This is a genomic window from Planctobacterium sp. AWH2_060 (genome assembly GCF_056158425.1).
The window spans coordinates 4,958,486-5,189,171 of sequence record NZ_JBSWTG010000001.1 but is presented as its reverse complement, the minus strand read 5'-3'; the positions used below and the strand labels follow the sequence as shown (position 1 = coordinate 5,189,171).

Annotated in this window: 208 protein-coding genes, 5 tRNA genes and 1 other RNA gene (2 of these 214 cut by a window edge); 74 read left to right on the top strand and 140 right to left on the bottom strand. The window is 45.6% G+C overall.

What is annotated here, in order from left to right:
* From hisA to ACXAD8_RS22495, 4 genes are all read left to right on the top strand, one after another.
* A protein-coding gene (hisA, locus tag ACXAD8_RS22510; RefSeq protein WP_475232658.1) for a 1-(5-phosphoribosyl)-5-[(5-phosphoribosylamino)methylideneamino]imidazole-4-carboxamide isomerase crosses the window boundary here: on the top strand, positions 1-436 show its 3' portion. 311 nt of this gene lie to the left of the window's left edge; the window shows 436 of its 747 coding nt (coding positions 312-747); the start codon falls outside the window, past its left edge; it ends in the stop codon at positions 434-436.
* 2 nt (positions 437-438) lie between these two features.
* Positions 439-1,218 (top strand): imidazole glycerol phosphate synthase subunit HisF, encoded by a 780-nt coding sequence (gene hisF / locus ACXAD8_RS22505; protein ID WP_475232657.1) that lies wholly within the window; start codon positions 439-441, stop codon positions 1,216-1,218.
* Positions 1,209-1,826, top strand: coding sequence for a bifunctional phosphoribosyl-AMP cyclohydrolase/phosphoribosyl-ATP diphosphatase HisIE (gene hisIE / locus ACXAD8_RS22500; protein WP_475232655.1), 618 nt, complete (start codon positions 1,209-1,211; stop codon positions 1,824-1,826). The genes hisF and hisIE overlap by 10 nt, the downstream gene beginning before the upstream one ends.
* Before the next feature lie 150 nt (positions 1,827-1,976).
* Positions 1,977-2,177 carry a hypothetical protein gene (locus tag ACXAD8_RS22495; protein ID WP_475232653.1) on the top strand — a complete coding sequence of 67 codons (201 nt, stop codon included), beginning with the start codon at positions 1,977-1,979 and terminating at the stop codon, positions 2,175-2,177.
* Positions 2,178-2,269: 92 nt separating this feature from the next.
* Here ACXAD8_RS22495 and ACXAD8_RS22490 read toward each other — a convergent pair whose 3' ends face one another.
* Positions 2,270-2,830: a hypothetical protein gene (locus tag ACXAD8_RS22490; protein ID WP_475232651.1), complete on the bottom strand. Its 561-nt coding sequence runs from the start codon at positions 2,828-2,830 to the stop codon at positions 2,270-2,272.
* Positions 2,831-2,879: 49 nt separating this feature from the next.
* Positions 2,880-3,503, bottom strand: a complete 624-nt coding sequence (gene cobO / locus ACXAD8_RS22485) for a cob(I)yrinic acid a,c-diamide adenosyltransferase (protein WP_475233068.1) — start codon at positions 3,501-3,503, stop codon at positions 2,880-2,882.
* Between the two features lie 193 nt (positions 3,504-3,696).
* Here cobO and ACXAD8_RS22480 point away from each other — a divergent pair, with 193 nt between their 5' ends.
* Positions 3,697-4,140, top strand: coding sequence for an Hsp20 family protein (locus tag ACXAD8_RS22480; protein ID WP_475232649.1), 444 nt, complete (start codon positions 3,697-3,699; stop codon positions 4,138-4,140).
* Between the two features lie 60 nt (positions 4,141-4,200).
* On the opposite strand, the gene ACXAD8_RS22475 is transcribed toward ACXAD8_RS22480, so the two are convergent.
* The 18 genes from ACXAD8_RS22475 to ACXAD8_RS22390 all read right to left on the bottom strand — a co-directional run bounded on the left by ACXAD8_RS22475 (position 4,201) and on the right by ACXAD8_RS22390 (position 24,793).
* Complete coding sequence (locus tag ACXAD8_RS22475) at positions 4,201-4,605, bottom strand: MAPEG family protein (RefSeq protein WP_475232647.1); 405 nt, start codon at positions 4,603-4,605, stop codon at positions 4,201-4,203.
* A 90-nt stretch (positions 4,606-4,695) separates the two neighbouring features.
* The gene (adk, locus tag ACXAD8_RS22470) at positions 4,696-5,340 is read right to left on the bottom strand and encodes an adenylate kinase (protein WP_475232645.1); all 645 of its coding nucleotides are present in this window, start codon (positions 5,338-5,340) and stop codon (positions 4,696-4,698) included.
* Positions 5,341-5,526: 186 nt separating this feature from the next.
* Complete coding sequence (gene htpG, locus ACXAD8_RS22465) at positions 5,527-7,449, bottom strand: molecular chaperone HtpG (protein ID WP_475232643.1); 1,923 nt, start codon at positions 7,447-7,449, stop codon at positions 5,527-5,529.
* 706 nt (positions 7,450-8,155) lie between these two features.
* The gene (gene recR / locus ACXAD8_RS22460) at positions 8,156-8,755 is read right to left on the bottom strand and encodes a recombination mediator RecR (protein ID WP_475232641.1); all 600 of its coding nucleotides are present in this window, start codon (positions 8,753-8,755) and stop codon (positions 8,156-8,158) included.
* 30 nt (positions 8,756-8,785) lie between these two features.
* Entirely contained in the window at positions 8,786-9,115 is a 330-nt protein-coding gene (locus ACXAD8_RS22455) for a YbaB/EbfC family nucleoid-associated protein (RefSeq protein ID WP_475232639.1), read from the bottom strand.
* A 14-nt stretch (positions 9,116-9,129) separates the two neighbouring features.
* Complete coding sequence (gene dnaX, locus ACXAD8_RS22450; RefSeq protein ID WP_475232637.1) at positions 9,130-12,270, bottom strand: DNA polymerase III subunit gamma/tau; 3,141 nt, start codon at positions 12,268-12,270, stop codon at positions 9,130-9,132.
* Between the two features lie 5 nt (positions 12,271-12,275).
* Entirely contained in the window at positions 12,276-12,812 is a 537-nt protein-coding gene (gene apt, locus ACXAD8_RS22445) for an adenine phosphoribosyltransferase (RefSeq protein WP_475232635.1), read from the bottom strand.
* A gap of 263 nt (positions 12,813-13,075) precedes the next feature.
* Complete coding sequence (locus ACXAD8_RS22440; RefSeq protein WP_475232633.1) at positions 13,076-13,813, bottom strand: HvfC family RiPP maturation protein; 738 nt, start codon at positions 13,811-13,813, stop codon at positions 13,076-13,078.
* Between the two features lie 2 nt (positions 13,814-13,815).
* Positions 13,816-14,652: an HvfB family MNIO-type RiPP peptide maturase gene (locus ACXAD8_RS22435; protein WP_475232631.1), complete on the bottom strand. Its 837-nt coding sequence runs from the start codon at positions 14,650-14,652 to the stop codon at positions 13,816-13,818.
* A gap of 74 nt (positions 14,653-14,726) precedes the next feature.
* On the bottom strand, positions 14,727-15,197 hold the full coding sequence (locus ACXAD8_RS22430; RefSeq protein ID WP_475232630.1) for an HvfA family oxazolone/thioamide-modified RiPP metallophore: 471 nt from the start codon (positions 15,195-15,197) through the stop codon (positions 14,727-14,729).
* Between the two features lie 570 nt (positions 15,198-15,767).
* On the bottom strand, positions 15,768-17,027 hold the full coding sequence (locus ACXAD8_RS22425; protein WP_475233066.1) for a tetratricopeptide repeat protein: 1,260 nt from the start codon (positions 17,025-17,027) through the stop codon (positions 15,768-15,770).
* A gap of 8 nt (positions 17,028-17,035) precedes the next feature.
* Positions 17,036-17,650: an energy transducer TonB gene (locus tag ACXAD8_RS22420; protein WP_475232628.1), complete on the bottom strand. Its 615-nt coding sequence runs from the start codon at positions 17,648-17,650 to the stop codon at positions 17,036-17,038.
* Between the two features lie 2 nt (positions 17,651-17,652).
* Entirely contained in the window at positions 17,653-18,054 is a 402-nt protein-coding gene (locus ACXAD8_RS22415; protein WP_475232626.1) for an ExbD/TolR family protein, read from the bottom strand.
* A 12-nt stretch (positions 18,055-18,066) separates the two neighbouring features.
* Positions 18,067-18,591, bottom strand: coding sequence for a MotA/TolQ/ExbB proton channel family protein (locus tag ACXAD8_RS22410; RefSeq protein WP_475232624.1), 525 nt, complete (start codon positions 18,589-18,591; stop codon positions 18,067-18,069).
* A gap of 1 nt (position 18,592) precedes the next feature.
* Positions 18,593-19,942: a MotA/TolQ/ExbB proton channel family protein gene (locus tag ACXAD8_RS22405; RefSeq protein WP_475233064.1), complete on the bottom strand. Its 1,350-nt coding sequence runs from the start codon at positions 19,940-19,942 to the stop codon at positions 18,593-18,595.
* 6 nt (positions 19,943-19,948) lie between these two features.
* Complete coding sequence (locus ACXAD8_RS22400) at positions 19,949-20,713, bottom strand: DUF3450 domain-containing protein (RefSeq protein ID WP_475232622.1); 765 nt, start codon at positions 20,711-20,713, stop codon at positions 19,949-19,951.
* A gap of 399 nt (positions 20,714-21,112) precedes the next feature.
* Positions 21,113-22,909, bottom strand: a complete 1,797-nt coding sequence (locus ACXAD8_RS22395; protein ID WP_475232620.1) for a 2OG-Fe(II) oxygenase family protein — start codon at positions 22,907-22,909, stop codon at positions 21,113-21,115.
* A gap of 78 nt (positions 22,910-22,987) precedes the next feature.
* Positions 22,988-24,793, bottom strand: a complete 1,806-nt coding sequence (locus ACXAD8_RS22390; RefSeq protein WP_475232618.1) for a putative 2OG-Fe(II) oxygenase — start codon at positions 24,791-24,793, stop codon at positions 22,988-22,990.
* Positions 24,794-24,994: 201 nt separating this feature from the next.
* Between ACXAD8_RS22390 and ACXAD8_RS22385 the strand changes: the two genes are divergently transcribed.
* The gene (locus tag ACXAD8_RS22385; RefSeq protein WP_475232616.1) at positions 24,995-26,569 is read left to right on the top strand and encodes a sulfotransferase family protein; all 1,575 of its coding nucleotides are present in this window, start codon (positions 24,995-24,997) and stop codon (positions 26,567-26,569) included.
* Positions 26,570-27,404: 835 nt separating this feature from the next.
* Here the strand turns inward: ACXAD8_RS22385 and ACXAD8_RS22380 are convergent.
* The 5 genes from ACXAD8_RS22380 to ACXAD8_RS22360 form a co-directional block, all read right to left on the bottom strand.
* Positions 27,405-28,373 (bottom strand): aspartyl/asparaginyl beta-hydroxylase domain-containing protein, encoded by a 969-nt coding sequence (locus ACXAD8_RS22380; protein ID WP_475232614.1) that lies wholly within the window; start codon positions 28,371-28,373, stop codon positions 27,405-27,407.
* Positions 28,374-29,345 (bottom strand): sulfotransferase family protein, encoded by a 972-nt coding sequence (locus tag ACXAD8_RS22375; protein WP_475232612.1) that lies wholly within the window; start codon positions 29,343-29,345, stop codon positions 28,374-28,376.
* A complete protein-coding gene (locus tag ACXAD8_RS22370; RefSeq protein ID WP_475232610.1) occupies positions 29,342-30,262 on the bottom strand; it encodes a class I SAM-dependent methyltransferase in 921 nt (306 codons plus the stop codon). Before ACXAD8_RS22370 ends, ACXAD8_RS22375 begins: the two co-directional genes overlap by 4 nt.
* A gap of 141 nt (positions 30,263-30,403) precedes the next feature.
* Positions 30,404-33,052, bottom strand: coding sequence for a TonB-dependent receptor (locus tag ACXAD8_RS22365; RefSeq protein ID WP_475232608.1), 2,649 nt, complete (start codon positions 33,050-33,052; stop codon positions 30,404-30,406).
* A 233-nt stretch (positions 33,053-33,285) separates the two neighbouring features.
* Entirely contained in the window at positions 33,286-34,380 is a 1,095-nt protein-coding gene (locus ACXAD8_RS22360; protein ID WP_475232605.1) for a tryptophan 2,3-dioxygenase family protein, read from the bottom strand.
* A gap of 183 nt (positions 34,381-34,563) precedes the next feature.
* Here ACXAD8_RS22360 and ACXAD8_RS22355 point away from each other — a divergent pair, with 183 nt between their 5' ends.
* Complete coding sequence (locus ACXAD8_RS22355; RefSeq protein WP_475232603.1) at positions 34,564-34,848, top strand: late competence development ComFB family protein; 285 nt, start codon at positions 34,564-34,566, stop codon at positions 34,846-34,848.
* A gap of 13 nt (positions 34,849-34,861) precedes the next feature.
* Here the strand turns inward: ACXAD8_RS22355 and ffs are convergent.
* Positions 34,862-34,958: signal recognition particle sRNA small type (ffs, locus tag ACXAD8_RS22350), an RNA gene on the bottom strand.
* A gap of 83 nt (positions 34,959-35,041) precedes the next feature.
* Positions 35,042-36,097, bottom strand: coding sequence for a Glu/Leu/Phe/Val family dehydrogenase (locus tag ACXAD8_RS22345; protein ID WP_475232601.1), 1,056 nt, complete (start codon positions 36,095-36,097; stop codon positions 35,042-35,044).
* 269 nt (positions 36,098-36,366) lie between these two features.
* Between ACXAD8_RS22345 and ACXAD8_RS22340 the strand changes: the two genes are divergently transcribed.
* Complete coding sequence (locus ACXAD8_RS22340) at positions 36,367-36,834, top strand: Lrp/AsnC family transcriptional regulator (protein WP_475232599.1); 468 nt, start codon at positions 36,367-36,369, stop codon at positions 36,832-36,834.
* 27 nt (positions 36,835-36,861) lie between these two features.
* On the opposite strand, the gene maiA is transcribed toward ACXAD8_RS22340, so the two are convergent.
* The 6 genes from maiA to pspA all read right to left on the bottom strand — a co-directional run bounded on the left by maiA (position 36,862) and on the right by pspA (position 41,365).
* On the bottom strand, positions 36,862-37,515 hold the full coding sequence (gene maiA / locus ACXAD8_RS22335; protein WP_475232597.1) for a maleylacetoacetate isomerase: 654 nt from the start codon (positions 37,513-37,515) through the stop codon (positions 36,862-36,864).
* A gap of 54 nt (positions 37,516-37,569) precedes the next feature.
* Positions 37,570-39,102: a TyrR/PhhR family helix-turn-helix DNA-binding protein gene (locus ACXAD8_RS22330; protein ID WP_475232595.1), complete on the bottom strand. Its 1,533-nt coding sequence runs from the start codon at positions 39,100-39,102 to the stop codon at positions 37,570-37,572.
* Positions 39,103-39,466: 364 nt separating this feature from the next.
* Positions 39,467-39,841, bottom strand: coding sequence for a hypothetical protein (locus tag ACXAD8_RS22325; protein WP_475232593.1), 375 nt, complete (start codon positions 39,839-39,841; stop codon positions 39,467-39,469).
* A gap of 147 nt (positions 39,842-39,988) precedes the next feature.
* Positions 39,989-40,420 carry an envelope stress response membrane protein PspC gene (pspC, locus tag ACXAD8_RS22320; protein ID WP_475232591.1) on the bottom strand — a complete coding sequence of 144 codons (432 nt, stop codon included), beginning with the start codon at positions 40,418-40,420 and terminating at the stop codon, positions 39,989-39,991.
* A gap of 2 nt (positions 40,421-40,422) precedes the next feature.
* On the bottom strand, positions 40,423-40,659 hold the full coding sequence (pspB, locus tag ACXAD8_RS22315; RefSeq protein ID WP_475232589.1) for an envelope stress response membrane protein PspB: 237 nt from the start codon (positions 40,657-40,659) through the stop codon (positions 40,423-40,425).
* Positions 40,660-40,693: 34 nt separating this feature from the next.
* The gene (gene pspA, locus ACXAD8_RS22310) at positions 40,694-41,365 is read right to left on the bottom strand and encodes a phage shock protein PspA (protein WP_475232587.1); all 672 of its coding nucleotides are present in this window, start codon (positions 41,363-41,365) and stop codon (positions 40,694-40,696) included.
* A gap of 199 nt (positions 41,366-41,564) precedes the next feature.
* On the opposite strand from pspA, the gene pspF reads away from it, so the two are divergent.
* Genes pspF through ACXAD8_RS22280 form a run of 6 tightly spaced genes read left to right on the top strand, consistent with a single transcriptional unit; the run spans position 41,565 to position 47,974 of the window.
* The gene (gene pspF / locus ACXAD8_RS22305) at positions 41,565-42,668 is read left to right on the top strand and encodes a phage shock protein operon transcriptional activator (RefSeq protein ID WP_475232585.1); all 1,104 of its coding nucleotides are present in this window, start codon (positions 41,565-41,567) and stop codon (positions 42,666-42,668) included.
* Complete coding sequence (locus tag ACXAD8_RS22300) at positions 42,658-44,283, top strand: ABC transporter substrate-binding protein (RefSeq protein WP_475232583.1); 1,626 nt, start codon at positions 42,658-42,660, stop codon at positions 44,281-44,283. Before pspF ends, ACXAD8_RS22300 begins: the two co-directional genes overlap by 11 nt.
* A gap of 47 nt (positions 44,284-44,330) precedes the next feature.
* A complete protein-coding gene (locus ACXAD8_RS22295; protein ID WP_475233062.1) occupies positions 44,331-45,311 on the top strand; it encodes an ABC transporter permease subunit in 981 nt (326 codons plus the stop codon).
* Positions 45,298-46,191, top strand: coding sequence for an ABC transporter permease subunit (locus tag ACXAD8_RS22290; RefSeq protein WP_475232581.1), 894 nt, complete (start codon positions 45,298-45,300; stop codon positions 46,189-46,191). The genes ACXAD8_RS22295 and ACXAD8_RS22290 overlap by 14 nt, the downstream gene beginning before the upstream one ends.
* The gene (locus ACXAD8_RS22285) at positions 46,191-47,186 is read left to right on the top strand and encodes a peptide ABC transporter ATP-binding protein (protein WP_475232579.1); all 996 of its coding nucleotides are present in this window, start codon (positions 46,191-46,193) and stop codon (positions 47,184-47,186) included. The genes ACXAD8_RS22290 and ACXAD8_RS22285 overlap by 1 nt, the downstream gene beginning before the upstream one ends.
* Positions 47,183-47,974, top strand: coding sequence for a peptide ABC transporter ATP-binding protein (locus tag ACXAD8_RS22280; RefSeq protein ID WP_475232577.1), 792 nt, complete (start codon positions 47,183-47,185; stop codon positions 47,972-47,974). Before ACXAD8_RS22285 ends, ACXAD8_RS22280 begins: the two co-directional genes overlap by 4 nt.
* 64 nt (positions 47,975-48,038) lie before the next feature.
* Here the strand turns inward: ACXAD8_RS22280 and ACXAD8_RS22275 are convergent, their stop codons facing one another.
* The 11 genes from ACXAD8_RS22275 to ACXAD8_RS22225 all read right to left on the bottom strand — a co-directional run bounded on the left by ACXAD8_RS22275 (position 48,039) and on the right by ACXAD8_RS22225 (position 58,075).
* Complete coding sequence (locus tag ACXAD8_RS22275) at positions 48,039-49,922, bottom strand: SurA N-terminal domain-containing protein (protein WP_475232575.1); 1,884 nt, start codon at positions 49,920-49,922, stop codon at positions 48,039-48,041.
* 206 nt (positions 49,923-50,128) lie between these two features.
* Positions 50,129-50,401, bottom strand: a complete 273-nt coding sequence (locus ACXAD8_RS22270; RefSeq protein ID WP_229528728.1) for an HU family DNA-binding protein — start codon at positions 50,399-50,401, stop codon at positions 50,129-50,131.
* A gap of 241 nt (positions 50,402-50,642) precedes the next feature.
* Positions 50,643-53,003, bottom strand: coding sequence for an endopeptidase La (gene lon / locus ACXAD8_RS22265; RefSeq protein ID WP_475232572.1), 2,361 nt, complete (start codon positions 53,001-53,003; stop codon positions 50,643-50,645).
* A gap of 114 nt (positions 53,004-53,117) precedes the next feature.
* Complete coding sequence (clpX, locus tag ACXAD8_RS22260; RefSeq protein ID WP_475232570.1) at positions 53,118-54,395, bottom strand: ATP-dependent protease ATP-binding subunit ClpX; 1,278 nt, start codon at positions 54,393-54,395, stop codon at positions 53,118-53,120.
* 96 nt (positions 54,396-54,491) lie between these two features.
* Positions 54,492-55,148 (bottom strand): ATP-dependent Clp endopeptidase proteolytic subunit ClpP, encoded by a 657-nt coding sequence (gene clpP, locus ACXAD8_RS22255; protein WP_475233060.1) that lies wholly within the window; start codon positions 55,146-55,148, stop codon positions 54,492-54,494.
* An 87-nt stretch (positions 55,149-55,235) separates the two neighbouring features.
* Positions 55,236-56,540, bottom strand: coding sequence for a trigger factor (gene tig / locus ACXAD8_RS22250; RefSeq protein ID WP_475232568.1), 1,305 nt, complete (start codon positions 56,538-56,540; stop codon positions 55,236-55,238).
* A 331-nt stretch (positions 56,541-56,871) separates the two neighbouring features.
* Positions 56,872-56,948 (bottom strand) — tRNA-Pro (locus ACXAD8_RS22245).
* Positions 56,949-56,987: 39 nt separating this feature from the next.
* Positions 56,988-57,063, bottom strand: a tRNA-His gene (locus ACXAD8_RS22240).
* 38 nt (positions 57,064-57,101) lie between these two features.
* Positions 57,102-57,178 (bottom strand) — tRNA-Arg (locus ACXAD8_RS22235).
* 18 nt (positions 57,179-57,196) lie between these two features.
* Positions 57,197-57,273 (bottom strand) — tRNA-Pro (locus ACXAD8_RS22230).
* Between the two features lie 148 nt (positions 57,274-57,421).
* Positions 57,422-58,075 (bottom strand): hypothetical protein, encoded by a 654-nt coding sequence (locus tag ACXAD8_RS22225; protein WP_475232566.1) that lies wholly within the window; start codon positions 58,073-58,075, stop codon positions 57,422-57,424.
* Between the two features lie 133 nt (positions 58,076-58,208).
* On the opposite strand from ACXAD8_RS22225, the gene folD reads away from it, so the two are divergent.
* Both folD and ACXAD8_RS22215 read left to right on the top strand, forming a co-directional pair.
* Positions 58,209-59,066 carry a bifunctional methylenetetrahydrofolate dehydrogenase/methenyltetrahydrofolate cyclohydrolase FolD gene (folD, locus tag ACXAD8_RS22220; RefSeq protein ID WP_475232564.1) on the top strand — a complete coding sequence of 286 codons (858 nt, stop codon included), beginning with the start codon at positions 58,209-58,211 and terminating at the stop codon, positions 59,064-59,066.
* Entirely contained in the window at positions 59,066-59,617 is a 552-nt protein-coding gene (locus ACXAD8_RS22215; RefSeq protein ID WP_475232563.1) for a DUF1415 domain-containing protein, read from the top strand. The genes folD and ACXAD8_RS22215 overlap by 1 nt, the downstream gene beginning before the upstream one ends.
* Before the next feature lie 61 nt (positions 59,618-59,678).
* Here ACXAD8_RS22215 and rpsO read toward each other — a convergent pair whose 3' ends face one another.
* From rpsO to glnB, 8 genes are all read right to left on the bottom strand, one after another.
* A complete protein-coding gene (gene rpsO / locus ACXAD8_RS22210; RefSeq protein WP_475232561.1) occupies positions 59,679-59,948 on the bottom strand; it encodes a 30S ribosomal protein S15 in 270 nt (89 codons plus the stop codon).
* Positions 59,949-60,066: 118 nt separating this feature from the next.
* Complete coding sequence (truB, locus tag ACXAD8_RS22205) at positions 60,067-60,966, bottom strand: tRNA pseudouridine(55) synthase TruB (protein ID WP_475232558.1); 900 nt, start codon at positions 60,964-60,966, stop codon at positions 60,067-60,069.
* 5 nt (positions 60,967-60,971) lie between these two features.
* Entirely contained in the window at positions 60,972-61,385 is a 414-nt protein-coding gene (gene rbfA, locus ACXAD8_RS22200) for a 30S ribosome-binding factor RbfA (RefSeq protein WP_229528718.1), read from the bottom strand.
* 122 nt (positions 61,386-61,507) lie between these two features.
* The gene (gene infB / locus ACXAD8_RS22195; RefSeq protein ID WP_475232555.1) at positions 61,508-64,120 is read right to left on the bottom strand and encodes a translation initiation factor IF-2; all 2,613 of its coding nucleotides are present in this window, start codon (positions 64,118-64,120) and stop codon (positions 61,508-61,510) included.
* 25 nt (positions 64,121-64,145) lie between these two features.
* Positions 64,146-65,639, bottom strand: coding sequence for a transcription termination factor NusA (gene nusA, locus ACXAD8_RS22190; RefSeq protein ID WP_475232553.1), 1,494 nt, complete (start codon positions 65,637-65,639; stop codon positions 64,146-64,148).
* A 46-nt stretch (positions 65,640-65,685) separates the two neighbouring features.
* Positions 65,686-66,141, bottom strand: a complete 456-nt coding sequence (gene rimP, locus ACXAD8_RS22185; RefSeq protein WP_475232550.1) for a ribosome maturation factor RimP — start codon at positions 66,139-66,141, stop codon at positions 65,686-65,688.
* A gap of 203 nt (positions 66,142-66,344) precedes the next feature.
* Positions 66,345-66,421: transfer RNA gene (locus ACXAD8_RS22180), tRNA-Met, on the bottom strand.
* Positions 66,422-66,611: 190 nt separating this feature from the next.
* Complete coding sequence (gene glnB, locus ACXAD8_RS22175; protein ID WP_229528715.1) at positions 66,612-66,950, bottom strand: nitrogen regulatory protein P-II; 339 nt, start codon at positions 66,948-66,950, stop codon at positions 66,612-66,614.
* Positions 66,951-67,094: 144 nt separating this feature from the next.
* Here glnB and ACXAD8_RS22170 point away from each other — a divergent pair, with 144 nt between their 5' ends.
* Positions 67,095-67,667 (top strand): GspH/FimT family pseudopilin, encoded by a 573-nt coding sequence (locus tag ACXAD8_RS22170; RefSeq protein ID WP_475232548.1) that lies wholly within the window; start codon positions 67,095-67,097, stop codon positions 67,665-67,667.
* A 14-nt stretch (positions 67,668-67,681) separates the two neighbouring features.
* On the opposite strand, the gene ACXAD8_RS22165 is transcribed toward ACXAD8_RS22170, so the two are convergent.
* The 10 genes from ACXAD8_RS22165 to ribF all read right to left on the bottom strand — a co-directional run bounded on the left by ACXAD8_RS22165 (position 67,682) and on the right by ribF (position 80,252).
* Positions 67,682-68,146, bottom strand: coding sequence for a type IV pilin protein (locus ACXAD8_RS22165; RefSeq protein ID WP_475232546.1), 465 nt, complete (start codon positions 68,144-68,146; stop codon positions 67,682-67,684).
* Between the two features lie 33 nt (positions 68,147-68,179).
* On the bottom strand, positions 68,180-72,256 hold the full coding sequence (locus tag ACXAD8_RS22160; RefSeq protein ID WP_475232544.1) for a VWA domain-containing protein: 4,077 nt from the start codon (positions 72,254-72,256) through the stop codon (positions 68,180-68,182).
* Positions 72,257-72,268: 12 nt separating this feature from the next.
* The gene (locus tag ACXAD8_RS22155) at positions 72,269-72,847 is read right to left on the bottom strand and encodes a pilus assembly PilX family protein (protein WP_475232542.1); all 579 of its coding nucleotides are present in this window, start codon (positions 72,845-72,847) and stop codon (positions 72,269-72,271) included.
* Positions 72,844-73,716: a PilW family protein gene (locus ACXAD8_RS22150; protein WP_475232540.1), complete on the bottom strand. Its 873-nt coding sequence runs from the start codon at positions 73,714-73,716 to the stop codon at positions 72,844-72,846. The genes ACXAD8_RS22155 and ACXAD8_RS22150 overlap by 4 nt, the downstream gene beginning before the upstream one ends.
* On the bottom strand, positions 73,713-74,342 hold the full coding sequence (gene pilV, locus ACXAD8_RS22145; RefSeq protein ID WP_475232538.1) for a type IV pilus modification protein PilV: 630 nt from the start codon (positions 74,340-74,342) through the stop codon (positions 73,713-73,715). The genes ACXAD8_RS22150 and pilV overlap by 4 nt, the downstream gene beginning before the upstream one ends.
* A gap of 222 nt (positions 74,343-74,564) precedes the next feature.
* Positions 74,565-75,506, bottom strand: coding sequence for a 4-hydroxy-3-methylbut-2-enyl diphosphate reductase (gene ispH / locus ACXAD8_RS22140; RefSeq protein ID WP_475232536.1), 942 nt, complete (start codon positions 75,504-75,506; stop codon positions 74,565-74,567).
* Positions 75,507-75,947 (bottom strand): FKBP-type peptidyl-prolyl cis-trans isomerase, encoded by a 441-nt coding sequence (fkpB, locus tag ACXAD8_RS22135; RefSeq protein WP_475232534.1) that lies wholly within the window; start codon positions 75,945-75,947, stop codon positions 75,507-75,509.
* On the bottom strand, positions 75,940-76,461 hold the full coding sequence (lspA, locus tag ACXAD8_RS22130; protein WP_475232532.1) for a signal peptidase II: 522 nt from the start codon (positions 76,459-76,461) through the stop codon (positions 75,940-75,942). The genes fkpB and lspA overlap by 8 nt, the downstream gene beginning before the upstream one ends.
* Positions 76,454-79,282 carry an isoleucine--tRNA ligase gene (gene ileS, locus ACXAD8_RS22125; RefSeq protein WP_475232530.1) on the bottom strand — a complete coding sequence of 943 codons (2,829 nt, stop codon included), beginning with the start codon at positions 79,280-79,282 and terminating at the stop codon, positions 76,454-76,456. The genes lspA and ileS overlap by 8 nt, the downstream gene beginning before the upstream one ends.
* A 40-nt stretch (positions 79,283-79,322) precedes the next feature.
* Entirely contained in the window at positions 79,323-80,252 is a 930-nt protein-coding gene (gene ribF, locus ACXAD8_RS22120; protein WP_475232528.1) for a bifunctional riboflavin kinase/FAD synthetase, read from the bottom strand.
* Between the two features lie 205 nt (positions 80,253-80,457).
* Here ribF and ACXAD8_RS22115 point away from each other — a divergent pair, with 205 nt between their 5' ends.
* Complete coding sequence (locus ACXAD8_RS22115; RefSeq protein ID WP_475233058.1) at positions 80,458-81,981, top strand: amidohydrolase family protein; 1,524 nt, start codon at positions 80,458-80,460, stop codon at positions 81,979-81,981.
* 9 nt (positions 81,982-81,990) lie between these two features.
* On the opposite strand, the gene murJ is transcribed toward ACXAD8_RS22115, so the two are convergent.
* The gene (gene murJ / locus ACXAD8_RS22110; protein WP_475232526.1) at positions 81,991-83,559 is read right to left on the bottom strand and encodes a murein biosynthesis integral membrane protein MurJ; all 1,569 of its coding nucleotides are present in this window, start codon (positions 83,557-83,559) and stop codon (positions 81,991-81,993) included.
* 202 nt (positions 83,560-83,761) lie between these two features.
* Here murJ and ACXAD8_RS22105 point away from each other — a divergent pair, with 202 nt between their 5' ends.
* The 3 genes from ACXAD8_RS22105 (at position 83,762) to ACXAD8_RS22095 (ending at position 86,582) form a co-directional block, all read left to right on the top strand.
* Complete coding sequence (locus ACXAD8_RS22105) at positions 83,762-84,397, top strand: EF-hand domain-containing protein (RefSeq protein ID WP_475232524.1); 636 nt, start codon at positions 83,762-83,764, stop codon at positions 84,395-84,397.
* 482 nt (positions 84,398-84,879) lie between these two features.
* Complete coding sequence (locus ACXAD8_RS22100) at positions 84,880-85,773, top strand: hypothetical protein (protein WP_475232522.1); 894 nt, start codon at positions 84,880-84,882, stop codon at positions 85,771-85,773.
* Positions 85,774-85,784: 11 nt separating this feature from the next.
* Positions 85,785-86,582, top strand: a complete 798-nt coding sequence (locus ACXAD8_RS22095) for a crotonase/enoyl-CoA hydratase family protein (RefSeq protein WP_475232521.1) — start codon at positions 85,785-85,787, stop codon at positions 86,580-86,582.
* A 50-nt stretch (positions 86,583-86,632) separates the two neighbouring features.
* On the opposite strand, the gene ACXAD8_RS22090 is transcribed toward ACXAD8_RS22095, so the two are convergent.
* The 4 genes from ACXAD8_RS22090 to ACXAD8_RS22075 all read right to left on the bottom strand — a co-directional run bounded on the left by ACXAD8_RS22090 (position 86,633) and on the right by ACXAD8_RS22075 (position 92,940).
* On the bottom strand, positions 86,633-87,184 hold the full coding sequence (locus ACXAD8_RS22090) for a YkvA family protein (RefSeq protein WP_475232519.1): 552 nt from the start codon (positions 87,182-87,184) through the stop codon (positions 86,633-86,635).
* A 116-nt stretch (positions 87,185-87,300) separates the two neighbouring features.
* A complete protein-coding gene (locus ACXAD8_RS22085; protein WP_475232517.1) occupies positions 87,301-89,739 on the bottom strand; it encodes a zinc-dependent metalloprotease in 2,439 nt (812 codons plus the stop codon).
* Positions 89,740-89,811: 72 nt separating this feature from the next.
* Positions 89,812-92,115, bottom strand: a complete 2,304-nt coding sequence (locus tag ACXAD8_RS22080) for a 7TM diverse intracellular signaling domain-containing protein (protein WP_475232515.1) — start codon at positions 92,113-92,115, stop codon at positions 89,812-89,814.
* A 186-nt stretch (positions 92,116-92,301) separates the two neighbouring features.
* Entirely contained in the window at positions 92,302-92,940 is a 639-nt protein-coding gene (locus ACXAD8_RS22075; RefSeq protein WP_475232513.1) for a CatA-like O-acetyltransferase, read from the bottom strand.
* Positions 92,941-93,110: 170 nt separating this feature from the next.
* Here ACXAD8_RS22075 and ACXAD8_RS22070 point away from each other — a divergent pair, with 170 nt between their 5' ends.
* From ACXAD8_RS22070 to ACXAD8_RS22055, 4 genes are all read left to right on the top strand, one after another.
* Entirely contained in the window at positions 93,111-93,794 is a 684-nt protein-coding gene (locus ACXAD8_RS22070) for a DUF3667 domain-containing protein (RefSeq protein WP_475232511.1), read from the top strand.
* An 87-nt stretch (positions 93,795-93,881) separates the two neighbouring features.
* A complete protein-coding gene (locus tag ACXAD8_RS22065; RefSeq protein ID WP_475232509.1) occupies positions 93,882-94,118 on the top strand; it encodes a hypothetical protein in 237 nt (78 codons plus the stop codon).
* Between the two features lie 39 nt (positions 94,119-94,157).
* Positions 94,158-94,502, top strand: a complete 345-nt coding sequence (locus ACXAD8_RS22060; protein ID WP_475232507.1) for a VOC family protein — start codon at positions 94,158-94,160, stop codon at positions 94,500-94,502.
* A 47-nt stretch (positions 94,503-94,549) separates the two neighbouring features.
* Positions 94,550-94,717 carry a hypothetical protein gene (locus ACXAD8_RS22055; RefSeq protein WP_475232505.1) on the top strand — a complete coding sequence of 56 codons (168 nt, stop codon included), beginning with the start codon at positions 94,550-94,552 and terminating at the stop codon, positions 94,715-94,717.
* A 9-nt stretch (positions 94,718-94,726) separates the two neighbouring features.
* On the opposite strand, the gene ACXAD8_RS22050 is transcribed toward ACXAD8_RS22055, so the two are convergent.
* Genes ACXAD8_RS22050 through ACXAD8_RS22030 form a run of 5 tightly spaced genes read right to left on the bottom strand, consistent with a single transcriptional unit; the run spans position 94,727 to position 97,434 of the window.
* Positions 94,727-95,707 (bottom strand): Gfo/Idh/MocA family protein, encoded by a 981-nt coding sequence (locus tag ACXAD8_RS22050; protein ID WP_475232503.1) that lies wholly within the window; start codon positions 95,705-95,707, stop codon positions 94,727-94,729.
* Positions 95,708-95,723: 16 nt separating this feature from the next.
* Entirely contained in the window at positions 95,724-96,170 is a 447-nt protein-coding gene (locus ACXAD8_RS22045) for a DUF3106 domain-containing protein (protein WP_475232501.1), read from the bottom strand.
* The gene (locus ACXAD8_RS22040; protein ID WP_475232499.1) at positions 96,167-96,451 is read right to left on the bottom strand and encodes a hypothetical protein; all 285 of its coding nucleotides are present in this window, start codon (positions 96,449-96,451) and stop codon (positions 96,167-96,169) included. Before ACXAD8_RS22040 ends, ACXAD8_RS22045 begins: the two co-directional genes overlap by 4 nt.
* Position 96,452: 1 nt before the next feature.
* On the bottom strand, positions 96,453-96,857 hold the full coding sequence (locus tag ACXAD8_RS22035) for a hypothetical protein (protein ID WP_475232497.1): 405 nt from the start codon (positions 96,855-96,857) through the stop codon (positions 96,453-96,455).
* A complete protein-coding gene (locus ACXAD8_RS22030; RefSeq protein ID WP_475232495.1) occupies positions 96,841-97,434 on the bottom strand; it encodes an RNA polymerase sigma factor in 594 nt (197 codons plus the stop codon). The genes ACXAD8_RS22035 and ACXAD8_RS22030 overlap by 17 nt, the downstream gene beginning before the upstream one ends.
* Positions 97,435-97,939: 505 nt before the next feature.
* Between ACXAD8_RS22030 and rpsT the strand changes: the two genes are divergently transcribed.
* The 5 genes from rpsT (at position 97,940) to olsF (ending at position 103,278) form a co-directional block, all read left to right on the top strand.
* A complete protein-coding gene (gene rpsT / locus ACXAD8_RS22025) occupies positions 97,940-98,203 on the top strand; it encodes a 30S ribosomal protein S20 (protein WP_475232493.1) in 264 nt (87 codons plus the stop codon).
* A 145-nt stretch (positions 98,204-98,348) separates the two neighbouring features.
* Entirely contained in the window at positions 98,349-99,731 is a 1,383-nt protein-coding gene (locus tag ACXAD8_RS22020; RefSeq protein WP_475232491.1) for a M20/M25/M40 family metallo-hydrolase, read from the top strand.
* 164 nt (positions 99,732-99,895) lie between these two features.
* The gene (locus tag ACXAD8_RS22015) at positions 99,896-100,246 is read left to right on the top strand and encodes a hypothetical protein (RefSeq protein ID WP_475232489.1); all 351 of its coding nucleotides are present in this window, start codon (positions 99,896-99,898) and stop codon (positions 100,244-100,246) included.
* A 209-nt stretch (positions 100,247-100,455) separates the two neighbouring features.
* Positions 100,456-101,268: a UDP-2,3-diacylglucosamine diphosphatase gene (locus ACXAD8_RS22010; protein WP_475232487.1), complete on the top strand. Its 813-nt coding sequence runs from the start codon at positions 100,456-100,458 to the stop codon at positions 101,266-101,268.
* Positions 101,269-101,469: 201 nt separating this feature from the next.
* On the top strand, positions 101,470-103,278 hold the full coding sequence (olsF, locus tag ACXAD8_RS22005) for a bifunctional ornithine lipid synthase OlsF (RefSeq protein ID WP_475232485.1): 1,809 nt from the start codon (positions 101,470-101,472) through the stop codon (positions 103,276-103,278).
* A gap of 7 nt (positions 103,279-103,285) precedes the next feature.
* On the opposite strand, the gene ACXAD8_RS22000 is transcribed toward olsF, so the two are convergent.
* Positions 103,286-104,005, bottom strand: coding sequence for a hypothetical protein (locus tag ACXAD8_RS22000; RefSeq protein WP_475232483.1), 720 nt, complete (start codon positions 104,003-104,005; stop codon positions 103,286-103,288).
* 138 nt (positions 104,006-104,143) lie between these two features.
* Here ACXAD8_RS22000 and ACXAD8_RS21995 point away from each other — a divergent pair, with 138 nt between their 5' ends.
* From ACXAD8_RS21995 to ACXAD8_RS21980, 4 genes are read left to right on the top strand one after another with little or no spacing between them, the layout of a single operon-like run.
* Positions 104,144-105,079 (top strand): ABC transporter ATP-binding protein, encoded by a 936-nt coding sequence (locus ACXAD8_RS21995; protein ID WP_475232481.1) that lies wholly within the window; start codon positions 104,144-104,146, stop codon positions 105,077-105,079.
* On the top strand, positions 105,076-105,837 hold the full coding sequence (locus ACXAD8_RS21990; protein WP_475232478.1) for an ABC transporter permease: 762 nt from the start codon (positions 105,076-105,078) through the stop codon (positions 105,835-105,837). The genes ACXAD8_RS21995 and ACXAD8_RS21990 overlap by 4 nt, the downstream gene beginning before the upstream one ends.
* Before the next feature lie 21 nt (positions 105,838-105,858).
* Entirely contained in the window at positions 105,859-106,971 is a 1,113-nt protein-coding gene (locus ACXAD8_RS21985) for a sensor histidine kinase (RefSeq protein ID WP_475232476.1), read from the top strand.
* Complete coding sequence (locus tag ACXAD8_RS21980) at positions 106,964-107,575, top strand: response regulator (RefSeq protein ID WP_475232474.1); 612 nt, start codon at positions 106,964-106,966, stop codon at positions 107,573-107,575. Before ACXAD8_RS21985 ends, ACXAD8_RS21980 begins: the two co-directional genes overlap by 8 nt.
* Before the next feature lie 29 nt (positions 107,576-107,604).
* On the opposite strand, the gene ACXAD8_RS21975 is transcribed toward ACXAD8_RS21980, so the two are convergent.
* Entirely contained in the window at positions 107,605-110,676 is a 3,072-nt protein-coding gene (locus ACXAD8_RS21975; protein ID WP_475232472.1) for an FG-GAP-like repeat-containing protein, read from the bottom strand.
* 204 nt (positions 110,677-110,880) lie between these two features.
* Here ACXAD8_RS21975 and ACXAD8_RS21970 point away from each other — a divergent pair, with 204 nt between their 5' ends.
* The 4 genes from ACXAD8_RS21970 to ACXAD8_RS21955 all read left to right on the top strand — a co-directional run bounded on the left by ACXAD8_RS21970 (position 110,881) and on the right by ACXAD8_RS21955 (position 116,035).
* Positions 110,881-111,213 (top strand): hypothetical protein, encoded by a 333-nt coding sequence (locus ACXAD8_RS21970; protein WP_475232470.1) that lies wholly within the window; start codon positions 110,881-110,883, stop codon positions 111,211-111,213.
* Positions 111,214-111,883: 670 nt separating this feature from the next.
* Positions 111,884-113,626 (top strand): PAS domain S-box protein, encoded by a 1,743-nt coding sequence (locus ACXAD8_RS21965; protein WP_475232468.1) that lies wholly within the window; start codon positions 111,884-111,886, stop codon positions 113,624-113,626.
* A gap of 396 nt (positions 113,627-114,022) precedes the next feature.
* Positions 114,023-115,744, top strand: coding sequence for an EAL domain-containing protein (locus tag ACXAD8_RS21960; protein WP_475232466.1), 1,722 nt, complete (start codon positions 114,023-114,025; stop codon positions 115,742-115,744).
* Between the two features lie 84 nt (positions 115,745-115,828).
* The gene (locus ACXAD8_RS21955) at positions 115,829-116,035 is read left to right on the top strand and encodes a hypothetical protein (protein ID WP_475232464.1); all 207 of its coding nucleotides are present in this window, start codon (positions 115,829-115,831) and stop codon (positions 116,033-116,035) included.
* 656 nt (positions 116,036-116,691) lie between these two features.
* Here ACXAD8_RS21955 and dapE read toward each other — a convergent pair.
* Positions 116,692-117,927 carry a succinyl-diaminopimelate desuccinylase gene (gene dapE, locus ACXAD8_RS21950; RefSeq protein ID WP_475232462.1) on the bottom strand — a complete coding sequence of 412 codons (1,236 nt, stop codon included), beginning with the start codon at positions 117,925-117,927 and terminating at the stop codon, positions 116,692-116,694.
* Positions 117,928-118,081: 154 nt separating this feature from the next.
* On the opposite strand from dapE, the gene ACXAD8_RS21945 reads away from it, so the two are divergent.
* Positions 118,082-118,252 (top strand): hypothetical protein, encoded by a 171-nt coding sequence (locus tag ACXAD8_RS21945; RefSeq protein ID WP_475232460.1) that lies wholly within the window; start codon positions 118,082-118,084, stop codon positions 118,250-118,252.
* Between the two features lie 63 nt (positions 118,253-118,315).
* Here the strand turns inward: ACXAD8_RS21945 and ACXAD8_RS21940 are convergent, their stop codons facing one another.
* From ACXAD8_RS21940 to ACXAD8_RS21930, 3 genes are all read right to left on the bottom strand, one after another.
* Entirely contained in the window at positions 118,316-119,449 is a 1,134-nt protein-coding gene (locus ACXAD8_RS21940; protein WP_475232458.1) for a sodium ion-translocating decarboxylase subunit beta, read from the bottom strand.
* 13 nt (positions 119,450-119,462) lie between these two features.
* On the bottom strand, positions 119,463-121,256 hold the full coding sequence (gene oadA, locus ACXAD8_RS21935; RefSeq protein ID WP_475232456.1) for a sodium-extruding oxaloacetate decarboxylase subunit alpha: 1,794 nt from the start codon (positions 121,254-121,256) through the stop codon (positions 119,463-119,465).
* Between the two features lie 77 nt (positions 121,257-121,333).
* Positions 121,334-121,591, bottom strand: a complete 258-nt coding sequence (locus ACXAD8_RS21930) for an OadG family protein (protein ID WP_475232454.1) — start codon at positions 121,589-121,591, stop codon at positions 121,334-121,336.
* A gap of 374 nt (positions 121,592-121,965) precedes the next feature.
* Here ACXAD8_RS21930 and lepB point away from each other — a divergent pair, with 374 nt between their 5' ends.
* From lepB to ACXAD8_RS21915, 3 genes are all read left to right on the top strand, one after another.
* A complete protein-coding gene (lepB, locus tag ACXAD8_RS21925; protein ID WP_475232452.1) occupies positions 121,966-122,625 on the top strand; it encodes a signal peptidase I in 660 nt (219 codons plus the stop codon).
* 66 nt (positions 122,626-122,691) lie between these two features.
* Entirely contained in the window at positions 122,692-123,456 is a 765-nt protein-coding gene (locus ACXAD8_RS21920) for a hypothetical protein (protein ID WP_475232450.1), read from the top strand.
* 81 nt (positions 123,457-123,537) lie between these two features.
* The gene (locus ACXAD8_RS21915) at positions 123,538-123,741 is read left to right on the top strand and encodes an NF038104 family lipoprotein (protein WP_475232449.1); all 204 of its coding nucleotides are present in this window, start codon (positions 123,538-123,540) and stop codon (positions 123,739-123,741) included.
* A 4-nt stretch (positions 123,742-123,745) separates the two neighbouring features.
* Here the strand turns inward: ACXAD8_RS21915 and ACXAD8_RS21910 are convergent, their stop codons facing one another.
* Entirely contained in the window at positions 123,746-124,111 is a 366-nt protein-coding gene (locus ACXAD8_RS21910) for a response regulator (protein WP_475232447.1), read from the bottom strand.
* 90 nt (positions 124,112-124,201) lie between these two features.
* On the opposite strand from ACXAD8_RS21910, the gene aceK reads away from it, so the two are divergent.
* Entirely contained in the window at positions 124,202-125,935 is a 1,734-nt protein-coding gene (aceK, locus tag ACXAD8_RS21905) for a bifunctional isocitrate dehydrogenase kinase/phosphatase (RefSeq protein ID WP_475232445.1), read from the top strand.
* Positions 125,936-125,969: 34 nt separating this feature from the next.
* Here aceK and ACXAD8_RS21900 read toward each other — a convergent pair whose 3' ends face one another.
* Positions 125,970-126,371, bottom strand: a complete 402-nt coding sequence (locus ACXAD8_RS21900; RefSeq protein ID WP_475232443.1) for an MAPEG family protein — start codon at positions 126,369-126,371, stop codon at positions 125,970-125,972.
* A gap of 78 nt (positions 126,372-126,449) precedes the next feature.
* Between ACXAD8_RS21900 and ACXAD8_RS21895 the strand changes: the two genes are divergently transcribed.
* On the top strand, positions 126,450-127,364 hold the full coding sequence (locus ACXAD8_RS21895) for a 1-aminocyclopropane-1-carboxylate deaminase/D-cysteine desulfhydrase (protein WP_475232441.1): 915 nt from the start codon (positions 126,450-126,452) through the stop codon (positions 127,362-127,364).
* A gap of 41 nt (positions 127,365-127,405) precedes the next feature.
* Here the strand turns inward: ACXAD8_RS21895 and ACXAD8_RS21890 are convergent, their stop codons facing one another.
* The 7 genes from ACXAD8_RS21890 to ACXAD8_RS21860 all read right to left on the bottom strand — a co-directional run bounded on the left by ACXAD8_RS21890 (position 127,406) and on the right by ACXAD8_RS21860 (position 137,138).
* Positions 127,406-129,484, bottom strand: a complete 2,079-nt coding sequence (locus ACXAD8_RS21890) for a TonB-dependent receptor plug domain-containing protein (protein WP_475232439.1) — start codon at positions 129,482-129,484, stop codon at positions 127,406-127,408.
* 64 nt (positions 129,485-129,548) lie between these two features.
* A complete protein-coding gene (locus ACXAD8_RS21885) occupies positions 129,549-129,944 on the bottom strand; it encodes a hypothetical protein (RefSeq protein WP_475232438.1) in 396 nt (131 codons plus the stop codon).
* A gap of 7 nt (positions 129,945-129,951) precedes the next feature.
* On the bottom strand, positions 129,952-130,752 hold the full coding sequence (ppgK, locus tag ACXAD8_RS21880) for a polyphosphate--glucose phosphotransferase (protein WP_475232436.1): 801 nt from the start codon (positions 130,750-130,752) through the stop codon (positions 129,952-129,954).
* Between the two features lie 66 nt (positions 130,753-130,818).
* Positions 130,819-131,304 carry a DUF192 domain-containing protein gene (locus ACXAD8_RS21875; RefSeq protein WP_475232434.1) on the bottom strand — a complete coding sequence of 162 codons (486 nt, stop codon included), beginning with the start codon at positions 131,302-131,304 and terminating at the stop codon, positions 130,819-130,821.
* A gap of 55 nt (positions 131,305-131,359) precedes the next feature.
* Positions 131,360-131,818: a hypothetical protein gene (locus ACXAD8_RS21870; protein ID WP_475232432.1), complete on the bottom strand. Its 459-nt coding sequence runs from the start codon at positions 131,816-131,818 to the stop codon at positions 131,360-131,362.
* A complete protein-coding gene (locus tag ACXAD8_RS21865) occupies positions 131,815-132,867 on the bottom strand; it encodes a 2-dehydropantoate 2-reductase (RefSeq protein ID WP_475232430.1) in 1,053 nt (350 codons plus the stop codon). The genes ACXAD8_RS21870 and ACXAD8_RS21865 overlap by 4 nt, the downstream gene beginning before the upstream one ends.
* 137 nt (positions 132,868-133,004) lie before the next feature.
* Positions 133,005-137,138, bottom strand: a complete 4,134-nt coding sequence (locus tag ACXAD8_RS21860; RefSeq protein ID WP_475232428.1) for a S8 family serine peptidase — start codon at positions 137,136-137,138, stop codon at positions 133,005-133,007.
* 176 nt (positions 137,139-137,314) lie between these two features.
* Here ACXAD8_RS21860 and ACXAD8_RS21855 point away from each other — a divergent pair, with 176 nt between their 5' ends.
* Positions 137,315-138,082 (top strand): isocitrate lyase/PEP mutase family protein, encoded by a 768-nt coding sequence (locus tag ACXAD8_RS21855; RefSeq protein WP_475232427.1) that lies wholly within the window; start codon positions 137,315-137,317, stop codon positions 138,080-138,082.
* 62 nt (positions 138,083-138,144) lie between these two features.
* On the opposite strand, the gene acnB is transcribed toward ACXAD8_RS21855, so the two are convergent.
* Positions 138,145-140,757: a bifunctional aconitate hydratase 2/2-methylisocitrate dehydratase gene (acnB, locus tag ACXAD8_RS21850; protein WP_475232425.1), complete on the bottom strand. Its 2,613-nt coding sequence runs from the start codon at positions 140,755-140,757 to the stop codon at positions 138,145-138,147.
* A 287-nt stretch (positions 140,758-141,044) separates the two neighbouring features.
* Positions 141,045-142,208, bottom strand: coding sequence for a tetratricopeptide repeat protein (locus tag ACXAD8_RS21845; RefSeq protein WP_475232424.1), 1,164 nt, complete (start codon positions 142,206-142,208; stop codon positions 141,045-141,047).
* 206 nt (positions 142,209-142,414) lie between these two features.
* Between ACXAD8_RS21845 and ACXAD8_RS21840 the strand changes: the two genes are divergently transcribed.
* A complete protein-coding gene (locus ACXAD8_RS21840) occupies positions 142,415-143,218 on the top strand; it encodes a hypothetical protein (protein WP_475232422.1) in 804 nt (267 codons plus the stop codon).
* A 6-nt stretch (positions 143,219-143,224) separates the two neighbouring features.
* Here the strand turns inward: ACXAD8_RS21840 and ACXAD8_RS21835 are convergent, their stop codons facing one another.
* Positions 143,225-143,536 (bottom strand): hypothetical protein, encoded by a 312-nt coding sequence (locus ACXAD8_RS21835; RefSeq protein WP_475232420.1) that lies wholly within the window; start codon positions 143,534-143,536, stop codon positions 143,225-143,227.
* 131 nt (positions 143,537-143,667) lie between these two features.
* Here ACXAD8_RS21835 and ACXAD8_RS21830 point away from each other — a divergent pair, with 131 nt between their 5' ends.
* From ACXAD8_RS21830 to ACXAD8_RS21810, 5 genes are all read left to right on the top strand, one after another.
* The gene (locus ACXAD8_RS21830) at positions 143,668-144,480 is read left to right on the top strand and encodes a helix-turn-helix domain-containing protein (protein WP_475232418.1); all 813 of its coding nucleotides are present in this window, start codon (positions 143,668-143,670) and stop codon (positions 144,478-144,480) included.
* A 73-nt stretch (positions 144,481-144,553) separates the two neighbouring features.
* Entirely contained in the window at positions 144,554-145,297 is a 744-nt protein-coding gene (locus tag ACXAD8_RS21825; RefSeq protein WP_475232416.1) for a type 2 periplasmic-binding domain-containing protein, read from the top strand.
* Between the two features lie 78 nt (positions 145,298-145,375).
* The gene (locus ACXAD8_RS21820; protein ID WP_475232415.1) at positions 145,376-146,881 is read left to right on the top strand and encodes a WS/DGAT/MGAT family O-acyltransferase; all 1,506 of its coding nucleotides are present in this window, start codon (positions 145,376-145,378) and stop codon (positions 146,879-146,881) included.
* A complete protein-coding gene (locus tag ACXAD8_RS21815; protein WP_475232413.1) occupies positions 146,881-147,675 on the top strand; it encodes an esterase/lipase family protein in 795 nt (264 codons plus the stop codon). The genes ACXAD8_RS21820 and ACXAD8_RS21815 overlap by 1 nt, the downstream gene beginning before the upstream one ends.
* Positions 147,676-147,768: 93 nt before the next feature.
* Positions 147,769-148,485, top strand: coding sequence for a hypothetical protein (locus tag ACXAD8_RS21810; RefSeq protein WP_475232412.1), 717 nt, complete (start codon positions 147,769-147,771; stop codon positions 148,483-148,485).
* A 427-nt stretch (positions 148,486-148,912) separates the two neighbouring features.
* Here ACXAD8_RS21810 and ACXAD8_RS21805 read toward each other — a convergent pair whose 3' ends face one another.
* The 3 genes from ACXAD8_RS21805 to ACXAD8_RS21795 form a co-directional block, all read right to left on the bottom strand.
* Positions 148,913-149,698, bottom strand: a complete 786-nt coding sequence (locus tag ACXAD8_RS21805; protein ID WP_475232410.1) for an SDR family NAD(P)-dependent oxidoreductase — start codon at positions 149,696-149,698, stop codon at positions 148,913-148,915.
* Between the two features lie 82 nt (positions 149,699-149,780).
* On the bottom strand, positions 149,781-150,044 hold the full coding sequence (locus ACXAD8_RS21800; protein WP_475232409.1) for a DUF1289 domain-containing protein: 264 nt from the start codon (positions 150,042-150,044) through the stop codon (positions 149,781-149,783).
* A gap of 310 nt (positions 150,045-150,354) precedes the next feature.
* On the bottom strand, positions 150,355-151,338 hold the full coding sequence (locus tag ACXAD8_RS21795; protein ID WP_475232407.1) for a transposase: 984 nt from the start codon (positions 151,336-151,338) through the stop codon (positions 150,355-150,357).
* A 170-nt stretch (positions 151,339-151,508) separates the two neighbouring features.
* On the opposite strand from ACXAD8_RS21795, the gene ACXAD8_RS21790 reads away from it, so the two are divergent.
* Complete coding sequence (locus ACXAD8_RS21790) at positions 151,509-151,868, top strand: DUF6463 family protein (protein ID WP_475232405.1); 360 nt, start codon at positions 151,509-151,511, stop codon at positions 151,866-151,868.
* A 98-nt stretch (positions 151,869-151,966) separates the two neighbouring features.
* On the opposite strand, the gene ACXAD8_RS21785 is transcribed toward ACXAD8_RS21790, so the two are convergent.
* Complete coding sequence (locus ACXAD8_RS21785; RefSeq protein ID WP_475232403.1) at positions 151,967-152,734, bottom strand: trypsin-like serine protease; 768 nt, start codon at positions 152,732-152,734, stop codon at positions 151,967-151,969.
* 121 nt (positions 152,735-152,855) lie between these two features.
* Between ACXAD8_RS21785 and ACXAD8_RS21780 the strand changes: the two genes are divergently transcribed.
* Both ACXAD8_RS21780 and ACXAD8_RS21775 read left to right on the top strand, forming a co-directional pair.
* Positions 152,856-153,227, top strand: a complete 372-nt coding sequence (locus ACXAD8_RS21780) for a BlaI/MecI/CopY family transcriptional regulator (RefSeq protein ID WP_475232402.1) — start codon at positions 152,856-152,858, stop codon at positions 153,225-153,227.
* A complete protein-coding gene (locus ACXAD8_RS21775) occupies positions 153,220-154,395 on the top strand; it encodes a M56 family metallopeptidase (protein ID WP_475232400.1) in 1,176 nt (391 codons plus the stop codon). Before ACXAD8_RS21780 ends, ACXAD8_RS21775 begins: the two co-directional genes overlap by 8 nt.
* 66 nt (positions 154,396-154,461) lie before the next feature.
* On the opposite strand, the gene ACXAD8_RS21770 is transcribed toward ACXAD8_RS21775, so the two are convergent.
* The 8 genes from ACXAD8_RS21770 to ampD form a co-directional block, all read right to left on the bottom strand.
* The gene (locus tag ACXAD8_RS21770) at positions 154,462-156,546 is read right to left on the bottom strand and encodes a M13 family metallopeptidase (RefSeq protein ID WP_475232398.1); all 2,085 of its coding nucleotides are present in this window, start codon (positions 156,544-156,546) and stop codon (positions 154,462-154,464) included.
* A 926-nt stretch (positions 156,547-157,472) separates the two neighbouring features.
* On the bottom strand, positions 157,473-157,676 hold the full coding sequence (locus ACXAD8_RS21765; RefSeq protein ID WP_475232397.1) for a hypothetical protein: 204 nt from the start codon (positions 157,674-157,676) through the stop codon (positions 157,473-157,475).
* A 149-nt stretch (positions 157,677-157,825) separates the two neighbouring features.
* The gene (gene lpdA, locus ACXAD8_RS21760) at positions 157,826-159,250 is read right to left on the bottom strand and encodes a dihydrolipoyl dehydrogenase (RefSeq protein WP_475232395.1); all 1,425 of its coding nucleotides are present in this window, start codon (positions 159,248-159,250) and stop codon (positions 157,826-157,828) included.
* A 198-nt stretch (positions 159,251-159,448) separates the two neighbouring features.
* Positions 159,449-161,422 (bottom strand): pyruvate dehydrogenase complex dihydrolipoyllysine-residue acetyltransferase, encoded by a 1,974-nt coding sequence (gene aceF / locus ACXAD8_RS21755; protein WP_475233056.1) that lies wholly within the window; start codon positions 161,420-161,422, stop codon positions 159,449-159,451.
* A gap of 12 nt (positions 161,423-161,434) precedes the next feature.
* Positions 161,435-164,107 (bottom strand): pyruvate dehydrogenase (acetyl-transferring), homodimeric type, encoded by a 2,673-nt coding sequence (gene aceE / locus ACXAD8_RS21750; RefSeq protein WP_475232394.1) that lies wholly within the window; start codon positions 164,105-164,107, stop codon positions 161,435-161,437.
* Positions 164,108-164,204: 97 nt separating this feature from the next.
* Entirely contained in the window at positions 164,205-164,972 is a 768-nt protein-coding gene (pdhR, locus tag ACXAD8_RS21745; RefSeq protein ID WP_475232392.1) for a pyruvate dehydrogenase complex transcriptional repressor PdhR, read from the bottom strand.
* A gap of 219 nt (positions 164,973-165,191) precedes the next feature.
* Positions 165,192-166,010 (bottom strand): regulatory signaling modulator protein AmpE, encoded by an 819-nt coding sequence (gene ampE / locus ACXAD8_RS21740; RefSeq protein ID WP_475232390.1) that lies wholly within the window; start codon positions 166,008-166,010, stop codon positions 165,192-165,194.
* A 13-nt stretch (positions 166,011-166,023) separates the two neighbouring features.
* The gene (ampD, locus tag ACXAD8_RS21735) at positions 166,024-166,569 is read right to left on the bottom strand and encodes a 1,6-anhydro-N-acetylmuramyl-L-alanine amidase AmpD (protein ID WP_475232388.1); all 546 of its coding nucleotides are present in this window, start codon (positions 166,567-166,569) and stop codon (positions 166,024-166,026) included.
* A gap of 108 nt (positions 166,570-166,677) precedes the next feature.
* On the opposite strand from ampD, the gene ACXAD8_RS21730 reads away from it, so the two are divergent.
* The 8 genes from ACXAD8_RS21730 (at position 166,678) to yacG (ending at position 173,029) form a co-directional block, all read left to right on the top strand.
* Entirely contained in the window at positions 166,678-167,205 is a 528-nt protein-coding gene (locus ACXAD8_RS21730) for a retropepsin-like aspartic protease family protein (protein ID WP_475232386.1), read from the top strand.
* A gap of 91 nt (positions 167,206-167,296) precedes the next feature.
* Complete coding sequence (gene nadC / locus ACXAD8_RS21725) at positions 167,297-168,217, top strand: carboxylating nicotinate-nucleotide diphosphorylase (RefSeq protein WP_475232384.1); 921 nt, start codon at positions 167,297-167,299, stop codon at positions 168,215-168,217.
* Between the two features lie 482 nt (positions 168,218-168,699).
* The gene (locus ACXAD8_RS21720) at positions 168,700-169,128 is read left to right on the top strand and encodes a pilin (protein ID WP_475232382.1); all 429 of its coding nucleotides are present in this window, start codon (positions 168,700-168,702) and stop codon (positions 169,126-169,128) included.
* Between the two features lie 97 nt (positions 169,129-169,225).
* Entirely contained in the window at positions 169,226-170,440 is a 1,215-nt protein-coding gene (locus ACXAD8_RS21715) for a type II secretion system F family protein (RefSeq protein ID WP_475232380.1), read from the top strand.
* A 34-nt stretch (positions 170,441-170,474) separates the two neighbouring features.
* Entirely contained in the window at positions 170,475-171,359 is an 885-nt protein-coding gene (locus ACXAD8_RS21710; protein ID WP_475232378.1) for a prepilin peptidase, read from the top strand.
* Positions 171,359-171,988: a dephospho-CoA kinase gene (gene coaE / locus ACXAD8_RS21705; protein WP_475232376.1), complete on the top strand. Its 630-nt coding sequence runs from the start codon at positions 171,359-171,361 to the stop codon at positions 171,986-171,988. Before ACXAD8_RS21710 ends, coaE begins: the two co-directional genes overlap by 1 nt.
* A gap of 38 nt (positions 171,989-172,026) precedes the next feature.
* Positions 172,027-172,779: a cell division protein ZapD gene (gene zapD, locus ACXAD8_RS21700; protein ID WP_475232374.1), complete on the top strand. Its 753-nt coding sequence runs from the start codon at positions 172,027-172,029 to the stop codon at positions 172,777-172,779.
* A gap of 34 nt (positions 172,780-172,813) precedes the next feature.
* Positions 172,814-173,029, top strand: coding sequence for a DNA gyrase inhibitor YacG (gene yacG / locus ACXAD8_RS21695; RefSeq protein WP_475232372.1), 216 nt, complete (start codon positions 172,814-172,816; stop codon positions 173,027-173,029).
* 10 nt (positions 173,030-173,039) lie between these two features.
* On the opposite strand, the gene ACXAD8_RS21690 is transcribed toward yacG, so the two are convergent.
* The 3 genes from ACXAD8_RS21690 to ACXAD8_RS21680 all read right to left on the bottom strand — a co-directional run bounded on the left by ACXAD8_RS21690 (position 173,040) and on the right by ACXAD8_RS21680 (position 175,079).
* A complete protein-coding gene (locus tag ACXAD8_RS21690) occupies positions 173,040-173,147 on the bottom strand; it encodes a M23 family metallopeptidase (RefSeq protein WP_475233054.1) in 108 nt (35 codons plus the stop codon).
* A gap of 276 nt (positions 173,148-173,423) precedes the next feature.
* Entirely contained in the window at positions 173,424-174,629 is a 1,206-nt protein-coding gene (locus ACXAD8_RS21685; RefSeq protein WP_475232370.1) for a M56 family metallopeptidase, read from the bottom strand.
* Positions 174,630-175,079, bottom strand: coding sequence for a BlaI/MecI/CopY family transcriptional regulator (locus ACXAD8_RS21680; RefSeq protein WP_475232368.1), 450 nt, complete (start codon positions 175,077-175,079; stop codon positions 174,630-174,632).
* 1,134 nt (positions 175,080-176,213) lie between these two features.
* Here ACXAD8_RS21680 and ACXAD8_RS21675 point away from each other — a divergent pair.
* Positions 176,214-177,011 carry a bestrophin-like domain gene (locus tag ACXAD8_RS21675; RefSeq protein WP_475232366.1) on the top strand — a complete coding sequence of 266 codons (798 nt, stop codon included), beginning with the start codon at positions 176,214-176,216 and terminating at the stop codon, positions 177,009-177,011.
* 68 nt (positions 177,012-177,079) lie between these two features.
* Here ACXAD8_RS21675 and mutT read toward each other — a convergent pair whose 3' ends face one another.
* The 19 genes from mutT to mraZ form a co-directional block, all read right to left on the bottom strand.
* Complete coding sequence (gene mutT, locus ACXAD8_RS21670; RefSeq protein WP_475232364.1) at positions 177,080-177,478, bottom strand: 8-oxo-dGTP diphosphatase MutT; 399 nt, start codon at positions 177,476-177,478, stop codon at positions 177,080-177,082.
* A 1-nt stretch (position 177,479) separates the two neighbouring features.
* Positions 177,480-180,182, bottom strand: a complete 2,703-nt coding sequence (gene secA / locus ACXAD8_RS21665) for a preprotein translocase subunit SecA (RefSeq protein ID WP_475232362.1) — start codon at positions 180,180-180,182, stop codon at positions 177,480-177,482.
* 122 nt (positions 180,183-180,304) lie between these two features.
* Positions 180,305-181,222: a peptidoglycan DD-metalloendopeptidase family protein gene (locus tag ACXAD8_RS21660; RefSeq protein WP_475232360.1), complete on the bottom strand. Its 918-nt coding sequence runs from the start codon at positions 181,220-181,222 to the stop codon at positions 180,305-180,307.
* A gap of 229 nt (positions 181,223-181,451) precedes the next feature.
* Positions 181,452-182,369 carry a UDP-3-O-acyl-N-acetylglucosamine deacetylase gene (gene lpxC, locus ACXAD8_RS21655; protein ID WP_475232358.1) on the bottom strand — a complete coding sequence of 306 codons (918 nt, stop codon included), beginning with the start codon at positions 182,367-182,369 and terminating at the stop codon, positions 181,452-181,454.
* 115 nt (positions 182,370-182,484) lie between these two features.
* Complete coding sequence (ftsZ, locus tag ACXAD8_RS21650; protein WP_473021207.1) at positions 182,485-183,648, bottom strand: cell division protein FtsZ; 1,164 nt, start codon at positions 183,646-183,648, stop codon at positions 182,485-182,487.
* A 58-nt stretch (positions 183,649-183,706) separates the two neighbouring features.
* The gene (ftsA, locus tag ACXAD8_RS21645; RefSeq protein ID WP_475232356.1) at positions 183,707-184,936 is read right to left on the bottom strand and encodes a cell division protein FtsA; all 1,230 of its coding nucleotides are present in this window, start codon (positions 184,934-184,936) and stop codon (positions 183,707-183,709) included.
* A 31-nt stretch (positions 184,937-184,967) separates the two neighbouring features.
* The gene (locus tag ACXAD8_RS21640; RefSeq protein WP_475232354.1) at positions 184,968-185,699 is read right to left on the bottom strand and encodes a cell division protein FtsQ/DivIB; all 732 of its coding nucleotides are present in this window, start codon (positions 185,697-185,699) and stop codon (positions 184,968-184,970) included.
* A 1-nt stretch (position 185,700) separates the two neighbouring features.
* Complete coding sequence (locus tag ACXAD8_RS21635) at positions 185,701-186,627, bottom strand: D-alanine--D-alanine ligase (RefSeq protein WP_475232352.1); 927 nt, start codon at positions 186,625-186,627, stop codon at positions 185,701-185,703.
* Positions 186,628-186,636: 9 nt separating this feature from the next.
* Positions 186,637-188,088, bottom strand: coding sequence for a UDP-N-acetylmuramate--L-alanine ligase (murC, locus tag ACXAD8_RS21630; RefSeq protein WP_475232350.1), 1,452 nt, complete (start codon positions 188,086-188,088; stop codon positions 186,637-186,639).
* Positions 188,085-189,170, bottom strand: coding sequence for an undecaprenyldiphospho-muramoylpentapeptide beta-N-acetylglucosaminyltransferase (gene murG / locus ACXAD8_RS21625; RefSeq protein WP_475232349.1), 1,086 nt, complete (start codon positions 189,168-189,170; stop codon positions 188,085-188,087). Before murG ends, murC begins: the two co-directional genes overlap by 4 nt.
* Positions 189,163-190,404 (bottom strand): cell division protein FtsW, encoded by a 1,242-nt coding sequence (gene ftsW / locus ACXAD8_RS21620; protein ID WP_475232347.1) that lies wholly within the window; start codon positions 190,402-190,404, stop codon positions 189,163-189,165. The genes murG and ftsW overlap by 8 nt, the downstream gene beginning before the upstream one ends.
* Positions 190,404-191,708 (bottom strand): UDP-N-acetylmuramoyl-L-alanine--D-glutamate ligase, encoded by a 1,305-nt coding sequence (gene murD, locus ACXAD8_RS21615; protein WP_475232345.1) that lies wholly within the window; start codon positions 191,706-191,708, stop codon positions 190,404-190,406. Before murD ends, ftsW begins: the two co-directional genes overlap by 1 nt.
* Positions 191,709-191,715: 7 nt before the next feature.
* On the bottom strand, positions 191,716-192,798 hold the full coding sequence (gene mraY / locus ACXAD8_RS21610; protein ID WP_475232343.1) for a phospho-N-acetylmuramoyl-pentapeptide-transferase: 1,083 nt from the start codon (positions 192,796-192,798) through the stop codon (positions 191,716-191,718).
* Positions 192,792-194,192: a UDP-N-acetylmuramoyl-tripeptide--D-alanyl-D-alanine ligase gene (locus ACXAD8_RS21605; protein ID WP_475232341.1), complete on the bottom strand. Its 1,401-nt coding sequence runs from the start codon at positions 194,190-194,192 to the stop codon at positions 192,792-192,794. The genes mraY and ACXAD8_RS21605 overlap by 7 nt, the downstream gene beginning before the upstream one ends.
* Positions 194,189-195,691 (bottom strand): UDP-N-acetylmuramoyl-L-alanyl-D-glutamate--2,6-diaminopimelate ligase, encoded by a 1,503-nt coding sequence (locus ACXAD8_RS21600; RefSeq protein WP_475232339.1) that lies wholly within the window; start codon positions 195,689-195,691, stop codon positions 194,189-194,191. Before ACXAD8_RS21600 ends, ACXAD8_RS21605 begins: the two co-directional genes overlap by 4 nt.
* On the bottom strand, positions 195,681-197,420 hold the full coding sequence (locus ACXAD8_RS21595) for a peptidoglycan D,D-transpeptidase FtsI family protein (protein WP_475232337.1): 1,740 nt from the start codon (positions 197,418-197,420) through the stop codon (positions 195,681-195,683). Before ACXAD8_RS21595 ends, ACXAD8_RS21600 begins: the two co-directional genes overlap by 11 nt.
* On the bottom strand, positions 197,420-197,731 hold the full coding sequence (gene ftsL, locus ACXAD8_RS21590) for a cell division protein FtsL (RefSeq protein WP_475232335.1): 312 nt from the start codon (positions 197,729-197,731) through the stop codon (positions 197,420-197,422). The genes ACXAD8_RS21595 and ftsL overlap by 1 nt, the downstream gene beginning before the upstream one ends.
* A complete protein-coding gene (gene rsmH, locus ACXAD8_RS21585; protein ID WP_475232333.1) occupies positions 197,728-198,663 on the bottom strand; it encodes a 16S rRNA (cytosine(1402)-N(4))-methyltransferase RsmH in 936 nt (311 codons plus the stop codon). Before rsmH ends, ftsL begins: the two co-directional genes overlap by 4 nt.
* Positions 198,663-199,121: a division/cell wall cluster transcriptional repressor MraZ gene (gene mraZ, locus ACXAD8_RS21580; RefSeq protein ID WP_475232331.1), complete on the bottom strand. Its 459-nt coding sequence runs from the start codon at positions 199,119-199,121 to the stop codon at positions 198,663-198,665. The genes rsmH and mraZ overlap by 1 nt, the downstream gene beginning before the upstream one ends.
* A gap of 426 nt (positions 199,122-199,547) precedes the next feature.
* On the opposite strand from mraZ, the gene glpK reads away from it, so the two are divergent.
* From glpK to ACXAD8_RS21565, 3 genes are all read left to right on the top strand, one after another.
* On the top strand, positions 199,548-201,041 hold the full coding sequence (glpK, locus tag ACXAD8_RS21575; RefSeq protein WP_475232329.1) for a glycerol kinase GlpK: 1,494 nt from the start codon (positions 199,548-199,550) through the stop codon (positions 201,039-201,041).
* A 1,038-nt stretch (positions 201,042-202,079) separates the two neighbouring features.
* Positions 202,080-203,402, top strand: a complete 1,323-nt coding sequence (locus tag ACXAD8_RS21570) for an IS5 family transposase (protein WP_475232264.1) — start codon at positions 202,080-202,082, stop codon at positions 203,400-203,402.
* 276 nt (positions 203,403-203,678) lie between these two features.
* Positions 203,679-204,668: a transglutaminase-like domain-containing protein gene (locus tag ACXAD8_RS21565; protein WP_475232327.1), complete on the top strand. Its 990-nt coding sequence runs from the start codon at positions 203,679-203,681 to the stop codon at positions 204,666-204,668.
* A 9-nt stretch (positions 204,669-204,677) separates the two neighbouring features.
* Here ACXAD8_RS21565 and ACXAD8_RS21560 read toward each other — a convergent pair whose 3' ends face one another.
* Positions 204,678-205,586 carry a diguanylate cyclase domain-containing protein gene (locus tag ACXAD8_RS21560; protein ID WP_475232325.1) on the bottom strand — a complete coding sequence of 303 codons (909 nt, stop codon included), beginning with the start codon at positions 205,584-205,586 and terminating at the stop codon, positions 204,678-204,680.
* Positions 205,587-205,609: 23 nt separating this feature from the next.
* On the bottom strand, positions 205,610-207,007 hold the full coding sequence (locus ACXAD8_RS21555; protein WP_475232323.1) for a PhoH family protein: 1,398 nt from the start codon (positions 207,005-207,007) through the stop codon (positions 205,610-205,612).
* Between the two features lie 327 nt (positions 207,008-207,334).
* Between ACXAD8_RS21555 and rapA the strand changes: the two genes are divergently transcribed.
* The 4 genes from rapA to ACXAD8_RS21535 all read left to right on the top strand — a co-directional run bounded on the left by rapA (position 207,335) and on the right by ACXAD8_RS21535 (position 212,282).
* Complete coding sequence (gene rapA / locus ACXAD8_RS21550; RefSeq protein WP_475232322.1) at positions 207,335-210,163, top strand: RNA polymerase-associated protein RapA; 2,829 nt, start codon at positions 207,335-207,337, stop codon at positions 210,161-210,163.
* 14 nt (positions 210,164-210,177) lie between these two features.
* A complete protein-coding gene (rluA, locus tag ACXAD8_RS21545) occupies positions 210,178-210,837 on the top strand; it encodes a bifunctional tRNA pseudouridine(32) synthase/23S rRNA pseudouridine(746) synthase RluA (protein WP_475232320.1) in 660 nt (219 codons plus the stop codon).
* Positions 210,838-210,913: 76 nt separating this feature from the next.
* Positions 210,914-211,816, top strand: a complete 903-nt coding sequence (locus ACXAD8_RS21540) for a DUF3530 family protein (protein WP_475232319.1) — start codon at positions 210,914-210,916, stop codon at positions 211,814-211,816.
* A 136-nt stretch (positions 211,817-211,952) separates the two neighbouring features.
* Positions 211,953-212,282 carry a hypothetical protein gene (locus ACXAD8_RS21535; protein WP_475232317.1) on the top strand — a complete coding sequence of 110 codons (330 nt, stop codon included), beginning with the start codon at positions 211,953-211,955 and terminating at the stop codon, positions 212,280-212,282.
* Positions 212,283-212,349: 67 nt separating this feature from the next.
* Here the strand turns inward: ACXAD8_RS21535 and ACXAD8_RS21530 are convergent, their stop codons facing one another.
* On the bottom strand, positions 212,350-213,291 hold the full coding sequence (locus ACXAD8_RS21530) for a DUF2268 domain-containing putative Zn-dependent protease (protein ID WP_475232316.1): 942 nt from the start codon (positions 213,289-213,291) through the stop codon (positions 212,350-212,352).
* A 106-nt stretch (positions 213,292-213,397) separates the two neighbouring features.
* Positions 213,398-214,249, bottom strand: a complete 852-nt coding sequence (locus ACXAD8_RS21525) for a helix-turn-helix domain-containing protein (RefSeq protein WP_475232315.1) — start codon at positions 214,247-214,249, stop codon at positions 213,398-213,400.
* 439 nt (positions 214,250-214,688) lie between these two features.
* Here ACXAD8_RS21525 and ACXAD8_RS21520 point away from each other — a divergent pair, with 439 nt between their 5' ends.
* Entirely contained in the window at positions 214,689-216,047 is a 1,359-nt protein-coding gene (locus ACXAD8_RS21520; protein WP_475232313.1) for an AmpG family muropeptide MFS transporter, read from the top strand.
* A gap of 171 nt (positions 216,048-216,218) precedes the next feature.
* On the top strand, positions 216,219-216,932 hold the full coding sequence (locus tag ACXAD8_RS21515) for a substrate-binding periplasmic protein (RefSeq protein WP_475232312.1): 714 nt from the start codon (positions 216,219-216,221) through the stop codon (positions 216,930-216,932).
* 20 nt (positions 216,933-216,952) lie between these two features.
* On the opposite strand, the gene ACXAD8_RS21510 is transcribed toward ACXAD8_RS21515, so the two are convergent.
* Both ACXAD8_RS21510 and ACXAD8_RS21505 read right to left on the bottom strand, forming a co-directional pair.
* Positions 216,953-217,909: a sensor domain-containing diguanylate cyclase gene (locus ACXAD8_RS21510; protein ID WP_475232310.1), complete on the bottom strand. Its 957-nt coding sequence runs from the start codon at positions 217,907-217,909 to the stop codon at positions 216,953-216,955.
* A gap of 3 nt (positions 217,910-217,912) precedes the next feature.
* Positions 217,913-218,923, bottom strand: a complete 1,011-nt coding sequence (locus ACXAD8_RS21505; RefSeq protein WP_475232308.1) for a response regulator — start codon at positions 218,921-218,923, stop codon at positions 217,913-217,915.
* Positions 218,924-219,262: 339 nt separating this feature from the next.
* Between ACXAD8_RS21505 and ACXAD8_RS21500 the strand changes: the two genes are divergently transcribed.
* Positions 219,263-220,114 (top strand): thymidylate synthase, encoded by an 852-nt coding sequence (locus ACXAD8_RS21500; RefSeq protein ID WP_475232306.1) that lies wholly within the window; start codon positions 219,263-219,265, stop codon positions 220,112-220,114.
* Positions 220,115-220,141: 27 nt separating this feature from the next.
* Here ACXAD8_RS21500 and ACXAD8_RS21495 read toward each other — a convergent pair whose 3' ends face one another.
* The 7 genes from ACXAD8_RS21495 to rppH all read right to left on the bottom strand — a co-directional run bounded on the left by ACXAD8_RS21495 (position 220,142) and on the right by rppH (position 225,814).
* Positions 220,142-220,354 carry a hypothetical protein gene (locus ACXAD8_RS21495; RefSeq protein ID WP_475232304.1) on the bottom strand — a complete coding sequence of 71 codons (213 nt, stop codon included), beginning with the start codon at positions 220,352-220,354 and terminating at the stop codon, positions 220,142-220,144.
* 355 nt (positions 220,355-220,709) lie between these two features.
* Positions 220,710-220,859: a hypothetical protein gene (locus tag ACXAD8_RS21490; RefSeq protein WP_475232303.1), complete on the bottom strand. Its 150-nt coding sequence runs from the start codon at positions 220,857-220,859 to the stop codon at positions 220,710-220,712.
* A 536-nt stretch (positions 220,860-221,395) separates the two neighbouring features.
* Positions 221,396-221,692 carry a GNAT family N-acetyltransferase gene (locus ACXAD8_RS21485; RefSeq protein ID WP_475232300.1) on the bottom strand — a complete coding sequence of 99 codons (297 nt, stop codon included), beginning with the start codon at positions 221,690-221,692 and terminating at the stop codon, positions 221,396-221,398.
* A gap of 200 nt (positions 221,693-221,892) precedes the next feature.
* Complete coding sequence (locus ACXAD8_RS21480) at positions 221,893-222,117, bottom strand: hypothetical protein (protein WP_475232298.1); 225 nt, start codon at positions 222,115-222,117, stop codon at positions 221,893-221,895.
* A 7-nt stretch (positions 222,118-222,124) separates the two neighbouring features.
* A complete protein-coding gene (gene lgt / locus ACXAD8_RS21475) occupies positions 222,125-222,907 on the bottom strand; it encodes a prolipoprotein diacylglyceryl transferase (protein WP_475232296.1) in 783 nt (260 codons plus the stop codon).
* Positions 222,908-222,997: 90 nt separating this feature from the next.
* Positions 222,998-225,277 carry a phosphoenolpyruvate--protein phosphotransferase gene (ptsP, locus tag ACXAD8_RS21470; RefSeq protein ID WP_475232294.1) on the bottom strand — a complete coding sequence of 760 codons (2,280 nt, stop codon included), beginning with the start codon at positions 225,275-225,277 and terminating at the stop codon, positions 222,998-223,000.
* A 15-nt stretch (positions 225,278-225,292) separates the two neighbouring features.
* Positions 225,293-225,814 carry an RNA pyrophosphohydrolase gene (rppH, locus tag ACXAD8_RS21465; RefSeq protein WP_475232292.1) on the bottom strand — a complete coding sequence of 174 codons (522 nt, stop codon included), beginning with the start codon at positions 225,812-225,814 and terminating at the stop codon, positions 225,293-225,295.
* A gap of 126 nt (positions 225,815-225,940) precedes the next feature.
* On the opposite strand from rppH, the gene mutH reads away from it, so the two are divergent.
* The gene (gene mutH, locus ACXAD8_RS21460) at positions 225,941-226,630 is read left to right on the top strand and encodes a DNA mismatch repair endonuclease MutH (RefSeq protein ID WP_475232290.1); all 690 of its coding nucleotides are present in this window, start codon (positions 225,941-225,943) and stop codon (positions 226,628-226,630) included.
* On the opposite strand, the gene ACXAD8_RS21455 is transcribed toward mutH, so the two are convergent.
* The 3 genes from ACXAD8_RS21455 to ACXAD8_RS21445 form a co-directional block, all read right to left on the bottom strand.
* Positions 226,627-227,646 (bottom strand): helix-turn-helix domain-containing protein, encoded by a 1,020-nt coding sequence (locus ACXAD8_RS21455; RefSeq protein WP_475232288.1) that lies wholly within the window; start codon positions 227,644-227,646, stop codon positions 226,627-226,629. The two genes, mutH and ACXAD8_RS21455, sit on opposite strands and share 4 nt — an antisense overlap.
* A 225-nt stretch (positions 227,647-227,871) precedes the next feature.
* Positions 227,872-229,368 (bottom strand): CYTH domain-containing protein, encoded by a 1,497-nt coding sequence (locus ACXAD8_RS21450; RefSeq protein WP_475232286.1) that lies wholly within the window; start codon positions 229,366-229,368, stop codon positions 227,872-227,874.
* A gap of 148 nt (positions 229,369-229,516) precedes the next feature.
* Positions 229,517-230,686, bottom strand: partial view of a M14 family zinc carboxypeptidase gene (locus ACXAD8_RS21445; protein ID WP_475232285.1) — the final stretch only. The gene runs 1,467 nt beyond the window's last position; 1,170 of the gene's 2,637 nt are visible here — the last part of the coding sequence; the start codon falls outside the window, past its right edge; the stop codon is at positions 229,517-229,519.

Sequence of the window (230,686 nt, the reverse complement as noted above, 5' to 3'; positions counted from 1 at the left end):
GGCGGTCAAAAATCCGGACCTTGTGCAATCCTGGATGCAAAAATACGGCGCCCAACACTTTGTACTGGCCCTGGATATCAACATCAACGCAGCCGGTGAAAAACGCATCGCTACCCATGGCTGGCAAGAAGACAGCGGTGTTGAGTTGGGTAAGCTATTGCAAAGCTATCTGGATTTTGGCGTCGAACAGGTACTGTGTACCGACATCAGTAAAGACGGTACCCTGCAAGGCCCCAACTACGAGTTGTATCAGGAGATGGTGCAGCAATTTCCTTCGGTGAACTGGCAAGCTTCCGGCGGCATTGGCAGCCTGGAAGACATCGAAAAGCTGAAGCCAACGAATGTTCAGGGGGTAATTTTAGGCCGAGCCTTGTTGGAAGGTAAGTTTACTGTCGAGCAGGCCATTGCCTTATGGCAGCAACGGGGAGCACAATAATCATGTTAGCAAAACGCATTATTCCCTGCCTGGATGTACGCGATGGCCTGGTGGTCAAAGGCGTCCAGTTTCGCAATCACGAAATCATTGGTGACATAGTTCCACTGGCAGAAAAATACGCCGAAGCCGGTGCCGATGAATTGGTATTTTATGATATCACCGCCTCCAGTGATCAACGGGTGGTTGATAAAAGCTGGGTTACCCGTATCGCCAAAGTCATCGACATCCCCTTTTGTGTCGCGGGCGGGATCAAAACCCTGGAGGATGCGCAAACAATTCTGGAAATGGGGGCTGACAAGATTTCCATTAATTCGCCAGCACTGGCTAATCCAGAATTGATCACCCAACTCAACCAACGCTTCGGCAAGCAATGTATTGTAGTGGGCATAGACAGCTATTTTAATGCAGATAGCAATACCTACGAGGTATACCAGTTCACCGGTGATGAAAAGCGCACCCAAAATACCGGTAAACAAACCGCCGACTGGGTAAAAGAAGTGCAGCAACGGGGCGCCGGAGAAATCGTGTTAAATTGCATGAATCAGGACGGTGTCAGAAAAGGCTACGACCTGGAGCAGCTAAAAAATATACGTGCCATTTGTTCTGTACCGCTAATCGCTTCGGGCGGTGCGGGTGACATGGCGCACTTTAAAGATGTATTTGAACAAGCCAATGTCGATGGCGCGTTAGCCGCATCGGTATTTCACAAAGGCATTATTGCTATCCCGGATCTGAAACAATATTTAATTGAACAACAAATAGAGATACGTCCATGCGCATAACTACAGACAATATTGAACAACTGGCCTGGGATAAAATGGACGGCTTACTGCCTTGCGTAGTGCAGGATAGCTATACAGGTTCAGTACAAATGTTGGGCTATATGAATCAGGCGGCGCTGGAAAAAACCCTTACCACAGGTAAAGTCACTTTTTACAGTCGCTCTAAACAACGCCTTTGGACCAAAGGCGAAACATCGGGCAACACGCTGGATTTAACCAATATAACGGCAGATTGCGACAAGGACGCCTTGCTGGCGTTGGCTAAGCCCAATGGCCCCACCTGTCATTTAGGGACGCCCACCTGCTGGGATGCAGCCGAAAGTGCTGATTTCACCTTTCTGGCCGAGCTGGAAAAGCTGCTGGCTGAGCGCAAAAATGCCGATCCAGAAAGTAGTTATACAGCAAAGCTATACCAAAAGGGCATTAAACGCATTGCCCAAAAAGTGGGTGAAGAAGGTGTTGAAACAGCGCTGGCTGCTACAGTTAAAGACCTGGAAGAGTTAAAAAATGAGTCGGCTGATTTGCTTTATCATTTGATAGTATTGATGCAAGCCAGTGACCTGTCGTTGCAGGACAGTATCAAGGTGCTCAGAGAGCGTCATAAATAAGCAAATAATGAAGAACAATGAGGCCGATGTCCCTGTCGGTCTCAATGTTCATAATGCCCCACAAAAATAAACGCCATCTTCATAAACCCAGCCTTCATTACTGATATATTTGCCGATAACAAATACAGAACGGTGATTTTGGGTTTAATCATGGTTAATCTGGAATACAAGGGGTTTCTGGGTAGTCTGAATTTTCACTCCGATGCCTGTTATTACTTTGGCAACTTGCAACTAAAGCGGGATAAAGTCGTGTATCAGGCTGCGTCTATTGCTGAATTGGAAAGTAGCTTCAGAAATTCAGTTGATAATTATCTGGCTGATTGTGCGGCTTTTGGTATTGAACCCGGTTAGTGATCCTATTTATAACCTGCGCCGTAACCTATTACAGCACCCTTCAGTGCTATTTGTGTGTTCTTCGAAGCTCGTCGCCCGGCGAGCTTTTTTTAACCACAATCTTGCTGAAGATCGTAATAGCCTGTCTTCAAAATTTTATTAACTCTGGCCTTCACTGAAGCCACTTCCGTGTCTTCCACGCTTTGCAACAAACTGGCAGTTTCTGCCTGATAATAAGGAAACTGTAATGCAACTTCATGAATACCGTTGTAGGCCCAGGCTCGCACAAACTTTTTTGAGTCATTGAGTAAGCCTTTTAAATACTGAAATAAATCATGGCTGATTTCCCGCTCAATATTTATGTGTGCCAAAGATTGCAGGATATGTAAGCGACTTTCCCAATGACTCAGTCCCATCAAACAGTGCAATACCTGCTGACTCTGTGAGTTATCGAACAGAAACCCCTGTTCCAGATGATGTTTTAGGATCCAGGAAGCCGCCCTTTCCGTATCAGGGCTCTTAAGACAGTCCACTAACCTGGCTTCAAAGCGACGGGCACACCGAAAATGCTCATAGGTATTGAGCAGTTCTTCAGTATTTGAGGCATCACACCACGTCAGAGCTTGCTGAAACGACACCAGGTAAACTTCCCGAAATAAATGAGCTTCCACATTAACATCAAGCCAGCAAGATCACAAAATTTTGTAGAAATTTCTGTCCTTACCAGTCTATGCCTTTTTGCACTTTGATACCTGCTTCAAAAGCATGTTTTGTATTGTTAATTTCACTAACAGTATCTGCCATTTCAAGTAACTGTTTATGTGCACCTCGCCCGGTGACAATAACATGCTGCTGCTCTGGCCGCTGACTAATCGTATCCAACACTTCGTCCAAATCCAGATAATCATAGGACAACATATAGGTAAGCTCATCCAGCATGACGACATCAATGCTGGCATCGGTCAGTAGCTTTTTCGCTTCGACCCAAACGGCTTCGGCTGCAGCTATATCCTTTTCCCGATCCTGAGTATCCCATGTAAAGCCAGTATTCATCACAGCGAAACTGACTCCTACCTTGCTGAGTAAGTTGCGCTCTCCACACTCCCAGTTACCTTTGATGAACTGAACAACCCCAGCTGTCATACCATGGCCAACCGCCCGAGTTATCATGCCAAAACCGGAAGTTGACTTGCCTTTACCGTTGCCTGTCAGCACCAGTAATAAGCCTTTATCATCCGTTGCGGCGGCAATTTTAGCATCCACCTTTTCTTTTAATCTGGCCATTCTGGCTTTATGCCGCTCGTTGCGAATTTGTTGTTTTTTGTCCGTGCTTTCCAAAACAATCCTCTTTTACAATGAAAAAACCATACTTATCAATTACTTATGAATTTTTCGTGATTTTTTTAAATTTTTCTCTTGAATGAATCCAGCGCCAACCTATCTATTTATCAACGACGCTGATGAGGGTCGTAAAACTGCCGCCACAATGGGGCGTTTTTTTAAACATTTTAACATATTGCTTAACGAGGATATGACTATGCGTACTATTGATTTATCACCACTTTATCGTTCATTCATCGGTTTTGACCACCTGGCATCCATGATAGATGCGGCTTCTCAGAATGAAAAACAAGCCAGCTACCCTCCTTACAACATTGAGCTGTTAGAGGAAGACAAATATCGCATTACCATGGCTGTGGCCGGATTTGGTCAGGACGATATTACCATTGAAGTACAGGAAAATACCTTGTCTGTAACCGGTAAAAAAGAAAGCAAAGAAGCTCAAAACGAAAAACGCTTTTTGCACAAGGGTATTTCCGAACGTAACTTCGAACGCAAGTTCCAACTAGGTGACCATGTCAAAGTGTTAACCGCGGATATGGAACATGGCTTATTGCACATTGACCTTGAGCGGGTTATCCCAGAAGCAAAGAAGCCGAGAAAGATTGAGATTGGCAGCAATTTGCTGGAAAGCAAATAACCGCAACCTGGCGAATTGTGTGTTTCCCCAGAAAACCCCGGCTTGCCGGGGTTTTCTCGTTTAGATATGTGAAGGTTGGGTAAAAAGAGGTAGCAAGTTAGCCACAATCAAAATCAGGAAAATAATAAAAGTGGATAGAGTGCCCATAAACCGCTGCCAACTAACGCCGAAGTGATGGCGCAATCCATAAGCGTGGATCAATCTCGCCAAAATTAACCACCAACCACAGACATGTAACAGTATTTCGTGAGTGCCATTAAGCTCTGCAATACACATTAACACCAAGGCAAAAGGCACATACTCGGCGAAGTTTCCATGGGCCCGCATTACCTGCAGCATGTGGCGATCATTACCATCCCCAAGCCCAACCTGACTAGCACGGCGCTGAACAATCACAAGAATCGCAAGATAAACGTAGATAGCAGCCAATAAACTGCCGTAGAACGCCGTAACAGGAAGTAACATATAGGGTGTCCGAAGGTTTTTCTTAGATTGTAGTCCTGAATCAAGATAAAAAAAAACCCACTAACGTGGGTTTTTCGAAAGCTTTACAAATTAACCGAGTAACTTGCCTAACTTATCGCTGACTTCCGCCACTGGCTGTGAGCCATCAATCTTGTGATATTGGCAACTTCCGGCATCCGCTTCAGATTTGTAATAGTCCACCAAAGGCTTTGTTTGCTCATGGTAAATACCCAGACGCTTACGCACGGTGGCTTCTTCGTCATCAGGGCGAATAACCAGGTCATCACCAGTTACATCGTCTTTGCCTTCAACCTTAGGCGGGTTGTAGCTGATGTGATAAACACGACCAGAACCTGGGTGCACACGACGCCCGGCCATACGCTCTACAATAATTTCATCATCTACATCAAATTCAATGCAATGATCAACAGTGATACCTGCATCCTTCATTGCATCGGCCTGCGGGATTGTGCGAGGGAAGCCATCTAACAGAAAGCCTTTTTGACAATCAGCCTGAGCAACGCGCTCTTTAACCAAGCCAATAATTAATTCGTCAGAGACAAGCTTACCCTCGTCCATGACTTTTTTGGCCGCTAAACCTAACTCTGTTCCCGCTTTAATAGCAGCGCGCAGCATATCCCCAGTTGAAATTTGTGGAATGCCGAACTTACCCATCAGATATTGAGCCTGGGTGCCTTTACCTGCACCGGGTGCACCGAGAAGAATGATGCGCATACTGTTTGTCTCCCTAGACTGAACCGACAAAAATTAAAAAATAATCCGAAACTTTACACATTCAATGGCAGTGAAACAAGGCTAAATGCCCGACTTGTGGCGAATTAGTGTCAAAGCTCGTGAAATTTATATTTTTACCCATAAAAAAAGGGCAGATGTTTCTGCCCTATTTCAGATAATTTGCTGTTATTTAGCCAAGTCTAATAACAGACTGTTCAACTGCTTCACGAAAATGGCAGGATCTTTCAGGTTACCCTGCTCAGTTAATGAAGCCTGATCCAGGATTACGTTGGCCCACTTGGCAAATTGCTCTTCATCCTGAACATTTGCCATCACCTTGATCAACGCGTGTTCAGGGTTCACTTCCAGATCGTATTTCATCTCTGGAACAGCCTGACCCGCGGCTTCCATCAACTTCTTCATCTGAGTCGTCATACCAAACTCGTCAGCCACCACACAGGCTGGAGAATCTGTCAGACGGTGTGAGAACTTAACGTCTTTGACTTTATCGCCCAAAGCTTCTTTGATGCGGTCAGTTAAACCAGCCACTTCTTTTTCCGCTTCTTCCTGTGCTTTTTTAGTTTCTTCGTCTTCCAGGTCACCCAAATCCAGGGCACCACGAGCAATAGACTGGAAGGACTTTTCGTTAAACTCAGTCAGATGCGACATCAACCATTCATCAATGCGATCCGCCATCAATAAGACTTCAATACCTTTCTTCTTGAAGATCTCAAGGTGAGGACTGTTTTTCGCCGCTTCGTAACTGTCTGCAGTTACGTAGTAGATCTTTTCCTGACCTTCTTTCATGCGCTCGATGTAGTCAGCCAGAGAAACAGTTTGGGCGCTGGAGTCTTCATGGGTAGAAGCAAAGCGCAACAGGCCTGCAATCTTTTCTTTATTAGCGAAATCTTCCGCTGGGCCTTCTTTAATTACGTTACCAAACTCATTCCAGAAGCCCTGGTATTTTTCAGGGTCATTTTTAGCAATGCGCTCCAGCATCTGTAAAACTTTTTTAGTACAGGCCTGACGCATAGACTGAGTAACTTTGTTGTCCTGCAAAATTTCGCGGGAAACGTTCAAAGGCAAATCGTTAGAATCCAATAAACCTTTTACGAAACGCAGGTATACCGGCATAAACTGTTCGGCGTCATCCATAATGAAAACGCGTTGTACGTATAATTTCAGGCCGTGTGTCTGGTCGCGGTTCCACAAATCAAATGGCGCTTTAGAGGGAATATACAACAGTGAGGTGTATTCGTTTTTACCTTCAACTTTGTTGTGTGACCAGGTTAGTGGGTCGCCAAAGTCATGGGAGATATGCTTGTAAAACTCTTTGTATTCATCTTCGCTGATATCAGACTTATCGCGGCTCCAAAGCGCAGTTGCTTTGTTGATAGTTTGCCACTCGCCTGGTACCGCTTCGATTTTTTCGCCGTCTTCACCTTCAGACTCTGGTACTTCCTCTTTCCAGGTTTCTACCGGAATGGAAATGTGGTCAGAGTATTTAGTTACGATAGACTTCAGACGCCAGTCGTCAAGGAACTCTTTTTCATCATCGCGCAGGTGCAGAATGATGTCAGTGCCTCGGTTCGCTTTTTCAATGGTGGCAACCGCAAACTCGCCTTCACCTTCAGAAATCCACTCAACACCGGCCGCCGCATCTTCGCCCGCTTTACGAGTTCTGACAGTCACTTTGTCAGCTACGATAAATGCCGAATAAAAACCAACACCGAACTGACCGATAAGTTGAGAGTCTCTTGCCTGATCACCAGACAACTTGCTGAAAAACTCTGCTGTACCCGATTTAGCAATGGTACCTAAGTGAGTGATAACTTCTTCTTTAGTCATCCCGATACCGTTGTCGGAAATAGTCAGAGTGCCGGCATCTTTGTCGATGCTCAAACGCACCCGAAGATTGCCATCGTTCTCGTACAGACTATCGTTCGACAATGCGTTAAAACGCAATTTATCTGCCGCATCGGCAGCATTGGAAATAAGCTCACGTAGGAAAATCTCTTTGTTGGAATAAAGAGAGTGAATCATTAGTTGCAGAAGTTGTTTTACTTCTGTTTGAAAACCGTGGGTTTCATGTTGCACAGCGTCAGCCATTGCTTTTTTACTCCTGATATAACTTTAATATCAATAAACCAATGCAAACTGAACGATGGCACAGTTGGGGCCATACTTAACATCAGTTTCCGCCTAATTTGCATTGCTTATTCATATAGGTCTTGCCGACCCAATTCTGGGAAATTGCCAGATCACATTTTTTTTACATGGAAGGAAATAGGGGCAACAAGGTTATTTTCAATAGTAAAATGACAGAAATCTGTGACTTTCCTTTAAAGAGGAATTCTCAGGACGTGATTACAGATGGTGCTTTTCTTGGTTTACAGGGACGGTTCTGCATCTGGTTTGGCTGGTATGTCTTATTTGAACTACATAGAAGTAGTGAATAGCGATTTTGTAGGAGAAAAAATCGGCCTGTCGGACAGCGGTGGTTGAATTGGGCAGCGGCGTCTGAATAAATTCAGACCTACAAAGGTAGATTCGACTTGAGCTAAAGGGATTTAGTGAATAGCGATTTTGTAGGAGAAAAAATCGGCCAGTCGGACAGCAGTGGTTGAATTGGGCAGCGGCGTCTGAATAAATTCAGACCTACCAAGGTAGAAAGGTTCGACTTGAGCTAAAGGGATTTAGTGAATGCCGATTTTGCAGGAGCAAAAAATCGGCCAGTCGGACAGCGGTGGTTGAATTCGGCAGCGGCGTCGGAATAAATTCCAACCTACAGAATCTACGTAGGCGAATGCTGGTATCAGAGAGAACTACGGGTTTTAAATGCTCGACCCAGAGTATTGCTGTCAACCTGCTCAAGTTCACCACCAATGGGAACGCCCTGAGCCAGACGAGTTACGGGGATCTCCAGTCCTTTGCACATCTCAGTGATGTAATAGGCGGTGGCCTCCCCTTCCATGGTGAAATTGGTGGCCAAGATCACCTCACTCACAGCGCCCTCAGTCAGACGTTGCTGTAACAAAGGCATGCCAATTTCAGATGGGCCTACACCATCCAAAGGCGATAACTTTCCCATCAGTACGAAATAGATGCCGGAAAACTCACCGCTTTGTTCAATGGCGATAACGTCCTGAGGACTTTCCACCACACAGAGCAATCCCGAAGCAGCCCGCTCTTCATCGCTGCAAATTTCGCACTGACGCTGCTCGGTAAAATTCCGACAGGTTTCACAATGCTGCACATGCTCCATCGCATCGTGCAACGCCGCGCTCAACTTTAGCGCTCCGGTGCGATTTTTTTGCAACAATGAGAATGCCATGCGTTGGGCACTTTTTGCCCCAACACCTGGCAAACAACGCAAGCTGTCAATCAGCTCATTGATCAGTGGACTAAACTTCATCAGAGTTTATCGTCTGTTAAATCCGTTCAATTAAAACGGCATTTTGAAGCCGGGAGGTAATGGCATACCACCAGTCGCTTCTGACATTTTTTCCTGAGAGGCTTCTGCAACTCGACGCACAGCGTCATTAACCGCCGCCGCCATCAGATCTTCAATCAGTTCTTTTTCGTCTTCCATCAGGCTGTCATCGATGTCAACACGCTTGATGTTGTGATTACCCATCATGGTAACCTTAACCATACCAGCACCGGCTTCACCTACCACTTCCAGGTTGGCGATATCTTCCTGCGCTTTTTGCATTTTATCCTGCAACTGTTGGGCTTGCTTCATAATGTTGCCCATACCACCGCCTTTAAACATAATCTTCTCCGATTTTATCTTGGTTCAATTGTTTCGTTGAGCACGGCGCCCGAAAAAGCGTTACATAGCGCTTTAACACCTTCGTCCTCATGTATTGTTTGTTCTGCACGTTGTTGCCGCATATTGTCGATTGCATACTGCACCGCCGCGGGGGTATCTATCACTTCGCCAATATGGGCGGATACCCGCACATCGTGCTGTAATGTTTCCGACAGAGCTTCCTCAATAGCACTTAATGCAGTATCGGTAAACAAATGCCGTTGATGTTCTGACACCATCAGTTTTACATCATCTCCCTGCAAAACATAGTTACTATGCAGGGCCAGTTGTTTGTTTAAGCCGCCAATACCGGATTGCTCAATGAGCTGACTCCAGGTATCTAACTGACTGGCTTTGACGACTTTATTGTTGTTAACCTTAAATGGGATCTCAAAATCCACCGACACTTTAGGGATCGGTCCGGCAAAAAGCTCGTGATAATCCTCTTCGCTTTCTTCAGCATCAGTTTCTGTTGTAACAGTCTCTGCAATTACCCTGTCCCGGCCATTCGACTCTTGGTCAGAATCCCAGGGTAAGTCATCATAATTTGCAGGAACGCCATAATCAGCGGGCTCTTCATCATCACTGGCTTCGTCTGCCTGCGCCTGGAAGTCGCTATTGTCCGGAGCTGCAGACTGCAGGTGATGCTGTTGCTCACTTTCTTCCTGGTGCGTTTCCGGGTGCTCATGCACAAATGACTCAGCGGAAAATAAAGCTTCAGCATCCGGCTCATCGTTTTGTTCTGTTGTGTCCGCAGCAGATATTGGCGCATTGTGTGTTGCCACATGTTCATGATTTTGCGCTATTGCAATTTCCGCCGCAACGTCATTATCAGAGATATGAGGTTCAGAGACTGGCTTTGCAAGTACCTCATCAGAAGCAGATGCTGGCACTGATGTAGAATTAACTCCAGATTGCAAAATATCATCCTGATAAACCGCAGACTCAGCATTGTTGTCGCCATCAGTTTTAATCATTGCTGAAACAGAATCGGCCAGTTGCTCCTTTGGGCTATTCTCTTCTGTGATGTTTTCTTCTGCGGCCTTTTCTTCAGAAACGCTATCTTTGACATTCAAAGCCTGATGACTTTCTCTGGGGGCCTTTTCGCTTTGGTACCTGGTTGGTTTCTCGCCGCTGCTCTTTTCCTCTTCCGTTACTTTGGACAGTGTGCCCATTAACTCAAGTAAAGACAGCGTATCTTTAGTGGAAGACTTTTTAGTTTCGACTGAAGACGTGGCTGTAGTGGAATTATTTATAGCGCTGGCTGGGCTCGGTGCATTGACAGAAATATCCGCATCGGAGTAACTGTCAGACATTTCGCCCATTTGCGATAACATCTGATAATCGTCTACCCTAGTGTCAGATTCGTAATCTAAAGCAGCATAGCCAGATTCATCAATATATCCTGATGTTTCGGTGTAATCGCTAACAGGATTATCATCCCCTGCAACGTGGTTTTGTTCGGCGAGGGTCGCTTCACTTTGGTTCTGGGGAGTGGCTGTTTCAGCAACCTTGATAACGCTATCCTCTCCACCCGACTCATCCAGTGTCTCGTCTGACGTGCTATTTGACAGTGGTCTCAGGTTTTCGGCCTGAGCTAAAATCCCGGTAACTTCGCTCTGTAGCGCTTCGGCCTGAGCATCTGAATCTTGGTCCAGGGATTCAGGGTTATTCTGTGCAGGTTCTAAGCCCTGGTTTTCATTACTATCATTTTCAGCAATACCTTTTTCAGTAATATCTTTTTCAGCTATCGGAGCTACTTCAACATTGGAAGTTGCAGAGTCACTGATTACCTCTTGCGACGTGGTATTTGTCGCAGGTACGTCAGGAACGGAACTTGTTTCGGATGCGACTTCAACCGGCTGCGTCAGAGTTTTTTTTTCAGCAACGGTTCCCGGCACTTGAGTTTCCGGCAACTGTTCAGCAGCATTCGCCACAGCAGAGACAGGTGCAGATAAGACCGCTAAATTACTGATAGTTTCTGCTGCTTCATGCGCAGAGGCTTTAAACTTGTCCAGGTTTGCCGCGATATTGTCCGGTGTAAACGCCAGCATACGCAGCACTGTCATTTCAAACCCGATGCGAGCTTCTTGTGCCCAGTCAATGTCCTTTCGGCCTTGTAATGCTATCTGATATAACAATTGAACTTGTTCTGGTGGCACTGAACGCGCCCAGTTAAACACCAGTCTTGCCTGTGTGGTTTCCAGCTTACAGGCTTCAGGAACAAACTGCGTTAACGCCACCTGATGAAAAACACTCATCAGTTCAGAAAGCGCACTTTTGAAATCTGCGCCGCTTAAGGCCAGTTCTTCTATTAACTGAAATACCTGAAGCTTTTCTTTTTTAAGTATAGCGTGGATGATACGACTGATTTTATCGTTATCAATCAAACCCAGCATATCCGTTACCACAGCCGATCTGACTTCGCCATTGCCTTGGGCGATTGCCTGATCAGTTAAGCTCAGGGCATCTCGCATACTGCCATGGGCCGATTTAGCCAATAGCGCTAATGCCTGTTCATCATATGGCAAGCTTTCTTGCTGCAAAATATAGGATAACTGACCACTGATTTGCTCTCTGGTTAACGCTTTGAGGTTAAACTGCAGGCAGCGAGATAAAATAGTAATAGGCAGCTTTTGGGGATCTGTTGTTGCCAGCAGAAACTTAACGTGTGGAGGGGGTTCTTCCAAGGTTTTTAGCAGAGCATTAAAGCTGTGCTTAGACAACATGTGAACCTCATCGATAAGGTACACTTTGTAATCGCCACGAGTGGGGCGATACTGCACATTGTCCAGTAGCTCACGGGTATCTTCTACCTTGGTACGGGATGCTGCATCGATTTCCAACAGATCAACAAAGTTGCCCTGCTCAATATCCTTACAACTGGAACAAACTCCACAAGGGTTAGAGGACATTCCCTTATCACAGTTGAGACTGCGAGCGAAGATGCGGGCAATTGTGGTTTTACCTACACCTCGGGTACCGGTAAACAAATAAGCATGATGTAGTCGGTTGTTATCTAAGGCATTACTAATGGCATTGACCACATGCTCTTGCCCAACTAATTCAGAAAACTTTCCCGGACGCCATTTTCTGGCCAGCACCTGATAACTCAAGGGAATTAATCTCCGTCAAACTGACATAAGGCAGCACTCTTGATGCCGTGTTCAGCTAACTTTTGCTCTCCACCTAAATCCGGTAATGAAACCACAAATCCTGCGTGCTCAACCACTCCACCTAACTGGCGAATTAAGTTTGCCGTTGCCACCATAGTGCCACCGGTTGCTAGCAGATCGTCAATCATCAGCACTTTTTCGCCATGAAACACTGCATCTTTGTGCATTTCCAGACAGTCTTCACCGTATTCCAGTTGATAGCTTTCGCTAATGACTTCCCTGGGTAGTTTACGCGGCTTACGCACTGGTACAAAACCGATACCCAACTCCAATGCCAAAGGTGCACCGAAGATAAAGCCACGAGCTTCAGTACCTGCGACGCGATCAAAAGACATGCCTGAAAACTGTTCAGCGAGAAGCTGGATAGAAAATTTAAAGGCTTTTGGGTCCTGCATAAGCGAGGTAACATCGCGAAACATGATACCTGGCTTAGGGTAGTCAGGAACGGTCAATATAGCGGACTTAACGATTTCAGCAGACAAAATGGCGCTTCCTTAAAGTGAGACGTATTACAAAAATACGCTGATGCCGACAAAGATGTGCATTAAAGGAAATAGTACTGCTGCTACAAGAATAGCTAAAACATACTTCATGTTAAACGGGTCGTGTGGCCCGTCGTGTGATTCGTTTGCCATGATAAATTCACCTGAAAAATTAATGCCACAATGTTAATCATTTTAGCACTGCGAGGCAATCAGATGCGCCTAAAGTTACCAATAACTGTTCAGTATCAAGCCAAATTCTGTCAATCCGGGATAAATATTTGTTTACTGAGCATATCCACAACAATTTCTTGCGTGGCATTGTCTACCTGCTCTGTTGGCAGATGAGGCAAGGCCTCTCTCATTATTTGCTGTACTTGTTGCAATCTGCAGATTTCCAGAGTTAACACCTGATTTACTAAAAAGGCAGTAACCTGATTAATCTGAGAAAAATGAACTTCATCATCCCAATCCCTGTGCACCACAAAATAATTGGGTTCCGCAGATGTCTCTGTCGGGATAAACTCAGGAGATATTTGATGCACTGGCCACTGATAACTCACTAACTCCGCCAGCGGTGAGAGTTTAAATCTCCCGCCCTCATCCCCAGCTTGCCATAATTGCAGTTCAGCTGACTTGCGAACGCTGACATCCAGTTCCAGCCATTCGTAGTGTGCTAACTCTGCCAAAAAGGGAAATGGGTATTGCTCTTCAGGTAATTGATTAGCAACGAATTCTACAAATTCTTTACTGATATCAACAAAATAAGGAGAGCGACAATCGTGGCAACGAAAGAAGTCTTTCGCTAGCTGTGACCAATGCGGTTCAGAAAGAATCGAATTTAACACCGGAAAACCAGAGCTTAAGAAGCCCAGAATATTGTTAAAAAACAAATCCCGATAAATCTTCATACGACGCTCTTCGATCCCTGGCAAACTGGCCACCTGCTCCGGGTCCCGAATATGCGCCATAAACTCTTGCTGTATCTGACTAAAACTCAAAATCAGGCCCTCATACTGTTGATTTGTTGATGCTTAGCTTGAATGCGTTTGATCTGACGCACTTCCTGTAACAGCTCCTCCATAGGGGGAATATTGAAATCTCGCTCCAGCAAAGTGGGAAACACCCCATGTAACTCATAAGCTTTGTCTAACAGCGCCCAAACTTGGTCAATAACATCAGCACCGTGAGTATCAACAATCAGGTCCTGCGCTTCGTTGTAATGGCCTGCAATATGACCATAGGCAATCTTACCTGTAGGGATAGCCTGCAGAAAAGCGAACGGGTCATAGCCATGGTTTGTGGCATTAACGTAAATATTATTAACATCCAACAGTAACAAGCACCCGGATTTTTCTAACACCTGTTGGGTAAATTCCAATTCGGACATTTCCTGTCCAGGGGCGGCGTAATAGGAAACATTTTCTAACACCAATGGTCTTTGCAATATATCCTGTACCTGTTGAACCCTGCTTACCACATGATTCACCGCTTCCTGGGTAAAGGGAATCGGCATCAAATCATACATATGCCCCTTGCCTGAGCAATAACTCAGGTGCTCGCTGTAATATAAGACACTGTGCAGCTCCAGGAATGCCTTCACCTGCTTAACAAAGCTAACATCTAATTTTTCGGGAGAGCCAATAGACAAGGACAGACCATGACTGACAAAACAGTTGTTGCTCGTATATGCCTTTAACTGCTTTTCATATTTACCGCCAAACGGGATCCAATTTTCCGGAGCCACTTCCCAAAAATCCACTTCATTCGGCAAGCCTTCCTGTAACTCAGAGGACATTTCGCGACGAAGTCCTAAACCCGCCCCTGATAATTGCTGCATCTAATTTCTCCGTTAATGAAAGCTCGGATCAAAAAAGGCTGGTTTCCCAGCCTTTTTATTATGTCACCATGTGATTAGGCTTGACCACCACACTTGCCTTCACCACATTTACCTTCCTTATCTTTTTTACCTTCTTTTTTGTCGCCGCCGCATTTGCCTTCGCCGCACTTACCTTCTTTACCAGACTTGTCGCCGCCACATTTACCTTCGCCGCACTTGCCTTCTTTGCCGGACTTGTCGCCGCCACATTTACCTTCGCCGCACTTGCCTTCTTTTTCAGACTTTCCATCTTTGCCGGCCTTGTCACCGCCGCACTTGCCTTCGCCACACTTGCCTTCTTTCTCAGACTTTCCTTCTTTACCGGATTTGTCGCCACCACATTTACCTTCGCCGCACTTACCTTCAGCAGCGCTTTGCATATACCCTGAGTCCAGTGTATTGAGAGCAAATGGGCTTGCATTCGCCTGTACACTAACTGATGCCAAAGAACCGATAACCACTGCGCCTAAGGCCGTTGCAATACCTGACTTTTTAATTTGTTTCATAGTTGATTCCTTAAATCACTGTTGATAAGTACGACATCTTTAAATCGTTTCCTTGAGTATAGACCTGGTTAAACAAAAAACGATTTCATTAATCGCTTTAATTTAGAGCGTGCTGACCTTTACTGTACGAAATTTGTTCTAGATATAAGCGTTTTAATCGCGGAACAGTCCTACAGGCCTAGTGGTTCTCGATAAGTGCTCCTGCGTAATTCTAATCACCTACATCCATGTAGGGAAAAGTCAAAGGACTATGACAAAGAGTAAAGCACTTATATGGCGAACCCTTCGGGCAGCGCCTGTGTGCAATTTATACTGCGTTGAATGCTTTTGATTTGGAGCCACCAGACCTTCAAGCATTCGCCTTGTCTAAATTGCACACAGACGCTGCAAAATTGTACCGCAAAAATCAACACGCTCTTGAGTTTTAACCTAAAAATCCAGAATTTGCGACTGAAACGAGAGTAATCAGATATGGTGTTTGATAGCGCACGGCAAAAGCATTTTATACGAATCAGTAATAGCGTTTTAAATAAATAGCAGACATAAAAAAAGCCCTTTCGGGCTTTTTCTTTATATCGAGATACCTCGATTTTTAGCTTTTTCTTTGATGTAAGGTTCCCATGCTCTGGCATTTCGGGAAACAGAGCTATCTTTAGCAGCTTCCTTTACGTGCACATAAGCTTGTTTGAACTTACCTTGATAGAAATATGCTTCCATCAAAGCCATCTGAATTGCACCAGTTTTATCACTACCTGCATCCAGCGACTTCTGCAATGCAGCAATCGCTTGAGAATATTTCTCAGCAGATAACAATAATGTACCTTGCTTGCGATAGTGCTCAGCGTTGTTATCAATTTCAGCGGCACGACCGTAATAGTCAGCAGCTTTTAGATATTCTTTCGATCTGTGCCAGGCGTTCGCAATTCTGGAAAGCGTATCTTCGTCGGCTTTTAATAAACCAGACTTCAAATATTTTTCCTGAATCACTGCAGATTTATAGGGAACTTCTAAAGTGCCGTATAACTGTGCCAATGCTTTAATCTCAGAAGCCTTTTCCAGATAACCACGGGTGTAAGCCAGTTCAAAGGTTTGCAATGCCTTTTTATAGTCTTCCACTAACATGTAGAAGAAACCTAACTGTGTCCACCATTGCTTGTTATCAGGAAACAGTTTTACCAGAGTTTCCGCAACTTCAATGGTTTCCTTGTACATCTTGCGCTCATAATATGAGGTCAACTTCAGTACGTAAGGGTTCTTGTTAGGCTTGTCATACATTGCAATTGCTTTGTTAGCAGGAGCAATCATGTCAGGTAACTGTTTATTCTCGTAGAAAGCTTGCGCCAAACGAGTGTAAACATCCGCATCTTCTTTACAGGTAAAGTCCATCCACTTGGTGTAGTACTCAATTGCCTGTTTAAAGTTGCGTTGCTGCATGTTCAGATCACCAATCAAACGCAGTGTTTGAGCGTGCTCATTGTCATTCAGCTCCTGGTCTTTAACAGAACGAAGCAAGTAGTCCAGGGCATTTTGCGCCTGGCCTTCCTGAGAGGCTAACAAGTTACCCAAAAAGCGATCTACATAGGCGCGATCAAACGGGTCACTGGTTTCAATGTCTCTCAGAATTTCAATTGCTTCATCAATTAAATCTGCTGAATAAGCTTCAAACGCACCCTGAACTTTTTTACCGGTTCTTTGACCGGGGATCTTAGTCGGGCCACGTTTGTAATCTGGACATAAGATTGGTGGTGTCTGGGCCTGAGCTGTGCCTGTAGCCAATAAGCCTACAGACAAAACTGACGCACCAAAAAGTTTAACGATCGATGATTTCATCTTAATCATTATTCACCCTCCAGTTTAAAGTCCAATTGCACTTTCATGTTGAACTGCTTAACGGGTTTTCCGTCAACAATCTTTGGCTTGTATTTCCACTTTCTCAGAGCGCGCTTGGCCTCACGGTCAAATACACGCTTAGGTTCAGCTTCGATAACTTCAACATCTTCTACACCGCCCACTTCGTTAATGGTGAATGACAGTCTTACCCATCCTTCTTTACCGTCACGCGCGGCTTGAATTGGATATCTGGGTTCGATACGAACGATTGGTGTAGCTTCACCATCACGTTGTAATGAACCTGGACCACCAATATCAATGGTAGCTCCACCTAAATCAACACCAGGCATGTTAAATGACATTCCGTCTGTGTTGGCATCAGCAACTTCAGGCTCTGAAGGCTGAACTTTCGGTGGTTGTTGTGGTGGCGGTGGTGGCGGAGGCGGTACACGCGTTCTGGTTTGAACAGACGCATCCGGCTCGTTCATCACGATGTCAATAATTGGCGGAGGTGGTGCCTCTTCGGGTGGACGTTGTGAGTTAGAAATTAACTCAGCCATTACGAAGAACAAGGCAAAAGTAATCGCAGCACCAACGATGATTGAAACGATAATTCTACCCATAATTAACCACCTATCGCCGCGACCGCTATGCGATTAACACCTGCGGCTTTTATCTGATCCATAACGTCGACCACTTTTCCGTGTTCAGCATCTTCATCTGCCTGAACAATAACTACTTCAGAAGCCTGCTCAGCTAAAAGACGCTCGATGTTGGCACGCACTGTACCCGGATCAATCTGTCTTTTATCTAACCACACATCACCATCAGCAGTTATGGCCACGAATATGTTGGCACCTTTCTTTAACACCACAGACTTAGCTGTTGGCTTGTTAACTTCGATGCCTGCTTCTTTGATAAACGATGTAGTAACAATGAAGAAGATAAGCATAATAAACACGATGTCCAGCATGGGCGTCATGTCAATCGCTGCGTCTTCTCCCTGTTCACGTTCTTTGCGAGCCATATAATTCTCTCTCTAGTGATGAGGCAAACTGTCAATTAACTTTTCTTTTGCGATTTTCACTTTGGTTTCGAGACGAGAACTGAAGAACAGTCCTGACAATGCCGCAACCATTCCCGCCATAGTAGGAATTGTTGCCATTGATATACCTGCGGCCATCAAACGCGGGTTACTTGTCCCTTGCGTAGCCATTGTCTCGAATACGGATATCATACCGGTTACCGTACCCAACAGTCCGATTAACGGACACATCGCAACTAGTGTTTTAATTAACAAGATGCGCTCATTTAACTTATCCGATGCTTCGGAAATCCAAGCGTCACGAATTCTATGCGCATACCAGGAAGTGGTGTCTTCACGAGCATCCCATTTAGCAACAATACCTTTGTGCATACCTGGAAAAACTGCGTTAAGAAACCAAAAGCGCTCAATCATAAAAATCCACATTAAGAAGAGCGCTCCTGCGACGACATACAAAACGTCGCCGCCAGTAGCGATAAAATCCCTGACAGATTCCCATGTCTCTATCAGGAATAACATCTTACGCTTTCTCCCCTTCTGCACGTGAAGCTACGATACCAGCAGCTTGCTCGTCGAGAATGTGCAATATGCTCTTGCTCTTACCCGCAGTAATAGCGTGAAGCAGGATAAGAGGTAGTGCCGCGATAATACCCTGTGCCGTTGTTACCAACGCCATAGAAATACTTCCCGCCATGATTCTTGGGTCACCAGTACCAAACAAAGTAATTTGCTGGAAGGTGGCGATCATACCGATAACGGTACCCAGTAGACCTAATAACGGGGCAATAGCAGCCAAAATCTTGATGATGTTAATACCACTTTCGATGGACGGCAGTTCTCTCAAGATAGCTTCGTCCACTTTGAGTTCAAGAGTCTCAGTATCTGCACTCTTGTTCTCTTCGTAAACAGTCAGGATACGACCCAGTGGGTTTTTAGTTGAAGGAGTATCAATGTTCTTAAGCTGCTTTCTGATGGAACTACCCATCGCAGTCAGGGTTACCACTTTGTACAGTGCAATCAGAGCGCCAATCGCTAACATAACGGTAATGATATAACCTGGGATACCACCTGCGTGATAACGATCTTCAAGCGTTGCCGCCTGAGTCAGCAGGCTCAGGATAGAACCTTGTGAAGGGTCAACAAACAGTGGCGCTAAACCATTAGCAGTTTTAAAACTTAAGGCTGAAGAGACCATATGGCCATCAGGCTGCTTACCCAGTGGTTGAACTTGCTTCAGGTCATCTTTATACAACAAGTAACCTTCATCACCAATCAGGTTAAAGGTACCTACACGAGTAACCGTTTGCGTAGCAGAGCCACCGTCCAGACTAACAACATCAGCCTGGAACTGAGTCACTTTACCTGACTCGGTCATTTCAGTTTGCAGAGCAAACCACATCTCTTCCAGCTCGTTAATATTAGGCAAGCCCTTAGATTCGTTGGATAATTTTTCCAATAAATCTGTTCTGCCAGGATATTGAGCACTGACGATTGAAGTGGAAATACGACCGTAAGCTTCCGAAGCTGCGGAGCGAACCACACCGAACATCTCACCTAAGGTGCCCACTGCGTTGTCCAGCTCAACTTCTTTGTTGGCCAGTGCGATTTCGTTGTCTGCGAATTGTTTCTTAAGACGCTCACCACGGTCTGTTTCAGCTCTTAAATCAGCACGCGCTTTATTCAATAGTGCCTGCTTATCAGCACGGGCAGATAAAAACTCCGCTTCGCGTTGTTGATTGATTTTCGCTTCAGAAACGCGGTTCTTTTTCACTTCGTCCAGAAGCTGGTCAAGTGAGCTTTGTGCCATTGCAGGCATCGATAATGCGGCTACAGAAGAAGCCACTAATAGTGCTTTAATAGTATTCTTCATCATTAATTACTCCGCCGCTGGGATTGGTAGTTTAACCAGATTAACCGGCTCCAGCTTCTTAGCCATCTTGATCGCTTTGTTGACAGAAGACAGGTAGCTGTCGTCCATTTCGTTCCATGAACGTGCATCGTTGTCCCAAACCCAACCATTTTTCTGGTCAAGTGACAAAGCAACCAACGCGGTACGACCTAAATTGAAGAAGTCAGCGGAGATTTTCTGGCCGTTGTAATCCAACTCACCTTGATAGGCGTTGATGGTGTTGCCGTAATCCAATTCGATTGAATAGGCGTCCAGAATAAGGCGGAACTGCTCGGATACGGTAACATTAGAGTTACCCATAACTTCTTTCAGACGAGCGATGCGGTCTTTACGTTGTTGATAACGAATTGGCACATCCAGGTCAACAAACTTTTCCAGTGAGTCGATCATGTTATACATCAAAGGAACAACGCCCTTTTTAACACCATCGATACCATCGATTTGACGTTGCAGATCATCAATTGCTTCTTGTTGATCAGCAACAAGGCGAGCAATGTGATCGTTATAAACTTTTAGATTTTCAGTTTCGTCAACAACCTGACGATATTCGATAAGCAAATCTTGAGTTTGCTCATAGATACTGTTGATTCTTTCCTGGGCTTTCGCTGCAGCCGCGTGATTTTTACCAGCCTCATTTTGCAGATCTTTAAGTGGATCTGCTGAGACCAAGGTACTGCCGCCAAGTGCTAAAACACCTACGACAGCTGAGGCAATTAAATTTCTCTTGCTCATCTTGGACATAGTTCCCAACCAATTAAACTTTAATCCTTGTTACATTTGGAATCGCATAACAAGGGACGATATTTGAAAAATTTTTTGTTATTGGAGTCAGTGCCTACTTAGTTATAACGGCACTGGGACCCAATGATATTCACATGGATACACAGACTAAGTCAAGCAGCCAACTGCCCACAGATCAACAATCGCTTAAAAAAAATATAACAAAAATATGAATTTCATCAGGCATTTGTTTAATTATTATTCGAATAAGCTGTAACAGATTGTAAATTAACGAAACAATTAAACAGTTTTTCTTTCACAAAAGCTTTGTTTACAAAAGCTTGTAAACAATCCAGTGAAAATGCATCAACTTACTGTGTAAAATTTCATCGCTTATCCGCTATTTTTACATTATGAAAATTTGGGTGAGTTAATTTCGAACGATATGATGATTTGTTGACCACCGTCAGGTAATACTGAAATGGCCTGCCAAAGGTAAGATGGGAAGATATACAACCGTCCTGTTTCTGGTTTTAGTCTTTTTTGAATCTCAAATTGATGTAAATTGCTCAATGGCGGTTGACCTAAAACGATTTCTCCCGCTTGAGACGATTGTGCAGCACTTGTGTAATTTTGGGCAACGCAAAAGATCCCCGTTAACTGGCTACCAGTGTGAATATGTGACTTTTGATATCCGCCACTGTTTAATTTAATCGACCAGGCTGATGATATTTCGTACTGTTCTTTATCTGGCCAGCAAGTGTAATCAGATTTACCTGACATGAATTGCAGATACTCTTCTGTGCGCTTGCGGATCCGCTTTTCCAGCTCCAATAAACAAGGTGTTTGCGTTTTTTTAAACAGGTGTCCCAGGGTTTGAGTGCCATTGACTATGGAATTATCCCTGACCGGATCGTGAGCGCGATGCTTTTTAAATAGCTCATCTAACAAGGCTTTATAAAAGTTAGTATCGGTATTTTTATCCAATAACTGATAACTGCCAATCAATTGTTCGTAGTTATTTAATTGCGGTTCTTGTTCATCCCCAGCCTGCCTCAGGCACACTCCCCACCATGCCAGTGCTTCGGTATGATGACGTGCCGCTGCAAGAATCGAAGAGCAGATGGCTTTAGCTTCTTTGTACGCTCCTTTCTCTATATAACTGCGACAGATAAATAATTGGTCCGAATAGGACAACTTTTTGCTTTGCAACGCTTTACCAAAAGAAGCGGCAGCCTGTTCAGGATTATTAATGCCCAACCAGCAGCGTCCCAACAAAAACTGATATTCGGCTTCAAGAGTTTCAGGTTTACTTTGCAGAACCCCAAGTGTCTTTTGGTAATGCTGGACTCGAAACAGCCTGCGAATATAGGCATAGAGTAGTTTGTATTTATCAGGAAACCTGGCAATGGCCTTTTCAAAGCTGTTTAAAAACAGTTTGTCTTCACCAGATTGCCAAAGTGTCTCACTCAAACCAATGTGAGATTCCACACTTGCAAAATTGTGCTTCAATGCATTTCTAAAATAGGTAGTCGCTTGCTCAAAATGCCCCAAATCAAAATAGGTGTCCCCGAGGTTATGCATCAACTGATAACTATGCTTTCCGCTATTCAAAACAATTTGATATTCTTTCAGCGCTTTTTCCGGTTCACCGTTTTTTCGGTACGCTAACCCCAGGTTGTGTCGTGCAACATCTGAGTTTGGTCTTATCTTGAGTGCTTTTTGGTAGGCCCGAATGGCTTTTTCATAGTGCTCGCATTCTGATGCCACCGCTCCTAACAAATTATAAAGTTCATAGTGTCCCGGAAATTTATGAATTTGCGTATTCAGTTCTTGATAAGCCTTCTCATAATCCCCCATTTCCACCAACACAAACATTCGGCATTTAAAGGCACCAAAATTAGCGGAATCTCTGCGTATCAGTTTACTTAAAGTGGCCAGTGCGCCGGGATAGTCCTGAAGTTGCCGCTGACAAGTAGCAGCATTAAGCATTACTTGTGGCTGTTCTGGTTTAATATTTAGCGAGGCTTGTAGATATTTAAGCGCTGTAACATTGTCCCCTTTTGCGTAATAAACACCGCCTAACAATTGCAGCGCATTGTATTCCCTGGGAGCTACCTTAAGGAACTTTTGATAATATTCCATCGCGGCATTGAGGTCTCCTTCCTGATGGGCTTTCAGTGCTCTTTTAAATGTATCTGCGTTCATTGACCAATTTGCAAAATTCTCTTCAATTTTACTTTAGCAGCTTGTAGATATTTTCCTATAGTACAGACAAAAAACTCACTATTTAGGTACAAAATCAAATGCCACGGTTGTTCTTGCAGTTTCAGATGTGAAGGGTTCTGTACCATGCCAACAATAAGAAGGAAAAATAGTTAGCTCCCCTGCCACCGGCTTAATCCATTTTTCAGCCTCCAGAGCCTGATTCAACTTCACCCCTGGCTTACCCAGGTTTAACCACCCTTGCATCTGGTTGTTATCTAATTCTTTGGGTACATGCACATAATACACACTACTGAACCAGCCCTTGGGATGTACGTGTGATTTGTGAAACCCTTGATCGCCGAGCTTAACTGACCATGAGGCAGTAAACTCTATGTCCGCCTTTTTGCGCCTCAACAGTGGGTGATTTTTATCTTCAGGTAAATCCACTATCATTTTATTTATAGTTGTCTGAAGCGATCGCTGCAGTAACTTAATCATTTTGTGACCCCGATTAAACAGGGATCCGGTGGTCTGAGTACCATGGAAAAGGGATTGGGCTAATGGGTTGCGTTTCATGGTGTGAATTTCATCAAGCACAACTAACAACTCTTGATTAAACTGGTGAATATCACTAAAGCCCTCTGGCACTTCAATTTGCGCGGTATGAACCAAACTATCGTAATGACACAGCCATTGATATTCGGGCTCCTCTAACATTCTCAACGCGATACTTTTCAGGCCCCAATAATATTGCTCATCAGGAATGCGCTTCAGTAGCACCTTGAGGTAACTAAGGGCATCGTGATACTCCTCACAGGCTAATAAATATAAAGCCATTTTTTCCAGCCAAACCTGAGGGGCGGCATCAAGATCCTGAAATTTTGGCTGCAATAAATGTAGGCTGGTTTGAAAGTCGCCTTTTTGATAGCTGAGATTAGCTTTCAAAAAATCCAACTGAGGATTGTTGACTGCTGACTTTTGCGCTTTTGCTAATACCTGTTCTGCCTCTTCGTGATTGCCTGACAGAGAAAGCTTATTGATATAATCCGCTAACATGGCATCTGGCATTTTTTGTATTGGTATTGCTTTGTAGGGCTTTAAGAAATCTGCTTCACCCATTTCGTAATTTATAGAGGCAAATAAGCTGGTTAATTTCAAATCAAACGGATGTTTACGCAAACCTTGTTGCACCGTGTTTAAAGCTTGTTGGATATCGCCTGAATCAAGTTGTGCTATTGCAAGGCTCTCAAGAGTATCACTGTGGTCTGGTAACAAAGTGAGTAAACGCTGAAATAGCTCGATAGCTTGCTGATACTGCCCTCTTTCATTATACCACCAGGCTAAATCATTCAGTGCCATGGTTAAATTGCTATCTTCAGCTAAAGCTTCATCCAGAAATTCCTTTTGACGGATATCATTCCCCTGATTGCCCGCAGAGCGTGCCAGCCCCACTAATGCTTTGGCTTTCCAATCCTTTTCCTGAAATAATTTGTTAAATAGCGCTTCAGCCTCATCAAATTGACCGGGAACCAGTTTTAATAAACACAGTCCAAGGTTAAACCTAACGCCCGGTGGAGCACCAAATTTAAGCAATTGCCGATAACAATTCGCCGCGGAGCTGTAATTTTCCAGACGCATTTCGATGCGGGCAATAGATTCCAACAAATCAGGTTGTTTTGGGTTTTGCTTTAGCGACAAAGTGAAGTTGCGAATAGCATCATGCCAGCGATGCAACCGCTCATGAGCAGCACCAGTAATACGATATAATCGGCTATCCTTGATTCCCGCGGCTAACAATTTATCAAACAAAGGTAAAGCCAGATGCGGCTGGTTGCGCTGCATCAACTGCATGCCTTCATTCAATAACTTTTGTGCATCCATCATTCAAAACTCTCTCAACTGCTCAGGCTTAAACTGTTCCCCGCGAAAATCGCGACACTATAGGCGTTTTAACACAAGCGACAAATCTGTTCCAGAAGGTATTTTTTGCTGACCAAGGTCCAGTTCAATCTTTGCTGCTTGTTGGCAAATCAGGCTAAAATGGCAAAATTACGCTCAACCTCCATGCCGACTTCAGGAGTCCATGTGCTTAACTCTGTGCAACATAAAATTCAGCAGGTACAACAGTGCTTTCAATCTGGCCAACTATCGCAAGCAAATCAATACCTGGCAGAATTATCGCATTATCAAGACGATGTCTCGGTAATAAGACTTCTGAGGGCACAATATTACTTTTTGAATGGCGATTACGATTTATCAGAGCAATCACTATTTGACCTGGCACACCTTGAGCATTTACCAGATGATTTAATTGACCCTCTGGCTCACCAACTCAATCGTCAAGAACAGTTTTTCTCCCTGGCTCACCTGTTAAAAATAAAATTGGCTAAAAATCCGCAGCCGCAGCTGAGATTCCAATATGCATTGTGCCTTATGAAACTGGGGAAAATAGCTCAAGCCCTGGCTATTTTTATTGAGTTGCAGGCCAATCAGTTTTCTCACCCATTACTCAATATCAACATGGGTCACGCTCATAAGGCCATGGGCGATAGTGCGGCTGCAGCTGAATCATATATAAAAGCCCTCAATACAACGCCTGAACTCACTGGTACTGCTTATTGGAGTCTGGCAGATCTGAAGAACTACCGTTTTGATGAACAGCGAGTTAAACAGCTCAATACCTTGATCGAAAATCCAAAACTTACGCCGCATGAACGCGCTTTGTGTGGTTTTGCTCTTGGTTATGCCCAGGAGCAGCTAAAAAACTTTGGGCCCGCATTTGATTGCTTTTTATCGGCCAACAAACTCATTGCACAATCCAGACAATTTAACAAAACAGGGTTTGAGCACCTGAAAAAATCATTGTTAAAAACCACCGTGAATAAAGATACTGCAGCCAGGCATGGTGACAAGCGAATGATTTTTATTGTGGGTATGCCGCGTTCAGGTACTACGCTTACGGAACAGATTCTGGCCTCTCACCACCAGGTTACAGCGACAGATGAGCTACCTTATATTGAGCGTATAGCAATGCAAATATGTAAACACCAGTCCTATGACCAGGCGCTAGCTAACCTGGCTCCTAAAGATTGCGAACGATTTGCTAAACATTACTTGCGCCAGGCACAAATGCACGCTCAGTCTGATAACCCTGTTCTGCTGGATAAAAACCCTAACAACTGGTTACATAGCGCTTTGATTATGAAGCTATTTCCAGATGCCGTTATTATCAATTTATCCCGACCAGCAAGCGATAATTTGCTTAGTGTCTTTAAACAGCACTTTAGCGCAGGTCAGGATTACAGCTACGATTTACAATCTTTGAAATACTATATTAAGAGTTATTATGAACTGATAACTCACTGGCACAATTTAGAAAAAGAAAGGTTATTTACCCTGGACTATGCGGCGTTAGTCAATTCGCCAGAAATCCAAATCAGGAAACTGCTGGAAGCGTGTAAACTGCCATTTGATAGTCAGTGCTTACGATTTTTTGAGTCAGACCGGGCGGTGCTGACGCCCAGTTCCAATCAGGTTAAACAGCCAATTAACAAAAAGGCAATTAATATTAGTGCCCCGTATATGGAAAAACTGATGCAAAATCTGCCAGATATCGCCGAGCTTGAAGAGAACAGACAGACATTGCTACAACAATTGTAGAGCGGGTTAATACATCAGGGAGAGTTCGCGAACGTTTTTTGAGCAGCATTCAAAAATTGCCTGCACCAACCGAAGCAAAAAGCTAATTGATTTAGATTTATCCTGGAGTATTGAGGAGGGCCTATCGACCAGCCTTCAGATCCCTTAGTTGAGTTTGCTGTTAGGTATACTTTTTCCGGCGCCGCAGCCTAATTCAACCACTATCCTTTGATTGAAATCATTGTCGGGGCGCCGACAGTGCCTTAAGGGGACCGGGCTGCGCCCCCCTTAAGAATCCCCCGCAGCCCCTGACGCACAAAGCATAAACTCCACCATCAGAACAACGACGACCATCAATGACAGCACATCCTTGTACTGGGCATTGAGCATACCAATAAGTGACGTTAAGCATTCGCTCAGCGCCATATCAGCGAGCTTAATTCGAGGCGCGTGAATGAAGTAATACTGGTGGTCTTTCGAATTTCACGCAACAAAGAAGTAAGCCGCTGAGATGGCGTCTTCGATGGATTTGAAACGGTTTTATACGTCGTTAGATGTTTTTGATTTAACCCATTAAACCTGTAAACATCTGCCTTGTCTAAAACCGTTTCAATTTCCACTGAGTAGCATGCTTAACGTCACTTATTGGTATTTGATATCATTCCTGATATCTCTCATCGTTGTTTGAACTGATGTCGCAGTTTATTGCGCGTAAAGGGACATAGGGTTTAGCACTTCGAACAAGTTGTGACCTCACTGAAACCATAAACGAATTAGTTTAGCTTCATCTAAAAGTAGAAATATTTAGCTTTCGCACATTGTGGTCACACAATGAGCATTCATGCTTTCGCCCTGGTTAATACATACCTTTAACTTCAGGGTTGAGCGCCGGATCAATTATACAGTGCAGTAACATGCGTGTAGCCTGAGTACCGTTATCCAGAAACAACTGGTTATCCAGGTGTTTGACCGACTCAAATGCTTTAATACGCAGTTGATGATAGTGACGCCATCCCTCTTCCCGCAAGCCAAATTGTGACCAGAACAGACGCCAATCCTGGCCCAGAGCGGTCACCTGTTGTTTGAAAAAAGCGTGTTCCTGTTCCGTACCTTTTGTTGGGTCGAGATAATTTAACAGATCATGAATCAGTCCATCCATTTCACCGGGAGACATCACCAGCGGCATATTAAATCGTTCTGTGGCGATCTGAACCTGTTTGTTGTCCTGCCAATGGATTTGTTTGAAGCGACTTTGCGATGGACTTTCCTGTTCATTAAAAGGAATCCCATTGGTCTCCACCATACGCCAAAACTTACTCCCTCCGGAGATGTCCACCACTAAATGTACCCGAAAAACATCACTGTTATTTTCAACTCTATGGTATTTCCATGAGTCGAATATCCAGGCTTCTCCGGGCTTCATGTGCAACGACTTGTCACCACAATGAAAGATGACGGACGGCTCGGTGATGATAGGAATATGGATACGTACCCGTTTATACCAGTGATAATTAATATCAGAGTGCAACGGAACTTCACAACCTGGTGCTAACCCCATTAATCTTGAGCGACCAATGACTTCACCAAAGCTGGCAATAACCTGTTTAAGGTAAGCACATTGCTGAAGATGTCGGGTGACGGCCATGGGCCCTTTAAACTCATTGTTATCCTGACCATTGACCGAAACCAGTGGTATGGAAAAATTACCAGCAAACCCCTCATGATGAGGCACCCACATTTCCTTATCGAAACGGTTTACCTCTTCAGCCATCTTTTGAACATCAAATAAAATGGGTAATTGAATAAATTCGTGTGGCAGCTTCATTCAGGCTAATTTCCCGTGGCAATTTTTAAACTTTTGACCCGAACCGCAAGGACAAGGTGCGTTACGACTGACGTTGGAAAACACCTCTGGCAATATCTGTGCTGATGAGGCTGTACAGTCGAATTCATAAGTGCCCTTTCCTACTGACAGCAATTTTCTATTGAGCTGTTCAAGCAATGGTTCAACCATTGGCGTTACTTCCTCCAGTAAAGTGGCATTGTTTCGCCATTTATTCGGGGCGGGTCTTGTTAAGGTGTATTTTGACAATGGCAGTGGATTTTGTAAAACCCTGTCGAAGCCTTGCTTTTCTATACCTGCGACATCACATATCTGTTGTAACATGGATGCTGGGTTATTTTTTATTTCATCATAGGTCAGAGTCAGCTGTCGCTCTTGTGGCACATTCTCCAGGCCTTGCAGAATAGCCTGATTTGCCTGCTGCCATTGATACGCAGCAGTATATTGCAATGGTTTCAGTCGCATGGCCTGCCAGTTATCCGGAAGCAATAACGACCAGTGGCCATTCCAACCTGGCAAATTGGGGTAAGTAATAAAACGACCAGAACGCCATGCTTCTATAATGCTGCTGATGTTTTCTCGCGGATCTCTTATCAGATGAATAAATATCGCGTCTGGAAACACTTTATTGAAAAAAGAAACTCTCAGCGCATTTTTTGGGGTTTTTTCCAGTAATCGAATAGCTCCGGAGCTATAACGTTCCCCTTTAATGTTCACTGCTGAAGCTAAAAACCGCGAGTGTAAAGTACTAACGATACTGGCTGTGGCGTCACTTTCAGTCAGCCGGTTAGATACACACCCTCTTGCTACGGTACTTAACTCTGGAATGTGCTCAATCAGGGCGTGACTTTCACCACCTATCGACCATAAGTCTGGGTGTTGAGATAAAGTTTCAAATAATAATGTACTTCCGGCTCTGGGGGACGAAAGTATAATTATAGGGCGCTCAATCACGTCTCGGCCTTAACACCTTCCAATAACCAGCCCAGCGTTTGCTGTTCTTCAGTTAATACCGGCTTGTCGGCTGTAACAGTTAGCCCTGAAGTTTGCAGAAGCTGTCTGAGGTCACTAATTTCAGATTCTGACAAAGCGGCACTAGTGAGATCTTTGAGTCGTTTTTGCAAAGTCATCATCTCAGATTTGTAGGAAGCCAACATAGCCACTTTAGTTTTCTCAACCTGTTTAGGATCCATTACCGATTTTAAGAACTGTTGCAGATTTGTTCCCTGTATCCCTTCATCTGTACAGAGTTTTAAAAAAGCCCCCAGTTGTTCATTGAGTTGATTTCTGGCTTTCTCTGCAGCGCTGCTACCCGCCCCCTGCTTGTGCAGGGTTTTAACCAGTTTGCTTATTTTGTCAATCAAACCGTTTTTCTTAAGGATATAATCTACCGCAGTTAAAATTTCGTGATTGGGTTTTAATATCATCGAGCCTTGAAAATGGGTGATAAAGCGAAAGTTAGCACCCGCAGTTAACACCCTTGCTATTTCTGGCACAGCTTTCTTTAGGTCTGCGTATTCAAGACCAAACTGCGCCATCGCAGCTGACGCAGCCTTATCTTCCAGAGGCAGGTTTTCTGCTTTAGTTTTTTCCAAAAAACTGACATTTGTCTGTGACTTCAAATTATCAGACACTGACAACTCTGCTGCATCAACGCCTAGTAGCTGAGTGCTTGTAGGTACAGTATCCAGGGCCATGTCAATTAAAGCACCGTTGCCAGTGCCAATATCCAAAACCAAACCAGGTGATCTCAACGTTTTTAACCAGTGCTTCCAACCATCCGCTAATATTGCTGGATAATTGTTTTGGAAAACACTGCCAAAAGACGTCAGATGGCCATGTTTCCAATATTCTGTCCAATAATCGCTCATTCTATTAATTTACCTTCAGGTTCTTGTTGTCACGTTGCCAGAATCTAGTAACTAACTTTTATTGTTTAAACACTTTGCAAACGTTTAAACAATAAAAAAGGCCGTAAATACGGCCTTTTAAGATGGATTGTCTAATCGTGATTAGAAGCTGATAGTGTAGCTCACACGATAGTCACGACCAAAGTTGTTGTACAAGTCTTGGTCAGTCCACTGACCTGTAGAGGTCAATACTGGATCTTCATCAGTCAGGTTGTTAACTGTGAAAGTAAGCGCACCGTAAGCACCTGCATTATAAGTGTAAGTCACGTTGTGGATTAACCAACTGTCCAACTTACCATCGTTAACCCAGTTACCATTAGTGTCTTGGAAGTCACTTTCTGAAGTGCTGTCAGTATAAGTTACGTTCCAAGAAGCAGAGTGGTCACCCAAGCTCCAAGCCAGAGTACCAACTGATTTGAACTCAGGCTGACCAGACCAACCAGCAGTGTCTTCAATCGCACCACCACGCTCTTCTTCGTAAGATAATACGAAGCTGTTAGTGTTGCTGAATGACCAGTCACCGAAACCAGTTTCAAGGTTAGCGTTGAACGTTAAATCGACACCTTCGATTTCAAAACCAATACCGTTGAAATAACCAGTGCCAGCCTGAACTAAAGTTCCAGATGAGGAACGCACCAAGTAGAATGTTTCATTAGAAGTATCAGCTCCAACAGCCAATGCAGTTAGCTTACCAGAAGCTTCATCATCCAACAGCGCCTGTACGGTCTTAGTCTGAATTACGTTATCGATAGTCAGGTTGAAGTAGTCGACTTTAACACCGAAGTTATCATTAACATCCCAAACCACACCGAAGTTAGTGTACTCAGACTCTTCTGGGCCTAAGTCCTTGTTTGATTTGTAATAAGTGTCATATTGACGCTCGTTACAATCTTCTGGAGCTGTACCTTGAGCTGCACAGAACGCAAAGTCAGTTGCAGCTTCAGCAGAGAAGCTGGTAGCTGCATTCAGCTCATCCAGACCAGGGGCACGGAATGACTCAGAATAAGACGCACGTAATACTAAGTTATCCATTGCCTGATAACGTGCAGATAATGAAGGTGCAATGTTATCACCGAAGTCTGAGTAATCATCGTAACGAACTGCTATGTTAACTTCTAACTCGTCAGTTACTGGCAACAAAGACTCGAAGAAGAAAGCAGTTATATCACGCTCACCTGCAGCAGAGTTACCTGCAGAACCACCTACCAAACCAGCTTCTGACTGGCCATCATAGATATCGGCATAAGTTTGCTCAATGAATTCTGCACCGATGTAGTGACCAGCTGTACCGCCAGGCAGTTCAAACATATCGAAGCTCATACCAGCAAACAAATGATTCAGAACTGCAGTACCTTGAGTCAGCGTAGTGGCCTTCATGTTGTTAGTACCAGCTTCAGAACCTAAGTCAATGCCGTTAGCTTCGTTGTAAGCCAGACCACCGTAAGACAGGTAGTATTCACCAACACTCTTGTTATCAGCCATATTGTAATGGAAGTAAGCTTCCCATGTAGCATTGTTCCAGTCCAACTCACCACGGAAACCAGTCGTGTAATCCTGATTGTAGTCATCTACGTTACCGTCACGGTTACCGATACCTACCCAACGGAACAGACCGTATGCACCGTCAACACCGTGCGGGTTATGAGGGTTATCAGCACTCATATTTTGCCAGGCTGCAGCAGGTGGAGCATAACGACCGAAAGAGCTATTTTGAACAAACATTGCCTGACCAAACCACTCAACGCCATTGCCCAACTCATAGTCAGCATTTACGTATAAAGTATTACGATCGATAGATGCGGTGTTGTAAGAGACGTTTGCGTAAGCAAACATACAGTAAGTAGAACCTGGACCCCAATCGGTGTCAGCGTTTACTGTACGGAAAGTATCAGAACCGTATTCTGCTTCTAAGTCATCACACAAAGGTGACGCTGTAGCTAGAGAGAAGTCTGGAGTCAGAACTGTTGCACCGTAATAAGACCAACCATCGGTATCTGCTGTGTAAGCCTGGATGTCACCGTCGCCGTCGAAGTCACCGATTTTAGCAGCTGTGTAAGGACGTGCACCGTCAGAAATCCCTTTACGCTTCTGATGGTCAAATGCGAAGGTCACGTTACCTTTATCGTTAGAGAAACCACCAACGATTGAAAATTCATTTGAAGTAGTACCTTCGTCCTGGTCACGGTGACCTGCACCAATGTTAAACGTCAGACCTTCGAAGTCTTCTTTCAATACAACGTTTACAACACCAGCCATCGCGTCAGAACCGTAAACAGCAGATGCACCGTCGGTCATGATGTCGATACGCTCAACAGCAGCCATTGGGATAGCGTTAAGGTTAGCAGAAGCACCACCCAAGGTTGGAGAACCTGGGAAACGACGACCGTTCAAAAGAACCAAAGTACGACGAGAACCTGCACCACGCAGGTTAATAGTTGCTTGAGACTGAGCAGCATTACCAGAACGCTCAGAGAAAGAACCGAAAGAGTTCAGCGAAGAGCTACGCAGAGCGTCAGCTACAGTGAAGTCACCTTCAAGCTTGATGTTTTCTGCAGTGATAGAAAGAACTGGAGAAGAACCTTCTAAGTCAGAACGCTTGATACGAGAACCAGTTACAGAAATTTTTTCAACTGAATCGTTTTGAGCTGCTTCTTCTTGAGCCATTGCGTTGCCGCTGATCGCAGCTGTAGAAACGGCACCAACAGCCAGAGCTAGTCGAACTGACTTAGCCAGTTTGGATTTAATATACATGTGTTGTCTCCCTGGACCACTAATTTTTTAATTTATTTAGTGTTATTGCCGCTAGTGTTGCGGCGATTATATGTTAGGTAGTGAACCTAACGGGTAGTGAACCCGCAAACAATATACACAAAGGAAAAGAGCGGGGTCAAGCTGAAAACTTTTTAAAAATCAGGGAAAGTTCAAATTTACAATTCCCTTACATTTCGTTTACCGTAACTTTTCCTTTACACTTTGTAACAAGGCTAAACCGAAGATAATGAAAAGCCAAGGTTTTTCTTTACGTTAACGGGAAGTACTGGTAAGACCTCCTTAGGTAATAAAAACGTCGCCATGTTAAAAAAATCTTTGAAGATTCGATTTGATTCCGTCGTTTTTTTCAGGTATTCATGGCCAGATGAACCACCTGTGCCTATTTTAGTTCCCAACATTCTTTGTACCATCATGGCGTGGCGGTAGCGCCATAATGTCAGGTTTTCATCAATTTCAGTCAGGCAAGTCAAAAACTGAAACGGTAAATTAAACACCGGCTCTTCACTGTATTGATGAATAAATAACGCTGACATCAATGCTTTTTGTGACAGTCTAAAATGCCCTTCTGCTCTAACCTTCTCATAATAACTTTCGTCGAAGATGGCATTAAAACTGGCTTCTGTTTTTTCCAGCTCTTGCAGTTCTTTTTGTTTATCTTCGTCGGAAATCATATTGTTCTGTTTAATGATTTCCCTGTCACTGTTAAGCATCTCTTTAGTGGCAGATTCATAATGCTGCCAGAATTTGAAGTTTTCAAAATCCAATAAAGGCAATCGCTCTAACCAGGCATTAACCAATTCAAATAAACTTAGTTTTTTCTCCAGGTCCTGAAGAAATTGGCGATCTTTTTCTTCCAATCGCTGATAAAACGACTGTTTGTCAAAATCAATGCGATATTGCGATTTTAAGCCAAGTCCAATCTCTAACATTTTAAATTGGATACTCTGGAATCCCGATGCAGGCACAAGGTAATCTCTGAAAGACAAAAACTCTTGCGGCGTCATGGTTTCCATTACACTGATTTGATCATTCAGCAACTTCTGAATTTTAATCACGCGATTCAGACGGTGCACCACGGTGGATAACTGATGATCTTCCACTGACAGTTGGGAAAACACATCAATTACCGTGCTCAGTTCATGCAATATCTGTTTAAACCAAAGTTCGTACACCTGGTGCACGATAATAAACAGGGTTTCATCATGTGCTGCGGTTGCATATTTTTCGCTTTGGAGTTCCTGAGCACTCAGTATACGGTCCAAATGCAGATAATCTCCGTAATAAACCGGGGTCGTGTTTTTTTTCATTCTTTTCTCCTGCACGACTGATTACAGCAACGATCTCCGGGTCAGAGTATGTTGCTCTTTGAAGTAAGCTAGTCTATATAAAAAGATAGGTTAAAACTGTTTCAAAGATTCAATCTGTAAGCTTGTTTTCTTTGCCACAATGTCAACTTTTAATTACTAAGTTTAACACCACAGTGGGCTGCCATGAAACTCGATGATGATATTCACAATTACTATGAACACCTGGTTTTAGAGCGCATCGAACAGCTCAATTTACCCAGAACCAAAAGCGCTGATTATATTGCTGACTTGTGCTGTCTGGCGCTAAACAAAGTGCCTCCCAGGTACATCAGATACGAAGTGGATATGGCGTTTTTCCTCCCCCAGCTGGAGAGAATTCAAATGGAACAAGAAGTGGAGGAAGCCATTGATATCGGGATAAAAATACTAGACGAAAGAGAAAGTCGCGGGGAAAGCCCACAAAGCTAATAGAGGGTGGCAATCCCGCCAGCCACATCCCGGCACATGAGTCATTTGCTGCGGCTGCTCCCTTCCGGGCCTGACCGAGTTCACAAATTATCATTGCGGGAGGACCAACAGGACCGCCATTGAAATCGCGGCGCGTATTATGCCCAATTAAGACGGGGACTGCAAATAGAATTCAATCCCCGTAAATTCGCCGTTAATTTTTGCCGAATCGTTCTTCGGCAATAAGGTTGCTCACCTGATTTGTGGGTAGCTGCTCGGCGTCAGCGCGAGTGTAAATTTCACGTAATGTTGTAGCGATACCTTCCAAATGGGCCTTCAGAGCTTCTGCACTGCTGTCTTCCTGATTCTGATGATAAATGTCGATAATACCACCAGCGTTTAGTACGTAATCCGGGGCATAGAGAATACCAGACTCCATCAGCAACTTGCCGTGTTCCTCTTTCGCCAGTTGGTTATTAGCGGCGCCAGCAATAACTTTACATTTTAACTGCGGAATTGTGCGCTCATTAAGTACTGCGCCCAAGGCACAAGGTGCAAACACATCTACATTTTGCTGCACAATTTCTTCAGGGCTCACAATAATAGCCCCCAATTCAGATTCAGCGCGCTTTAATTGTTGCTCGTAAATATCGGTAACAATCAGCTCTGCCCCTTCATTTTTAAGGTGCTGTGCCAATCTATAACCAACGTGACCCAAGCCCTGGATAGCCACTTTAAGGCCTTTTAAATCGGTTCCTAATCTGTACTTTACGGATTCCTTCAGTCCCACAAATACACCATAGGCGGTGGCCGGGGCCGGATTACCATCGGCATGACCACCATGAAAACTGTAGCGGGAATGAATGCCTGCCACATATTCACTTTGCTTAGCCATTTGATTCAAATCATCAATGCTGATCCCTGAGTCTTCAGCTGTGATGTAGTCACCTTGAGCCGTATTAACAAAACGCCCCATTGCCGTCATCATTTCAGGGGTTTTATCGGAATGCGGGTTACCAATAATAACTGCTTTGCCGCCACCGAGTTTCAGATTGGCCATTGCAGCTTTATAGGTCATGCCTTTAGACAGTCTAAGGACATCAGTGAGTGCATCACTGCTATCGGCATAGTTCCACATTCTGCATCCGCCTAACGCTGGACCCAGGTTGGTGTTATGAACTGCAATAATCGCCTGTAAACCCGACGACTTATCTTTGCAAAATAACACTTTCTCGTGTTGATCAAATTCATGATGTTCAAATACAGACATAGGATTCTTTCTTTTTGTTTATTATTGCGTTATCTGGATTGTACTTATTTTGACACACTCGTAACCTGGGATCTCAAAGAAAAAACGGGGTAAGACCAGAATAGCTGTAAGGAAAATATTCCATGCCAATTTGAACAAATTGAGGAATTAAGATCTTTCATCCAATTTCCTCAAAAAATAACGGTTATAAGCGCTTTTTGTACTAAAAATCTTTCTGAAATAGAAAATTCCTGTTACCTTTCACAAAATTTTAAAAACCTATCCCCTACATGAAATTAGATAAGTTTGATCGTGAAATCTTACGAGTACTGCAAAGAGACGCTACCGTTTCTATGGCCGACCTCAGTCAATTGGTTGGTCTTTCACACACCCCTTGTTGGCGCAGAGTAAAAAAACTGGAAAGCGCAGGCATCATTAAAAGCAAAGTCACACTGTTGGACAATAAGAAATTAAACCTGGGTGTCAGCGTTTTTATTTACGTGACCTTAAAAAATCATGACACTGAATCACTCAATGCTTTTGAGGAAGCGGTTCAGGATATTTCAGAAATTATTGAATGCCATACCACCAGTGGTGAAAAAGACTATTTATTGAAAGTGATTGTAGAAAGTATCGAAGAATACGAACAATTATTAAAGTCCAAGCTAACGCACCTGCCTTGTGTTGATCACCTGAGTTCAACGTTTGCACTGAAGCAGGTGAAAAACACAACTGAACTTCCTATTAAATCACAATAACGCGCTAGCCTCTATTAAGTATGTTCGCTATTGAGCATCAGGTTGCGCTTCAGGCGCAGCCTCTTTAAAAGCATCCAGTTTATTACAGTTGTCGACGACTCTTTGAATCAGCGGATAATGGGTCATATCAACACCAAATCTTTCGGCATTATAATACTGAGGTACTAATACCACATCAGCCATTGAGACATTAAAGCCAAAACAATAATCGGCAGCCGTGTTCTGAATACGTCTTTCGACTGAAGCAAATGCCTGCTCTATCCAATGTTTAGCCCACGCACTTTTGGCACTTTGATCAGCATCGAAATGTTGCTCCAGATACTGCAACACTCTCAAATTTTGAATTGGTTGGGCATCACAGGCAAGGTCATAGGCCACCGCTCTGACTCTGGCTCTGTCCAGTTTATGATCCGGGATCAGTTTGTTAATTTCAGGAAAGCGCTCGTCCAGGTATTCGATAATGGCCAGAGACTGATTAAGAATAATATCTAACTCATTATCGCTGTCCACCAATGTAGGCACCAGCTCTGCTGGATTCAGCATTTTGTATTCGCTGCTGTGTTGCTCCCCACCATCTTTTACCAGATGAACAGGCAGGTATTCGTACTCTATCTCTTTCAAATTTAACGCAATTCTAACTCTGTAGCTGGCTGAAGAGCGCCAATAGCCATACAGTTTCATATCTTTCTCCTGTCGTTTAATACTGAGTGACTTCTTCGGTCACTTTAGAACGAATTATATTTTAATAGTTTTCCGGCTAATGCCATATTCTCGCAATTTATTGGCGATAGCAGTATGGCTTAAACCGAGCTTACGCGCTAACTGTCGGGTACTGGGATAACTGGGGTAAAGCTGGCGCAACAGGGATTTTTCAAACTTTTTAACCGCTTCATCCAGGGTGCCTTCAAAGTCATTGGAGGAAAAGTTAAAGCTCGATGCCGCACCGGGTAACTGAATATGTTCTTTGTGGATTTCCCGCCCTGATACGGTCAACAAGGCTCTGCACACGGTATTTTCCAATTGCCTGACATTGCCGGGCCAGGCGTGAGACTGCAATAAATCAACACAAGATCGGGATAATTTAGGAACCCGCTTGCCCATTTTCATCGCTTGCTGCTTAAGAAAATACTCAGCCAAACCGATGATATCGCTTTTTCTTTCTCTTAAAGAAGGGACCAGGATAATCAATGATGTCAGCCTGAAATATAAGTCTTCTCTGAAGCTATCTTCGGCTACTTTCAGACTTAAATCCTGTTGCGTTGTTGTCATCAATCGCGGCAGTTCTTCGTCCTTATTCAGCGTCTTATTGCGGCTATGTTCAGTATGCTCCAACCAGGCACACAATTTGGCTTGCGTTGACTCGGCAAGTTCACACACCTCTTTGAGCAAAACGGTGCCTATATCAGTATTATTCAGAAGTCCCGTGACTTCTTCACTGCCAAACAAAATTTCGTCCAATACTTCAGGTGAATGACCCGAAACTACAACCTGTTCAAATGACTTATCACGGCCCGGACTAACGGTATGAGCCGCTCTGGCCAGCGTCTCTTTGCCAACACCGGTTTCTCCTGCAAACAACAATGGCAACGATGATTCAGCAAACTTTTTAGCTTCTCTTATGGCGCGTTTCATCACCGGGCTTTGGGCTAGAATATGATTAAAACTTTCCTCGCTAGACTGATGAAACGCACTAAATTGCTGACCCAATCTGAATTCTGACTTCAACAGGATTACCGCTCCGGCCAAAATAGAAACCTTGTTCGAATCCGGCACATACACTGGAAAAAAGTCCGCCAAAAAATCCTGCTCTACAAATTTCACTTTATGGGTTTGAACGCCAATATCACGTCCTTCCAACCATTTAACGACATTGAAGCCTTTGACTAGTTCAGCAACATGGGTACCCAACAAACTTTTGCGGTCGGTATCCAGACTGGAAGCGGCAGCGTCATTTATGAGCATGACTTTACCTTTAGCATCCACTGAAAAAACCGGATCAGGCAAAGTTTCTAAAATTGCAGTTAACTCATTTCGTTCCCGCTCAATTGGCATAAACGGTGTGGTTTTTACATCTGTTACGCCACTGAGTTTTCTGATTTCCGGCATCAAATGCTGGAACTCGTTAAATTCTATGCTAGGAAAGCTGAGAAATATTTTTCCGCTGGGATCGATCTCAATCCCTCTGAGATCAATATTGTATTTAACCAAGATGTCCAACACATCCTGGGTGATACCGAGTCTATCGTGACAGGTAATCTCCAGACGCACTTTGTTACCCCAAAATCTATTGTAAAGATAATGTTACAAATTTATCTTATTACCCTTCAAAAAGGAAGCATCAGTGAGTAACAAAAATCTCATATTATAGAAATATTTGAGTAAGCCTTTATTGAGTCTTCCTTTCAGAGAACGCTGACCAGTAAATGAATGACATTAACATGGTAGTTTTAGTGAGCTGAGCGGTGTTATTTCAACAGTTTTTCATCGCACATTTCAGTCACTAATGGCTTAAAATCAGTGCATGCAACTATGGCTTGCTGTACCCAGGTCATCTGTTCTATGAAATGGGCCAACTGAGTGCGTTTTGGAACGGACACAGCGACCTGTAAATTGGCATCCAGGCAGAAAATCACTATATGCTTGCGGGGAATTGTCGATAGTGTGGATCAATCCGCCAGTTGCAAGATACAGCGGGTATAGCGAAAAATTCCGTTATCAGATTTTGCATAGATGGACGCAGCAAACTTTTATCTGCATACACTATAAATAATTGTTTTCGAATGTTGAATACCACCCGCCCTCTGGGTAATTGTTGGTATTCGGTATCACATAGTTCGGGAAACTGGGACCAATAAATTTGCTTCTCCTCCCAACTGTGCAAGTGCTGTAATGGACTATCCATAATACCTAAGGAGTCTGTTCCACAACTTGTCATAGCGACTTTTTCACCGATGATCTTTTGTCGATAACACCAAAAAATTCCCAGAGATGGTAAAGGGTTGGTCAAGGTTATCTCCTTTATCGATTTATACCCTGCTCACTGAGTTCTGATTGAATTACAACCCTGAATGGTTGAATTAAAAATGGAATAAGAGGAGTGAATTTATAAGTAAAAGCAAAAAACCTCTGTGGTTCAGAGGTTTTTGTAGTTGGGTCAGAGCTTGTTGATTTCTCTGTTTAGCTGATATTCGGATGATGTCACATAACATTCTAACTTTCGCAATCTTAGCTCCAACTTTCCAAATTGATTGTGAATATCTCTGAAAGCCTGTTTGGGAGGCTCTCCTGCCTGCCAAACTTTGGATTTGACTTCCACCTTGGCATCCTCGCCAAGATTAGAAACCCAGCCTTTTGATTTATCCGCTGCGACGGCAAAGGCGCTTTTTTTGATTTCCTTATCTGACTTTTTATCCAATATGAACCAGCCAATAATATAGGCCATAAAGAAGAAGGAGCCGGTCAATAAAAACCCAGAGATGAAAATGATTCGAACCAACCACAACTCCCATCCAAAGTAGTCGGCAAGTCCAGCGCAAACACCAGCTACCTTTCCTTTTTCAGTATCTCTGTACAGTTCTTTTCTCATAACTACACCTTACTGCGCCATTCTGGAGATTCTTCGTCCAATATTGCTTCCAGAGTTTTAATGCGATCTGCCATTCCTTCGGCTTGACGCGCCAGGTCATTGAGAGTTTTAATTTCAGCTTCAGACAGCCCCTGGCTTAACTGTTTCTTGCTGCGGTAATGTAAAATTAACCAAATAGGCGCAACAATCACTAAAAATACAACAATTGGTGCGACGATAATTCCAATGACATCTTCCACGGTCAGTTACCTCTGCGTCTTATTATTCAATTACTTACTGGCTTTTTTTAGATTTTTTTAGTTTGGCTTTCATCGCCGCCAGTTCATCTTCCACTTTATTCTCGGACTCCAGCTCCGCGAATTCGTCTGACAGGGTTTTCTTGCCAAGGTCATAAGCATCCACTTGTGATTCCAGGCTATCGATTTTTTGCTCGTAACGCTCGAATCTGTCCATGGCATCGTCAACCTTACTGCTGTCCAAACGCTTTTTAACTTCCAGACGCGAGCTCACGGTTTTTTGGCGCATAATAATGGCTTTTTGACGAGATTTAGCATCTGCCAGTTTCTCCTGCAACTGTTCAACTTCTGCCTGAAGTTTACTCAATTGCTCATCCAGCAAGCCCAATTCGTGTTTGAGACTCTCGGCATGCTCCTGACACTTTTTCTTTTCCAGTAATGCGGCACGAGCCAGATCTTCCCGATCTTTACTTAACGCCAGTTCAGCTTTAGCAGCCCAATCCTGAGATTCCTGCTCCATCTTTTCGATCTGACGAGTGATATCCTTTTTATTGGCGAGGGTTTTAGCTGACGCTGAACGCACCTCTACCAATGTATCTTCCATTTCCTGAATAATTAAGCGCACCATTTTTTCAGGATCTTCCGCTTTATCCAGAAGCGAATTGATATTTGAATTTACAATATCCGAAAAACGAGAAAAAATACCCATAATAATTTACCTCTTAGTTTTTATCTCATTCTGATTGCTAAAATGTTGGAGTTTGTTATTCAAATAACAGGCCAAACTAAAGTTTTGTTTAAACCATTGAATTACATAGTGTTATTTGGCTTAGCATTTCAAAGAGATTTGTCCTATTATTGTCATCTAACCACAAATTGGTTAAATACACCAAATAATAAGGTTTTTCATGAGTCGATATCGCCAACAAGATAATTTAATCGGTCAGGCTAATAGCTTTCTGGAAGTTTTGGAACAAATTTCTCAGATTGCCACCTTAACTAAACCCGTTTTAGTGATCGGAGAACGAGGCACTGGTAAAGAGCTGGTAGCAGCCAGATTACATTATTTGTCCAAACGCTGGGATCAGCCCTACATCAAGCTTAATTGTGCGGCTCTGAGCGAATCGCTGTTAGAATCGGAACTGTTTGGTTATGAAGCGGGTGCCTTTACCGGCGCCAGCAAACGCAGAGAGGGACGCTTCGAAGTTGCTCATAATGGCACCTTGTTTTTAGACGAATTGGCCAACACCTCTGGCCTGATTCAGGAAAAACTACTGAGGGTTATAGAGTACGGTGAGTTCGAGCGCGTCGGCGGTTCTCGCTCAGTTAAAGTTGATGTACGCTTAATAGCTGCCACCAATGAAGACCTGCCAACGCTGGCGGAATCAGGAGAATTCAGAGCCGACCTGCTGGACAGGCTGGCTTTTGATGTTATTACCCTGCCACCTCTGCGTGAACGGCGTGAAGATATCATTATTCTCGCAGAACACTTCGCTATCAATATGATTCGTGAAATGGAGTTAGAGTTGTTCAGCGGCTTTACCGAAAAAGCCAAACGAGTGCTTATGGAGTACGATTGGCCGGGTAATATCCGCGAGCTTAAAAACGTAGTTGAGCGCTCGGTATACCGAACCAATAACCCTTACGTTCCGGTGCATGAAATTATTATCGACCCGTTTGAATCCAGATATCGCCCCAGCACCCGAATTAAAACTCAAGACAGGATCGCTGTACCGTCGGCACAGCCTGTCGAGCTGGAGCACACAACCACCGCCCCGCTATCCAATCAAATGACCAAGCCTGTAGCCGAAAGCAAAGACGGTTTTGATTTTGAATTTCCGGTGAATTTAAAAGAGCTGAGTCAGAACTACGAAATTGATATGATTAAGCAGGCATTGGCCGATAGTCACTACAACCAGAAAAAAACCGCTGATAAGTTATCCCTGACCTACCATCAGCTCAGAGGATATCTGAAAAAATATAACCTGCTGGACACTTCAGTTGAAGAGTAAATCGCTATATCGTCAGATTTGTATCACCCTGGCCACCATATTGGGCGTGGTTGCTTGTGGTGGGAATCAGGAAATTCAGTTCAAAAAAGATGGACTGATCTATTGTTCAGAGGGCAGCCCCACCAGTTTCAATCCGCAACTGGATACTTCAGGCACCACAGTTGATGCCACGTCTCACCAGCTTTACGACCGACTACTAGAGTTTGACCCCAAGGACAGTAAAATTATACCTGGCATCGCGGAAAGCTGGCGCGTCAGTCAAAATGGTCTGCGTTATACCTTTCAACTGCGCAAGCAAGTCAAGTTTCACAGCACAGATTATTTTACCCCAACCCGTGATCTCAATGCCGACGATGTTATTTTTAGCATCAACCGCTGGCGATTAGAGTCTCATCCGTATCACGATATTGATGTCAGCGGCTATCCTTACTTTGTCAGCCTTGGCTTGGATAAACTCATCAAGGATGTACGGCGCATCAATGGCTACCGCATAGTGATCGATCTCAACAAGCCGGATAGCTCCTTTCTGGCCAATCTCGCCACAGACTTTGCCATTATTTTGTCGCGTCAATACGCAGAGTTTCTGTTGGAGAAAAATCAACCTGAATTGCTGGATGAACAACCCATCGGCAGCGGCCCTTTTAAATATGTCGATTACCGCAAAGACAGATTCATCAGGTACACCAAACACGAAACTTATTGGAAGCATGACAGGGCCATCAAACAACTGATTTTCGATATCACTCCCTCCAGTTCTTTAAGGCTTGCCAAACTGATGACCGGTGAATGCGATGTCATGTCATTACCAGCACATAGTGAACTGGATATTATTCGTGACCGAAGCAATTTGGTATTAGACGAGAAGCCTGGGCTAAATGTGGGCTTCTGGGCATTTAATACCAGTAAACCACCATTTGACAATCCGGAAGTCAGGCGTGCACTGGCCATGGCGATCGATAAATCTACCCTACTAGAGGCGGTCTATTTTGGCAGTGCGGTAAAAGCCAATGGCTTGGTACCACCCAGTAGTTGGGCTTTCCAGGATGATTTACGAGATAATAGTTATAACCCGGTGTTAGCTAAGGATCTGCTGCGCAAAAACGGCATCGAACCGGGTTTTACCATGAATATCTGGGCAATGCCTATCGAACGTGCCTACAACCCCAATGCCACAATGATGGCAGAGCTTATTCAGGGCTACCTGGAACAACTGGACATCAATGTGGAAATTATCAGCTTTGAATGGAGTCTTTTTAGAAGAAGATTAGAAAGTGGCGCTCACGATTCTGTTTTGATTGGCTGGTCTGCTGACAATGGTGATCCCGACAACTTTTATCGCCCGGTGCTGAGCTGTGCAGCCATTGACTCCGGTACCAACAGAGCGAGGTGGTGCAACGAAACCTTTGATGAGATTATTGATGAGGCACTCACCTATTCCGACACAGATACCAGAGCAGCGCTATATCAAACTGCGAATGCCATCATCGCTGACCAAATTCCGATTGTACCCATTGCTCATGCCTATCGTTTTCAGGCTTATCGACAGGGTTTGTCAAACCTGGATATCAATCCATTTGGTGGTATTCGCTTCGGTGATGTGGAGATATCTCAGTGAGCTTTTACTTTCTACGTCGGCTCAACCTGTTAATATTCACCTTATTCATGTTGGCCATGGCTTCATTTGGTCTGGCCTTCTTGTTTCCCGGTGATTATCTGACTAATCTCACCGGCATTCATTTTGAATCAGAGCAACAGCGCCAACTTTACGCCACTTTGTACAAAGAAAACGAAGGCATATTCTGGCAGTTTGTTGCCTATCTGGAGCTGCTTTGGCGAGGTGAATGGGGGCTGAGTTTCAGCTCGAATCAATCGCTGTATGAAGAAATAACCACTTTCCTTCCGGCCAGCATTGAGCTGAGTGCTTACGCCTTATTTGTTTCGCTGATTGTAGGCATTCCGCTAGGCTTTCTTGCCGGGCTACGCCACAACAAATTGGCGGACTACAGTGTTTTATCCATCAGCTTCATCGGTTATTCAATACCGGTTTTCTGGCTGGCGTTAATACTTATTCTGATTCTGTCATTGCAACTGGGCTGGTTTCCGATTTCGGGCCGTATCAGTTTACTTTACGACATCCCAATAGATACCGGATTTATCTTAATAGACATCATCCGTTCAGATGTCAGCTATAAGTGGGACGCTTTCAATGATGCACTGAGGCACTTGTTTCTACCAACATTATCTATTTCCATCGTTACCAGCACCATTATTCTCAGGATAACCCGGCGCTCAGTTATAGAAGTGATGAGCAGTGAATATATCAAAGCCGCCACAGCAAGGGGGCTAAATCGCTACCAGGTGATATTGCGACACGGTATCCGCAATACCATCATCCCGATTATGCCGCAATTAGCATTGCAATTTACAACCTTGCTCACCAATGCCATGATCGTAGAGAGTATTTTCTCCTGGCCCGGCATTGGCAACTGGCTGATCCAGGCAATTTATCAGGGTGACTATCCGGCAATTCGCAGCGGTATGTTGGCGGTTTCCAGTCTGGTGGTCATTTTTACAGTGTCTATTGATATCGTACATAAAATCATAGACCCACAGAGGTTGTACAGACAACGTGTTAAAATCTAATCTGTATCAGGAAGAACAATTTCCGTCTCCATTGCGCCAGACCTGGTATGAGTTTCGGAAAAGCCACATAGCCTTTATCGGGCTGTGTGTGCTGGCCAGCATTACTTTAATTGTAATTCTCGGCCCGTTCATAACCCCTTATTCGCCATTAGAGCAAAATACGGATGCGCTTTTGGTGCCCCCAGCCTGGGACGGCAATGGTGGAATTTCTCATGTGTTGGGCACCGATGGTCTTGGTCGGGATGTGCTGACCCGTGTAATTCACGGCAGTAGGGTCACCTTCGGCATCAGTGTTTTTTTAGTGCTGGTTGCTATGTTAGTGGGTGTATTGATTGGTGCCTTTGCTGGCATGAACACCGGCATGCGCAGCAGTATTCTTAACCATCTGTTAGATTCCATGATGGCCATTCCCACACTGTTAATTGCCATCATTATCGTAGCGATTTTGGGTCCGGGCCTGGTAAACTCAATGTGGGCCATAACCCTGGCTTTAATTCCGCAGTTTATTCACTATACAAGGGACTTTGTCAGGACCGAGGTTAACAAAGAATATGTGATTGCGGCCCGCCTGGATGGTGCTTCGCCGGCGCGAATTTTCTTGTTTTCGTTATTGCCCAATATGGTTGAAATGTTGGTAGTACATGGCACGCTCGCTCTGTCCATTGCCATTCTGGATATCAGTGCACTGGGATTTCTCAATCTCGGTGTGCAATCGCCCTATGCGGAACTAGGAGCGATGCTCTCTGAAGGGCTGGATATTGCTTATATCGCCCCCTGGAGCATTGCTGCGCCGGGAGCGGCTATATTTATCGCCATTGTTTCCATTAATGTAGTGGGCGATGGCTTGCGTTCAGCTCTCAGAAACAGGTTGAAGTACTGATGCCATTACTCGATATTAAGAACCTGACCCTGGAAATTGATACCGCTGGCGGGCGGGTAAAAGCACTTGATAAGGTCAATCTCACCATAGATGAAGGTGAAATCCGGGCTCTGGTGGGCGAATCTGGTTCAGGAAAAAGTCTGATAGTAAAATCTATCGTTGGTGCTATTAACGACAGCTGGACCCTGACCGCCGATCGCCTTAACTGGAAAGGCAACGATTTACTCGGTATGTCAAAAGAGGAACGGCGTAAGATCACCAAAGATGATATCGCCGTTATATTTCAAAATCCGGTTAGCTCACTAGATCCCACCGCTTCCCTGGGGGAACAACTGGAAGAAAACATTCCAGATCATTTGGTGGGTAAAGGTTGGTTCTGGCAACGCCAGGAAAAGCGCAAACTGATGGTATCCAGACAACTGCACAAAGTTGGCATTAAAAATCATGAACTGTGCTTGTCCAGTTTTCCACATCAGATTTCAGATGATGTCTGTCAGAAGTTCATGATAGCGATGGCATTGGTTTCAGAACCCAAGCTGCTGATTGCCGATGAACCCACCATGGGAATGGAAACAACCATCAAAAGCCAGATCCTGAAACTCTTGTCTCGCTTAAACCAAAACCGCAACCTCAGTATCTTGTTTGTCAGCCATGACCTGCTGGCAATATCTTCAATGTGCCACTCCATGACCGTACTATATTGCGGGCAAAGTGTCGAAAGCGGCCGTATGAGCAACTTGCGTAAAAGACCTCTGCATCCATATACGAAAGCGCTGTTGGATAGCGCACCCAGTTTTAGTAAAGATCTGTTGCCCAAATCCAATCTGTCAGCGTTGGACGGTACCATCCCCACGCTGCAGCATTTACCCATTGGTTGCCGGTTAGGGCCAAGATGTCCAAGAGCACAAAAGGAGTGTGTAAAAATCCCAGCGCCAAGACACATCCATAACCATTATTACAGCTGCCACTTCCCGCTCCACAGGCCACTAAAATGACCGCTTTATTAACTGTCAAGAATCTGGAATTCGAACGTAAAGTCAGAAAAAATTGGTGGCAAAAAGCTGAAAAATTTGTCATTGGCCCTATTAACTTTGAACTTAATGCCGGAGAAACACTGGCGATCATCGGCGATAATGGCTCAGGTAAAAGCACCTTAGCCAATTTACTGACCGGCGTAGTAACCCCCAGCTCCGGGCAAATATTATTGAATGGTCAAAAGTTGCGACATCGCAATCTGAAGCAACGCAGTTTGAATATCCGCATGATATTTCAACACTCCAAAGAATCACTGAACCCTGCGTTGACCGTTGGCACAATCCTGGACGAACCGCTTAAATTAAACACTAACCTGGACGCCCAGGAGCGGAAAGAAAAGATATCGGCAACACTTCGCCAGGTTGGATTGTTACGGGAGCACGCCCACTTTTACCGACATATGCTTTCTGATGGTCAGAGGCAACGTGTGGTATTGGCCCGGGCCCTTATTCTGAACCCACAGGTAATTGTTGCAGATGAGCCATTTGCCGCTTTAGACCCTTCGGTGCGCTCACAAATGGTAAACCTGCTAATGCGTCTACAGCGAGAGCTGGGGCTTAGCTATATCTTTATATCCCACAACTTGGGGATTGTACGCCATATTAGTGATCGGGTTTTGGTACTGCAGAATGGAAAAGTAATCGAGTCAGGGAAAACAGATGTCGTGTTTAACTGGCCTAAAAGTGATTATATGAAAAAGCTGTTAACCGCCCACCAGTCACTGGTGCTCAGTAAACTTTTAGATTGAATAAATGCAGAATTTCCGCAAGGGATAAAAAAGCGGCGTGCCCGCCGCTTCTTTAAAAAGTATATTATTGAGTAACGGTAGTTACTTCAGCTTTGGCATTCAGGGCTTCTAAAAGCGCTGTAAACCCGGATTGACCAAAATTAGAACTCAAGCGCTGTTGCGTAGCTTGTAATTCTGCACTGTCCAGCTCTTCAGGTTGATTAATTGCCAGCAATTGTACTACACCGACATTGCCGTTATTTAATTCTACAGCACGCGCAGCTTGCAGCTCTCCTAGTTTGAACAGCTCAGCACTCAATGAGCTATTTAAAGCACCAGAATAACGCTCTACCGCCTGTTCTTCTGACCAGCTCAGTGCTTTCTCAGCCAACAACTCGTCTACACCTTCACCGGCCTTCAGGCGCTCAATGACATTGTCAGCCCACTGCAATGCCAGCTCCTGAGCCTTCTGAGAGGTCAACGCGGCTACAATTTCGTCGCGAACTTCAGCCATAGGCAGCGTTCTTTCAGATTCGTGCCCGGTTACCCGGAAAACCACAAAGTGCTCGTCGTTCAATTCTACGATATCGCTGTTTATTTTGTCTTCAATCAACTCTTCAGAGAAAGCCTTGCTCTGCAAAATTGCATCATCAAAAGGAGCTGGTGCCTGTGAACGAGTCACAGAAGACAGCGTCTTAACTTCAACATTACCGGCTGCAGCAACTTCTTCCAGAGAATCGGGCATTTCAAAAGCCAGTTGTGACATGGTTTGTTGTACTGCCAGGTACTGTTCAAGTGCAGCTTCCTGTTTTAACTGTGCTTCGATATCAGTTCGTACTGTTTCCAACTCTTCTACTGACTCTAGCTTAATACCTGTCAACTTAATGATGTGGAAACCGAAATCAGTGCGCACAACGTCGGTGATGTCCCCCTCAGCAGCTAAGGCAAAAACAGCATCCTCAAAGGCCGTGTCCATCACTCCACGAGTTAACCAATCCAGGTCTCCGCCGTTTTCACCACTGAAGCTGTCGTCTGATTCGCTTTTAGCAAGTTCAGCAAAATCTTCACCATCGTTCAATCTTGCCAAGATTGCATCAGCACGCTCTTGCGCGGCCTGCTCGTCGTCACCAAACTCCACCAGGATATGAGAAGCCTTGCGCTCTTCTTCGGTCTTATAATTGCTCAGGTTTTCTTCATAAAACAAAGCTACATCAGCCTCGTCGATACTCACATTTTCCAGATAGTCACTCACCTGTACTTCGACATAGGCCAGATCTATATTTTCTTCTGTATCAAACTGGGCAATATTGGCTTGATAATAATCGTTAATATCCTGCTCAGTGATTTCCACCTCTGATTCAAATAAGGCAGCTCCCACTTCAAAATAGCGACTGTCACGAGTCTCATTTTGAATCTTTAACAACATTTCAGCTTCTGAGTTCAGAGCAAAGTCCGACTGGCCTAAAGCGCTACCCAGTTGCTGACGCGCCATCTGGCCGCGTAAATAGTCTCTGAAATCAGCTGGCGTATAACCCGCCTGCAATAAAATTGCTTGATAACGGTCATTATTGAATTCACCGCCAACAGCAAACTCAGGCATATTGACAATAGTCTCGCGTAATTCAGCGTCACTAACGCGAATTCCCAATTCTCTGACTTTCTGATCCATCAACTTATCGTTGATAAGACGTTGCAATACGCCTTCGCGAAAACTCTTCAGATACTCGCTATTGGCGGCCAATTGCGTAAACGTATCACCCAATTGCGCTTCCATTCGGCCTCGTTCTGACTGATAGGCTTTTTCAAATGCAGAAGCACTAATCTCTTCACCATTAACTGTGGCCGCAGCACTATCTGTACTGGAATTGATATAACCACCAACACCAGCAAATATAAAACTCAGAATGATAATACCGAGAATAATCTTAGCCGTTATTCCCGTGGCCCCTTCTCTTATTTTTTCCAACATTAGGCTTTCTCTTCATCACCTCAAAATCAAATTCGCGCGGGATTATACCGCAACACCGAGCCGATTTGCACACCAGAAATTGGAATAATTTTGGACTTTTGACAGGCGTTTGCTAAAGGAATAAATCGCGGGCGACAGATGATTAAAATTTAGGATCAAAAAAGGGCGAGTTAACGCCCTTTTTTTATTTATTCAAAAAGATGCTCTTAGTTACAAGCATCTTTCAATGCTTTACCAGCTTTGAAAGAAGGAACTTTAGCCGCAGAGATTTGAATAGTCTCACCAGTTTGTGGGTTACGGCCACTGCGAGCAGAGCGTTCACGAACTGAGAAAGTACCAAAGCCAACTAAAGCAACCTGGTCGTCGTTTTTAAGAGCCTCTGTAACAGCGTCAGTGAAAGCATCTAAAGCTCTGCCAGCAGCGGCTTTAGAAATGTCGGCGTTCTCTGCAATCGCGTCGATAAGTTGAGACTTGTTCACAATATCATCCCCTTCAATTGTTATTATTTATTGTTCCGCATTTGTTGTTGCGGAACCGTTATAACAAGCTTGAACACGAACTTCAAGCGATGTTTAACAATTTTTTAAAAATTAACGAATTACCGCCACCCCTTGCGTGGCAAGGGTTCTAGCGGGACACATGAAAAGGCTACCATAAGTTTACGGATTGGGAAGCCTTAAATGTGTATTTGTCTTAAAAAATTCAAAATATGCACATTATTTAAGCAATGTTTGCTTGAACAGGCTCAAAACCTTGTGGGTTCTCTTGTAGAGCCAGGTTCAAAACCTCATCGATCCACTGTACAGGATGGATAGAAAGGTCTCTTTTAACATTATCTGGTATCTCTTCCAAGTCTCGCTCATTATCCTTAGGTATAACTACGACCTTGATACCACCACGGTGTGCGGCCAATAATTTTTCCTTTAAGCCACCAATGGCAAGTACTTCACCACGCAAAGTGATTTCACCCGTCATAGCAACATCACATTTGACAGCGTTACCGGTCAAACTGGACACCAGTGCCGTACACATAGCGATACCCGCGCTCGGCCCATCTTTTGGCGTAGCGCCTTCGGGAACATGTACATGGATATCCCTTTTCTCGTGAAATTCCGGATTAATACGCAATTTATCAGCCCGGCTGCGCACTACCGTCATAGCAGTCTGAATGGACTCCTGCATGACATCTCCAAGCGACCCGGTAAAGGTAGTTTTGCCTTTGCCAGGTACCGAAGTGGCTTCAATAGTTAATAAGTCACCACCAACCTGTGTCCAGGCCAATCCAGTAACCTGCCCAATCTGGTTGTTCTTGTCTGCTTTGCCATAATCATGGCGTTGCACACCCAGGTAATCCTTTAAGTTATCCTGATTAACGACAACTTTTTCAGATTTCTTGTTAAGTAAAATCTGTTTAACTGCTTTACGGCAGATTTTTGAGATTTCTCTTTCTAAGGCACGTACTCCCGCCTCACGGGTGTAATAACGAATCACGCCAATGATGGCGGATTCCTCTATCTCCAGTTCACCGTCTTTAAGGCCATTGCGGGACATTTGCTTTTTAACCAAATGACGCTTTGCAATGTTCAGCTTCTCGTCTTCGGTATAACCCGACAAACGAATTACTTCCATTCTGTCCAGCAGCGGTCCCGGGATGTTCATGCTGTTTGAAGTGGCAACGAACATTACATCAGACAAGTCGTAATCCACTTCCAGGTAGTGGTCACTGAAGCTGTTGTTTTGTTCAGGATCCAGAACTTCCAACAACGCCGATGCTGGATCGCCACGCATATCGGAAGACATCTTGTCAATTTCGTCTAACAAAAACAGTGGGTTTTTCACTTCCACTTTTGCCATCTTTTGGATCAGCTTACCGGGCAAAGAGCCAATGTAGGTTCTTCTGTGGCCGCGGATCTCCGCTTCATCACGAACACCACCTAATGCCATGCGTACGTACTTTCTACCAGTCGCCTTTGCTATGGATTGTCCGAGTGAGGTTTTACCTACGCCAGGCGGCCCCACCAGGCACAAAATCGGCCCTTTGAGCTTGCGCACCCGTTGCTGAACGGCTAAATATTCGATAATGCGCTCTTTCACCTTTTCCAGACCATAATGATCTTCGTCCAGGATTTTTTGAGCATTGTTTAAATCTTTTTTAACCTTGCTGCGCTTGTACCAGGGAACATTGATTAGCCAGTCTATATAGCTTCTGACAACCGTTGCCTCAGCTGACATAGGTGACATCATCTTGAGTTTATTTAACTCAGATGTTGCTTTTTCTTTGGCCTCTTCCGGCATTTTAGCGTCAGTAATCTTCTTGTTTAGCGCTTCAAATTCATCTGGCGCTTCGTCCAGCTCACCAAGCTCTTTCTGAATGGCTTTCATTTGTTCATTCAGATAATACTCACGCTGGCTTTTTTCCATTTGCTTTTTGACGCGGGTGCGGATCTTTTTCTCAACCTGCAACAGGTCAATCTCACCTTCCATCAATGCCATCAGATATTCCAAACGCTCAGCGACGTCGTTCATTTCTAACACTTTTTGCTTTTCAGCCAGCTTAAGTGGCATATGAGCAGCCATAGTGTCAGCTAAACGAGCGGCGTCTTCGATACCGTTCAGCGAAGTCAGTACTTCAGGCGGGATCTTCTTATTGAGTTTTACATAACCTTCGAATTGCGAAACCGCAGAGCGTATCAGCACTTCCTGTTCAGAATCTGACAAAGAGGTACTTTCTGCCGTTTCAACACTGGCAACAAAGTAATCATCAGTTTGCAGGTACTCATCAATTTTGCCACGTACCGTACCTTCTACCAGTACCTTTACGGTTCCATCAGGTAGTTTTAATAGCTGTAAAATGGTGGCAATAGTACCAACAGAATAAATGTCTTCTTCTTTGGGATCATCGACTGCAGCGTCTTTTTGGGCGACAAGGAAGATTTGCTTGTCATTTTCCATTGCTGCTTCTAAACAACGGATCGACATCTCACGGCCGACAAATAAGGGAATAACCATGTGGGGATAAACCACCACATCTCGCAATGCCAGTACCGGCATTTCAATGCGATTTTCTCGCTGTTCACTCATGCTGATTAACTCGTTTACATTTTTGTATGAATATGGGGCTCGAAAGAGAAAGATCAAATACTGATTTGCGGAGCCACCCAATAAAAAGAATAAAGGCTCAAAAGAGCCTTTTTATTATTCTGATGCGGCCTTTTTATCGGCAGTATTATCATAAATAAGTATCGGTTTAGATTCCCCTTTTATGACACTGTCGTCAATCACCACTTTGCTGACATCTTTTAAAGATGGTAGCTCGTACATAGTGTCGAGTAAGACCCCTTCTACGATGGAACGCAGTCCCCGGGCACCGGTTTTACGCACCATGGCTTTCTTGGCAATCGCGTTTAACGCATCATCTCTGAACTCTAGTTCAACATTTTCCAAAGAGAACAGCGCACCATACTGTTTGGTTAATGCATTCTTAGGTTCTTTCAGGATTTGAATCAAGGCTTCTTCGTTCAGTTCTTCCAGACTGGTAACCACCGGTAAACGCCCGATAAACTCAGGAATTAAACCGTACTTAACCAGATCTTCAGGTTCAACCTGCTGGAACAGATCACTGACTGAACGACTATTGTCAGAGCTCTTCACCTGCGCACCAAAGCCAATACCTGTTCCGGTGTTTGCACGCTGTTCGATGATCTTGTCTAAGCCTGCAAATGCGCCACCACAAATAAACAGAATCTTTGAGGTATCCACCTGCAAAAATTCCTGTTGCGGGTGCTTGCGCCCACCTTGAGGCGGAACCGAAGCCACTGTGCCTTCAATGAGTTTCAGTAGCGCTTGCTGAACACCTTCACCAGAGACATCCCGTGTAATAGAGGGATTATCTGACTTACGAGAAATCTTGTCGATTTCATCAATGTATACGATTCCGCGCTGTGCTTTCTCGACATCATAGTCGCACTTCTGCAATAACTTTTGGATGATGTTTTCGACATCTTCACCCACATAACCAGCTTCAGTTAATGTGGTGGCATCGGCCATTGTAAATGGCACGTCCAATAATCTCGCCAAGGTTTCAGCCAACAGTGTTTTACCACTACCAGTAGGGCCAATTAACAGAATATTACTTTTACCCAGTTCTACACCATCGTGAACGTCACCATTTCTCAATCGCTTGTAGTGATTGTAAACAGCAACAGACAAGACTTTTTTAGCATATTCCTGTCCAATCACGTAGTCGTCTAGGTGACTGTGAATTTCCTGAGGTTTTGGTAAGGCGTCTTGCTTTTTCTTAGGAGAAATCTCTTTAATTTCTTCCCGAATAATATCATTGCAAAGCTCAACGCACTCATCACATATAAAAACAGATGGTCCGGCAATTAGCTTTCTTACTTCATGCTGACTTTTGCCACAAAAGGAGCAATAAAGTAATTTATTGTCGCCTTCACCACTTTGTTGATCACTCATTTACCACGCCTCTAGAGTATTAGAGTCTAATTCCTAACATTTACCATAAATTGGGGATTCTTTACAATCATGATTCACCCCCATATCAAGTTTAGCTTATTCTTTGGTTTTTAATACATCATCACGGCTGGACAAAACCTGATCCACTATACCGTAATCCATCGCTTGTTTGGCGGACATAAAGTTGTCGCGATCAGTATCTTTGACAACTGTCTTATAATCTTGTCCTGTGTGCTCTGCTAGCAAGCGATTTAATTTCTCTTTGATGGACAGCGTTTCTTTGGCATGTATCTCAATATCAGAAGCCTGCCCCTGGAAACCGCTTAAAGGTTGATGAATCATAACCCGAGAGTTATTCAAACAATAGCGTTTGCCTTTAGCACCGCCCGAAAGCAAGAAAGCGCCCATACTTGCAGCCTGGCCAATACATACTGTACTGACATCAGGTTTAATAAAATTCATGGTATCGTAAATTGCCATACCAGCGGTAACAGAACCGCCAGGAGAATTGATATACAGATAGATATCTTTCTCTGGATTCTCCGCTTCCAAAAACAACAATTGCGCCACGATGAGATTCGCCATGTGATCTTCAACCTGCCCCACCAAGAAAATAACGTTTTCTTTAAGCAGACGAGAATAGATATCGTAAGAACGCTCACCTTTAGCAGTTTGCTCAACTACCATAGGTACAAGTGCATTGTCGACAGAGGAATTTTGTAGATTTAATGAATTTTGCGGAGTATAGATCATATTTTTATCGGTTCTCAAAATAAAAATGCTCGGTAAGTACCGAGCATTTATGCAGTTTGCTAAACAGAAAGTCAAACAATAAAACGGTTATGCTGTTTTATTCATCACTTCATCAAACTTTTTAGCAACTTCGGTGACATTCGCTTCTTCTAAGATAATGTCGATTGCCTGATCTTCAAGTGCCAGATTCTGCATTTGTTGCATTAATTCTTGATTAGTCTTGTAGTACTCAATAACTTCTTGCGGATCTTCATACGCAGAAGCATTGGTTTCAATCAAGGCATCAACTTTAGCCTGGTCAACCTTTAACTCTTTTGACTTGATCACTTCGCCCAAAATCAGGCCAACAGATACACGCTTCTTGGCGTTGTCAGCAAACAGGTCATCAGGTAACTCAGGCATATTTTGCGCATTGGCATTGCCACCAAAGCGTTGCATTGCTTGCTGCTTAAGTGCGTCGATTTCCTGCTTAACCAAAGCTTCTGGCAGATCCACTGGGTTATTTTCAACCAGACCTGAGATTACTTGCTCTTTTAATTGAGCACGTAGAGTTTGGTCTAGCTCACGCTTCATGTTACGAGTAACTTCAGCGCGCAGCGCTTCTACACTGCCGTCTTCAACACCGAAAAGCTTCGCAAATTCTTCGTTGATTTCAGGCAATTCCTGAACTTCAACTTTCTTCACTGTAATCGCAAATTTAGCTTCTTTGCCTTTCAGGTTTTCAGCGTGATAGTCTTCTGGGAAAGTAACTTCAGCGACCACTTCCTCACCGGCTTTTTTGCCGACGATTGGGTCTTCGAAGCCAGGGATCATGCGAGACTTACCCATTTCTAAAACGAAATCTTCAGACTTTCCGCCTTCGAATTCTTCACCGTCGATAGTACCAACAAAGTCAACTACAACGCGTGAATCTGCCGCAGCAGCGTCATCAGACTCTACCCACTTACCGTGTTGCTTACGCAGAGTTTCCATCATTGCATCAACGTCTTCATCGTTGATTTCAACAACTGTTTTTTCAACTTTGATGGCATCAAGATTCTTTACTTCGAATTCTGGGTATACTTCAAAAGAAGCAACGAATTCCAGATCTTCACCGTCTTTGTCAGACTTCATTTCAAAAGCAGGCATACCAGCAGGGTTCAATTTTTCCTGCATTACTGCCTGATAAAAATTGCGCTGCATAACTTCGCCAGCAATTTCCTGACGAACCGCTGTGCCGAAACGCTTTTTGATAACAGAAACCGGCACTTTACCAGGACGGAAGCCATTAATTCTTTGAGTCTTTGCTAATTGTTGCAAACGGGATTTTACTGCAGAATCGATTGAATCTGCAGGAACAGTAATAGTGAGACGGCGTTCTAAACCTTCCTTTGCCTCGACTGATACTTGCATTCTTCTACCTCTATAGTGCCTGAACGCACATTTAATTGTAATTTAGGCCAGATAACTCAACTTTACGAATAACCGCTTAAGTGAAGGTAAGTCGCTATGGAAACGGTATCCCGAATCCGCTTTTACACGATCTGGCACGTCACCTGATAAAAAAGACGCGATATTATAGCGGCAGTGATCAGGATAGTCGAGTCTTAACGCAATAAATTGTGCGGCGCAGGCGGTATGGCATCTGATTCATCCACATTGCGGCAATTAAAGCTTGCCCGAAAAGCCAGCATTAGTTGATGCTTTTATACTAATCAATAAGAGAATGGGAAATTAACTGAAATGGTCGGTGAGACAGGATTTGAACCTGCGACCCCTTGGACCCAAACCAAGTGCGCTACCAAGCTGCGCTACTCACCGAATATACAGGAATTATAAATAGACGTGTGGAAAGTCAAATGGGGTGGACGATGGGACTTGAACCCACGACAACCGGAATCACAATCCGGGGCTCTACCAACTGAGCTACGCCCACCATTTGGACTTTTACATTTTCGCCGAAGCAACACTGAATGGCGCGTCCGGCAGGATTCGAACCTGCGACCCACGGCTTAGAAGGCCGTTGCTCTATCCAGCTGAGCTACGGACGCACGGTCACTTCTCAGGAGTGGTCGGTGAGACAGGATTTGAACCTGCGACCCCTTGGACCCAAACCAAGTGCGCTACCAAGCTGCGCTACTCACCGTATCCTGACGTAGCAAGCAATATCTGTCTTGCTACGGGGGGCGCATATTACTGATTTGCCCCCCACCAGTCAAACACTTTTTATCAGGTTTTTTTTACATGCTGAAAAAAGCGCCATTTCGAATAAATCACGTGCAATTAGGTCGCAACTAGTTGCTCGCCTGAGTTTCACCCTGATAGGTCCATATGCCCTTCCCGGCGGGCTTAAAATTGAGTGTCTCAAGGTATCGCTCGTGTTCAACACTATCCGCTTTTGCGCCAATGAGTTGATAGCCGGTTAATTTTTTCAGTCCTTGTTCCGCCCCTAACGCGAAAACGCCCAGACGACAATCTCGATATTGTGGCACTACAAAATCAAAATCCACAACAATTCCCGACTCCTCGCCTTCCTGATGGGTGATACCAGAAATTACACCGACGACTTTGGTACCATCTAACAACACATAGAACTCCCGGTTGTCTTCTTCCAGTCTCTTAAAAAACTTGGGAAAAAATTGCTTTATCTCATCGCGGTGATAGTCCAGAAAAAAGCTCATATAATGAGATCTGGATTGGGTTCTTAAAATCGTAAAGTCGTGATTTGTGTGATAAACAAACTTGCGAATATAAAATATATTGGTCAGGGTAATGAACGCGTTTAGTACCACCACAGGATAAGCATTGATAATGAAACCGTACAGGCACATTGAAGATGCACCAAACAAATTGATCCATCGAAGCTGCACAATTGAACTGCGGGTCAGTGAAAACGCAATAACCGCAGATGCACAATAGCCAAATAATTCAGCGTAATTAATATCCACCTTGTTCCCTTAATGATTGAAATTGGCCCCACACTTAGGCCTAATTGATTTTAGCCCGGATGAAAGATTGCTTAACAGCAAGCGATCATGAGAAAATAAACTGCATTGCAATCTCATTAGTATATCAAAAAATATGTCCGCTCAATTAATCGATGGAAAACTTCACGCAAAACATATTCGACAAAAAGTCGCCACTCAGGTTGATGCCATAGTTTCGGCCAACAAACGTGCACCTGGTCTTGCGGTCGTGTTGGTAGGTGCGGATCCTGCCTCACAAGTATATGTTCAGAATAAGCGCAAGGCTTGCGCCGAAGTCGGCTTTGTGGAGAAGTCATACGATTTACCGTCTGATACGACACAAGAAGAACTGCTCAATACCATCGATAAACTGAACGAAGACAAAGAAATTGATGGCATCCTGGTACAACTTCCCCTTCCAGCGGGTTTAGACGCGAACCTTATTCTGGAGCGCATTCATCCCAATAAAGATGTAGACGGTTTCCACCCTTACAATATCGGTCGTCTGGCGCAACGAATGCCGGCACTCCGTCCTTGTACTCCCAAAGGCATCATGTCTCTTATCGACTCCACCAAAAAGCCGGTAAAAGGTTTAAATGCCGTTATTGTGGGTGCATCAAATATTGTTGGCCGTCCTATGTCGCTGGAATTGTTGCTGGCTGGATGCACTACCACTGTCTGCCACAAGTTTACCAAAGACTTAAAAAGCCACGTAGCTACAGCTGATATTTTGGTAGTTGCGGTAGGTAAACCGGAATTTATTCCCGGTGGCTGGATCAAACCCGGTGCTATCGTTATCGACGTGGGCATTAACCGTGTAGACGATGGCCGTCTGGTAGGCGATGTGGAATTTGACGGTGCCAGAGAGCGAGCAGGCTGGATTACACCGGTGCCGGGTGGTGTTGGCCCTATGACGGTAGCCAGTTTGATTGAAAATACTCTGGAAGCCTATGTGAATTACCGCACTGAATAATGGCAATATCCTTATCAGAAAGTGAATCCAGCGCGGTTCTGCGCTGGATTGAAGACATCATCATCGGCCTCAATCTATGTCCATTTGCCAAAAAGCCCTATATCGCCAATAAAGTGGCTATCCTCGGTGTTTCCGCCAATAAACTGCCGAAAATAGCCAATGAGGTCTTGCAAGCCTGTAAACAGCTTGATAGTAATGAAACTATAGAAACTACCCTACTGGTTTTCCCGCAAGATTTAAGAGACTTTAATCGTTATCTGGATGCGCTTGAATACTGTGAAATTCTGTTAGAAGAGGCGGGTTATAACGGTACCTATCAATTGGCCAGTTTTCATCCGGAATATGTGTTTGCCGGAGAGGACCCAGATGATGCCAGCAATTACACTAACAAAGCCCCCTATCCTATTATTCATATCATCAGAGAATCCAGCATTGATGCGGTATTAAAAACCTATCGCGATCCGGAGGCAATTCCCGAACGGAACATTGCGCTAATGCAGAAACTTGGGATAGAACATTTGCGCAATCGCTTTGCGGCTTTTCTGCAATAACCTTTATTGTGGACGAAAAAAAAGCTGGTAAAAACCAGCTTTTTTTTCGGAAACATCGATATTAGCGACGCAGACCTAAACGACCGATCAGAGACTTATAACGCTCTTGATTTTTGCCTTTCAGGTAGTCAAGCAATTTACGACGCTGACTAACCATGCGCAGCAAACCACGACGAGAGTGGTGGTCTTTTTTGTGATCGCTGAAGTGACCCTGTAACTTGTTGATGTTGTGAGTTAACAACGCAACCTGTACTTCTGGTGAACCAGTGTCACCTTCTTTTACACCATATTCAGCGATAATGTTCGCAGTTTCATTTTTACTTAGTGACATAATATTCTCCAATTGATTAAGACTTGCCGATCACTAATTCAGTCAAGTCGAAAAGAGCGGCGATTATAGCGATTTTCCGCCGCAACGCAAGGGTCCCTTGGCATAAATTTAGCGGAGTCTAAGAAACCAGACGCTTAGGTTGCAATTTACCTTTCAGGTACTGGGCAACGCCCAAAAATTGGTTGCCGCAATATACTCTGACATCTTGTGCTTCAAGCGGCTCACATGTGACAGGTTGTCCGTGTAAAAAGCGCGCGGCATTAGCCTCGGAGATTTGCACCTTAGTCAGGTGTAAAATGGGGGCATCAACTGCGAGTTTAAGCTCATCCAGAGCCGAAAAGTCATCATCATTCTTCAGACTTTCCAGGTATTCAGGGGTATACATAGGGAGTCCGGAATAACCGGCCACATCGGTGCGATGCAATCGGGTAACATAAGCTCCGCAGCCCAAAACCTGCCCTAAATCGTCCACCAGCGAGCGAATGTAGGTACCTTTGCTACAGTGCACTGTCAAGCTTACCTCTGTGCTGGTAAACTCCTCCAGGGTCAGTTTGTATATTGTAATAGCACGAGCCGGGCGCTCTATCGTAATGCCTTGTCGGGCATAATAATAAAGCGGTTTACCTTCATGCTTTAGCGCAGAAAACATAGAGGGTACTTGCTTTATTTCGCCTCTGAACAGGTTTAATGCCTGCTCTAATTGCGCCTTACCGATATCCACAGGCTGTTCAGAAACCACTTCACCGTCAGCATCAGAGGTAGTGGTTCTGATCCCTAATTTCGCCGTGACTTGATAGGTTTTATCTGCGTCCAGGGAATATTGTGCAAACTTAGTAGAATTACCAAAACAAACCGGCAACATACCGCTTGCCAACGGATCTAACGCGCCGGTATGTCCGGCCTTATTAGCATTAAAAATCCAGCGCACTTTTTGCAACACCTGATTTGATGATGCCCCTAAAGGCTTATCCACCAATATCACGCCGTCTATTTTACGGCCTGATTTGCGTCTACCCATTGTGTTTATTGCTCTTCGTCTTGTTCAGGATCTCGACCTGAATTCTTTGCCTTTTCGGCATCGGCTTTGACGGTTTGGGTTACAATGTTAGAGATGCGCATACCCTCTGTAATGGACACATCGCGCATGAAATGCAATGCCGGTACCGAACGCATGCGAATGCGTTTCGCCAACAAGCTGCGCACAAACCCTTTGTTCTCTTCTAAGATCGCTAAGTCTTCTTTGATCTTTTGCTCATCATCAGTGAAGAAGGTTACGAAGATTTTCGCGTGCGCCAGGTCACGGGAAACATCAGCACCAGAGACGGTTATAAACCCGACTCTGGGATCGCGATTTTTAAACTCATTCTGCAAAATGCTGGCAACCTCTTTATGGATTTGTTGCCCCACTCTGTCTGTTCTTGAAAATTCTTTTGCCATATTAGATACCAATTATCTCAGACACAAACGGAGGCAAGCGCCTCCGTTTTCATTATTACTGTTGCAATGACATTAGCAAGCTTTATACAAATGCTTGCTCAGCGACTTGTGATTGCGGCGAATTAAAGCTCGCGCTTAACCTCAACCGTTTCGAATACTTCGATTTGGTCGCCAACTTTAACGTCGTTGTAGTTCTTAACACCGATACCACATTCCATGCCGTTGCGAACTTCAGCCACATCGTCTTTAAAGCGACGCAATGACTCCAGCTCACCTTCATAGATAACAACATTATCACGTAATACACGGATTGGGTTGCTGCGCTTGACATTACCTTCAACTACCATACAACCTGCGATAGCACCCAGTTTTGGTGACTTAAACACGTCACGCACTTCAGCAAGACCAATGATTTCTTGTCTGAACTCAGGGGCTAACATACCACTCATTGCCGCTTTAACTTCGTCAATCAAGTCATAGATAACGCTGTAATAACGCAGATCAACATCTTCTGCTTCAAGCACTTTACGCGCGGTTGAATCGGCACGAACGTTAAAGCCAACCACGATAGCATTAGAAGCAGCAGCCAAAGTAGCATCTGTCTCAGTAATACCACCAACACCACTACCAATAATGTTAACGCGAACTTCATCGGTAGACAGCTTGGTTAAGGAATCAGAAATTGCCTCAACCGAACCTTGTACGTCGGCTTTCATTACCACGTTCAGTTCTTTCACGTCTCCGGCTTCCATGTTGGCAAACATGTTTTCCAGCTTAGCTTTTTGCTGTTTAGCCAGTTTCAGATCGCGCTGCTTGGTGTGGCGTTTGTTGGCAATTTCACGCGCCTTGCGATCATCCGGCACCACCATGGCATCTTCACCAGCCTGCGGAACTCCGGACAGACCCAAAATTTCCACCGGCTTAGAAGGACCAGCAACTTTAACTTCATTGCCGTTTTCGTCGCGCATCGCTCTGACACGACCGTATTCGTTACCACATAACAGGATATCACCAGTACGCAATTCACCTTGCTGAACCAATACTGACGCTACCGGGCCTCGGCCCTTATCCAGGCGCGATTCGATAACAATACCTTTCGCTGCACCAGTTGGGATAGCCTTAAGATCCAGAACTTCCGCCTGCAGCAATATGGCATCTAATAGTTCATCAACACCCATACCCGTTTTGGCAGAAACATTAACGAACTGGTGCTCACCGCCCCACTCTTCAGAAATAACTTCTAGCTGAGAAAGTTCCGTTTTAACACGGTCTGGATCCGCAGCTTCTTTATCCATTTTGTTTACCGCAACAATCAGCGGTACGCCTGCAGCGCGAGAGTGCTGAACAGCCTCTTTAGTCTGAGGCATTACGCCATCGTCGGCAGCAACAACCAGGATTACGATATCCGTCGCGGTGGCACCACGCGCACGCATTGCAGTAAATGCCGCATGTCCCGGGGTATCCAGGAAGGTGATTTCACCATTGTCAGTTTCAACACTGTAAGCACCGATGTGCTGGGTAATACCACCGGCTTCGCCTTCGGCAATCTTGGCCTTGCGAATGTAATCCAGTAATGAGGTTTTACCATGGTCAACGTGTCCCATGATTGTCACAACAGGTGCGCGACCTGCGACGTCACCTTCTGCGATGTTGGCTAATAATTCATCTTCCAATGCATTATCGTTTACCAACTCATATTTTTGTTCAAGTTCTTCAAGTACCAGAACAGCAGTGTCTCTGTCCAATACCTGATTAATGGTTACCATCTCACCCATTTTCATCATCACTTTGATGACTTCAGTGGCTTTCTTAGCCATTTTACTGGCCAGTTCGCCAACGGTGATGGTCTCACCTAAACGAACAACCCGGTTAACCGGTTGTGCGGGCATATTGAATCCTTGTTTTAATTTGTCAGAAGCTTTTTTCTTCTTATGCATCCGACGTCTGGAGCTTTTCTCAAGCGCCATGTCTTCTTGATCTTCGGCTTCTTGCGCGTAGCGGTTACTGTGCAAATGCACTTCAGCCGCTTCTTCTTCTTTGCGCTTACGCTCTTCTTCTTCCCAACGCTTGCGGTTTTGTTCCGCCAGCTTCTTAGCTTCTTCAGCAGCTTTAGCAGCTTCCTGCTCCAGCTTGCGCTTGGCTTCTTCTTCCTGTTGGGCTTTCAGCTTTTCGGCTTCTTCACGCGCTTTAGCACGTTCTGCCTTTTCTTCATCGCTCAACTCAGAATCGGCCTGCTCATCTGCCGCAGCTTGCTCAGCCTTGCGTTTCTCTTCAGCCGCTTTTTGCTCGGCTTTGCGTTTTTCTTCGGCGGCTTTGCGCTCGGCTTCCAAACGCGCTTTTTCTTCAGCGGCTTTACGAGCTGCTTCTTCAGCTTCTAAACGGGCCTTTTCTTCCTGCTCAGCTTTTAAGCGTGCTTCTTCTTCCGCGATGCGAGCTTCTTCCACGTCACTGCGTTTAACGTAAGTACGCTTTTTACGCACTTCGACTTTAACCTGTCGAGACTTGCCCGCGGTTAAGGTACTGGTAGTTTTGCGCTGTAATGTCATTTTCTTCGGTGCTGCATTGGCAGAACCACCGTGTTGTTTACTTAAATGATCAAGTAACGCGGCTTTTTCCGATTCGGTAACATTGTCTTTAGGCTGTTTAGGAATACCTGCATCAGCAAATTGTTGCAGCAATTTGTCTACCGTAATACCGACATCATCAGCTAATTTTTCGATCTGGACTTCTGGCATGTTGATTTGTGCTCCTGTGCTGATTTTATTCTTCGTTGAACCAAACGATATTTCGCGCTGCCATGATCAGCTTTCCAGCTTCTTCATCTGACAACTCTTCAATATCACTGATATCGTCGATGCCCTGCTCAGCCAGCTCTTCAAGGTCAGTAATACCTCTGCTAGCTAGTACAAATGCGACATGTCTGTTCATGCCTTCCAGGTTCAACAACTCTTCAGTTGGTTCAGACTTTTCCAGTGACTCTTCATTTGCCAAAGCCTTTGTGGTCAACGTTGCTTTCGCACGTTCACGCAACTCTTCAACGATATCTTCATCCAGACCTTCAATTTCCAGCAGTTCACTTACCGGAACGTAAGCAATTTCTTCCAGAGAAGTGAATCCTTCGTCCACAAGGATAGAAGCAAAGTCTTCATCGATATCCAGCCCTTCCATAAACACGCTGAGCACTTCGGCATTTTCTTCTTCGTGTTTGGCTGCTAATTCTTCTGTGGTCATCACGTTCAACTCCCAACCGGTCAATTGACTGGCAAGGCGAACATTCTGACCATTTTTACCAATGGCCTGCGCCAGGTGATCACTTTCAACTGCTACATCCATTGAATGCGCGTCTTCATCAACAACAATGGACGCTACTTCAGCAGGTGCCATAGCATTAATCACGAATTGTGCTGGGTTTTCATCCCACAATACAATGTCGACACGCTCGCCACCCAGTTCGCCGGAAACCGCTTGCACACGAGAACCACGCATACCAACACAGGCGCCAACCGGGTCTAAACGTTTGTCATTAGTTTTAACCGCAATTTTAGCTCGGGAGCCAGCATCACGTGCAGCAGAGCGCACTTCCAGAGTTTCTTCTGCGATTTCTGGTACTTCAATACGGAAAAGCTCAACCAGCATATCTGGATGGGTACGACTGATAAATAGTTGCGCGCCTTTGGCTTCAGGGCGAATGTCATAAAGCAAGCCGCGAACACGGTCACCCGGTCTGAAGGTTTCTCTGGGCAGCATATCTTCGCGATACATGACGCCTTCAGCGTTATTGCCTAAATCCACAATAATATTGTCGCGATTTACCTTTTTAACCGCACCGGTGATCAGATCACCAACGCGATCGCGATACTCGTCTATCATTTGCGCGCGTTCGGCTTCCCGAACCTTTTGTACGATTACCTGTTTTGCAGTTTGAGTCGTGATACGATCAAAGGCGATAGATTCAATTTGCTCTTCAACAAAATCACCTATTTTGATCTCTGGCTCGTCAATCTGAGCAGCGGAAAACGTAATTTCAGCGTAAGGGTTCTCTTGTGGCTGGTCATCTTCGATAACTAACCATCTGCGAAACGTATCAAAATCACCGGTGTTGCGGTCAATACTTACCCGCACTTCGATTTCACCTTCATTCTTTTTCTTGGTTGCACTTGCAATCGCGAATTCAAGCGCTTCAAAGATCTTCTCTCTTGGCACCTGTTTTTCATTTGATACAGCTTCTGCCACTAACAGAATTTCTTTATTCATTTCCGCCGCCTTATCACTAATGATTAATTATTGTTATTTGAGCCACTTAAAATTGAGGGACCAAATTTCCTTTTTCAATATTGCTGATGACTAATTCAAACTGCTCATTATCAACCTGAATGGTCAACTTATCATCGGCAACGCTAAGTACTTCACCTTTAAAGTTTCTGCGGTTACCTTGAGGAATACGTAACCTTAGAGAAACTACCTGTCCAACTACCGCTTCATAATGAGCGGATTTGAACAGCGGTCTGTCCATGCCTGGTGAAGAAACTTCCAGGTTATATTCAGTGCTGATTGGATCTTCAACGTCCATCACCGAGCTAACCTGATAACTTACATCTGCACAGTCATCAACCGTAATACCATCAGGATGGTCGATATACACTCTCAATGTTGAATGTTTACCCGCACGAACAAATTCAACACCTATCAATTCAAAACCCGCTGCTTCAACAGCCGGTTCTATCAGCGCATTCAATTTATCTTGAATTTGAGACAATTTGTTCTCCAAAAATGAAAACAGGGCTTAAAGCCCTGTTAATAAATCCTGATTACTTTCTCCACTCAGCCAGAAAAAGTCCGTTCAAACTGAATTTCCCTGAGTGGAGATAATAAAAAACCCCGGTCTAGCGGGGTTTTTTATTTATGGACCCAAGTCCTTTTATTTTATTTAAGATTGAACAATAATCCAACCCTAAAATTTGGTTGCGGGAGGCGGATTTGAACCACCGACCTTCGGGTTATGAGCCCGACGAGCTACCAGGCTGCTCCATCCCGCGCCTGAAACCTTTTGTAAGCTTGGCTAGTGCCTCGCTTCAACGTGGTGCGTATTATACATAGGCATTAATGCTTAGCAACCGTAATTATTAATTTTTTATGATATTTTTGTTCAACTGGTCAAAGTAAAAGCAATCAGTGGTTTTTTCACCCAAACTTTAACATTTTGGCAACATAAAAGCGGATTATTTATCAAATCGCCTCTTCATTTTCTTCGCTGGTACGAATGCGAACGACTCGCTCAACGTCGTAAACAAAGATTTTACCGTCCCCAATTTTGCCGGTTTGCGCGGTATTGATAATAGCTTCTACCGCCTGGTCCACGATATCGTCTGTTACAACCACATCAATTTTAACCTTTGGCATAAAATCTACCTGGTATTCTGCGCCACGATAAAGTTCGCTGTGCCCTTTTTGACGACCAAATCCTTTTACCTCTGTCACAGTAAGACCTTCAACACCGGTTTCAGCCAATGCTTCACGGACATCATCTAACTTAAAGGGTTTGATTATCGCTTCTATTTTTTTCATCAACTTTCTCCGGGTAACGACAACGCGATCTGTTAAAGAAATCTATTTATGTTAAACATATCACAACAATCCAAATTATAGGTTGCGATCATCTAAAAGATTGCCATTATTGATAAATGTCTGTTCAGGGTAAATAGGTTTTCGTTGAATTTAAGGCGTTTTAAAACTATCAAACTACAATCAGGTATCACATTGATCGAGTTAATGATCAGCATGGCGATACTGTTTGTAATCATGACCGTCGGAATGCCGTCAATGCAAGGCATGCTGATCCGTACCCAGGTTACTTCTCAGATAAACGAGTTAAGCGCAGCAATTCGCTATGCCCGGCACGCCGCAATTAATGATCAAACGACGGCCGTGCTGTGCCCCACCACAAACTTTTCCAGTTGCAGCGCTGATTGGGATGATCCCAAAATGGTTTTTCCTGATTACGATGGCAATGGCGCCAGAGGCAACGATGAAGAAATCCTGGCAGGTGCAGGCAATATTCTGGAAAATTTCAACCTGACCGGACCCAATGGCAACATTAGTTTTCAGAGTAATGGCGCCGTGGCCTCTCCGGCAACATTACTACTGTGTCACGAAGACAATGCCGCAGAATACGCAAGGGCGCTCACCATCAGTTTACAAGGCAGAGTTAAACTCAGTGAGGATAGTGACGAAAATGGCGTACATGAGGATAACAGCGGTACGGCATTGAGTTGCACTTCGTAAACAATGTTTTAGGCTTAACACACCCAGCAATATTCTGAACTTGAAATACTGCCATTGCTGTTGCTGTCCCAGGCTTTGCGACCATCGCTGTAATAATACAAGGTACCATCGCCAGCCGAAGCCGTACCTGTCACCGGAGTCGCAGTGAGCACATAGCTGGTTCCCGCGGCTGACACTGAGGCAATATCTAAGTCGTACTTTTTATTCACTTCTGGTTCGCTGGAAGGAGACCAGTCATTGAAAAAAGCAGGTGAGCCGGTATCCCCTCCACCTTGCGCCGCCCCACTATAAGTAAAGTTAGAAGCTTTGAAGCGCTCCATACCGGCTGCCACTGCCATTAAATCAGATTGAGCACTGGCTCTGGCAGCGGAAGCAATATAACTGGTATAGGCAGGGTAACCAATGGACACCAAAATTCCCATAATTGCTACTGTTATGAGTAATTCCGTCAAAGAAAAACCAGAACTCAATTTCGCCATAGATTACTCTGCTATTCCAAAAATTAATTTACACTATTGCTGTTCATTTTCAGTTTTCCAGCTGCCACGTCGCAAGCGTTCATAACTGCCGTAGATATTTTCCGCCAGGCATTCAAAATCAGAACCACAATCACTATCTTCATCATCTACTATAGACGTACATTCAGTTCCAAGACAAATGGTGGGGGTTAATACATCTTCTATCAGAATTTTAGAATCTGGGGCTATACCTGTTTGCGCCAGATCGGCGTAGCGATCTTCATGTTCCAAAACACCATCGCCATCCTTATCCAGAATTGCATTCCCTGTGGTTAGCTCTACAACATATGCGCGACTGGTGCCGGTAGGTGGAGCACAGGCGCTCTCAGACACGGTTGCCGGAAGATAAGTGGTAAAAAACAATCGATAATTTAAGATCAATGGTGCAGCCAGCACTTTCTCACCACCTGACCCCAACCGGATAAACCAACCCTGCTTCTCAGAAAACTCTGTGACCTCAATTTCCCGCTCGGCGTCATCATTAGAGGTTAACAGATGATCGGTGGCATCGTATAAATCAGTTTCGGTATAGGGTGTTTCTGGAAAGGTAAATAGACCATCATCGCCAATCAGAAATACACCTTTATCTTTTACCATGTAAAAGCGATCCTGAATGGTGGTATCCAGTGGATGTGCTCTATAGCCAGTACCAAAAGCTACAGCGTAATAATGTTCATTGGCCAGACTGATTTCCGAGACATCAGCGCTGTAATAAAATCGTCTTGCATCGGCAGCTGTACCGCCCCCCACATTTGCGATAACACTGCCCTTCATAAAATCGTTGCCGCTTTCACCATTATAGATATCCAGCCTGAAAACCTGGCCCCCCATATCAGTGACATATAGATGGTCCGCCAGGTCATCATTGTCTCGGTCAATAACTGCCACTCTCGCCGGTATACTGTAGGTCATCTCTGCCAGTTCAAAATCAGCATTACTGTTACTGACTGTCCATAACAAGGCACCAGTATCAGCGTCAACGATATATACGGCATTACCAAGGTTATCGTCACTGCGCACTTGCTTGCTGTCCTGGTCTTCGTCGTAACCACCGCCAAAAATCAATACATTCTTTGTGGAGGCGCCTATTTTAACTTTGCTGACAACCGGACGTGACCAGCTTTGCCCCAGTTTTTCAAATCCTGTACTGCCACCTTCAATCTTAAACACCAGAGAAGGCGAGCTTTTACTGGATACATCAAATGCATAATAATTGTTTCCACCGCGGCGCATACCAACGTACAAATAGGTGGTGGTGTTGTTTACTGTGCGCGTTACCATGTCACCGTCAAGACCATAAATATGCGTATAGCTGGAAGCGTCTTCGTATATATCATGCAAATTAGCCAACAACTCTTTAGGAATTATCGCAAAATTCTGCTCTCCGGTATCGGGGTCAAAGGAGTGTAAAAAGCCGTGATTGGTAGCCACAAACACCGCACTATCGTTAACCCCATAATTCACAATGACGGGTTGAGAATGGATGGGATCTCCCATTTGTTGACGCGCGTCAGATGTCGAACCATCGCCATCTTCATCTTTTAGATCTACGCCCCTGGCCCACTGTAATACTATGTCGCGCAAACCTTCGGGGTCCGCTTCGGATTCGATCGCCAAATTGGCGGTGGTAATACTGCTATTGTCTTCGTGTAATCGGTTTGCGTTAGCAATAATACTGCCGGTTCCCTCGAAGAAATAAACGTTTCTCACCAGATCCAGAGCACTGGCCGCTCCCCCCTGGCGTACATCGTTGCCATCCACGGTTGTGGACCAGTAACTTTGAGCATTCTCGTCAAAAAAACCTGAACCTTCATCTACAGCCACGGCACCGTTACTGTCGTAGACCGTATCACCGCTTAAGCGATACTTTTTAAGGTTTCCAGGCCAAAGTGTTCCTTCAGAGGGTTTAAAAAGGGCAAAGTAAAGTTCATCTTTGTGGGTTAGTCGGTTTAACTGGTTTACCGCCACACCAGGAGACACAAATGTAGCATTGACGTCTTTCACCGATTTAATGATGGTCTGAAATGCCGTTACCAGATCTTCGGAATTATCAGCCGTGTAAAAACCACCACCGCTTTGCACGGCCAGCTGATTTAAGAAGTTATTCGCTGTGGCATTGGCCGCAAACCCGATGGTGTGAGTGGTTACTTTGGTATTGATCACCGAATCCGAAGAATCACTGATATTACGCACCAGATCCAGGCCACACTTCTCACCACCACTGCCTGAACAGTTGATTCCCAAAAGTGCCTCTATTTCATCTTCACTGTGATTATTGTTAGCTGCGCCATCAGATAGCAGAACAATATGGTTGTTGGTCTGGCATTGCAGGTCCGTTACCGGTGAAATGTAAGTGGCACCATCAGGAATATACTCGTTGATACAATCAGAATCAGACAAATCATCTTCAGAGCAACCATAGGGTTTTACAGAATCTGATCCGGTGTAGGATAAGCGGTGACTCACCCGGGTGTTTCTTCGCACTGAACTGCTAACACCGGATGTGCCTCTGGCTAACCCATAGTACACATCCAAACCACCGTAATAACTGGCTGCCTCGTACAAAGAATCAACAATGGGAGTGTAACCATTTGCCGACAACTCCCCCACTTTGTTTAATAAATGAGAACGCACGGTAGCGGCGGTTCCGGGTTCGGCATTGCCCTGAAATTCAATAACCAGCTGTGCGGCACCAGAGGGTTTTCCAGAATAGGTGTAAGCGCCTCGATTACCGGTTATATTGGAGATAATGATCATCATATTATTACCGGAAGACCAGTCTTCTCTGTCTACCACCTGTTGCACAACAGAAGAGATATCCGGCGACTGATAAGTACTGTTTTTGCTCCAACTGGAAATGTTACTCCAGCTCACTCCGGTTGTTTTTGACTTATCTCGCAACAAGTAACGGGTATAACTACTGAAGTTAGCAGGATTAGACTCATTCGCAGCACTAATGGTAAAGCCCGAACCACTGGTAGAGCGATTGCGATAAGCGGTAAAATTTAAGTAGGCATTGGTAATTGTAGCCCCTTGAGGAATAGCGACTTCGTTAAACCTCAATCCAATATAGCTGTTACTGCTGGCACTAAATGTCAGTTCACTGCCCGTGGACTGATAACCATTAGTGGCCTCTTCGGCGTTTTCTGATTGCGACTGGATCTGGTAAGTGAGTGAGCCCGCCACACAGCCGGTAGCCGCATCAGAGTCATACTCAATAATTAGTTGCGCACCCGTGCCATCACCTTCATCAGCCGAAACAACTTCACGGGCACTTCCCGCATCGGAGCTATTCCCTTCAATCAATATGGTCATTGCATTGCCGCCACACCAGGTACCCTGATCGACGATTTCCTGAATAACGCTGGTGATATCCGGGCTATCCACTGTTTCACCACTTACCGGGAATTCATTGTCACTATTCCAGGTGACACTGGCATTTGTTTGGGTGCGGTCAGACAGGTTATTGTTTGCCGACAAAATGGCCGGAGAGTCGGCAATCAACTCACCTTTAATTTCCAATTCCGTTGCTTCAGTATCGTAGCCATCTGAGGTAAAGTTCAGGTAGGCGGAAGTAATTGAGGCTCCTTGCGGTAACTGCACGTCGGTGAAACGAAAACCTGACAGAGTACTTCCGGTGCCCACAGATAACTTTACTTTGTTATCAGTACTGTCGGTCCAGCCATTGAACTGATAACCATCATCGCCTGAGCTTTGCACACTATAAATCAGTTCCGGTTCAACGCTTTCATCCAGATCCCTGATTGGATACAAAATCGGCCCCCCCCAATCGGAAAAGCGCATAAGACCAGCATTAACGTTGGTTGATGTAGAAAGCACCTCACTCAGTGCATTTTGCACCCTCAACATCCGGGTCTCACTGCCCCCGTCTTTATTAGTCATACTACCGGAGGTATCCATGATGAAAAGAACGTTGGGATTGTAGGTAACCTGAGCGTCTGCCACTCCGAGATAGATTTCCAGGTCATCAGAATGGGCCGAGAAACCAATACACAAGAACAGTATGGTTGAGCAAACAAATGAATTTAATTTAGATAATTGAATAGTCATAGTACTGCTCCACTACTCTGTTGCCGGGGCAAAAGTCGATGCCATTAAGGTATTTGCCACGGCATATCTAGCGCCGCTCAGTTGCCCGCAGCCCCGGATAATGAAGACATGACAACTAATATTTCCGCCGCCCTGAACATTACTGGAACCCAGGCAGGATTGTTCCGTAACAAACGCCGTTCTGGACCAACTCTCAACGGCAGGGGTTGATTTGTAGTTCCCTGTAGTGGTGTGGTTTTGCCCTTTGGTAAGACCATCTTCTGTGAGAATGCGATTAGTCCAGTTCTCACTGTCAAAGCAACTCATGTCTGTGGTATTAGGTTCAAATTCCGTACCCTGCCTAGCCTGGGATATAGGATCAGTAAGCACATCTTCCCCCAATAACACCGCATCTTCAGACTCAAACGCAACACCTGCTATTGCCGCCTCGGCCGCATCGAACGCCATATTTTGTGACTCCATCGACACCGCCATTTTACTTTGCAACAAACTACTGGTTACCGCAGTAACACCAAGGATTGTAAGGCTCACCAACATAAGCAGCGCAATAACCAATGCGACGCCGCGGTGTTTGTTAAATGCACTATTCATAGTTTTCGATTCCTCACATAATTTTTCATATTGCGCAAAGAAATCGTTGCCTCAAATTTCTTGTACAATCCGTCTCCGGAAGGCGTAAATGACTCTTCATTAAGCAGCTTAAAGGTGGGCGCTGTATCTATTTTCACATCCCCCTGACCTTCCACCACTATCGCTATTCGCAATGAAACTACATTAGCTCCGGCTGTTCGCTGGGCGGCCAACTGGTCAGCGGTAACATATGACACTGGTTGGCCGGTAATGTCGCCACTACCAGAAGTGGCGCTAACGCCATACACCACCTGAAAGCTCAAGACATTATCCAGCAAGGTAAATGCGGCATCACCATTGTTGCCGGATGCCACTTTTTGCCCTCGCAAAACCCGACCATCAAAGCCTCGACACTTGAGTGTGCCATCCTCAACAAAGTACTCGTTAACTACAAAAAACTCGACATCCGTTGCGTATCCCAATTTATACCCGCGACAATCGCGTAATCCTTGTTTTGCAATGACTAAGATATCGTCAGCACCATTAGCTCCCTGGCTTGAACCGAGACTTTCCCGATTAGTAAAATCGCCAGCCAGGATCACCGGCCGGTTTTGTAAAAAAGCGGCTTCTTCTACCACGTCAACCCCGGTGTCCAAATTCGGATCCAAGGGGTCGTAACGGCCAGTGGTAATAAGATCATTGCGCAGTCTACCCATGATATAACGGCCATTTTCCTGCGCCTCAGCCATTGCCCGGTTAAGTCCTTCAGTCACCTGACTGCTTACCACAATCTGAATTACCCCCGCGGTCAGAATCAGTCCCACCGTCAGTGAAACCATTACTTCCACCAAAGAAAAGCCAGTTTGAGTATGGTGAATAGCTTTTCTCATAAGGTTAAATCCAGCGTGACGCAGTCAAAATTAGTACCTTCACTGTCATTGCAATCTGCATTCTTAGTTCTTTCTTTGTTTAACCAGTTTTGTACGGGCCACTTCAATATAATGCTGTGTCTGGAGCCAGCACTGCATGCCTCATCATCCAGTACATCGTTATCTTCACAGCTAAGACCCAGTTCCATATTTGGATTACTGGCTTCGCTGGCACAACTCATCTCGTAGGCATCGAACTCAGCAAACTCAGCGCCAGTGCATTGGTCTTCATTGCAGTTGGGAATGGCATCAGGAATAGACAAACAAAAGCAATCGAATTGAGAGGTGTCTTCCAGTAAACAGGACAGGTTATTAAAATTGTAAATCTCTTCTTCAAAGTAACTGTCATCCACTACCAGTCCATTGCTCACCGTCGACATATTGCTGTTAGCGCGTAACCTCTCTGCCAGTTGCTGAGTTATTAGCACCGCTTGCGAGCGGTTTAAGGCGTCACTGTTGGCAAACGTACCCACAAACTGCAGTGACGCTATTCCCAGCAAGCCGATAGTAAGAACAAATACTGTCACCAGTACTTCTACCATACCGACACCTGTTTGATTTTTTCTGTTAATGCTTTTCAACCTCATCCGCAAATATTCACCAAGCAATCAATTTCAGTTACTTTCTTCAACCGGGAAAAACGGCAACAACCCGGTGCAGGTTTATTGCCCCATGATAAATAAAGCACAATAAAATCCCCACAACCACAAGAAACGCTTGTTTTTGTGAGCTATTTATCAGTAATGGTTTATATTTTGAGCACTTAAGAGTGGAGGTAACCACTCTTAAGTGAAGTAAGGAAGGGAGGTTTAAAGCTGTTTAACTTGTAATTCTTTTGGCACGGCGAATTGGATATTTTCTTCCCGACCGGCGACTTCCGTGACAGAAGCAGAACTTAAGGATTTGATTTTTTCGATGACGCCCTGCACCAGTATTTCAGGTGCCGAGGCACCGGCAGTGACCCCCACCTTGCTGGCAGATTTTAACCAATCTTCTTGTAACGCTTCAGCATCATCAATCAAATAGGCCTGAGTGCCCATTTTTTCAGACAATTCCCGAAGCCGATTAGAGTTAGAACTGTTTTTTGCGCCCACCACTAACAACAGGTCACAGTCTGTTGCCAGCTCTCTGACAGCGTCCTGGCGATTTTGCGTGGCATAACAAATATCGTCTTTACGGGGGCCCTGAATTTTTGGGAATTTGGCCCGCAACGCATCAATCACATCTGCAGTATCATCAACTGATAAGGTAGTCTGGCTACAATAATAAAGGTTGGCCTCATCTTTAACCTGTAGGGTTGCTACATCAGCCGCAGACTCCACCAGGTAAATGCCACCTTCAGGATTGTCATACTGGCCCATTGTACCTTCTACTTCTGGGTGTCCCTGGTGTCCGATAAGGATACATTCGGTTCCTCTTTTACTGGCACGACTCACTTCCAGGTGTACTTTCGTTACTAACGGACAAGTGGCATCAAAGACTTTTAACCCTCTTGAGCTGGCTTCTTGTCTGACTTTTTGCGATACCCCATGGGCAGAAAAAATCACAATGCAATCATCCGGTACTTGGTGTAACTCATCCACGAATACCGCGCCTCGCTCTCTCAGGCTATCGACCACATACTTGTTGTGTACCACTTCATGGCGCACATAAATGGGAGGCTCAAACAGTTCCAGTGCTCTATCCACAATAGTGATAGCGCGGTCTACACCGGCGCAAAAACCGCGGGGGTTAGCTAACTTTATTTGCATTTACCTGACCTCCAGAATTTCCACTGAAAATATCACGGTTTCACCCGCCAGTGGATGATTAAAATCCACCGTGACCGAGTCACCGGCTACCGAACGAATAATGCCAGGAACTTCCATTCCACCAGGTTGTGTAAAGCTGATGATCATGCCCTCTTCCGCCGGCGTATCCAGCCCAAACTTATTGCGATCCATGTGATGGATGTTATCCGGATTAGGCATACCAAAGGCGTCATCTGGCGGTAAAGTGAAGGTTTTCTTGTCACCCGCTTTTAAACCCCGTAAACAAGATTCAAAGTTAGGCGTTAAACTGCCATCACCCATCACCAGTTTAGCCGGTTTATTGTTGACCCTGGTACTGTCTGCGGCAGAGCCATCTTCCAGTTTCAGATCAAAATGCAATATGACTTCACTGTTGTCACTAATTACACGCGGTTCAGTCATTCTTTAAACTACCTTGAGACGAATTTTCGGGTTGCTCTTTGCGGGCAAAGGCATCGTAAATCAGCAATCCGGCCCCAATAAATATCGCACTGTCAGCAATATTAAAGGCCGGGTAATGCCACTGTTGATAATAAAAATCCAGAAAGTCGATAACGTAACCATAGATTAATCGGTCAGCCACGTTACCTATTGCACCGGACAGAATTAAAGAATAAGCCACAGGAAGTAACACTTCCTGTTTCTTATTTTGTTTCAGCCACCACAACAGCACTACACTGACCACCAGCGCGATCGCAGTAAAGAACCATCGCTGCCAGCCACCAGCATCACTCAGGAAACTGAAAGCAGCACCGTAATTACGCACATAAGTCAGGTTAAAAAATGGTAGTACCTGCACTGATTCGTACAAATCAAATACGCGAATAACCCACTGCTTAGTGATTTGGTCTAACGCCAGGGCCAGCACTGCTACCCACAGCCAACGCAGGCCTGTTTCAGTAAACAACTTAGGCATAATGTCTGTCTTCACCAGCGCCTTCGACATTATCTACACAGCGAGAGCATAATTCCGGATGCGCATCATTGCTGCCTACGTCTTCGCGAATATGCCAACAACGAGCACATTTAGTACCTGGTGCAGCTTCAATACGCACCCACAGCCCTTCTAATTCGCTATCATTCAGGTCTTGTGGTTTTTCACTAACCTGTACCACATCCGCCAAGGAGGTGATCAGTACAAAACGCAGCTCGTTTTCCAGTCGACTTAATGAAACATAATGGGCTTCAGTGACGTGCAAGGTCAACTTAGCTTCCAATGAACTACCAATGGTTTTGTCTTTTCTTGCCTGTTCCAAAGCACGGTTCACTTCCGCTTTGATTTTCAGGATTTGTTGCCAATAAGCATTATCGAAGTCCGCAGATTCACTGTAATTTTCAAAGCCCTGATACCAGACATCCGTCAGCACAAACTCGTCTCTTTCGCCAGGCAGGGCTTGCCAGATTTCCTGAGCCGTAAAACTCATGATTGGCGCCATCCAACGCACCAGCGCTTCGACAATATGATACAAAGCAGTCTGGCATGAACGGCGAGCGACGCCATCACCTTTCGCTGTATATTGACGGTCTTTAACGATATCCAGATAAAAACTACCTAATTCCACTGAACAGAAGTGCATCAGCTTTTGCGAAACTACAATAAGATCATATTCTTCATAGGCTGCCAGAATTTCTTTCTGAACGGTTTTAGCACGTTCTATGATCCAGCGATCCAGCGCCACCATCTCTTCCGCCTGCAACATATCTCTGGCCGGCTCAAAGCCTTTAATATTGGCCAATAAGAAACGTGCGGTATTGCGGATGCGGCGATAACTATCGGCGGCGCGCTTCAGGATTTGATCCGATACCGCAATTTCACCTGTGTAATCAGTAGAAGCCACCCACAAACGCAGAATGTCAGCTCCCAGCTTGTTCATTACATCCTGAGGTGACACTGTATTACCCAACGACTTAGACATCTTCCGGCCTTGCTCGTCAACGGTAAAACCGTGAGTAAGTACTTCCTTATATGGAGCCTGACCTTTGGCAGCAACCCCAGTCATCAGAGATGACATAAACCAGCCGCGGTGCTGGTCAGAACCTTCCAGATACAAGTCAGCAGAGGCCGGAATATCGTCGCGACGGTCCACTACAAAGTAATGTGTCACACCAGAGTCAAACCACACATCCAGGGTGTCGGTAACTTTGATATATTGCTCGGCATCCGCACCGATTAGCTCTTCAGGCTTGATATCCCACCAGGCCTGGATACCGGACTTTTCCACTTCCAGCGCCACTTTTTCAATAGTCGCGACAGAATCTGGGTGTAACTCACCAGAATCTTTATGGATAAACAGTGTGATGGGCACACCCCAGGTGCGCTGACGGGAGATACACCAGTCAGGACGTCCTTCTACCATGCTTTCGATGCGACCTTGTCCCCAATCTGGGATCCACTTGGTTTTGGCAATTTCAGACAAGGAGTCGCGGCGCAAACCATTTTTATCCATGGAAACAAACCACTGAGGTGTGGCGCGGAAAATGATCGGCGTCTTATGACGCCAGCAGTGCGGATAACTGTGCTCGTAAGCGTGATGGTGCAACAGGTTGCCCTTCTCAGTCAGCACTTCAACCACATGGCTGTTGGCCTTAAATACGTGTTCACCGGCAAAAATTTCAGTGCCTTCAACATATACACCATTGGCACCTACCGGATTAACCACGTCCAGGTTGTAGTGTTTGCCGACATTGAAATCGTCTACACCGTGGCCAGGTGCAGTGTGTACACAACCGGTACCGGAATCAGTGGTAACGTGGTCGCCCAAAATTACCGGCACCTGACGTTCGTAGAACGGATGTCGCAGCTGTAAATTCTCCAGCTTCGCTCCTTTGCAATAACCCAGCGCGTGGTATTTATCCGCACCGAAACGATCCATACAATCTTTAACCAGGTCCGAAGCCAGTAGCAGGCGCTGTTTAACGCCATCTTTTTCCATCTGAACCAGTTCGTATTCCAGTTTAGGGCTTACACAAACCGCCTGGTTGGCAGGTAAGGTCCACGGGGTTGTGGTCCAGATAACAACTGAAACGGCCCCTTCACCCTGATGCCCTTCGGCCAAATCAAACTGCTTTATAAACGCTGCTTCATCCACCACAGGGAAAGCCACATCAATCGAAGGCGATGTTTTGTTTTGATACTCAACTTCAGCCTCGGCTAAAGCGGAGCCACAATCGGTACACCAATGCACTGGTTTAAAACCTTTTTCCAGGTGTCCCGCTTCAATGATTTTTGCCAGCACGCGAATAATGTCGGCTTCGGATTTAAAATCCATGGTTTTATAGGGGTTATCCCACTCACCTAATACGCCCATGCGCACAAAGTCGGCCTTTTGTCCTTCCACCTGCTTATTGGCATATTCACGGCATTTTTCACGGAACTCAGCTGCCGTGACTTTTTTGCCCGGCTTTCCTACCTTTTTCTCTACCATCAGTTCAATGGGCAGACCGTGACAATCCCAGCCTGGTACATAAGGCGAATCAAAGTCAGACAGCGTTTTAGACTTAATAATGATGTCTTTCAGAATTTTGTTAACGGCGTGACCGATATGAATGTTGCCGTTGGCGTACGGAGGACCGTCATGCAAAATAAAAGGCGCTTTGCCTTTTTTAGCAGCGCGAATCTTTTTGTAAAGCTGCTTTTCGGTCCATTCTTTTAACATCACTGGCTCGCGCTGAGCCAGGTTACCACGCATAGGAAATTCCGTATCAGGGAGATTAAGCGTATGTTTGTAATCGGTCATGTAATCTTAAGTCCACTCGTTTATGCCAGTCTGGCAACCATTAACACTGTTTTTCCAGCCATTCTCTGGCCTGAATTGCGTCTGCCTGAATTTGAACTTTCAGGTCTTCAAAAGACGCAAACTTACGTTCTTGTCTGATTTTGTGGTGTAAATCCACCTCGATAAACTGACCATAAAGATGTTCTTTATAGTCAAAAATATGTACTTCTAACTGCGGTTTCTCGCCATTTACGGTGGGCCGATTGCCCACATTGGCAACCCCCATAAAGCGCTCACCTTTGATCCTTACAGTCACCGCATAAACGCCTTGTACCGGCGAACGGTGCCGCTTCAACAGCAAATTTGCCGTTGGAAAACCGATAGTGCGGCCTTTCTTCGCGCCGTGCACCACTTTTCCTGAAATACAAAAAGGGCGCCCCAGCATGGCACTGGCTTCATCCAGCTTATCTTCACTGAGCAATTGTCTGATAGCTGATGAGCTTACTCTGGCCTGATTCAGACACAAACTGGCGGTGTTGATCACGTCAAAACCGAAGGTCTTCCCCGCCTGCACCAGATACTCAAAATCACCTGTTCGGCCTTTGCCAAAGCGAAAATCATCGCCCACCACCAGAAAAGCAATACCCAGCTTTTTAACCAGTAAATGCTCCACAAAATACTCAGCAGTTTGCCCTGCAAATATGGGGGTGAAATTAATGCAAAGCAAGCGTTCTACGCCCAGTTGCTGCAGGCGCTGATACTTATCGCGCAAACGACTCAATCTTGCAGGCGCTTTATCAGGCATAAACAGCTCTTCAGGCTGAGGCTCAAACAGCATCACAACGGAAGGAAGTTGAAATTCCTTTGAGCGTGCCAGCAGCTGACCTATTACAGCTTCATGCCCTAAATGCACGCCATCGAACTTTCCTATTGTGAGCACACAACCGCGATGTTCTTCACGAATATTGTGTAAGCCCCTGATAAACTCCAAATCCAGCCCCTTCTTTGTGCACGGTTCATGCAAAAAATCACCGGATTATAACGAACCTGCTAGGTAGTTTCAGCCAGTTTTACCGGATAAATCAGCGATTTTTCATGATTTGTCAAAAATGTTGGGGTAGTCTTTGTCTCAATGGAACCCAACAGGCAAGAATATGCTGAATTTTAAGTCATTTTTAATCCTTACTCTGTCCCTGATGTTAAGTTTACAACTCACTGCCGGAACGCCTGGTGATACAGCCCCCGACAGAGTGCGCGGCGAGGGGCCCTGGGAGCGACTAATTCTGCGCGGTGTCAACCTTGTCAGCGGCGAAGGTGCCCCTGCTATCGGGCCGGTAGACATAGTGATAGAACAGGACCGCATCAAACAAATCGTCGTAGTTGGCCATCCCGATGTACCTATCGTTTCCCCAAAAAGACCGGTTGCCCAACCAGGTGACAAAGAAATGGATTTGGAAGGCTATTACGTCTTGCCGGGTTTCATAGATTTACACGCTCATATCGGTGGGTCAGCCGACGATATTCCAGCAGAATATGTGTTTAAACTCTGGCTGGCCCATGGCATTACCACCATCAGAGAACCGGGTTCTTTCAATGGGCTAGACTGGGTTATGCCGCAAGTGGAAAAAGCGCAGAACAATGAGATAACCGCACCGCGAATCGTCCCTTACCTGGGATTTGGTATGGAATCGGCTACGCCAATCGAAACCCCTGAAGACGCCCGAGAGTGGGTTATCAACGCTAAGCGTAAGGGTGTGGCAGGCATCAAATTTTTTGGCGCACCGCCACAGATTATGCAAGCTGCATTAGAAGAAGCACAACGACAAGGACTGGGCAGTGCCATGCATCACGCGCAACTCAATGTAATGCGCACCAATGTATTGGATTCTGCTCGTCAGGGGCTAACCACTATGGAACACTGGTACGGATTGCCCGAAGCCTTATTCAAAGACCGAATTATTCAGCATTACCCCCACGATTATAACTATCAGAACGAGCAACATCGCTTTGAAGAGGCAGGTCAACTGTGGCAGCAAGCGGCAGAACCCGGTAGTGACACCTGGAACCAGGTCAGAGACGAATTGTTAGCGCTGGATTTCACCTTAAACCCCACCCTGACTATTTACGAAGCCAGCCGTGACCTGATGCGGGAAATGAATGCCGACTGGCATGACGAATACACTTTGCCGACGCTTTGGGAGTTCTTTCAACCGTCGCGTTACGCGCACGGCTCTTACTGGTTCGACTGGACCACAGAAAACGAGATCAACTGGAAGAACAACTATCGCCTGTGGATGACTTTTTTAAACGACTACAAAAACCACGGAGGTCGGGTAACAACCGGCTCTGACTCAGGTTACATTTTCAAAATATATGGTTTTGGCTATATTCGCGAATTAGAGTTATTACAGGAAGCTGGCTTTCATCCACTGGAAGTGATTCAATCGGCCACCCTGAATGGTGCACAGGCACTGGGCATGGAAGATGATATAGGTTCGGTGATAGTGGGCAAAAAAGCAGATCTGGTGATCGTAAAAGAAAACCCTACCCAGAACTTTAAAGTCCTTTACGGCACAGGTCATTTTAAACTGAACGACGAAAATCAACCCATTCGCACCCGAGGGATTCGTTATACCATTAAAGATGGCATCGTTTTCGACAGCCAGCAGTTACTGCAGGACGTTCGAGCAATCGTCGCTGAGCATAAAAAAACGCAATAAGCGTTGCATTTATTTCTGCATCAGGTGTTTCGGCCTGATGCCCAACAGTAGTAAGCCTGCCAGATATACAGCAACAGCAACAGCCAGCAATTTAGTCAGCATCAGAATTCGTGCATCCAGAGTTAATAGTGCCCATTCACTGATGGGAATATCCAGTTGATAGACACTATACCCCATCACAGCACTCACCAGCGCTACCCGGATAATAAACCAGAGAGTACTTTTAGAAATGCGGAACACTGCATCCTTGTGTAAGCGTTGATAAAGCAATATGACATTTAGCAAGGCTGACGCCGATGTAGCCATCGCCAGGCCGATAAAACCCAATTCATAGCCCAGTGGGATAACAAAGGCCAGATTAAATCCCATATTAGCCACCATACACCAGATGCCGTATTTAACTGGTGTTTTGGTATCCTGGCGGGAATAAAATCCGGGTGCTAACACCTTGACCAACATAAAGCTCAACAAACCGGTGGCATAGGCGGTTAAACTCAGTGACGCAAAGTGGGCATCCGCAACGCTAAACTCCCCCCGCTGGAAAAGCACCATTAACATGGGTTCGGCCAACACCGCCAAACCGACTGCAGCCGGTAGCCCCAGTAAGCACACCATGCGCACCCCCCAGTCCATGTTCTTTTGAAAGGCGCTTTCTTCTGCCGCCACAAAATTGCGGGATAAGGTTGGCAAAATAACCGTGGCGATTGCAATGCCAAATAAACCCAACGGGAATTCCAACAAGCGGTCAGAGTAATACAACCAACTGATGGAGCCGGTTACCAGAAAACTGGCAATGACAGTGTCCAGCAACAAATTAATTTGTCCCACTGATACACCAAACAAGGCGGGAATAATCAATTTACGCACTTTTTGCACACTGTCATCTCGCCAACCCCAGCGAGGGCGCACTAATACCCCGGCTTTTGCCAGAAAGGGTAACTGAAACAGCAGTTGCAATAATCCCCCCAGAAAAACTCCCCACGCCAAGGCATAAGCTGGTTCGGCAAAGGAATCATGCAGCCACAAAGCGCAGCTAATGATGGCCACGTTTAACAATACCGGTGTAAACGCTGACACAGCGAAGCGATTCAGAGAATTGAGAACAGCGCCAGATAAGGCCACCAAAGTGACAAACCAGAGATAAGGAAAGGTAATTTTTAACAGTTGTGAGGCCAGTTCAAATTTTGCTGCATCCGGCCCATCGTTGTAGTAATCGAGAAACCAGCCAGTGCCAAATAGCGCGACTATCACTGGTGAAGCTATCACCCCAATAATCGTCACCAGGGTTACGATTGTGCCTAAAGTACCCGCCATTCGGGCGATAAATAACCGGGTGTTATCTAAGTCCTGTTGGTGCTGTACTTCAGCTAGTACCGGTACAAATGCCTGAGCAAAGGCCCCTTCGGCAAACAAGCGACGTAAAAAGTTGGGAATTTTATTAGCAAATAAAAATACATCCGCTGCCAGCCCTGCCCCCATAATGTTGGCCACAACAATATCCCTGAGTAAGCCAAGGACACGGGAAATAAAGGTCATGGCACTGACCACAACACCGGATTTAAGTAACTTTTTTGACACGCGAGAACAAAAGCTAAGTGGCTGATTTTCGCCATATTATGCGCTCATTAACGGCTTTTATCAGTATTGCCACCAAAAAAGTTTGAGATTTTTTTAATTGGGCTGTCAACGGCTGAGCATCCAAAGCGTTTTAAGCAATGACAACAGATACTTTGCCTGTTATCAGGCCACAGACATCAAAGCCATTAAATCCAAGGAGTCTATGATGACCAAATATTTTGCTAAACGCCCTTTATCCCTAATAACCACAACTCTGTTACTTTCCGTAGTTTTTAGTTCTGCAGTGCAAGCAAAACGCGGACCTCACGGTGGAGACAGAGACCGTGGACGTTCTGCTGAACAGGTATTCGAACAACTTGATAGCAGTGCCGATGGGCTGCTGACGCTGGATGAATTCACCGCCAACCTGGAAGAAAAAGTAGAAAACCGATTCATCCGCAAAGACAGCGATGCAGACGGATTTCTTTCTCTGGAGGAAGCCACCAGCAATCGCCGTGGTGAAGCACCGGATCACTCAGATATCGCTACCGAAATCGTGGCCTGTGTGGCAGCTTTGGCAGAAGATGACGACAGCATCACAGTACCTGATGAAAGCGACTTTGTATCTCCAGAGGACCGCTTTAACGCCGCAGACAGCTCTGTAGACGGTTTTATCTCATTAGAAGAAGCGCAAGACAACGCCCTGACAAAAGCCACAGAAGCTTTCGATACGATGGACAGTGACAGTAGCTCTGACGTGAGTTTTGATGAATTTGAAGCTCATCAGGAAAGTCGCAAAGCCACACGCCAGGCGATTCGTTCCTGTATTGCTGAGCTAGAAGAAGACGCCGTCGTGTAGTGCCAGTTCGATTATGCCCAAATCACCTCAAGATACTGTTTCAGAGCTATCACAGCGCTTTCAGTACAAGGCGCATGTGAGAAGGAATGTCGGCTACCTTTCAAATACATGCAACACAGTAATGGAAGTGCTGTGTAGCTCCCGAAGGGCGTGGCTAAAAAACGTTTATACTGCATTAAAATGACTTGACGTGAGAGCAACCATGCCTACGTCATTTTTACTTGTCTAAACGCTTTTTATCTCACGCTGAAAGCTAGTATCTTGAGGTGATTTGGGTATATATATGGAGAGTGTTCCTGCACTCTCCTGCTTTTAAAGTCAGCTCCTTCCATTAAATCTTCTGATTATCCATCCACACTGCCAATATCCGGTTGCAATCAATGTGCTGCCCGACTATGTTGCTATGCAAAGCCTGACATAGATTGTTGCACTCCCCCTTGCTGGTCTGCTCAATCACAGCCTAAAAAAGACAAGCATAAATAATGAGCATCAGAAGCAAAACCTTACTTTTCCTGGCGATTACCACCTTACCCAACCTGTCTTACGCCAGCAGCATATATCTGGGCTACAACCAGTCAGAACAGATTGTCGGTGTAGCAGAAAACAGCTATCAACTTTCACCCGAAGGTGCTTCTTTAATGCTGAGTTACGATCTCAGCGAGCATTGGAGCATTAATCTTGATGTTGGTCAGTTGCAAGACTCGCGGCGACCCGATGCCCCCATCCGACTGGACTATGACGCCGACCTTTGGGGAGTGGGTGCCAGTTATTATCAGGAAGACTGGAGCGCCTATTATCAATACACTGCTTATGACGATAAGCAAATCACTCTGGATGGCGGGCCTGGTCCAAACTCCTTATTAACCAGTGATTCGGATAGTCATTCACTGGGCTTCAGTTATTATTGGCTCAGCACAGAATACTGGCAGTTCACCAGCTCATTTGGCCTGCACTACAGCGACTGGGAGCAACGACAAACAGATACCCCCGACGAACCTGACCGGCCGGTTATCCTCACCAGGACACCAGGCAATGCCACCATAGGTTCCATTTCCCTAAATCTCACAGGATTTAAAACGCTGAATGAAAATTACGAACTCAGCTATGGTACTTATGCCAGTTGGAATGAAGTGTTCGACTCTGCAACACAAAGCAGTGATACTGACAGAAGAGAGCCTCCTAGATTGAATCAACCAGACAGGAGTGATAATCGCAACAACCTGGTGGCTTCGGGTTCTCAGAGTTATGGTTTGATCAGTTTCTATATTGCTATCGGCTTTGCTGAAAACTGGGTTCTGGATCTGGATACCAGCCTGGATTTTGGCACTGATAACGATAGCCAAAACTGGTCGATAAACCTTGGGTACACTTTTTAAGGAAGACAGTCATGGAAAAATACCAACGCATACGCTGCCAGATAGACAATGACATAGCCATAGTTACATTAAACCGGCCAGACAAGCTCAATGCCATTGATTTCGCCATGTTTCAGGAGTTAGATCTCGTCGCCAAAAGACTGGCCAAAGACAAGCGGGTCAGAGTGGTCATCGTCAATGGTGAAGGTGATGATTTTTGCAGTGGCATTGATGTAAAAAGTGTTCTGGCAAACCCCAAAAATGCCTTGAAGCTGCTTTGGAAATGGTTGCCGGGTCAGGCTAATTTAGCACAGCGGGTGAGTGTTAACTGGCGACGCCTGTCAGTGCCAGTGATCATGGTGTTGCACGGCCGCTGTTGGGGAGGCGGTTTGCAAATTGCTCTGGGAGGTGATTTCAGAATTGCTCACCCCGATACCAGCCTCGCCATCATGGAAAACAAATGGGGTCTTATTCCGGATATGGGCGGAACACTTGCCTTAAGAGAAATCATGGCTGCTGACCATGCCATGGAATTAGCCATGACCGCAAAAGTGGTAGATGGCCAGTATGCGCTGGATCAGGGTTTAGTTACCCATGTCAGCGACCAACCAATGCAACAGGCTAAAGAGCTGGCACAAGAGTTAGTCAACCGCAACCCAGATACCATTGCCCATATTAAGCAGTTTTATCAACGGGCCTGGCACCACAACGACCGAAGAACTCTGGCGTCTGAAACATGGCGACAAATTCAAATCATTATGGGCAAAAATCAAAAGATTGCGGTTATCCGGGAAACTAAAGATCCCCACAAGGCATGGCGAACAAAATAACAAAAAAGGCGAGCACATTAGGCTCGCCTTTTTAATTATCTGTTTGCGAATTACATAATGCGTCTGAAGAAACTGCGCTTGGTATTTGACTTGCGATCTTTACGCATCGCGGCACGGATTTCCGAACGCGTTCCCGCTAGCCAGGAATCTCTGTCCACTTTAGCGGCTTCACCACGTCGTTTCTCTTCGGTTCTGCGGAAACTACAGAACTGACGATAGCAGCGCAGATCTAAAGACATATCCTGAATGACCAATTCGATCATGATGGCGTCATCTAAAAAGCCCAGTACCGGAATATCATCTGGTACCAAATCCTGCGGTTCGCTGAAGTAAATTAAAGACGTTAAAATATCTTTCTTTTCGTCTTCCGGCATTTGCCATTCTTCATCCTGCACAGCGGCAATAAGGTCCGCCAGTGAACTTACGCGAGACTTAACAAACTCTGGTTGGTTAGACTGCTCCATTTGACTGACCACTGCCTGTGCTTTTTCCAGCACCTCTTGCTCTGACAGGCCACTATTTTTATGGATAGCTTCCTGCATAAGCTGTTTAAAATGAGCTAAATCTGCGTCTGATAATTCCAGATTGATTTCAATTGTCACGCTGAATTCCTCTGTAACACTTTGTTGTAAATATTTTTATATGCCCCAACCATAGTTAGCCAGAGCCAAACTGTCAATCGTTAAAGCACTGGCTGACGGTTTTTTAACTGACATTTTTAAATGGGCGATCCAGGCGGCATTGTTGGCAAAGTAACGGGCTGCCAACTATCAGTATCTATTGCCTTTTCCAGTCGCGCCAATTCAAACGCCACATGCCGCTTCAGTACTTTATTAATGTCCTGACGGCCATTTAGCGCCTGCAACGACTTCTGAATATTGCGCAACGCCATAAAGTAATGCTCTTTTAAAGCCTGTGGTGTTTTACTGTCGTGCAACTTATTCAGGAAATTACTGTTGATTAGCGACAAACTTTGCACCTGGATTTCCGCTTTTATGCCGGTATAGAGTTTGTTGAACAAGCTACTGTGAATTTGCTCCAGCATCAGCTCTACTCTTGGTACCTTGCTGTCTACTGCGCCTTGCTGAGCCAACCTCATCAATCGTGCATCATCCAGTAGAATATTCAGTGTGTGCTGAACCGCTTTTTGCGCCAATGCAAAGCGATCAAACACTACGCCCATATCACCATCATTGCTTTCTCTGGTGCGGTAGCTACTGTGTACCTTTGGTAATATCAAGGCTGCACTGGCATCACTGATATTCAGAAAATCAGGGGACAGGGTTTTTAGCAGTGCATCTATGGCTTTCTCTTGTTGTTCGGCGGAAACGGCTTGGTTCAGGGGTTCGGCCTGGCCTTTCAAAGCATACTGATAGTGATAACCACCAATATATTTACCCGCAGCTATCGCCTGATAACGATGGAAATAATACAGCGGGATCAGGATCTCTTCTAAATCGGAATAAGCGCGATTGACTTTGAGTGACGCTTCTCCAAAATTCTTTAGTGCCTGTGACCTTAAGCGGATAACGCGATTCAATTCTTCTACCGCATTTTCGCCGTTGTCCCACAAACTACCCAGCGGGTGGGCATCACTGATATCCCTTGAGTCAGCATCAGAGATAAACCAATAGCCTTTCTGTCGATTTTCTTTCAGCATGGCTGCCCGCAAGGCATCTGCATTGCGAGAGCCAAAATCCGTATAGGCATAGGCGATGGCGTGTTTATCCCAAATCCCGAGGGAATTGGTATAGGCATTGTCAGCGTGTATTTCACCGGCCCTTAACTCAAATAGCGGATGCGGGTAGTCCATGACCGAAGCACGACCATAGGCACTGGCAGCAAAGTTATGCGCTAACCCCAGGGTATGGCCAACCTCGTGGGCAGATAATTGTTTGATGCGATTAATAGCCAGGGCTTGCAACTGACTATCTTCGGTGGCTTCTCCTGCAAAGGGCGATAACATAGCCTGAGCAATCAGGTAATCCTGACGTATGCGCAACGAGCCCAAAGAAACATGACCTTTAATAATCTCGCCGGTTCTTGGGTCTATGACGCTGGCACCGTAAGACCAGCCTCGCGTCGCACGATGCACCCACTGAATAATGTTGTAACGAATATCCATAGGGTCCGCATCTTCCGGTAACACCTTCACCTGATAGGCATTTTTGTAACCAATAGCCTCAAAAGCGGCGGCCCACCAGCGGGCACCATCCAATAAAGCACTTTTTACCGGCTCAGGCACACCAGCATCCAGGTAATAAACGATGGGCTTTACTGCCTCTGACATGGCACTACTGGGATCTTTTTTAGCTAAGCGATGACGTGGGATCCATTGCTGGGTCAAGGATTCATTGATGGGCTTGGCGTAATCCTGAAACGAATAGGCAAAATAACCACTTTGAGGATGATACTGCAGTGGCTGATAACCCGGCTCAGGCAGCTTTACAAAACTGTGGCGAATGCGCAAAGAAACATTTTTTGCATCGATAGCCACCTGCCTGACGAATTCACCCGGTTCTGAACCGGTAAAAGTCAAACGGGCTTCCAGTTCAGTATTGAGTGGAAAGGATTTATAACTCTTTGCATCAACACTGGAACGCGATAAGTCCAGATTAAAATTACCCTGTTTAGTTTGCTTCAGGCGATCCGCGACTTCGTGGGTGTCTCGCAGCAAAAAGTCAGAGGCATCCAGCAACCAAAAGGCCTCATCTTCATCCACCAGCGGAAACTGCCAGATAATCGCGTTAGCAAAAGAGTCCTGAATCGCTTTAACTTCCACAGGATTATCTGATGACGCGCGATATTCGGTGTTTTCCTGCACTAACAATACTTTGTTGCCCGAGGCATGCAGCGAAACCAAACGGGTATAACCCAATTGTCCCCTATCTAACCCAACATCATTGGAACCCAGCCCATGGGGTAGACTGGTTTGATAAATAAAATCGCCTGACTGCTTAGGGATTTTTAAATAGGTTTTATCTTTAGATTTGTCATACCAGACATCAATAAACCCCGTTTTAACTTGTTCATTATTTGCCAAAGTCGCCAGACTGACATCTTCGATACTTGCCTGCGCGAAGTTGCAGAACAAGGTCAGAAAAAAGCATAGATATAACTTAATCGCTACGGGAAAACCGCATTTAAAGTGCTTCATATTGTTATTCCATTTGGGTTACTTTTTTGGATAATAACGAGGTTTAAACGATTCTGAAAGTACTTTGCGTGTTTAAGGATTTGGTAACCAGATATGAAAATGTAAATCCGGTAAAGCGGCTTCCTCCACATAGACCTTGCCGTTTAATCGATTTTGCACAATGGTTTTCACTACGAATAAATCCAGGCCTCTGACTTCCTGCAAACTCAATGATTTGGCATAAAAAGGGGTAAAAAGGTCTTCCGCCCGTACTTCCTCTGACAAACCCTTGCCATTATCATTAACGACGATATTCAGCCCACCAGCGCCCTCATTGATTGCAATATAAACTTCAGTTGCAGCACCGTGATGCCAGGCATTGATCGTGAGTTTTTTAAGCACATCTATCAGAGGTTTTATCGGTAACAAACGCACCTTATCGGTTGTGTCATCTAACAGAATTGCCACCTTGTCCTGTATGTCTTGCGGTAAGGTTGCTTTCAGTGTTTTTAGCAATTCAGTTCCCTTAATGGGGGTACGGATCACCTGCTGCTCTTCCGGGTTCAGTTCCTTAAAGCGCTCCACCACATTAATGGACTTATCCAGACTGTTTTTGATCACCTGACCACTTTGTTGCACCACGTCCAGGAAATTTCGTAAGCGCGCAGCTGTGAGCTTTTGTGCTGACAAATCCTGTTCTACCTCATCGGTTTTCCCGGATACTACCGATTGAGCGGTATTGGCGGTTCCAAGTGGCGTATTGAGATAGTGAGCCACACCCGCCACTAAAGCTTCTAATTGATTTACTTCCCGTTTGTGGGCTGCGATTTCAAAGGCTTGTTGCTCTACCTGAGCAGTGACATCTATGCAGGCCCCTTCGTAAATAATGGCATCGGAATCCGTTACTCTGCGCACAGATATGCGTACCCAATGCTCAGTTCCATCGGTTGAGCGGATTTTAGTCTCTGCATCCGCGGCTCCCAAATGGCGTAAGCCCGATAACAATTTCAGGTAATCTTTCTGGCGACAATACACAGAGCGGCTCTGTACTTGCGCAGCCACAAGCTCCTGTTGTGACGGATAACCAAACAGTTTTAAGAACGCTTTGTTGGCTTCAATAAAATGGTCTTGTTCATTGACCTTGAACATGGGGATCGGCGCATACTCAAACAAAGCCCGATAGTGTTCCATATTCAATATGGCCAATGACTTAGCGCTATCGGCCTCTTTTCGGGCTACTTGTTCTCGCTCCTGAATATCCACAATGCGGGACGCCAGGCCGAAAGCTATCAAGGTGAAGTTTAAGGTCATACCCACATCGAAGCTGTGAAACAATATATCATTGTAAGCAAGCAGTCCCAGTGCGGTCATGGCTTTGGCGATTACCCCAACCATTAAACAAATCCAACCCAACACCAGGTAAATGGCGGTTTTAACGCCGCCACGCCAAGCCCTGATTGCCAGCACCATAGAATACAAGGCAAATGTGGCATTCAGTAAATGGGTGATTATCTGAAAGTGGTTGTAGAGTCCGACAATAGACAGCAATATCAAAATACCACACAGCACAGCATGGGCCTGGCTGATTTTATAATCCACCGGATAACGCTTTTCCAGCGATAAAAACACCGTTAAAAACAAGGCATAGGTCATGCCACCCAACTGCCCCCAAATCACACTTAACATGTCATTGAAGTGTGGCCAGATGGGTAACAAATAAAAACGGAAATAACCATGTATGGTTAAATTGAACAAAGTAAACGCTGTGGCAAAGGCGGCATAGTATAAATATCCGGCATGCTTAAGCCGGATCCCGCCAAACAAGTTAAGCAGGATCATAAACAAAGCACCACCGAACAGTCCTGACAGCAGAATATTCCGTATCGACTCGGTTTCATTAAAACGTTCTTTTCCCATCAGCAGCATAGGCACGGTGTAACTGCTTCCGGTTTTAACCCTAACGTAAACTCGATTATCGCCTGCCAGCAACTCAAGCGGCACCACCAACTTGCGATGCTGGATTTCGCGCTCAGCCGGTGGCAGGTGATCCCCAGAATATTTAACCAAAGGGGTGGTAACTTCGGGTTGTTGCAGGAAGACCTGAATGTCATCCAGAATGGCATAATCAAACAACAAATATGGGATTTCGCGGCTCTCAGACTGAACGCTAAACCGGAACCAGGCGGCTTTACCTGGTTTATAACCGAACGATGCGGAATTGCCCTGAATCACTTGCCAGTCAGAGGCGGAAGTTGCTTTCAGCTCAGTATAACTCATCGGCTCGTCCACAAACCGGTACTCTAAGTGTTTGCTTAGGTTGATACGGTATTGCTCGCCTGGTGGTAATTGCACTGGCGTTGCATGACTTTCGAAAACACTGAGAATACAGGCCAACATAATCCACAGGCTTAAGCCTGATAATGGCTGGACACTGGATGATGTCGCAGGATTTGGAGCGCAGTTAACGAGCCAGTTGAAGTACCGACGCCCAACAATCATAAGCAATGGATTTAATGTTGCATATTACTAAGGTTAAGAGATAAGCACCGATTGTCAATTTGGGCAGGTGGATTAACTTAGACCTTAATCCAGTAATTGTTCTGGCCGGTCCAGATAAGCCTGCATTGCCTGAAACTGCCGCCCTACGTGCAGACCATCAGCCACACCGTGGTGCACCTGAACAGCAAAAGGCATAAAGGTCCTGTCACCTCGAGACTCGTATTTTCCCCAATAATATCGAGGAATCGAGTCCACTGGACTCATGTGCATCGCATGACTAATTCCCTTAAATGCAACCCAGGGGATACAAGAAAGATAAATCACATCATCCACGCCAGCTTCGGTATGCAATATTTTGTCTTTGATGGATAACGCCACCTGCTGCCTGGTATCGTCACAAAAAGCCAATAAATCTGGTTGGTACCGGGTGCGACAATGATAGTAAAGCTCGTCATCACCCAGCACAGTAAACGCCGGGTCCACCGAAGTATGCAAACAGACTTTGCCATCGCGAATGCGATAGCGCATATTGTCGATTTCATTGGCGGTGCGAGAAATTAAATACAGCATGAAGGCGAAACTGGACAGAGAGTGAGCTTTGCAAAAATCCAGAGCCTGGCTGACATCTAACTCTCCGACAACATTAAAATGAGGCATATCTACGCCCTGAAACATCTCAAAATGTCGCTTTCTTGGCCAGTTGTCTAAATCAATCCAGTGCATATCAAACCTTATTATTTCTGGGACGTCGCTATCATAATGAATCCCTGCGACCAATGAAACTATGTAGCCTTTGCCCCTAAAACCATAATCCTGTTGATAATTTTGCTAACCGGGTGTCGCTATCGTTACTATACGCAGTATACGCTTCTGTTAAGAATATAAGAATAACAATGAAAACCTGCGCCAATTGCCAGACAACACTTTCTGACAAAGACAAATTTTGCTCAGAGTGTGGCCAAAATACTAAAAACCATCGTCAACCCTTTCCGCTGTTTATGAGGGAGTCACTGCACGAGTTATTGGATATTGATGGCAGGTTAATGCTCACCCTGAAAACCCTGTTATTTAAACCCGGTCTGGCGGCACAGGAGTATCAACAAGGTAAGCGCCAAAAGTATACTCCACCTTTAAGGCTCTACCTGGTATTCAGCCTGCTGTTCTTCTTGTTACTTTCGTCTTTCCAGCACTTATTTAGTGGCAGCGAAGCCAGACCGGAATCCACCACAGAACTGTATTCCCGCATCATGTTTGTGCTGCTACCCATTTATGCGCTGTATGTAAAACTGCTGTATCGCAACAGCTATTACATGGCTTGCCTGGTGTTCTCAATGCACCTGCATTCTGTCGCCTATCTGGTGCTACTGATCACAGGCGCGCTGGAATCATCAGAACAACAACATTTGATTTTTGTCATCTTGCAAGTTCTTCCGGCTGGCTATTTCGTCTGGTATGTTTTGCAGGCATTTAAAACCATGTTTCAGGAGTCCTGGTGGAGCACACTGCTGAAATCAGCGGCCATTTATTTTGTTTATATGAGTACCCTGGGATTGGTGTTTGATGTCGTGTTGCGCTGAGCATGCCCGGCAAGTTGTGGGAACTTGAAAATGCCGCGCTATCAGGGTTAATATGACAAGGTATTAAAATTAACCAGGGAAAAGTTAATGTACAGCGACTCAAAAGCAAACAAAGTAAATCAGGCAAGTACAGCAAATAGTATTGCTGGCATGACGCTGATCTGCGCTCTGTTGCTAAATGACCTGGTCTTCTTCGGCAACCTCGATCTATCCAACCTGCAGATTATTCTAATGGTTAGCCTATTTATATATAGCTTTATCAGTTACCTGAAAGTCACCAAATCTGAATTAGACGCAGCGCCTGCAGATGTTACTCACTCCTGAGCGACTTCTCAGCACTGATTATAAAAACAGGGAAACGCAATGCAGGTAGTTGATATAAAAGCTTTTGTACCCAGCAAGGACTATGAGCAGTCACAGGCATTTTATACTGACATTGGCTTTCAGTCGGAATACGTCAGCGATGACTTAACCCTTTTAACCAATGGCGAATGTCAGCTTTTTTTGCAGCGCTTTTACAATGCCGAATTGGCAGATAATTTTATGCTGCAAATATGCGTTTCCGATATCGAACAAGCCTATGCACTTTGCGACAACACCCCATATAAAACGCAAATATCTGAGATTTCTCAGGAATCATGGGGCAAGGTCTTTTTCCTTTGGGGACCGGTGGGCGAATTGTTACATATTACTGAGTTAAACAGCTAAATTCTGCGATACCATTAACTCCGTGAATTACTAACTATGGAATGGCAATGAAAAAGCTTGTCAGATATCTACTACTGTTTGCTTTATTGCTTGCAGCAATCGCTTTATACAGCTCTGGTCATCAAACCGGTTTATTTGTACTTATTATTCTGGGCTTTGCCCTGGAAGCGGCATTTTGGTTTAAGTTATTTCCCGGTAAGGACAAAAGTAAATAAGTAGTTCGATTATTCATTTCCTAAAATCTGATCCATCACCCAACTGGTATGAGCGGCCGTAATGCCGGTAGAAGGATGAGCAGTCCCCTTTAACAGCGCTTGTTGCATATTCTGTACGTGATCCAGTTGAATATTTTCAGGGTTGGCAATTCCGAATTCCCGACTTCCTTGAGCGTTATCAATCACAACAGGCTGTTCATCAAACACGGAAAACTGAATCTCACCTGCACTGCCATACAGAGTTACGTTGTCTTCGCGAGCCGCACTACCAAAATTCCAACTACCTGAGCCAGTTACACCACTTTCGTGCAACCAACAGGCCGTTACAGCGTCATACGCAGAATAAAGACCCTGTTGGTTTGTGGCGCTCCCCTGCACCTGTTTGTAGTTCCCCAACAAATAGGCAAACAAATCTAAACCATGGCTGGCCAGATCATCAAAATACCCACCGGGTGCAACCTGTTTGTCGGTTCGCCAATTATATTCTCCGCAAAGATCCAATTCGCTGGCCGCTTTATTCAGATGCCAGTTGATGTGACGCACCTGACCTATTTCACCATCATCAAGTAACGCTTTAACCTGATTAAAACGCGGTAAAGAACGCCGATAATAGGCCACAAACAAGGGGATGTTGGCTGATGCAAATGCGGTCACTATTTGCTGGCTGTCCTGCCAACAAGGGGCCAGAGGTTTTTCGATACAACAAATTTTTCCAGCAGCCGCCACTTGCAAGGCATAGTGCTTATGACTATCAGGAGGCGTAGCGATATAGACCGCATCAATATCACTGTCGTTAATTAACGCATCTGCGCTGGCGTAATATTTAGGTACGCCATGACGTAGCGCGTAATCCTTTGCCAAATCAGCGTTACGCCGCATCACAGCTAACAGATGAAACCCGTCTGTTTTTTGGTAAGCAGGGCCACTTTTGACTTCGGTTACGGCGCCGCAACCAATGATGCCCCAATTTATTGAACGGCTTTGTAACATAGATAGCCTTATTATCTTATTCAGGTTTGCGTCTGGGTTTACCTTTACCACCCCGACGATTGTGATTTTTTTGCTTCGCCTGCTGAAACTTTTCCCGCATTTTTGCCCGTTGCTCCTTGGGCAATTTCTGAAATTTATCAAAGGCACCGCGAATTTGTTGGCGCTGCTCTGGTGACAACTGTTTAAACTTTTGAAACTGCTCTTTGAGATGCTGTCGCTGTTCAGGCTTTAGCGCCTGCCAGGTGTCAAAACGCTGTTTGATTTGTTGTCGTTGTCGACTGTCCATTGCCAGCCAGCGATCCGCTCCCAGCATCAGTTTCTGACGCTGCTCCTGAGACAAGCTTCCCCAGTTTTGTTTAGCATTGTGCAACACCTGTTGTTGCTGCTTCGACAGCTCCTGCCATTCAACCGCCAGCAATGGGTGACAAAACAACAGGCAAAAAAGCACGATATATCGCTTCATGGCTTGTCCTCCGGTTTTGTCTCAGCTGTAGTTGCGGATTCAGGTTGTATTGGTTGTAGTTCTGTCTGCTGATCAAACAATGACATAAGTTCAAGCGCAGCACTGTCATTATTCATTGGCACAAGCTTGCCCTGCTCGTCCGTCAGCAGATCAACAGGGGCCACCAGTTCGCCTTCCAGCACTTCCATGTCCGCCAGAAATTCCAGAAATGCTAGTTCCGGTATCTCGGAAGACTTATTTTTATCCGCCATTGAAGGGGCCACCAGCAAGCTCATCATCATACTAAAGATGACCCTCTTGCTGTTGTTCTGCCAACCAGCTCGCAAACTCCAAATCCTCCAGCATGGCCAGTTCTTCGGAGGGCATATCTGTTGTCAGAAAATCACCGGGCAGAACAGGCACTGTCTCATTGAGGTTATAGCTTACTAGCACTGCCACGATGACCGCAACTGCTGCGGGTGCAACAAAGCGAAACTGATGTAACAGCACCTGATGGCGCAGGCGCTCCCATAATTGTTTTGGCACATTTGAGTTTTTTCGGTGACGGCTTTGCGCTTTGGCAGCATTCAAGGCGGCAACCCTGGCCTGAGCGATATCCGCCATTACATCTTCACTCAGGGCGGCATTGGCCTGCTCCAACGCATCCACCGCCTTTTGGCTGACTTGTTGTTCAGATGACGATGTCATGTTGCTCCTCCAGTACAGCTTTTAACTTCTGTACAGCTCTGAAAAAATGTGTTTTTACACTCCCCTGAGAACACCCCATAATGTCAGCGGTCTCAGCTACCGAAAGTCCTTCCCAACTGCGCAATAAAAAACATTGCTGTTGCTTCAAAGGTAACTTTTTTAACTCTCCCAGCATATTCTGTTGCTGAATAACTTTTTGCAACGTCCCATCAGGCTCGATTGCATTCTCATCTGGAATCTGATCACATAGCTCTTCATTGTCATCATCATCCGATTTAGAGCGCCAGAAAAACAACCTGTTGCGGATTTGTTGATGCCTGTGCCAGTCCGTAATGCGGTTGTTTAAAATCCGATAAAACAGAGGTTTCCATTCATTTTCGGGACGCTCGGCATAGTTTGTCACCAGTTTCATCATGGCATCCTGAAGTATATCTATGGCATCAGCATGCTGCCCCACCGCAAGTAACGCCATCCGGTAGGCTCTTTTTTCGATGTAGACAAGAAAGCTATCTATCGAAGTAAATTCTTGCTGCTCGCTTGTTTTTTGGTGATCCAGCATCGTGGCGGCTGATGTCATGCGTATAAATCAGTGCGCAATTTAACCAGCCTTGCTGACTAACTGCATCCTGTTGAACTCCTTTTATCATTACCTCTGTTGTCATAAACGACTCAATCCTGATCCGGTTGACAAGAATTTAAAAAATATTGAAAAAACGGAATAAACTAATCATCACAAGCGTTTACTGGGGTTACACTCACCAATCCTGTTGCCTGATAACAATCTTCCAGCAACATTTTTTGGCCTGTTGTTATGACAAAACTATATAATAGCACCCTATAACAGTGTGTTTTCACTGTTTTCCCCCGTAGGTAAAAAAACCTACAACCATGCTGATTACTAACAATAGAGAATCCGCCATTACAACGGACTGTTGACTTGTCAAATACAGAAATAACCCCGCCTGGCACAGACAAACTCAATTTTTATACAATAAATGTCATAAATACTTTGACATTCGGGGCTAATCCAGGCAGAATTCGCACCCTCGAATTTACAGTTGAATCGTTTTGGGAGTGTTATCTTGGCTAACATCAAGTCTGCTAAGAAACGTGCAATTACGGCAGAAAAGAGCCGCCAGCACAATGCAAGCCGTCGTTCTATGATGCGTACTTATATAAAAAGAGTACGTGCTGCTATTGAAGCAGGTCAAAAGAGCGACGCTCAAGAAGCATTTGTTGCTGCAGCCCCTATTCTGGACCGTATGGCAACTAAAGGTTTGATCCACAAGAACCAAGCAGCTCGTACTAAGAGCCGTCTTTCTGCACAGATCAAAGCTTTAGCATAAGCACATAAGTTTCACAAAAAAGGCGTCGCAAGACGCTTTTTTTGTATCTGTAACTTCCCCTCCTCCGCTTTGTTTTGTCAAGACATCCTGATTGCAATCGGTTAACATATTGCTATCAAATGCGATTGATAAAAAACAAAAACATATGCTTAAAAAACTGATAGTTAGTGCAATATTCTTGTCTGCAGCTTCTTGCTGGGCAGACACTAAATCCGACATTGAAACCTTAAAAACAGCCTCTTCAGAAAGCCAACTGGCCTATGACATTGTGGCCTCACTGACCCGTGAAGTAGGCCCGCGTATCGCAGGCAGCGAGGGCGATAAAAAAGCCGTGATCTGGGCCGAACAAAAACTGCAAAGTCTCGGCTTTGACAAAGTTTATAAGCAACCGGTACGGGTGCGTAACTGGTCCAGAGGCCTGGCCGATGCCAATATTTTACAACCCTTTGAGCAAAAATTGGTGGTTACTGCGCTGGGTGGCTCCGTGGCCACGCCAAAAGGCGGCATAAAAGCCAATGTCATCATGGTAGATTCCCTGGAAGATCTAAAAACCCGCTCGGTGGAAGAAATTAAAGGCAATATCGTTTTCATCAACAAGCGAATGGAAAGAGACAGAGCCGGTAAAGGCTATGGTCCGGTAGTGATCGGCCGCTCCCGAGGCGCTATTGAAGCTGCAATGTTGGAAGCGAAAGCGGTAATCATTCGTTCTGTGGGTACAGACCAGAGCCGCTTTGCTCACACAGGTGCTATGCAATACAGCCCCGATGTTGAGAAAATCCCGGCAGGAGCTTTGTCTAACGCCGATGCAGACACTCTGGAATATATGTTCAGCCAGGATGCTCCAGTGAAAATGCACCTGAACGTTCAGGCTAAAGAACACGGCTGGCAAACCTCCTACAATGTTATCGGTGAAATCACGGGTACTGAAAAGCCTGATGAAATTGTTTTAATTGGCGCGCATCTGGATTCCTGGGATGAAGGCACAGGAGCACTGGACGATGGCGCAGGTGTCGGCATTGTGACTGCCGCAGCAGCGTTAATCAAAGAAGCCACAGGCGCTGCCAAACGCACCATCAGAGTTGTGCTTTACGCCAACGAAGAGTTTGGCCTTATCGGTGCAAAAGAGTATGCCAAAGCAAACGAACAGGAACTTGGGCAGATCATTGTTGCGGCTGAGTCGGATTTTGGCGCGGGCCAAATCTATCAGTTAGATACCCGTTTTGCTCCAGCGGCCTTGCCATTTGTGCAGGAGTTAATGCAGCACCTTGCGCCGCTGGGAATTGCAGAAGGTAGCAATACCGCAACGGGTGGCCCGGACATTTCCATGTTGCCAGCAAAAGGGGTTCCTGTGGTCTCCCTGCGTCAGGACGGTACTCATTATTTTGATTATCACCACACGCCGAATGACACCCTGGACAAAATCGCACCTGAAGATATTCAGCAGAACCAGACGGCTTATGCGCTGTTTACCTACCTGATGGCCAACAGTGACGTGGATCCCCGTCCTGCCCCGGCGCTCATCAAATAAAACCCCATCCTTTAGAGAGAGCTTTTTAGCTCTCTCTGCTTGGGTAAAGAATAAATCCAGCCACTACAAAAGGCATAAAATCCCATCGCCATTTCCCACAAAGTTGTTGTATCCTAATATTAAAAGTTAAGCCTTTACCTAATCTTAGCCCCGGCGTTTTTCAGATGGATAAGAAAAAAGACACAAATAATCAAGCCAGCAAAGGCTTTAGCATAGATGCAAAGCAGGTTAAATTAATTGCTGCAGGTGCCTTACTGTTTTTACTGATTATTTTCCCCAAACCGCAACGCATAACCTACGAGTATGCCAATATGGTGTCCGTGGGCACATATTGGGACGGCTTATTCGGACCGGGTGTGCTGTTTGATTCCAATGCCAAATTTGTGCGTCTGGATGAAGATACAGAGCACCTGCATGTTTGTTACGCCAAGGAAAACGACAACTGTCTGCGCTACAAGGTGATTAAAAATACCGGATTCGGCGGCTATATTTCTTCCTGGTTTGAGGAAGACTAAGCCTGAAAACTGCTTTTTTTAAGAGAGGGTTCGGTCAGTTTATTGGCAATCAGCATAAATCACCAGTACCAGGCTGTAATCTTCAATGAAATGTCACAAAACCGGCTATTCTGTCACGCTATGTTCACCGCAATTTAACTGAACTGTCACCCCTGTTTTTTACCATTAGCTCAGCAACTACCGATTAGCGCTGAAGGGGAAGCATTGAGATGGTTAATAAACAGCAGTTTCGCACGGTGTGGATTTCAGACATCCACCTTGGATACAAAGATTGTAAAGCCGACTATCTGTTGGACTTCCTAAAACACAGTAAAATTGAAACCCTGTACCTTGTAGGCGATATCGTTGACATGTGGGCTATGAGCAAACGCTTCTTATGGCCTCAGGCTCATAATGAGCTATTCCACTATTTATTAAACTTGTCGCGCTCGGGCACAAAAGTGATTTACCTGCCTGGCAACCACGATGAACCTTGTCAGAAGTATGATGGTATGTGTTTCGGCGAGGTGGAGATTCACCGCGAATACATTCACACCACCGCTGACGGTAAAAAGCTGTTATTACTGCATGGCGATATTTTTGACAGCGAAGTTTGTTTTGGTCCGGTTACGGCCTGGATTGGTGACAAAGGCTATGAATTCTTACTCTTCCTGAACCGTTGGTATAACAAGGCCAGAGCCTGGATGGGCTTTCCCTACTGGTCACTGGCAGGTTATATCAAATCCAAAATTTCTGGCGCCAATGAAGCCATCGAGCGTTACCGGGTGGCCAGTACCAATAAAGCCAAAGAGCTGGGATTGGATGGCGTGGTCTGTGGCCACATCCATCACCCTGAGGTGGTAGAGATGGATGGCGTCACCTACTACAACGATGGCGACTGGATAGAGAATTGTTCTGCTCTCACAGAAAACAAACAAGGCGATATCGAACTGATCACCTGGACTGAGAAATCCGGACAAGAGGCCACGGTACACGCCCTGTCAGATTTGCAGAAAAATCGGGAAGGCCAAAAGGCTGCCTAAGCTGAAAACCCGGTTAAGCCACTTTGGGCTCTGAATACCCAAAGTGGCATTGCCGTTGCGCCGCCTTACCCCCCCCGAAAAAACCGTCGCCAACAGCTTGTAACAAAACCGCCATCATCGCTTCGCATTTTATTCATGAAAGCTTCATACAATCACTGCTATTAGTTTCTGACGTTAAAGCCAAGAGGCCTGCTCAATCACATGTTTTCAGTTAATGATATTCTCAACAAACACGCGCCTAAACTACTCCAGAAGCCATTGCTATTTAAGCCTGTCAGTTTCCTGCTAAGGCGAATTATGCATGAAAAAGAGTTTGTGGAGTTTGCTGAAAATTACCCGCATCTGCAAGGCATTGAGTTTATCGAGCAAGCGCTGGAACATTTCAATTTTACCTATTCCACACGCGACTCAGAAAAAGAGCGCATTCCCCGCTCCGGTCCATTAGTAATTATCGCTAACCACCCTATTGGCTCATTAGATGGTCTTGCTTTGATTAGACTGGTCAGTGAGATCCGTCCCGATGTTAAAGCAGTGGCCAATGAGATGCTGATGGCGGTTAAACCTCTACAGGAGCTGTTGTTTCCGGTCAATGTCATGGGCGGCAGTACTGCGAAACAAAACATTGCCAGAATCCAGGAGCACCTGAAAAACCAGGGAGCAATTATTGTATTTCCCGCCGGTGAGGTGTCTCGTCTGCGCCCGCAAGGAATACGTGATACCAAGTGGAATACTGGATTTGTGCGCATGGCTAAAACTGCCAAAGCCCCGGTACTGCCGATATTTTTGGAAGGCAAAAACTCCTGGTTGTTTTATGCCACCTCTATGATTTACAAGCCGTTGGCCACCTTCCTGTTAGTGGACGAAATGTTCAAACAACGCAACAAGCACCTGCCAATGCGCATCGGTCAATTGATCCCCCACGAGTCTTTTAGCGAAGCGCGGCTGAACAATCGCATTCTGACCAAGTTATTCAAGCGACACCTGTATCGCTTAGTTACCAATAAATCAGAAATATTCGCTACCCAAAAGGCCATCGCCGCACCGGAAGATCGCCAGGTTTTAAGCAAAGCCATCAAAAAAGAGTGTGAGTTACTCGGTACCACAGCAGATCAAAAAGAAATATATCTGTACCGTTACAACGGCAGTTCGCCAATATTGCGAGAAGTTGGCCGCTTGCGAGAAATCGCATTTCGCGCTGTAGGTGAAGGCAGTAACAAACGACGCGATACTGACCACTATGACAATGATTATTTCCACCTGATATTATGGGACAGAGATGAACTGGAAATTGTCGGAGCCTATCGCTTTGGTGATGCCCAAAAACTAAAACAAGAAAAAGGACTAAAAGGCCTGTATTCGGCCAGCTTGTTTCAATACAACCAGGAAATGGATCCTTACTTTCGCCAAGGTCTGGAATTAGGCCGCAGCTTTGTGCAACCTAAGTACTGGGGTAAGCGCTCTCTGGATTACCTCTGGTATGGTATTGGTGCCTTTTTAACTCGTTACCCCCAGTACCGTTACTTGTTTGGCCCGGTCAGCTTGAGTAATAGCTTCCCACAAGCCGCGAAAGATTTAATGGTGGAATTTTATCAACTGCATTTCGGCACTGAAGTAGAAATTGCTCGTTCCAATTACCCCTACCGCCTGCCCAAAGATTTGCAAGGCAGTTTTACCGGCACCGACTACAAATCCGACTTCGTTACGCTGAAACACCTGTTGGCCAATATGGGAGTGGCTATTCCTACCCTGTATAAACAATACTCAGAACTTTGTGAACCGGGCGGTGTGCAATTTTTAGGTTTTGGGGTAGATCCAGACTTCAATGATTGTGTAGATGGTTTAATTTTAGTGGACCTGATGAAGCTCAAAGCGAAAAAACGGGCCCGCTATTTACCCGAAACCATCATAACCGAGGCCGAAACTGAAGAAGCAGACAATCTGCTTGACTCAAATAACGAAGCAGACAGTCAGCTTGACTCAGATAACGTGGTACGCCTCAGTAATTTCTGAGCCATTGTTAATCGGGCAAGGCTGATTGCTTGTAGTTCTGTAACCATCTTTTTTTGGCCCTGGCCAATGAATCGGCCAGCATGGGCACAAGAGACGCGTGTTTTTTGTGAACATAATGCCAGGCGTCAAACGTTATCAGGCTAATACTGGCCAGGTTTTCCGGGTCGGAGATTTCATCCAGATTGCCATACCCTCTGACGGCAACAGTAAGTACGTAGTCTAACCGGGTACCAGTGTTCAGCATATCTTGCATATCTGGCGAGGAAAGTTGTAATGCCTGCGCAGAATGTTGCCTAAGGAACTCTATCGCTGTCAAACTGCCTGCACGCACACCCATTAACGTTTTTCTGTCGTTCAAGACACTGCGATTACATGGCACAGTCTTACGACAAAACAGAGTTAACTCGCCTTTAGAAATCAGCAATGGCACTCTGACTAAATTCTTATTATTGGACTCAACAACTCTGGAACGCACCAGCTCCCCATCCAACAGCCCACTGTCACTCAACAACAGCGAACGGTCTGCTGGCAAACGCTCATAGCGAACCTGATAGCCCAGCTCCAGCCATGCACTGGAAATCACCTGTTCATAGGGCAGGACATAATCAACACCTTCGACTAAGCCAATAACAACAACCTTGTCCTGCTTATCAGCGCTGGCCATCGCTTTCACTGATACACAAAACAGAATCAGGCAACACATGCAGCTACGAAGCATTTCTGACAATCCCATTCCAATGCTGAAATCCAGTTTAGTCTAGTCTAGCCACAATATGACAAATGTCACCTAAAAGTCATGACAAGCCCCTCTGTGTCGGCAGTACAAAGTTTTGCACAATAGGTTCAACCACTGAGGGAAATAACCATGAAAAATGCCATAGTAGAGATAAACAGTGTTTCGGTGACCTACGGTGCCACCAAAGCACTTAGTCAAATTTCATTGAATATAAATGCTGGAGAGGTACTGGCCTTACTAGGTGAAAATGGAGCTGGTAAGAGCACATTAATTAACTGCATCCTGGGCCGTTTAAAGGTAAACCAAGGTAAAATAAGTATCTTTGGTACCTCACCTGGTGAACAGGCCGCTAAGCAACGCACCGGCACCATATTACAAAGTGCCAATCTGCCGGACAATACCACCGTCATTGAGCAAATAGATCTGTTTCGCAGTTATTACCCCAACGCGATGGACAGGGCCGCCTTAATTAAACTCTCCATGCTGGAAGGGCTGGAAAAAAGACGCCTGAGCAGCTTGTCAGGTGGTCAAAAGCAACGCCTGTTTTTCGCTCTGGCGGTCTGTGGCAATCCAGAAATTATTTTTCTGGACGAACCCACGGTAGGTCTGGATACCAGCGCCAGACGTGAATTTTGGCAATGTATAGAGAATCTAAGAAACAGCGGCGTGGCCATCGTATTGACCACCCATTACCTGGAAGAGGCGGAAGCACTGGCAGATCGCATCGTGCTACTAAAACAAGGGCACATTATTCATCAGGGAACCCCCAGCGAAGTCAAAGCAAAAGCATTGGGTAAACGCATGAGTTTCAACTGGCCAGAAAGTGAAGAACAGTTGGGTGCTTTAATCAATGCCCATTCCGGCTCAGCTGTGCATGATTTAGTGTTAAAAAGTGGCAAAGCCTTTCTGACAACCGCTGCACCAGAGCTACTACTGAAACAACTGTTTAACAGTGACTATGTGATTTCTGACCTGACCATTGAAAGTGCCCGGTTAGAAGACGCCGTTTTAATGCTGAGTGACCAATCCCCCACATCTGAAACAAACCAGGAGCAAGCCGCATGAACACAAGCAATCAAAATACCCTGAACATTTTTCAGTTGGAAGCCAAAACCGATATTTTCAAAACCTTCCGAACCCCGGGATTTGTGCTGCCCAGCATGTTGTTTCCGGTAATGTTTTATGTATTTTTTGGCATATTATACGCACCGGAAGGCAACCCTGCCGTGTCACAATATCTACTAGCCACTTACGGTGTGTTTGGTGTCATGGGACCCGCTCTGTTTTCATTTGGTGCAGACGTTGCTGTAGAAAAAGACCGAGGCATGTTGGCATTAAAGCAGATTAGTCCTATGCCGATATCCGCCTATTTCGTTGCTAAAATCATGACCGCCATGGTCTTTGCCGCCATTATCATTGTTTTGCTGTTTTCTGTGGCCGCCGTATTTGGCAATGTCCAGATGCCACTGTGGCAATGGCTGAGCACCGCTTTGTTGCTGTTAACCGGCGTACTTCCATTTTGTGCCATCGGGTTGTTTATCGGATTGAAAGTCAAAGCTCAGGCCTCTGCTGCTGTGGTTAATCTGATTTACCTCCCCATGTCATTTTTATCAGGATTATGGATCCCGGTAATGCAGTTTTCAGATCCATTGCAAAAGCTCGCCATGACACTACCACCGTTCCACTTTTCACAACTGGTATTAAAGGTGCAGGATGCGGATATAGGTATCGCCTGGTGGATACATGTTATAGTACTGCTCGGTTTTACTGGCCTGTTTGGTTGGTTGGCCAAAAAAGCTTTTAAAACTATGGAAACCCGTTAAACATTGAATTCAGGACTGGTTATGTCGACGCTTGCTTTATCAACCACTTTCCAACGCATACACCAGCGCCTGTTGCCTGCAGATAACAACTCCGGTTATCTGCCTTACGTCTGGCTGGTTTATCTGATCATGTTTTTATTACCGCCTCTGTTTGGTGACCGCCCCAACTGGCAAAGCATTGTCAGCTTTGCCCTGGTGCCACCATTTCTGGCGCTATATTTTTGCACCTTCTGGCAACGAGGCAAAATGGTACTGGTTTGCATTTTAGGCATTCTCAGTTTCGGCCTCGCCACAGCTTGGTTTAACGCTGGCGCTTCGGTGTTTTTTATCTACGCCTCAGCCTTTTGCGTGCACCTGTGGCAACCGCGAAAAGGCATGATACTGGTGATGCTGATTGCGGCTTCTGCAGGACTTTACAGTTATTTACTGGACATGCCAGGCTACTTTTATTTTCCAGCCATTGTACTGAGTATCCTGATCGGCTCAGTTAACATCTATGAAGGTGAATTACGTAAGAAAAATCAGCTACTTAAACTATCACAGGAAGAGTTACAAAAAATGGCTGCGACAGCGGAAAGAGAGCGTATTGCCCGCGACTTACACGACGTTATCGGACACACATTTTCACTGATCACAGTTAAAGCGCAACTGGCCCACAAACTGGCAGATATCGATCCGTTAAAAAGCAAACATGAGCTTAAAGAGCTAGAACAATTGAGCCGCAAAGCCATGGCTGAAGTCAGGGAAACGGTGCATCGCTATCAACAAAAAGACATGGCCAGTGAAATAGCCAAAGCGCAAATATTGACTCAGGCTGCCGAGATAAAACTACAAAGTGATATCGCTGAACTACCTGAAGAAGACAATATTAACTGTGCTCTGGCCTGGGTCATTCGCGAGGCATTTACCAATATAGTAAAGCACTCTGATGCCACGCAATGCCAACTGCACTTTGAGGACTGTGACGGCATGTATCAATTAAATATTGAAGACAATGGCAGCCATGCAGAGGCAGTCCTCAAAGAAGGCTCTGGCCTGACAGGGATGCGGGGACGCATTCAGGAGTTGGGCGGTCGGCTCAGCATTTCATCGCAATCCGGTTTTACTATTTTCGTGGAGGTACCCCATGGCTGAGCCATTAAAAATTGTTGTTGCTGAAGATCAGGCAATGTTATTGGGTGCTGTGGCAACGCTTCTGGACCTGGAGCCGGATTTCGAAGTGGTAGCCAAAGCTAAAGACGGCGAAATAGCACTGCAACTGTGCAAACAACACCAGCCCGATGTACTACTTACCGATATAGAAATGCCGGGCATGTCTGGTATTGAACTGGCGGAACAGTTACAAAAGACCCAGTTTCCCGGAAAAGTAATGATCTTAACCACCTTTGCTCGTAATGGTTATCTGCGCCGCGCAATGGATGCCGGTGTCAGAGGTTATCTGCTAAAAGATGCCCCTAGTGAAGAACTGGCAGAGGCCATTCGCAAAGTGGTGTCAGGCCGCAAAGTGATCGATCCTGAACTGGTCATCGAAGCCTTTGATGAAGTGGACCCTCTATCGGAAAAAGAGCGCAAAACCTTAAAGCTGGCGGCCGATGGATTAACCACAGAACAGATAGCTGAAAAACTGTTTCTATCAAAAGGCACAGTGCGAAACTACCTGTCCAGTGCCTCTGCTAAACTCAATGCACAGAATCGTATTGAAGCGGCCCGAATAGCCAGACAACGAGGCTGGTTGTAACCAATCTCGTTGTCTCTGAGCAATAATACTTATTGGACTGCCATTTCCATCAGGGTAACCGGTGTCGCCAACAACGGAATATCTGCCTCATTTTTGCCAAATTCGGCTCGCTGAATTTCGCTGTCTGATGAACGCAGGATATAGAACATGTGGTTGGCGGCTCTGCGTACCGCCACATCCGCTTTGCCATCGCCATCATAATCAGCCGGTACCGGAATATCCGCTTCCTGCTTGCCAAAATTATAGCGTTGAATTTCACCATCAGAACTGTTCAAAATGTACCACATCTGATTTGAGGGACGCCTGACCGCGACATCTGCTCTGCCGTCGCCATCGTAATCAGCTGGTACCGGAATATCGGTTTCCTGTTTGCCAAAATGGTAGCGTTGAATCTCACCATCGGAACTGCTCAAAATGTACCACATTTGTGATGAGGGACGGCGCACTGCCACATCCGCCTTACCGTCACCATCGTAATCAGCTGGTACCGGAATATCGGTTTCCTGTTTGCCAAAATGGATCCGTTGAATCTCACCATCAGAACTGTTCAGGATATACCACATCTGCGTGGAGGGACGACGCACCGCCACATCGGTAATGCCATCACCATCGTAATCTGCAGACACCGGAATATCCTGCGCCTGTTTGCCAAATTCGATGCGTTGAATCTGGTTATCTGAGCTGTTCAATATGTACCACATACTGTTTGATGGCCGTCTGACCGCGATATCGCTAATGCCATCTCCATCAAAATCCCCCATTACCGGGATATCAGAGGCATTTTTACCGAAAAGCTGACGCTGTATCTGGTTATCGTCCGAATTTAAAATGTATTGCATATAGTTTGAAGGTCGGCGGACCGCCACATCAGCTTTACCATCGCCATCAAAATCCCCTCGGGTATATTGAGGCTGGGCATCAGATAATAAAATCTCATTGAGATTAGGCACCGACAAACTTGCTTTGCCGTCGGTGGCTTCCCAAAAGTTGTTCAAACGCAAATAATCATCGTGTTCGGCCTTAGTGAAGTTTTGCACCTGTAATTGATAATTGTGCCATTCGGATTGGGATAAAGGCGTTTTAGATATCACTACAAACAGCGTTTTAAAACTGTTAACGGCTTCATCGACACCAGGCGTTCTGACACCATTTTCCTGTACCACAGTATCCATAGAAATCTGATTAAAGCTGTCGACAATGAACAGTGGGTTAACATCCAATTCAATTGGCGCACTAGCGGGCTCTCTGAGTTCCCCCACTGAGGAATGCGGCAATAACCCCATCAAATACAACTCCAGATTGCTATAGCCAATAAAGTTGTTACCCGGCCCTATACCTCTGAAACCAGCAAAGCCCTCAGCACCATCATTGAGTAAATAGGTGGCGGAGTTATCGTCCCCCATATTTAAGTCTTCTTCGTGCCAACCACCAAGCTGGCCACCATTGCTCAGTAACCCCCAGTGGTAAGGCATCAAATCCGGGGCCATACAGGCAACCCAACCCAATTGCCGCATTGCGTCCAGGCTTCCCGTTAAATAGTTCCCCCAACGATGCCCCAATTCGTGTAGCGATGGTCCGTGAATAATATCGTCGGCAGCCCCTAACACCACAACGCTTTCTAAATTACCGTCACTACCGTACGCTTCAGCAAAGTCAAAGATCCCCTGCCCGATACCCTCAATATCATTCTGAATTGGCGTATGATAGCCGTAGGGTGCCGGGTACGGCGCATGCTCAGGCTCGTTAAACACCAAAAACATAAAATCAAACTCATCCTGCAATTGACTATATATAGACTGAGTCATTCTCTTAAGTGCATCTTTTTGAGCATCATCGCCACGTCCATTCCAGACATCATCGTAATCTTGCCAATCAGCTACTATCAGATTAGCGACATTGCCAGCCTCGTTAATATGCAAAGCATCGCCATTTTCAACATCGAATTCAGTGATAGTTTGTTGCTCAAATGGCTGATAGCCCTCATCGGCTGAAGCACCAATATTAAAATCTAAGCGATATACCTGCTTGTCAGCATCGTCCCATGGGTTTTCTGCGTACTCAAAATAATAGAGTTCATCCCCTTCGCTGGCCAAAGCAAATACCGGGGTGATATTGTCTTCATTGGGTAGCGGGATGCCCTGATACCAGGTTTGTGTTTGGGTATCAAACAGGTAACTTTGCCAAAAAGAATTGGGCGCCATCGACCAGTCAGTTAATCCATAAACCAATAACAAATGCCCTACCGAAACCAGCTTTTTACTCACTAATGGCTCAGGAACAGTCTGTGTATTCCACACGGCAGTATCTGTATCAAAAACATGCAGTGTGTCATTTGGCGTAATCCAGTCGGCTTCTGCACTCAGATACACCTTGTTTTCTATCAGAGCGCTTGCTCTGAAAGGTTCGTCGGTAGGTGCCTCACTGACTATTGACCAGCTATCAGCGGCAATATCGTAACGCTGCACTTCCTGTCGCCAGGCGGCACTCTCCTCAACATCTGTGTAGAAAAAGCCATCATCGCCCAACTTCACCATAGCTCTGTTAAAAGTATCAAAGCCCCAACCACCAAAAACATACACTTGCCCGTTAACCTGTTCAGCCATGGCATTTTCTCTGGCCAGAGGCGCTGCGGTTTGTTGTCGCCAGTCTCCGGTGACGGTGTCATAGGCCATCACATAATTGAGGTTGTGATTAATAAAGTTATCAGACCCACCCACCGACAATAGTCGGCTCTGATACTCAACAGTGGCATTGCCCCGCAGAAAGTTGCGCCCCATTTCTGCCAGCTCAGAGATTTCCCCTGAACTCAGATCCATAGCTAACACCTTATTGGTGGCCCGGCTGCCATCACTGTAGCCATTTCCCGCCATCCAATAGGCGGTGTCCTCGATTATATGAGGTAAGTGAGGTTGATTGGGTTTTTCTCCGGCATAGCGTTTTACGCCAACCGAAGTACTGAGCAAAGACCACTCAGCATCCAGCTCAAAAGGTTCGACAGTACTTTCCTGAGCAGAAAGCGGCATTGAGAGCAACGCAAGAGGCATTAGTAGCCGACGAGTAAATAAACGGGTAAAACCATTGAGGGCTTGAGTTGGGCGCAAAATAATTCCCTTTATTGTCTTAAAAAACAACATCTTAAAGTGTTTTTTTGAACAGGTAAACGAAACTGACCAATAAAAGTTGGAGAAATTCAATGCATCCGCGATGAAATCCCATTCACAAAATGTGCGATATATCGCCACACTCCCGACATTATGGGCCGGATGTACTATAATCCCTCACGCTAAAATAAATTGAATAAAAACATGAAGCATCTATTTATCGCAGGATTAATTCTGCAACTACTGGCTCAAATTTCCTTTTCCATTCCCTCTGAGGTTATTAATCTGCTGGAACCCATAGATTTTATTCACTGGGGCATTTTACTGGGTATATTGCTAATTATTCCTCATGGTCTGCAGTTTTCCTTTGGTCTTTTCAGGCAGATTGGTGGGTCTTTTACGCTTATCGGAGCAACGACAACAATAGGCATGTGCGCAATCGATATGGCGCTATGGGCGCTTCGCCACGACAGCGAAACAAGAGCGGCCTTATACCAATCATTAATAATATGTGATCGCTCAGCGTTAGTCTCATAGCCATGAGGTCGCGACGCGCGAGTGAAGTAATACTGGTGGTCTTTCGAGTCTCGCGCAAAGCTTACCGCATCCTGCTCTCGCCCCTTATCAACATCCTTGTTGGCAACAAAGAGATCATGGCTATGAGCAACGTCGAAGATGGGTTTGAAACGCATTTATGCTGCTTTAGATGTTTTTGATTTAGCCCCACTAGACCTGCAAACATCTGCCTTGCCTAAATGCGTTTCAATTCCCACTGAGTAGCTCACATATTATTACTGATTGGTATTATTTACAAAGCTGGTTGAGGAGCCAGGCATTTGGCCAGTATTCTTTACCATGGGGCCGGCGTGTTTATTCGTTGGGTTAACAATACAAGCCTGTGCTTACGTCAAAGAGCATAAATGGCCTGTCGTAGCGGTGATTGGTGGCGCGACCTTAACCGGCTTGGGAGGATTAGTTGTTCCAGAATTACGCCTGATTTACCTATGCGGTTATCTGTTGTTTATTGCCGGTCTGACAAATATTACTGTTGCGCAACACTCAAATAGCAACACAAACTAACCGGGCAGAAATCCTTATTCATAGCCAACATCGTGGCTCTTTGGCTCGCAAAGAAATCTTTGTCGAGGTTTTGAACTATATCGCCATAACTTTCGTTTAAGTGGGGTCAGCAATGTAGAGGCAGCCCATGTTTAATTTTCTGAAAAAGCGCGATGATTTCACTTACTCCATTCTCGAACAAAGCATCGATGCGGTCATCGCTATAGACGAATCCAATTGTGTCATGTTTTACAACGCTGCTGCTGAAAAGCTCTGGGGTTATAGCAAACAAGAGGTGTTAGGTAGGAACGTAAAAATGCTGGTGCCGCTAGCCCACAGAGACAATCACGATAACTACGTCAACCGCCACAGGAACACCAATCAGGATAAACTGGTGGGCACCACCCTTGATTTGTACATCGAAACTAAAGACGGTAAAAAGATATGGTGCTCCTTATCGCTCTCAAAATTCAAAATAAATGGTAAGCAATGCTACTCCGCCATTGTAAAAGACATCACTAAACAACGCGAACAGAAACTACTGCTGGATCAGACTTTGAATCAGTGTATCGATGGTGTCGTTACCATAGACGAAAACAACCGCGTACTGTTTTTTAACCCTGCGGCTGAGAAAATTTGGGGAATTCAAAAGGATAAGGTGTTGGGAAACAACGTTAAAATGTTAGTTCCCAAAGCGATCCAGCCTGGCCACGACGAGAAGGTAAACAGAAATCGTCGTACTGGCGAGAACAAAATTGTCGGGTCCTCCCGAGATCTGAAAATTGAAACTTTCGACAAACGAGAAATTTGGGTATCACTCTCTCTTTCCAAAATCACCCTGGAAAACAAGATCCTGTATACGGCTTTTGTGCGGGACATCACCGAAGAATACCTGGCAAAGCAAGAAGTAAAACGACTTTCTTTAGTGGCCAATAATACCAGCAATGCTGTGATCATCACTAACGCCGAAGGAAAGATAGAATACGTAAATCAAGGATTTAGTGATATCACCGGCTACAGCCTTAGTGAAATTAGTGGTAAGAAGCCAGGTAGTTTTTTGCAGGGCAAGCATACCGACAGCAAAACGGTAGAGCGCATAAGCAAAGCTCTGAGAGAAAAGCGTGCCTTGTACGAAGAGATACTCAATTATAATAAACAAGGCCAGGCATACTGGATATCACTGGCCATTGACCCCGTATTTAACGAGCATAATCAAGTTACCCACTATGTTGCCATTCAAGCCGATATTGATAAGACCAAGCGAAAGTCACTGGAAAACGATATTCGAATGCGGGCCATTAACGATAGCAGCCTGATGTGCGAAGCAGATCCTCAAGGCCATGTCACATACGCAAATCAGCAATTTATCAATGCTCTAGGATGCCAAAACTACAGTGCCGCGAAAGACGTATTGGGCAACCTGGAACAACTGGTAGGAACCTCAGAGTGGTCGCAATTGGCAAAAGGAGAAGCCTTCAAGTCAGATGTCAGCGTTAAGCACACTTCAGGGAACCCGTTGAGATTGACCATCGAGGCGACGCCGATAACCGACGTATCCGGCTCTCTCACCAGCGTATTAATATACGCCGAAGATATATCCAGGAAAAATGCCGTTATCTCTGAAACACACGAAGCTATGTCTCAGGTATTGGACCGCATCAGTTCCATTGTTCAGTCCATCAATAATATTTCCAATCAAACTAACTTGTTGGCACTTAACGCTGCTATCGAAGCGGCCAGAGCCGGCGAAGCTGGACGAGGATTTGCGGTAGTGGCAGATGAAGTCAGAAACCTTGCGCAAAGTTCCACTGATTCTGCTGATCAGATTACATCGCTCATCGATGAAACCAAAGGCCATGTCGATCAGCTATCTAATTACCTGAGCACCTGAGATTAAATTGATATATCCAGAACGTCTTGACCTTTGCCGTCTCGGCAAGGGTTAATTTAACACCCGACCGAAGCCATTTCGCAATACGGCACACTTTATTCCCATTCAATGGGCTGAGAATTTAATCAGTCCAACTGTAGTATTTTACACAAATTCACCGTGCGATATTTCCTACAGATGAAAAACACCTCACTTACACCCCATGCATCACAATACACCCTGACAAATTTACCTATTAAATTCATAACCTTAACAAGGCAATAAACACAGTCCCTACAAAACAAAAAATCTATTCACAGAGAACCTCAAAGAACACAAAATTTTAGCTTATTCCTTACCATCAATACTTTGCTAATCTTAAGTAGTACGTAGTTTGTAGTAACAGCGAGGCGATTTATGCCAATCAAACCACTAAATCAACCAGTTGTGCAAAACAGCACTCCAGAAGCGGAGTTGAATTTTGTCTATGGCTGCAAAATTCTTTTAGTGGATGATGAACCCGTTACAACAGATTTACTCAGCGCCATGTTTGAACCTCTGGGATTTTACACCTTTGCGGTGAACAACAGCTTGATGGTTTTAGACGCATTAGAAGAATTTGAACCTGATTTAATACTACTGGATGTAAATATGCCAGGCCAGTCGGGGTTTGAAATCAGCCGTCAGTTGAAATCCTCTCCAGTATACAATCACATCCCCATTATCTTGTTAACCGCAATGGACGATCAGGAAGCGATAGTACAAGGCTTATCCTATGGCGTTCAGGATTACATTACTAAGCCCTTTCACAGGGCGGAATTAACGGCCCGCACTATCAACAATCTCCGCCTTAAGAAACAACAAGACTTTTGGCGATTAAACCAAAAGATTATGCATGAGCAGTTTGATCCGAAAGGATTGCCTCTTAAATCCACATTCTGTCGCTATCTGGAAAAGTCAGTTGCGTTAAATTCTAGTCCATTAGCCTTGGCGATTATCAGTATCTACGCCATGGATGAGATTGTTGCGTCACTCAAAGTAAAAGATGCCAAAGATATCATACAGAGCGCCATCTTTGAGCGCCTGCACAACAACACTGAAATCAATGCTTTTTCCGGAAGTCTGGGAGATGGCAAATTCGGTATTCTGTTTTTAAACATCCCTGAGCGGCTGGAATATCAACTCAAAACCCTGCAGTTAAATCTGGAAAAGATGATTCTGATAGGCGACAGTAAGATAAAGCTAAAAGTGAATATCGGCTATTACCAAAGCCGTTGCAGCAAGGAGGGCTGGCGTGACATTCTGGAAAAAGCGGAAATTGCCCTTCTGGAAGCAATCAGACCCGATACGCCCTCTCTAACGACTTACCACCCTGAGAAGTTGGATGAATTTAATGAAAAGTGGTGGATTTACGATAATCTGTTGGAAGCCATCAGTAACGATGCTCTGGATGTGCATTACCAACCGCAATTCGATCTCAATACAATGGAGTGTTGTGGCTATGAAGCATTGGCCAGGTGGCCAAGTCTGAAAGACGGCTTTATTCCTCCAGATAAATTCATTCCTGTATCGGAACAATACGGCCTTATTAGCTCGTTGAGTAAACGAATTTTCAATCAGTCTCTGCAAGAGTTTAACCACTTACCAGCCGCTAAAATAGCCATTAATGATTCGCCTGTTCAGTTGGGAGAATCAGATCTTCCCAATCTGCTTTTGGATTTATTGCAAAAACACCGGCTTGAAATCAGTCAGGTGGAACTAGAGTTGACTGAATCCACTATGATGGATCAACAGATCACCGCAGTAGTAAAACACTTAATGGAACTTGGCTTTAACATCGCTATTGATGACTTTGGCACCGGTTATTCGAACCTGAACCTGTTAACTCAGTTACCTTTTTCTAAAGTTAAAATAGATCGTTCATTGATCAATCAGGTGCATCAGTGTGACAAAGCTGAAGCTCTGGTTAGTTCCATCGTTTCCTTCAGCAAGCGTGTAGGTTTTATCGTTCTGGCAGAAGGAGTAGAGACGGTAGCTCAGGCAGAGACACTCAAGAACCTTGGGGTTAATGAGGTACAAGGCTACTTATTCGGCAAGCCGGGGCCACTCTCTGCAATCAGACAAGCGTTAAAACATTAAAATCCTTTGAGAAGTCCGATATTAGTATTGCTAATTGCTTTCAAAAAGGTAAATTAATAACACCAAACGAAAACGGATTTTCATATGAACTTTAACGCAACACTATATGCCCAGGTAGTGGTCATTCTGGCTATCTTCATGGCAACTTTCTGCTACTTTTTTGGCAAACGAAAAACTCAAACACCAATCATTACCTCCGTCATCGGATTTTTTACCGCCTTTATTCCGCCACTGGCTTTAATTTACTTAATTGCTTTGGTACTGAAAGACGACCTGCCGCCACAGAATTAAAGCGCTAAACACATTATAATTCAGAGTCTGGCGCAATTAATTAGGCTCGGGATTTATGGATGAAGAGCAGCAAAAAGCGAGAGCATGAACGCTCATTTGGTGACCATAGTGTCTAGAAACTAAAAAATATTCATTTAAAGATAAAGCAAAACAGATTTGTTTACATGTTCGATTACACCAGTATTTATTCGGAGTGCTGAACCAAACCTCCCTTTACGCGCAATAAACTGCGCCATCAGTTAAAACAACGATGAGAGATATCAGGGATGATATCTCAATCAATGCCCAGCACAGGGATGTGCTGTCATTGATGGTCGTCGTTGTTCTGATGGCGAAGTTTATGCTTTTGCGCGTCAGGGGCTGCGGGGGATTCTTAAGGGGGGCGCAGCCCGGTCACCTTAAGGCGCAGTCGGCGCCCCGACAATTATTTCAATCAAACAACAGTGGTTGAATTAGAATAGGGCGCTGAAAAAAGTCTAGCTACCAGCAAACTCAAAACCAGAGCCTGTAAATAGGTTGATTAACTTAACATCAATAACTTAAGACTTAGCTATAATAGCTAGGTTCTGGCTTCAGTTAGGCTATGTGTGAGTGTCGCTCAAAAAATCTTTCGCGGCCTTGCCCCCTGAGGAGTGGCCCTCTAGCGTTGGCCACCATTAACCGAACAGTAAATCAGAAAGCAAATCGGTAAAGATGTCTTCCAGCGTGACCAGATCGGAAATATGGATACGCTCGTTGATCTGATGAATAGTCTTGTTGGGAACCCCCACTTCCACCACCTGAGTGTGCTCACTGGCAAAAAAGCGACCATCGGAGGTACCGCCAGCCGTTGATAACACCGGAAACTTACCCGTATTTTTGACAATAGCCTGTTCCACCGCCTTAATCAGACTATTTTGCTGATCTACATGAGTAAAGTAAGGGGTGCAGGGCCTTTCCCATTGAATGTGAGTCCCCTGAACAACAGCGTTAATTCGCTCCTGAATCAGGCTTTCCAGGGTCGCCAAATCATAATCATGGTTGTAACGAATATTAAAACAAATCTGACAACGAGCAGGCACAATGTTGTCGGTGAACTCACCTGAATCAATATGAGTAATCTGCAGACTAGTTCCCGGAAAATCGTCACTTCCGGCATCCCACTCTATAGCGTTGATAGCCTCAATAACCTTGGCCATCTTGTGAATCGCGTTATCGGCATACTGTGGGTAAGCCACATGCCCCTGTTTACCTTGCACCAAAATACGGCCAGAAATAGCGCCTCTACGCCCTACTTTAATGGTGTCGCCAGTGGTAGACTTTGAGGTAGGTTCACCCACAATGACGCTGTCTACTTTGATGCCCTTCTCGTCCAGCCAAGCTTTTATAGCTTTGCTGCCAAACTCAGCTTCCCCTTCTTCATCACTGGTAATAAACCACATGAATCTGTGATTAAGCTGGTGCGACAGTTTTAGTATCCTCTCGCTGGCCGCTAACATAGCAGCAATACCGGTTTTCATATCTGCTGCGCCGCGACCAATTAATTCATTGTCAGTAATTGTTGGTTCAAATGGTGGAGTACGCCACTTCTCAAGGGGGCCTGGTGGCACCACATCCGTATGTCCGGCAAAGGCGACAACCCGCTCTCCCTGGCCGAGCTCTGCCACCAGGTTCTTAACCCCTTGAACTTCAAAGGCATGGCATTGAAACCCCAGCCGTTCAAGTTTGCCCTGCAACCAATCCTGGCAACCGGCATCTACCGGGGTAATTGACTGTCGGGACATTAGTTCTAAACTATAAAGAATTGACCGGGCGTATCCGACCAGCGATTGTGAAGGAACCTGGTTTAGCTCAGATAAATCAGGTATAAGTACCTGAGATTGAACGGCTTCTGGTGCAAGAGGCATTGACATAAAATAGTGATCCCGTCTAACGTGACACCCGTATTAAATGCCAATGTAGTTACAAGCAGATTGCAAGGATGTAACACTTTTTTGAATGTCGCCGGGCTTGAGGTTACATACTTTGGGCGAGCTTTTACGACAACAACTAAACAGGGAGCCTACCTTGATCCGATTTTTGTTTCTGATACCTCTATTGCTTTGTCTGGGCTGGTTTGTATACCTAAAACAAAATGGTTACACCCTGGAACAAGGAAAAAAAGGCTTTATCTACATTCTGGTAATTAGCTCAGCTATCGCCGCCTTTTATGGCATTTTAATACCACTAACCCATTGATATAAAACTAAAAAAGGAAGCCGAAGCTTCCTCTTTAGAATTACTGACATTAGCAAACAAGCATCAAGGCCCCACCAGCGCCAGCAAAATACCTGCGGCCACTGCCGAGCCCAATACACCCGCCACGTTGGGTCCCATGGCATGCATCAGTAAGAAGTTGTGAGGATTAGCTTCCAGCCCCACTTTATTAACTACACGTGCCGCCATAGGCACAGCTGAGACACCTGCCGCGCCAATCAAAGGATTGATCTTACCGCCACCGAGTCTACTCATCAGCTTTGCCATCATCACTCCGGCAGCAGTACCGATAGAAAAGGCCACCGCACCCAGAGCTAAAATCGCCAGGGTTTCACCAGTCAGAAATTTATCAGCTGATAACTTAGACCCTACCGCCAATCCCAAAAAGATGGTGGTGATGTTAATTAGTTCGTTCTGAGCCGTCTTACTCAGGCGATCCACCACGCCGCTTTCCCGCATCAGGTTGCCCAGGCAAAACATCCCCACCAGAGGTGTTGCCGTCGGCAGGAACAAAATGGTCAGGCCCAGTACGGCTAACGGAAATATAATCTTTTCTCGCTTGCTAACAGTGCGCAATTGCTGCATTTCTATCTTGCGCTCTTCAGGGGTCGTTAACGCTTTCATAATAGGAGGCTGAATGATAGGTACTAACGCCATATAAGAATAGGCAGCTACCGCTATCGCGCCTAACAAATGGTCCGCCAGTTGCGAGGCAAGGAAAATCGCCGTCGGTCCATCAGCCCCACCAATAATGGCGATAGCTGCGGCTTCCTGCATAGAGAACTCCAGACCTGGCACTAAATTCAGTAAAATAGCACCAAACAAAGTGGCAAAAATACCAAACTGGGCAGCAGCACCCAATAACAGCATACGCGGATTGGCAATCAATGCACCAAAGTCGGTAAGCGCCCCTACTCCCATAAAGATCAATAAGGGGAACACGGTGGACCCAATTCCCACTTCGTAGACGTAATACAGAATGCCACCCGGCTCGCTAAAACCTCCTAAAGGAATATTGGTCAAAATAGCACCAAATCCGATAGGTAATAACAATAGTGGCTCGTATTTTCTGGCGATGGCCAGATACAACAACAGCACACCAACCGCCATCATCAGCAGCTGCCCTAACTCAAAATTAGCCAGGGCGGTGGTTTCCCACAATATTTTTAGTTTTTCCATTTAGCCTAATTCCCTACGAAAAGGAAAGAAGAGGCTGACCAGCCTGTACGGCGTCGCCTTCTTTAACCGCAATACTGGCAATAGTGCCGGGTTTTGCCGCACGCACTTCGGTTTCCATCTTCATGGCTTCCATAATCAACACCACATCACCGGCATTCACGGCCTGACCTGGAGACACTTTAATACGTACAATATTGCCGGCCAGGGGTGAATTTAAAGGCTCTGCATTACCCGCTGGGGCAGCAGCTGGTGCAGCGGCAGCCGCTGCACTGTTGCCAGATGCCGGGGCAATATCGGTCAGGCTGCCATCTGGAGCCACTTCTACGCGATAGACTTTGCCATCAACTCGCACAGAATAAGCTTCTGCCGTCCCTGAACTTTGGGCAGGTGGAGCAGTTACTACTGGCGCTTCAGGTTCACTTCCTGGAGCCGGTTCAAAAGCATCAGGATTATTGCGATTTTCCAAAAATTTAAGCCCAACCTGAGGAAACAAGGCATAGGTCAATACATCGTCGATTTTGTCCTGCGCCAGATTGATACTTTTCTCGCTGGCAAGCCTGGTCAATTCCTCATCCAGTTTGGATAGTTCTGCTTCTAAGACATCAGCAGGACGACAGGTGATAGGCTCAGCACCGTCCAGCACGCGCGCCTGTAACTCCTTATTGACCGGTGCCGCAGTGGCACCATATTCACCTTTTAATACTCCGGCAGTTTCCTTAGTAATCGTCTTATAGCGTTCTCCGGTTAACACATTCAACACCGACTGCGTACCGACGATTTGTGAGGTGGGCGTTACCAATGGGATGAAGCCCAGATCTTCTCTGACCTTGGGAATTTCTTGCAGTACTTCATCCAGCTTGTCTGCCGCCCCTTGCTCTCTGAGCTGATTTTCCATGTTGGTGAGCATACCGCCTGGCACCTGAGCTATCAAAATGCGGGAGTCTACGCCTTTCAGACTGCCCTCAAATTTGGCGTACTTCTTCCGTACTTCCCGGAAATAAGCGGCAATTTCTTCCAGTAATCCCAGATCTAATCCGGTGTCACGCTCTGTATTTTCTACGATAGACACCATAGTTTCCGTTGCACTATGCCCATAAGTCATACTCATAGAAGAGATTGCGGTATCCAGCATATCGATACCGGCATCAATGGCCTTTTGATAAGTGGCTGTGCTTAACCCGGTTGTAGCGTGGCATTGCATAGCGATTGGTACAGAAACCGTTTCTTTAAGACGCGTTATCAGTTCTTCACACTCGTAAGGCTTCAACAACCCCGCCATATCTTTAATACAGATGGAGTGAACGCCCAAATCTTCCAGTTGCTTAGCCATGTCCAACCACAGGGATAAGGTGTGTACCGGGCTGACGGTGTAGGACATAGTGCCTTGGGCATGTGCTCCCACCTTAATGGCGGCTTTAATGGCCGTTTGTAAATTGCGCATGTCATTCATGGCATCAAAGATGCGGAATACATCTACGCCATTGCTATGTGCGCGCTCAACGAACTTTTCTACTACATCGTCGGCATAATGACGATAACCCAATAAGTTTTGCCCGCGCAGCAACATTTGTTGCTTGGTATTGGGCATCGCTGCTTTTAGTTTTCTGATGCGCTCCCAGGGATCCTCTCCCAGGTAACGAATACAAGAATCAAAGGTGGCGCCGCCCCAGGATTCCATAGACCAGTATCCAACCTGGTCAAGTTTTTCCGCAATTGGCAACATATCTTCGATACGCATACGAGTAGCCAATAAAGACTGATGTGCGTCTCTTAAAACCAGTTCCGTTAAGGCTAATGGTTTTGCCATAATTCGTTCCTCTCCAACAAGTGATGCATTTTAAGAATCGGTGGCTGTCGAACCACGTTCAGCTTATAAACTGATTATTATTTTTTATGTCGATATTGATGTATTGCACTGCTAATAGCAGCCACAACCTGAGGACTAACACCTTCACTTACAGCGTTAGCAGCTGGCAAAGGTGACGTACTTTGTGGTGATTCCTCTCCGGGAAATTTGTTGCAAATCCATTCAATGAGGTGGATTGCGCCAATCAACATGGTCAAAAACACAAAAACAACCGACATACCCACCATCAGTAACATGGCGGAATCCCATAAAATCGTAGAAATTTCGTTAGTCATAGAAAACTGCTTTTTTTGCAACAAACTCGCATATTAACCAGACAAGTGCCTAAAAGACAAACAAAAGCACCTCTATCTGGCGTTATTAAACTGGTATTTTATGCACTTTTTAAGCATAAATAATCACATCTAATTCTTGACAATAAGCCCATGAATACAATGTTTCTTTGAGTGTAGAAAAGCCCGGCAATTCTCGCAATACCGCTAAAGGTTATTGACAGGAGCCTGTTGTGCTTTATATCGCAAAAATTAACGGTTAATCACTACAACAAGCTGGGCAGACACAGTTTGTAACAGCTGTGGGTAAAAATTACCGAAACTTTCGGCCTGTCTGTTAGTCCAAAATTAAAATTCGACTCATGGATATAAAAAGAATGCTCAAAAAACTGCAATCAGCCTGGCAAAATAACCGCTTGTTTCTGTTGTTCATCGCGCTAATGATAATGTTTCGTAGCGCCGTCGCCGACTGGAACCATGTGCCAACAGGTTCAATGCAGCCCAGCATTCAAATCGGTGATCAAATTACAGTCGACAAATTAGCTTATGACATAAGAGTGCCATTGACCCATATCTCCATTCGGGCACTCAATGAGCCTCAGCCAGGAGATATCGTAATTTTTGACTCTAAAGTCTCTGACAAGCGCTTGGTAAAGCGCGTGATTGGTGTTCCCGGTGACCGGGTTGCGATGCAAAATAATCAGCTGATTATCAACGGCATGCCACTGCAATACAAAAAAGTCAGAGAAGAGAATGGTGTTGAGGTGCTGACAGAAACCTTGTCTGATTCACAACACACCATCCAGATCAGAAAAAATGCCTCGCGATGGGCAAACTTTGACGAAGTGCTTGTTCCGGAAGGTTACCTGTTGGTATTGGGTGACAACCGTGACAATAGTGCTGATTCACGAGCCATTGGCTTTGTGCCCCGGCATGAAATAGTGGGAAAAGCACAGACTGTCGCCTATTCGCTGGACTATGATAATTACTTTTTACCCCGCCTGGACCGAATCATTACCCCAATTGATAGCATTTAATTTTAAAGAGGCGCTAACCAGCGCCTTCTTTTTTGCCTACACTATAGTTCCAATGTGAGGCTAAAAATGGCGATAAAACGATCAGACTCCCTACTTCAATGCCTGGTGAGTGCATTGTTGCTGCTGAGCTTCTCAATTAAGGCCATTGAACAGGATGCCACTCAGAAAGTTTATACCCTGGGTGTACAAAACTTTGATTACTTTCCTCATTACAATTTCACAGACCTGACTGAGGATTCATGTTTAGAAGAGCTCATTACCCTGATTCATCTAAAAACAGACATGCGCCTGACAGTTGTGCCCTTGCCAACTAAACGCCTGGAATACGAGTTTTTTGAAACCTTAGAGCTTGATGCCATATACCCGGCAAATAAACGCTGGTATCAAGGCAAGACCCAAAACATCCACTACAGCGATACCTTTGTCACTAGTGTGGCGGGTACCATGGTGCGGGAACCAGGGATCCCGGCGGAAAAAATTCGTTCGGTTAGTATTCCCTTTGGCTTCACACCGGTAAAATGGATTCAGGATGAACGTACACAACAGGTGCAAATTTTCGGTGTGCCCAATGCGAATATGGCGCTGCAAATGGTGGCTGCCGACAGAACTCATGCAGCCGATGTGGAGTTTAATGTGGCGCAACACCTGAATATGATGATGGGGCATGGTCTGGTATTGGATCCCGAACTCCCGCTTTCCTTTCCTGAGTTTCAATTCGCCAGCATTAAACACCCAGAGCTAATCAACAAGCTAAATGCGTTTTTACAGGAAAATATGGAAGAAATCGCCTCACTAAAGCGTCATTTAAATCTGATAGAATCCATTGACTGAACACCGCTCACTCAATGCGGTTCAATATAAAAATTCTGGCGTTAAGTATTCTCTTAATCGCCTGAGAGGAGAACAATAACAATGAACAAATACCTGCTCAGCTTTCTGCTATTGATAACAATGAGCAACCTGTCTGGATGTGTCGCCGTTGCTGTGGTTGATGCGGCGGTGGGGGTAACCACCACTGTTGTTGAGGGTACTGTGGATGTCGTGGACGCGGTAACGCCAGATGTATTCTCAGATGATGATGACGATGATAACGAAGACGAGGAAGACGAAGAATAAGCCCTCAGTAGAGTCCATACATTTGCAGCGACTGTAAAAGCTTTTCCCGAGAGACGGGTTTTTTGATGAAATCCAATGCCCCAAGCCCCAGTACCCGCTCTCTCATCATGGGTTGCACATCTCCCGATACGACAATAACAAAGACTTCCAGTTTTTCCGCCTTGATGGCTTCCAGTACCTCAACGCCATCCATTACAGGCATCGTCAGATCCAAAAACAAAATCGTTATATCTTTAGCGCGCAACAACTCCATGGCTTCTTGCCCCTGGGTTGCCATGTGTACCTCAGATGCCAATCCTTCGGGCAAACTGCGCTCAACAGACTTTCGCCCCAGTTTGGAATCATCACAAATTAATACGGGAAAACTCATGCCTTATCAGGACTTCCATTATTGATTTATTAATATTATTGTCAGGTAATACCAGTTTTGGCCTGCGTTAACATACCAGCGGAATTTCACATGTCAATCAAGCAAATCGCTACCTCGAAAATCGCCTATGAAATCCTGAAGGGATTTGAGAAGAGTTTCCGTTTATACAATCGCATTACTTCCGATGCCAAAAAGCGCTTCGAAACCTCGCAATGGCAGGCCTGTCAACAGGCATCCAGGGAGCGCATATCCCTGTATGAAAAGAGCCTGACTGAGACGGTGGCCCAGCTTTATGAGTTATTTTTACCACAACAGCAACCTGTCACCTTTTGGCAACAACTAAAGTTGGATTACATTCAACAACTGGCGGATCACCCGCAGTTTGAGCTGGCAGAAACCTTTTACAATTCGGTAATTGGGCGAATTTTTAAGCATAAAAAAATTGATGACCAGGTGATGTTTGTTCTGCCTAGCCGCTGTTATTTGTCTGGCTTTAACCGCCCGCGGGTTATCAACAACTTTCGCACCGACAAAACGGTAAAGTCGACACTGCAACAGATGTTTACCCACTATCGATTTAATGTGCCGTTTGAGGATTATCAGCGAGATTTACACAACCTCACCAGCGCCATTAAACAACGGCTGAGTTTTAAGGAACTTACCCAGGTTCAAAGAGTAGAAATGCTGCAAGCAGAGTTTTTCCGGGGCCGGGCCGCCTACCTGGTGGGGCGTATCTGCTTCGCTGATCATTACAAACCCTTCGTTGTGGCTCTACTGATGAGTGAACGTGGAGAACTTTATGTGGACACCCTGCTAACCGAGAAACGGGACTTAAGTGTTTTGTTTGGTTTTGCCAGAGCCTATTTCATGGTGGATACCCAATACCCGGCTGAAGTTGTCGCCTTTTTGCAGGAGCTTTTACCCAACAAAAAGCACTTCGAACTCTATACTTCCCTGGGTTTTTATAAACATGGTAAAACCGTATTTTACCGAAACTTTTTACAACACCTTGAAGAGTCAGACGATCAGTTTGAAATTGCACCGGGGATCCGCGGCCTGGTAATGATGTGCTTTCACCTGCCCTCCTATGGGGTAGTGATTAAAATCATTAAAGATGAATTTGCAGAAAGTAAGAAGATCACCCGCCAACACGTCGTCGACTGTTACAAACTGGTAAAATCCCATGACCGTATTGGTCGCATGGCTGATACTCATGAATTTGCCAATTTCCGCTTGCCCAGAGACCGCATCCATCCCGATTTATTGCAAGAGTTGCTGGACACCTGCAAAAACAGCATTGAAATTATGGACGACGAAGTATTGATTAAGCATATGTACATCGAGCGCAAGATGACACCGCTCAACCTGTTCCTGGCCAATGAAACGGACCCGGTAAAAGTGCGCGATGCGATTCAGGATCTGGGCACAGCTATAAAACAGATTGCCGCAGCGAATATATTCCCAGGTGATATGCTTCACAAAAACTTCGGTATCACCCGACATGGGCGGGTGATATTTTACGACTACGATGAAATTTGTTACATGTCGGAGCGCAATTTCAGAAAACTACCTCAATCCGATGACCCTTACGCCCTGGATACTTTATCAGTGGCGCCAAATGACGTTTTCCCAGAACAGTTCGAACACTTTATTATTGGCAAGCGCGAACTTAAGGCGATTTTTAAGGAGCTGCATGCCGATTTATTCACTCCTGAATTCTGGCAACAGGTACAAAAGCAGGTAGCCAATGGCGATATTATTCATGTCAGCCCTTACCCGGAGGAAGCGAAGTTTCCTCGTCAGTCATTGCAAAAACGCGCCTGAACAGCATTTTATCAGGCGCATAGGCTTTGCTCTTTTACCAGCTAGCGACCACTGCCATAGCCTGCCAAAGCATCATTAATGACAAGACAAAACCGGCAGCCCAAAAAAGGCTGCGCAGTACATGCTGATCCAGCCAATACATTAGCAAATAACAAAACCGAGCAAAAACGAATCCCATCGCATAGTACTCTGTCATTGCACTAACCCCATCAACAGCGACCACCGCCAGAGCGCCTGGAATATACATAATTAAGGCTTCAAAGCTGTTGTAATGTGCCGCCTTACACCTGGCCCCAAATCCTTCCAGACGGTCTTGTTGTTGTCTTGGGTTGCGATTGTCATACCCCTTTAACTTGTTCATCTCCAAAGCCAGTGGCGCTTTGGCCAAAATAGGCATGATAGTGGCAATAAACAGGCTGATTAAAACGATTTCCATGCTGTTTCCCGATTTAATTGAATATTCAGAAGGTTAGGCTTAGCATACTCCCGAATCTGCACTACAACCAGTGTCGATATGTCCAAAAGCAGTGTTGATATGTCCGAAAACCGTTTACCAGATATAGTCCTGCCTTCGCCTTTGCAAAAACTCGAAGGGTTACAGCATCCTAATCTGTGGGTAAAACGAGACGATCTAATCCACCCCATCATTTCAGGCAACAAATGGCGCAAACTGCAGGGTTTTATCAGCCAAACTGAACAACAAGCTCCGCAAAAAATCATCAGTTTTGGCGGTGGTTATTCCAACCATTTACACGCCCTTGGCTACCTGTGCAAACAACTCGGTATCCCTTTCGTCGCCATGGTGCGCGGTAACTACACCCTTAACATGACACCCATGTTAAAAGATCTGCTGAACTGGCAGTCTGAGATTCATTGGCTGACCAAATTGGAGTATCAACAAAAGCAGGATTTACAACGGCTGTCCGGTAAAGTATCCAATTTAGAAAACTGTTTAGTGATACCCGAAGGCGGCTCAGCGAAAACGGTGCATCAGGGTATGCAGACATTAGTGCAGGAACTACCAGAAGACCTGGATGCCCTCTTCTGCCCGGTAGCCAGCGGAGGAACACTGGCAGGATTGATACAATCCTTACAGCAACAGCAACGCAAAACCAGAGTCATAGGCATTGCTGTGCTAAAAGGTCAGGATTATCTGGAAAACCTGGTGCGGAACCTATTTACTGCAGACAACGCGAATCAACATCCCTGGCAAATAATTCACGATTATCACTTCGGCGGTTATGCCAAAAGCAATGATGAGTTAACGCAATTTTGTCAGGATTTTACTGATTCAACTGCGATCCCATTGGAACCTGTGTATAGCGGAAAAGTATTCTTTGCCCTGCTACAACTGCTCAACAAGGGATACTTTGCTCAAGACGAAAAAGTTGCGGTGCTGCACACTGGCGGGTTACAGGGACACAGGTAATCAGGCATCACCTACCCCCGTTTCCCAGCCAGCAATATTTTTTAGTCGCCAAATTGAACACGTATTCCGGCATTTACGGTAAAACCATCATTCCGGGACCAGATATCAGTGGTCCAGCGACCGCTTCTCGCCTGCTGCAATAGTAACAACGGGTCATCCTTAGTCTGACGAACATTTAGCAGGTTTTCCGCATTGAGGAACCAACTGACACGACCAAAAGTAATTTGCCCCAATAAGCCTAAATGCCAGTATGGTTTGGCGCGCTCCCGATAGGGGTTATCTTCAAGATGTTGCGTTCCAGTGTAGTAGGCTTCAAACCCCACCAGATGACTTCCGTGTTCCTCCCACATAATCACCATTCCAGCGGAGTGCCTCGGTGTTAAGGTCAAAGGTGTTCGACCAGTCTCTGTATCATTGGGTTTGCTGGCATCAGTGTATAAATAGCTTCCGGTGAATTTTATATCTCGCCAGCGATAGCGCAGTAACAATTCCATCCCTGATATTTCACTTTCACCTTCAATATTGACTAATTGCACGCCGGGAGAGTTTAAATTCTGATTGTCTTCAGGCACCTGCAACTCAGTGGCATTTGCTATTTCTGATGTAAACAGGGTCATGCTGGTTTCCAGACTACTGACCATGTAACTGATATCAACAGATGCCGTTTCAGCCTGCTCCGCCTCAAGCCCCTGCAATGGTGCTAGCCGCGATAACCCCGCTTCATCAATCTCTTCCACAAAAGGTGTTGGCGCATAAAAACCCTGGCCGTAGGCACCTCGGATTACCCAATTTTCGGGACGGTACAACACCGAGATACGAGGACTAAATTGAGTACCATATTCGCTGTGCCAGTCAGCACGTGCGCTCAATGACATGGCAACATTTTCCCTCAGATCATAGTCAAGCTGTGAAAATAAGCCCGGGACTTCGTAGCTATAATCGAAAATAGGAAATGTATCCGAATCAAATTGCTCCGCCTGATAAGCGGCTCCAAATAACCAGGCGGCGTTGTCCAGATAGCCAGATACACTGGATTCAATTAAAAAGCTTCGATGCGTATCCTGCTCAAAGATATCGCCAAATTGATGCTCATGGCTCTGAGACATCGCAGAACCTCGCAAATTGAGATTCTTGGTGTCACTCAGAGGTTTGTCATAAACAAAGCCTAAATCCGAACGCAATGTCTTCAGGTTCTGTTGATAACTACTGCCATCGGGAGTAACCGCTCCTTCTTCAGTACCTCCCTGACGATTCTCTTTCATGGTACCCATGGTGATATAGAGGTTTTGCCCTTCGTCCCCCTGCCAGTATAACCTCGGGCGAATACTGCCACGTTCATAACCCGCGATATCAATCCAACCATCATCATCCAAATCTTGTTGTTTTTGATGGTGTATACCGCTGGTTAAAGAACCACTCCAGGAATCTGTTAGGGGAGCAGCAAAGTAAGCTGTCAAATCCTGACCATCTTTAGAAGTCAGATTCAAAAGTACCTCTCCTTCGGATTCGTCAGATGGCGTTTTTGATATCAGATTTATCAGGCCACCCAGTGCAGATCCGCCATACAAGGAGGATGCAGATCCTTTGATGATTTCGACATTGGCTAAGTCTGTAGGAGGGATCTGTAACAAGCCTATTGAAGCGGTTTGACCGCCATACAGTGGCAGCCCATCACTTAATAATTGTGTATATCGACCGTATAGCCCCTGAAGCCTGATATTGGCACTACCTAGCGCTGGTGAGGTAGTTTGCACTCTGACACCACCGGTTTCGGCCACCAGCATGGAGATATTTCCCGGCCGCATCAGGGCTTTTTCCTGGATTTCTTCAGCGTTTATAATCTCAGTTCGAGTGGCTGATTCAGTGACAATACGGCCCAGTCTGGACGCCCTGACCTGAATTCGTTCTACACCTTTGTCATGATGATCGTGATGCTCTTGATGTTCGTGATGCTCTTGATGTTCGTGATGCTCTTGATGCTCTTGATGCTCTTGATGCTCTTGATGCTCTTGATGCTCTTGATGTTTCTCATCATGAAGTACTGTTTTATTCTTGTCAGCATAAGAATCCAATGGCAATGCCAATATCGCCATGGCAATAAACGTATTTTTTGTAAGCATGTCATACCTTTTAAATGCTTAAATATTTAAATTGGAAATAGTCGAAAATTTGGGATTGATGTTTTCAGGCACACCAATCTTGTGTGGTATGAATGGGAGGTCGATAAACAGGATTGCTGACAAAGTTTGAACAACCTTCGGGATACCCGGGTAGTGGTTCAGCATAGGTCACCGGGTATTTTTCGGCGAGGTGGCCCGCCAGGTATATAACAGTGGAACAGAGACTGTCTGCGCAAGCACAGTCAATATTGCAACAATCGGTATTACAACAATCTTCTTCCCTACTATGGTCGTTATCAGCAACTATGTCATTGCCATGCACTGCTAAGTCATGATTTTCATCGTCGTAAGAATGAATCACCGTATCACAAGGATTGCCTGACAGCGATGCCTGTACTTGCCCCAAAAAAGCGACAAATAGCAGAATTACTGTAAAGATGCTAAAGCGCTGACGATGCATATAGCGATTATTGCGCCTGTTGCCGGGTAGCCAGTCGAATTTTTCGGGCTATAGCCTGTTGTCTTTTCCGCTCAGTATCAGCGTAAACAGCCGCTCCGATAATTCCCGCTTCATTTAGCAAGGATGCCGCAACAACCGGCGTTTTTATCGTTAACAATGATTCAAACTTTTCCATTTTTTTACTGGCGCCACCGCCCAGAATAAACAAATCGGGCCAAAACAGCGCTTCCATAGTCGTCAGATAATGATCAAACCTGGGCCCCCAGTGTTTCCATTTTAACTCTTCGCGTTTTCTGGCCGAATCAGCTGCGTATCGTTCCGCCTCGTGCCCGTTATCCAGATGAATATGGCCAAGTTCGGTGTTGGGCAGCAGTTGTCCATTGGTAAACACCGCCGTACCCAGACCTGTGCCAACCGCCACAAAAATCACTACGCCCTCTTTGTGTTGCTGGCCTTTGCCAAAACTAAATTCAGCCATGCCTGCGGCATCTGCGTCATTGACGCAATAAACATCACAGCCGGTGGTCTGTGCAAACAGTTCTTCAATATTGGTATTAATAAAAGCATCATCAACATTAGCAGCAGTTTTGGCCACACCGTGCTGAATGGCCGCCGGGAAACCACAACCAATGGGCCCTTTCCAGGCGAAATGAGTTACCAAGGCTTTGACGGTATCAGCAACGGCTTGTGGTGTTGCCGGTTGCGGAGTGGGGATTCGGTGACGCTCGGTGAGCATAGCCCCGGTTGCCGTATCTACAATTGCCCCTTTAATACCAGAGCCACCCACATCAATACCCAAAATACGCATCTTAGCTTCCTGTTGAATCATTGGAATTAATATTTAGCCTATCTGGATTTCGCAAAATCGCAAACATCAGGGGGTACCTGACAACTCTTGCTTTGCTCCCGTTTGCAAAATTTTGATCTGGTCCCCTTCCTTAACGCCATTTTGCGCGAACCAGTTTAAATTCATTTCCAGCGCGTAATACACAGGTGCAGAGCTGGGAACCGATGTCAGATCCAATGGTTTCATTTGCTTAATATCCACAATTTCGCCATCCCGTTTAAAAAACGCCACATCCAGTGGAATTAATGTATTTTTCATCCACATTGAAATCAGTCGTTCACGATCAAACTTAAACAACATGCCGCAGTCCTGGCAAAGCTCGGTACGAAACATCAGCCCCTGAGCACGTAACTCCCAGGTATCGGCGTATTCCACTAGCAAAGTTTTGCCATTTACTTGAATGGAAGCCCGTTTAAATTCAAGCTCCTGCGGTGTTAACTCCTGAGCCTGAAGGAAAGTTGCCAGTACTAAACCCAGTACCAACAACAAAAAAGAAAAGCGATTTTGTTTCATAATAAGGTCCATTTTTGGGTGAACTTTAAAGCCTCTTCTCTCAAAACAAAAGCCCTTATTCTGTAAGAATGTTTATTTGTTCCGGCAGATATTCAAGCCGCACCTTACTGCCATAATGAATGTCCTTTATGGGCTGACTGATGACTTCAAGCAAAGAGGCGTTGTGAAAGTGTTGGGTTTTAGTTTCCGGATGAGGATAATACACAAACCCCTGATAAGCCTTGCCTTTGTACCAAAGAGTACATTCCGCAAAGGAGAAGGTTTCCGGATTAAAACCCTCTACCCACTTGATGTTTTCGAACTGATAGGCAGGTTTGAGCATTTTAAACTGCGCTGGCGCCACAGATATATTCAGGGTGCCAGGAAAATAGCCGCTCAAATCTAACCCCAGTGCCTTAAAATACGGTATTTGCATAGGCACACTGCCACCGGGATAGGGACTGTCTTTGGCCGTGCCCGAAGCAATCTGGTGTCCCTGAATTACGACACCATCTATAAATCTGGACTGACTCATTCAGCTCTCCCCTGATATCCCCGGTTTACCATAGCAAGTAGCATTTTGGCGGAGATACCCGGACCAAATACACCACTTTCAACTTCCCAGATCAGACAGCGAATGGCCCGATTTGCTGGTGCATAGATATTGGCGGCTTCTGCCAGGTCTGCCACAGCACCGTTCATATAAGCGATTTCAGTCTTTCGCCCCGCGCTGACGTCTTCCCACATGGAGGAGCGCGCTTTCGGATCAATAGCCAGCATCTTCTGGGCGATAAGTTTAAACAAGGGATCCGGCAGCCCAAGCAGTGCCGGTATCCAATTTGGGGGCACTGCGGTTAGCTTGGCCAGTTTAATGTTGTGCTTTCGACAGTACTGAAGCAATTCTTCCTGACACATTGCCAATACCCGACGATAATCTCTTTGCTCTAACTGTGCCTTTAGTGGAATATCCGATAACGCGTTGATGGCATTGTTGAGGTTTAATAACAACTTGCCCCAAACAATTTGCTCCAGGTTTTCGTTCAGTTCACAGCCCAAACCATAAGCCTGCCAGGCTCTTTGCAAAGGCATAAGTTCTGAGCGAATTGGCAGGTGCAAAGCCCCCTCTGTAGCGCGATGAAAACAAGCTCCGGGAGATTGCACCACGTTAAAAGGTGTGATCCCGGCAAATACCTTAAAATCTGGCAGGGCTCTCTGTACTTGTTCGACTGCGCCAATGCCATTTTGCATACAAATAATAATGGCTGTCGGTTTAGCGAATTGCTGTAATTCCGTAATAGCGGATTCAATGGCAGTGCATTTCAGCGTCACCAGAATAATATCAGCTCGTTGCAAAATCTCCGGGGAAGTTTCAAATCTAACATCTGAAACCACGTCCTCGCGCCCCTCATAATCGGTTAGCCGGATGCCTCCCGCCTGTGCAACTTCATCCTTGATGCGCTGCCGCCCCAACAGGCAAACTTCGACACCTTGTTGATACAAAATAGCGCCGATATAGCAACCAATCGAACCGGCTCCATAAATTACTGTGTTCACAAACAAACCAGAGGTAATGAATACTGCCACTAGGCTATTCCTGTGACAGTTTTTTTGCAATCAAAAAGGGGCTAAGTAGCTTTATACCCAAATCACCTCAAGATGCTAGCTTTCAGTATCTTGAGGTGATTTGGGTATATTTACCAGCACTTAGCCCATAATTGCAGCTACCTCGAAGAACGGTATAAGGCGCACAAGTTATGAAAATGGTATTTCAACAAGAGCGCGATAAACAACAAAGCCAATAACTGATACACACTACCGCCACTGGATTTACTGCGATTTAACACGGTAACAGACACACTTTGAGCTTCGCTGGTTAGCTCCCCATCACTGGCTCTGATCAGAAAAGAAAGACGAGTTTTTTCTCCCACCTGAGGTGCAGTAAAGCGCAGACTTTGACCATCGGAAGTAATATCTACTACCACGCCTTCTGTTTGTTCAGCAATAAACGTCAAATCATCACCATCGATATCAGTGACAACGGGGGAGATGACCACTGTCTTACCTTCTTCGACTGTCATAGCAGTGAAAGATTGTAAAACTGGTGCATCATTCACTGGCGTAACCGATACCGAAACTGATGTCGGACGAGCATATTTACCGCTACCATCAGCAACTCTGTATTTAAAGCTATCCTCACCACTAAAATCCGGCTCTGGAACATAGCGTATCTTGCCGGAGACCACCTCGGCGGTGCCGTGAACAGGAGTCCCAACAATCTCAAGACTTTCGCTGACCAGTCCACCTGTAGCTTGCACTAGTGCCGTTGCTATCGCTTTATGTTCTGCCTCCAGGAGCATTTCAGAGGTCAATGTCAGCGCGGTTTGAGCTTGATCATTGGCCAAAACATCAATCGCCCGTTCTCCGTCTTCAAAGACTTCCTGAGAGTCAGCAACGCCGTAGTCCTGTCCTTCGGAAAGCACCATGTCTACCTGAACCAATACCAGGCCTTCTTCGATAGTGTTTAACTTAAGTGCGGCCCCCGATTGAGGCATAACACCGATGGCTGAATTTAATCCGTCATAATAATAACGAGTGGCGCCGATGGTCCCGTCCATATTTTCAGCTCCAATAGACAAATAGTCTGGCTGGTAAGGAATACTGAGATAGTTAAACCATATGTCATCGCTGTTTTCTGCGATGATTAACTGAAAAGTGAATCCTTCAGCATTTGTACTTTCTTTTTGGCCAGTGACTGAAAATCCATCTTCCTCTGGGAACGTGTCGAGCTGATAAGGTTGTACATCGTCCCATTCAATCACCAGGTAATTAATGTCATCAATGACGCGAATTGCAGCGCGTAAATAGCCACCTCCGGTATCACCCTCCTCATTATCATCAAGTAAATCGAATTCGGTCCAGAACGGAGCTATCACATTATTTAAATTATCTGGTTGCGGTAATTGCTGGTTAAACAGAGCGCTAAAAAATCCGATATTGTTACTACCTGGCACCACAAAGCCATTATCAGACACAGTTAAGGACTGATATTGCTCCCCGTTGAATTGAAAACTAAAATCCAAAATCACATTAAAACCATTGCATCCATGACTGCAAGGTAAAGGTTCTACACCTGCCTCCGACAATCTGAAATCATCCCACAAACCCTGAGCTTCAAAGTCCATGCTGCCGCTAGTCATATGCCCTTGCCAGTTCAGTTTTGAGCCATCTTCTGACAACATCATTGAGCTGGTTGTTGAGTTCCTTAAGGTTACGGATTCTGTGCCTGATACAAACTGCGCATTTTCGGGGGCAATTAGCTGTGCCGAAGCTTGCTCAGCCGTACCCGTATTACGCAAACGCGCTGTGAAAGTTACGGGGTTAGCAGATTGCAGATCATTGCCGTCATAGCTCACCACTAAACTACCTTCATCACTGGTGTCATTGGCATAGATAACCAACGGCATGTGCTGTACCTCCCCTTGCTCATTAGTCGCGGTTAAGCGACCAAACACCCATTTATCAAACAAGATATGTTGCGGGTCAGCCCGACTGGCATCGACAGAAATAGCGATGTTAGCTTGATCATTCGCTTCACCTGATGGTGCCAAAGTAATGTTTTCAGGAGTAACACTGCCGATGGTGTCGCCATCAAAGAAGGTGACACTTAGTTGCCAGTGTTGACTCTCTTGAGTTTCATTAAACAGGGTATTTTGGTGACTACAACTTCCAATACAGGCGGGTGAAGACCAGGAGGGCTCAGCCAGTCGTAATTTGGCGTTCAATGCCGCCAGCGTGTCCAGACGCCCTGCTCCCTGATGGAAGGCATTGGCAGGAGCTATCCCCAATTTGACTTGCGTTTCTGAAGTGGACATCAGTGCTGATTTTATTTGCTGTGGCGTCCATTGTGGAAAGCGTTGTTTTAGCAAAGCCGCGGCCCCTGCTACTTGAGGCGAGGCCATACTGGTGCCCGTTAACATGGCAAACACCATTTCAGGTTCACCATTACTTGTTGCGCCTGATTCCAAACCTCCCGGCCCATCTGGAAAGGGGTTAAAGACGAATTCATCCGGTGAGTAGGCTGACAAGATATTGGTTCCCGGCGCGGCCATATCTGGCTTGAGTACCGAAGGGTTATTATTAGGTCCGGTTGAGCTAAAGGGATTCACAATATCCACATACTGAGTTTCTATCCCCTGCTCCGGTTGATGGCTGATATTCAATGTAAAGTCACCGGCATAAGCGTCATCCACCAGTTGCAAACCATTTTCCCTGGATAATCCAAACACCGGAATGCTGTAGGTGCTCTGGTAGGGTATGAATGGCTCATAAGTGCCCATACCAAAAGCCCCTGCCTGATAGATAAGAACCGCTTCACCACCAGCGCTTTTGATATTGTCAGCCACCTCTTCCAATGAACAAAATGGCCGATAGTCCACCAACACTATGGCACCAGAAAAATAATCAGAATCCATTGCAGTGCAAGCGGTGTCATCCAATGGGCTAATGCTGTTCAGAGATTTCAGGGTAAGATTCAGAGGCTGCTCCAGTTGCTGATTGCTCCCCTGGTAGGCCAGAAAACTGTTGCCATTGACTTGTAGTCGATTGCCGATGAAACGGCCATGGGTGGTATTAGCTACTGCAATTCCAGATTCAATACAGGCCGGACAATTAATGGTGGCTCCCGGATGTGCCGTATTACCGGCAGCATTCACCACTACAATTCCAGCAGCCTCGGCGTTGCCAAACACCTGATTATAAATGGACGTATCAGGGTCTTCACCGCTGCCCGCCCCCCAGGAATTATTGATAACATCCGCGCCATCCAGCACCGCGCTTTCCAGTGCCTCAAGCAGCATGGTGTCAGTACCATAAGCCATGCCCATGTCACTCATGTACAGTGCTTTATACACCATAAGGTAAGCACCGGGAGCTACACCGGAAATATCCAAATCAGCCTGATTAAAGCTGATATTTACCGGATTACCCACAGCAATACCTGCCACATGAGTGCCATGACCGTCAAATCCTTTAGGGCTCAGATATTCACCGGCGTAAATGCTCATACCATGCGCAGCAGGGTCCATGTACCGGGCCACGATAAGTTTATTATTACAAAACCCGCTATCGCCTTCGGCGGAGCGACAGTAATCCGGGTTAATGGTTAAATGCTGATTATGACTCAAATCTGGTGCTTCAAATCCGGCACCGTCAAACATAGGGTTTTCAGAGCGGATACCCGTATCAATGACCGCCACTTTAATGCCCTTGCCTGCTTCAGCCTGACCACCTATCTCCTGCCATGCTGCCACAGTTTGTGTAACCTGATGACTGGCATCCAGATTGAGGTAACGCATCCGCACCGGGTAGACAGCTTTCACTTTAGCGTGGGAGCGCAACTGTTTTAATCCGCTGTCCTCAATACTCACCTGAGCTCCATGAAACAAAGTACTATGCGTACTGTGTACCTTGATTCCCGAAATATCCGCTTTAAGCGCTGCGACATTCACTTTAGTTTGTGCATCAAGGGTCTCTTTTAATTGTGCTAATTGCGCTGTTTTTGCTACTAAACGATTCCCCTTAATAGCTTTTTCACTAAGAGCAACTTGTTTCGCCAGCGGCTCTTCATAAAACTCCACCAAATAGCGATTTTGTAGCAGGTTTTTAGCCCTGATTAATGTCGGCGTCCGGAGTTGCTTTACGGCTTTTACTCGCACCGACTCGTCATGGATTATTTTCTGCACCGACGCAGGTTTTAGCTCTGCAGACTGTGCATGATTAGCTGCAATTCCCGCCGAACTTAATAGCACGGTCAGCAACAGTACAAATCTCAATTGACGACGCTCAGTTATTTTCATTATGGCTTCCTGAATTATTTCACTGGCAAAATTATGAACAATTCACGGCACAGCTGACTCGCCATAAATGTTTAGAATTGTGATCAAAAGTAATCGACGTTGAGTGCCGGTTTTGTCGCTATACACAAGCTTGTTTCAGGCAAAATTAGCGTTAGTGAAACAACGAGAAATGAATCATGAATACCGAAAATTATTTGAAATTTGGTGCTTTACACCACGACGAAGCGCCGCTGTTATTGGTCAATATTTGGGATTCCGCGGGGGCCAGCATAGTATCAAATTCGGGTGCAAAAGCCGTTGCAACCAGCAGTGCATCAATGGCCTGGTCGTTAGGCTATGCCGATGGCTACCGCCTGCCGCAGAACGAGCTGTTGTCAGCAGTTGAAAGAATAATCAAGGTCACAGAGTTGCCGGTTACCATTGATATCGAAAACGGCTACAGCGATAACCCAGTACAGGTTGGCGAACTTTGCACCCGTTTAAGTGAGCTGGGGGTTGTGGGTATCAACTTAGAAGATGGTCAGCAACCAGAGCAGTTGCTCTGTGAAAAGATTTCGGCTATCAAAATGGCTTCAGAAACGCTGTTTGTCAATGCGCGAACTGACCTGTTTTTAGCTCCGTCAGAGTCCACGAATAACACAAGGCTCGAAGCAATCCACAGAGCAGCTCTCTATCAAAATGCCGGTGCTGACTGCCTGTTTATTCCGGGTCTCAGCGACTTCGAACTGGTACGAAATATTGTCGAACAGGTACAACTGCCTCTCAACTTAATGTTGCAACAAAAAAATGACATTGAGCAGGCTTGCAAAACTGGCATTGCCCGCATATCCCTGGGGCCCGCATCGTTTCTCAGTGCTTATTCTGGTCTCATGGAATATTACCAAGATGATAAGGAGCAGCATCAAAAACTGCAATACGACACCATGCAGGGGTATTTGCTATAGCAATTAAAATAAAAAACCGAGCCGCATGGCTCGGTTTTTACAAAGCTTGAATTGAATCCTGCTTAGGACAGATTCAAGGTAGGAATGATATTCTTCTTCGCTTTTTCTTCAGCCGCTTTAAAGTCAGGCATTTGATCAAAGTTCAGATAACGGAATACTTCCGCGCTCATGGACTCAATCTTATTAGCGTATTCCATGTACTCGGCAGCAGTAGGAATTTTACCAACGATAGCACCCACAGCCGCCAGCTCGGCAGATGTCAGGTATACATTCGCGCCATCACCCAAACGGTTAGGGAAGTTACGAGTCGAAGTAGAAAGTACGGTTGCACCTGCCGCTACACGTGCCTGGTTACCCATACACAGTGAACATCCCGGCATTTCAGTACGCACACCAGCACGACCGTAAATATTGTAATAGCCTTCTTCCATCAACTGAGCTTTATCCATCTTAGTTGGTGGAGAAATCCACAAACGGGTAGATAGAGGTGCTTTGTTTTGATCCAACAGCTTACCTGCTGCACGGAAGTGGCCAATGTTGGTCATACAAGAGCCGATGAATACTTCATCTACCTTGTCACCAGCAACGTCTGACAGTGTTTTCGCGTCATCAGGATCGTTAGGGCAGCATACGATTGGCTCTTTAATTTCGTCCAAATCAATTTCGATAGTTTCCAGGTACTCAGCGTCTTCGTCAGCACGCATCAGTTCTGGATTCGCCAACCATTCTTCCATCTTCTGAGCGCGACGCTCCAGGGTACGAGGATCGCCGTAACCTTCGTTGATCATCCAGCGCAACATAGTGATGTTAGAACGCAGATATTCACTGATGGATTCTTCAGATAACTTGATAGTACAGCCAGACGCTGAACGCTCTGCAGAGGCGTCAGACAATTCAAACGCCTGCTCAACAGTTAAATCTTCCAGACCTTCAATTTCCAAAATGTTACCAGAGAAGATGTTCTTCTTACCTTTCTTCTCAACAGTTAGCAAGCCTTGCTTGATGGCGTACAACGGAATCGCATGAACCAGGTCACGCAGTGTGATACCAGGTTGCATCTTACCTTTAAAGCGTACTAACACCGACTGTGGCATATCCAGAGGCATAACCCCTGTCGCTGCCGCAAAAGCCACCAGACCAGATCCCGCAGGGAAAGAAATACCCAGAGGGAAACGAGTATGGGAGTCACCACCAGTACCAACGGTATCAGGCAATAACATACGGTTTAACCAGCTGTGGATAATACCGTCACCTGGACGCAACGAAACACCACCGCGGTTCATGATGAAATCAGGTAAAGTGTGCTGAGTGTCGATATCAACAGGCTTAGGATAAGCTGCTGTGTGACAGAATGACTGCATGGTTAAGTCGGCAGTAAAACCAAGACAAGCCAGGTCTTTTAGTTCGTCTCGTGTCATAGGACCGGTTGTATCCTGTGAACCCACAGTAGTCATCTTAGGTTCGCAGTAAGTGCCAGGACGGATCCCTTCAACACCACAGGCCTTACCAACCATTTTCTGAGCCAGGGTAAAGCCTTTACCACTGTCTTTAGGCTGTTCAGGTTTACGGAATAAATCAGATGCTTCCAGGCTCAGTGCTTCGCGAGCTTTCTCAGTCAGGCCGCGACCAATGATCAGATTAATACGGCCACCAGCGCGCACTTCATCCAGAATCACTTTTGACTTGTAGCTGAACTCAGATAAGAGTTCACCGGTTTCAGCGTTGGTGATTTTGCCTTCCAGAGGGAAGATATCAATAACATCACCCATTTCCAGCTTATCAACGTCAGTTTCAAATACTAAGGCACCAGCATCTTCCATGGTATTGAAGAAGATAGGGGCAACCTTACCACCGATACAAACACCACCACCGCGTTTATTTGGAACGCCTGGCAAATCTTCACCGAAGTACCATAAAACCGAGTTAGTGGCCGATTTACGCGATGAACCTGTACCTACAACGTCACCAACGAAAGCGACAGGGTGACCTTTAGCTTTAACTTCTTCGATTTGCTTCAACGGACCAACTTCGCCGTGAACTTCAGGCTCCAGGCCGTCACGGGTCATTTTGTACATGGCACGTGCATGTAAAGGAATATCGGGACGAGACCAGGCATCAGGTGCCGGGGATAGGTCATCAGTATTGGTTTCTCCCGTCACTTTAAACACCGTCATAGTGATTTTTTCAGGGATGTCATTACGAGACGTAAACCACTCCCCTTCTGCCCATGACTCAATAACGTCTTTTGCGAAAGCATTGCCCGCTTTCATTTTGTCTTCAACGTCGTGGAAAGCGTCGAACATCAATAAAGTATGCTTCAGTTCTTCTGCCGCTAACTCAGCCAAATCGGCATCATCTAACAGCTCTACCAGTGTTGCGATGTTGTAGCCACCGTGCATATTGCCCAATAACTGAACAGCTGCTTCTTTGGAGATAATAGGTGAACTGGCTTCGCCTTTTACAATAGCGGATAAAAAGCCGGCTTTAACATAAGCGGCTTCGTCAACACCAGGAGGAACACGTTCAGAAACCAGCTCTAACAAAAAGTCTTCTTCCCCGGCTGGAGGAGATTTCAATAACTCTACCAATGCAGCAACTTGCTCAGGGTTTAGTGGTTTAGGTGGGACGCCTTCTGCAGCGCGTTCCTCGACGTGTTTACGATATGCTTCTAACACAACAAGATCCTCTTAAAATGTTTCGCACAGATGTGCTGATTGCAATGAGAATCATTCACACAACAAATAGTTGTTGCCAGCTAGTTTCAGCTGGTGAATAACGACTCATTGCATAGTCGGATAAGAAAGAAGGCTAGTATAAAGAATCCTAACAATAAAGGAAAACTATAGGTGTTTTTAATTCAGAATATCCACTATAACTATTGTTTATGATGAATTGATAATTTATCATTTTTTAAAATATTAAATAGCTATGATATTCATAATCATTTGCATTCAACATGAAACTACTCGGGTTCAAATTGACGAGCCTGCAGCGCAGAGAGTTTGGCATAATACAAACTTCGTTCAGACTGCTCCCAGGATTTCTCAGCAGCAATGCGCATTGCCTGAGCGGCTTTAGAATACTCACCACGGCGATACAAACTCTTCGCCATGCCAAAATAAATTTCATCCAGATAAGGTGCCAGCGCCATCGCCTTTTTATAATAATTTATCGCTCGGCTGTGATTGCCAGACTCATAGGCTTCATGCCCTAATTTTATCCAGGCATAGGGATTGGTATCTGGGTAATCCAGCATTTTCAATCTTATTTGTTCGGCCTCGTCCAACCTGGCTTGAGTTTCTAACAACAAGGCGTAGTTACTCATCATATTGGTATTGTGGTGTTCTCCCTGCATACCGTATTGATAAAAGCGTTCCGATACTGCTGGCATATCCAGGCGACGATAAATAATGGCCATTAAATTGACATTTTCGGCATCAGTAGGGGCCAACTCTAGCGCCCGATGGGCTACCCAAAAAGCCTCGCTGAGGCGATTTTCCATCAGCGCATCGGCAGCCAGATTGCGGTAATACATGCTGATAAAACGCGGCTCGTCGACTTTCTCTCCGGGAACGTCGTAACGATTAGGGAAGTAGTCCACAACTAACCGTGGACGCACCAGAGTGATCACCCCTTCCTCCGGTTCAAAACTCGGATCGTACAGGTAAGTACGCACGTGATAAGACAACAATAAAACATTGTTTTTCTTTTTATACACTGGTGAAGTATGCACCAACTGGTAGCCGACTTCGACGCCTGCAATTTTGGCCAGTGCGGTTGTCATCAAAGCCAATGATAAGCAGTTGCCGCCTTTTTTCGTCATAGCAACACTGGCGGTATAGGTGTCACTCCGATAATCAAAACCCGATGTATATTGTTCTAAATAGTCATACAAACGCTGGTGTGGTGCAATATCGGCGTATTGCGGCGCATTAAACCAGCTTTCAAACTCACGAACCTGTTCAGCAGATAATTGAAACAATTCGTTGTCGTTAAAGGCAGGTTGTTGTTCGATGGTTTTTGGGATTACCCTCTCTGGTAATTCTCCACTTAATTCCGTTTGGAAAATAAACGTGCTGCTACAAGCACTGAGTAGCAAGGATGCGATCACTATCAGCTTTTTCAATTGGTACTTCCTTTTAATTTATCGCCCGTACAATAAAAAAATAACCCCAAATTGGCAAATGTCGGCAATCAAATAAAAAACCGGGATTGTAAATTAATTGTTATGAATACGTATGCGAAACGTTGTCAGGTCATCGGATTCCAGGATACAAATTAAACAAAGCAAATCAAAAAAACTGCGTTCACTCGGCTAAGTTAGCAAATTCCATGACGAAAAATGAATTGATCCTGCAAAGATTGGAACAAATCCGCTTTGTTGTCTCTGCACAAAATCACACCCTGGCAATGCTGCTACCTGACAAGAGCAGCAAGCTTCATTCGCTGCGGGATAACGATTGCGACATAGGTTTAACACTGCTGGTAGAGCCGGGTTGTAAGGCACTATTTTTGGATGACATTCGCTGGCTATCCGATATTCAACACATCGCCTTTGAATTCAGGCGCAGCCCTGGTCATTTTCGCTTTTTGTTCTCTGATGGCATTTTTTGTGATTTAACTATTGTGGAAAAACAAGAACTGGAACCATGCGAAATTGAAAATAACCGTATCGCCTGGTTGCACAGCACCATGGATTCGGAAATTTTTGATGTTGCTGTGCCACAAAGCTCCAGACAAAGTCCCGACAGCATTGAACAACACGGGGAGCCACAATGGCTGCTTGGAGAGTTACTTACCAACTTACTAATTGGCTTAAGGCGCTACAATGAAGGGGATAAATTATCCGCCTTTTACCTCATTCAACATCACGCTTTATCCAGATTACTAACCCTGGTTGAGAACTGGGAGCCAAAACAAGGTGCAAGTCAAATGGGCCAACATTGTGGTCATAAGAGCTTTGAGCAAAACTTTCCACAGTTGGCCGATCTTGTCGCCGGATTTGCTCAGGGCTATGAAGCGTCACCACGCTCCGCCCTGGCGATTCTGGACTATGTTGAACAACACGAAAGTATTAATTATTTCATCAAAGACCAGATACTGAACCTGATTAAGCCCCACAGTAATTTGCATTAGCTGTTTTTAAGCGCTTTGCAGCTCTCGCTTTTTAGCCATTTCCCGAGATAGTAAATAAACCAAAATAGCAATGGACCCCGTTGTCAAAATAGCGATTAGCCAGGGAGCTGGATTTATCCCTCGGGATTTGGCATCAGCAATCATCCAACTGCTAAACACCAGACAGCTGATAACCAAATCTAATAAGATTTGGAAGGCGCCGGGAGAAGCAAAACCCGATGCCCAAATGCCAATATAGCCAACCTGCAACAACGCCCAAATGCTGTAGCCACCAAAAAGCACTAAAGCCAATAGCAATAACAAAACACGCAAACTCATATTTATCTCCAGTTGATTCGCAGTGATAGTTATCTGATGAATCAGACATTGCTGCAATTACCTGAAAGGTAATTGTGCTGTGACCAAATTACGCTAAATTTGAAGGTACAAAAATGTAGGGATATTTCATCATGGCACTAAAACAACCGGTTTCGCCCTTTTCTGCAGCACTAAAAAAGTGGCGTAATTACAAAAAGTTATCCCAATTAGATTTATCACTGGAAGCCAATATTTCTCAACGGCACATCAGTTTTTTAGAGTCCGGGCGCTCAAGGCCTGGTAGAGACATCATATTGCAACTGGCAGAAGCCCTGGATATGCCACTAAGAGACCGCAATCAGTTACTGATAAGCGCGGGTTTTTCACCCATTTATAATGAAAGAAAGTTAAGTGACTCGGCGATGAACAGTATCAACAACGCCCTCACCATGATGTTGACTCACCACGAACCGTTCCCGGCTCTGGTGGTAGATCGCAACTGGAACCTGCATATGGCAAACCAGGCCACCAATAAGCTACTCAATCTGATTGGCAGGCCGGATGAATCATTGTTTAGCAAAGATAAACTCAATGTTTATCGATTAACCTTTTCAGAGAAGGGCTTTCGACCCCTTATCAGTAACTGGCAAGAAATCGCCAATCCTCTGTTACTAAGATTACAGCGCGAAGTCAATGCCGACCCGGACAACCAATTTTTGGCTGAGCTGTTTGACGAAATGCAGGCACAGGCTGGCACCTGCCAGTATTCCGGTAGCGATATCGCCGCCACTATTGCGCCAGTGCTGTCTGTGCATATTCAGATTCAAAATCTGGAGTTGAAACTCTTTAGTATGGTATCTGCCTTTGGCACAGCCCTCGATGTCACCGCTTCAGAACTAAAAGTAGAAACATTTTTTCCTGCTGATGAGGCCACCAAGCAGTTTTTTAAGACTAAAGGCCAATAGTCCTGCTCCACAATCTAACGCAAACTATGTGCTAAGTTCGCTAACTGGAGTGACGTGCAGTTTGAAGAAACCTGTGTTTGCAACAATTTTATCCTTGTTGATGCTTAACCTGCCATCAACAAAAGCTGGTACTCACCTCACAATAGCGGTTATAGACTGGTGTCCTTATATTTGTAATCTCAGTTCTGACCGGCCTGGGCTGCTGGTTGAGCTTGTTGAACACATCTATCGAGACAGCGAAGTACAATTGGGATTTTCACTACTCCCCTGGTCAAGAGCCATTAAAAAGGTAGAGTCCGGGAAATATATGGCACTTTTGGCACCCGCTAAAAACGAAGCCCCTAACTTGCTGTACCCTGCCATCCCGATAGGAATTCAAAGATTCTGCTTTTTCAGCCGCGCAAATGATGAGTGGCGATATCAAAATCCGGAAAAAGCAATGCAGCGCAGTGTTGTTTACCCAGCAGACGCGCTCCCTGAGGAATTTAAGAGACTTTCAAACGACAATCCAAATTTTAAAAGTTTCCCCTATGACGTACGCTTTCTGGATAAAACCACAAGATTGCTACTGAATGGCTTGGTGGACAGCATTCTGATCACTGAGTTTTCGATGTTGTATTATCAAAAACAACAAAATTTACAAGGTGAAATAAAAAATAGCGGCTGTGCCTCTCAATCTGACTTGTATCTGGCATTCACCCCAAGAGCAAAATTCTCGCAAGATGTAATTCATTGGCAAGCACTCAGTGATAAAGTGCTGAGTTCCCCTGAAACACAGGAGGTCATTCGCAAAATAATGGCAAAGTATGGCATCTGAATAATTCAAACAGTTGTTTCACTTCTGCCCTATTCCTACTTATACTCAAGATAACTCAGTCATTGTAAGTGGAAGATTATGCAAGCTCTGTCCGGTCTGGATGCCTCATTCTTATTTCTGGAAACCAATAAAATCCCAATGCACATTGGCGGTGTCGCCATCTTAGAAGGCTCATTGAGCTTTTCAAGCTTCCACGACTTTTTGCAAGAGCGCATCCATTGTGTGCCTCGATTAACTGAAAAACTCATCACCTCTCCACTCAATGTGGATCGTCCTCACTGGAGTCATGACGAAGATTTTGATCTGAACCTTCACATTCATCGCACTGCGCTGCCCCGTCCAGGAGGCTGGTCAGAATTGCGCTACCTGGCTTCGAAAGTATTTTCGCTGAAGCTGGATCGTGACCGTCCTCTTTGGGAGTTCACCTTTGTGGAAGGAATAGACAGCATTCCGCAGGTACCGAAAGGCTCAGTGGCATTAATCTCTAAAATTCATCACTCGGCATTTGATGGCAAATCCGGTGCGCAGTTGATGAGTATGTTATTTGACGTTTCGCCTAAGCCCCGAAAAGTACCGCAGCCCACAGAACGTAAAAAAGAGAAATTGCCCGGCACCATCAGCATGTTGACTCAGGGCGCGTTTAATTTAGCCTCCCGCACCACAAAATTACCTGGCTTGTTATGGGAAACAGGCAAGGCGACAGTTAAAACCAGTTATATCTCAAAGGTTCATGGCATCGATATGCCGACATTACCTTTTACTGCGCCAGCAACACGATTTAACGATATAGCGGGTCCGCAACGAATCTGGGACTCGTCAATTTTGGATCTTGGTCGGGTCAAGGCTATCCGAAAAGCGGTGAAGGATGCCACGTTAAACGATGTGGTACTGGCTATTTGTGCCGGGGGCCTGAGACGCTACCTTCAGGAAAAAGACGAACTTCCGGAAAAACCACTGGTAGCTATGGTGCCGGTTTCCACTCGCTCCAATGATCAACAAAGCGATATGGGAAATCAGGTGACAGCCATGTATATTCAGCTGGCCACCAATGAAGCCGACCCCATTAAACGCCTGGAAACCATCCATATTAATACCATTATCGGTAAGCTTTATCATGAAGCGATTGATGCTGAGAGTTTAATGGGCTTTGCAGAGGTTATCCCCTTTGGACTGGCAGGTGTTGCTGCCCGCTATTACAGCAGAGCCAATATCGCTAAGAAGCACAATCCTATTTTTAACCTGATCATTACCAATGTACCCGGCCCACAAATTCCTCTTTACATGGCGGGACACAAATTACATGTGAATATGGGCACCGCCCCCATCATCGATGGTATGGGTCTCATCATGCCGGTGTTTAGTTACAACGGAACCATTTCTATCAGTGCCACATCTGCCACCAACCTGATGCCAGATATGAACCTGTTTGTGCGATATGTGCGCGAAGCGGCCAACGAGCTTGAAGCCGCCGCCCTGGCGTTATTGGCAGAAACACCCGCCAGCGAACCTATTGCGAAAAACACCACGGATGATGATGGGAACGCTGTTAGTTCTGAGGACGATAATTCAAAGGACAGTCAATAGTGAGTGCACCGCTATTCCGACATACCTTACTGGAAAGCCGCACCGTTCTGGAATTTGCCGCTTCTACCCTGGCATTACCCTTCTTGCTAAAAGCACCATCGGGGAAACATCCGGTTATGGTATTGCCGGGCTTTTTAGCCGGGGATTACTCGACTTTGGCGCTAAGGCAGTTTTTGAAAATGAAAGGCTATCGGAGCTACGGTTGGCAGCAAGGGCGCAATCTGGGCCAGCACATTATTCCTGGTGAAAAAATGATTCGCGAAGATCTACTGGAACGGGTTCTGGCCATTGTTGAATATGAAAAACAGCCCGTCCACCTGATAGGCTGGAGCTTAGGCGGCATCCTTGCTCGGGAAACTGCACGTCTGATGCCGGATATGGTGGCATCAGTGATCAGTCTTGGTAGTCCGTTTAATACACCTGATACTTCAGCACCAATGGCTGCACGAATTTTTAAACGCTTCAACCATAAGCGCATTGGCGCAGACTTTGAGATCCCAGCTAATCTGGCGCAGACGCCACCTGTGCCCTGCACTTCAATTTATTCCCGAAGCGACGGCATCAGCCACTGGCAGGGGTGCCAACAACATGGTAATGAAATGCACTTTGAGAATATTGAGGTCAAAGGCAGCCATTTAGGATTAGGCCACCACCCCACCGTAATTTGGCTTATCGCCCATCGACTCGCAGCCAATGCCAATTATAAAGACCTACGAGAATGGCGTCCGCTGGATATCAGCACCGCTCCAACCTGGCTAGCTGGGAACATAGAAAGCCAGCACAATCACCAATAAATTTGTGCTTTCCGACCTGGTATGCAGATTAACTTTAGATCCCCACTGTTTTAACCCATAATGGTATCTATCTCATTGCCAGCAGGGGGTTGTATGTTACACAGCTTAAACTCACTCGAGGGATACAAGATCATCGGCACCGATGACGAATTGGGTTATTGCAAAGACTTTTTGTTTAATGACGAAAGCTGGAATGTGCATTATATGTTGATTGACACCCATAAATGGCTCCCCGGAGGGAAAAAAGCCCTGGTGCACACCAAGCTGATCCAGAAAATAGATACCAAACAAAAACAGATTCTGCTGCAACTGACCAAACCGGAACTGAAGCAAAGTCCCTCGTTGCTAAGTAACGACCCCATTGCCCGCGCCTATGAAAAAACCTACATGTGCTATTTTGAGTATGCCACCTGGCACGTGGGCCCGGAACCTCTGGACACCTATCTCACAGGCGTTCATCCGGAGCAGGTAAAACTGGTAGGGTCGCCGCATGAACCGGCTTCCGAAAAGAATCACGTCCATTCAGCTAATTTTGTGGAAGACTACGAATTAGAGTCTGACGACAACAAACACGGCCATATCAAGGATTTTGTGTTGAATGAAGACAACTGGGACATCATATTTTTAGCCATTGAAATGAACAAACTACTGGGTCACGAAAACCCAATTTTGCTCAAGCCTTCTGCTTTAGAAACAATTAATTGGCCAAAGCAGAAAGTGTTGGTGAGCCTGACAGCAAAACAAATCAATGAAAGCCCCATCTATCATCCCAGACTACTGCCAGTAGAAGATATTGACGGGCTGGTGTAGCAGCTCGCGAACCAAAAATTGCCACCTCACTATGTTATAAAAAGGCGTTTTCCAGGGAATATTTGACGGCGGTTAAAAACGGGCAATTCAATATCAGAAAGCTCATAAATACGTATAACTTGACGTATACCCAAACTACCTCAAGATACTCGACTTCAGCGGGCGAATAAAAGGATTTAGGCAAGGTAAATTGGAGATGGCATGGTTGTTCTCACGTCGATACAATTTGACGCCGCATAAATGTTTTTAGGCCCCGCCCTTCGGGAGCTTCACAGCGCTTCCATTACGGTGTTGCACTTGTTTGAAAGGTAGCCGACATTCCTTCTCAAGTGCGCCTTGTACTGAAAGCGCTGTGATAGCTCTGAAGCAGGCATCTTGAGGTAGTTTGGGTATATACAGATACATTACATATTCCAAACAATGAAACTCAAAATCGACTAAAGAAGCCACTGACTCCGCGCACCAGCCATTTAGGATATAACCTGGACCACTGCACCAGGGCTTTGTTGTGCAATTTATGCACATAAATGGTGTCCCCCTTCATTACCGCTTTATAAGCATCTTTGACTAATGATTCTGGCGATACTTTCAGAAAACCGGGTACAATTTCTTCCAGACCATTTCCAGCCAACATCATATTGGTTTTTGTAAAACCGGGGCACACACAATGAGTTGTAACATTACTGTATTTTAATTCTTCGCTTAGCGCTTCTGTGAAGGACAATACAAACGCTTTAGAGGCGCCATACAAGGCAAATTTAGGCGTGGGCATAAAACTGGCAATTGATGCCACGTTAACAATTTTGCCATTGTCTCGCGACAACATACCGGGCAAAAACTGGTGAGTCATTCGCACCAAAGCATTGATATTCAGGGTTAACAACTGTTCAAATTTTTCAGGGGTGCTATCGGCAAACTCTTCAACGTACATCAGTCCAGCGTTGTTCACCAGAATATCCACCTGCAAGCCCTTTTCCACCAGAGTCTGCTCTATTGAGTCAGTGGCATCCTGATGGGTAAGATCTTGTGCAATTACCGTAACTTTGGCAGCGTATTCTTTGCGTAAATCCTCAGCCAGACTATTTAATTTTTGTTCGGATCTGGCCACCAATACCAAATCATGGCCTTGTCGCGCAAACTCTTCAGCAAAGCATTTGCCGATACCTTCAGAAGCGCCCGTGATCATAGTTAAGTTGAGTTCTGCATGTATCATGAGGGTTAGTCCATTATGTGTGTTGCTTCTCAGTGTAGGATGCAATCAGCAGATTAGGAATAATTTGGTCCAGAAGAAATATTTATTTTTGCTTAGGTTCATCAAACAGTGAAGACTGGCTGTCCGCCGCAGGCGTATTCTTCTGAGTCTGTTTTTTGCGATACATCACCCGCTTTTTACGCAACTTGCAAGCCGCAATGATTTGCTGTTTCACCGCGTTGTCCACCTGATGCCAATAGACACGCTCATCCCTGCTACGAAAACAGCCCTTGCAATAACCCTTATTGTTAACCTGACACACACCAATACAGGGGCTGGGTATCTCAAAAAATTCCAGTTGCTCCATAATCGTTTTATAGAGCGATTCCGTGTTTTACACAAGATGGATAAATGCACAGTGGTTGTAGCAGTTAATCAGAAATTAATCAGGACAGCCATCCTAAATTTAAAAGTTAACCAGGACAGCCACCTAAAAATAGTGGCTCATCTTTTTCTTTTACTCTTGGGGTTGTTGGCAAAATTTGAGGGGATGATTGGAAATTCAGATTTCTTTGCGGTGTTTTTCTTGTTTAAAAGTGTAGGTGGGTAAAGCTTAGGTAGGGTCATCCCTTACCTGTTGGTAATTCCACTTTATTTCAGTTTGAGGGAGGTTATTGTCACCCAAATAGCCTTATCGCGGTGTTTTTATCCCTGAGTCGTTTTAATTTATGTCGATGCCCGTAAGCTTCCAGGTAGGACTCACTACCTGCGGCATGGTGAAAACAGTCCTCAAATTGAGTAGTGAGTTCTCGCCATTGTTCCGGTTTAAGATTGAGGCGCTGCAAAATGGATGGCGTTGATTCCTGAATAAATCCCTTTTTGTCATGCAGAATAACACGGCCGGTGATATCCACTAGTTCCAGATAGTCGGTTAAATGAAACGGCAAACTATGGCGCATTTCTTCGTTGAAGTTTCCAGCCAGTGGTGATAGGTATTTAGGATTTATACCCCTTTTAGCAGCATTGATGCGGTACTGAATACTGGTGTGGTTCGACTGTTCCGGTGTTTTAGCTATTCCGGCCCTTATAGGGTTTAGATCCACATAAGCCATGCTGGCGGTAAGGGCTGCTTCATCCAGCAAGGCTTGGGACTTGAAGCGGCCTTCCCAGAATCTGCCGGTACACTCATCTTCTTTATTTGCTTCACGGGCAATATATTCATTCAAGGAGCGCATAAACCAACTGACATCGGTTAGACGATGTCGCCAAACATCTACCGTCTCAACAAGGGTGAGCAGTTGTGATTCAGGCATATTTAGTCGCTGTTCAGGGTGCAGGTATTGATGACTCAGCAAAGTGCCTTTATGCAACCGATGCCAACGGTGAATCACTTCTTCGGTATCCCAACTGTCAGATAAATCTTTATGAATGTGCAATACAAGATGAGTGTGATTGCTCATCACCGCATAGGCACATACATCTATGGCGAAAATTTGGGATAAAAAATGAATACGGTCCTGTACCCACTGCCGACGATGTTCATAACTCTTGCCGGTTAACTGGTCTTCACCGCACAAATATGCGCGGCGCACACAACGGGAAACACAATGATAATAGGGCGTATCTTCAAGGCAAATTTGTGCCTTCCTGGCTTTTGGCATGTGGACTCTTCCTGAGTCTGATTAACGGACCTCTACTGTTGCACAATCCTGTGAGTTTGAAAACTGTACTGAAGTACAGTTTTGGTGGCTGTCCTGGTTAATTATAGATTGCCGGGTAAATTTCGCCCACTTATGCGACAATCCAAATAATCTTTTAAACTGAGGTACTTATGAAACAATGGAAAGGGAAATGGATCATCGGAGTAGCTGTATTACACACACTATTTGCATTAGTGAGCTTTGGTCCAAAATATCTTGAGATACTAAAAGCTGGCGTAATCGGCGGTGTCAGTTCACTGGAGACCGCACTGGCAGCATGGTTTTTGTTGTTTGGAGTCTTGCTATTTACTCTGGGACAATCTGTTTATTACCTGGAGCAATCCAATACTAAAATTTCCACTTCATTGGCGGCCTGCTTATTACTACTGACCCTAATTGGTGTTAGTTTAATGCCAGTTTCCGGATTTTGGTTGTTGTTCCCACCCATTATCGCGTTGTTCATCGAAAAAGAATCCCCCCAGTTGCTGTAGAAAGCTAGTTCTTGGCAACTGCAAACCTAAAGTCGCGCCTGAAAAGGCTGAATATTTAGCGGCGCGACTTAATGCTTCGAACCAAAGTACTCAACAGATCATAAATTATTAGTAGTAAGGTGTTTTTGAAGCCAGGCTTTGTAGTGGGGCAGATAGGTGTAACATTCAACCACGTTATAAAGACCTTGCTGCCAATCTGTTGCCTGCGTGTCCTGCCATGAGCTGATGCCTAAGATGTGAGTTTTACCATTGGCGATGATATAGGCGGGCGAGCCACTGTCACCACTACCGCTAACCCCTTCATATTCCAATGCGCCATTATTGGGGGCGTCAAAAGTAAAGCTCATCCATTGGCCACTGACTTTATCCACAATATTCTCTGCCACTCTGAGCTGCAGATCCGAGGGTTTCAGACCTTCAATACCATCTCCGGTATCACCGCGTCCAGCTATGGTTATCTTATCTCCAGCCCTCAACTCGTAGCTAAATAACTCGACTGGCTCAACAGGGTTGCTTGGTGGAGTAACTTTTACCAGCGCAATATCAAATCCAAACTGTTTGTCTCGCCATTTTTCGTGCAGCATCACATCAAGAATCGCTAGTTTTTCACCATTTAATTCGGCCTTATCCGGTTTTTCAAAAATGTTCGCTACATGAGCAGCTGTCAGTACCCAGCCATCTCCAATATATACTCCGGCCCCCACAACAAACGGCTTTCCCTCATGTGGAGTCACAAATGTAACCAAAGCTGATGTGGCCGTGGTTCGGTTTTTATAATGGCTGTCCGGTTTATCATGCCTGACAACGATAGCCTGAGTACTTGTACAAAACAGGATCAGTAAAATCAGTGCGCTCATGTTTCGCATTATTCATACCTTTTTATTTGGCTGGTCAATTGGAACGTCTAAAAATCAAGCAAATTCTATTGACAGGATAAATTACAACTGTAATCATACTCACATATTACAATTGTAATCAATAGTGAATATGAAAATTTCAGAAGCTGAACTTTCCGTCATGCAGGCCATATGGGAACAATCGCCAGTTGATGCAGACACCATAGTGAAACGCCTAAATCAACACCAGGAATGGCATGAGAAAACAGTTAAAACCCTACTTAATCGCCTTGTGAAAAAACAGGCGCTGGGATTCAATAAAGTGGGCCGCCATTACCAATACTTTCCTTTGATATCTGAAGACTCCTATCAGCAAAAAGAAACCCAGAACTTCGTCTCTCGGGTATTTGGTGGTCGGGTTTCGCCTTTATTGGCCGGATTCATTAAACAGTCTGATTTGTCAGCGGAAGATGTTAAGGAATTAAAGCAACTCATTGCCGACCTGGACAAGAATCATGATTGAATGGCTGTATCATCAAACGCTGGTAATCACTGTCTTGGTTGCATTACTGTTACTTTTTCGGCGTTTCATTAGCAATCTGGCAGGTACCGCAGGAAATTACCTCTTGTGGTTGCTAATCCCCATCACCCTGACAATCAATCAATTACCTCTGCCAACAGGTGTCAGTTTCACCAGCAGTTTGGCGGTATATGCCAAGAAACTATACAAACCAGGCCACCAACTGTTGGAGCCTCAAACTGAGCCTTTTTTACTAATATGGTTCTTGGGATTTGTGGTATTTTCGGTTGTCATGCTGGTCAATCACTTGCTGTTTATTTCCTCTCTGGAAAAAAGTAAACCAAAGGAGCGGATACTATCTCGCGGCAGAAATCTGGCTCCCCCTGATACCAAACCACTACCCCGGATTTCAGTTAGTGATCGCATTATTTCGCCATTCCTGGTTGGTATTCTCCGATTTCGGGTCATTGTGCCGACATCATTTTTCAAATTAACCGAGGTCCAACAATCTCTGGTGCTGGAGCACGAATGGGTTCACTACAAGCGCCGCGATATTCTGTGGAATGTTGTGGCGGCATTGATACTCTGTGTATTTTGGTTTAACCCTATTCTGTGGTGGGGTTACCGACAGTTTCGTTTTGATCAGGAGCTGGCCTGTGATGCCACCGTACTAAAAGACAAAGACGTATCCAGCCGCAAAGCCTATCTAACCGCCATGCTGGAACTCGCTATGGCAAAACCAACCCACTCTGTCGCCGCAACGCTGTTTAGTGACAAAAACACCATTAAGGAACGAATAATGAATATCAGCCGGCTAAAAGACCTGCAAAAAAATAAGATGATGGTCCTGATTATAGGCATATGCGCCATCGCAGCAGTAACCATTGTTGGAGTGAATACCGGTGGCGATATCATGGAAACAGAGCTTTCACCGGTTCATCGGGTAGCCCCTGAATATCCGAAAATCGCAGTAGAAGAAAAACTCGAAGGGACAGTTACTCTTGAGGTAAAGGTTGCAGTAGATGGCACGGTATCAGAGGTCAAAGTTATCGAATCAACACCTGAAGAAATTTTTGATTTAGCCGCCGTTACCGCAGTAAAACAATGGCGCTATGACAATCCCACCGGTAAAGACCAAACCGGGCAGTTACAATTACAGTTTGCTCTGTAGCACTGAACAAAGCAATAAGTTGACGCTAAATGGGCCACAATTGTGGCCCATTTTTCTTTATCCAGATTACCAGATCTTAACTCTGTCTTCTGGTGCCAAATACAAGGCATCTTCCGGACTGATATCAAAGGCCTGGTAGAACTCAGGCACATTGCGCACCGCACCATTAGCTCTGAAATGACTGGGGGAATGAGGGTCGGTATCAATCTGATTGCGCAGCGCTTCATCTCGATATTTGTTAGCCCACACCTGACCAAAGCCCAGGAAAACCCTTTGTTCACCGGTGAAACCATCCATTACCGGTGCTTCTTTACCGTCCAGAGATAGCTGGTATGCTTTCAACGCGATACTGATACCGCCAAGGTCACCGATATTTTCTCCCAACGTAAATTCGCCATTAACGAAAACACCTGGCAATGCTTCAAACTGATTGTACTGCTCGATTAATTGCGCTGTGCGATTCTCAAACTCCTGTTTATCCACATCAGTCCACCAGTTGCGCAACACGCCATCACCGTCAAAAGTGCTACCGGAATCGTCAAAGCCGTGGCCAATTTCATGTCCAATAACAGCGCCAATGCCACCGTAATTAACAGCGTCTTCGGCTTCCATATTAAAGAATGGCGGTTGCAGTATTGCCGCCGGGAAAACGATTTCGTTCATGGGTGGATTGTAATAGGCGTTAACCGTTTGTGGGGTCATGGCCCATTCATGTTTTTGCACAGGTCCACTCTGTTTTTCCAACATCTGCTGATACTGAGCTTCGGACGAACGCATCAGGTTGCCATACAGATCGTTAGCATCCACTTTCAGCAATGAGTAATCGCGCCACTTGTCGGGGTAACCAATTTTAGGTGTAAACTTGGACAGTTTATCCAGCGCTTCTTTTTTGGTGTCTTCTGTCATCCAGGTGAGGTTTTTAATGCTGTCTTCATACGCAAGTAGCAGATTCTCTACCAGCTCTTCCATGCGCGCTTTTGCTTCTGGTGGAAAATGCTGCTTAACGTATACCTTGCCAATGATTTCGCCGACATGCGTGTTCAACAAGGTAACGCCACGCCGCCAAAGAGGTCGAGGCTCTTCAACGCCGTATAGGGTTTTACTGTAAAACTCGAAGTTCTGAGCATCAATCTCTTCATTCAGACGAGAAGCTGTAGCATTGACCAATCCCCACTTCAGGAACGTCTTCCAGTCTGCCATCGGTGTTTGCTGGATAATGTCGTTGAGCTGCTGCATATAATCCATTTGCGTCACCACCAGACCATCCAGATTGGATAATTGCGCCTCTTCGAAAAACACATTCCATGGGAAGTCAGGCATCACAGTGGTCAGTTCTGGCAACATCACCTTGTTGTACAAAGCCACCATATTGCGGGTTTCTTCTTTTTTCATGTGATGACCAGCAAGCCTGGTTTCCAGCGCCATAATGGTATTGGCATTCGCTTCGCCATTGCCTAAACCGCTAAGCTCAAACATCTTGGCAATATGGGCCAGATATTTATCGCGGATCTCCTGACTGGCGTCATCCTCTTTAAAATAGTATTCGCGATCTGGTAATCCCAGGCCTGCCTGCCAGCTGTAAATCATATAGGTTTCTGGGTTTTTGAAGTCCACATATTGCCCAATGACAAAAGGTGCACCAAAACCGTACTTGCTGGCCCGCGCAAAATACCTGGCCAGGTCTTCTTGAGATTCAATGGCGTCAATGATAGCCAGTTCATCGGCTAATGGCGTTACGCCCAGCGCGTTACGCTTCTCCATATCCATATAGGAATTATATAAATCCCCTACTTTTTGCTCGTCGCTCCCTTGCGCAAAATCACCTTCTGCTGAGGCATTGATAATTTCCAATACCTTTTCCTGTGCTTCATCACGCAAAATACCGAAACCGCCGTAACTGGCTTTGTCAGCCGGGATCTCAGTTTTGTCATACCAGGTGCCGTTCACGTAGCGGAAAAAATCATCGCCGGGCTTAACACTGGTATCCATATTCTCCAGATAAATACCAGAGCTATAGGCTTGTTCGGCCGCCGCTTTTTGTGCCTGAGGCTGTTCTGACGATGCGTTTTCCTGTGGCGCTTTGCTGCAACCCGCAGCAGTGAGGCCCAGTGCCACCGCGACACTTAATGCCAGCATGTTTAGCTTTTTCATGGTGTTCCTTAATTATTGTTTTCTGTCAGTTGTGCAGTGTACTTTCAGCCACTCGTCATAGCAAAGCCATTCAGTAACATTTTATTGACATCTCTATCGAGAGGCCGGCGTCTGCTAACAAGGTCCCATAGGATAAAACAGGTTTACCTACCAATCTCTTGCATATCGGGGGAGAAACTTGGTGTTAAAAGAATTTGAAAAAGCACATAAATAAAATGAGAAAGTATCAATGCCTGAAATATCAAATATGAGGCATTATCAGGAGGTTATTTTTTAAGTGGACTTTTTTTCAATAACCCGTACATATCAGTGGTGTCTGTACCAATCAGACTGTCGAGCTTGTTACTGCATGAGTCACACAACCCGGTTTCAGAGGGCAACATTTTTTTATTGCAATTGGTACAGCGGGTTTTATCACTGAACCGGGGAGAACCTTTCGACAAATCCAAAAACACGATAACTTAAACAGGTTGTTGAGAATACTGAAAATATATCCCAATCCAAACCTACAACTAAGTGAGTGATTACAACTACACCTCGTAAGATATTTCGGACATTTATGTGAGATTTAAGAATAAGTATTCAAAAGGTAATAAATTTATGCGAATATGTAGATTCTTATCCTTTTTGCAGTATTTTTATGGAAAGAACCTCTTCTCCACTCGTTACCCCTAAATCCACTGAATGCCTCAACGAATTGTCACTTGAACTAGGCTGTATGATTATCTTAACGTTTGTGTTGGGGATAGCTACAGGTTTGCTGATTTGGGCGGTAAACGTCACGGATTTCGTTCAGGTAAACAACACATCTATAATGTTAACTTTTTTTGCATCAACGTTAATGATCGCCCTGTATTTTTACATTAGCTACGCCCGCGCTATCTTCAAAAGTCTTAAAAGTTCCACAGTCAGAACAAGCTAAGCAATTAGCCCGTTTTGGATGTGCCTGCTCGTGTTGACCAATATGACTCCACATTCAGGTACAAAACAGCCAGAACCGCGCCTGCGATAAAGTAATCTGAAAGGAACAGGTAGCTTTGCCCCTGCAGTGCTTCAAGCACCGCCATAACAAAGCAATACAAGACATTAAACAGAATGATTAATTGCCCAAAGGATTTTAGTTTTTTCACTGGTTGCCCTATTAACGCGCTCAACACAGCTTAATATTATCAATCTCCGACTTTTTATATTAGGGATAAAAAGTACAGTTTTACACCTGCCCAGAAACCAAAAAGGCCGCTTGCGCGACCTTCTTCAAATTAAGTAAGTTACTTACTAATTACTTCTTCTTTTTTGCCTTGGGGTTTGGCAAATCAGTGATAGAACCTTCGTAAATTTCAGCCGCAAGGCCGATAGATTCGTTCAGCGTTGGGTGAGCATGGATAGTTAATGCGATATCTTCCGCATCTGCACCCATTTCAACCGCAAGGCCGATTTCGCCCAGCATTTCACCGGCGTTGATACCGATCATAGCACCACCTAAAACGCGATGTGTGTCTTTGTCGAAGATCAACTTAGTCATACCTTCGGTACGACCAGATGCAATCGCACGACCAGAAGCCGCCCACGGGAACGTCGCAGTTTCTACTTTTAAGCCCTGCTCTTTAGCTTCTTTCTCGGTAACACCTACCCAGGCAACTTCCGGATCAGTATAAGCCACTGAAGGAATGCAGCGCGGATCAAAGTAATGCTTCATACCAGAGATAACTTCGGCAGCCACATGGCCTTCATGCACAGCTTTGTGAGCCAACATAGGTTGTCCAACCAGGTCACCAATGGCATAGATATTATTTACATTGGTACGCAGTTGTTTATCAACGTTAATAAAGCCACGATCATCAACGTTTACACCGGCTTTATCAGCGTCAACCAGCTTGCCATTAGGACGACGGCCAACGGCTACCAACACTTTGTCGTAACGCACTGGCTCTTTAGGTGCCTGCTTACCTTCAAAGGTAACATATAAGCCGTCATCTTTAGCTTCTACAGCAGTCACTTTGGTTTCCAGCATTACGTTGAACTTATCTTTAACGTACTTCTGATAAACCTTGATAATATCTTTGTCAGCAGCAGGGATAAGCTGGTCAAGGAATTCAACCACGTCAATTTCGCTACCCAGAGCACGATATACCGTACCCATTTCCAGACCGATGATACCGCCACCTAAAACCAACATCTTGCCTGGGATGTCTTGCATCTCCAGCGCACCAGTTGAATCGATTACGCGAGGATCATCATGTGGAATGAATGGCAAAGTAACCGGCTCAGAACCTGCGGCAATAATGGCATTGTCAAAGTTAATTGTGGTCACACCGTCTTTACCGTCAACCACCAGAGTGTTGCTACCAGTGAACTTGCCATAACCCTGAACGTGTTTAACTTTACGCATTTTAGACATGCCAGACAGACCTTTTGTAAGCTGTCCGATAACACTGTCTTTCCAGCCGCGAACCTTATCCAGATCGATTTGAGGCTCGCCAAAAGTCACACCATGAGCGGCCATTTCTTTGGCATCATCAATTACTTTCGCAACGTGCAACAAGGCTTTAGAAGGGATACAGCCCACGTTCAGACAAACACCACCCAGGGTGTCGCGCGCGTCTACAAGAATGGTTTCGATGCCTAAGTCTGCCGCACGGAATGCTGCAGAGTAACCGCCTGGACCGGCGCCCAGCACTACCAGCTGAGTTTTAATTTCGCTCATGATGACCTCAAAATTGTGTATTTGGTTGTTCTATCTTGTTCTGCTGCATTAACTGAGGGCAGCAAATAACTCATTGTTCTTGTGGCCTTTCGCCCTTTTTCAATGAGGCTTAAGCCATAATTCGGGTACAAACGCCGCAAGTGTAAACAGCAAATGCCATAAAGGCAAAGGCAGGAAGTAATTCCTGCCAATTTCTGTTTACATAACCAGGCGACGAATGTCGCTAAGCACTTCTGACAGATGCACTGCAAAGCGGGCCGCTAAAGCACCGTCGATAACCCGGTGGTCGTAAGACAAAGATAATGGCAAGGTTAACCTTGGCTCAAACTCTTTACCATTCCACTTGGGTTTCATCTCGCTTTTCGATACACCCAATATGGCGACTTCTGGCGCATTTACAATAGGTGTAAACGCGGTTCCGCCAATTCCACCCAGGCTGGATATAGTGAAACATCCACCCTGCATGTCAGCGGCCTTCAATTTACCATCTCGGGCTTTTTGACTAATTTCCATTAGTTCGCGCGAAATTTCGATCACACCTTTTTTGTCCACATCACGCACTACCGGTACTACCAAACCATTAGGGGTGTCTACCGCAATACCAATATGCACGTATTTTTTCAGCACCAGGGCTTCACCCGACTCTGACAGAGAGGAGTTAAAGGTTGGGTATTCCAACAACGCACTTGCCGCCGCTTTCATGATGAACACCAGCGGTGTGATTTTCACGCCCAGCTTTCTTTTCTCATTGATAGCATTCTGCTCTTTGCGGAAGGCTTCCAAATCAGTGATATCCGCATCTTCAAATTGCGTAACATGTGGGATAGTTACCCAGTTGCGGTGCAGATTTGGACCAGAAATTTTCTGGATACGGGTTAATGGTTGCTCTTCAATTTCACCAAACTTGCTGAAATCGACTTTTGGCTGTGCCAGCACCTGTAAACCACCCGCGCCAGATGCTGTTGAGCTGGCTGCATTGGCTTTAGGACGAGACAATTCATACTTCACATAAGACTGAACATCTTCTTTCAGAATACGACCTTTGCGTCCGGAGCCTGAAACCTGAGTCAGATCAACGCCAAACTCACGCGCTAAACGGCGAATTGAGGGCGAAGCATAGACACTACCTGACTTCGGCTTTTCACCGGCAGATGGATGATGTGGTACTGGTGGCGCTTTAGGCGCAGGAGACGCTGGTGACGGAGCCGGAGCTTCGGCTTTTGCCGCAGGAGCAGACTCACTTTTTGCAGCAGGTGCTTCGCCAGCCACTTCCAGCATGATCACCGGTGAACCTTTGCTCACCTTATCACCGGTTTTCACCAGCATTTCTTTCACCACGCCGGCTTTAGGCGAAGGTACATCCATGGTGGCTTTATCGGTTTCCAGGGTGATTAAGCCGGTTTCGGCATCAATACTATCACCGACACTAACCAGCACTTCGATAACGTCAACATCTGAAGCATCACCAATATCCGGCACTGCAACTTCAATTACGCTACTTCCGGAAGCTGCGGCCGCTGGCTCAGATTCCGCTTCAGGTGCAGGTGCTACAGCAGACTCTTCACTGGCAGAGCCACCGTCGCTGGTTTCTAACAACAACACCAGGCTGCCTTGAGATACCTTATCACCTACATTAATTTTTAGTTCTTTCACTACACCAGCTTTGGGCGACGGTACATCCATGGTGGCTTTGTCGGTTTCCAGTGTGATCAGGCCATCTTCGGCCTCAACGCTGTCGCCAGCTTTCACCAGCAGTTCAATCACATCAACATCGGAAGCATCACCAATGTCAGGTACTGTTACCTCAATGACACTACCACCTGAAGCGGGTTTAGCAGCTTCTTCAGGTTCGCTTTTTTCTGCTTCTGCAGGAGCTGGAGCTGGCTTTTGTTCTGCCTTCTCCGACGATTCTTCTGATTTAGCATCTTCTGAATCCGCTGATTCCATTTTCATGATCAGCTTGTCCTGACCGACCTTATCGCCAACAGCCACCAAAATTTCAGTGATTTTTCCGGCAAAAGGAGCAGGAATATCCATGCTGGCTTTATCACTTTCTACAGTGATAAGCGAATCCTCAGCTTCAACGCTGTCGCCAACGCTGACACAAACTTCAATTACTTCGACTTCTTCACCGCCCACATCCGGGACTAAAACATCATTGCTCATTGCTATTCTCCCGTTTGTTTACGCGTACAGCGGATTAATTTTGTCAGAGGAAATACCAAACTTGTCGATAGCACCTGTGACTACTTTCGCGTCTATCTCGCCCGCTTTAAGCAACTCGGACAAGGCCGCCAGCACCACGAATTTCGCGTCAACTTCAAAGTGGTTACGCAGGTTGGCACGACTGTCTGAACGACCGAAGCCGTCGGTGCCCAATACTTTGTAAGCGCCAGGTACATAAGCGCGAATCTGCTCAGCAAAGGATTTCATGTAATCCGTCGCGGCAATAGTTGGGCCTTTGGCACCGGCTTCCAATACTTCAGTAACGTACGCTTTTTTCGGCTCAGCAGTTGGATTTAGCATGTTTAGGCGTTCAACGTCCTGTCCGTCACGGCCAAGATTGTTGAAAGAGGTCACACTATACACTTCTGATGTAACACCAAAGTCTTCCGCCAGCATGGTGGCCGCTTCGCGCACCTGCTCCAGGATAGTGCCACAACCTAACAGCTTAACTGACAATTTAGATTTCTTAGCTTCCACAGTATCCAGCTTGTAGATACCTTTGACTATGCCTTCCTCGACACCGTCTGGCATCGCTGGTTGTACATAGTTTTCGTTCATTACAGTAATGTAATAGAACACGTTTTCCTGTTCCTGGAACATGCGACGCATACCGTCCTGCACCACCACAGCCACTTCGTAACCATAAGTCGGGTCGTAAGTAACACAGTTAGGAATAGTATTCGCCTGAACATGGGAATGACCATCCTGATGCTGCAAACCTTCACCATTTAGCGTGGTACGGCCAGCCGTGCCACCCACCAGGAAACCACGGGCCTGAGAATCACCAGCCGCCCATGCCAGGTCGCCAATACGTTGGAAACCAAACATGGAGTAGTAAATATAAACCGGGATCATTGGCAGGTCGTTGATAGAATAAGACGTACCTGCGGCTAACCAGGAAGCCATGGAGCCTAGTTCGTTAATACCTTCCTGCAGTACCTGGCCTTTTTTGTCTTCGCGGTAATAAGCAACCTGATCAGAATCCTGAGGCTCGTATTTCTGCCCTTCGTGAGCATAAATACCCACCTGACGGAACAAACCTTCCATACCAAAAGTTCGAGCTTCATCAGGAATAATCGGCACTACACGCTTGCCTACTTTTTTGTCTTTCAACATGGCGGTAAGAACACGCACAAACGCCATGGTAGTAGAAATTTCGCGACCACTGGAGCCTTTAAGAACGGCGTCAAAAGCACTCAATGGCGGCGCTTCAAGTGTTTCTGAGCTTTGCGGTAAGCGCTTGGGCATGTAGCCGTTCAACGACTCGCGACGGGCGCGCAGATAGCGCATTTCTTCGCTGTCCTCAGCGAATTTATAGTAAGGCAGATCAGCCAGTTGTTCATCGGCCACAGGAATATTAAAGCGATCGCGGTATTCTTTGATTGCTCCTGTATCCATTTTCTTCACGTTGTGGGCGATGTTTTTACCTTCGCCAGCTGTACCCATGCCGTAACCTTTTACGGTTTTAGCCAGGATCACCTGAGGGCGGCCTTTGGTCTTAGTCGCCTTGTCATAAGCCGCGTACACTTTAACCGGATCGTGACCACCGCGGTTCAGACGCCAAATGTCATCATCAGACATGTTGGCTACCATTTCTTTTAATTCAGGATATTTTCCGAAGAATTTCTCACGAGTGTAGGCGCCACCTTTGGCTTTGAAGTTCTGATATTCACCGTCAACGGTTTCCATCATCAGATCCATCAATTTACCGGAAGTATCACGAGCTAACAGTGGATCCCAATAACGGCCCCAAATCACTTTGATGACTTCCCAGCCGGCACCGCGGAATGTGCCTTCCAGTTCCTGAATGATCTTGCCGTTACCACGTACCGGTCCATCCAGACGCTGCAGGTTACAGTTGATAACAAAAGTCAGGTTATCCAGGCCTTCGCGAGCGGCCAGACCAATAGCACCCAGGGATTCAGGCTCATCAACTTCACCATCTCCCATAAAGCACCATACACGCTGGTCAGAACAGTCTTTTAAACCACGGTCAGTTAAATATTGTAGGAATCGCGCCAGATAGATGGCCTGCATCGGACCAAGGCCCATAGATACTGTTGGGAATTGCCAATAGTCCGGCATCAGTTTCGGGTGCGGATAAGAAGACAAGCCTTCACCGTTCGCTTCCTGGCGGAAGTTATTTAGCTGATCTTCGGTTAAACGACCTTCTATATAAGAACGCGCATAAATACCCGGAGCTGAGTGGCCCTGCACAAACAGGTAATCGCCGCCGCCATTTTCACCAGGCGCACGGAAAAAGTGGTTAAAGCCGACATCATAAAGCATCGCTGAAGATTGGAAGCTGGAGATATGACCGCCTAGTTCCAAATCCTTTTTAGAGCCTCTCAATACCATCATCATGGCATTCCAACGGATCACGTTACGGATCTTGGTTTCCATCGTCTGGTCGCCCGGCATTGTGGGTTCCTGACCCGCCGGAATGGTATTGATGTACGCGGTAGTGGACTTGTGTGGTAAATGAACGCCACTGCGGCGTGCTTTATCAATCAAAGATTCCAGCAGGAAATGAGCGCGATCTGCGCCTTCTTCTTCCATTACTGCATTGAGTGCGTCTAACCATTCTTGCGTTTCTTGTGGATCCAAGTCTGGTTGCATCGTATCAGCCATGCTGTGTTCCTATGTTTGTCGTTTTAACCTGAGTAAGCCCAAACTTGTTGGTTCTTACCATAATAAAAAGGATGAACTTCACAATTCATCCCGTAATCTAATGTGAGCGCTCGCCCCCAACCTCAATACGGCGCAATGCGCGCTGCATTTGAGTGTCTTCTGAATTAATTTCCAGAAGTGTTTTTTCGATAAAAGCCAGATGCTCATTACTGGCTTGTCTGGCCAGCTCCGGATTACCGGATACTATCGCGGCTACAATCTGTTTGCGCTGCTGATGAATCTGTCGATATTCGTCTGGCCGCTTGCGCAACAAGGCCAGGTTACCTTCAATGTTGTCTTTTAACACATCCAGTAAATTACCCATGATGTGCAGCAATACAACATTGTGAGATCCCTTAGCCATACACAAATAAAATTCCACCAGCGATTCAGCCTGGTTTTCAACACAATCGTCTTTGTAAGCCACTTCGGTGCGCGTCAGCGCCTGATTCAACGCCAAAAAGTCGCCTTCATCACCGCGCAATGCCGCATAATACGCAGCCATACCTTCCAGAGCATGCCTGAACTCCAGTAAGTCAAACTGACTCTCCGGATAGGTAGCAATAAGTTGCATCAATGGATCAGTTACCTTAGGCGCTAATTTATCGCTTACCCAGGTACCGCCACCTTGTTTGCGCAACAGTAACCCCTTCGCTTCCAGTTTTTGTATCGCCTCTCTAAGCGACGGCCTGGAAACATTAAACTCTTCAGCCAGTTGACGCTCCGGAGGCAGTTTTTGACCGGCCAGGAACTGGCCTTCCAACAACATGGCTTCCAATCGCTCAACGATAATGTCAGACAATTTTTTATTTTGAATTTTTTGCATCTGCTTCTGCTGGGTCGAATTAAATCAACCTTAATTTTTCAGCTCAATAAATAGGTAAATTGGTCTTACCAATTTATGAAGGATATCGAATATGACTCGTCAGGTAAAGCCAATACAGCCTTCGGATTACATAGTTGTAGTCGCTAAATGCCAAAAAGGCCACGTATTACGTGGCCTTTTTAAGGTTATCGATGCTGGTCTGACCTCGAATTTTTAAGCTCAGCTAATCCAACCACCGAGGGTAAGAACTGCGGTAACAGCCAGTAATAGCATCATATTTCGCTTTGCAAGGCGCAACATTGTGCAGGGTTCTTCGGTGCAATCCTGATCATCTGCTTCAACTTCTTCGCTGGATTTTGCCACCTGAGTAACGATTTCTTTTGCACTGATCGTGATATCCAACAAGTATCTGGAAAACGCTTTAACACCTTGCGTAAAGTGCCCCACCAGAAGGAAACCACAGGCCGAAAGACGCGCCGGAATCCAATCCAATATTGTCAGCACTCTGCCTGCGGCATTGCGCGCTGGTTCATCAGGCGACTGGCTTTCCACTATTCTGGCCGTCAGATAAAGTACCGCTCCGGTGCCACCCAAAATCAAAAACCACACAGCAATGGCAAAGTAGTAACGGAAATTAATCCACACCATATGCTGTCCAAAGGATGTGCCGGATTCAGGGGTATATTTTAGCTCTTCGGAAAATAAATCTCGGGCGGCAAAATCACCACGATTAGAAGCTTGTAGATAGCCTTTGTACTTATCTCGGATATGAGGACAACCAACCGCAACAAATAAAATCGCCAGGTTACACAGTAAAATCAATAAGGAACTATCCAGGTACTGGAACAGTGCCCAAAACAACATAGTTGGCAGTGCTACCGCCAGATAGATTTGCCAGGGCTTTCCGGGGGAATATAACCAGTCATTGGATTTCAAAAAATCCAGATAAGGCAGCATATAGGTTTCGCTGCGCCAGATATCCGATTTAGTGGTTACTCTGTCCAGCGCAAGCACAAGCAATAAACTGATGAGGGTCATATATTTTCTCTTGTTATTTTTCCAAAGCCTGGCGGTAATAACCCCAATCGAAGGCTTCTCCTGGATCGGTTTTTCGGCCAAAGGCAATATCATTATGCCCTACTATACGCCCTAAGTTAATCTCTGGATATTGGACCATTAGCGCTTTTGTCAGTTGTATCAGGGTCTGATATTGCTGTGCAGTATAGGGGATATTATCTGTCCCTTCCATTTCCACGCCAATACTAAAATCGTTGCAACGACTTTGCCCCTGAAACACCGACACACCGGCGTGCCACGCCCGTTCATGAAAGGACACGAACTGGCAAATATTCCCGTTGCGCTCGATAAAACAATGGGCAGAAACCCGCATTTGATAGATTTGTTGGAAAAACTCGTGTTCTTTTGGCTCCAGTTCTCCCATAAAAAATGGGGGAACAAAACCCTTTCCAAATTCACCCGGTGGCAGGCTGATATTGTGGATCACCAATAATGACGGAGTTATTTGTTCGGGTCTGGCATCACAATGGCTTGTTTTGTAATGTTTTACATCCTCAATCCAGCCATCAGTAATTTTCAATGTTTTGCTCTCCACTATTTTAAGCTCAACAATTATTACACGTTTTTTTTGGAAAAAAGCCACGGGTTTGGTAATTTCTGAAAACGACTTCCTGATAGTTAACGGAGCATGCCATTGTCTGGTGAAAGTAATAACAGTACCTCTAAATTCGGCACTACTATGTTTATTCTGGCCTGGGTTGCGGGTCTGGTGCTGGTGAGCGTACTTTTTGAAGATACCTTAATGGCGCAATTTAACCCTAACGAAACGCCCGAGGCACGCTACGAAAATGGCAAACCTACAGTGGTACTCAAGCGCAACCGATATGGCCACTATGTGGCGACGGGTCTGATTAATCAACAGGAAGTGGTGTTTTTAGTAGATACCGGTGCCACCAATGTTTCCATTCCAGCAAGCATTGCTGAACAACTGAATCTGAAAGCTGGTGCGCCCGCCAGAAGTCAGACCGCCAACGGTACGGTAACCGTCTACCGCACCCGGATCCCCTCATTACAGATAGGCAATATTGTTTTAAACAACGTGACCGGAAATATCAATCCCGGTATGGAGGGCCCGGAAATTTTATTGGGTATGAGCGTACTTAAACAGTTAGAATTCACCCAACGTGAAGACATATTGACCCTTCGTGCGTTATAATTTCTGCTCCCGTTAAGACTAGACCTAAGCGTTTCGATGTTTTACCGGGACTTATCCACCCCTATCTGCGACTTTATTTATCGGTAACGCCATGAGCCAAATGCAATCTTTACTAAAAGAAGAAATTTATCACTCAGTCATCACCAGCCTGTGTCAGGATTTAGGATTGTCTGTCACTGAGCTATTCAAACAAGGCATACCCGATGCAGAAAAGGCAAAACAGCTTTTACGTACAGCATTATCGTTGGATGTAACGGCAAGCCTGATTGAACCTCAGGAACAAGCCAGCGCTAAAGTGATTTGCAAGGAAGACTGTATATTTGTCGGTAAAGATTGGGTGGTTACTACTTTTGAGCTTTTGTCTGACGATATGACCCTGACATGGCACACTGAAGATGGTCAAAAACATCAAGCGGGCGAAGTGCTTTTTGAACTACAAGGCAATACCAGAGCCATTTTAACCGGAGAACGTACCGCCCTTAATTTTGCTCAAACCTTGTCAGCTACCGCAACCACGGTAAATCATTACGCTTCCATATTAAGTGGCTACAACACGCAAATTCTGGATACCCGGAAAACCATACCCGCTATGCGCTATGGTCAAAAGTATGCAGTAACCTGCGGCGGTGGTGCTAATCACAGAGTTGGCTTATACGACCGCTTTCTCATCAAAGAAAATCACATTATGGGATGTGGCTCCATTGCCGCCGCCATCCAAAAAGCCAGACAAATGCGTGATGATATTTTGGTGGAGGTTGAAGTAGAGTCGCTAGTGGAGTTAGACCAAGCTCTGGATGCCGGTGCTGATATCATTATGCTGGATAATTTCAGCCTTAGCGATGTCGAAACCGCCGTTAAGCGCAACAATGGGCAATGTAAACTGGAAGTGTCAGGCAATGTTGAAGCCTCACGGTTATTGGAAATAGCTAAAACCGGGGTAGATTTTATCTCTTCAGGAGCCATCACCAAAAATATTCGTGCTATAGATCTATCTTTAAGACTCAATAATTAAGTTTGTCCCTCTGATTAGCGCAAAATAGTTGTGAACAACTTCACAACTGTGCCGCTTTTTCGGGCAAAAAAGTCACGTTTGAGAATCAGTTATCAAAATATATGCTTTATCAAGCGGTTTTTTGTGTCTAATCTTGTCAATACAAACTAAATAGCAGAAAGCGAAACTTGCCCATTGCAAATTGCCTTCTATACTGAGTTTGGAAAGTTGTCTTTTTGTTGTAAATTCAATGAATAGCGACTTAACTAAAGAGCGTGTTGCTCTTTGCTGTACGAAATTTGTTCTAGATATAAGCGCTTTAATCGCGGAACAGTCCTACAGGCCTAGTGGTGCTAAGTCAAGGGACTGTGACAAAGAGTAAAGCGCTTATATGACGAACCCTTCGGGTAGCGCCTGTGTGCAAAATTGTACAGCAAAGATCAACACGCTCTGATATGACTGCTAACAACAATGCCGCATGATTGCGCAACTGGAGATAGAAAATGAATCAAGTCAAAAACAACCAAAAAGGTTTTACATTGATAGAACTGATGATTGTTGTCGCAATTATCGGTATCCTGGCAGCGATTGCCCTACCTGCATACCAGAGCTACTCTGCACGTGCTTCCTATAGTGAAGTCATTTCCGCAGCTAGCCCTGCGAAAACTGCAGTTGAAGTCTGTGTGCAAACTGGTTCACCAGCAGATTGCTCAGGCCTGACAGTACAGTCTGGTTGGACTGCATCGGCACTGGTGAACACTATTGCCTTCGGTGGTAGTGAAGCTGACGGTTACACCATTACAGTCACGCCTGCAGCTGGCGAGGTATCAGGTGTAACAGCGGCAGAAACTTATGTTCTGACGGGTACCGTTGCAAATGGTGCAGTAACCTGGGCACAATCCGGTGGTTGCCAGGCAGCTGGTTTATGCTAAGCCTCTCATAATTAGAGAAAAGCCCGGTGAAAACTGGGCTTTTTACGTTAGAGCGTATTGTACCTTCATTTCGTAACAGGATACTCCACATAAGATTATGGCAGCAAAAGAAGCAGGTAAAATTGAATTCGTCTGGTCCGGGAAAAACAAAAAAGGACAGACCATCAAAGGTGAATTCGTTGCTGATTCGCTCAATGAAGCAAAATCCATTTTGCGCCGTCGTGGGATCTCCGTTTCCAAGATAAAAAAAGCCCCCAAACCACTATTGGGTGGTGCCAAAATAGAAGCCCTGGATATTTGCAATGTGTCCAGACAAATAGCCACTATGCTTACCGCCGGCGTAACACTTATTCAAACCCTGGAAATGATAGGTCAGGGACATGATAAAGCCCCGATGCGCAAGATGCTGGGCCATATTACTGCCGAAGTACAATCCGGTAACCCGCTGTCTTCCTCACTAAGAAAATATCCGGATTATTTTGACGACCTGTACTGCGACCTGGTGAAAACCGGCGAACAATCCGGTGCGTTAGAAGATATTTACGATCGCATCGCCACTTATAAAGAAAAAGCCGAGGCCCTGAAGTCTAAAATTAAAAAGGCCATGTTTTATCCGGTAGCGGTAGTGGTCGTTGCCTTTGTAGTAACCACAATCCTGTTAATATTCGTGGTACCTCAGTTCGAAGAGATCTTCGCCGGGTTTGGTGCTGAGTTACCGGCCTTTACGCAGTTTGTCTTAAACATATCCAATTTCGTGCAGAACAACGGCCCCTTTATCGCTGCCGGTATGTTCATCTTTGCGGTACTGTTTAAGCGCGCTTACAAGAACTCTCAAAAACTCCGGGATAAACTTGACGCACGACTACTGAAAGTACCGGTTATCGGAGAAATACTGGTTAAAGCTTCTATCGCCCGCTTTACCCGCACCTTATCTACCACCTTTGCCGCAGGTGTGCCCCTCATTGAAGCGTTGGAATCAGCGGCAGGAGCAGCTGGCAACGCAGTGTATCGCGATGCAATACGCTATATGAAATCTGAAGTATCCGGGGGGGAACAGATGAATATAGCGATGCGCTCCACTAACGTATTCCCTCCGATGGTGGTGCAAATGGTCGCCATCGGCGAAGAGTCAGGTTCGGTTGATGCTATGCTGGGTAAGATTGCTACCATTTACGAACGCGAAGTCGATGATATGGTTGACGGCCTTACATCGCTGTTAGAACCCATTATCATGGCTGTACTTGGCGTGGTCATTGGCGGACTCATCGTCGCCATGTATTTACCTATATTCCAACTGGGTATGGTGGTGTAAACTCTGCCCCTCATCTCCAAGAAGAAAAATAACAATGGAAAACCTGTTACTCGTATTTGATGTCTACCCCTGGCTGTTCTATCTAGTAGTATTGTTTGTTGGTTTGACAGTGGGCAGCTTTCTGAATGTCGTTATCTATCGCTTACCCGTAATGATGGAGCGGGATTTCAAATGTGCCTGCGAAGAGCATTTTGAAACGACGATGGCCACATCGGATAAAGCCTCACTACCCGAAAGATTTAATCTGGCTGTTCCCGCCTCAACCTGCCCATCCTGCGGCCACAAGATTCGCGCATGGGAAAATATTCCGGTGCTAAGCTGGCTCTGGCTTAAAGCTAAATGCAGCCAATGTCAGACCCCTATTTCGGCACGCTATCCTTCCATTGAAGCACTGACTGGCTTGTTATCCGTTGTACTTGCCATACATTTTGGGCCCAGCCAACAGCTGCTATTTGCATTAGTATTCTTGTGGAGCTTAATTGCTCTGACCTTTATTGATATCGACACCATGCTATTGCCTGACCAGATCACCCTGCCCCTGATGTGGCTGGGTTTATTGCTCAGTCTCAACAATACCTTTATCAGTACAAGCGACGCATTACTGGGGGCCGCTTTGGGTTACATCAGTTTGTGGAGTGTCTATTGGGCATTTAAATTACTCACCGGCAAAGAAGGCATGGGCTATGGGGATTTTAAACTGCTTGCCGCACTAGGAGCCTGGACCGGTTACAGTTACTTACCCGTAATTATCATTTTATCCTCGTTTGTGGGCGCGATTATTGGCATTTTGATGATGCTAACTAAACAGACAGAAAAAGGTCAGGCGATTCCTTTTGGTCCCTATCTGGCCATCGCCGGGCTTATCACCTTTTTTTATGGTGAGGCAATCGTTAACTTTTACTGGCAGATGATACTCTGATGAGTGGTTTTATTGTTGGCCTCACTGGCGGAATAGGTTCGGGGAAAACGACGGTGTCGGATATGTTTGCAAAGCACTACAATATCGACGTGATAGATGCCGATGTTATTGCTCGTGAAGTTGTAGAACCGGGAACACCAGCATTAAAAGCAATTCAGGAAAAGTTTGGCTCTGAGGTACTCACTGCGAATGGCCAACTAAACAGAGCACAATTGCGACAAGAAGTATTCAGTAATACAGAGCTTAAAAACTGGCTAAACCAGCTATTACATCCGCTGATCAGAGCTGAGATGCTAGCTCAATGTCGCGCAGCCGAATCCAACTATGCCATTTTGTCTATTCCTTTACTGGTGGAAAACCAGTTGCAAGCATTGGCGCACCGGGTTTTGGTGGTGGATTGCTCAGAAGAAACGCAATTGCACAGAGCAAGTCAACGTGACGGGGTTGGAGAAGCGCAAATAAAAAGTATAATGCAGGCACAGGCTGGCAGAAATGAGCGACTGGCACTTGCCGACGATGTGGTTGTTAACGATGGCGACATCGAGCAATTACAGCTTCAGGTTGCCACTTTGCACAATAAGTATTTAACTTTGGCGCAGGCTTCAGATAGCGTCGACAATAAACCATAGCAAGTAATAACCCATAGTAACCGATTTGAGCAGAATGCATGTCTAATACCGTTTATGAATTTCCACTAAACGAAAAAGTACGTACTTACTTGCGTCTGGAGCAGCTATTTAAGCAATTACACTCAGCCAGAGAGTGCTCCGAAGACTGGCAGTTTATTCATTTTTTCGATTGTTATTTTACGCTGCTGGAGCTGTTAGAGCGGCTGGATATGCGCACCGATATCCTGAAAGATATCGATAATCACGAAAAGAATTTGCGTCTTTGGGCGCAACACCCAAAAATTGATAAAGAAGCTTTGGATATGGCTTTGCAGCGTATTCTGGAGCTAAAAGCCAAACTGAAAAGCAGTGCTAAAGTTGGCTCAGGTTTGCGCGGCGAACGCTTTCTTTTATCCATAAAACAGCGCTTTTCTATTCCCGGAGCTACGTGTAGCTTTGATTTGCCAAATCTGCATTATTGGCTAAAACAACCTGAAGCCAATATCAAAGCGGATATTGAACGCTGGATTGGCGAGTTTAGTCTGATCCAACAGGCGATTGAAATCACCTTGTCTTTCTTGCGGGAACGTGGGCGATTCGAATCGGTAGAGGCCGTTAAGGGTTTTTATCAGGGTGTTGCCGATGACAAAAACGACTTAATCCGCATCCACTGCGATGCCAATGACAACTACTACCCCACCTTAAGCGGCAATAAATACCGCTATGCCATACGCTTCATGCTATTTGACCCCGATGAACTGGGTCAGGTTTCTGTAGACAAAGTTATTAACTTTAAATTGGCTTGTTGTTAACAGGCATCTCCTATTATTTCTGGTATCTATATTAATGAAAGTAAATTGCCCTACATGCCAAACTGAAATTGAATGGTCAAAAGACAACGAACACAGACCTTTTTGCAGTAAACGCTGTCAACTCATCGATCTCGGAGAATGGGCCGATGAGAGCCACACTATTTCTTCCCCCATCACCCAATCCAGTGAAATCAGTATCGATCCGGAAGATATCGAAGAGATGCTGGCCAGACAAAACAACCAGCATTAATTCTCAGGCCCTAGCGACTGTCTAATATCGCCAAAGGGTCTAAGCGTTTATCCTCTTTGATGATTTCCAGATGCAAATGCGGTCCGGTTGTTTTACCTGTGGCACCAACCAGCCCGATAGTCTGGCCTATATACCAATTCCATTATATATTTACACATCTCAGTGGGTGATGAAAAGCATTTAGACAAGGCGGATGATTGCCGGTCTAGTGGGCCTAAATCAAAAACATCCAACACAGTATAAATGCTTTTCGGCCCCATCGTAGACGCGCCTCAGGAACATTATTTCTTTGTTGTGCGAAGTTCACAAGACCACCAGTATTCTTTCATTCGCACGCCTCGAACTAATGTCCCTGAGGCTGCGCTGAGAGGGCAAATATATAATGGAATTGGTATCATACTTCTGTTCCGGGCTGAACTTTTATTTCGCTCAGGTGGGCATAAAGGCTCTTATAACCATTGTCATGTTGCAGTACAACCACTTTGCCATAGTTTTTAGATAAGCTCGTTTGATCAGCGATAACCACCAGGCCATCGGCAACCGGAGTTATGGGTGTTCCTTTGGGCGCACCAAAATCAACCCCGCCATGCTTTTTGTATTGCCGCAGCCGAGAAACATGACCAAAACCCGAGGTGATATGGGTATCTGCCAATGGATAAGCCCAACTTACAGGGCTCTGTATTGGAGCAGCGACATATTGCACTTTGGCAAACAAGATACCACTGAACAGGGTAACCATAAGTGCTAGCAACAGCGTCACTCCGGATTGTTTATGAGAAGTCATAATAAGCGTAAAACGTTTTTTGTAATCGTCAGCCCCTAAATTGGCGCTACTAAAACCCGGCATCACGGCAGCGCTTGATAGAGTGCTGCGCTTGAGTGAATTCAGCAATGCCCTTGCATAAGACTTGCGACAAAGGTCATTTCTGCCCAGTGTGATCTGATCGCAGCGAAACTCCATTGAACGAACAAATTGTTTTTCCATTAAACGAATAAACGGATTAAACCAGCTTAGAATGACAACTAATCGCCAGGCCAAAACCGCAAGGTGATCACCACAAGAGATATGAGTTAGCTCATGATACAGCAGAGCCTGCTGTTCCGTGGCTGGCAATGCTTTAAACTCTTCAGGCACGTAAACTCTGGGCTTAAACACACCAAACACAAAAGGCGAGCCGCCTGCAGGTAATTGATAACACTTATGCCGTCCCAGTTTTATGACCTCAGCGCTCCGACAAACTCTGTGCAACCCTGTGTATTGATACAACAGCTTGCTAAGTAAAAATAACACCCCGGCGATATAGCATGACCATAGAAAAATCGCAGTCCCATTATTTGGTACTGACAACTCGGAGCCTGTCAGTTGTGAAGCTGACATGGGCAAGATAGATTCAGGAAGGGAAGGCATTGTAATCGCCACCGGGATTGCGCTAAATTCGATGCCTTCCGGTACCGGCAATAATGGACAGAACGCCAGTAACAGCGCTCCCCACCAGATACTGGTATAGGTTGGATACCGCTTTGCCAAATAAACAGCAAGCCCAAACAATATGCCAGTCCACAGCAGCCATAAACCGCCCATAGTCAATATTTCAATCATTTACCCCTTCACTCCCTTGTCTCTGCTGACTTTTTCCTTATCCCCATTATCTTCAGGGAGATTGTCGATACCTGGATGATGATCTTTCGGCTCGCAAAGCTCAGCCAGAACCGCTTCTAACTCACCTAATTCTTCATGGTTAATTAATTTGCTGTCGGAAAACATGGCTACCGGTAGTGGTTCATCCAATTCCATCACCTGCTTTGCGAAATCCCGCGCAAGCAATGCCAATGTTGGTACCTTTGCCAATATAGCAGTATAAATTTTCCGGTTACCTTGCCTGCCCTCAGCGATTAAACCTTTGTCTGCCATGCGTTCCAGTGTTTTTCGGGTGGATGAATAGCTCCAGCCCAGTTTCACTTGTAACGCTTCATGGATATCGCTTCCGGTTCTGGGTTCTTTCTTCCAGAGCAGCTTTAGAATGGTAAGTTCTGTAGAATTAGGCTTCATGATTCATCCTTAATGTGACATATGTCGCAGGATAACAAAACCCGAAATGCGACACAAGTCGCACTTTCAAAACATGGCAAGTAACCGTGGAAAGCAAACCATAATTTAGGTTCAGTATTCGCATTACTTTTTGGGTATTACCAGTGATATACAAAGTTATTCCACCTCAGGGCAAGATCGCGAACGATTTTTGAGCGACATCCGACACAGCTAGACCTAACCTAAGCTAAAACCTAATTGTTTTGGCTACGTCTTAAATTATCGATATTGCAGTACTCAACCTAACTTCAGGCTCTGGTTTTGAGTTTGCTGTTAGGTAAACTTTTTCGGTGTCGCGGCCTAATTCAACCATTATCATTTAATCTAAATCATTGTCGGGGCGCCGACTGCGCCTTAAGGGGACCGGGCTGCGCCCCCCTTAAGCCCCCCCCGCCGCCCCTGACGCTCAAAAGCATAAACTTCGCCATCAGAACAACGACGACCATCAATGACAGCACATCCCTGTGCTGGGCATTGAGTATACCAATAAGTGACGTTAAGCATGCTACTCAGTGGAAATTGAAACGGTTTTAGACAAGGCAGATGTTTACAGGTTTAATGGGTTAAATCAAAAACATCTAACGACGTATAAAACCGTTTCAAATCCATCGAAGACGCCATCTCAGCGGCTTACTTCTTTGTTGCGTGAAATTCGAAAGACCACCAGTATTACTTCATTCACGCGCCTCGAATTAAGCTCGCTGATATGGCGCTGAGCGAATGCTTAACGTCACTTATTGGTATTTGCTATCATCCCTGATATCTCTCATCGTTGTTTTAACTGATGTCGTAGTTTATTGCGCGTAAAGGGAGATTAGGTTCAGCACACCGAACAAATATTGGCGGAACCGAACCCGCAAACGAATCAATTTTGGACTATCTCCAACTGAACATTATTAGTTTCTGGACACTAAATGAGCACTCATGCTCTCGCCCTGTATTCCACCTGCTTTGAACTTTTCGATAAAACACTGACAAAGTAAGCACAGAATCAGGTTTAATTAAGAGTATTTTCCACTCGCCTCTGACTTTAACTGGAACAGGGATCAATGCCTCAGTAAAATAAGCGATAATCAAAATTTACAAAGTCACAATATGCCACTTGAACACTCTTCACTTTTATTCGGCTTTAGCAGCATAGCCATTGCCACAGCCCTGTTCTTAACCATCATTTTCTGCAATGAAGTTTGCTACCGGATCGGGGTTTTAGTTCAGGCGCGAACTGATGACGAGGTCAAAGCCTTAACGGCTTCTGTGCAAGTCAGTATTCTCGGTTTGCTGGCACTGTTAATTGGTTTTACTTTCAGCATGTCGATGCAACGATTTGACAATCGCAGCATGGCCTTAATCGATGAAGCCAACGCGATAGGTACCGCAATATTAAGAGCCGACCTATTACCTTCAGAACAACAGGCTGCAATTAAGCCAGTGCTACAAGAATACGTGAAAGCCCGAATTGAGATGTCAGCGGTGGATTTAACACTTGCCGAAGAGCGCCAGGCCTACAACCAGCGCATTGCGACCATTCAGGCAGAGCTATGGTCATTGGCGATTGCGGCATCAGCAGCAGACGCAAGGCCTGCTACAACTGGTGCTTTCCTGAACTCGTTAAACGAATTGATAGACCGACAAAGCAAACGCAGTGCGCTATTAAAAGCTCATGTTCCCGAGCCAATTTTGTTACTGCTACTTTTTGTGATTGTGGCCTCTATCAGCATGATGGGCTATTCATCTGGTTTGAGTAATAAACGCGTCTTTGTGCCTTTATCGTTAATCTCGTTCTTAATTACCCTGATAGTGTTCATTATCATTGACCTGGATCGACCTAAACGCGGCTTGATCACCGTAGATCAAAGTGCACTAGTGGAATTGCTTCAAATAGACACTGATTAGTGATAAGAAAGCAAATAACTTTGGGGCTAATAATCAGCCCAATAGACACTGATTATTAAAAGCAGTGGTCAGTTGTCAAACTGGCTTAATAGCTTGTCGACGATAACGCCGTTAGCGGCGGGAAAATCAACGTCGGGGAGATTGTTAATGGCTACCCAACGATATTCCAGCTCCTCTTTGGACTCGGGTTCATTGGCAAACTCTGACACGGTAAACACATCCAGTAAGACGCTTTTATCACCATAGTCATGGTTGATTTGAATCAGTGGGCTGGCGGTTAAAACCTCAATGCCCACTTCTTCCTGAAGCTCTCTGAATAACGCCTCAGTGATGGATTCATGGGCCTCGCGTTTACCACCAGGAAACTCCCATTTACCGCCCTGATGCGCTTCCTTGGCTCTGCGAGTGAGGAAAACCTCTTTATCTCGCAGAATCACGCCAACGGCCACTTCCACCACTTTGGTCATGCTAGCTCAGCTTACCGTGGCATTGCTTGTATTTCTTACCAGAGCCACAAGGGCAAGGATCATTGCGTCCAACTTTAGGTTGGTTGCGCACCACCTGCTGCTGCCCCTGATCTTGTGATTGATTTGGAGACTGGTGTTCAAAGTTTTTGGGTACGGCCTGCTCCTGTTGACGACGCTTTTCTTCTACTGCATCGACATCAGATTGGGCACGTACCTGTACTTTACTCAAGATGCTAATCACTTCCACTTTCAGCGTTTCCAACATCTGACTGAAAAGCTCAAATGATTCGCGCTTGTACTCTTGCTTCGGATTCTTTTGTGCGTAGCCACGCAAGTGAATGCCCTGACGCAAGTGATCCATCGCTGCTAAATGCTCTTTCCAGTGGCTGTCCAGGTTTTGCAACATGATAGCTTTTTCAAAATGACGCAACACCGGAGCGCCCACCTGCTCTTCTTTTTCAGCATAGGCATTATTGATAGCTTCGTGGATCTTCTCACGCAATGACTCTTCATACAGTTTGTCATCATCTTCCAGCCACTTGGCGATGGGCAAATCAAGTAAGAAGTCTGCTTTCAGACGCTCTTCCAGGCCACTGACATCCCACATTTCTTCCAGACTTTGCGGTGGGATATATTGGTTGATCATATCTTCAACCACGTCGTTACGAATAACATCAATTGTTTCTTTGATATCGCCTTCGTCCAGCAATTCATTGCGCTGTTCGTAAATCACTTTACGCTGGTCATTAGCAACATCATCAAACTCTAATAACTGCTTACGGATGTCAAAGTTGCGGCCTTCCACTTTGCGCTGTGCGTTTTCAATGGCTTTAGTTACCCAGGGATGTTCGATAGCTTCGCCGCGTTCCATTCCCAGACGCTTCATCATGCCCGCCATGCGATCAGAGGCGAAGATACGCATCAATGGATCTTCCAATGACAAGTAAAAACGCGATGAGCCCGGATCACCCTGACGTCCAGAACGACCACGTAACTGGTTATCGATACGACGAGATTCGTGGCGCTCGGTACCTATGATATGCAAACCACCGGCTTCCAGTACCTTGTCGTGCAATACCTTCCATTCGGCTTTGATCTTTTCAACCTTTTGCGGCTTGGGATCATTGATGGCAGCGACTTCAGCCTGCCAGTTACCACCCAACACAATATCGGTACCACGGCCCGCCATGTTAGTGGCAATGGTGATTGCACCAGGCTTACCGGCCTGCGCTACAATTTCCGCTTCCTGCGCGTGGAACTTAGCGTTAAGTACCTTATGAGGAATCTTTTCCTTCTTCAGTATGCGAGACAGTAATTCGGAGTTTTCAATAGAAACTGTACCCACCAAGGCTGGCTGACCGCGTTTAACACAGTCGCGAATATCTTCCACGATAGCTTCGTATTTTTCTTCCGCTGTCATGTAGATCAAATCCGCCATATCCTTACGGACCATAGGCTTGTTAGTCGGTATTACTACCGTATCTAAACCATAGATATGATTAAATTCAAACGCTTCGGTATCTGCTGTACCCGTCATACCGGATAACTTGTTGTATAAACGGAAATAGTTCTGGAAAGTAATGGAGGCAAGAGTCTGATTTTCGTTTTGGATCTTAACGCCTTCTTTGGCTTCTACCGCCTGATGCAAGCCGTCAGACCAGCGGCGTCCTTCCATTGTACGTCCGGTGTGTTCATCAACAATGATCACATCATTATCTTTAACGATGTAATCAACATCTTTCTGGAACAGCTTATTAGCCCGCAGTGCCGCATTGACGTGGTGCAGTAACGAAATATTGGTGGCACCGTATAAAGATTCCTCTTCCGGTAAAATACCAATGCGATGCAGGATTTCTTCGACGTGCACCTGACCGCGTTCGGTCAGATGGATTTGCTTGGCCTTTTCATCGATAGTGTAATCACCATCGCCTTCTTGACCTTCTTCATCTTCTTTGTCCTGCTGCACCAACTCAGGAATAATGGTGTTTATGCGACGATAAATTTCCGAGCTATCTTCTGCCGGACCAGAAATAATCAGAGGCGTTCTGGCTTCGTCAATCAGGATGGAGTCAACTTCATCGATAACCGCAAAGTTCAGCGGACGTTGTACCCGCTCTTCCGGACTAAATGCCATGTTGTCGCGCAAATAGTCAAAGCCAAATTCGTTGTTTGTGCCGTAAGTTATATCAGCAGCATAAGCTTCTTTCTTATCAGCGTGGTTCATGCCCGGAACATTACAGCCAACCGTAAGACCCAGGAATTCAAATAATGGACGGTTACCTTCCGCATCGCGTCGTGCCAGATAATCGTTAACCGTTACGATATGTACGCCTTTGCCGGATAAACCATTTAAGTATGAAGGTAAGGTTGCAGTTAACGTTTTACCTTCACCAGTGCGCATTTCGGCAATTTCACCCTGGTTCAGCACCATACCACCCAGCATCTGAACGTCGAAGTGACGCATGCCATAAACACGCTTACTGGCTTCCCTCACAACCGCAAAGGCTTCCGGTAACAAGTCATCCAGTGTGGCGCCTTCACTCAAACGAGTTTTAAACTCCTGAGTTTTATCTTTTAGCTGAGCATCGGAAAGCCCTTCATACTCAAGCTCATAGGCGTTAATTTGAGTAACAACTTTATTTAATTTTTTTAGCGTTCTGTCGTTGCGGCTGCCAAAAACTTTGGTGAGGATATTTGCAAACATTAACTCTTATTTTCCTGATCCGGAGCCTTATATCAGACGTCCTTTGAATTTTATTCAATACTTTATAAAAACAATCGGCTCGAATGAGCCGATTGTTGAAAACCTTTTATCACTGTGAAGCTTCAGTTCACTGCTTTTCGATAAACAAACTGCAGTGGGTCCATCTGGTTGCCGTCTTTCAGCACCTCATAATGGACATGGGCACCCGTAGCCCGTCCGGTTTGTCCCATATCAGCAATCTTTTGACCTTTGGTGACAACATCGCCGATTTTAACATGGATTTTTTTATTGTGCCCATAACGAGTGACAAATCCATCGCCATGATCCACTTCCACTAAATTCCCATAACCATATCTGGGTCCTGACCACACCACCATTCCTGCACCGGTGACCACTACCGGGGCACCCTCGCTACCGGCGAAGTCGATTCCTTTGTGCATTGCGGGTAAACCCGAAAACGGATCTTTACGCATACCGTAATAGGACGACAACCAGCCACTCTCGATAGGTCTGCCTGATATGAAGCTTTCGTTTTGTATATGGTGTTGCATTAGCACAGATTCAAGGGCCTGAAGCTGTTGAGATTTATTCTGCAATTGCGCCATCATGGCATCAATCTGGTTCAGCACATCCAGAGAAGAATCCACCGAAGGCATTTCAACGTCATGGCTGGGTCCACCTATAGGCATAGGTTGACCAAACTGAAACTCTTCTATGTGCAAGTCTGACTCCACTGCCAGCCTTTCCCCCAAAGCATTCAGACGTTGCAGTTCGCTTTGCATTTCTCCGAGCTTTAACAACATACCTGTGAGTTTTTGCTCTGTGGTTTGTCTTAACTGATGCAGTTCTTGCTGTTGTTCTATCAATCCCGTTTGGGTGACGGCAACCCGGGCAGAGAAGTTGAGCTCTGGTTCATTTTCAGAAATCAATACAGCGCCGAGCACCAAACCACCGAAAATACCGCCCAAGGCGAGCTTGCCGAGTGATATTGTTTTTATCAGCTTAAATCGACGACTTCGATATAATATTGTCAGACTCATATACGCTTAATATCAATTCTTTAAAGTGAGAGCCGCTTACATCAACAAGCGTATCTGTTCCCTTGATTGCATTACGCAACAAAGCGAGAAAGATAAACACACATTAATAATAAGTCAATCTTCCGCATCTGTCAGATTGCTTTATACAAAAGTATTATCGACCAAAATGCCGTTTTCATTGGGTAAAATCAAAAAAGCCACATTGGATAATGTGGCTTTTGAAAATTATTTAGGAGTAGGACAATCCCGGCATGGCGTATTTGATTGGCATATCCTGATTGGATTCGTAACTGACAAACTCCCATGCGTCCTGGTTTTCCATTAACGCATTGAGCAGTTTGTTGTTTAATCCGTGGCCAGATTTGTAGGCTTTAAGTTCACCAATAATACTATGTCCACCAAGATATAAATCTCCGACTGCATCCAGAATTTTGTGCTTTACAAATTCGTCTTTGTAACGCAAACCTTCCTGATTAAGCACGCGATATTCGTCCAAAGCTACAGCATTTTCCATACTGCCGCCTAATGCCAGGTTATTGGCATGCATAAACTCCAGATCCCGCATAAAACCAAAGGTGCGCGCACGGCTGACATCATCAATGTATGACTCACTGCTGAAGTCCATTACCATTCTTTGGTTAGTTTGCTTGATCACCGGATGGTCGAAGTCGATAGTAAAATCAACTCTGAATCCGTCAAAAGGCAGGAATTCGGCCCATTTGTCTCCATCTTCCACCCTGATTTTTTTATTCACTTTGATAAAGCGTTTCGCTGCACTTTGTTCATCTATGCCCGCTGTTTGTAACAGGAAAATAAACGGGCTGGCACTACCGTCCATAATAGGCAATTCGTTGCTGTCTACTTCCACAATAAGGTTATCAATCCCCAAACCCGCTAAGGCTGAAGACAAGTGCTCAATCGTAGAAATAGTGTGCCCATCATCGTTACTCAGACAGGTACACAGCATGGTGTCACCCACGGCATTGGCTTTAGCTGGAATATCCACAAATGGTTCCAGATCAATACGCCTGTACACTACACCAAAGTTTGCAGGAGCAGGCCGGAGAGTCATGGTGACCTTTTCCCCTTTGTGTAGACCGATACCGGTCGCTGATACAGCTTGTTTTATTGTGCGTTGTTTGATCATGCCCAACCTTGTGTATATAAATTAGCCAACTAACAAAAAAGCGGCGCGCAGTTTACCCTTTCATTGACCATAAAGTCAACTAAATGTAATAAAACCGCAAGCTTTTATAACTAAATTAGTCAGCTTGTTTACGTAAAAACGCTGGAATATCTAAGTATTCCAGATCACCACTGTCTGCTTTTTCGTCAACGATAGTGCTGACCTTTCCTGTTTCAGACATTGGCACAATGGAATCAGTTCCATTCGCTTGTAATTTAAATTCACTGGCTTCAGCGTTAACCCGATTGCTTCTGTTAGAAACAATAGAAATCTCAGGTTTTTTCTCTGCGCCAATACCTGTCGCAACTACAGTTACGCGCAATTCATCAGCCAGGTCCATATCAATAACGGTTCCCACAACCACTGTGGCATTTTCAGAAGCAAATGCTTTTACTGCGTTACCCACGGTTTCAAATTCGTCGATGGCGAAATCTGGACCAGCAGTGATATTAACCAGAATACCGCGAGCACCAGACAGATCGATATCTTCCAGTAACGGACAAGCAATGGCGGCTTCGGCGGCTTCTTCAGCGCGATCTTCACCTTTTGCAACACCGCTGCCCATCATAGCCGTACCCATTTCAGACATTACGGTTCTGACGTCGGCGAAATCCACGTTAATCAAACCAGGGCGCGTGATCAGTTCAGCAATACCCTGTACTGCGCCGCGCAATACGTCGTTTGCGGCACTAAAGGCTTGCAACAGTGGAGTGCCACGGCCCATTACTTTTAACAGTTTTTCGTTAGGGATAGTGATCAATGAATCAACGTGTTTGGCCAATTCTGCCATACCACCATCAGCGATTGTGCTGCGCTTTTTGCCTTCAAAAGGAAATGGCTTGGTCACAACCGCAACCGTCAGGATCCCCATTTCTTTGGCAATTTTAGCTACTTCAGGCGCAGCACCGGTTCCGGTACCACCACCCATGCCCGCTGTGATAAACACCATATCAGCACCTTCAATGGCCTGTTTTATAGTTTCGCGGTCTTCTTCAGCGGCTTTTTGGCCCATTTCAGGGTTCGCGCCTGCACCCAACCCCTTGGTTACATTAGAACCAATTTGCAGGGTCAGATTAGCACTGGAATTTCTCAGCACCTGTGCATCCGTGTTGATCGCGATGAACTCAACACCTTCAATAGATTGTGACACCATGTGCTCAACGGCATTGTTACCGCCACCACCGACACCAATTACCTTGATGACAGCTTCTTCGTTATGGGTATCCATTAATTCGAACATAATTTACTCTCCGATTTAGCTTTCACTTTAAAGCGAACCTAGCGCATTTGGCCCGCTCTTAAAATTCCCCTTTAAACCAACTTTGTACACGTTCCCATATGCTTTCGTTGGCACTGTTTTTATTATTCTTTTTGGTAGTAACTTGTTCACTACCATAATGTAATAATCCGACGGCGGTGGCATAGGTAGCATCATCTACATACTCCGCCAATCCCTTAACCTGCAAAGGTGTTCCTACTCTTACTGGCATTTGGAACAACTCTTCAGCAAACTCCACAACCCCTTCCATTTTGGCTGTTCCACCGGTCAATACGATGCCGGCAGCAATCTGTTCTTCAAACCCACTGGATTTGATTTCTTCGTGAATTAACTCAAATAATTCCTGATATCTGGGCTCCACCACTTCAGCCAGAGTATGTCTGGACATGGTGCGTGCAGCACGTCCACCAACACTGGGCACTTCAATGGTTTCTTCCATGCTGACCATGTCTTTTAAGGCACAGGCATAATTCACTTTTATTTCTTCAGCATGGCTTATTGGCGTACGGAAGATCTTGGCTATATCATTGGTGATCTGATTGCCCGCCACCGGGATAACTGCCGTATGACGAATTGCACCATCCGAATAGATAACCATATCAATGGTGCCACCACCGATATCGACAACACAAACTCCCAGCTCTTTCTCATCTTCGGTAAGCACCGCATAGCTGGAAGCAAGAGCAGAGAATATCATCTGATCCGCCCTGAGTTCACATCTTTCTACGCATTTTACTAAATTTTTTGCCATATCTTCGGCACATGTCACTATGTGGGCACGGGCTTCCATTCTGACGCCGGACATTCCCACCGGATTTTTGATGCCTTCCTGCACGTCAATGGTATAATCCTGCGGCAAAACATGCAGTAGTTTTCGCTCAGCCGCTATAGGTACAGAACGCGCAGCATGGATAACATTATCGACATCGTCCTGGGTAACTTCCTGATTGTTGATAGGTACCATGCCGCTTTCATTTTGGCATTTTACATGTCGCCCAGATATAGACATCAACACAGAAGACACCTGACAATCCGCCATCAATTCCAGCTCATTAACCGCTCGCTTGACAGATTTAACCACCATGTCCAGGTCGTTTACACCACCTTTATCCATGCCTTTCGACGGAGTTGAGCCAACACCAACAACACTGATGGCACCATCTTCCATCACTTCGCCTACCACGGCTTTGATATTGCTGGTACCTATATCCAGACCTACCACTAAATTTCTGTCTGTTACTTTCGACACGATTCTCTTATTTCCTGTCACAACTCATAAATTAAGACGGCGATTTCTCGCGCCATCCTACCGCCAGCCCCGTATCATAACGGAGGTCTACATAGGCTACAGCCTTTTCATTTTTCAGTAACAACGGATAGACATCAATGAACCGTTGTAATCTGTCAATAAACTCGGTGCGTCCTAAACGCAACTGAATGCCATTATCGAGCTTTAAGTGCCACGCGTAGCGCTCACTCAAGGAAAGCTCAGTAATCTGTAACTCACTGCCATTGAGCAAGCCCTGCATCGCTTTTAAACCTTGCAAAACAGTCAATTCACTGCCGCCTGGACCATACAGGGAAGGTAACTCCCGCCCTTTCCAGGCAGCATCAAAAACACCACCGTATTGGTTTAACAGCATGTCCTCGTTCCAACGAGCCACCGCTACCTGCTCAACCACATAAACTTTCAATGTATCAGGCCATGACTTCCTTATCGAGGCCTGATACACCCAAGGTAAACTCTCTATCGCCTGATGGGCTTCATCCACATCAATGGCAAATAAACTAACTGCCGTGCCTTCGCGCACGGCTTCATCAATATCGTTGGCAGTCAATTGGGTCAATTCACCCGAAACCAACACCTGTTTCAAAGGTATTTTTTGTTCATCCTGAAGCCACCTCATTACTGCTTGTCCGGCAAATACCAATCCAAACAACACAGCACACAGAAAAATTACACCTGCGATAAACTCAGGAGAGCGCCATTTCTCTGTATTCGATGTCGACATATCAACGGCGACACTCGCAAGTTTGCGCTACTGCCAACACCAGTTCAGCAAATGACAATCCCGCCTGCCTGGCCGCCATGGGTACTAAGCTTTTCTCGGTCATGCCAGGCACAGTATTCACTTCAAGGATGTAATAATTGCCCTGCAAATCCCGCATTATATCCACTCGTCCCCAGCCGCCAGCGCCAACCGCTTTAAAAGCCGCCAACGCAATCTGAGCTATGTCTTGCTCGTCTTGTTCAGACAAACCCGAGGGGCAATGATAGGACGTAGTATCTGTGTGATACTTGGCTTCATAGTCATAAAAACTGCGTGGTGTTTCCATGCGAATTGAAGGCAATGCCTCATCCGCCAACACAGAAACCGTATATTCCTGTCCGGTTACAAACTGCTCTACCAAGACTTCAGTATCAAATTCCAGCGCTTTTTCGATAGCGCTTTGTAATTGGTCAGCCGACTGAACTCGCGACATGCCAATACTAGAGCCTTCCAAAGCGGGTTTAACCATAATTTCATGGTTTAACTCAGCCATGATCTTCTGAGCATCAAAATTTTGCAGATGCGCCTCGGTAACAACGCGATAAGGGGCTGTAGGCAAGCCCTCAGCTTCAAAAATACGCTTACTGCGAATTTTGTCCATTGCCAGTGCAGAACCTAAAACGCCACTACCGCTGTAAGGCAGCCCCAACGTCTGCAACGCGCCCTGAATAGCACCATCTTCACCGCCGCGACCATGTAACATGATAATCACGCGGTCTACCTTTTCAGTCAGCAACTCCGTTACAGATCGCTCTGCCGGGTCGAAACGCAAAACCATTACAGCACTTTCTTCAAGTGCACGAGCTACTGCCTCACCAGAACGCAAAGACACAGCTCGTTCTGCAGAGTTTCCGCCTAATAAAACCGCGACTTTACCCAAATCACTCATATTCACTATCTAAACCACCAATTGCAATAATTGCGCTGAATCTAATTGCGTTTGTTGTAGCTTTTTCGCCAATTGACCGATATTTCCGGCCCCCTGGGTCATTAAAACGTCGCCATCTTTGAGCACATTCACCAATACTTTAGGTAATTCGGCCAGTGACTCAATATGCACAGGGTCGATACCACCGCGATTGCGAATAGAGCGGCATAATGAACGGCTATCCGCCCCCTCAATGGCTTTTTCACCGGCCGGATAGACATCCAACAACAATAATAAATCCACCTTTGATAATACCCTTACAAAATCTTCATACAGATCCCGGGTTCGGGTAAAACGGTGGGGTTGATAAATCATCACTAGTCGTTTGTCTGGCCAGTTATTGCGCGCCACTTCAATGGTGGCTGCCACCTCAGTTGGATGATGACCATAATCATCCACCAGAATAACTTCGCCCTGATTGACAGGATAATTCCCCAAAATCTCAAATCGGCGTCCGATACCTGCAAAGCTTTGTAAAGCGGACTGAATAGCCTGATCACTGACGCCTTCTGCCGTGGCGACAGCGATAGCCGCAAGGGCATTTTGAATATTGTGTTTACCAGCAAGATTAAGTTGGATCTGCAAATCGGCATGTTGATGACGCTTCACCACAAACTGACACTGATTTAGGCCCAATTGAATATCACAGGCGCGCACATCAGCATCGTCGCTAAATCCATAAGTGGTGTATTGGCGACTGATTCTGGGCAGCAACTCCCGCACAGTATCATCATCAATACACAATACTGCCTGCCCATAAAATGGCAGGTTGTGTAAAAACTCAATATAGGTGTCCTGCATACGCGCAAAGTCACCACCATAGTTTTCCATGTGATCAGGTTCAATGTTGGTGACCACTGCTACCATGGGTTGCAGATGCAAAAAGGACGCATCACTTTCATCGGCTTCAGCAATGAGATAACGACTACTTCCCAGACGTGCATTACTACCGGCGCTGTTAAGTCGCCCACCAATGACAAAGGTTGGGTCCAATTGACCTTCAGCAAAAATGGTGGCCGTCAAACTTGTGGTAGTGGTTTTGCCATGAGTACCAGAAATAGCAATACCATGACGAAAACGCATCAATTCCGCCAGCATTTCTGCCCTGCGAATAATGGGAATGCGTCGCTCATAGGCCGCTTTAATTTCCGGGTTTTCCGGATTAATAGCGCTGGACACCACCACAACATCAGCTTCGATAACATTAGACTCTGCATGGCCTAAGAACACATTGGCGCCACAACTGGTAAGGTGGCGGGTCAGGTTAGACACGTTTAGGTCAGAGCCTGACACTTCGTAACCTTCATTGAGCAATACTTCTGCAATGCCCGCCATGCCGACACCACCAATACCAATAAAGTGAATGCGGCGGATACGCCCCATCACCGGATTTGCAAAGGTTGTACTACCTGGCTGATTCATCGATTGATACCTGCTTGTTCAATACACACATTGGCCACCTTTTCGGTAGCGCTGCGTTCACCACAACTTCTGGCGTTCTTTGAAATTTGAATAATACGCTCTCTTTCTGAATTCAATTTATTTAACACTGTTACTAATTCACCAGACGTCAATTGCGACTGGGGTAACAAAACACCTGCGTCTTTGGCCACCAGATATTGCGCGTTTTTGGTTTGGTGGTCATCCACTGCATGGGGCAATGGCACGAAAATAGCGCACCGACCGGCCAAGGCAATTTCCGAAACGGTCAGAGCACCAGCACGGCATATCACAATATCTGCCCATTCGTAGGCTTCCATCATTTCTTCAATAAAGTCAGCCACTTTGATATTTTCAGAGTTAAGCTGACTCGCTTCATAGGCCTGCAGGACCTCTTCGCTATTGCCTTTTCCGGCCTGATGCCAAACCTGAAAATGCCGATTATCAAGTTGACTCAGAGCTTCAGGCACATGTTGGTTCAATGCCCGGGCTCCCAGGCTACCGCCACAAATCAAAATCCGCAAATCATCCGTTAAAGAAGATTTTTCGCTTATCTGAGCAAATGCCGCACGCACCGGATTGCCAACCTGCTGTTTTTTGCTATTGCCTTCCAGCCAGCCGGCATTATCAAACGCAGTGAGCACTCTTTTCGCTATGCGGGCCAATAACTTATTCGTCATTCCCGGGGCCGCATTTTGCTCGTGCAATACTAATGGAATGCCACTCAACCAGGCGGCAACGCCTCCTGGTCCACTGGCATAACCGCCCATACCCAAAACCACATCAGGTTTGAAACTACGCAGCACTTTTGCCGCTTGCCAGATAGCCCGTAACACTTTGAACGGTGCATTTATCAGGCGCAAAAGACCATTGCCCCTTACCCCTGATATATCAATAAAATTAATGTCAAAGCCATGTTTTGGCACCAACTGAGCTTCCATCCTGTCGGCTGTACCCAGCCATTCCACCTGCCAGCCTTGCTGTTTCAAAAACTCCGCCACTGCCAGGCCAGGAAATACATGCCCTCCAGTACCACCAGCCATTACCAATAAACGATTACTCATCAGAAGCTCGCTCCTGTCGTTTCTTGGTTCTTGCAGTTTTTTTAGCCCGCACTGACGGTTTGCTTAAAGCATGCAGTTTGCCGGTTTTTAATTCAAAATCGATGCGCAACAGAATCGCGATAGCCACCGACATAATAATCAAACTAGAACCACCAGAACTCACCAGAGGTAAAGTCAGACCTTTTGTGGGTAACACACCGGAGCTGGCTCCAACATTGACCGCTGTCTGGAAGCTTATCCAGATACCAATGGCATAGGCCATAAAACCTTCATAAGGACGCTCACTTTGTAATGCCTGACTACCTAACTTGAGCGCTTTGACCACAATAAACAACAACAATCCCAGAATTAACAGCACGCCGAGCAGACCTAGCTCTTCGGCGACTATGGACATGATAAAGTCGGTGTGAGCTTCCGGTAGGAATTCGAGCTTTTGCAAACTATTGCCCAACCCTTCACCCAATAAATTACCACGGCCCCAGGCCATCAAAGACTGAGTTAACTGATATCCGGTTCCGAATGGATCCGCCCAGGGATCGAGAAAGGCGGTTACCCGGCGCATCCGGTACTCTTCCACCACAATCAGAGCGGCAACAGCAGCGATACCGGTAAATGCCAAGCCAAAGAACTGCCATAATTTGGCTCCTGCCAAAAATAGCAAACCAACCGTAGTGGCAAACATAACAATAACGGTTCCCAGGTCGGGCTGCGCCAATAACAACAACGCCAAAATAAAAAATACGATTAGAGGTTTTATAAAGCCTTTCAGGTTTTCAGTCACTTCACCGTAGCGACGCACCATATATCCAGCCAAATAACAGAAGAAATACAGTTTTGCCGGTTCAGCGGCCTGAACCGTAATCGGACCAATAACCAACCAGCGGGTACTGCCGTTTACAGTGCGACCGGCAAACAACACCAGAATCAATAGGCCAATAGCAAAAAACAGCAAATAGGCATTGGTTTTCTGCCACCAACTCATGGGGATCATCATGGCCACCAGGGCAGCCATCGCTGAAATAATTAAATAGATGGTATGTCTGATGGCAAAGTGAAACGGATTATTAAATAGTCGCTCTGCCACAGGCATAGAAGCTGAAGTTACCATGATTAAACCTATGGTCATCAACGCTAAAGCGGCCATCAAGAGTCCGATATCATAGGGACGCTGAGGACCGGCTTTATCATGACGCCAGGCAAACAAATCAGGTAAATAACTGGAAGACACTTGCATCAGGATAATGCCTCCACAGCTTCAGCAAAGACTTCACCTCTTTGCTGATAATTGGCAAACATATCCAGACTGGCACAAGCCGGAGACAGCAGCACCATATCTCCTGAACGCGCACCCTGCGCTGCTACCTGCACCGCTTTTTGTAAGGATTCAACAGGGATACTGTTGTCTTTTAATGCTGCAATGCTGTCCCCGTCTTTACCAAAGGTGATCAGGTGTTGCACATCTGTTTGAAGCAGGCTGCGCAAAGGACTGACGTCAGCCTGTTTCGCATCCCCCCCAGCCAATAACCATAAATCACCGTCAACAACAGGACGTAACCCCTGAATTGCCGCGATAGTGGCACCAACATTCGTGGCCTTAGAATCATTGACCCAGCTCACATTATTGCGTCTGGCTACCAACTGGCAGCGATGTGGCAAACCCTCAAAGGCTCTCAGCGCCTGTTGAATAAACTGGTCAGCAATACCCGAATACCTGGCGATAATGCAGGCGGCCTGGGCATTGAGCAGATTGTGAACTCCGCTTATCTTTAATTCTTCTGCCATTAAATATGGCTGTCCATCTAAGGTGATGGCAGCCGGAGACATTTGCAAGCCAAAACCTTGCTCTGTCTTAACGTCTGTAATAAACGCATCAACCTTTACATCGTCTGTGTAGGTGTTTCGGTCCAGACTATTGGCCAATTTAAAATCCGCATTATCAAAAATAGAATGCTTCGCCTGACAATAAGCTTCAAAATCCGGATAACGGTCCATGTGATCTTCGCAGACGTTTAGCACCGCCGCAGCGCTCAGAGGAATATTGGCGGCAGTTTCCAACTGAAAACTAGACAGCTCTAACACAGCAACATCAAAATCCGTTTCTAATAAATCCAGTGCCGGTAACCCGATGTTACCTCCACAAGCCACTTTTTTGCCGGCGGTCAGCCATATTCTTTCCAACATGCTGACTACGGTCGATTTACCATTCGAACCAGTAACTCCGATAATAGGCGCATCACAATTAGCAGCAAAAAGGGCAATGTCGCCCAGTACCTGACAGCCGTTGGCAATTGCCCACTGGATGGCAGGCGTACTCAGCGCCATGCCTGGACTGAGCAGAATCAGATCAAAATCAGCAAACTGCTCTGTCGTAAACGGCCCAAAATGACAAGGGATAGCAAAAGCACTTTGCTCCAGATTGCGGGTGTCAAAACCCGTTGCAGAGATGCCATGGCGCAACAAAAAGCGCGCGCAAGACTGACCAGAAAGGCCCATCCCCACAATCGCGATTTTTTTGTTTTTCAGTTGCGACACATTCATCTAGCTATTACCTTAGTTTCAATGTGGCCAGGCCAATCAGCACCAGGATCAAGGAGATAATCCAGAAACGCACAATAACCCGAGGTTCTGGCCAGCCCTTAAGTTCATAGTGGTGATGCAACGGCGCCATGCGGAAAATGCGCTGCCCGCGCAGTTTATAAGAGCCCACTTGCAAAATCACAGACAGAGTTTCCATTACAAAGACACCGCCCATAATCACCAGTACCAATTCCTGGCGTACCAAAACCGCTAAAATACCCAGTGCTCCACCTAACGCCAGTGACCCTACATCACCCATGAAGACCATTGCGGGATAGGTGTTGAACCATAAAAATCCGAGTCCGGCACCCACAATAGCCGTACACACCACCACCAACTCGCTGGTCAGTGGGATATAAGGTAATTGCAGATATTCAGAGAAATTGACGTTACCGGTCACATAAGCAAAAATAGCCAAAGCGCCTGCCACTAAAATAGTGGGAACTATCGCCAGACCATCCAGACCATCTGTCAGATTGACGGCATTACTGGTTCCCACAATGACAAAATAGGCCATGACCACAAAAAATAATCCCAGTTGTGGCATCACTTCTTTAAAAAATGGCACCAACAGCGCGGTTTCTGCTGCTGACTGGCTGTTGGCATAGAGATAAAAAGCCACCACTATAGCGATGACCGATTGCCAGAAATACTTCCATTTGGCAATCAGGCCTTTGGGATCTTTGCGCACCACTTTGCGGTAGTCATCAACAAAGCCAATAATGCCGTAACCTACGATAATCGCCAGAGTTACCCAAACGTATCTATTGCTCAAATCGGCCCATAACAGAACACTCAGAACAATAGCCGCTAAGATCAAAAGCCCACCCATAGTAGGAGTGCCGGATTTACTTAAATGGGATTGCGGGCCGTCACTACGCACCGTTTGGCCAATCTGTAAACGTTGCAACCAACGAATCATTTTGGGCCCCAACAACACAGCAATCAGCAAGGCCGTCAGCGTACTTAAAATGGCTCGCATCGTTAAATAAGAAAATACATTAAAGCCTGCATCAAACTGCTGCAGCCATTCGGCTAACCAAATCAACATGCGATGCGCTCCCTTGAGCGTTCAAACTTTCCCAAAGGTGATTCCTCCAGGGCCTTAACCACATTCTCCATCCGGGCGCTTCGGGAGCCTTTGATGAGAATAGTAATGTCTTGTTTTTCGTATGCCAGTTGCTCATTGAGGCTGGCAACTAGTTCCCCCAGGTCAGAAAAATGATGACCGGATGAGCCAAACACATCACTGGCACTTTGGCTTAACACCCCTAACGAGTAAAAATCATTAACACCTTTCTGCTGAGCGTATTCGCCAACTTTTTCGTGGTAGTAACGCGCCTTTTCACCCAACTCGCCCATATCCCCCAAAATGGCGATACGCCGGCCGGGAAAACTACTTAACACGTCAATGGCGGCATTCACTGAAGCGACATTGGCATTATAGGTATCATCCAGAATGCGGATTTTATTGCTTAGTTCTTTGACATTTAAGCGGCCAGCCACCTGCTTTAACTGCCTTAAACCGGTGGCCACTTGCTCTAAGCTGGCGCCTACTTCCATAGCCAGCGCGGCTGCTACTAAAGCGTTGTTGACATTGTGGATGCCTGGCAAGGTCAACCAGATGCTGGTTTTCCCCTGAGGGGTACACAAATCAAACTGTGCACAACCATCCAGGCTGACAATGACGTCTTCCGGGTAGAAATCACCATTTCCGGCTTCCATGGAAAAAGTACAGGTGCGCTTTTCGCTTAACTTGCCAAACCAATACTCAAAAAACTGACTGTCTTTGTTCAGAATGGCCAGGCCTTCGCTTTGCAGGCCATTAAAGATCTCACTTTTCGCCCTGGCTACCCCAAACAGTGAGCCAAAGCCCTCCAGGTGGGCGGCCGAGGCATTAACTATGGTGGATACATCTGGTTGTGCTAAAGAACAGGTGTAATTAATCTCACCGAGGTGATTTGCACCCATTTCAATGACCGCAAATTCGTGGCTTTTGTCCAGGCGCAACAGCGTCAGCGGTACGCCGATTTCATTGTTAAAATTACCATTAGTGGCCAACACATTGCCTTTTAGCGACAAAATCGAAGCCACCATTTCTTTGACTGTGGTTTTACCGGAACTGCCGGTGATCCCAACGGTTTTAGGCGCTACTTCATCGCGCACTGCTTTGCCCAAGGCACCCAATGCCAGTCGGGTATCTTCCACCAGGATTGTGGGCAATGAAGTTGGTACTGGTTTACTGATGATAACGGCTGCAGCGCCTGCGGTTTCCGCTAAATCAATAAAGTCATGGGCATCAAAATTTGGCCCTTTCAGTGCGATAAATAAGCTGCCAGCCTCAATACTACGCGTATCGGTGCTGACCTTATCTATAAGGATATCCTGACCATTCAATGTTCCCTGAACGTTTTGTGCAATCCAGGACAAAGATACTTCAATCATGATGCCACCTTGTAGAGTGATTTTATAAATAGTCTTTCGTCGTAATCAGTAACCAGGTCGCCGATTACCTGTGATGTCTCATGTCCTTTACCTGCCAATACAATCAGGTCGCCAACCTGTCCTTGAGAAACCGCCCATTTAATGGCTTTTTTCCTGTCGGTTTCCACATAAACTTTGTGATGCTCTGGCATCCCTTGCAGAATATCGGCAATGATATCCTGGGGATTTTCGTTGCGCACATTATCATTGGTTAACACAACGTAATCTGAATCCTGATAAGCTACCTGCCCCATTTGTGACCGCTTGCCTTTATCTCGATCGCCGCCACAACCAAATACGCAATAAAGTTGTCCCGCACAATGGGCTTTCATAGAAGTCAGTATTTTATGTAACGCATCAGGCGTGTGGGCGTAGTCCACAACAATGTCTGGTTTACCAGAAGCCCGGAAAAACTCCGCCCGCCCAGCAACAGGGACTAATTGTTTGGCGGCGTTCAGTACATCCTGGAAGCTCCGACCAAAGGCTACCTGAGTAGCAATTGCACTGAGCACATTCAAAATATTAAACTCGCCATACATAGGAAGCTTCAAATGACCTTCGCCCCAACTGCTGTGTACCCGAAATTCGATACCTTCAGCGGTATAGGATATATCATCAGCAAAACAGTAGTCGTGAGGCAAACTGCTTAATTCAGACAAACCAATTAGCGTCACAGAAACCTCAGCCGGCTTAAAGCGCAGCCAGTTGTTGTGTTCCGGATCATTTTGATTCAACACCAGGGTTTGCAATCCCGGCTGCTGCAGCAACAAACGTTTAGCACTGGCATATTCTTCCATCGAGCCGTGGTAATCCAGGTGATCCCGCGACAGATTAGTAAACACAGCAACCCGGGTATTAACCTGTTTAATTCGTCCCTGCACCAAAGCATGACTAGAGGCTTCAAATGCTAGGTCAGATGCGCCCGCTTGCGCCGCCTGCCAGGCAAGGCGTTGAATAGCAACCGGATCCGGTGTGGTGTTTTTGGTACTCTGTAAATCCTTTAATGTCCCTTGTCCAAGCGTACCTGCGAACCACGCTGGCTTTTGCAATGCATCGCTCAACTGACTGATAAAATGGGTAGTGGAAGTTTTGCCGTTTGTGCCCGTAACTGCGACGGTATTGAGGCTTTCTGTTGGGTGTCCAAAAAACACCGCAGCCAAAGCTGAAAGCTGCTCATATAACCGATAAAAACTGATGATCAGCGAGTGCTCGCGCATAGACATAGCGCCATGCTCTGCTTCATTATCCGTTTCAGCTAAAATAACTTTTGCCCCCAGACTGACCGCCTGTGGGATGAAGTCACGACCATCCAGGTTGTGACCCGCTACCGCTAAAAAACCTTTGTGGATCGCCACTTCGCGACTATCCAAAACCAGATCTTCGATCTCCAATTCTGGAGCATCGATAGCAAAGGGTTTCAGTAGTTGTTGCAGATTGCACAGATTAGTATCAGGAGTCATTGTTTTTACTCCTGATTGCCGCTAGCGAAGAAACTGATTTATCATCCGGCGGAACGTTAAGCATTTGCAGCGTGCCAGACATGACTCTGGAAAACACCGGTGCAGCCGTATCACCAGAGTGATACAGATCACCACCTGGCTCGTTTATTAAAACCACTACCGCCACTTGCGGATCTGAAACGGGCGCCAATCCGGCGAAAATATTCACGTATTCTTCACCATACCCGCCTGGCACAGCTTTACGACTGGTTCCGGTTTTTCCAGCAACGCGGTAACCCGGCACCTGGGCTTTTTTGCCGGTGCCGGAATCTGACACTACCTGCTCCATCATTTCAATGACAGCACCGGCTGTTTGTGCAGATAAAGCTCTTTCACCCTGAGTGGGTTGTTCTGATTTGATAATGCTTAAAGGGCGTCTTACTCCACCGTTTGCTAACGTAGAGTACATGCGCGCTAACTGCAGTGTGGTGACCGCGATACCATAACCAAAAGACAAACTGGCCACTTCGTGATCAGACCAACGAGAACGCTCATGGAAAATACCGCCGCTTTCACCAATAAGATTGCTGCCGGTATCACCAATCAGGCCCACATCATAATAGGTATCCAAAAACTGTCTTCTGGGGATCGAAAAGGCCAATTTGGAGGTGCCCATATTACTGGATTTTTTTACGATTTCAGTGAGATCTAAGACACCGTAGTTGCGCGGGTCACGCACGTAAGCCCCACCAATGCGCATCCAACCCGGCGAGGTATCGATCTGAGTATCCAGCTCTACACTGCCAAACTCCAGAGCGCTTACCACTGCCAGAGGTTTAACCGATGATCCGGGTTCAAAAGTATCAGTAACCGCGCGATTGCGAATGCGATGGGCAGGCACACCTTGTCGATTATTGGGATTAAAAGAAGGGCTATTGACCAGCGCAAGTATCTCTCCAGTGTGAACGTCTGCAACAACGGCGGAACCGGATGTAGCCTGCAACAAGCTAACAGCACGCTTAACTTCTTTATAAGCTAAAGCCTGTATTCGCTGGTCAATAGTTAACTGGATGTTCTGTGGCTTTTTACCCGACTCTTCGGAGTGCAGCTCTACCTGACGCCCTTTGGCATCGATACTCACTTCTCTGCGGTCTGGTGTACCACTTAAAATTTCGTTGTAAATACGTTCTATACCTTCCAGGCCTTTGTCATCAACATCAGTGAACCCTATCAGGTGTGCTGAGACTTCTCCGGCAGGATAGTAACGTCGTGATTCTTCACGTAAATAAACGCCCGGAATATTCAACTGTGCGACATAATCCGCCATTGCCGGGGAAACCTGGCGTTGAATATATACAAAGCGTTTCTCGGGATTTTTAACCCGGTTTAAAATACGATCAACATCCTGACCAATAACATCTGCCAGGGCCTGCCAGCGTCTTTTGGATTGCAGAGCGTTATTTTCATGAATCGTTTTAGGATCAGCCCAGATAGCTCTGACCGGAACACTCACCGCCAACTCTTCGCCATTGCGGTCCAGTATCAAGCCACGGTGCACCCGAGTCTTTCTCACTCGTTCTGTTCTGCTATCCCCTTTTTTTACCAACATATCTGGATCAATCACCTGAATGTAGGCGGCTCTGACAGCGAGTCCTACAAAAACCAGACAGATCAGACTTAATACTGTGATAAATCGCCACTGCACCGTTGTAGGCTTAGGAATTTTTTTGTTTTTAATCGCCGCAGCCATTACTTCACCCTCACTACAACTTCTTCTTCAGGATTAGGCCGATACATGTCTAATTGCTCTTTAACCAGAGACTCAATGCGATTGTGCTCAGTTAACGCGCCCTGCTCCAGGATGAGATTGCGCCACTCAACATCTAGGCGATCCCGCTCCTGCAGGGCCTTTTCTTTTTCGATCAACAACTGACGATTGCTATGAGAACTGAGAATAACCGCAATCGCGCTAATCAATACCGCTGTAAACAACAACACTCGTAACAGGTTACGAGTGATGTCAGTGAGTATAATAGTGACCAGATTGAAGTTATTTGTCATAGCTTCTCCGCCACTCTGAGTACCGAGCTTCTGGCCCGCACATTGCGTTTTATTTCACTTTCATCTGGCTTAATCGCCTTGCCTATTAAACGCAATTTTTTACTGGCATTAATTTCTTCTTGCCTGATGGGCAAACCATGAGGAACCTGCATTCCACGGCTTAAATCCCGCATGAAGCGTTTAACGTACCTGTCCTCCAAAGAGTGAAAGCTAATCACAGCCAGACGACCATCGGGTGCTAATACTTGCAGCGCTGAAGCTAAACCGCGCTCAATTTCACCCAACTCATCATTGATAAAAATGCGAATCCCCTGAAAGGCTCGGGTTGCAGGATGCTTAAATTTATCTTTTACAGGCACAGCCTGATCGATTAATTGCGCCAATTGCAAGGTACTGGTTAGCGGCTTTTCGTCACGGGTAGTCACGATTGCATGCGCTATGCGCTTACCAAATTTCTCTTCACCAAACTCCTTAATTACTCGGGTAATATCCGCTTCATCCGCCGAATTTAGCCATTCACTGGCACTGACCCCTTTACTGGTATCCATGCGCATATCCAGTGGCCCGTCTTTCATAAAGCTGAAGCCACGACCGGCATCATCCAGCTGCGGTGAAGAAACGCCTAAATCCATTAGGACGCCGTCAATTTTCCCCAGCAAACCGAGGTCCGTAAGGGCAGAAACCATTTCGGAAAACGCGGAATGTACGATTTGAAAACGACTGTCGTCGGCGAAAGCCTTTGCCGCTTCAATGGCCATGGGATCACGATCAAACGCAATTAAACGGCCATTTTCACCTAGCTTTTCCAAAATTAAACGGGAGTGACCACCTCGACCAAACGTCGCATCTACATAGATCCCGTCTTTTTTAATGGCCAATGCATCGATAGATTCATGCAGCAGCACTGATGTGTGGGTAAAAGTGCTGGCCATTATAATGAAAAGTCCTGTAAACGTTCGGTAAGTTCGAAGCCGGCATCCTGTTCGGTAGCAATATCCGATTGGATCTGCTGTTCCCAGGTACTGGTGTTCCAAATTTCGAATTTGTTAAGTTGCCCCACCAACATGATTTCTTTGGTGAGATCGGCGTGTTGTCTGAGAGGTGCGGAAAGTAGAAATCGACCACTTTTGTCCATCTCGCCTTCATTCGCATAGCCCAACAGCAAGCGCTGTAAGCGACGTTCATGCGGATTCATGCTGGATAGACGACTGAGTTTCAACTCGATTTCTTCCCATTCAGAAAGTGGGTAAAGCAGCAAGCAGGGTTGTTGAGTGTCTATTGTACAAACTAATTGTCCCTGACAATCATCCAGAAGCGACTGACGATACCTTGTTGGTATCGTCACCCGGCCTTTAGTGTCCAGATTGATTGCGTTAGCGCCGCGGAACATTCCCCTAGCCCAAAAGTTTTTATTGTTTTTAGAAAGGCATGGTAGACACTAAAAAATCCACTTTATGCCACTTTTACCCACAATTCACAGTTTAGGAACCACACCATGCCCCTGTCAAGTCAATTTCAGCTTATTTTCCCCACTATTTAGGGGTGGGGATTTGTGGATCATTTGAAGTAGTTGAAATTACAGAGGTTTTGTCCTGAGATTATTTTTTGAGCAGAGAGCGAGAAAAGCGGGCTGAATTACACTATCTTTGAACAAGCAGATTTAAATCCAGCTAAATCAGAAAAACATCCTCTGTGAATCAAGCTAAAATTGTGACCTGAATAAAAATAAAGTAACCTAGTCTTATATAAGATAACAATTATCCGGATGACCATATAAGCCGGACCAAATTAATGACAACGTTGAGTGAGAAAATTAATGAGTTTCAATAATTGTATTTTAGCCATCGATCAGGGTACGACATCGACTCGCGCCATTGTCTTTAGTGATAAAGGCAAGATACTGTGTAGTGCGCAAGAAGAGTTCACTCAACACTATCCCCACGACGGCTGGGTAGAGCACGATCCAGAAGAGATTTGGAATACCACATTAAATGTTTGCCAAGCCGCGCTGCAACAGGCTAAACAACAGTCAGCTAACGTAGTTACCATTGGTATAACCAACCAGCGGGAAACCACCCTGGTGTGGGATAAAGCCACCGGCAAACCGGTTTATAATGCTATCGTCTGGCAAGACCGACGCACCGCCGCCCTATGCGACAACTTGCGCACCGATGAAACCCTCGCCCAAGTTCAATCAAAATCTGGCTTGTTACTGGACCCCTATTTCTCCGCCACTAAAGCGGCGTGGATTCTGGATAATGTGGAAGGTGCAAGGCAACGAGCCGAAGCCGGGGAATTAGCATTCGGAACCATAGATTGCTTCCTGATCTGGCGTTTAACTGGCGGCAAACAACACCTCACCGATGTCACCAATGCCAGCAGAACTAACTTATATAACATCCACACCTTACAGTGGGACGAAGAACTACTCACTTTGTTTAATGTTCCTGGTGCGATGTTACCAGAAGTCAAAGAGTGCGCCGATGACTATGGCATGACAGATCCTGCATTATTTGGTGAAGCTATCGCCATCAATGGTGTTGCCGGTGATCAGCAGGCAGCCAGTGTCGGACAGTGCTGTTTTGAAACCGGTAATATAAAGAGTACTTACGGTACAGGTTGTTTTGTACTGCTTAACACCGGGGAGCAAGTACTAAACTCGAAAAACAATCTGCTTTCTACGATCGCCTATCAGATCAATGGCAAAGTACATTATGCGCTGGAAGGGTCTATTTTTATTGCAGGCGCAGCGGTGCAGTGGCTGCGAGATGGTATCGGGGTTATTGCAAAAGCCAGTGAAACTGAAAAAATGGCTCAAACCCTGGATTATGATCACGGTGTGTATATGGTCCCGGCTTTTGCTGGTCTGGGTGCGCCCTATTGGGAGCCATTAGCCAGAGGAGCCATTTACGGCATGACCAGAGCCACCTCGCCCGCTCATTTCGCCCGTGCAGCATTGGAGTCGGTTGCTTATCAAACTTTTGATTTGCTGGAAGCCATGTCACAGGATGGCGTTACGCCAACAGCCATCAATGTCGATGGCGGAATGGTGGCCAATAATTGGGTGTGTCAGTTTATCAGTGATGTCCTGAATATTGATGTTACCCGTCCTGAAATCATGGAAACCACCGCTTTAGGTGCGGCTTACCTGGCGGGTTTAAAGGCTGGTATTTACAGCTCTACAGAGGCATTAAGCGAGATGCACAACATTGAGCAAGTGTTTAATCCGGCCATGACTCCTGACACCAGATACAACCTGTTATCAGGCTGGAAAGCTGCCATCCAAAGCACATTACAGTTTTCGTCTTAGGAGGCCTGTCATTCAGGGTGCGAGTTTGAATGCCGATTTTGCAAGAGTCTAAATCGGCATTCACTACGTTCAAAGTCAGACCTTCTACAAATGCATCCTTGTTGCCAATCTTCAGGTTTACCTGCACTTTAGCCTTGTCTCGCGAATGGGCCTGATTAGACCGGACTTCGAACACTGCAAAGGCGAGTTATTTAATAAAGTTTAGATGAGTGTCATATTTAAACTAAAGTTTAGATGGGTGTCATGTTTAAATCTACGACGGGTTGTTGAAATTACTGTGGGTTCGACTTGAGCTACAGGGATGTAGTGAATGCCGATCTTGCAGGAGCAAAATCTGCCAGTCGGACAACTATGGTTGAATTTAACAACGGTGTCTGAATAAATTCAGACCTACATAGATCCTACAGCCAATCTTCAGGTTTACCTGCACTTTAGCTTTGTCTCGCGAATGGGCCTGATTAGACCGGACTTCGAACACTGCAAAGGCGAGTTATTTAATAAAGTTTAGATGAGTGTCATATTTAAACTAAAGTTTAGATGGGTGTCATGTTTAAATCTACGACGGGTTGTTGAAATTACTGTGGGTTCGACTTGAGCTACAGGGATGTAGTGAATGCCGATCTTGCAGGAGCAAAATCTGCCAGTCGGACAACTATGGTTGAATTTAACAACGGTGTCTGAATAAATTCAGACCTACATAGATCCTACAGCCAATCTTCAGGTTTACCTGCACTTTAGCTTTGTCTCGCGAATGGGCCTGATTAGACCGGACTTCGATCAAGACAACTACGGGTTGTTCAACAACGTTTAGATGGGTGTCATGTTTAAATTTAGATGGGTGTCATGTTTAAATTTACTTTGGTTGATTTTAGCAACGGCGTCTGAATAAATTCAGACCTACAGGTGTTAGTATTTAGTCAGCCGTTATAAAAACATATCTCATTGATATTTATAATTAATCTTCCTTAAAACCTGGTCTACTTCGACCGAACCTGGTAAAATTAACATCAGTTTCTGGTCGAAACAGACTACGGTTTTATGATAAAAGACAGCCCCAAAACTTCACGACAAAGTGGCTTTTTTGACCTCATTTCTCAGCTCGACGAAAAACATCCACTATTGTTGCTCGCCGATGAAATTGACTGGGATTTTCTGAATGAAAAGTTATCTGTGTTTTACAGTGATAAAGGCCGCCCCGGGAAACCCATCCGGCTCATGTGTGGTCTGTTGATGTTGAAACAGATGTACAACCTCAGTGATGACAATACCATCGCTCAATGGATGATGAATCCTTATTACCAGGCGTTTTGTGGGGAAGTCGCTTTTCAGACTGAGCCACCCTGTTGCCGCACCGAAATCACGGCTTTCCGCCAGCGGATTGGAGAAGAGGGTATCAACGCCATTTTTGCTGTTTCTGTGGCATTACATCAACAGGATGTGGAAGAAGATAAAGTACTCGTCGATACCACGGTACAGGAAAAAGCCATCACTTATCCCACGGACACAAAACTCGCCATTAAGATCATCAATCGGCTCAATAAGCTGGCTAAAAAACACGGTGTAAAGCAACGCCGGACTTATGTGAAAGAAGTCAAAGAGTTACGTTTACAGTGTCGCCACTTTCGTCACCCCAAAGTACGGGGAAAAGCCAGAAGAGCCCTGAAACGTCTGCGCACTATCGCAGGAACACTACTCAGAGAATTGCAACGTAAATTGCCTGCACAACTCCTGTCAGAACAGAAGGATAACTTTGCTCTGTATGAAAAAGTGCTGGCACAACAACCCAAAGACAAAAACAAGATCTACAGCCTGCATGAGCCGGGGGTGTATTGTGTTGGCAAAGGTAAGGACCATAAACCATACGAATACGGCAGAAAAGCCTCCGTGGTATCCACTTTAGAAGGACAGGTCATCATCGGTGTGGCAAGTCATGACGAAAACATCCATGACAGCAAAACGCTGGAATCGGCTCTGAAACATGCCCGTCAACATCGGAAGAACCCGATAGCAATGGCAATAGCAGACAGAGGCTATCGCGGAGCACAGCAGTATGTTTGCGAAGAGGTTCTGCTTCCCAAACCGCCGCTAAAAAGAGACAACGCGTATCAGCGTCAGAAGAAACGAAAGTTGTGTCAGAAGAGAGCAGCGATAGAGCCGATTATAGGGCATCTGAAACAGGACTTTCGCCTTAGCCGCAACTGGTTAAGAGATAGTTTGGGCGATGCGATCAATCTGTTAATGTCAGCCAGTGCCTGGAATCTTCAAAAGCGGATGAAGGTGCTTTTTTTGGCTTTAATTTATGTCGCGATCAGAGCTGCTATCGCAGCTCTGTCACGATATCTCATCCGGAAAAAATATTGAGATAATTTGGTACGCTCGTTAGGTGTTTTTAAAGTCACAGGGTTCAGCAAAAAGTACTTTTATAACGTCTGACTATTTAATTTGTAAGCTCGACCTGAGTCTAACCAGGACCAGGTAAATGCCGATATTGCAGGAGTAAAATCGGCAGGTAAGAAAGTATTCGTGAACTTGCCCAGCCAATCAATTACCCCATCACAATACTTCATTTTGTAACACTTTAGTTAAATCTCGTGGAACCGATATACTATAATAGTAGAGTTCCACGAGGGTGTTCGCTTGAATTTAAAAAATGCAGCAGTTGGCAAAATCAGTGCCGCAATCAGTGTATTAGCACTGACGAGCCTGCTATGTGTTTCTGCAAATGCCTCACAAACTTATTTCCACAAAGAAGAAACCGCCAATAAGGTGCAGTTGCGTTACCGCTGGCAAGATTATTACGGTACCCATCGCAGTCTCAGCTTCGAATTAGACAAAGCGCAAATAGCCACACAAACCAAGCAAAATAAGTCTTATCGTCCTGAAATCGCCCAGCGTTATGTGTTTATGGAATTGCAGCGCAAAGCGCAATCTATCAACCCGAAAGAAGCACGGGTTAAATTTCGTCCCAGAAATAATGAACTACAAATCGAAGTTAAAAGCCGTTCCGAGCAGATGGTAGAAAAGTGGACCAATGAACTGGCTATGGAACGAGAGGCAGCATTTGATCGCTACCTTGAAATGAACTATTACAGCCGCTATGTCAGTCCTTATGGGCAAACCGGCGTAAAGCCAGATCATATTCGCTTTGTTAATGATGCGGTCACTGCGCTATTGCCCGCCTCTCAGGCACTTTATGAGTTGATGGATGACGACAGCACTTCCAGGGCCTATGTCAACATGATCCTTAGCTGGGTTCAGAGTATTCCTTACAACGATCTGGAAGATCGCATGACCTCCAATGGCGCAGGCTACTTACCACCATCAGAAGTACTGCTAACCAACAAAGGTGACTGCGACAGCAAAGCCACCCTGACCGCAGCATTGTTGCGCTCCTTATTGCCTAACCTACATATGACGATTGTGTACCTACCCAATCACGCGCTGCTGGGTGCGAACCTGCCTCATTTTGACGGTGAAGAAAAAGTCACGGAAGGCGGAATTGATTATTTATTACTGGACCCGACGGGCCCTAAACTGATGAAGGTAGGTGAAGTTTCTGACGAAACCGCCAGATACATTAACAATGATATGTTTAAAATTGACAAGTTACCTGGTCAGATAAAATAACGTCTTTCGCTATCCAGCAAACACCATATTTCTGCCAGACTGTTTCGCCAGGTATAAGCGCTCATCGGCATTATCGATGAGTTCTTTTCGAGATTGATTCTGCTCCGGCACCATACTGGCCACACCCACACTAATAGTAACTATATCGGCGGCACTTGAAAACTGGTGCTGAATAGCTAAATCAGCAATCACCTGACGCGCCTTTTCAGCAATCGCTTCAGCCTGTCCAATTTCGCAGTTGGGCCAGACGAAGACAAACTCCTCTCCGCCATAACGGGCCACAAAATCACCGGCTCGGTTAGAGGTTTTAGACAGGGCTTTAGCAACCGCAGTCAGACAATCATCTCCGGCGGTATGACCATAGTTGTCGTTAAATTGTTTAAAGCAATCTATATCCACCATAGCTACAGCGATGGGGTAGCCACTGCGCATTGCTCTGCGCCACTCTTGCTCAAACACTTCATCAAAATAGCGTCGGTTAGGTACTTCGGTCAGGCCATCAATACTGGCAAGCTGCTCTAACAAATCAGTTTTTTGTTTTAACAATACCTGATTGCGCACCCGCGCCCGCACCAATGCCATATTAAAAGGTTTTGTGATGTAATCAGAGGCCCCCATGGTTAAGCCCAGCACTTCATCTTCATCACTGCATTTACTGGTGGAGAAAATAATAGGTACTTTTTGAGTGCGCCTGGAGGTTTTTAACTTGCGACAAACTTCATAGCCGTCCATATCAGGCATCACGATATCTAAAAGCACCGTGTCCGGCATCTCGGCTTCGGCAATTTCCAATGCTTCAATACCAGAACTAGCCTGCAAAATGCGGTAATCATTTTGCAAGCCATGAGCCAGAATTTCTTTGTTGATGAAGTCATCATCAACAATCAGCACTATTGGTTTACTTAAATCTGTCGCCACATATTTGCCTTATCAGGATTAGTCTACAGGTGCTCTTCAGCAAATTCAGCCAAGCGGCTACGAACCACACCATCAAGATTAACTGTAGCACTTCCTGAAAAATTCTTAAATTTTTCCACCAGATATGTCAGTCCTGAAGTCACCGGCGTCAGGTAATTACTGTCAATTTGCGCCAGGTTACCTCCGCAAATGAGCTTGGTCCCCTCACCGCAACGGGTGATAATGGTCTTCAATTGCGAAGCCGTCAGGTTTTGTGATTCATCAAGAATAACGATGGCGTTCTGAATACTGCGGCCGCGCATGAAATTCACAGACTTAAACTGAATATTGGCCTTTTCCATAATGTAACTCATGGAGCCTTTGGTATTCTCATCGTTTTTGTGCAGTACTTCCAGGCTATCGGTAATGGCCGCCAGCCAGGGCGTCATTTTCTCTTCTTCAGTGCCGGGTAAAAAGCCAATGGACTCTGCAATTTCAGGGGTGCTACGGGTCACGATAATCTTATCGTACATGTTCTTTTCTACCACCATTTCCAGTGCGGCAGCCAGGGCCAATAAGGTCTTACCTGAACCTGCTGGGCCGGTTAAGATCACCAAGTCAATGTGAGGGTCCAGCAAAGAATGTAATGCCATCGCCTGCCCGATATTTTTTGGTGATATTCCCCAGGCACTTTTACCCATCAGGCGCTCATAACCCATGTCCAATACATCCAGGGTATCATCGCTGACAGATTCGACAATACCCGCAAAATGGTCAGTATCATCCAACAGAAACTCGTTAACATAGGCCTCGGGTAAAACCGACCTACTGATAGAATGAATAGTATCACGTCCTTCAGTGCGACTTTCTACAGACTCAACCTTGTCCCAAAAATCCCCTTCAAAACGATGATAGCCACGACTCAGATACTTGATATCACTGACCAATTGGTCGGTGCGATAATCTTCAACTTTCGCTAAACCTGCCCCTTTTGCTTTCAGGCGCATATTAATGTCTTTGGTGACTAAGACCACAATCCGTTCTGGGGTATGTTTCTGTAGATACAACGCCGCATTAATAATGCGATTATCATTTTCTTTGCTGGTGAAGCGCTCTTCACCAGAGGGCAGATGATGGTCAGCAAAAATAGACAACTTACCTGTGGGAGCCGCGTCGCCAGCCGTCAGTCCCACCAGAGATACACCGTTGGTCATATCTTCCGGGGTGGCTTCGTGCAATATATCTTCCATTGCACGAATACTGACTCTGGCGTCTCTGGCGACGTCCTTTTTACTGTCTTTGATGTAATCCAGCTCTTCCAGTACGGTCATGGGAATAACGACGTCGTGCTCTTTGAATGAAAGAAAAGCCAAAGGTTCGTGCAAAAGAATGTTGGTATCTAAAACGTATAACTTGGAAGCAGAGGTTGTTTTTTCAGGCATTCGCCACTCCGTTTATGTAACCATGGGCTATGACTCACTGCCTTTTGGTGTTTTTAAATGCAGTCAGCCTGGTCATTCGAACCCACCGCAGGAAGCAGTGTTGTTCACGGAAGCATTGCGTTAACAAAGTTAAAATTCGCAACGCATCACACCCTCACAATAGAACACTTTTAGCGGACATTCACCTGTTTTTAGCAATAAAAAAACAGTACGCTCAAAGAATAACCAGTTGCAGCAAAGCCAAACTGGTGGCCGGGCATAACTTCCTGTAGAATCCCGCGCCCGCTTTGCTAAAGTTATTAGATAAAGAGAAACACAGAGATTTACATGGCAATTCAAGAACCACCCGCGCTGGGTCAACGCTGGCTAAGTAACGCTGAAGTCGAACTGGGATTAGGCACTATTGTGGCCCTGGACGAACGCACCGTATCCATATTATTCCCCGCTTCGGGTGAAAGCCGCAATTACGCACAAAAAAATGCACCTATTACGCGAGTCCGGTTTTCTGTTGGCGACACCGCTATGCATCACGAAGGCTGGCAGTTCAAAGTTGAAGACGTCAGCGAAGCCAACGGCATTCTCGAATACCACGCCATCCGAGTTGATAACGGTGAGGCGGTCAGTGTCAAAGAGACCTTCTTGTCGCATGACTTTGTGTTGACCGAACCCCAGGACAGACTACTTAACGGTCACTACGACGGTCCTCGCTGGTTTGACATGCGCAAGCAGTCGATTGTTCATCGTCACAATCACCTGACTTCCCCGCTATTGGGTTTTCTGGGTGCGCGAGTTTCTTTGATTCCCCACCAGTTGCACATTGCAAAAGAAGTGGGACAACGCATCGCACCACGGGTACTACTGGCTGACGAAGTGGGTCTGGGCAAGACCATCGAGGCAGCGATGATCATTCATCAACAACTCCTTACCGAGCGGGCTCATCGAGTGCTTATCGTAGTGCCTGACAGCCTGGTCAATCAGTGGTTGGTGGAAATGCTGCGCAAGTTTAATCTCAGCTTTGCTATTTTTGACGAAGAGCGCTGTGAATCTCTGGCAGAGGAAGGTGGCAATCCATTCGATTCCGAGCAATTGGTACTGTGTAGTCTTAACTTCCTCACCCACAACACACGCTATTTCCAACAGGCCTCTGAATCAGAATGGGATCTGTTGATCGTGGACGAAGCCCACCATCTGAAGTGGTCACCGGGCAATTCGTCTCAGGAATATCAGGTAATTGATGAGTTAGCGCGCAAGACTAAAGGCGTTTTGCTGTTGACCGCAACCCCTGATCAATTGGGCCACGAAAGTCATTTTGCCCGTTTGCGGTTATTGGATCCAAATCGTTTCCACGATTACAGCGCCTTTTTAAAAGAAGAGCAGGAATACGCGCAACTGGCTGAAACCGTCAGTGCCCTGTTAGGCTCAGCCATGTTAAATCAAGAGCATTACAGCCAGCTGCAAAGTAAATTAACTGATTTAGAGTACAATCTGGATGCGCTTAATGCAGACCATAGTCTGCGGGAACAGTTGGTTACCGATCTGCTGGACAGACACGGAACCGGCCGGGTGCTATTCAGGAACTCCCGTAAAACTATATCCGGATTTCCCAGCCGTTATCTCAACTCCAGCCGCCTGGATGAGCCAGTTGAATATGCTGAGAACAGTGATATTCCCAAGCTAAAAGCCCATATCACACCAGAAATCTATTACGCAGGAACCGATCTCTGGACGGAAATTGACACCCGGGTTAACTGGTTCCTTGAGACCCTGCAAAACCTCAAAGGCGAAAAGGTACTGACCATTTGTGCCAATGCCATTACCGCCCTGGATCTGGCCGAAACCCTGCGAGTTAAAACCGGTATGCGAGCAACGGTTTTTCACGAGGGCATGAGCATTGTTGAACGAGATAAAGCCGCCAATTATTTTGCGCAAAGCGAAGACGGCGCTCAGGTACTGATCACCAGTGAAATCGGCAGTGAAGGTCGAAACTTCCAGTTTGCTCATCACCTTGTTCTGTTTGATTTGCCATTAAACCCGGATTTGCTGGAGCAGCGCATTGGTCGCCTGGATCGCATTGGCCAAAAACGCGATATTCAATTGCACGTCCCCGTATTTAGCAGTTCCGCACAGGAAGTCTTACTGCGTTGGTTTGATGAAGGTCTGGATGCCTTTAGCCACACCTGCCCTATCGGTGCCACCGTGTACGACGAGCAAAGTGAACAAATTGAAACCTGTTTATTTGAACCAGAAGATTCGGCGTCACTGGACAAGTTACTCAATGAAACCAAACAAATTCGCACTGAGTTACTGGCAAAACTGGAACAGGGCCGCGACAAACTGTTGGAGCTCAACTCCTCCGGTATCGGCAAGATAGAAGCCTTTGTGGAACAACTAGAAGACTCGGATCAGTCACCGACACTGGAGCGCTTCATGACCCAGTTGTTCGACACCTTAGGCATTTTACAGGAAGAAAAGGACGACCATTGTTATCTGTTAACACCCACTGAGTCTATGGTTAGCCATTTGCCGGGATTGCAAGATGAAGGCATGACCATCACCTATGAACGCGACACAGCAACACACCTGGAGCATGTGCACTTTATTAGTTGGGATCATCCATTGGTACACAACGCCATTGATATGCTGCTGGCCGATGTGCACGGCAAATCCTCAATGGCCTTTACTGCCGATAAAAAGTTTCCAGCCGGATATTACTGGCTGGAATGCTTGTTCGTGTTGTCTGCTAAAGGCGACCGCAGTCTGCAGCTAAATCAGTATTTTCCCGATACCCCCATCAGTTTTTCAGTCAGTGCCAAAGCGCAGGAAGAGGACACCTTCTTCCCGTTGCTGGACAAGGTGCCAAGAAAAATCGGTAGTCAACTACTCAAGGCGCTGTCAGGGCAATTTCAAAAAACCCTGCAAATGGCAGACAAAATTGGCAATGAGAAAGCCGCTAAGGTTAAAGAAAGCAAATTGAACGCCATCGAAAACCGTCTAAATGCTGAGATTACTCGTCTGAAAGCGCTGCAACAGGTAAATCCCTCAGTCAGGGAAGATGAAATCGTCAGGCTTACAGAGCAACGTGCCGGCTTATTGCAGGCAGCAGAAAATGCCCAGTTGCGCTTAGAGGCCGTTCGGGTTGTAGTTAACAACCCTTAACAGAGCGAAATAGATTGGCACTGTTAAATTACAACCCACCGCAAAGCCCCTGGCTTAAGATCCTTTACCAGGATGACGACATCCTGGTTTTGGACAAACCCAGTGGCTTACTATCTGTTCCGGGTAAACAGCCACAGCACAAAGACAGTCTGCAATTACGAGTTATGCGGGTATTCCCCACCGCGACTGTGGTGCACCGTCTGGACATGGCGACCTCGGGTATTATGCTGTTTGCCCTGAACAAGCCAGCCCATAAACATATCGGCTTGCAGTTTGAACGGCGTCAGACTGAAAAGCGCTACTTTGCCCGTATTTACGGCTCGCCAGAACAACCTGATGGCAGCGTTGCTTTGCCTCTAATCTGTGACTGGCCTAATCGCCCTAAACAGAAAGTGGATAACGAAAACGGAAAAAGTGCCCTGACCCACTGGAAAGTGCTGCACCGGGATAACGACTGGTCTTTGGTGGAGCTGAAACCCGTGACCGGCCGCTCACATCAGTTACGCGTTCACATGTTAAGTATGGGTCATCCCATTCTGGGGGACAGGTTGTATGCGCATGAAACCGCACTGGCAATGGCCCCAAGATTACAGCTGCACGCCGGCGAGCTGACCATTCGTCACCCGGTCACTGAGCAGGTTATCACTTTTACGTCTAAGCATCCGTTCGAATAGGTTCTGCTGTTAAAAAAAGTTAAGTCTTATCGTAAAATGCGGATAACCTAGCAATAGCCAATAAGAATTTGATTAAGTGCGATTATTTCCCCTTGTTCTGCTACTACTGCTAAGCCTGCCGTATTCCACTGACGCCCTGAGTCAGGAGCATATTGACGATCTGCAAAAGTTAAAGTTGGACGTAGAGCGCAGTATGCGACCTGAGACTTTCAGAACCCTGTTATTGGGCGAAGAAGAAACCGTGGTGGTGATTCAGGAATCTAACCAGGCACTATCTAAGGGCGCGGCTATCTTAGTGGCAGAAACCGGTAAAAATGGCGCCAGTGAGTCAGGTCTTGCTGCATTGGCACCATTTCTTAATGATTTTGGCTGGACCACCATTTTAGTCACCGCTCCCTCGCTGGATTATGACTCAACTGAAGAAAACAATGATGCCCCTGAATCTAACGACGCAGCGGCAGCCAGTGCAAGTAATGATCCCAATAACTTGCCACCACCAAATCAACGCATCCCCTCCTACACCAGTACCCCGATTATTAGTGAGACTCTGTTCCAACAGCAGGAGCAAGATTTTCAGATACTGATGAATGCCGTGGAGCAAGAACGTCAAAATTATCCGGGCTTTTCGCTGGTAATAGCTCAGGGCACATCTGCGGCATGGTTAGCTAAACTGTACGGCGATGAACAATTGCCGGAACCTGATGCCATTGTCACATTGGGAGTCAACTGGCCACAACATGATCTGAATATTCTGGTGCCACGCATCCTGGCCCGTACCCCGATTCCGGTTTTGGATATCTACAACCAATTCGACAGCGACTGGACACTTAACACCGCTAAAGAGCGCAAAGTGGAAGCCATCAAATCCCTCAAGCTGCATTATCGGCAACGAGAAATCATTGGTCAGAGAGTCTCCCGCCAACAGTATGAATACCTTGCCCGTGAAATTCACGGCTGGCTCACCTATATGGGCTGGTAAGCGAAGAATTCCGATATTGCGCAAATAAAAAAAAACGAGTTTTCAAATACATAACCAACTGGTTAAAAGCCTGGCAGGCAAAATTTTTTGATTCGGCTATACTCATGGGGAATTAAAAAGAGATGTCAATTAAGCAGTGACCACCAACGTAGACAACTTTATCGAAGCTAAAGCACCACAACTGGCCTATTATGTAAGAGCTTTTTGGGAGCGTCGCATCCCCTATTCAGAAGTGGATTTATATTTCTGGGATACGATGGAAGAATGGTCTCAGATAGAGGCCTGCAGCCATGAGCCAGCCAGCCAAAAAGAACGCGTATTTTGGCATCTGCTTCATCAACTGCATTTCTGGAACGAAGATAAACTGCTTACTGACCCCTACCTGCACTCTGAACTAAAAATTTGTGTCGACTACCTGGAAGGCGCTGGCCAGTTTCCACTGGATTGTGTTGGCGTTCGTCCCTGAATCCGCCTTCAAAGAGTATTAGCACAAGGCAATCTGACAACACTCCTTCAATTCCTGAGTCAAACCATTACTCCAAAAGAACGTGCTCATCTGTCACGCTATTCTGATAACGGCTTTCAACTAATATCTCATTTGCATCTTTTAATACAATAAGAGACTTTAATGCCTTGAGTTTATCTTCCTGATTATCGAGGTAAGCCGTCGCGATTTGTTTGCCTATCCAATACCCTAAATCAGAAGGTCTGCCGTCAGCTGGCGTACCATACATCCATGGATACAATTTATGTTGATGCATAACAGGCATAAATTCCGCCCAAAGACTTGCTTCATGGTGTTCGCCATATTCAGCACGAACCAGTTCTAACGTACTTTTTTGTTCTGCAGCTAACTCTGCTACAAGATCTGCTATTCCCTCAATTAATGAAAGTTCAAGCAAGGTGAAGTTCAAATCCGTTCTGGTTGACATGCGGTATTGATAGACATGCACAATTTCGTGAGCAATATAATCAAGCATGACCCTGGAAGCTTCCTCAACTGTTGATGCTTGCTGACAAATAACCTCCAATGCCAACGCTATCCCTTGGGCATTAGCGGTTCCACCGGTATTATTAGCGCCAAATACAATGTTTACCGAAGGCACTACTGGCTGGTTTAAAAACCTGGCAACTTTATGCATGGTATTCATCGCCGCAGATTGAATATTAATCGCAACCGGTAAACACAGTTCTGCGGCTTTCTGATACACCTCAGGGTGTTTGTTAACGGCAGTCAGAATACTATCAGCATCTTTAAATCGGTGTCTAAGAATGGACAACCCGTCACTCTCAACCGACAAATACTGCTGTTGTATATCCTCTGCTGTTAGCGTTTTTGTTGTCTTGATAAGTTCACTAAATCGCTGCGCATCACCAATGTGATATTCTGATGCTGCCAGGTTGGAAATACTCAGCAGCGCAGTAAAACACACTCCTGAAATAAGCTTACTCAATCTCTTATCTAAACTTGTCACTCAAATTCTCCAAACAAAAATACAAGCTTTTGGTGTGGTTAAGATACGCGTTTTGTTTAGACATTCGTCCTATCCGATAGATTAGGACGAAAAAGTTTGCTTTATTTCAATTATGTTCGTGCATCCTTGATTTAAACTGTGAGGGGGTCATACCGATAATTTGTTTAAACACCAGGTTAAAGGTGCTTTTTGACGAAAAGCCGCTTGCCATGGCCAAGTCTAATACCCTTTTTTCTTTAGGGGCGGTTTTAAGCAATTCGCAAAAATACTTAACCCTGTATTCATTTACATATTGATAGAAATTCTTACCTGCTTCTTTGTTTAGCGTTTCAGATAGATGGTGAGTGCTAATAGAGAGCATTTCTGCCAGCTCAGAAAGAGTTAGGCCATTATTTAAAAATGGCTGTTGATTATCCATTAATTGATTAACTTGCTCGAGCATCAAGCCTCTGGTTGAAGAAGGTACACTTCTTTGCTCTTTGTTATTTGCACTTTCTTTTTGTACCACTTCATGTAAGGCAACAATCTGGAAACGCCTGGGGTTATGCCAATGGAATAATGACAGTAGTAAAATGAATAACACAAAAAACAAGTCGCTAATCAGAGCCAGTGAATCGATACCACCGAACAGTTTAGACACTAATTCCAGTAGCCAAATTAGACTATTTAACACCAGTATTTTCAGTAGATGACTAAATATTTGAGGATTAAAGTCCGATAAATTGTCGCTGGCCTGACGATTAAACTTAGCCAAAAGCAAACCGCTTCGCACCAGATAAATCAATGCCTGGCTATAAACAACAAGTAAAGTAAGTGTATTTAGAACTCCCTGTGGAGAACCTGTCTCCATGAGTAATAACAACTCAGCTTGGGAATAGGTGACTACCTTTGCATTTAACGCTAAGCATATGAGCAGCGGTAGAAAGTGGAGACTGTCAGAGCTCTTCAATGGTTGCATGGTTATAGATGTTCGTATGTATAGATACATAAAGACACCAAAGCACGCAGGAATATACGCCCCCCAAATAAACACATAGATAAGAAACGTGGACGTCGCCTTACTTAAGACTAACGGCGTTATGACATAATAGGCTAAACCTATGCACCATATTGCCAACGTATAACTAGCGCTATTGGGGCGCTTATTTGACAGCAGTAATCCAGCTAAAAATAACGAATTAAAGGCGCTAATAACAAAAAAATATTCTTGTAGGGTATACATGACTAGAGACGTGTTGACCTTTGCATTTTAGCAAGCTCTTTTAATGGATCGACAACAAAAGTAACTGCAGTAAAACCAGAATTGTAACCAATAGCGACTTTTTGCCTTATCTGCATTGATTTGCGCGCCATAGCATGATCCAATAGCAGCACAAAAACAACAAGAAGCAGCCCCCTTGTCGCATTTTTTTTCGCAATTTAAAGCCTATCATGATCGTCGAATCCTGACGGTATTTTTATTTGGTATTGCCAGTGGCTACCCCTGGGTCATGATCAGCTCCGCCATGACTGCCTGGCTGAAAGAAGAAGGCCTATCCCGAACAGCAATAGGACTGTTTAGTGTCATTTTCGTGGCCTATTCCATTAACTTCTTGTGGTCACCGCTATTAGACAGGCTCAAACTCCCCTGGTTGGGTTTGCGACGCGGCTGGATCCTCACTATGCAGCTTTGTATCATTGTCGCCTGTTGCTTTTTGGGGCAGCTACAGGTGCAGGAGCAGCTCTATTTAATGGCAGTAGCAGGTTTATCAATTGCGATTGCCTCCGCAACCCAGGATATTGCCATCGACGCCTACCGCATTGACATCATAGATCAACAGGAAAAAGACAAGTTATCTGCCGCCTCAGCTATGGCTACCGCCGGTTGGTGGACGGGATACGGAGGCCTTGGAGCGATTCCGTTTTTTATCTCAGATTGGTCTGGCTGGACCTGGGGGGAAATCTACTTTGTGCTGGCCGGCATCATGGGGCTATTGTCTATCGCGGTATTTTGGGCGCAGGAGCCACAAGTAAATCGCCAGGCGTCGCAGCAATTAGCGGTCAGTTATTACGAGCAACGCATTCAGGGAAAACAATTACAGTCCCTGAGAAAGTTGGGGATCTGGTTACTGGTCACCATAATAGAGCCCTTTAGAGAGTTTTTCGCCCGCAATGGCTTTCGTTTTGCTCTGTCCATTTTGGCCTTTATTTTCTTATTTAAGATGGGCGAAGCCTTCTTAGGTCGCATGTCGGTGGTGTTTTATAAAGAAATCGGCTTCAGCAATACCGATATTGGTACCTACTCCAAATTATTGAATTGGTGGGTAACGCTGTTTTTTGCGGTATTGGGAGGTCTGGTCAACATTCGCTATGGTATCTATCGCGGTCTGATGATCAGCGGCATCACCATGGCAGCCAGTAATCTGATGTTTTCCTTGATTGCCGTAGTGGGGCCAGATAAAACCCTGTTTGTGGCCGCTATTTTCGTAGACGGCTTTACTTCAGCCTGGTCTTCAGTGGCAATGGTGGCCTTTATTTCACTGATGTGTAATAAAACGTTCTCAGCGACGCAATATGCACTAATGGCTTCACTTGGCGTCTTAGGCAGAACTTTCCTGGCCTCTTCCAGTGGTTTTATTGTGGATTCGATGGATGGCAACTGGGCGGCATTCTTTGTACTCACAGCCGTCATGGTTATCCCCAGTTTGATCTTTTTGTGGAGTATCCGGGATAAGATCCATCAGCTTGAAGCTCGTCGGGATGAGGTAGCAACCTAAACATAACTGATTTGCCGTTAACAATGTTCGCTTAAAGTGCAACTCAATAGCGCATAGCATTGAAAGTAGAACTGATAAGGAACTGATAAGCGGACAGCCATTGTTAAATGATTGTAAAAGCTGATATAAGTCTTATAGTTACCCAACAATAATAGAAAAATAAGAAAAACCTTGTTGTTAAATATCCTGTCTCGAAAACAAAGCTTGTTGACTTGTTTACTGTTACTTTGCAGCTTGTCACTAAAAGCCAAAGAGTTATTAATATTAACCGAGCCTCTGCCGCCCTATCAGTATGTGAATGAGCAGGGTGAGGTTGTGGGTACAATGACTGAACAGGTCAATAAGTTATTAACCCTGTCGGGGGTTGAGGCTGAAATCATTATGATGCCCTGGGCCAGAGCTTTCGAGACTGCTCTGAGACGGCCTGACACCTTGATTTTCTCGTTATTACGCAATGAAGAGCGCGAACAATTGTTGGAGTGGATTGCACCATTAGGCACAACCGAAACCTATCTTTATCAACTCACCAGCAAACCTGAGATTACCATTACCGAGTTGGAGCAACTTAAAAAGCCCCATATTATTGCGATAAAACGCGATGACATTACCGCGCGCTTGCTGCAAAAGGAAGCCCCCAAAGCCACCTTCATCGTGCAAACCAACACTCAAGACAATATTAAAATGCTCATGATCGGCAGAGCGGATTTAACACCGGCAAGTGTGGAACAAATGGAGTTGTTTTGTCAGAACTTAAATTGTTCACTTAGCGATTTTCGCCCGGTTATCAGGCTCAGGCAGTTAGGAAAAACCCTCTACCTAGCCGCCAATAAACAGACTAATTCGGCGTTACTCGACAAGCTCAAAGTAGCAGCTAAAGAGTTATAATGGAACTGGTATAAAACAGGTTATTGGCTAACAATAACCCGATTGCGGCCCGATTCTTTAGCTTCGTAAAGCCCCTGATCGGCTTTTTCTACCCACGCCATATATTCACCGAACGAGGAGTGAAATTCTGCCAGTCCAATACTGACCGTAAATTCAATGGTATGCTCTTCATATTCAACCGGTAAATACTCGGCTAACTTGCGAATGCGTTCTGCCACAATCTGGGCACTTTTAACATTGGTATCAGGCAGGAGAATGGTGAACTCTTCACCGCCATAACGCCCGGCAATATCTGTTTCCCGAATGGCCTTAGCAATGATTTTTGCCAGCATTTTTATGGTTTTGTCACCCGCCGGATGCCCGTAATTATCATTGACCTTTTTAAAGTGGTCGATATCCAGAATCATCATGGTTGCAGGACCGCCGGTGCGCATGGCGCGTTTAAATTCCGCATCACACATTTCTTCCCAGTAGCGACGATTATACAGGCCGGTTAAACCATCGATGCGACTGATCTTTTCCAGTTGCTTATTGGCGCTTTCAAAACGCAATTTACTGATGGCTTCATCTGTCACATCATAAACCACGATACAAATTTGGTTTACCTCACCCGACAGCGAAGTCAGTGGAAAAATAGTGATGTTTTGATACATCAATTCAGTGGCAGAAGTAATAGGACGGTAGGCTTCAAATTGGAACAGATGCGGTCGCTGCTCCCAAATAATAAAAGCCGGGCTTTTCAACTTAAACACCGGGTCAGTTTTGCGTCTGAACCAGGCGGCATCAATTTCCGGAAACATATCAAATAATGACTTGCCCCGCACTTTTGCCGGTGACATGCCACTGTGGCTTTCCATAAACTGGTTCCAGATCTCGATTTCGAAATCGCGATTTACCACCGCAATGCCCACTTCGATAGAGCCTAACAAATCGTGCTTTAAATGCAGATCTTCTAATTCAGCTAATACGTTAGACATGGCTCAGGACTCCACCAGATTAACCAGTTTTTTGAAGATAATTTCCATCGCTTTGTCCGGAAACAGCAACATCAGATCGAAATGAATATCCTGATGCTCAATGGAATAAGCAATTTCAATCGCCACCACTTTATTCCATCGACTCACACTATTATTCAATAACCCCTCCAGATCACAGTGACGACCGAGAATCATCGGATGGTTTTGCCCAAACTTAACATGCAATTGCTCTGATAATGCATGCAGACAAGCTCCGATCAGGATATTAGAAATATCCATTAAGGCTTCCAGCTCGATTTGCTCTGTCACCGACGCCTGATCATACTTTAGCAAACGCACCATATTGGCGAAGTTTGAGTCGTTAAACAGTAGCAATGCTTCGCCGTTGATACCGGCACTGATAAAGCCCTGAGAAATAGCAGAGATAGAATCGCTCTGCTGAATTTCTGCAATAGCCATGTGCAATTCTGTGGATTCAATGATGTTGACGTTGGGAATAGGCAGTTCAATAAACACGTCCAGCAATTGCGCCAGCTTTTCACCTGCTTGTCCCATTGCAACATTAGCCATCTCACGATAGGCATCCAGTTTATCGATGGATTTTTCAGGAGTAGTAATCGTAGCTGGCTTCGAGGGGGAAGCATTTCCGGAATATATGCCGCAACCAGACAGGATTTCATAGAGCTTAAGATTGTCTATGGGCTTGCGAATGAATTCCAACGCGCCCATATCCATCATACGTTTGCGAGCTTCCGGCTGCACATCACCAGAAACCACAATCACCTTCACCGGTAGCTGTTGTTGTTGGATCTGCAACATGGTTTGATAGCCATCCAGTACCGGCATATTTAGATCTAAAAACATCAGTTCAATTGTGCCAGAACAGATGATGTCCAGAGCTTCCTGGCCATTGGTGGCATACTGAATATCGACATCCCACTGCTCGGGGATGGAACGTGCCATTTGCTTCCTTGCAAATCCGGAATCATCACAAATTAGAATGGGAGTTGTCATTCTTGCTCTATACCCTATCTGCCCGAATGAAAATCGGTGCATTTCACTGCGCGTGAATTAGTTGTTATTCTTTTCGCTCACTGCCTCCGGGATAAATAGTTATCCCAACTCTAAAGCGAGGCTTGTCATAGTGTCCAGCATAGTGAAGGCTGAACAATATCTCAATATAAACTTAAGTATAAGTGAAACATAAATTTTTCCATAATTGCTCACCAGGCAATCAGGCTTTGAGCAAATACTACACAACGGCATCGTCAGCAGAGTAATTTTTCTGTGCATTTTTATTGGGATTTAAAGCAGCCCTGTTAAACTAGAGCAAAATTTTGAATAAGGCAGCTCATGGACCAATATCTCAACTTATGTCAGCGCATCATTGATGAAGGTGTTTGGATAGACAACAAACGCACCGGTAAAAGGTGTCTGACGGTGATAAATCATGATCTGACTTACAATGTTGGCGCAGGAGAATTTCCCCTGGTGACCACCAGAAAGAGTTTCTGGAAAGCCGCAATTGCGGAAATTATTGGTTATTTACGCGGTTATGACAACGCCGCAGACTTCAGAAAAATTGGCACCAAAACCTGGGATGCCAACGCCAATGAAAACCAGGCCTGGCTAAACAACCCTCATCGCAAAGGCGAAGACGATTGCGGCTTTATATACGGCAAGGTAGCCCGCAATTTCCCCAAGCCTGACGGAGGGAGCATTGATTTACTGAAGCAGATTGTCGACGACCTGTCTAAAGGTGAAGATAATCGGGGTGAAATCCTGACATTTTACCATCCGGGAGCGTTTCACATGGGGTGTTTACGGCCCTGTATGTACAGCCATCACTTTTCAATTCTGGGCGATACCCTACACCTGAACAGCACACAACGCTCTTGTGACGTGCCGTTGGGATTGAATTTTAATATGGTTCAAGTGTACGTACTACTGGCATTGATGGCACAAATCACCGGATTAAAACCGGGAATGGCCTACCACAAGCTAGTGAATTGTCATATTTATGAAGATCAACTGGCACCGATGCGGGACATTCAACTTAAAAGAACGCCGTATCCCTCACCAACAATAAAGATCAATCCCGATATCAAATCACTGCAGGACATTGAAACCTGGGTAACTCTGGATGATTTTGAACTGGAGGGGTACCAATATCACCCCGCCATTCAATATCCGTTTTCAGTTTAGGACTGTTATAAAAATCGAAGAATTAATTCAGACTTGATGATTTTGATTTTCGCCACTGCCAGGCTTTTCGGTAAACACCATGCGAAATAGCAGATAGCCAATCCAGTTGAACAGCAATGTGGCTAGTAGCCATATTGCTTTATTGGTTCCGAAAGCCCGTTTTGACTTTATCACCAAAATGATTGGCAACAACCAAAATACAAACACCAACAGCAGTTGAAAAATACTAATTCCGACCATCAAATAATCCTTTTATGTTTATCTCCAAAGTAGTTAGCATGCTACCATGAATCAACGAAGAAAGGCGCAATAAATTCACCTTCTCACCCTGTTAAATAAATCAAGGTAAAAGATGCTAGGATTGGGGCCCAGGGCAAGATCGCGAACGATTTTTGAGCGACATCGGACACAGCCTGACCTAACCGAAGCTACAACCTAATTATTTTGGCTACATCTTAAATTATCGATATTGCAGTACTCAACCTACCTACAGGCTTTTGTTTTGAGTGTGCTGTTCGGTAAGCCTTTTTGGCGCCGCGGTCTAATTCAACCATTATCATTTGATTGAAATCATTGTCGGGGCGCCGACTGCGCCTCAAGGGGACCGGGCTGCGCCCCCCTTAAGAATCCCCCGCAGCCCCTGACGCGCAAAAGCATAAACTTCGCCATCAGAACAACGACGACCATCAATGACAGCACATCCCTGTGCTGGGCATTGGGTATACCAATAAGTAACGTTAAACATTCGCTCAGCGCCATATCAGCGAGCTTAATTCGAGGCGCGTGAATGAAGTAATACTGGTGGTCTTTCGAATTTCACGCAACAAAGAAGTAAGCCGCTGAGATGGCGTCTTCGATGGATTTGAAACGGTTTTATACGTCGTTAGATGTTTTTGATTTAACCCATTAAACCTGTAAACATCTGCCTTGTCTAAAACCGTTTCAATTTCCACTGAGTAGCATGCTTAACGTTACTTATTGGTATTTGATATCATCCCTGATAGCTCTCATCGTTGTTTTAACTGATGTCGCAGTTTATTGCGCGTAAAGGGAGAATAGGTTTAGCACTCCGAACAAATATTGCCGGAACCGAACCCGTAAACGAAGCAGTTTTGGATTATCTCCAAATGAACATAATTAGTTTCTGGACACTAAATGAGCACTCATGCTCTCGCCCTGGATTGGGGCCTCAAATAACACCATCACGATTGAGCTTACCCGATATAAAAACGAAAAAAACGTTGAAGTCCGAAACCCGGAAGGCTCTAAGCCAGAGGTTGTCTATCGACGATTCAGCTTCATTTCCACCATAGATGCGCTAAAACCCAACTTCTCATAGGCGCGTATTGCCGATTGATTATCAGCGTACACATCCAGATAGAAATCATGCACATCTCGATTTTTAGCCCAATCTATCAGCTTTGCCATTAATTGCTGATTAAGGCCCTGGCCGCGGTACTCGGGAGCTACGTACATAAAACCCAGGTAAGCGTCAAACTCATGAGCTAAAGAAGCTTTCGACTTTCTGATTTTGACATATACCCAAATCACCTCAAGATACTGTTTCAGAGCTATCACAGCGCTTTCAGTACAAGGCGCATGTGAGAAGGAATGTCGGCTACCTTTCAAACACATGCAACACAGTAATGGAAGTGCTGTGTTGCTCCCGAAGGGCGTGGCTAAAAAACCTTTATACTGCATTAAAATGACTTGACGTGAGAGCAACCATGCCTACGTCATTTTTACTTGTCTAAACGTTTTTTATCTCACGCTGAAAGCTAGCATCTTGAGGTGATTTGGGTATTACCTGTAGCCACTATATCGCCCTGCGCTTCTGCCACCAGCAAATAACAATCAGGGCTGCTGATGAGTTCGGGCAAATCGTAGTATCGAGCACCTTGCGGTTTGATCTCAGAGTTAAAAGGGCGTTCTGCATCTACCACGGCTTGCTCCAGCGCTTCCAGCCGTGGTAAATCTTCAGGGTTGGCTTTTCTAAATTCCATGACCTGATTATTGCTTTTTGTAAGCGCGAACCATCAGGAAAACGCCGATAATCACCATGGGTAATGACAACACCTGGCCCTGCGAAATAATTCCGCCATACAAGCCCAAATGAGCATCTGGCTCGCGGAAATACTCGACGATAAAGCGGAATGCACCATAACCAATTAAAAACAAACCACCAACAGCGCCAACCGGGCGTTGTTTTTTAGAGTAAATCCACAGTATCAGGAACAGTACCAGACCTTCTAAAAAGAACTCGTACAATTGCGATGGGTGTCTGGGTAAGGGACCTGCATTGGGGAATACAACGCCCCAGGGAACATCTGTGGTTCTGCCCCACAACTCGGCATTGATAAAATTGCCAATTCTTCCTGCCCCAAGACCAATTGGCACTAATGGCGCAACAAAATCACCGACGTAAAACAACGAAGTTTGTTTTCTGCGAGCAAACCAATAGAGAGCAGCAACGACACCTAACAGACCACCGTGGAAAGACATGCCGCCGGTCCAGATCTTAAAGAGGTATAACGGGTCTGCCAAGAACATATCAAACTGATAAAAGAACACATAACCAATGCGCCCCCCCAGAATCACACCTAAAAAGCCATAAAACAGCATGTCGCTGAGCTCTTCTTTACTCCAGTTAGTGCGATGCAGGCGCTTGTTCGCCAAAATAAAAGCTGCCACAAACCCAATCAGGTACATCAGGCCATACCATCTTAGACTCAGTGGTCCAATACTAAAAATCACCGGGTCAATTGCGGGAAACGTAATAAAATTATCTGACATAAAGACTAGTTTAAGTAAGTGTTCTGATAAGAAGGCCGCATGGTAGCAGGAAGGTGAGATTTTTGTAATAGCTACAAAATATTATGTAACTTATTTGCCCGCGCGCACCAGGCCACCCAGCCCAAGGTACTCTAATTCCATGTTCAGAAAATCTTTGATCTCTGTCGCTTCAGACATGGACAGCGCTTTTTGCAGTATCGCCTGCATTTTTTCCTGACTCTGGCGTCGGATCACCCACTTAACTCTGGCCATACTGTAACCATTGATACTCAATTTATTGTACCCCATAGCCACCAACAGCATGACACCAGCAGGCTCAGCAGCCAGTTCACCACAAACGGTAACAGGGACATCCAGGCGTTTGGTTACCTGAGCGATATGATGCAACGCCCTGAGCACTGACGGGTGATAGCTTTGATACAGCTCAGAGACTCTGGGATTATTTCTGTCTACAGCCAACAGGTATTGGGTTAAGTCATTGCTGCCCACTGAGAAAAAATCCACCAAAGAGGCAAGCTCTTCCAGTTGCCACAATACAGAAGGCACCTCCAGCATTACCCCAACTCTGGGTTTATGTACTTCTTCCCCTTCCCGATTGGCCTCTTCCCGCACCTCATAAAATGCTTGTCTTATCAGCCGTTTAGCCTCTTTAACTTCTTCGACGGAGGTGATCATGGGCAACATGATCTGTAAGTTGTGTAGTCCGGCACTGGCCTTAATCATGGCCCGCACCTGCACCAAAAATATCTCTGGATGATCTAAGGTCATGCGGATGCCACGCCAGCCCAGGAAAGGATTCTCTTCCTGGAATGGAAAATAAGGCAAGGGTTTATCTCCGCCAACATCCAGGGTGCGCATGGTTACTGCGCGCTTGTGGTATTTCTGCAACAAGGCGCGATACAAAACGCGCTGTTCTTCTTCGCCAGGAAAACGATCATGTGACATGAAAGGAATTTCGGTCCGATAAAGCCCCACCCCGTCAGCATCATCACTGAACTTTTCTTCCAGTTCCTGAGACAAACCGACGTTCAGATAAAGTCCAATATGCTGACCATCCAGGGTTACAGCATCTTGCCCCAGTTCCGCTGATACCAGTTTGTTTAGCTCTCTCTCTTCCTGAATGAGGGCCTCAAAACTGATTCGTTTTTGCATTTCAGGGGCAACGGTAATTTCGCCGGAATAACCATCTAACAACAGCTCTTTGCCAGCCAAATGACTGACATGCAGCTCCGTAACCCCCAGTACTGCGGGGATCCCCATGGCCCTGGCTAAAATTGCGGCATGAGAGTTTACCGAGCCACGCATGGCAATAATGCCTTTGAGCTTTTTAGCCGGAATTTCTGCCAGCATAGTGGCGGTTATTTCTTCCGCCACCAAAATTGCTTTGGAGGGTATTTGAGCCGCCTTGCGTTTATCATTCACCAGGTGGCCAAAAACGCGATCCCCCAGATCCACTACATCCACCGCCCGCTCCTGCATATAACTGTCTTGCATCTGAGAAAACTGACGGGCGTAATTTCCCACCACCTGTTTTAGTGAGGTAGCGGCATTCCAACCGGAGCGGATTTTCTCTTCAACTTCTTTGCCCAGGCTCGCAGCATCCAGCAGGAAATCGTAGGTTTGAAAAATATTAGCGACATCCTTGGGGACATTCTGAGCTACCTGACTGGTGAGTTTTCGGATATCTGCTTTCGTGCGTTTAACTGCGCGTCGATAGCGGGAGACCTCTTCTTCCAATTTAGAACTTCTGGCAGCGATATAATCTGACAATCTGGCCTTTTTGTTGGGCTGGAAGCCTGTCCCCACAGCCAGTCCGGATGACCCAGGACGGCCATATAAGGCCTTTTGCCACAACTGAATGCCATCACTACCGGACAGCTTAACCGCGCCACGAGCTTCGGCATTAGCCACTTCCAGCGCCATTTGTGCGGCCAGCGTAATAAGCAGAGATTCTTCTTCTTCGGCAAAGCGACGTCGGGACTTCTGTTGGACCGAAATCACTCCTAACACTTTGCGTTGGTGAATAATAGGCGTGCCTAAAAAGGCGTGATAGGACTCTTCTTTAACATCCGGATAATGTTTAAATCTGGGATGAGATTGGGCATCTGCGATATTAATTGGTTCTTCCCGTTGACCAATCCAACCAACAATTCCCTCAGAAAAACCAATACGCGTTACCCCAATAGCTTCTTTAGCCAAGCCCTCAGTGGCGACTAAAACAAAACATTGGTTTTCGCTATCAGCCAGGTAGATTGTACAACAGTCTACCCGCATTGCTTCTTTTAACAATTCACTGACGCGTTGCAGAGCCTCTTCCAGTACCGGAATATGGCCAATTTCTTCAACGATCTGCCTAAGCGTGCTCAGCATAAATGATGGCTTCCGTTAACGACGTCGTCGTTTTTTACGCTTGTTATCAAAAGCAGATTTGTTCAGGTTCATCGCCACAGGCACAAACTCCTTCATCACTTTTCGATATACATCGCGTTTAAACGACACCACATTACGAATAGGGTACCAATAGCTTACCCAACGCCAGTCATCAAACTCCGGATGACCGGAATGCAATAGATTTACATCTTCATCAGCACAAGTTAATTGCAATAAAAACCACTTTTGTTTTTGACCGATACAAACCGGATTCGAATCTTGCCGAATCAGGCGTTTGGGTAACCGGTAACGGATCCAGTTTTTGGTGACTCTTAAAATTTTAACTTGCTGTGGATTAAGACCTACCTCCTCGTGTAATTCTCTGAACATGGCTTCTTCAGCCGATTCGCCTTGATCGATCCCGCCTTGTGGAAATTGCCAGGAATGCTGCCCAAATCTTCTGGCCCAAAATACCTGACCGTTGCGATTACAAATCACTATGCCCACATTTGCGCGGAATCCTTCTGTGTCAATCACTTAGACTCCCGGGCACAAATATTGTTATATTCCCCATTCTTCCACAAAGTGTCATAATTGCCTAGTGCCTAAATCTCACCTGAGCCTAAATAACCATTAATCCACAAAGCTATTGCGTAACTAACTATGACAACTCCTCTCTTGCGCCCGCCCACGAAGCCGCCTGAATCTACAACACAACTGATGGACAGAGTCGCCGCCATTGCAGGCCTGACTCTGGGAGAGCTGGCTACTGCCGCCCAAATTGCGATACCGCAAGATTTCAAAAAAGAAAAGGGCTGGACGGGACAACTAATCGAGTTATGGCTGGGCGCAGATGCAGGCTCAAAACCGGAACAAGACTTTGTTTCGTTAGGTATTGAGCTTAAAACATTACCGATAAACAACCAGGGCAAAGTGCTGGAAACCACCTATGTATGTTATGCCCATTTAACCGGCAATCAGGGGCTTAACTGGCAAAGTTGCAATGTTCGCAATAAATTGCGACAGGTGCTGTGGCTACCGATTGTGGGCGAACGGTCGATTTCACCAGCAAACCGCATGGTGGGCACGGGCTTTTTGTGGCAACCGGATGCAGATGAGGAAGCGCTGTTACGTCAGGACTGGGAAGAACATATGGAAAACATTACGCTGGGCAATATTGATTCGCTTAGCGCCCGACACGGCGAAATATTGCAACTGCGGCCCAAAGCCGCCAATGGTAGTGTCGTAACTGAGGCCATCGGTCAGGAAGGTCATGCCATCCAAACCCGACCCAGAGGGTTTTATTTGCGTAAACAATTTACCCAGACGATAGTGGACAGGTTTTTCGCCTAACCTTTACGCTGCAATAACCTGTCGTGTTCTTCCTGAGACAAGCCTTCATCAGAGGCCATGTTTTGCACATATTTAACAAACATATCACTCAATACTTTTTCCGAGGTAAAGCCGAGGCGTCTGGCAATGGCTGAAATTTTAATATCGGAACGAAGAATGATCTTTTTCGCGTATTCCAGACGGTAGTGGTACATGTAGGCACGAAAGTTACGGTTGAGCATGGAGCGCGTCGACACTGCCAATTGCTTAGGTTCAATTTCTGCCAAATCGGCTAAGGTGCGCAGCCGCAGGCCAATACTTTTGTACAACTTATTGCGGATAATAGCGCGCTCCGCTTTGGCCAAAATCATGCGCATCTCTTCTTCGCTGTAACTGCGATCTTCCAGGTCTTCCGAGTCAATCGGACATGGAGAGAAGCGACGACGTTGTAACATCAAAAGAATGATTACATAGAAAATCCCAAAATGAAGTAATGAGATGATGCCCTGCCAGTAGCTAAACTGCACCAACTCCAGCGCAGTAACAATAACCAATAAGATGGCTCCGAAGGAGATAGTCACCAGTCCGGTAAACATTTTCATGGATGGCGGTAATTCGTAATGGGTAATATCAACCACCTGATCAGACAAATGAAATTCATAGTCTTTTACCATGTCATCAATTTTCAGAGCATAGATAAGCACGGCGAAATTGCTCAGCATGTAGAACACGTAAAATGGCCAGTTATCGGCAATATTACCGATAGGAGGATTGCTAAACAGGGCTATTTTGGCGGTATCAGAAAACAGCAAAAAAGGAATCTCAGCACAGAAAAACAAGGCAGCGATGCCCTGATGAAACCATTTATTGCGGATGGGCTTCTCTATCAGCATCCTATGCATCGCCAGATATACCTGGGATGCCAGTAACACTGGCGTAAACTGAAACAGTCCAATTAAAAACGGAAATTCGGCCAGTAAACCGGAAAAACGCAATACTTCGTCCAGCATCACCAATGGCAAAATAAGGATTGCCATTAATACCTGAGACGCATGGGGCATCACATCGTATCTTACCCAGATAAGAACGAGAGGAATGAGCCAGAGTATAAATCCTAAGCTAAGCATGGTGCTGTTTTAATCACTCTTTTTATGCTGCGGGGTAATTTACACCACAAATCACCGCGGAGAATCATTTATTGATGTATAAAGGTCTGGTTTGACTGTAACCAGGTTATCGGAAAAACCTTAAAATACTTGAACTTATTCACTTTGAGCCACAAGTGCAGCCTCACGACTTAGCTCCATTACTTCAAATAAGCTATCCTGTTTGGCCACGCACCACTGCACCAGATTGTCATCACCTTCGGAAGATAATTTCCGCAAATTGCCCTCCAGGGTGTGCAATACCTTAAGCTCTTCAGCGCCGTCCAACAAGTCTGTCCAGGTTTCCAGACTTTGTCCGGTGCGACTGCCAACCGCATTGCCCAGCAACTTTTGGATCTGAACCACTCGCTGCAGAGCAGGAATATGCTCTAAATAAGCATCAACCGATTCTTTCGATTTAAACTGAAATTGTTCAAATATACTCTTCAGTTCGTCACGGATGGCGATTTTGGCAAAGCGGTTGATGGATTCTTCTTGCCAACTGGGATCACTGGTCCAGGGCTTATGGGTCAGCATCTCAAGGATATTTAACTGCAACAGAATATAACCTTTTTGTTGCAGCAGTTTTAAGGGTTCGTGGGTTTCCAGCAACTCAACCTGTCGAGCTTGAAGATGCTGTAATACAGCATCGTGCTTCTGCAATTTCTTGCGGTAAAAACCCTTTTTAGACAACAGCTCTTTGATGTCAGCCAGTTCGTCCACCCATTGCCATTCGCGCAATTGGTTTTTAAGCTGTTTGGATAAAGAGGCAAACTCAGGGCAGCTCAGCTGTTTTTCAAACAACTTCAGATTGCGCTTCATCAGCTTCATGATGGCAACTAACTCAACGATGTCTCGTACTTTGCCAAGCTCGACATATCGCTGTTCGTGGCGCTGCCAAAACTCCACTAACACTGACATCAAAGTGACAAACGCATCTTGCAGACTGGTGTGTTTGACGATCGGAAATTCCGGTTTCCTGGTTCCGAGCTCGATATCTTCACCCAGAAACAGTTCATATCCCCGCTGGGCCTTACTTTTATAGCCCAAACGAAACGGCACTGCATCCAGCAGTGCTCTGGCTAACTCAAACAAGGCATCGGGCGTACCTTTTTTAAGCTCTAACTCCACTTCACAAACCGGCGTGTGATATTTATCGGTTTCGATTTCACCTGAATCAAATACCATTTCCACCTCAGCATCACTGCTGGTTTTGATCAGGTACTGTTCTCTTCGGAAATGAGTACTAAACAATGAGCTTAGGCGGAATTTTAAGTCTTCGGCGTTGAGTGACTCGGGCCAGACTTCTTCGGGAAAAAGTGTGATATCCAGTTGATTTGAGGGCAAGGAGACATTGTATTCGGCACGTTTGTGCAAGCCACCCACCGACGCATCTCTGCTTTTGATGGTTTGCTCGTATTCGCCATTGTTACCGCGTACTCTGAGCCCCATGCCATGCTGCCGCAATAGTTGTTCAGGCGTATCATAATAGGAGTTAAACAACTGAACCGATTCGTGTTCAAACTCAGCTTTCAGCTCTGGTAGAAATTGCTTGCGGATTTTACTTTCTGCATCAGCAGCAACCAGCAATTTCAGCTCTATTTCACTGTCCATCGAAAAGAAAAATCACCATTACTTGTCATAAGAAAAAACGAACCTAATCCACAGGAGAAGGCTCGTTGTTATAATCGTTAATATAACCGAAGTGAGTTTAAATTACTCATAAAATTTAATGCGCCGGCGGCCCTTTAATATTGCCCACTCATTTACCATTGCGAATATTGGCTCGGGTGTGGGCGACACTGCGCCAGATGGCATTTACCCACAACATGTGTAATCCGGGTTGCTGTCCTCTGAATGTCGGGCTTTCAGGCATACTAATTACCATACCCTTACCGAAATCTTCCAGAGTCAAAAAGGGCTTGTAAGCCAGTTGCTGATTGTAATCTTGCCACAAATAGCCACTGGCCAATACCGAATCAGCATCGGCAAAATGCGCCACATTTACGCCCTGCCCCCGGTTCAGTGGTTGATAGGTAACATTGCCGGACGCAAAGCTATATACCGGTCTGGTGATACCAGCCATCATCCAGTGCTCAGTGTTGGGCTGTACCTTGAGTATGTTACCCGGTGAGTATTCCATCGAACGCTGCGGATCCACCTGCAACGACTCATACTGATTGGCGTCGGTTATCACCAGAGATCCCGACTGCTGTGACGCCTTTCGCGCGTCAATCAGGTTTTCTTCCACCTGTAACGCGCTCAACTGGTTTTCTGTTAAAAATTCAATGGCACTATCCAGCGCAACAATAACGCCCCCCTGACGCAACCAGGTTTTTAGTTTTTCCGTACCACTTTTAGACAGGTATGAGGAATAGTCGCCGCCACCCGGTAGAATCAAAGCATCAAACTCAAATAGGTTTACGCTGTTGAGATATTTGGCAGCAATCACATTCACTGGTTGGTTCAGTTGTCGCTCGAAAACATAACGAGTTGCACCTGCCAGATAAGAAGAAGTCGGACTATCCCATAGCAAAGCAATATTCGGTGCTTTCATCTTTACCACGTGCTGGCTACCAAAGTTAACTCCCTGATCTACCCAGCCGGTATCAGTGCTCACCAACTCCACCTGATACTCACGAGCTAACGCCAGAAGTTGTGCGCTATTTTCTTCAGACAGCTGTTTTTTATAGATAATCAGTGATCCTTTAGGAAAAGTGCGACTTTTTTGCGTAAAGGACTTGTCACTACTCCAGATTTCAATCCCCGTTTGCAATGCCTGCACCAAAAACAGAGCACTGCCGGTGTGTTGCCAGTCTATTAGCCAAGCCAACTCGCCTTCACCGCTCTGTTTTAATTCGCTGTTTGTTTCCAAAATCTGACCAGCAATGCCTGGCGCTTTGTTGCAATAATGCACATTGACATTGTGGGT

What these genes read in the sequence shown, in the direction of transcription:
- nadC (WP_475232384.1), top strand. Translation starts at nt 167,297, where the DNA reads ATGAGCCAAATGCAATCTTTACTAAAAGAAGAAATTTATCACTCAGTC.
- ACXAD8_RS22155 (WP_475232542.1), bottom strand. Translation starts at nt 72,847, where the DNA reads ATGAATAGTGCATTTAACAAACACCGCGGCGTCGCATTGGTTATTGCG.
- pspA (WP_475232587.1), bottom strand. Translation starts at nt 41,365, where the DNA reads ATGGGTATTTTTTCTCGTTTTTCGGATATTGTAAATTCAAATATCAAT.
- coaE (WP_475232376.1), top strand. Translation starts at nt 171,359, where the DNA reads ATGAGTGGTTTTATTGTTGGCCTCACTGGCGGAATAGGTTCGGGGAAA.
- ACXAD8_RS21830 (WP_475232418.1), top strand. Translation starts at nt 143,668, where the DNA reads ATGGCACTAAAACAACCGGTTTCGCCCTTTTCTGCAGCACTAAAAAAG.
- ACXAD8_RS22275 (WP_475232575.1), bottom strand. Translation starts at nt 49,922, where the DNA reads ATGTTGGAAAAAATAAGAGAAGGGGCCACGGGAATAACGGCTAAGATT.
- clpX (WP_475232570.1), bottom strand. Translation starts at nt 54,395, where the DNA reads ATGAGTGATCAACAAAGTGGTGAAGGCGACAATAAATTACTTTATTGC.
- ACXAD8_RS22425 (WP_475233066.1), bottom strand. Translation starts at nt 17,027, where the DNA reads ATGAAATCATCGATCGTTAAACTTTTTGGTGCGTCAGTTTTGTCTGTA.
- ACXAD8_RS21965 (WP_475232468.1), top strand. Translation starts at nt 111,884, where the DNA reads ATGTTTAATTTTCTGAAAAAGCGCGATGATTTCACTTACTCCATTCTC.
- ACXAD8_RS22390 (WP_475232618.1), bottom strand. Translation starts at nt 24,793, where the DNA reads ATGATGGATGCACAAAAGTTATTGAATGAAGGCATGCAGTTGATGCAG.
- ACXAD8_RS21840 (WP_475232422.1), top strand. Translation starts at nt 142,415, where the DNA reads ATGACGAAAAATGAATTGATCCTGCAAAGATTGGAACAAATCCGCTTT.
- ACXAD8_RS22075 (WP_475232513.1), bottom strand. Translation starts at nt 92,940, where the DNA reads ATGCACTGGATTGATTTAGACAACTGGCCAAGAAAGCGACATTTTGAG.
- rpsO (WP_475232561.1), bottom strand. Translation starts at nt 59,948, where the DNA reads ATGTCACTAAGTAAAAATGAAACTGCGAACATTATCGCTGAATATGGT.
- ACXAD8_RS22015 (WP_475232489.1), top strand. Translation starts at nt 99,896, where the DNA reads ATGGATAAGAAAAAAGACACAAATAATCAAGCCAGCAAAGGCTTTAGC.
- ACXAD8_RS21820 (WP_475232415.1), top strand. Translation starts at nt 145,376, where the DNA reads ATGCAAGCTCTGTCCGGTCTGGATGCCTCATTCTTATTTCTGGAAACC.
- ACXAD8_RS21490 (WP_475232303.1), bottom strand. Translation starts at nt 220,859, where the DNA reads ATGTTTAACGTTACTTATTGGTATACCCAATGCCCAGCACAGGGATGT.
- ACXAD8_RS21640 (WP_475232354.1), bottom strand. Translation starts at nt 185,699, where the DNA reads ATGTCGACATCGAATACAGAGAAATGGCGCTCTCCTGAGTTTATCGCA.
- maiA (WP_475232597.1), bottom strand. Translation starts at nt 37,515, where the DNA reads ATGAAACTGTATGGCTATTGGCGCTCTTCAGCCAGCTACAGAGTTAGA.
- ACXAD8_RS22060 (WP_475232507.1), top strand. Translation starts at nt 94,158, where the DNA reads ATGCAGGTAGTTGATATAAAAGCTTTTGTACCCAGCAAGGACTATGAG.
- ACXAD8_RS21495 (WP_475232304.1), bottom strand. Translation starts at nt 220,354, where the DNA reads ATGGTCGGAATTAGTATTTTTCAACTGCTGTTGGTGTTTGTATTTTGG.
- lpdA (WP_475232395.1), bottom strand. Translation starts at nt 159,250, where the DNA reads ATGAGCGAAATTAAAACTCAGCTGGTAGTGCTGGGCGCCGGTCCAGGC.
- ACXAD8_RS22105 (WP_475232524.1), top strand. Translation starts at nt 83,762, where the DNA reads ATGATGACCAAATATTTTGCTAAACGCCCTTTATCCCTAATAACCACA.
- ACXAD8_RS21895 (WP_475232441.1), top strand. Translation starts at nt 126,450, where the DNA reads ATGTCCAAAAGCAGTGTTGATATGTCCGAAAACCGTTTACCAGATATA.
- fkpB (WP_475232534.1), bottom strand. Translation starts at nt 75,947, where the DNA reads ATGACTGAACCGCGTGTAATTAGTGACAACAGTGAAGTCATATTGCAT.
- ACXAD8_RS22150 (WP_475232540.1), bottom strand. Translation starts at nt 73,716, where the DNA reads ATGAGAAAAGCTATTCACCATACTCAAACTGGCTTTTCTTTGGTGGAA.
- ACXAD8_RS21835 (WP_475232420.1), bottom strand. Translation starts at nt 143,536, where the DNA reads ATGAGTTTGCGTGTTTTGTTATTGCTATTGGCTTTAGTGCTTTTTGGT.
- ACXAD8_RS22340 (WP_475232599.1), top strand. Translation starts at nt 36,367, where the DNA reads ATGAAATTAGATAAGTTTGATCGTGAAATCTTACGAGTACTGCAAAGA.
- ACXAD8_RS22400 (WP_475232622.1), bottom strand. Translation starts at nt 20,713, where the DNA reads ATGAGCAAGAGAAATTTAATTGCCTCAGCTGTCGTAGGTGTTTTAGCA.
- ACXAD8_RS21775 (WP_475232400.1), top strand. Translation starts at nt 153,220, where the DNA reads ATGATTGAATGGCTGTATCATCAAACGCTGGTAATCACTGTCTTGGTT.
- ACXAD8_RS21985 (WP_475232476.1), top strand. Translation starts at nt 105,859, where the DNA reads ATGTCGACGCTTGCTTTATCAACCACTTTCCAACGCATACACCAGCGC.
- rsmH (WP_475232333.1), bottom strand. Translation starts at nt 198,663, where the DNA reads ATGGCCAGCACTTTTACCCACACATCAGTGCTGCTGCATGAATCTATC.
- lgt (WP_475232296.1), bottom strand. Translation starts at nt 222,907, where the DNA reads ATGTCAGATAATTTTATTACGTTTCCCGCAATTGACCCGGTGATTTTT.
- ACXAD8_RS22285 (WP_475232579.1), top strand. Translation starts at nt 46,191, where the DNA reads ATGCCATTACTCGATATTAAGAACCTGACCCTGGAAATTGATACCGCT.
- ACXAD8_RS22020 (WP_475232491.1), top strand. Translation starts at nt 98,349, where the DNA reads ATGCTTAAAAAACTGATAGTTAGTGCAATATTCTTGTCTGCAGCTTCT.
- ACXAD8_RS21920 (WP_475232450.1), top strand. Translation starts at nt 122,692, where the DNA reads ATGGCGATAAAACGATCAGACTCCCTACTTCAATGCCTGGTGAGTGCA.
- ACXAD8_RS21450 (WP_475232286.1), bottom strand. Translation starts at nt 229,368, where the DNA reads ATGGACAGTGAAATAGAGCTGAAATTGCTGGTTGCTGCTGATGCAGAA.
- ACXAD8_RS21790 (WP_475232405.1), top strand. Translation starts at nt 151,509, where the DNA reads ATGAAACAATGGAAAGGGAAATGGATCATCGGAGTAGCTGTATTACAC.
- ACXAD8_RS22370 (WP_475232610.1), bottom strand. Translation starts at nt 30,262, where the DNA reads ATGAGCGATTATTGGACAGAATATTGGAAACATGGCCATCTGACGTCT.
- murD (WP_475232345.1), bottom strand. Translation starts at nt 191,708, where the DNA reads ATGAATGTGTCGCAACTGAAAAACAAAAAAATCGCGATTGTGGGGATG.
- dapE (WP_475232462.1), bottom strand. Translation starts at nt 117,927, where the DNA reads ATGTCAATGCCTCTTGCACCAGAAGCCGTTCAATCTCAGGTACTTATA.
- folD (WP_475232564.1), top strand. Translation starts at nt 58,209, where the DNA reads ATGTCCGCTCAATTAATCGATGGAAAACTTCACGCAAAACATATTCGA.
- lspA (WP_475232532.1), bottom strand. Translation starts at nt 76,461, where the DNA reads ATGCCTAAGTTGTTTACTGAAACAGGCCTGCGTTGGCTGTGGGTAGCA.
- ACXAD8_RS22100 (WP_475232522.1), top strand. Translation starts at nt 84,880, where the DNA reads ATGAGCATCAGAAGCAAAACCTTACTTTTCCTGGCGATTACCACCTTA.
- ACXAD8_RS22215 (WP_475232563.1), top strand. Translation starts at nt 59,066, where the DNA reads ATGGCAATATCCTTATCAGAAAGTGAATCCAGCGCGGTTCTGCGCTGG.
- mraZ (WP_475232331.1), bottom strand. Translation starts at nt 199,121, where the DNA reads ATGTTCCGCGGCGCTAACGCAATCAATCTGGACACTAAAGGCCGGGTG.
- ACXAD8_RS22345 (WP_475232601.1), bottom strand. Translation starts at nt 36,097, where the DNA reads ATGTCTGTATTTGAACATCATGAATTTGATCAACACGAGAAAGTGTTA.
- ACXAD8_RS21990 (WP_475232478.1), top strand. Translation starts at nt 105,076, where the DNA reads ATGAACACAAGCAATCAAAATACCCTGAACATTTTTCAGTTGGAAGCC.
- ACXAD8_RS22455 (WP_475232639.1), bottom strand. Translation starts at nt 9,115, where the DNA reads ATGTTTAAAGGCGGTGGTATGGGCAACATTATGAAGCAAGCCCAACAG.
- ispH (WP_475232536.1), bottom strand. Translation starts at nt 75,506, where the DNA reads ATGCAAATAAAGTTAGCTAACCCCCGCGGTTTTTGCGCCGGTGTAGAC.
- yacG (WP_475232372.1), top strand. Translation starts at nt 172,814, where the DNA reads ATGAAAGTAAATTGCCCTACATGCCAAACTGAAATTGAATGGTCAAAA.
- ACXAD8_RS21675 (WP_475232366.1), top strand. Translation starts at nt 176,214, where the DNA reads ATGCCACTTGAACACTCTTCACTTTTATTCGGCTTTAGCAGCATAGCC.
- hisF (WP_475232657.1), top strand. Translation starts at nt 439, where the DNA reads ATGTTAGCAAAACGCATTATTCCCTGCCTGGATGTACGCGATGGCCTG.
- ACXAD8_RS21890 (WP_475232439.1), bottom strand. Translation starts at nt 129,484, where the DNA reads ATGCTTACAAAAAATACGTTTATTGCCATGGCGATATTGGCATTGCCA.
- ACXAD8_RS21860 (WP_475232428.1), bottom strand. Translation starts at nt 137,138, where the DNA reads ATGAAAATAACTGAGCGTCGTCAATTGAGATTTGTACTGTTGCTGACC.
- secA (WP_475232362.1), bottom strand. Translation starts at nt 180,182, where the DNA reads ATGTTTGCAAATATCCTCACCAAAGTTTTTGGCAGCCGCAACGACAGA.
- ACXAD8_RS21800 (WP_475232409.1), bottom strand. Translation starts at nt 150,044, where the DNA reads ATGGAGCAACTGGAATTTTTTGAGATACCCAGCCCCTGTATTGGTGTG.
- ACXAD8_RS22365 (WP_475232608.1), bottom strand. Translation starts at nt 33,052, where the DNA reads ATGTATATTAAATCCAAACTGGCTAAGTCAGTTCGACTAGCTCTGGCT.
- ACXAD8_RS21480 (WP_475232298.1), bottom strand. Translation starts at nt 222,117, where the DNA reads ATGGAATTTAGAAAAGCCAACCCTGAAGATTTACCACGGCTGGAAGCG.
- ACXAD8_RS21795 (WP_475232407.1), bottom strand. Translation starts at nt 151,338, where the DNA reads ATGCCAAAAGCCAGGAAGGCACAAATTTGCCTTGAAGATACGCCCTAT.
- oadA (WP_475232456.1), bottom strand. Translation starts at nt 121,256, where the DNA reads ATGGCAAAACCATTAGCCTTAACGGAACTGGTTTTAAGAGACGCACAT.
- ACXAD8_RS22405 (WP_475233064.1), bottom strand. Translation starts at nt 19,942, where the DNA reads ATGAAGAATACTATTAAAGCACTATTAGTGGCTTCTTCTGTAGCCGCA.
- aceE (WP_475232394.1), bottom strand. Translation starts at nt 164,107, where the DNA reads ATGGCTGATACGATGCAACCAGACTTGGATCCACAAGAAACGCAAGAA.
- ACXAD8_RS21810 (WP_475232412.1), top strand. Translation starts at nt 147,769, where the DNA reads ATGTTACACAGCTTAAACTCACTCGAGGGATACAAGATCATCGGCACC.
- ampE (WP_475232390.1), bottom strand. Translation starts at nt 166,010, where the DNA reads ATGACCCTCATCAGTTTATTGCTTGTGCTTGCGCTGGACAGAGTAACC.
- ftsL (WP_475232335.1), bottom strand. Translation starts at nt 197,731, where the DNA reads ATGACAAATAACTTCAATCTGGTCACTATTATACTCACTGACATCACT.
- ACXAD8_RS22430 (WP_475232630.1), bottom strand. Translation starts at nt 15,197, where the DNA reads ATGAAACAAATTAAAAAGTCAGGTATTGCAACGGCCTTAGGCGCAGTG.
- ACXAD8_RS21940 (WP_475232458.1), bottom strand. Translation starts at nt 119,449, where the DNA reads ATGGAAAAACTAAAAATATTGTGGGAAACCACCGCCCTGGCTAATTTT.
- ACXAD8_RS21970 (WP_475232470.1), top strand. Translation starts at nt 110,881, where the DNA reads ATGAAGCATCTATTTATCGCAGGATTAATTCTGCAACTACTGGCTCAA.
- ACXAD8_RS21980 (WP_475232474.1), top strand. Translation starts at nt 106,964, where the DNA reads ATGGCTGAGCCATTAAAAATTGTTGTTGCTGAAGATCAGGCAATGTTA.
- clpP (WP_475233060.1), bottom strand. Translation starts at nt 55,148, where the DNA reads ATGATCTATACTCCGCAAAATTCATTAAATCTACAAAATTCCTCTGTC.
- pspC (WP_475232591.1), bottom strand. Translation starts at nt 40,420, where the DNA reads ATGAGAAAAGAACTGTACAGAGATACTGAAAAAGGAAAGGTAGCTGGT.
- ACXAD8_RS22360 (WP_475232605.1), bottom strand. Translation starts at nt 34,380, where the DNA reads ATGAAAAAAAACACGACCCCGGTTTATTACGGAGATTATCTGCATTTG.
- mutT (WP_475232364.1), bottom strand. Translation starts at nt 177,478, where the DNA reads ATGACCAAAGTGGTGGAAGTGGCCGTTGGCGTGATTCTGCGAGATAAA.
- ileS (WP_475232530.1), bottom strand. Translation starts at nt 79,282, where the DNA reads ATGACCGATTACAAACATACGCTTAATCTCCCTGATACGGAATTTCCT.
- pilV (WP_475232538.1), bottom strand. Translation starts at nt 74,342, where the DNA reads ATGAGGTTGAAAAGCATTAACAGAAAAAATCAAACAGGTGTCGGTATG.
- ACXAD8_RS21995 (WP_475232481.1), top strand. Translation starts at nt 104,144, where the DNA reads ATGAAAAATGCCATAGTAGAGATAAACAGTGTTTCGGTGACCTACGGT.
- ACXAD8_RS21595 (WP_475232337.1), bottom strand. Translation starts at nt 197,420, where the DNA reads ATGGCTGCGGCGATTAAAAACAAAAAAATTCCTAAGCCTACAACGGTG.
- recR (WP_475232641.1), bottom strand. Translation starts at nt 8,755, where the DNA reads ATGAAGTTTAGTCCACTGATCAATGAGCTGATTGACAGCTTGCGTTGT.
- ACXAD8_RS21510 (WP_475232310.1), bottom strand. Translation starts at nt 217,909, where the DNA reads ATGTCTAACGTATTAGCTGAATTAGAAGATCTGCATTTAAAGCACGAT.
- ACXAD8_RS21780 (WP_475232402.1), top strand. Translation starts at nt 152,856, where the DNA reads ATGAAAATTTCAGAAGCTGAACTTTCCGTCATGCAGGCCATATGGGAA.
- ACXAD8_RS21600 (WP_475232339.1), bottom strand. Translation starts at nt 195,691, where the DNA reads ATGACTCCTGATACTAATCTGTGCAATCTGCAACAACTACTGAAACCC.
- ACXAD8_RS22355 (WP_475232603.1), top strand. Translation starts at nt 34,564, where the DNA reads ATGAAACTCGATGATGATATTCACAATTACTATGAACACCTGGTTTTA.
- ACXAD8_RS21900 (WP_475232443.1), bottom strand. Translation starts at nt 126,371, where the DNA reads ATGGAAATCGTTTTAATCAGCCTGTTTATTGCCACTATCATGCCTATT.
- ACXAD8_RS21720 (WP_475232382.1), top strand. Translation starts at nt 168,700, where the DNA reads ATGAATCAAGTCAAAAACAACCAAAAAGGTTTTACATTGATAGAACTG.
- ACXAD8_RS22295 (WP_475233062.1), top strand. Translation starts at nt 44,331, where the DNA reads ATGTTGGCCATGGCTTCATTTGGTCTGGCCTTCTTGTTTCCCGGTGAT.
- ACXAD8_RS22080 (WP_475232515.1), bottom strand. Translation starts at nt 92,115, where the DNA reads ATGTTGGCCTGTATTCTCAGTGTTTTCGAAAGTCATGCAACGCCAGTG.
- ACXAD8_RS21710 (WP_475232378.1), top strand. Translation starts at nt 170,475, where the DNA reads ATGGAAAACCTGTTACTCGTATTTGATGTCTACCCCTGGCTGTTCTAT.
- ACXAD8_RS21870 (WP_475232432.1), bottom strand. Translation starts at nt 131,818, where the DNA reads ATGAGTCAGTCCAGATTTATAGATGGTGTCGTAATTCAGGGACACCAG.
- olsF (WP_475232485.1), top strand. Translation starts at nt 101,470, where the DNA reads ATGTTTTCAGTTAATGATATTCTCAACAAACACGCGCCTAAACTACTC.
- ACXAD8_RS22165 (WP_475232546.1), bottom strand. Translation starts at nt 68,146, where the DNA reads ATGGCGAAATTGAGTTCTGGTTTTTCTTTGACGGAATTACTCATAACA.
- lpxC (WP_475232358.1), bottom strand. Translation starts at nt 182,369, where the DNA reads ATGATCAAACAACGCACAATAAAACAAGCTGTATCAGCGACCGGTATC.
- ACXAD8_RS21525 (WP_475232315.1), bottom strand. Translation starts at nt 214,249, where the DNA reads ATGCAACCATTGAAGAGCTCTGACAGTCTCCACTTTCTACCGCTGCTC.
- ACXAD8_RS22395 (WP_475232620.1), bottom strand. Translation starts at nt 22,909, where the DNA reads ATGAACGCAGATACATTTAAAAGAGCACTGAAAGCCCATCAGGAAGGA.
- ACXAD8_RS21680 (WP_475232368.1), bottom strand. Translation starts at nt 175,079, where the DNA reads ATGAAGCCTAATTCTACAGAACTTACCATTCTAAAGCTGCTCTGGAAG.
- ACXAD8_RS21500 (WP_475232306.1), top strand. Translation starts at nt 219,263, where the DNA reads ATGGACCAATATCTCAACTTATGTCAGCGCATCATTGATGAAGGTGTT.
- ACXAD8_RS22415 (WP_475232626.1), bottom strand. Translation starts at nt 18,054, where the DNA reads ATGGCTCGCAAAGAACGTGAACAGGGAGAAGACGCAGCGATTGACATG.
- ACXAD8_RS22380 (WP_475232614.1), bottom strand. Translation starts at nt 28,373, where the DNA reads ATGAAGCTGCCACACGAATTTATTCAATTACCCATTTTATTTGATGTT.
- hisIE (WP_475232655.1), top strand. Translation starts at nt 1,209, where the DNA reads ATGCGCATAACTACAGACAATATTGAACAACTGGCCTGGGATAAAATG.
- glpK (WP_475232329.1), top strand. Translation starts at nt 199,548, where the DNA reads ATGAGTTTCAATAATTGTATTTTAGCCATCGATCAGGGTACGACATCG.
- pspF (WP_475232585.1), top strand. Translation starts at nt 41,565, where the DNA reads ATGAGTCGATATCGCCAACAAGATAATTTAATCGGTCAGGCTAATAGC.
- ACXAD8_RS21785 (WP_475232403.1), bottom strand. Translation starts at nt 152,734, where the DNA reads ATGCGAAACATGAGCGCACTGATTTTACTGATCCTGTTTTGTACAAGT.
- nusA (WP_475232553.1), bottom strand. Translation starts at nt 65,639, where the DNA reads ATGAATAAAGAAATTCTGTTAGTGGCAGAAGCTGTATCAAATGAAAAA.
- ACXAD8_RS22070 (WP_475232511.1), top strand. Translation starts at nt 93,111, where the DNA reads ATGAAAACCTGCGCCAATTGCCAGACAACACTTTCTGACAAAGACAAA.
- lepB (WP_475232452.1), top strand. Translation starts at nt 121,966, where the DNA reads ATGCTCAAAAAACTGCAATCAGCCTGGCAAAATAACCGCTTGTTTCTG.
- ACXAD8_RS21960 (WP_475232466.1), top strand. Translation starts at nt 114,023, where the DNA reads ATGCCAATCAAACCACTAAATCAACCAGTTGTGCAAAACAGCACTCCA.
- ACXAD8_RS21555 (WP_475232323.1), bottom strand. Translation starts at nt 207,007, where the DNA reads ATGCCTGAAAAAACAACCTCTGCTTCCAAGTTATACGTTTTAGATACC.
- ACXAD8_RS22035 (WP_475232497.1), bottom strand. Translation starts at nt 96,857, where the DNA reads ATGACATCGTCATCTGAACAACAAGTCAGCCAAAAGGCGGTGGATGCG.
- mraY (WP_475232343.1), bottom strand. Translation starts at nt 192,798, where the DNA reads ATGTTGATTTGGTTAGCCGAATGGCTGCAGCAGTTTGATGCAGGCTTT.
- ACXAD8_RS22085 (WP_475232517.1), bottom strand. Translation starts at nt 89,739, where the DNA reads ATGAAGCACTTTAAATGCGGTTTTCCCGTAGCGATTAAGTTATATCTA.
- ACXAD8_RS22435 (WP_475232631.1), bottom strand. Translation starts at nt 14,652, where the DNA reads ATGCAGCAATTATCAGGGGCGGGTTTAGGACTTCGTCGCGAAATGTCC.
- ACXAD8_RS21730 (WP_475232386.1), top strand. Translation starts at nt 166,678, where the DNA reads ATGCCATTGTCTGGTGAAAGTAATAACAGTACCTCTAAATTCGGCACT.
- infB (WP_475232555.1), bottom strand. Translation starts at nt 64,120, where the DNA reads ATGCCAGAAGTCCAGATCGAAAAATTAGCTGATGATGTCGGTATTACG.
- ACXAD8_RS21770 (WP_475232398.1), bottom strand. Translation starts at nt 156,546, where the DNA reads ATGAAAAAGCTAAACATGCTGGCATTAAGTGTCGCGGTGGCACTGGGC.
- ACXAD8_RS22065 (WP_475232509.1), top strand. Translation starts at nt 93,882, where the DNA reads ATGTACAGCGACTCAAAAGCAAACAAAGTAAATCAGGCAAGTACAGCA.
- ACXAD8_RS21915 (WP_475232449.1), top strand. Translation starts at nt 123,538, where the DNA reads ATGAACAAATACCTGCTCAGCTTTCTGCTATTGATAACAATGAGCAAC.
- aceK (WP_475232445.1), top strand. Translation starts at nt 124,202, where the DNA reads ATGTCAATCAAGCAAATCGCTACCTCGAAAATCGCCTATGAAATCCTG.
- ftsW (WP_475232347.1), bottom strand. Translation starts at nt 190,404, where the DNA reads ATGCAAGTGTCTTCCAGTTATTTACCTGATTTGTTTGCCTGGCGTCAT.
- ACXAD8_RS22010 (WP_475232487.1), top strand. Translation starts at nt 100,456, where the DNA reads ATGGTTAATAAACAGCAGTTTCGCACGGTGTGGATTTCAGACATCCAC.
- ACXAD8_RS21805 (WP_475232410.1), bottom strand. Translation starts at nt 149,698, where the DNA reads ATGATACATGCAGAACTCAACTTAACTATGATCACGGGCGCTTCTGAA.
- ACXAD8_RS22160 (WP_475232544.1), bottom strand. Translation starts at nt 72,256, where the DNA reads ATGACTATTCAATTATCTAAATTAAATTCATTTGTTTGCTCAACCATA.
- ACXAD8_RS22280 (WP_475232577.1), top strand. Translation starts at nt 47,183, where the DNA reads ATGACCGCTTTATTAACTGTCAAGAATCTGGAATTCGAACGTAAAGTC.
- ACXAD8_RS21715 (WP_475232380.1), top strand. Translation starts at nt 169,226, where the DNA reads ATGGCAGCAAAAGAAGCAGGTAAAATTGAATTCGTCTGGTCCGGGAAA.
- glnB (WP_229528715.1), bottom strand. Translation starts at nt 66,950, where the DNA reads ATGAAAAAAATAGAAGCGATAATCAAACCCTTTAAGTTAGATGATGTC.
- ACXAD8_RS22055 (WP_475232505.1), top strand. Translation starts at nt 94,550, where the DNA reads ATGAAAAAGCTTGTCAGATATCTACTACTGTTTGCTTTATTGCTTGCA.
- ACXAD8_RS21855 (WP_475232427.1), top strand. Translation starts at nt 137,315, where the DNA reads ATGAATACCGAAAATTATTTGAAATTTGGTGCTTTACACCACGACGAA.
- htpG (WP_475232643.1), bottom strand. Translation starts at nt 7,449, where the DNA reads ATGGCTGACGCTGTGCAACATGAAACCCACGGTTTTCAAACAGAAGTA.
- ACXAD8_RS22480 (WP_475232649.1), top strand. Translation starts at nt 3,697, where the DNA reads ATGCGTACTATTGATTTATCACCACTTTATCGTTCATTCATCGGTTTT.
- ACXAD8_RS22045 (WP_475232501.1), bottom strand. Translation starts at nt 96,170, where the DNA reads ATGAAGCGATATATCGTGCTTTTTTGCCTGTTGTTTTGTCACCCATTG.
- ptsP (WP_475232294.1), bottom strand. Translation starts at nt 225,277, where the DNA reads ATGCTGAGCACGCTTAGGCAGATCGTTGAAGAAATTGGCCATATTCCG.
- ACXAD8_RS21505 (WP_475232308.1), bottom strand. Translation starts at nt 218,923, where the DNA reads ATGACAACTCCCATTCTAATTTGTGATGATTCCGGATTTGCAAGGAAG.
- mutH (WP_475232290.1), top strand. Translation starts at nt 225,941, where the DNA reads ATGACAACTCCTCTCTTGCGCCCGCCCACGAAGCCGCCTGAATCTACA.
- ACXAD8_RS21875 (WP_475232434.1), bottom strand. Translation starts at nt 131,304, where the DNA reads ATGAAACAAAATCGCTTTTCTTTTTTGTTGTTGGTACTGGGTTTAGTA.
- ftsZ (WP_473021207.1), bottom strand. Translation starts at nt 183,648, where the DNA reads ATGTTCGAATTAATGGATACCCATAACGAAGAAGCTGTCATCAAGGTA.
- tig (WP_475232568.1), bottom strand. Translation starts at nt 56,540, where the DNA reads ATGCAAGTATCAGTCGAGGCAAAGGAAGGTTTAGAACGCCGTCTCACT.
- ACXAD8_RS21660 (WP_475232360.1), bottom strand. Translation starts at nt 181,222, where the DNA reads ATGAGTCTGACAATATTATATCGAAGTCGTCGATTTAAGCTGATAAAA.
- ACXAD8_RS22115 (WP_475233058.1), top strand. Translation starts at nt 80,458, where the DNA reads ATGTTAAGTTTACAACTCACTGCCGGAACGCCTGGTGATACAGCCCCC.
- ACXAD8_RS22030 (WP_475232495.1), bottom strand. Translation starts at nt 97,434, where the DNA reads ATGACATCAGCCGCCACGATGCTGGATCACCAAAAAACAAGCGAGCAG.
- ACXAD8_RS22420 (WP_475232628.1), bottom strand. Translation starts at nt 17,650, where the DNA reads ATGGGTAGAATTATCGTTTCAATCATCGTTGGTGCTGCGATTACTTTT.
- ACXAD8_RS21605 (WP_475232341.1), bottom strand. Translation starts at nt 194,192, where the DNA reads ATGATTGAAGTATCTTTGTCCTGGATTGCACAAAACGTTCAGGGAACA.
- ACXAD8_RS21635 (WP_475232352.1), bottom strand. Translation starts at nt 186,627, where the DNA reads ATGAGTGATTTGGGTAAAGTCGCGGTTTTATTAGGCGGAAACTCTGCA.
- ACXAD8_RS22095 (WP_475232521.1), top strand. Translation starts at nt 85,785, where the DNA reads ATGGAAAAATACCAACGCATACGCTGCCAGATAGACAATGACATAGCC.
- ACXAD8_RS21455 (WP_475232288.1), bottom strand. Translation starts at nt 227,646, where the DNA reads ATGGCAATCCTTATTTTGCCATTGGTGATGCTGGACGAAGTATTGCGT.
- ACXAD8_RS21570 (WP_475232264.1), top strand. Translation starts at nt 202,080, where the DNA reads ATGATAAAAGACAGCCCCAAAACTTCACGACAAAGTGGCTTTTTTGAC.
- ACXAD8_RS21910 (WP_475232447.1), bottom strand. Translation starts at nt 124,111, where the DNA reads ATGAGTTTTCCCGTATTAATTTGTGATGATTCCAAACTGGGGCGAAAG.
- rbfA (WP_229528718.1), bottom strand. Translation starts at nt 61,385, where the DNA reads ATGGCAAAAGAATTTTCAAGAACAGACAGAGTGGGGCAACAAATCCAT.
- adk (WP_475232645.1), bottom strand. Translation starts at nt 5,340, where the DNA reads ATGCGCATCATTCTTCTCGGTGCACCCGGTGCAGGTAAAGGCACCCAG.
- murC (WP_475232350.1), bottom strand. Translation starts at nt 188,088, where the DNA reads ATGAATCAGCCAGGTAGTACAACCTTTGCAAATCCGGTGATGGGGCGT.
- rapA (WP_475232322.1), top strand. Translation starts at nt 207,335, where the DNA reads ATGGCAATTCAAGAACCACCCGCGCTGGGTCAACGCTGGCTAAGTAAC.
- ACXAD8_RS22495 (WP_475232653.1), top strand. Translation starts at nt 1,977, where the DNA reads ATGGTTAATCTGGAATACAAGGGGTTTCTGGGTAGTCTGAATTTTCAC.
- lon (WP_475232572.1), bottom strand. Translation starts at nt 53,003, where the DNA reads ATGAGTGAACAGCGAGAAAATCGCATTGAAATGCCGGTACTGGCATTG.
- ACXAD8_RS22410 (WP_475232624.1), bottom strand. Translation starts at nt 18,591, where the DNA reads ATGTTATTCCTGATAGAGACATGGGAATCTGTCAGGGATTTTATCGCT.
- zapD (WP_475232374.1), top strand. Translation starts at nt 172,027, where the DNA reads ATGTCTAATACCGTTTATGAATTTCCACTAAACGAAAAAGTACGTACT.
- truB (WP_475232558.1), bottom strand. Translation starts at nt 60,966, where the DNA reads ATGGGTAGACGCAAATCAGGCCGTAAAATAGACGGCGTGATATTGGTG.
- ACXAD8_RS22040 (WP_475232499.1), bottom strand. Translation starts at nt 96,451, where the DNA reads ATGATGATGAGCTTGCTGGTGGCCCCTTCAATGGCGGATAAAAATAAG.
- ACXAD8_RS21930 (WP_475232454.1), bottom strand. Translation starts at nt 121,591, where the DNA reads ATGACTAACGAAATTTCTACGATTTTATGGGATTCCGCCATGTTACTG.
- ACXAD8_RS22475 (WP_475232647.1), bottom strand. Translation starts at nt 4,605, where the DNA reads ATGTTACTTCCTGTTACGGCGTTCTACGGCAGTTTATTGGCTGCTATC.
- ACXAD8_RS21885 (WP_475232438.1), bottom strand. Translation starts at nt 129,944, where the DNA reads ATGCATCGTCAGCGCTTTAGCATCTTTACAGTAATTCTGCTATTTGTC.
- ACXAD8_RS21955 (WP_475232464.1), top strand. Translation starts at nt 115,829, where the DNA reads ATGAACTTTAACGCAACACTATATGCCCAGGTAGTGGTCATTCTGGCT.
- murG (WP_475232349.1), bottom strand. Translation starts at nt 189,170, where the DNA reads ATGAGTAATCGTTTATTGGTAATGGCTGGTGGTACTGGAGGGCATGTA.
- ACXAD8_RS21685 (WP_475232370.1), bottom strand. Translation starts at nt 174,629, where the DNA reads ATGATTGAAATATTGACTATGGGCGGTTTATGGCTGCTGTGGACTGGC.
- ppgK (WP_475232436.1), bottom strand. Translation starts at nt 130,752, where the DNA reads ATGCGTATTTTGGGTATTGATGTGGGTGGCTCTGGTATTAAAGGGGCA.
- pdhR (WP_475232392.1), bottom strand. Translation starts at nt 164,972, where the DNA reads ATGCAAAAAATTCAAAATAAAAAATTGTCTGACATTATCGTTGAGCGA.
- ACXAD8_RS22050 (WP_475232503.1), bottom strand. Translation starts at nt 95,707, where the DNA reads ATGTTACAAAGCCGTTCAATAAATTGGGGCATCATTGGTTGCGGCGCC.